General features: G+C 33.0%; 214 protein-coding genes, 2 tRNA genes, 2 other RNA genes and 1 pseudogene (2 of these 219 cut by a window edge). 119 read left to right on the plus strand and 100 right to left on the minus strand.

Annotated elements, in window-relative coordinates; translation table 11 throughout:
* The 6 genes from BUB82_RS01005 to BUB82_RS01025 all read right to left on the minus strand — a co-directional run.
* Positions 1 to 833, minus strand: partial view of a carboxypeptidase-like regulatory domain-containing protein gene (locus BUB82_RS01005; RefSeq protein ID WP_073190784.1) — the beginning only. Its footprint begins 1849 nt before the window's first position; only the first 833 of its 2682 coding nucleotides appear in the window; the start codon lies at positions 831 to 833; its stop codon lies off the left edge, out of view.
* Positions 834 to 1553: a GLPGLI family protein gene (locus BUB82_RS01010; protein WP_073190786.1), complete on the minus strand. Its 720-nt coding sequence runs from the start codon at positions 1551 to 1553 to the stop codon at positions 834 to 836. It lies immediately after the preceding gene.
* A 360-nt stretch (positions 1554 to 1913) separates the two neighbouring features.
* Positions 1914 to 2429: a hypothetical protein gene (locus tag BUB82_RS01015; RefSeq protein ID WP_073190789.1), complete on the minus strand. Its 516-nt coding sequence runs from the start codon at positions 2427 to 2429 to the stop codon at positions 1914 to 1916.
* 102 nt (positions 2430 to 2531) lie between these two features.
* Positions 2532 to 2687 carry a hypothetical protein gene (locus BUB82_RS11745; RefSeq protein ID WP_159432016.1) on the minus strand — a complete coding sequence of 52 codons (156 nt, stop codon included), beginning with the start codon at positions 2685 to 2687 and terminating at the stop codon, positions 2532 to 2534.
* A 377-nt stretch (positions 2688 to 3064) separates the two neighbouring features.
* The gene (gene prmC, locus BUB82_RS01020; protein WP_073190792.1) at positions 3065 to 3919 is read right to left on the minus strand and encodes a peptide chain release factor N(5)-glutamine methyltransferase; all 855 of its coding nucleotides are present in this window, start codon (positions 3917 to 3919) and stop codon (positions 3065 to 3067) included.
* Positions 3920 to 3921: 2 nt separating this feature from the next.
* Entirely contained in the window at positions 3922 to 4410 is a 489-nt protein-coding gene (locus BUB82_RS01025; RefSeq protein WP_073190795.1) for a GNAT family N-acetyltransferase, read from the minus strand.
* A 25-nt stretch (positions 4411 to 4435) separates the two neighbouring features.
* On the opposite strand from BUB82_RS01025, the gene ribD reads away from it, so the two are divergent.
* From ribD to BUB82_RS01045, 4 genes are read left to right on the plus strand one after another with little or no spacing between them, the layout of a single operon-like run.
* Complete coding sequence (gene ribD, locus BUB82_RS01030) at positions 4436 to 5482, plus strand: bifunctional diaminohydroxyphosphoribosylaminopyrimidine deaminase/5-amino-6-(5-phosphoribosylamino)uracil reductase RibD (protein WP_073190798.1); 1047 nt, start codon at positions 4436 to 4438, stop codon at positions 5480 to 5482.
* Entirely contained in the window at positions 5472 to 6083 is a 612-nt protein-coding gene (locus BUB82_RS01035) for an HAD-IA family hydrolase (RefSeq protein ID WP_073190801.1), read from the plus strand. The genes ribD and BUB82_RS01035 overlap by 11 nt, the downstream gene beginning before the upstream one ends.
* Positions 6080 to 6952 carry a hypothetical protein gene (locus BUB82_RS01040; RefSeq protein ID WP_073190803.1) on the plus strand — a complete coding sequence of 291 codons (873 nt, stop codon included), beginning with the start codon at positions 6080 to 6082 and terminating at the stop codon, positions 6950 to 6952. Before BUB82_RS01035 ends, BUB82_RS01040 begins: the two co-directional genes overlap by 4 nt.
* Before the next feature lie 5 nt (positions 6953 to 6957).
* Entirely contained in the window at positions 6958 to 7575 is a 618-nt protein-coding gene (locus BUB82_RS01045) for an IMPACT family protein (protein ID WP_073190806.1), read from the plus strand.
* Between the two features lie 7 nt (positions 7576 to 7582).
* On the opposite strand, the gene BUB82_RS01050 is transcribed toward BUB82_RS01045, so the two are convergent.
* On the minus strand, positions 7583 to 7984 hold the full coding sequence (locus BUB82_RS01050; RefSeq protein ID WP_073190807.1) for an acyl-CoA thioesterase: 402 nt from the start codon (positions 7982 to 7984) through the stop codon (positions 7583 to 7585).
* Between the two features lie 177 nt (positions 7985 to 8161).
* Here BUB82_RS01050 and dnaA point away from each other — a divergent pair, with 177 nt between their 5' ends.
* The 3 genes from dnaA to BUB82_RS01065 are packed head-to-tail and all read left to right on the plus strand — an operon-like array spanning position 8162 to position 10778.
* Entirely contained in the window at positions 8162 to 9592 is a 1431-nt protein-coding gene (gene dnaA, locus BUB82_RS01055; RefSeq protein WP_073190810.1) for a chromosomal replication initiator protein DnaA, read from the plus strand.
* 9 nt (positions 9593 to 9601) lie between these two features.
* Entirely contained in the window at positions 9602 to 10057 is a 456-nt protein-coding gene (locus BUB82_RS01060) for a low molecular weight protein-tyrosine-phosphatase (protein WP_073190811.1), read from the plus strand.
* 1 nt (position 10058) lies between these two features.
* A complete protein-coding gene (locus BUB82_RS01065; RefSeq protein ID WP_073190814.1) occupies positions 10059 to 10778 on the plus strand; it encodes an SAM-dependent methyltransferase in 720 nt (239 codons plus the stop codon).
* Here BUB82_RS01065 and BUB82_RS01070 read toward each other — a convergent pair.
* Positions 10756 to 11169, minus strand: coding sequence for a rhodanese-like domain-containing protein (locus BUB82_RS01070; protein ID WP_073191839.1), 414 nt, complete (start codon positions 11167 to 11169; stop codon positions 10756 to 10758). The genes BUB82_RS01065 and BUB82_RS01070 overlap by 23 nt on opposite strands.
* 87 nt (positions 11170 to 11256) lie before the next feature.
* Between BUB82_RS01070 and BUB82_RS01075 the strand changes: the two genes are divergently transcribed.
* The 10 genes from BUB82_RS01075 to trpA all read left to right on the plus strand — a co-directional run bounded on the left by BUB82_RS01075 (position 11257) and on the right by trpA (position 19494).
* Positions 11257 to 11715 (plus strand): MarR family winged helix-turn-helix transcriptional regulator, encoded by a 459-nt coding sequence (locus BUB82_RS01075; RefSeq protein WP_073190816.1) that lies wholly within the window; start codon positions 11257 to 11259, stop codon positions 11713 to 11715.
* A complete protein-coding gene (locus BUB82_RS01080) occupies positions 11708 to 12340 on the plus strand; it encodes an NAD(P)H-dependent oxidoreductase (RefSeq protein ID WP_073190818.1) in 633 nt (210 codons plus the stop codon). The genes BUB82_RS01075 and BUB82_RS01080 overlap by 8 nt, the downstream gene beginning before the upstream one ends.
* A gap of 22 nt (positions 12341 to 12362) precedes the next feature.
* Positions 12363 to 12935, plus strand: a complete 573-nt coding sequence (locus BUB82_RS01085) for a YceI family protein (protein WP_073191841.1) — start codon at positions 12363 to 12365, stop codon at positions 12933 to 12935.
* 191 nt (positions 12936 to 13126) lie between these two features.
* On the plus strand, positions 13127 to 14515 hold the full coding sequence (locus tag BUB82_RS01090; protein WP_073190821.1) for an anthranilate synthase component I family protein: 1389 nt from the start codon (positions 13127 to 13129) through the stop codon (positions 14513 to 14515).
* Between the two features lie 3 nt (positions 14516 to 14518).
* Positions 14519 to 15091 carry an anthranilate synthase component II gene (locus BUB82_RS01095; protein ID WP_073190823.1) on the plus strand — a complete coding sequence of 191 codons (573 nt, stop codon included), beginning with the start codon at positions 14519 to 14521 and terminating at the stop codon, positions 15089 to 15091.
* Positions 15092 to 15101: 10 nt separating this feature from the next.
* On the plus strand, positions 15102 to 16094 hold the full coding sequence (gene trpD / locus BUB82_RS01100) for an anthranilate phosphoribosyltransferase (protein WP_073190826.1): 993 nt from the start codon (positions 15102 to 15104) through the stop codon (positions 16092 to 16094).
* The gene (gene trpC / locus BUB82_RS01105) at positions 16094 to 16888 is read left to right on the plus strand and encodes an indole-3-glycerol phosphate synthase TrpC (RefSeq protein WP_073190829.1); all 795 of its coding nucleotides are present in this window, start codon (positions 16094 to 16096) and stop codon (positions 16886 to 16888) included. Before trpD ends, trpC begins: the two co-directional genes overlap by 1 nt.
* Complete coding sequence (locus BUB82_RS01110) at positions 16885 to 17544, plus strand: phosphoribosylanthranilate isomerase (RefSeq protein WP_073190832.1); 660 nt, start codon at positions 16885 to 16887, stop codon at positions 17542 to 17544. Before trpC ends, BUB82_RS01110 begins: the two co-directional genes overlap by 4 nt.
* Positions 17525 to 18724 carry a tryptophan synthase subunit beta gene (trpB, locus tag BUB82_RS01115; RefSeq protein ID WP_073190834.1) on the plus strand — a complete coding sequence of 400 codons (1200 nt, stop codon included), beginning with the start codon at positions 17525 to 17527 and terminating at the stop codon, positions 18722 to 18724. Before BUB82_RS01110 ends, trpB begins: the two co-directional genes overlap by 20 nt.
* The gene (gene trpA, locus BUB82_RS01120; RefSeq protein ID WP_073190837.1) at positions 18724 to 19494 is read left to right on the plus strand and encodes a tryptophan synthase subunit alpha; all 771 of its coding nucleotides are present in this window, start codon (positions 18724 to 18726) and stop codon (positions 19492 to 19494) included. The genes trpB and trpA overlap by 1 nt, the downstream gene beginning before the upstream one ends.
* A gap of 82 nt (positions 19495 to 19576) precedes the next feature.
* Here trpA and BUB82_RS01125 read toward each other — a convergent pair whose 3' ends face one another.
* On the minus strand, positions 19577 to 23029 hold the full coding sequence (locus BUB82_RS01125; protein ID WP_073190840.1) for a pyruvate carboxylase: 3453 nt from the start codon (positions 23027 to 23029) through the stop codon (positions 19577 to 19579).
* Between the two features lie 242 nt (positions 23030 to 23271).
* On the opposite strand from BUB82_RS01125, the gene ssrA reads away from it, so the two are divergent.
* The 3 genes from ssrA to BUB82_RS01140 all read left to right on the plus strand — a co-directional run bounded on the left by ssrA (position 23272) and on the right by BUB82_RS01140 (position 26079).
* Positions 23272 to 23673: a transfer-messenger RNA gene (gene ssrA / locus BUB82_RS01130) on the plus strand.
* Positions 23674 to 23832: 159 nt separating this feature from the next.
* Positions 23833 to 25440 (plus strand): family 16 glycosylhydrolase, encoded by a 1608-nt coding sequence (locus tag BUB82_RS01135; protein WP_073190844.1) that lies wholly within the window; start codon positions 23833 to 23835, stop codon positions 25438 to 25440.
* Positions 25441 to 25533: 93 nt separating this feature from the next.
* Entirely contained in the window at positions 25534 to 26079 is a 546-nt protein-coding gene (locus BUB82_RS01140) for an NUMOD4 domain-containing protein (RefSeq protein WP_073190847.1), read from the plus strand.
* On the opposite strand, the gene BUB82_RS01145 is transcribed toward BUB82_RS01140, so the two are convergent.
* Both BUB82_RS01145 and BUB82_RS01150 read right to left on the minus strand, forming a co-directional pair.
* Positions 26076 to 26492: an HU family DNA-binding protein gene (locus BUB82_RS01145; RefSeq protein ID WP_073190850.1), complete on the minus strand. Its 417-nt coding sequence runs from the start codon at positions 26490 to 26492 to the stop codon at positions 26076 to 26078. The genes BUB82_RS01140 and BUB82_RS01145 overlap by 4 nt on opposite strands.
* 333 nt (positions 26493 to 26825) lie before the next feature.
* Complete coding sequence (locus BUB82_RS01150) at positions 26826 to 27503, minus strand: metal-dependent hydrolase (RefSeq protein WP_073190852.1); 678 nt, start codon at positions 27501 to 27503, stop codon at positions 26826 to 26828.
* 64 nt (positions 27504 to 27567) lie between these two features.
* Here BUB82_RS01150 and BUB82_RS01155 point away from each other — a divergent pair, with 64 nt between their 5' ends.
* The 6 genes and pseudogenes from BUB82_RS01155 to BUB82_RS11860 all read left to right on the plus strand — a co-directional run.
* Positions 27568 to 28335 carry an SDR family NAD(P)-dependent oxidoreductase gene (locus BUB82_RS01155; protein WP_073191842.1) on the plus strand — a complete coding sequence of 256 codons (768 nt, stop codon included), beginning with the start codon at positions 27568 to 27570 and terminating at the stop codon, positions 28333 to 28335.
* Between the two features lie 158 nt (positions 28336 to 28493).
* Positions 28494 to 28853: a c-type cytochrome domain-containing protein gene (locus BUB82_RS01160; protein WP_073190855.1), complete on the plus strand. Its 360-nt coding sequence runs from the start codon at positions 28494 to 28496 to the stop codon at positions 28851 to 28853.
* A 1-nt stretch (position 28854) separates the two neighbouring features.
* Positions 28855 to 29397, plus strand: a complete 543-nt coding sequence (locus tag BUB82_RS01165; protein ID WP_073190859.1) for a YceI family protein — start codon at positions 28855 to 28857, stop codon at positions 29395 to 29397.
* Positions 29375 to 29764 carry a hypothetical protein gene (locus BUB82_RS01170; protein ID WP_073190862.1) on the plus strand — a complete coding sequence of 130 codons (390 nt, stop codon included), beginning with the start codon at positions 29375 to 29377 and terminating at the stop codon, positions 29762 to 29764. The genes BUB82_RS01165 and BUB82_RS01170 overlap by 23 nt, the downstream gene beginning before the upstream one ends.
* Entirely contained in the window at positions 29757 to 30623 is an 867-nt protein-coding gene (locus BUB82_RS01175) for a DUF5777 family beta-barrel protein (protein WP_083574438.1), read from the plus strand. The genes BUB82_RS01170 and BUB82_RS01175 overlap by 8 nt, the downstream gene beginning before the upstream one ends.
* Positions 30624 to 31223: 600 nt before the next feature.
* Positions 31224 to 31370: pseudogene (locus tag BUB82_RS11860) on the plus strand (NAD(P)-dependent oxidoreductase); the annotation flags it as partial.
* Here BUB82_RS11860 and BUB82_RS01185 read toward each other — a convergent pair.
* Complete coding sequence (locus BUB82_RS01185; protein WP_073190865.1) at positions 31367 to 32848, minus strand: sodium/proline symporter; 1482 nt, start codon at positions 32846 to 32848, stop codon at positions 31367 to 31369. The pseudogene BUB82_RS11860 and the gene BUB82_RS01185 sit on opposite strands and share 4 nt — an antisense overlap.
* Positions 32849 to 32956: 108 nt before the next feature.
* Between BUB82_RS01185 and BUB82_RS01190 the strand changes: the two genes are divergently transcribed.
* The 6 genes from BUB82_RS01190 (at position 32957) to BUB82_RS01215 (ending at position 39339) form a co-directional block, all read left to right on the plus strand.
* On the plus strand, positions 32957 to 33739 hold the full coding sequence (locus BUB82_RS01190) for a TerC family protein (RefSeq protein ID WP_073190868.1): 783 nt from the start codon (positions 32957 to 32959) through the stop codon (positions 33737 to 33739).
* Positions 33732 to 34649 carry a DUF368 domain-containing protein gene (locus BUB82_RS01195; protein ID WP_073190871.1) on the plus strand — a complete coding sequence of 306 codons (918 nt, stop codon included), beginning with the start codon at positions 33732 to 33734 and terminating at the stop codon, positions 34647 to 34649. Before BUB82_RS01190 ends, BUB82_RS01195 begins: the two co-directional genes overlap by 8 nt.
* Positions 34650 to 35663 (plus strand): DUF368 domain-containing protein, encoded by a 1014-nt coding sequence (locus BUB82_RS01200; RefSeq protein ID WP_073190873.1) that lies wholly within the window; start codon positions 34650 to 34652, stop codon positions 35661 to 35663.
* A 3-nt stretch (positions 35664 to 35666) separates the two neighbouring features.
* Positions 35667 to 36395 carry a shikimate dehydrogenase family protein gene (locus BUB82_RS01205; protein WP_073190876.1) on the plus strand — a complete coding sequence of 243 codons (729 nt, stop codon included), beginning with the start codon at positions 35667 to 35669 and terminating at the stop codon, positions 36393 to 36395.
* A gap of 186 nt (positions 36396 to 36581) precedes the next feature.
* On the plus strand, positions 36582 to 38660 hold the full coding sequence (locus BUB82_RS01210) for a DUF349 domain-containing protein (RefSeq protein ID WP_073191846.1): 2079 nt from the start codon (positions 36582 to 36584) through the stop codon (positions 38658 to 38660).
* 4 nt (positions 38661 to 38664) lie between these two features.
* The gene (locus BUB82_RS01215; protein WP_073190880.1) at positions 38665 to 39339 is read left to right on the plus strand and encodes a class I SAM-dependent methyltransferase; all 675 of its coding nucleotides are present in this window, start codon (positions 38665 to 38667) and stop codon (positions 39337 to 39339) included.
* Here BUB82_RS01215 and BUB82_RS01220 read toward each other — a convergent pair.
* The 3 genes from BUB82_RS01220 to BUB82_RS01230 all read right to left on the minus strand — a co-directional run bounded on the left by BUB82_RS01220 (position 39329) and on the right by BUB82_RS01230 (position 43674).
* Positions 39329 to 40732: a tetratricopeptide repeat protein gene (locus BUB82_RS01220; RefSeq protein WP_073190884.1), complete on the minus strand. Its 1404-nt coding sequence runs from the start codon at positions 40730 to 40732 to the stop codon at positions 39329 to 39331. The genes BUB82_RS01215 and BUB82_RS01220 overlap by 11 nt on opposite strands.
* Positions 40733 to 40816: 84 nt before the next feature.
* Positions 40817 to 42001 (minus strand): aspartate aminotransferase family protein, encoded by a 1185-nt coding sequence (locus tag BUB82_RS01225; RefSeq protein WP_073190888.1) that lies wholly within the window; start codon positions 41999 to 42001, stop codon positions 40817 to 40819.
* Between the two features lie 2 nt (positions 42002 to 42003).
* On the minus strand, positions 42004 to 43674 hold the full coding sequence (locus BUB82_RS01230) for an OstA-like protein (protein WP_073190891.1): 1671 nt from the start codon (positions 43672 to 43674) through the stop codon (positions 42004 to 42006).
* Positions 43675 to 43818: 144 nt separating this feature from the next.
* Between BUB82_RS01230 and BUB82_RS01235 the strand changes: the two genes are divergently transcribed.
* From BUB82_RS01235 to BUB82_RS01275, 9 genes are all read left to right on the plus strand, one after another.
* Positions 43819 to 44199, plus strand: a complete 381-nt coding sequence (locus tag BUB82_RS01235; RefSeq protein WP_073190894.1) for a hypothetical protein — start codon at positions 43819 to 43821, stop codon at positions 44197 to 44199.
* 44 nt (positions 44200 to 44243) lie between these two features.
* The gene (locus BUB82_RS01240; protein ID WP_073190897.1) at positions 44244 to 48566 is read left to right on the plus strand and encodes a CusA/CzcA family heavy metal efflux RND transporter; all 4323 of its coding nucleotides are present in this window, start codon (positions 44244 to 44246) and stop codon (positions 48564 to 48566) included.
* Positions 48567 to 48570: 4 nt separating this feature from the next.
* The gene (locus BUB82_RS01245) at positions 48571 to 49722 is read left to right on the plus strand and encodes an efflux RND transporter periplasmic adaptor subunit (RefSeq protein ID WP_073190900.1); all 1152 of its coding nucleotides are present in this window, start codon (positions 48571 to 48573) and stop codon (positions 49720 to 49722) included.
* Positions 49723 to 49727: 5 nt separating this feature from the next.
* Positions 49728 to 50405, plus strand: a complete 678-nt coding sequence (locus tag BUB82_RS01250) for a response regulator transcription factor (protein WP_073190903.1) — start codon at positions 49728 to 49730, stop codon at positions 50403 to 50405.
* Entirely contained in the window at positions 50402 to 51787 is a 1386-nt protein-coding gene (locus BUB82_RS01255; protein ID WP_073190905.1) for a sensor histidine kinase, read from the plus strand. Before BUB82_RS01250 ends, BUB82_RS01255 begins: the two co-directional genes overlap by 4 nt.
* Before the next feature lie 74 nt (positions 51788 to 51861).
* On the plus strand, positions 51862 to 52290 hold the full coding sequence (locus tag BUB82_RS01260) for a thioredoxin family protein (RefSeq protein ID WP_073190908.1): 429 nt from the start codon (positions 51862 to 51864) through the stop codon (positions 52288 to 52290).
* On the plus strand, positions 52280 to 53263 hold the full coding sequence (locus BUB82_RS01265; RefSeq protein ID WP_073190912.1) for an FAD:protein FMN transferase: 984 nt from the start codon (positions 52280 to 52282) through the stop codon (positions 53261 to 53263). The genes BUB82_RS01260 and BUB82_RS01265 overlap by 11 nt, the downstream gene beginning before the upstream one ends.
* Positions 53260 to 53472, plus strand: a complete 213-nt coding sequence (locus BUB82_RS01270) for a DUF4266 domain-containing protein (protein ID WP_073190916.1) — start codon at positions 53260 to 53262, stop codon at positions 53470 to 53472. The genes BUB82_RS01265 and BUB82_RS01270 overlap by 4 nt, the downstream gene beginning before the upstream one ends.
* Positions 53473 to 53483: 11 nt before the next feature.
* Positions 53484 to 54767: a DUF3570 domain-containing protein gene (locus BUB82_RS01275; protein WP_073190920.1), complete on the plus strand. Its 1284-nt coding sequence runs from the start codon at positions 53484 to 53486 to the stop codon at positions 54765 to 54767.
* Between the two features lie 64 nt (positions 54768 to 54831).
* Here BUB82_RS01275 and BUB82_RS01280 read toward each other — a convergent pair whose 3' ends face one another.
* The 4 genes from BUB82_RS01280 to BUB82_RS01295 are packed head-to-tail and all read right to left on the minus strand — an operon-like array spanning position 54832 to position 60068.
* Positions 54832 to 56103, minus strand: a complete 1272-nt coding sequence (locus tag BUB82_RS01280) for an adenylosuccinate synthase (RefSeq protein WP_073190923.1) — start codon at positions 56101 to 56103, stop codon at positions 54832 to 54834.
* Positions 56103 to 56561 (minus strand): Fur family transcriptional regulator, encoded by a 459-nt coding sequence (locus tag BUB82_RS01285; protein ID WP_073190926.1) that lies wholly within the window; start codon positions 56559 to 56561, stop codon positions 56103 to 56105. The genes BUB82_RS01280 and BUB82_RS01285 overlap by 1 nt, the downstream gene beginning before the upstream one ends.
* Positions 56562 to 56578: 17 nt before the next feature.
* Positions 56579 to 58798 carry a RelA/SpoT family protein gene (locus BUB82_RS01290; RefSeq protein ID WP_073190929.1) on the minus strand — a complete coding sequence of 740 codons (2220 nt, stop codon included), beginning with the start codon at positions 58796 to 58798 and terminating at the stop codon, positions 56579 to 56581.
* A gap of 22 nt (positions 58799 to 58820) precedes the next feature.
* Positions 58821 to 60068 (minus strand): M48 family metallopeptidase, encoded by a 1248-nt coding sequence (locus BUB82_RS01295; protein WP_234949742.1) that lies wholly within the window; start codon positions 60066 to 60068, stop codon positions 58821 to 58823.
* Positions 60069 to 60267: 199 nt separating this feature from the next.
* On the opposite strand from BUB82_RS01295, the gene BUB82_RS01300 reads away from it, so the two are divergent.
* The 4 genes from BUB82_RS01300 (at position 60268) to rny (ending at position 62637) form a co-directional block, all read left to right on the plus strand.
* Positions 60268 to 60558 carry a hypothetical protein gene (locus tag BUB82_RS01300; protein ID WP_073190934.1) on the plus strand — a complete coding sequence of 97 codons (291 nt, stop codon included), beginning with the start codon at positions 60268 to 60270 and terminating at the stop codon, positions 60556 to 60558.
* 5 nt (positions 60559 to 60563) lie between these two features.
* Positions 60564 to 60857 carry a cell division protein ZapA gene (locus BUB82_RS01305; RefSeq protein ID WP_073190937.1) on the plus strand — a complete coding sequence of 98 codons (294 nt, stop codon included), beginning with the start codon at positions 60564 to 60566 and terminating at the stop codon, positions 60855 to 60857.
* Between the two features lie 54 nt (positions 60858 to 60911).
* Positions 60912 to 61027: non-coding RNA, 6S RNA (ssrS, locus tag BUB82_RS01310), on the plus strand.
* Positions 61028 to 61071: 44 nt separating this feature from the next.
* On the plus strand, positions 61072 to 62637 hold the full coding sequence (gene rny, locus BUB82_RS01315; protein ID WP_073190939.1) for a ribonuclease Y: 1566 nt from the start codon (positions 61072 to 61074) through the stop codon (positions 62635 to 62637).
* A gap of 74 nt (positions 62638 to 62711) precedes the next feature.
* Here the strand turns inward: rny and BUB82_RS01320 are convergent, their stop codons facing one another.
* On the minus strand, positions 62712 to 63131 hold the full coding sequence (locus BUB82_RS01320) for a nucleoside-diphosphate kinase (RefSeq protein ID WP_073190942.1): 420 nt from the start codon (positions 63129 to 63131) through the stop codon (positions 62712 to 62714).
* A 60-nt stretch (positions 63132 to 63191) separates the two neighbouring features.
* Positions 63192 to 64199: an alkaline phosphatase D family protein gene (locus BUB82_RS01325; RefSeq protein WP_073190945.1), complete on the minus strand. Its 1008-nt coding sequence runs from the start codon at positions 64197 to 64199 to the stop codon at positions 63192 to 63194.
* Positions 64200 to 64268: 69 nt separating this feature from the next.
* On the opposite strand from BUB82_RS01325, the gene BUB82_RS01330 reads away from it, so the two are divergent.
* The 5 genes from BUB82_RS01330 to BUB82_RS01350 all read left to right on the plus strand — a co-directional run bounded on the left by BUB82_RS01330 (position 64269) and on the right by BUB82_RS01350 (position 68564).
* Positions 64269 to 65279, plus strand: coding sequence for a DHH family phosphoesterase (locus BUB82_RS01330; RefSeq protein ID WP_073190948.1), 1011 nt, complete (start codon positions 64269 to 64271; stop codon positions 65277 to 65279).
* Complete coding sequence (gldI, locus tag BUB82_RS01335; RefSeq protein WP_073190951.1) at positions 65269 to 65826, plus strand: gliding motility-associated peptidyl-prolyl isomerase GldI; 558 nt, start codon at positions 65269 to 65271, stop codon at positions 65824 to 65826. Before BUB82_RS01330 ends, gldI begins: the two co-directional genes overlap by 11 nt.
* A complete protein-coding gene (locus BUB82_RS01340) occupies positions 65807 to 66856 on the plus strand; it encodes a peptidylprolyl isomerase (RefSeq protein WP_073190954.1) in 1050 nt (349 codons plus the stop codon). Before gldI ends, BUB82_RS01340 begins: the two co-directional genes overlap by 20 nt.
* A gap of 104 nt (positions 66857 to 66960) precedes the next feature.
* On the plus strand, positions 66961 to 67995 hold the full coding sequence (locus BUB82_RS01345) for an esterase-like activity of phytase family protein (protein ID WP_234949743.1): 1035 nt from the start codon (positions 66961 to 66963) through the stop codon (positions 67993 to 67995).
* On the plus strand, positions 67992 to 68564 hold the full coding sequence (locus tag BUB82_RS01350; RefSeq protein ID WP_073190960.1) for a histidine phosphatase family protein: 573 nt from the start codon (positions 67992 to 67994) through the stop codon (positions 68562 to 68564). Before BUB82_RS01345 ends, BUB82_RS01350 begins: the two co-directional genes overlap by 4 nt.
* Here the strand turns inward: BUB82_RS01350 and BUB82_RS01355 are convergent.
* Positions 68544 to 69293: a DUF6503 family protein gene (locus tag BUB82_RS01355; protein WP_073190963.1), complete on the minus strand. Its 750-nt coding sequence runs from the start codon at positions 69291 to 69293 to the stop codon at positions 68544 to 68546. The two genes, BUB82_RS01350 and BUB82_RS01355, sit on opposite strands and share 21 nt — an antisense overlap.
* 114 nt (positions 69294 to 69407) lie before the next feature.
* Between BUB82_RS01355 and smpB the strand changes: the two genes are divergently transcribed.
* Entirely contained in the window at positions 69408 to 69869 is a 462-nt protein-coding gene (gene smpB / locus BUB82_RS01360; protein WP_073190965.1) for an SsrA-binding protein SmpB, read from the plus strand.
* 51 nt (positions 69870 to 69920) lie between these two features.
* Here smpB and BUB82_RS01365 read toward each other — a convergent pair whose 3' ends face one another.
* The 3 genes from BUB82_RS01365 to BUB82_RS01375 are packed head-to-tail and all read right to left on the minus strand — an operon-like array spanning position 69921 to position 73407.
* Positions 69921 to 71462: an acyl-CoA carboxylase subunit beta gene (locus BUB82_RS01365; RefSeq protein WP_073190968.1), complete on the minus strand. Its 1542-nt coding sequence runs from the start codon at positions 71460 to 71462 to the stop codon at positions 69921 to 69923.
* Between the two features lie 2 nt (positions 71463 to 71464).
* A complete protein-coding gene (gene accC / locus BUB82_RS01370; protein ID WP_073190971.1) occupies positions 71465 to 72910 on the minus strand; it encodes an acetyl-CoA carboxylase biotin carboxylase subunit in 1446 nt (481 codons plus the stop codon).
* A gap of 11 nt (positions 72911 to 72921) precedes the next feature.
* Positions 72922 to 73407, minus strand: a complete 486-nt coding sequence (locus tag BUB82_RS01375) for an acyl-CoA carboxylase biotin carboxyl carrier protein subunit (protein WP_073190974.1) — start codon at positions 73405 to 73407, stop codon at positions 72922 to 72924.
* 215 nt (positions 73408 to 73622) lie between these two features.
* Between BUB82_RS01375 and BUB82_RS01380 the strand changes: the two genes are divergently transcribed.
* Positions 73623 to 74522 (plus strand): ATP-binding cassette domain-containing protein, encoded by a 900-nt coding sequence (locus BUB82_RS01380; RefSeq protein WP_073191848.1) that lies wholly within the window; start codon positions 73623 to 73625, stop codon positions 74520 to 74522.
* A 7-nt stretch (positions 74523 to 74529) separates the two neighbouring features.
* The gene (locus BUB82_RS01385) at positions 74530 to 75870 is read left to right on the plus strand and encodes a M28 family peptidase (RefSeq protein WP_073191849.1); all 1341 of its coding nucleotides are present in this window, start codon (positions 74530 to 74532) and stop codon (positions 75868 to 75870) included.
* Positions 75871 to 75931: 61 nt separating this feature from the next.
* Here BUB82_RS01385 and BUB82_RS01390 read toward each other — a convergent pair.
* The 3 genes from BUB82_RS01390 to nhaC all read right to left on the minus strand — a co-directional run bounded on the left by BUB82_RS01390 (position 75932) and on the right by nhaC (position 78256).
* Positions 75932 to 76005: transfer RNA gene (locus BUB82_RS01390), tRNA-His, on the minus strand.
* 55 nt (positions 76006 to 76060) lie between these two features.
* Positions 76061 to 76777: a bacillithiol biosynthesis deacetylase BshB1 gene (gene bshB1, locus BUB82_RS01395; protein WP_073190977.1), complete on the minus strand. Its 717-nt coding sequence runs from the start codon at positions 76775 to 76777 to the stop codon at positions 76061 to 76063.
* A gap of 21 nt (positions 76778 to 76798) precedes the next feature.
* Positions 76799 to 78256, minus strand: a complete 1458-nt coding sequence (gene nhaC, locus BUB82_RS01400) for a Na+/H+ antiporter NhaC (RefSeq protein ID WP_073190980.1) — start codon at positions 78254 to 78256, stop codon at positions 76799 to 76801.
* Between the two features lie 182 nt (positions 78257 to 78438).
* Here nhaC and lpdA point away from each other — a divergent pair, with 182 nt between their 5' ends.
* The 3 genes from lpdA (at position 78439) to BUB82_RS01415 (ending at position 81498) form a co-directional block, all read left to right on the plus strand.
* On the plus strand, positions 78439 to 79839 hold the full coding sequence (lpdA, locus tag BUB82_RS01405) for a dihydrolipoyl dehydrogenase (protein WP_073190983.1): 1401 nt from the start codon (positions 78439 to 78441) through the stop codon (positions 79837 to 79839).
* A gap of 113 nt (positions 79840 to 79952) precedes the next feature.
* Complete coding sequence (locus BUB82_RS01410; protein WP_073190987.1) at positions 79953 to 80837, plus strand: sterol desaturase family protein; 885 nt, start codon at positions 79953 to 79955, stop codon at positions 80835 to 80837.
* Positions 80838 to 81012: 175 nt separating this feature from the next.
* Positions 81013 to 81498 (plus strand): DUF4199 domain-containing protein, encoded by a 486-nt coding sequence (locus tag BUB82_RS01415; RefSeq protein WP_073190990.1) that lies wholly within the window; start codon positions 81013 to 81015, stop codon positions 81496 to 81498.
* Positions 81499 to 81500: 2 nt separating this feature from the next.
* Here BUB82_RS01415 and BUB82_RS01420 read toward each other — a convergent pair whose 3' ends face one another.
* The 3 genes from BUB82_RS01420 to BUB82_RS01430 are packed head-to-tail and all read right to left on the minus strand — an operon-like array spanning position 81501 to position 83872.
* A complete protein-coding gene (locus BUB82_RS01420; RefSeq protein WP_073190993.1) occupies positions 81501 to 82805 on the minus strand; it encodes a hypothetical protein in 1305 nt (434 codons plus the stop codon).
* Positions 82777 to 83340: a hypothetical protein gene (locus BUB82_RS01425; protein ID WP_073190995.1), complete on the minus strand. Its 564-nt coding sequence runs from the start codon at positions 83338 to 83340 to the stop codon at positions 82777 to 82779. Before BUB82_RS01425 ends, BUB82_RS01420 begins: the two co-directional genes overlap by 29 nt.
* Positions 83324 to 83872, minus strand: a complete 549-nt coding sequence (locus tag BUB82_RS01430; RefSeq protein ID WP_073190998.1) for an RNA polymerase sigma factor — start codon at positions 83870 to 83872, stop codon at positions 83324 to 83326. Before BUB82_RS01430 ends, BUB82_RS01425 begins: the two co-directional genes overlap by 17 nt.
* Before the next feature lie 118 nt (positions 83873 to 83990).
* Here BUB82_RS01430 and BUB82_RS01435 point away from each other — a divergent pair, with 118 nt between their 5' ends.
* From BUB82_RS01435 to BUB82_RS01450, 4 genes are all read left to right on the plus strand, one after another.
* A complete protein-coding gene (locus tag BUB82_RS01435) occupies positions 83991 to 84698 on the plus strand; it encodes a pirin family protein (RefSeq protein WP_073191001.1) in 708 nt (235 codons plus the stop codon).
* Entirely contained in the window at positions 84699 to 86189 is a 1491-nt protein-coding gene (locus tag BUB82_RS01440; protein WP_073191004.1) for a cryptochrome/deoxyribodipyrimidine photo-lyase family protein, read from the plus strand.
* A gap of 82 nt (positions 86190 to 86271) precedes the next feature.
* Positions 86272 to 86910: an SDR family oxidoreductase gene (locus BUB82_RS01445; RefSeq protein WP_073191007.1), complete on the plus strand. Its 639-nt coding sequence runs from the start codon at positions 86272 to 86274 to the stop codon at positions 86908 to 86910.
* Positions 86911 to 86968: 58 nt separating this feature from the next.
* A complete protein-coding gene (locus BUB82_RS01450; RefSeq protein WP_073191010.1) occupies positions 86969 to 87568 on the plus strand; it encodes a class I SAM-dependent methyltransferase in 600 nt (199 codons plus the stop codon).
* A 2-nt stretch (positions 87569 to 87570) separates the two neighbouring features.
* Here the strand turns inward: BUB82_RS01450 and BUB82_RS01455 are convergent, their stop codons facing one another.
* A complete protein-coding gene (locus BUB82_RS01455; protein WP_073191013.1) occupies positions 87571 to 88509 on the minus strand; it encodes a LysR family transcriptional regulator in 939 nt (312 codons plus the stop codon).
* 203 nt (positions 88510 to 88712) lie between these two features.
* On the opposite strand from BUB82_RS01455, the gene BUB82_RS01460 reads away from it, so the two are divergent.
* The 4 genes from BUB82_RS01460 to BUB82_RS01475 are packed head-to-tail and all read left to right on the plus strand — an operon-like array spanning position 88713 to position 91001.
* Positions 88713 to 88949, plus strand: a complete 237-nt coding sequence (locus BUB82_RS01460; protein WP_143185624.1) for a hypothetical protein — start codon at positions 88713 to 88715, stop codon at positions 88947 to 88949.
* Positions 88946 to 89911, plus strand: coding sequence for a sodium-dependent bicarbonate transport family permease (locus BUB82_RS01465; protein ID WP_073191020.1), 966 nt, complete (start codon positions 88946 to 88948; stop codon positions 89909 to 89911). Before BUB82_RS01460 ends, BUB82_RS01465 begins: the two co-directional genes overlap by 4 nt.
* Positions 89912 to 89941: 30 nt before the next feature.
* Positions 89942 to 90571: a PAQR family membrane homeostasis protein TrhA gene (trhA, locus tag BUB82_RS01470; protein WP_073191024.1), complete on the plus strand. Its 630-nt coding sequence runs from the start codon at positions 89942 to 89944 to the stop codon at positions 90569 to 90571.
* Position 90572: 1 nt separating this feature from the next.
* Positions 90573 to 91001, plus strand: coding sequence for a copper resistance protein NlpE (locus tag BUB82_RS01475; RefSeq protein WP_073191027.1), 429 nt, complete (start codon positions 90573 to 90575; stop codon positions 90999 to 91001).
* Here the strand turns inward: BUB82_RS01475 and BUB82_RS01480 are convergent.
* Positions 90998 to 91591 carry a pseudouridine synthase gene (locus BUB82_RS01480; RefSeq protein WP_073191029.1) on the minus strand — a complete coding sequence of 198 codons (594 nt, stop codon included), beginning with the start codon at positions 91589 to 91591 and terminating at the stop codon, positions 90998 to 91000. The genes BUB82_RS01475 and BUB82_RS01480 overlap by 4 nt on opposite strands.
* A gap of 38 nt (positions 91592 to 91629) precedes the next feature.
* Here BUB82_RS01480 and BUB82_RS01485 point away from each other — a divergent pair, with 38 nt between their 5' ends.
* The 5 genes from BUB82_RS01485 to BUB82_RS01505 all read left to right on the plus strand — a co-directional run bounded on the left by BUB82_RS01485 (position 91630) and on the right by BUB82_RS01505 (position 95698).
* Positions 91630 to 92259 (plus strand): Crp/Fnr family transcriptional regulator, encoded by a 630-nt coding sequence (locus BUB82_RS01485; protein WP_073191031.1) that lies wholly within the window; start codon positions 91630 to 91632, stop codon positions 92257 to 92259.
* 94 nt (positions 92260 to 92353) lie between these two features.
* Positions 92354 to 92650, plus strand: coding sequence for a rhodanese-like domain-containing protein (locus tag BUB82_RS01490; RefSeq protein ID WP_234949744.1), 297 nt, complete (start codon positions 92354 to 92356; stop codon positions 92648 to 92650).
* 34 nt (positions 92651 to 92684) lie between these two features.
* Positions 92685 to 94028, plus strand: coding sequence for an MBL fold metallo-hydrolase (locus BUB82_RS01495; protein WP_073191035.1), 1344 nt, complete (start codon positions 92685 to 92687; stop codon positions 94026 to 94028).
* 55 nt (positions 94029 to 94083) lie between these two features.
* Complete coding sequence (locus BUB82_RS01500) at positions 94084 to 95115, plus strand: TlpA family protein disulfide reductase (protein WP_083574439.1); 1032 nt, start codon at positions 94084 to 94086, stop codon at positions 95113 to 95115.
* Between the two features lie 28 nt (positions 95116 to 95143).
* Complete coding sequence (locus BUB82_RS01505; RefSeq protein ID WP_073191039.1) at positions 95144 to 95698, plus strand: porin family protein; 555 nt, start codon at positions 95144 to 95146, stop codon at positions 95696 to 95698.
* A 1-nt stretch (position 95699) separates the two neighbouring features.
* Here BUB82_RS01505 and BUB82_RS01510 read toward each other — a convergent pair whose 3' ends face one another.
* On the minus strand, positions 95700 to 96005 hold the full coding sequence (locus BUB82_RS01510; protein ID WP_073191041.1) for a carboxypeptidase-like regulatory domain-containing protein: 306 nt from the start codon (positions 96003 to 96005) through the stop codon (positions 95700 to 95702).
* An 11-nt stretch (positions 96006 to 96016) separates the two neighbouring features.
* On the opposite strand from BUB82_RS01510, the gene BUB82_RS01515 reads away from it, so the two are divergent.
* On the plus strand, positions 96017 to 97657 hold the full coding sequence (locus BUB82_RS01515) for a M1 family metallopeptidase (RefSeq protein ID WP_073191044.1): 1641 nt from the start codon (positions 96017 to 96019) through the stop codon (positions 97655 to 97657).
* Here BUB82_RS01515 and BUB82_RS01520 read toward each other — a convergent pair whose 3' ends face one another.
* The 5 genes from BUB82_RS01520 to BUB82_RS01540 all read right to left on the minus strand — a co-directional run bounded on the left by BUB82_RS01520 (position 97658) and on the right by BUB82_RS01540 (position 103006).
* The gene (locus tag BUB82_RS01520) at positions 97658 to 98767 is read right to left on the minus strand and encodes an AMP-binding protein (RefSeq protein ID WP_073191047.1); all 1110 of its coding nucleotides are present in this window, start codon (positions 98765 to 98767) and stop codon (positions 97658 to 97660) included.
* A 73-nt stretch (positions 98768 to 98840) separates the two neighbouring features.
* Positions 98841 to 99758: a CPBP family intramembrane glutamic endopeptidase gene (locus BUB82_RS01525; protein ID WP_083574440.1), complete on the minus strand. Its 918-nt coding sequence runs from the start codon at positions 99756 to 99758 to the stop codon at positions 98841 to 98843.
* Positions 99737 to 100774 (minus strand): o-succinylbenzoate synthase, encoded by a 1038-nt coding sequence (locus BUB82_RS01530; protein ID WP_073191050.1) that lies wholly within the window; start codon positions 100772 to 100774, stop codon positions 99737 to 99739. Before BUB82_RS01530 ends, BUB82_RS01525 begins: the two co-directional genes overlap by 22 nt.
* 41 nt (positions 100775 to 100815) lie before the next feature.
* Positions 100816 to 102777, minus strand: coding sequence for an endonuclease (locus BUB82_RS01535; RefSeq protein ID WP_073191054.1), 1962 nt, complete (start codon positions 102775 to 102777; stop codon positions 100816 to 100818).
* 144 nt (positions 102778 to 102921) lie between these two features.
* A tRNA-Ser gene (locus BUB82_RS01540) sits at positions 102922 to 103006 on the minus strand.
* A 186-nt stretch (positions 103007 to 103192) separates the two neighbouring features.
* Here BUB82_RS01540 and BUB82_RS01545 point away from each other — a divergent pair.
* A complete protein-coding gene (locus BUB82_RS01545; RefSeq protein WP_073191057.1) occupies positions 103193 to 104209 on the plus strand; it encodes a M28 family metallopeptidase in 1017 nt (338 codons plus the stop codon).
* Between the two features lie 7 nt (positions 104210 to 104216).
* On the opposite strand, the gene BUB82_RS01550 is transcribed toward BUB82_RS01545, so the two are convergent.
* From BUB82_RS01550 to BUB82_RS01570, 5 genes are all read right to left on the minus strand, one after another.
* Positions 104217 to 104582, minus strand: coding sequence for a DoxX family protein (locus tag BUB82_RS01550; RefSeq protein ID WP_073191060.1), 366 nt, complete (start codon positions 104580 to 104582; stop codon positions 104217 to 104219).
* 122 nt (positions 104583 to 104704) lie between these two features.
* Positions 104705 to 105226 (minus strand): DUF4252 domain-containing protein, encoded by a 522-nt coding sequence (locus BUB82_RS01555; RefSeq protein WP_083574441.1) that lies wholly within the window; start codon positions 105224 to 105226, stop codon positions 104705 to 104707.
* A 2-nt stretch (positions 105227 to 105228) separates the two neighbouring features.
* Positions 105229 to 105768: a DUF4252 domain-containing protein gene (locus BUB82_RS01560; RefSeq protein WP_073191065.1), complete on the minus strand. Its 540-nt coding sequence runs from the start codon at positions 105766 to 105768 to the stop codon at positions 105229 to 105231.
* Between the two features lie 6 nt (positions 105769 to 105774).
* Entirely contained in the window at positions 105775 to 106227 is a 453-nt protein-coding gene (locus tag BUB82_RS01565) for a hypothetical protein (RefSeq protein WP_073191068.1), read from the minus strand.
* Complete coding sequence (locus BUB82_RS01570; protein ID WP_073191853.1) at positions 106224 to 106721, minus strand: RNA polymerase sigma factor; 498 nt, start codon at positions 106719 to 106721, stop codon at positions 106224 to 106226. The genes BUB82_RS01565 and BUB82_RS01570 overlap by 4 nt, the downstream gene beginning before the upstream one ends.
* A 91-nt stretch (positions 106722 to 106812) precedes the next feature.
* Between BUB82_RS01570 and BUB82_RS01575 the strand changes: the two genes are divergently transcribed.
* On the plus strand, positions 106813 to 108201 hold the full coding sequence (locus BUB82_RS01575) for a S41 family peptidase (protein WP_073191071.1): 1389 nt from the start codon (positions 106813 to 106815) through the stop codon (positions 108199 to 108201).
* A gap of 1 nt (position 108202) precedes the next feature.
* Here BUB82_RS01575 and BUB82_RS01580 read toward each other — a convergent pair whose 3' ends face one another.
* Positions 108203 to 109378, minus strand: a complete 1176-nt coding sequence (locus BUB82_RS01580) for a GlmU family protein (RefSeq protein WP_073191074.1) — start codon at positions 109376 to 109378, stop codon at positions 108203 to 108205.
* A 60-nt stretch (positions 109379 to 109438) separates the two neighbouring features.
* Between BUB82_RS01580 and panB the strand changes: the two genes are divergently transcribed.
* Both panB and BUB82_RS01590 read left to right on the plus strand, forming a co-directional pair.
* Positions 109439 to 110257, plus strand: coding sequence for a 3-methyl-2-oxobutanoate hydroxymethyltransferase (gene panB / locus BUB82_RS01585; protein ID WP_073191077.1), 819 nt, complete (start codon positions 109439 to 109441; stop codon positions 110255 to 110257).
* A 96-nt stretch (positions 110258 to 110353) separates the two neighbouring features.
* A complete protein-coding gene (locus tag BUB82_RS01590; RefSeq protein ID WP_073191080.1) occupies positions 110354 to 111685 on the plus strand; it encodes a hydroxymethylglutaryl-CoA synthase family protein in 1332 nt (443 codons plus the stop codon).
* Here the strand turns inward: BUB82_RS01590 and galE are convergent.
* Positions 111682 to 112704: a UDP-glucose 4-epimerase GalE gene (gene galE, locus BUB82_RS01595; RefSeq protein WP_073191083.1), complete on the minus strand. Its 1023-nt coding sequence runs from the start codon at positions 112702 to 112704 to the stop codon at positions 111682 to 111684. The genes BUB82_RS01590 and galE overlap by 4 nt on opposite strands.
* Positions 112705 to 112796: 92 nt before the next feature.
* Here galE and BUB82_RS01600 point away from each other — a divergent pair, with 92 nt between their 5' ends.
* The gene (locus tag BUB82_RS01600; protein ID WP_073191086.1) at positions 112797 to 113075 is read left to right on the plus strand and encodes a DUF3817 domain-containing protein; all 279 of its coding nucleotides are present in this window, start codon (positions 112797 to 112799) and stop codon (positions 113073 to 113075) included.
* On the opposite strand, the gene BUB82_RS01605 is transcribed toward BUB82_RS01600, so the two are convergent.
* Together BUB82_RS01605 and BUB82_RS01610 are read right to left on the minus strand one after the other, a co-directional pair.
* Complete coding sequence (locus BUB82_RS01605) at positions 113072 to 113464, minus strand: acyl-CoA thioesterase (protein WP_073191089.1); 393 nt, start codon at positions 113462 to 113464, stop codon at positions 113072 to 113074. The genes BUB82_RS01600 and BUB82_RS01605 overlap by 4 nt on opposite strands.
* 87 nt (positions 113465 to 113551) lie before the next feature.
* On the minus strand, positions 113552 to 114754 hold the full coding sequence (locus tag BUB82_RS01610; protein WP_073191092.1) for an NAD(P)-dependent oxidoreductase: 1203 nt from the start codon (positions 114752 to 114754) through the stop codon (positions 113552 to 113554).
* A gap of 117 nt (positions 114755 to 114871) precedes the next feature.
* Between BUB82_RS01610 and BUB82_RS01615 the strand changes: the two genes are divergently transcribed.
* The 6 genes from BUB82_RS01615 to BUB82_RS01640 all read left to right on the plus strand — a co-directional run bounded on the left by BUB82_RS01615 (position 114872) and on the right by BUB82_RS01640 (position 120025).
* Positions 114872 to 115975 carry an alkene reductase gene (locus BUB82_RS01615; protein WP_073191095.1) on the plus strand — a complete coding sequence of 368 codons (1104 nt, stop codon included), beginning with the start codon at positions 114872 to 114874 and terminating at the stop codon, positions 115973 to 115975.
* Positions 115976 to 116047: 72 nt separating this feature from the next.
* On the plus strand, positions 116048 to 116692 hold the full coding sequence (locus tag BUB82_RS01620; protein WP_073191098.1) for a flavin reductase family protein: 645 nt from the start codon (positions 116048 to 116050) through the stop codon (positions 116690 to 116692).
* Positions 116682 to 116825 carry a DUF2256 domain-containing protein gene (locus tag BUB82_RS01625; protein ID WP_073191101.1) on the plus strand — a complete coding sequence of 48 codons (144 nt, stop codon included), beginning with the start codon at positions 116682 to 116684 and terminating at the stop codon, positions 116823 to 116825. Before BUB82_RS01620 ends, BUB82_RS01625 begins: the two co-directional genes overlap by 11 nt.
* Complete coding sequence (locus BUB82_RS01630; protein WP_073191104.1) at positions 116798 to 118108, plus strand: DASH family cryptochrome; 1311 nt, start codon at positions 116798 to 116800, stop codon at positions 118106 to 118108. Before BUB82_RS01625 ends, BUB82_RS01630 begins: the two co-directional genes overlap by 28 nt.
* A complete protein-coding gene (locus BUB82_RS01635; protein ID WP_073191107.1) occupies positions 118109 to 119641 on the plus strand; it encodes a cryptochrome/photolyase family protein in 1533 nt (510 codons plus the stop codon).
* A gap of 51 nt (positions 119642 to 119692) precedes the next feature.
* A complete protein-coding gene (locus tag BUB82_RS01640) occupies positions 119693 to 120025 on the plus strand; it encodes a hypothetical protein (RefSeq protein WP_073191109.1) in 333 nt (110 codons plus the stop codon).
* Between the two features lie 69 nt (positions 120026 to 120094).
* Here BUB82_RS01640 and BUB82_RS01645 read toward each other — a convergent pair whose 3' ends face one another.
* The 3 genes from BUB82_RS01645 to BUB82_RS01655 are packed head-to-tail and all read right to left on the minus strand — an operon-like array spanning position 120095 to position 123666.
* Complete coding sequence (locus tag BUB82_RS01645) at positions 120095 to 120712, minus strand: L-threonylcarbamoyladenylate synthase (protein ID WP_073191112.1); 618 nt, start codon at positions 120710 to 120712, stop codon at positions 120095 to 120097.
* A 2-nt stretch (positions 120713 to 120714) separates the two neighbouring features.
* Entirely contained in the window at positions 120715 to 121347 is a 633-nt protein-coding gene (locus BUB82_RS01650) for a potassium channel family protein (protein WP_073191114.1), read from the minus strand.
* On the minus strand, positions 121348 to 123666 hold the full coding sequence (locus BUB82_RS01655; RefSeq protein ID WP_073191117.1) for an ATP-dependent helicase: 2319 nt from the start codon (positions 123664 to 123666) through the stop codon (positions 121348 to 121350). It lies immediately after the preceding gene.
* Between the two features lie 112 nt (positions 123667 to 123778).
* Between BUB82_RS01655 and BUB82_RS01660 the strand changes: the two genes are divergently transcribed.
* Entirely contained in the window at positions 123779 to 124294 is a 516-nt protein-coding gene (locus BUB82_RS01660) for a DUF7935 family protein (RefSeq protein WP_073191119.1), read from the plus strand.
* A gap of 1 nt (position 124295) precedes the next feature.
* On the opposite strand, the gene BUB82_RS01665 is transcribed toward BUB82_RS01660, so the two are convergent.
* The 7 genes from BUB82_RS01665 to BUB82_RS01695 form a co-directional block, all read right to left on the minus strand.
* Entirely contained in the window at positions 124296 to 126365 is a 2070-nt protein-coding gene (locus tag BUB82_RS01665; RefSeq protein ID WP_073191122.1) for a M1 family metallopeptidase, read from the minus strand.
* A 74-nt stretch (positions 126366 to 126439) separates the two neighbouring features.
* Complete coding sequence (locus BUB82_RS01670) at positions 126440 to 128014, minus strand: SulP family inorganic anion transporter (protein WP_073191125.1); 1575 nt, start codon at positions 128012 to 128014, stop codon at positions 126440 to 126442.
* A 198-nt stretch (positions 128015 to 128212) separates the two neighbouring features.
* A complete protein-coding gene (locus tag BUB82_RS01675) occupies positions 128213 to 129166 on the minus strand; it encodes a LysR substrate-binding domain-containing protein (RefSeq protein WP_073191128.1) in 954 nt (317 codons plus the stop codon).
* A gap of 89 nt (positions 129167 to 129255) precedes the next feature.
* The gene (gene cdaA / locus BUB82_RS01680; RefSeq protein WP_073191131.1) at positions 129256 to 130032 is read right to left on the minus strand and encodes a diadenylate cyclase CdaA; all 777 of its coding nucleotides are present in this window, start codon (positions 130030 to 130032) and stop codon (positions 129256 to 129258) included.
* Positions 130022 to 130861 carry a dihydropteroate synthase gene (folP, locus tag BUB82_RS01685; RefSeq protein ID WP_073191135.1) on the minus strand — a complete coding sequence of 280 codons (840 nt, stop codon included), beginning with the start codon at positions 130859 to 130861 and terminating at the stop codon, positions 130022 to 130024. The genes cdaA and folP overlap by 11 nt, the downstream gene beginning before the upstream one ends.
* Positions 130861 to 131406, minus strand: a complete 546-nt coding sequence (locus BUB82_RS01690) for a hypothetical protein (protein WP_143185625.1) — start codon at positions 131404 to 131406, stop codon at positions 130861 to 130863. Before BUB82_RS01690 ends, folP begins: the two co-directional genes overlap by 1 nt.
* Before the next feature lie 53 nt (positions 131407 to 131459).
* A complete protein-coding gene (locus BUB82_RS01695) occupies positions 131460 to 133436 on the minus strand; it encodes an alpha-ketoacid dehydrogenase subunit alpha/beta (RefSeq protein ID WP_073191141.1) in 1977 nt (658 codons plus the stop codon).
* A gap of 153 nt (positions 133437 to 133589) precedes the next feature.
* Here BUB82_RS01695 and BUB82_RS01700 point away from each other — a divergent pair, with 153 nt between their 5' ends.
* From BUB82_RS01700 to BUB82_RS01720, 5 genes are read left to right on the plus strand one after another with little or no spacing between them, the layout of a single operon-like run.
* Complete coding sequence (locus tag BUB82_RS01700; RefSeq protein ID WP_073191145.1) at positions 133590 to 134546, plus strand: isopenicillin N synthase family dioxygenase; 957 nt, start codon at positions 133590 to 133592, stop codon at positions 134544 to 134546.
* A 6-nt stretch (positions 134547 to 134552) separates the two neighbouring features.
* Positions 134553 to 134894: a translation initiation factor gene (locus BUB82_RS01705; protein WP_073191148.1), complete on the plus strand. Its 342-nt coding sequence runs from the start codon at positions 134553 to 134555 to the stop codon at positions 134892 to 134894.
* A gap of 13 nt (positions 134895 to 134907) precedes the next feature.
* On the plus strand, positions 134908 to 135120 hold the full coding sequence (locus BUB82_RS01710; RefSeq protein WP_073191152.1) for an alkylphosphonate utilization protein: 213 nt from the start codon (positions 134908 to 134910) through the stop codon (positions 135118 to 135120).
* 3 nt (positions 135121 to 135123) lie between these two features.
* On the plus strand, positions 135124 to 135996 hold the full coding sequence (locus BUB82_RS01715) for a nucleoside phosphorylase (RefSeq protein ID WP_073191155.1): 873 nt from the start codon (positions 135124 to 135126) through the stop codon (positions 135994 to 135996).
* A 19-nt stretch (positions 135997 to 136015) separates the two neighbouring features.
* The gene (locus BUB82_RS01720) at positions 136016 to 136867 is read left to right on the plus strand and encodes a substrate-binding domain-containing protein (protein WP_073191158.1); all 852 of its coding nucleotides are present in this window, start codon (positions 136016 to 136018) and stop codon (positions 136865 to 136867) included.
* Between the two features lie 231 nt (positions 136868 to 137098).
* Here the strand turns inward: BUB82_RS01720 and ung are convergent, their stop codons facing one another.
* Positions 137099 to 137767, minus strand: coding sequence for a uracil-DNA glycosylase (ung, locus tag BUB82_RS01725; RefSeq protein ID WP_073191161.1), 669 nt, complete (start codon positions 137765 to 137767; stop codon positions 137099 to 137101).
* A gap of 39 nt (positions 137768 to 137806) precedes the next feature.
* On the opposite strand from ung, the gene BUB82_RS01730 reads away from it, so the two are divergent.
* The 7 genes from BUB82_RS01730 to BUB82_RS01760 all read left to right on the plus strand — a co-directional run bounded on the left by BUB82_RS01730 (position 137807) and on the right by BUB82_RS01760 (position 150816).
* Positions 137807 to 139978, plus strand: a complete 2172-nt coding sequence (locus BUB82_RS01730; RefSeq protein WP_073191164.1) for an endonuclease MutS2 — start codon at positions 137807 to 137809, stop codon at positions 139976 to 139978.
* A 1-nt stretch (position 139979) separates the two neighbouring features.
* On the plus strand, positions 139980 to 140390 hold the full coding sequence (locus BUB82_RS01735; protein ID WP_073191168.1) for a thiol-disulfide oxidoreductase DCC family protein: 411 nt from the start codon (positions 139980 to 139982) through the stop codon (positions 140388 to 140390).
* A gap of 245 nt (positions 140391 to 140635) precedes the next feature.
* The gene (gene uvrA / locus BUB82_RS01740; RefSeq protein WP_073191171.1) at positions 140636 to 143476 is read left to right on the plus strand and encodes an excinuclease ABC subunit UvrA; all 2841 of its coding nucleotides are present in this window, start codon (positions 140636 to 140638) and stop codon (positions 143474 to 143476) included.
* Between the two features lie 20 nt (positions 143477 to 143496).
* Positions 143497 to 144183: an LOG family protein gene (locus BUB82_RS01745; RefSeq protein WP_073191174.1), complete on the plus strand. Its 687-nt coding sequence runs from the start codon at positions 143497 to 143499 to the stop codon at positions 144181 to 144183.
* A 3-nt stretch (positions 144184 to 144186) separates the two neighbouring features.
* Positions 144187 to 145431: an endonuclease/exonuclease/phosphatase family protein gene (locus BUB82_RS01750; protein ID WP_073191177.1), complete on the plus strand. Its 1245-nt coding sequence runs from the start codon at positions 144187 to 144189 to the stop codon at positions 145429 to 145431.
* 1 nt (position 145432) lies between these two features.
* Entirely contained in the window at positions 145433 to 148240 is a 2808-nt protein-coding gene (locus BUB82_RS01755) for a gluzincin family metallopeptidase (RefSeq protein ID WP_073191180.1), read from the plus strand.
* Between the two features lie 167 nt (positions 148241 to 148407).
* Positions 148408 to 150816, plus strand: coding sequence for an alpha-ketoacid dehydrogenase subunit alpha/beta (locus BUB82_RS01760; RefSeq protein ID WP_073191183.1), 2409 nt, complete (start codon positions 148408 to 148410; stop codon positions 150814 to 150816).
* Positions 150817 to 151054: 238 nt separating this feature from the next.
* Here BUB82_RS01760 and BUB82_RS01765 read toward each other — a convergent pair whose 3' ends face one another.
* From BUB82_RS01765 to BUB82_RS01785, 5 genes are read right to left on the minus strand one after another with little or no spacing between them, the layout of a single operon-like run.
* Entirely contained in the window at positions 151055 to 152596 is a 1542-nt protein-coding gene (locus BUB82_RS01765) for a PH domain-containing protein (RefSeq protein ID WP_073191186.1), read from the minus strand.
* Positions 152580 to 153155 (minus strand): PH domain-containing protein, encoded by a 576-nt coding sequence (locus BUB82_RS01770; RefSeq protein ID WP_234949745.1) that lies wholly within the window; start codon positions 153153 to 153155, stop codon positions 152580 to 152582. Before BUB82_RS01770 ends, BUB82_RS01765 begins: the two co-directional genes overlap by 17 nt.
* Positions 153121 to 153726, minus strand: a complete 606-nt coding sequence (locus BUB82_RS01775; protein ID WP_073191189.1) for an SPOR domain-containing protein — start codon at positions 153724 to 153726, stop codon at positions 153121 to 153123. Before BUB82_RS01775 ends, BUB82_RS01770 begins: the two co-directional genes overlap by 35 nt.
* 39 nt (positions 153727 to 153765) lie before the next feature.
* Positions 153766 to 154596 (minus strand): 1,4-dihydroxy-2-naphthoyl-CoA synthase, encoded by an 831-nt coding sequence (locus tag BUB82_RS01780; RefSeq protein WP_073191192.1) that lies wholly within the window; start codon positions 154594 to 154596, stop codon positions 153766 to 153768.
* Between the two features lie 10 nt (positions 154597 to 154606).
* Positions 154607 to 155143 carry a cysteine dioxygenase gene (locus BUB82_RS01785; protein ID WP_073191857.1) on the minus strand — a complete coding sequence of 179 codons (537 nt, stop codon included), beginning with the start codon at positions 155141 to 155143 and terminating at the stop codon, positions 154607 to 154609.
* A 90-nt stretch (positions 155144 to 155233) separates the two neighbouring features.
* On the opposite strand from BUB82_RS01785, the gene BUB82_RS01790 reads away from it, so the two are divergent.
* Positions 155234 to 156610, plus strand: a complete 1377-nt coding sequence (locus BUB82_RS01790) for a pyridoxal phosphate-dependent decarboxylase family protein (protein ID WP_073191194.1) — start codon at positions 155234 to 155236, stop codon at positions 156608 to 156610.
* Here the strand turns inward: BUB82_RS01790 and BUB82_RS01795 are convergent.
* The gene (locus BUB82_RS01795) at positions 156600 to 156983 is read right to left on the minus strand and encodes a YkgJ family cysteine cluster protein (RefSeq protein WP_317041042.1); all 384 of its coding nucleotides are present in this window, start codon (positions 156981 to 156983) and stop codon (positions 156600 to 156602) included. The genes BUB82_RS01790 and BUB82_RS01795 overlap by 11 nt on opposite strands.
* 109 nt (positions 156984 to 157092) lie before the next feature.
* On the opposite strand from BUB82_RS01795, the gene BUB82_RS01800 reads away from it, so the two are divergent.
* On the plus strand, positions 157093 to 157824 hold the full coding sequence (locus BUB82_RS01800; RefSeq protein ID WP_073191200.1) for a class I SAM-dependent methyltransferase: 732 nt from the start codon (positions 157093 to 157095) through the stop codon (positions 157822 to 157824).
* On the opposite strand, the gene BUB82_RS01805 is transcribed toward BUB82_RS01800, so the two are convergent.
* From BUB82_RS01805 to BUB82_RS01815, 3 genes are all read right to left on the minus strand, one after another.
* The gene (locus tag BUB82_RS01805; RefSeq protein WP_073191204.1) at positions 157817 to 159457 is read right to left on the minus strand and encodes an amidohydrolase; all 1641 of its coding nucleotides are present in this window, start codon (positions 159455 to 159457) and stop codon (positions 157817 to 157819) included. The genes BUB82_RS01800 and BUB82_RS01805 overlap by 8 nt on opposite strands.
* Positions 159458 to 160588 carry a hypothetical protein gene (locus BUB82_RS01810; protein WP_073191207.1) on the minus strand — a complete coding sequence of 377 codons (1131 nt, stop codon included), beginning with the start codon at positions 160586 to 160588 and terminating at the stop codon, positions 159458 to 159460. It lies immediately after the preceding gene.
* Between the two features lie 86 nt (positions 160589 to 160674).
* Positions 160675 to 162393 carry a TonB-dependent receptor gene (locus BUB82_RS01815; protein WP_073191210.1) on the minus strand — a complete coding sequence of 573 codons (1719 nt, stop codon included), beginning with the start codon at positions 162391 to 162393 and terminating at the stop codon, positions 160675 to 160677.
* 93 nt (positions 162394 to 162486) lie between these two features.
* Here BUB82_RS01815 and BUB82_RS01820 point away from each other — a divergent pair, with 93 nt between their 5' ends.
* Positions 162487 to 163869 (plus strand): aldehyde dehydrogenase, encoded by a 1383-nt coding sequence (locus BUB82_RS01820; protein ID WP_073191214.1) that lies wholly within the window; start codon positions 162487 to 162489, stop codon positions 163867 to 163869.
* Here the strand turns inward: BUB82_RS01820 and BUB82_RS01825 are convergent.
* Genes BUB82_RS01825 through BUB82_RS01835 form a run of 3 tightly spaced genes read right to left on the minus strand, consistent with a single transcriptional unit; the run spans position 163852 to position 166157 of the window.
* Positions 163852 to 164706: a 5-oxoprolinase subunit C family protein gene (locus tag BUB82_RS01825; RefSeq protein ID WP_073191215.1), complete on the minus strand. Its 855-nt coding sequence runs from the start codon at positions 164704 to 164706 to the stop codon at positions 163852 to 163854. The two genes, BUB82_RS01820 and BUB82_RS01825, sit on opposite strands and share 18 nt — an antisense overlap.
* Positions 164696 to 165442 (minus strand): 5-oxoprolinase subunit PxpB, encoded by a 747-nt coding sequence (pxpB, locus tag BUB82_RS01830; RefSeq protein WP_073191216.1) that lies wholly within the window; start codon positions 165440 to 165442, stop codon positions 164696 to 164698. Before pxpB ends, BUB82_RS01825 begins: the two co-directional genes overlap by 11 nt.
* Positions 165426 to 166157, minus strand: a complete 732-nt coding sequence (locus BUB82_RS01835) for a LamB/YcsF family protein (protein ID WP_073191219.1) — start codon at positions 166155 to 166157, stop codon at positions 165426 to 165428. Before BUB82_RS01835 ends, pxpB begins: the two co-directional genes overlap by 17 nt.
* 76 nt (positions 166158 to 166233) lie before the next feature.
* Here BUB82_RS01835 and BUB82_RS01840 point away from each other — a divergent pair, with 76 nt between their 5' ends.
* Complete coding sequence (locus BUB82_RS01840; protein ID WP_073191222.1) at positions 166234 to 168117, plus strand: mucoidy inhibitor MuiA family protein; 1884 nt, start codon at positions 166234 to 166236, stop codon at positions 168115 to 168117.
* A 71-nt stretch (positions 168118 to 168188) separates the two neighbouring features.
* Here BUB82_RS01840 and BUB82_RS01845 read toward each other — a convergent pair whose 3' ends face one another.
* The 12 genes from BUB82_RS01845 to BUB82_RS01900 all read right to left on the minus strand — a co-directional run bounded on the left by BUB82_RS01845 (position 168189) and on the right by BUB82_RS01900 (position 185627).
* Complete coding sequence (locus BUB82_RS01845; RefSeq protein ID WP_073191224.1) at positions 168189 to 169727, minus strand: YifB family Mg chelatase-like AAA ATPase; 1539 nt, start codon at positions 169725 to 169727, stop codon at positions 168189 to 168191.
* A gap of 122 nt (positions 169728 to 169849) precedes the next feature.
* Entirely contained in the window at positions 169850 to 171490 is a 1641-nt protein-coding gene (gene pgi, locus BUB82_RS01850) for a glucose-6-phosphate isomerase (RefSeq protein ID WP_073191227.1), read from the minus strand.
* Positions 171490 to 172353, minus strand: a complete 864-nt coding sequence (locus BUB82_RS01855) for a BadF/BadG/BcrA/BcrD ATPase family protein (protein WP_073191230.1) — start codon at positions 172351 to 172353, stop codon at positions 171490 to 171492. The genes pgi and BUB82_RS01855 overlap by 1 nt, the downstream gene beginning before the upstream one ends.
* A gap of 64 nt (positions 172354 to 172417) precedes the next feature.
* Positions 172418 to 173416: a type I glyceraldehyde-3-phosphate dehydrogenase gene (gene gap / locus BUB82_RS01860; RefSeq protein ID WP_073191234.1), complete on the minus strand. Its 999-nt coding sequence runs from the start codon at positions 173414 to 173416 to the stop codon at positions 172418 to 172420.
* 31 nt (positions 173417 to 173447) lie between these two features.
* Positions 173448 to 174434 (minus strand): 6-phosphofructokinase, encoded by a 987-nt coding sequence (pfkA, locus tag BUB82_RS01865; RefSeq protein ID WP_073191237.1) that lies wholly within the window; start codon positions 174432 to 174434, stop codon positions 173448 to 173450.
* Between the two features lie 105 nt (positions 174435 to 174539).
* Positions 174540 to 175985 (minus strand): alpha-amylase family glycosyl hydrolase, encoded by a 1446-nt coding sequence (locus BUB82_RS01870; protein WP_073191240.1) that lies wholly within the window; start codon positions 175983 to 175985, stop codon positions 174540 to 174542.
* Between the two features lie 35 nt (positions 175986 to 176020).
* The gene (locus BUB82_RS01875) at positions 176021 to 177916 is read right to left on the minus strand and encodes a glycoside hydrolase family 13 protein (RefSeq protein ID WP_073191859.1); all 1896 of its coding nucleotides are present in this window, start codon (positions 177914 to 177916) and stop codon (positions 176021 to 176023) included.
* 4 nt (positions 177917 to 177920) lie between these two features.
* Positions 177921 to 180029 carry a glycoside hydrolase family 97 protein gene (locus BUB82_RS01880; protein ID WP_073191243.1) on the minus strand — a complete coding sequence of 703 codons (2109 nt, stop codon included), beginning with the start codon at positions 180027 to 180029 and terminating at the stop codon, positions 177921 to 177923.
* Between the two features lie 75 nt (positions 180030 to 180104).
* Positions 180105 to 182408, minus strand: a complete 2304-nt coding sequence (locus BUB82_RS01885; protein WP_073191247.1) for a glycoside hydrolase family 65 protein — start codon at positions 182406 to 182408, stop codon at positions 180105 to 180107.
* 13 nt (positions 182409 to 182421) lie between these two features.
* Positions 182422 to 183078, minus strand: coding sequence for a beta-phosphoglucomutase (gene pgmB / locus BUB82_RS01890; protein ID WP_073191250.1), 657 nt, complete (start codon positions 183076 to 183078; stop codon positions 182422 to 182424).
* Positions 183071 to 184462 (minus strand): MFS transporter, encoded by a 1392-nt coding sequence (locus BUB82_RS01895; RefSeq protein WP_073191252.1) that lies wholly within the window; start codon positions 184460 to 184462, stop codon positions 183071 to 183073. The genes pgmB and BUB82_RS01895 overlap by 8 nt, the downstream gene beginning before the upstream one ends.
* Positions 184463 to 184568: 106 nt before the next feature.
* Positions 184569 to 185627 (minus strand): LacI family DNA-binding transcriptional regulator, encoded by a 1059-nt coding sequence (locus BUB82_RS01900; RefSeq protein ID WP_073191255.1) that lies wholly within the window; start codon positions 185625 to 185627, stop codon positions 184569 to 184571.
* A gap of 194 nt (positions 185628 to 185821) precedes the next feature.
* Here BUB82_RS01900 and BUB82_RS01905 point away from each other — a divergent pair, with 194 nt between their 5' ends.
* From BUB82_RS01905 to BUB82_RS01920, 4 genes are read left to right on the plus strand one after another with little or no spacing between them, the layout of a single operon-like run.
* On the plus strand, positions 185822 to 188737 hold the full coding sequence (locus BUB82_RS01905) for a SusC/RagA family TonB-linked outer membrane protein (RefSeq protein WP_073191258.1): 2916 nt from the start codon (positions 185822 to 185824) through the stop codon (positions 188735 to 188737).
* Between the two features lie 12 nt (positions 188738 to 188749).
* Positions 188750 to 190639 carry a RagB/SusD family nutrient uptake outer membrane protein gene (locus BUB82_RS01910; RefSeq protein ID WP_073191261.1) on the plus strand — a complete coding sequence of 630 codons (1890 nt, stop codon included), beginning with the start codon at positions 188750 to 188752 and terminating at the stop codon, positions 190637 to 190639.
* A complete protein-coding gene (locus BUB82_RS01915; RefSeq protein WP_073191264.1) occupies positions 190626 to 191966 on the plus strand; it encodes a SusE domain-containing protein in 1341 nt (446 codons plus the stop codon). Before BUB82_RS01910 ends, BUB82_RS01915 begins: the two co-directional genes overlap by 14 nt.
* Positions 191967 to 192023: 57 nt before the next feature.
* Positions 192024 to 194873 (plus strand): alpha-amylase family glycosyl hydrolase, encoded by a 2850-nt coding sequence (locus BUB82_RS01920; protein WP_073191267.1) that lies wholly within the window; start codon positions 192024 to 192026, stop codon positions 194871 to 194873.
* Between the two features lie 49 nt (positions 194874 to 194922).
* Here BUB82_RS01920 and BUB82_RS01925 read toward each other — a convergent pair whose 3' ends face one another.
* From BUB82_RS01925 to ychF, 5 genes are all read right to left on the minus strand, one after another.
* Entirely contained in the window at positions 194923 to 195555 is a 633-nt protein-coding gene (locus tag BUB82_RS01925; RefSeq protein WP_073191270.1) for an NAD(P)H-dependent oxidoreductase, read from the minus strand.
* 70 nt (positions 195556 to 195625) lie between these two features.
* Complete coding sequence (locus BUB82_RS01930) at positions 195626 to 196444, minus strand: DUF1853 family protein (protein WP_073191273.1); 819 nt, start codon at positions 196442 to 196444, stop codon at positions 195626 to 195628.
* Positions 196444 to 197142, minus strand: a complete 699-nt coding sequence (gene deoD, locus BUB82_RS01935; RefSeq protein ID WP_073191275.1) for a purine-nucleoside phosphorylase — start codon at positions 197140 to 197142, stop codon at positions 196444 to 196446. Before deoD ends, BUB82_RS01930 begins: the two co-directional genes overlap by 1 nt.
* Positions 197142 to 197804, minus strand: coding sequence for a deoxyribose-phosphate aldolase (gene deoC, locus BUB82_RS01940; protein ID WP_073191278.1), 663 nt, complete (start codon positions 197802 to 197804; stop codon positions 197142 to 197144). The genes deoD and deoC overlap by 1 nt, the downstream gene beginning before the upstream one ends.
* Before the next feature lie 11 nt (positions 197805 to 197815).
* The gene (gene ychF / locus BUB82_RS01945; RefSeq protein WP_073191281.1) at positions 197816 to 198910 is read right to left on the minus strand and encodes a redox-regulated ATPase YchF; all 1095 of its coding nucleotides are present in this window, start codon (positions 198908 to 198910) and stop codon (positions 197816 to 197818) included.
* A 304-nt stretch (positions 198911 to 199214) separates the two neighbouring features.
* Here ychF and BUB82_RS01950 point away from each other — a divergent pair, with 304 nt between their 5' ends.
* Genes BUB82_RS01950 through BUB82_RS01960 form a run of 3 tightly spaced genes read left to right on the plus strand, consistent with a single transcriptional unit; the run spans position 199215 to position 200960 of the window.
* Entirely contained in the window at positions 199215 to 199520 is a 306-nt protein-coding gene (locus BUB82_RS01950) for a phosphoribosylpyrophosphate synthetase (protein WP_073191283.1), read from the plus strand.
* Positions 199521 to 199561: 41 nt separating this feature from the next.
* Positions 199562 to 200035, plus strand: coding sequence for a Dps family protein (locus tag BUB82_RS01955; protein ID WP_073191285.1), 474 nt, complete (start codon positions 199562 to 199564; stop codon positions 200033 to 200035).
* A 7-nt stretch (positions 200036 to 200042) separates the two neighbouring features.
* Positions 200043 to 200960 (plus strand): mechanosensitive ion channel family protein, encoded by a 918-nt coding sequence (locus BUB82_RS01960; RefSeq protein WP_073191288.1) that lies wholly within the window; start codon positions 200043 to 200045, stop codon positions 200958 to 200960.
* Between the two features lie 3 nt (positions 200961 to 200963).
* Here the strand turns inward: BUB82_RS01960 and bshA are convergent, their stop codons facing one another.
* The 8 genes from bshA to BUB82_RS02000 all read right to left on the minus strand — a co-directional run bounded on the left by bshA (position 200964) and on the right by BUB82_RS02000 (position 210220).
* Positions 200964 to 202085, minus strand: coding sequence for an N-acetyl-alpha-D-glucosaminyl L-malate synthase BshA (gene bshA / locus BUB82_RS01965; RefSeq protein WP_073191291.1), 1122 nt, complete (start codon positions 202083 to 202085; stop codon positions 200964 to 200966).
* Positions 202086 to 202160: 75 nt separating this feature from the next.
* On the minus strand, positions 202161 to 205058 hold the full coding sequence (locus BUB82_RS01970) for a serine hydrolase domain-containing protein (RefSeq protein WP_073191292.1): 2898 nt from the start codon (positions 205056 to 205058) through the stop codon (positions 202161 to 202163).
* A 3-nt stretch (positions 205059 to 205061) separates the two neighbouring features.
* Complete coding sequence (locus BUB82_RS01975; protein ID WP_073191295.1) at positions 205062 to 205547, minus strand: ABC transporter ATPase; 486 nt, start codon at positions 205545 to 205547, stop codon at positions 205062 to 205064.
* Between the two features lie 6 nt (positions 205548 to 205553).
* Positions 205554 to 206345 (minus strand): (Fe-S)-binding protein, encoded by a 792-nt coding sequence (locus tag BUB82_RS01980; RefSeq protein ID WP_073191298.1) that lies wholly within the window; start codon positions 206343 to 206345, stop codon positions 205554 to 205556.
* 4 nt (positions 206346 to 206349) lie between these two features.
* Positions 206350 to 206781 (minus strand): LNS2 domain-containing protein, encoded by a 432-nt coding sequence (locus tag BUB82_RS01985; protein WP_073191301.1) that lies wholly within the window; start codon positions 206779 to 206781, stop codon positions 206350 to 206352.
* A 3-nt stretch (positions 206782 to 206784) separates the two neighbouring features.
* Positions 206785 to 208128: a 4Fe-4S dicluster domain-containing protein gene (locus tag BUB82_RS01990; RefSeq protein ID WP_073191861.1), complete on the minus strand. Its 1344-nt coding sequence runs from the start codon at positions 208126 to 208128 to the stop codon at positions 206785 to 206787.
* Positions 208129 to 208130: 2 nt separating this feature from the next.
* A complete protein-coding gene (locus tag BUB82_RS01995) occupies positions 208131 to 209072 on the minus strand; it encodes an MlaD family protein (protein ID WP_073191304.1) in 942 nt (313 codons plus the stop codon).
* Between the two features lie 62 nt (positions 209073 to 209134).
* A complete protein-coding gene (locus BUB82_RS02000; RefSeq protein WP_073191307.1) occupies positions 209135 to 210220 on the minus strand; it encodes an N-acetylmuramoyl-L-alanine amidase family protein in 1086 nt (361 codons plus the stop codon).
* A gap of 120 nt (positions 210221 to 210340) precedes the next feature.
* Here BUB82_RS02000 and BUB82_RS02005 point away from each other — a divergent pair, with 120 nt between their 5' ends.
* The 3 genes from BUB82_RS02005 to BUB82_RS02015 are packed head-to-tail and all read left to right on the plus strand — an operon-like array spanning position 210341 to position 215122.
* Positions 210341 to 213004 (plus strand): putative LPS assembly protein LptD, encoded by a 2664-nt coding sequence (locus BUB82_RS02005; protein ID WP_073191311.1) that lies wholly within the window; start codon positions 210341 to 210343, stop codon positions 213002 to 213004.
* A 1-nt stretch (position 213005) separates the two neighbouring features.
* Positions 213006 to 213389 (plus strand): Rid family detoxifying hydrolase, encoded by a 384-nt coding sequence (locus BUB82_RS02010; protein WP_073191864.1) that lies wholly within the window; start codon positions 213006 to 213008, stop codon positions 213387 to 213389.
* Positions 213390 to 213391: 2 nt separating this feature from the next.
* Positions 213392 to 215122: a sodium:solute symporter family protein gene (locus BUB82_RS02015; protein WP_073191314.1), complete on the plus strand. Its 1731-nt coding sequence runs from the start codon at positions 213392 to 213394 to the stop codon at positions 215120 to 215122.
* On the opposite strand, the gene BUB82_RS02020 is transcribed toward BUB82_RS02015, so the two are convergent.
* Positions 215112 to 219587, minus strand: a complete 4476-nt coding sequence (locus BUB82_RS02020; RefSeq protein ID WP_083574444.1) for a translocation/assembly module TamB domain-containing protein — start codon at positions 219585 to 219587, stop codon at positions 215112 to 215114. The two genes, BUB82_RS02015 and BUB82_RS02020, sit on opposite strands and share 11 nt — an antisense overlap.
* Before the next feature lie 101 nt (positions 219588 to 219688).
* Between BUB82_RS02020 and tsaD the strand changes: the two genes are divergently transcribed.
* From tsaD to BUB82_RS02050, 6 genes are read left to right on the plus strand one after another with little or no spacing between them, the layout of a single operon-like run.
* Positions 219689 to 220723, plus strand: coding sequence for a tRNA (adenosine(37)-N6)-threonylcarbamoyltransferase complex transferase subunit TsaD (gene tsaD / locus BUB82_RS02025; RefSeq protein ID WP_073191317.1), 1035 nt, complete (start codon positions 219689 to 219691; stop codon positions 220721 to 220723).
* A gap of 4 nt (positions 220724 to 220727) precedes the next feature.
* A complete protein-coding gene (locus BUB82_RS02030; protein ID WP_073191320.1) occupies positions 220728 to 221363 on the plus strand; it encodes a peptidylprolyl isomerase in 636 nt (211 codons plus the stop codon).
* A gap of 1 nt (position 221364) precedes the next feature.
* Positions 221365 to 222075, plus strand: coding sequence for a 16S rRNA (uracil(1498)-N(3))-methyltransferase (locus BUB82_RS02035; protein ID WP_073191323.1), 711 nt, complete (start codon positions 221365 to 221367; stop codon positions 222073 to 222075).
* A complete protein-coding gene (locus BUB82_RS02040; RefSeq protein WP_073191325.1) occupies positions 222072 to 222713 on the plus strand; it encodes a DUF4159 domain-containing protein in 642 nt (213 codons plus the stop codon). The genes BUB82_RS02035 and BUB82_RS02040 overlap by 4 nt, the downstream gene beginning before the upstream one ends.
* A complete protein-coding gene (locus tag BUB82_RS02045) occupies positions 222710 to 223222 on the plus strand; it encodes a TrmH family RNA methyltransferase (protein WP_073191328.1) in 513 nt (170 codons plus the stop codon). The genes BUB82_RS02040 and BUB82_RS02045 overlap by 4 nt, the downstream gene beginning before the upstream one ends.
* A complete protein-coding gene (locus BUB82_RS02050; protein ID WP_073191867.1) occupies positions 223215 to 224417 on the plus strand; it encodes a THUMP-like domain-containing protein in 1203 nt (400 codons plus the stop codon). Before BUB82_RS02045 ends, BUB82_RS02050 begins: the two co-directional genes overlap by 8 nt.
* Here BUB82_RS02050 and murA read toward each other — a convergent pair whose 3' ends face one another.
* Genes murA through BUB82_RS02065 form a run of 3 tightly spaced genes read right to left on the minus strand, consistent with a single transcriptional unit; the run spans position 224418 to position 226732 of the window.
* Complete coding sequence (gene murA, locus BUB82_RS02055; RefSeq protein ID WP_073191331.1) at positions 224418 to 225731, minus strand: UDP-N-acetylglucosamine 1-carboxyvinyltransferase; 1314 nt, start codon at positions 225729 to 225731, stop codon at positions 224418 to 224420.
* 3 nt (positions 225732 to 225734) lie between these two features.
* A complete protein-coding gene (locus BUB82_RS02060; protein ID WP_073191334.1) occupies positions 225735 to 226385 on the minus strand; it encodes a DUF4290 domain-containing protein in 651 nt (216 codons plus the stop codon).
* A gap of 56 nt (positions 226386 to 226441) precedes the next feature.
* Positions 226442 to 226732 (minus strand): DUF493 family protein, encoded by a 291-nt coding sequence (locus BUB82_RS02065; protein WP_073191337.1) that lies wholly within the window; start codon positions 226730 to 226732, stop codon positions 226442 to 226444.
* Between the two features lie 70 nt (positions 226733 to 226802).
* Between BUB82_RS02065 and BUB82_RS02070 the strand changes: the two genes are divergently transcribed.
* From BUB82_RS02070 to BUB82_RS02090, 5 genes are all read left to right on the plus strand, one after another.
* Complete coding sequence (locus BUB82_RS02070; protein ID WP_073191340.1) at positions 226803 to 227336, plus strand: AAA family ATPase; 534 nt, start codon at positions 226803 to 226805, stop codon at positions 227334 to 227336.
* A gap of 12 nt (positions 227337 to 227348) precedes the next feature.
* Complete coding sequence (locus tag BUB82_RS02075; RefSeq protein WP_073191344.1) at positions 227349 to 229235, plus strand: RecQ family ATP-dependent DNA helicase; 1887 nt, start codon at positions 227349 to 227351, stop codon at positions 229233 to 229235.
* Positions 229228 to 230172, plus strand: a complete 945-nt coding sequence (fmt, locus tag BUB82_RS02080) for a methionyl-tRNA formyltransferase (protein ID WP_073191347.1) — start codon at positions 229228 to 229230, stop codon at positions 230170 to 230172. Before BUB82_RS02075 ends, fmt begins: the two co-directional genes overlap by 8 nt.
* 146 nt (positions 230173 to 230318) lie before the next feature.
* Positions 230319 to 230609, plus strand: coding sequence for an HU family DNA-binding protein (locus BUB82_RS02085; RefSeq protein ID WP_262501818.1), 291 nt, complete (start codon positions 230319 to 230321; stop codon positions 230607 to 230609).
* Positions 230610 to 230678: 69 nt separating this feature from the next.
* Positions 230679 to 230686: the 5' end (the start) of a YqgE/AlgH family protein gene (locus BUB82_RS02090; RefSeq protein ID WP_073191353.1), read on the plus strand. The gene runs 556 nt beyond the window's last position; 8 of the gene's 564 nt are visible here — the first part of the coding sequence; its start codon is at positions 230679 to 230681; its stop codon lies beyond the right edge, outside the window.

A 230686-nucleotide genomic window follows, 5' to 3' on the forward strand; every position in this document is an offset into this window, starting at 1 on the left:
TTCAGCGTAAACGATTTTTCACCTGTATTATTTAAATCGCCAATAAAATTGATGGCTGTTTTAGGGCTATAGTAAAACAAGGTAGGATTAATTTGATAACGGGCTTTAACGCCACCTGCCGCAGCGATATCTCCGAACAAAAAACGCTTTTTACCTTCTTTTAGTTTAATATTTAAAGCCATACGGTCCGAATCTTCTAAACCTTTTAAAAAGGCAATTTCACTATAATTATCAAGTGCTTCAACTTCATCTACAGCATCGGCAGGAATATTATTTACACCAAGTTTTTCATCACCAGTAAAAAAAGTTTTGCCATCTACCATTAGTTTAGAAACCGGTTTACCATTAACCGTAACATTGCCCGCACGATCTACTTTAATTCCTGGTAATTTTTTAAGGATATCCCGCAATTTTCGTTCTTCGCCTGTTTTAAACTCATCGGTGCGATACGTAATGGTATCTTCTTTAACCACAACTGCCATTTCAGCTTCGATAATGACTTCATCTAAAGATTCGGTGCTGGTGTTTAACACAAAATCGCGCTCTGTATCTTGGGTAAGTGTAATGGTATCTGAAATTTTACTGAAACCAATATGGGTAATACTAAGTTCATAGGAAATATTAGCCTGCAGCTTTAAATTATAAGCCCCATTTATATCTGAAATATCAAATTGAAATGTGGCCTCATTAGTTAATGGTCTTGCAATTACATTAGTATTAGCAATGCCTTGCTTTAAACTATCGGTAATTTGACCTGAAAATTTAAGCTGTTGGGCTTTAGCACCTGCTAAAACCAATAAACATAAAACGGGTATCGCAAAGCTTAATTTCAATTAATTATCTTTAAATGGGTTGACTTTATCGATCATTTTTTGGTAAGCTTCAAGGCTAATTTGAGGTAAATTGGTTGGTGGAGATTCTAAAGCTGATGCCTCAACCTCTTTAAAACTAATAAGATTTGCAGTAAATAGTTGGCTTTCAATTTTTATAAGCAAGCCAGGGAGATTGCTGTAGTTTAATATATTAAAACTAATCGGAATATTTGGCGTATACCATAGCTTAAAATTATGTTTAGATGGAACTTCAACTTCTGCAAGATAACACTGGTACTTCCCTATTTGCTTAGTATCATTTAAAAGTGAAGTTGGATTTGGATCTACATTAAGTAAAAACTCCTTTATGTCAAGATAAGGACGCTTAATGTGCATTAAAGTGGAGTCCTTATCCTTTGTTTTATAATACTTTGTAGCACCTCCAGCAAACCGCAAAGCAGGGTCTAGCTTTCGCTTTCGATCTTGAATTCCCATATCTTGAACCACTTCGTAAAAACTGCGTTCTGCATTAAACACAAACTTGGCTTTAGCGGGTCTAGAATTTAGATATTTATCAAAGGCTTTTTTTAGTAAAGTAGGGTCAGTACCTTCTGACATCTTTTTTTCTATATGCGCTTTGAAGTGCGCTTTATTCACCTTAAACTGATAGATGGCTTCATAGGTTTGGGAATGAACACTAAGTTGTAAAAAAATAAATACTAGTAAAAATAATTGTCTCATAAGTAGTTATATTAAAAAACTGTCTTGAATTTAATCTAAACTGCTTTTAATTATTTTTAAGTTGGGTTTGTTGTTTTGTTAACCTATTTTAGAATAATACTATTTCTTTATTGTACGTGAAATCTTTATCTATTTTAATTTTTAAATGTGTTACTCTTCTTATTTATCACTATAAAAATGACCTCAAAATTAAATTTTCTTGGAAAATTTTTTAACAAAATAAAATATAACTACACCCAAAATATAAAAAACAATACAATCAGATATGCCGTTTAAATTAATTATTTTGAAATAATAAAAATTAATAGTGATAAATAGAGGTATAAGAAAAATAAATATTTGGTCGCCTATGTTTTTCATTTACCCAAATATAAGATACCCTATATACCCTAAAATAGCCCCACCAACAAAACCAAAAAAACCTTCGATAGTTGCACCTACTATAGCACCTGCACCTCCTGCAGGAACTGCAAGTATTCCTCCTGTTAAGGCACCGCCAATTACTAGACCTGAAAGTCCACCTGTGATTGCCCCTGATATCATGCCATAAACACCAGCCATTACTCCTCCAACCATTGCAGCATGTAAACAGTCATTTTTACCAAATGCTCCGTTGGTATTCATATAATTTTGGGTAGCTTCAATTAAAGCTATACCACTATTAAAAATTCTAAGTTCTGGATATGCAATCACATCTTCTTTAAAAGATTTTTTTATTTGCACTAATTCACTAAAGTTATTGTCTTCAACCGCTTTCAATAAATTTATTGCATAATCCTTTTGTTTATTATTTAAAAATTCTGAATTTTCAACATCGCTAATATTTACCTCAAATTGGTTATAGTTTTTAGGTACTATTTCAACTTCTAATCCCATTATATTAGATATATTTGCCAATAAGTCATTACTGCTGTAAAAATCATCAATTAATTGGATTTCAGATTGATTAGTGTATGTTAGATTACTTAAAAAAATAATTTATTCGTCTACTAATTTGTTAGAAACGTTGAGTGCATCTTGATATTCGATATAGTTTGATTCTAAATAATTTTTTTGGTAATTCAAGCTAGCATCTTGAGTTATGCTTTCAGATTCATCACATGAAAAAAGAAAAAAACATAATACTACTAACATAAAACTTTTATTTTTTTTCATTTTTACAATTTTTAAGATTAAATGGTCAGTTTATCATCGTAACGGATGTTATTTTCAGCGCTAAGACTGTTAAGGTCTCATGAAAAAAACTATCTTTGCATTGGTAGATTGAGATATATAATTTTCATGTCTTAATTTTTTGAGAAGCGCTTACCTGGTAGGCGCTTTCTCTTTTTTTGATTTAGAAGAACATCATAGATTTATAATTACATCTTCAAATGTAAAAAAACATTTCACACTTTTTTAGTATAAATTTTCAAAAAACAATTAAATCATGTAATATTTGATAATATCATTATTATTTAGCCTTTTCGATACGAATTAAGAAAAGCCATATCCTAACCTTAAATTAAATTTTAAGACCTATTCAGGGCTTTTAAAAAACGGAGATTTCCTCTAAAATCCTGTTTCAACTCTACTTCACTAAAACCAAAATCTTCAACCAACTGTTTGGTGTCTTCGGCTAAATATTGGTTGAGTTCAAAAAACAATCGGCAAGAAGTTTGTTTTTTGACTAGTTGTGAGATTTTTCGGTAAAACAACAAGGGATCGCTATTTGAAACAAACAAAGCTAATTCGGGTTCATGGTCTAAGACGTTGGGCTGCATTTCGGCTTGTTCTAATTCACGCACGTAAGGCGGATTAGAAACTATCACGTCAAAGTCCTGCGGAAGTTGCTCGAGCTGAAGAATATCTTGCTTAAAAAAATGAATCTTTTGTTGATGTGCTTTGGCATTTTCGGTCGCTAGTTGAAGTGCTTCGGTTGAAATATCACAAGCATATACTTCAGCTTTTGGCAAATACTTAGCTAAAGTAATTGGTATACAACCGCTACCTGTACCAATATCTAAAATCTTAATAGCTTGGTGCGTTTTCAGTTCAGCAATCATCCATTCTACTAATTCTTCTGTTTCAGGACGCGGAATTAAAACAGATGGATTCACCTTAAATCGTAGGCCATAAAATTCGGTGTAACCTAAAATATATTGAATAGGTTCTTGGTTGAGTAATCGCGAAAACTTCAACTGAAATTCTTTAAGTTGCTGATCCTGAATTTCAACCGAGTTCTGCAGTTGATGGTCTAAGGCACGATAACCTAAAACCGCTTCCGCTAACCAATGGTAAAGCTGTTTAGCTTCTGCTTGGTCATAAACTTCTGTAAGTTGACTTAAGCAATCCTCGCGGTATTTTCGTAAATGAAGTTGAGCCATTTTTACAAAGTTTTAAGCATCCAAACATCACAAGAATGATGACCTGTGTTGCCCATTCGGTGGTCAATATACTTGAATCCAGTTCGTTGATAGAGTTTTTGCGCTGCCTTCATCCAAGGTAAAGTTTCAATATAGCATTGGGTATAGCCTTGTTCTCTGGCAAAGTCTAAACAATACTGCATCATTTTGGTGCCTAAACCGCGACCACGAACTTTAGGATGAAAATACATTTTTTGTAATTCACAAATGTCTTGAGATTCGCCTTCAAGCTGAGCAATACCAGCACAACCTAAAATTTCATTACCTTCAAGTAACACAAAATAATTGGCGCGTTTTTGACTTTGATAATGTTCGTAAAGTGTGTCTAAAATAGGATCGGCATAAGCGGTGCCTGTTTTAGGCGCATTTTGCTCTTCGAGAACAAAACGAATTAAGGCTGCAACTGGTCTATTATCTTGAGCTTGAATTGGTCGGATTTCAATCGATTTCATCAAAATTAAATTCTATTTTTGTGGCGTGAAGATACATGAAAAATACATGGCGCGTTGCATTGAATTGGCAAAAAAAGGCTTAGGCAACACCTATCCTAACCCACTTGTGGGCGCTGTGATTGTTTACAAAGACCAAATTATTGGTGAAGATTATCACCACAAAGCTGGTGAAGCGCATGCTGAAGTCAACGCAATTAATGCGGTTAAAGATCAAGAGCTACTTAAAAAATCGACCATTTATGTAAGTTTAGAGCCTTGCAGTCACTACGGTAAAACGCCACCATGTGCTAACTTAATTATAGATAAAGGAATACCAAATGTGGTGATTGGCCATGTAGATCCATTTGCTGAAGTGGCTGGACGCGGAATTAAGAAGTTATTTGAAGCTGGATGCCATGTTCGTGTGGGCGTTTTAGAAAATGAATGCGCTAATCTTAATAAACGTTTTTTTTGTTTTCATCAAAAACAGCGGCCTTACATTATTTTAAAATGGGCACAAACCGCTGATGGATTTATAGCGCCTGGTTATCAAAACAATGGCGAAATTTTTTGGATTTCAAATGCTTATGCCAAGCAAATGGTTCATCAATGGCGAACGCAAGAAGCGGCCATTTTAGTTGGTACTGCTACGGCTTTAAAAGACAATCCTCAACTTTCAGCGAGACATTGGCATGGCAAACAACCAACGCGATTAGTGATTAATCGAGATTTACAATTACCTGAAACGCTTCAAATATTTGACCAATCTCAACCGACTTTTATATTTCACGACATAAGTTTAAATAAAGTATCACAAAAAAATTTAAGCTACATTCCAATCGATTTTTCTAAAAATGTCATCAATCAAATTTTGAAACAACTTTATCAAGAAAATCTACAATCGGTGATTATTGAAGGTGGCCAAAATACCTTACAACATTTTATAGATGAAAATTTATGGGATGAAGCCCGCATTTTTGAAAGTCAATCTAAGCTGAAAAGTGGCATTAAATCGCCAAAATTTAAAACTGAACCTTCTAAAACACTAAAAATTTTAGATAACCAACTGAAATACCACTACAATGAAGATTAAACACTTGATATTTGATTTTGGTGATGTTTTTTTAACCCTTAATAAATCGGCCACCAATAAACATTTAAGTCGGTTTGGTTTAACAGAATTTACACCTGAAATGCTGCAACAAAATGAAGCTTATGAACAGGGTTTAATTTCTACTAAGGACTTTATAAACTTTTACACTTCAACCGTAGACGGATTAACAGCTGATGAGTTTATTCAAGCTTGGAATTCAATATTAATCGATTTTCCTGAACATCGTTTGCGGTTTATTCAGCGGTTAGCTCAACAAGCAAAATTCGATTTAATGTTATTAAGCAATACAAATGAGTTGCATATTAGTTGGGTTAAAAAACATATTGATTGTTTTGAAAGTTTTAAAAGCTGCTTTAGTCAATTTTATTTATCACATGAAATTAAACTTAGAAAGCCAAATCCAGAAATATTTGAATTTGTCATAAATCAAAACAAGTTTAAGGCAAATCATTGTTTGTTTGTAGATGACACTAAGGAACATACCTTAGGCGCTCAAAGTCTTGGAATTAACACCTGGCATTTACAAGCTGGACAAGAAAATGTCACGGATTTATTCACTAAAAAAGCTCATTTATTTTGATTTCATTAGCGCTAAGTATTTTGTCGTCAAGCCTTATTTATGTGGTCTTTAAACTTTTAGGTAAATTTGAAGTTTATCGCTTGCATGCCTTGATTTTCAATTATCTCACAGCCTTTTTACTTGGCTTGAGTATGCAATCTAATTTGAGCTTGTCAAGCTTTAGTGAAGTTTATGCGCAAGATTGGTTTTTCGGCGCCATTTTTTTAGGAATTTTGTTCATTACCATTTTTAATTTTATGGTCATCACCACACAAAAAAGTGGATTATCAGTGGTTTCAGTTGCTAGTAAAATGAGCTTAGCAATTCCTGTTATATTTGTGATTATCGCTTATGATGAAGCGCTTAATTTAGGTAAATTAACGGGTATAATTTTGGCTTTAGTCTCTGTGTTTTTAGTTTCTATAAAATCTAAATCACTAAAAATTGACTACCGCAATTTAATTTTCCCACTTATTGTTTTTGTTGGCAGTGGTATTATTGAAAGTAGCATAAAGTTTTTTGAAAACGACTATGTCGCGAAGTCTGATGTTGCCATTTTTTCTGCAAGTATTTTTCTTTTTGCGTTTATTTCAGGATTGATAATGCTTTTTTCAAATCGCATTCATCGCCAACAAAAGTTATTACCTAAAGCCGTTTTAGGCGGGATTTGTTTAGGGATTCCCAATTATTTTTCAATTTACTTTTTTATCAAAGCACTTGGATATGAAGAATTAAGCGATTCAGGTATATTTATAATCAATAATGTAAGCATTGTTTTACTCTCGACAATCATAGGCATTTTGGCATTTCGTGAGCGATTAATTGTCAAAAACTGGATCGGAATTGCCACAGCAATAGTAAGTTTGGTGCTCATTAGTTTGTTTAATTAAATTTTATGACTGAAGATACTTACAAAACTATTTTAAAACCAGGACAAGAAACCTTATACAAGGTTAAAGGAAGTAAGTTTTTTGGTTACGCGTTTCCAGTTGAAACAGAAGAAGATGTGCAACAAGCTATAGAACAGCTCAAGAAAAAGCACCACAAAGCAAGGCATTTCTGTTATGCCTGGCAGCTAGGTAAACATTATGAGCATTACAGAGCCAATGACGATGGCGAACCATCAAATTCAGCTGGGATGCCTATTTATGGTCAGTTACAAAACTTTAATCTTACCAACATTTTGGTGGTGTCTGTCCGTTACTTTGGTGGAACAAAATTAGGTGTTGGCGGTTTAATCTCTGCTTACAAAACTTCAGCACAACTTGCTATTGAAGCAAGCGAAATAAAAGTTAAACGCATTACTAAAGTGTTTTATGTCAATTGTGAATACGATATGATGGATGTAGCCATTCGTTTGGCAAATGATTTAAACGCTGAAATAATTCATCAAAATTTAGAACTCGACTGCAATTATACCATCGAAGTTCGTTTAGATGATTATGATCGTGTTTTTGAAAATTTTAAATCAACTTATGGGCTTCACGTTAGAGAGAAAAAAGAAAAAAAATAATGACGTTTTACGCTGCAATTAAGTCTAAAATAGACTGAGGACAACGCATCGGTTTTCTAGATTCAGCATTCATAAAAACATGAGTTGTAGAACCTGATGAACTCACAATTTCATCATTGATTTTAATATCATATAAAAATTTCATTTTAACATTTGGCAGTGATTCTAAATAACACTTAACATAGATGGTATCACCAAAATAAAGTGGTTTTTTAAAGTTAACATTTAAATTAACTAAAGGCAGCATAACACCTTCTTTTTCGAGCTCATGATAGTGCATACCTGCATTACGAAGCCATTCTACTCTAGCCTGCTCAAAATAAATAGCATAATTTGAATGATGAACGATACCCATTTGATCGGTTTCAGCGTAGCGAATTTCTATTGTTGTTTGACTAGGTTTTAACATATTTTAAAAAGAATATTAACGCAATAAAGTGTGATTATTAGCAATTTCTAATCTATGAAAATAAAACTTAAAATTCAATACAAATTTCATTTTTTTATTAACTAATTTGTTCACATATTTGTCATCTCGTTTGAGAGTTTTATAACAAAATAATCAACTACAACAGTATAAACAATTATGCCGAAAACCGCTGGTTCAGTATGGAAAAATTGCCTTGATTTTATACAAGACAATATCTCTAATCAAGCTTACAAAACTTGGTTTGAACCAATAGAGGCTGTAAAACTAGCTGACAATTCTTTAAGTATAAGTGTACCATCAAAGTTTTTTTATGAATGGCTTGAAGAACACTATGTCGATTTATTAAAATCGGCGCTAACCAAAGAGATTGGTCGTGGTGCACGTTTAATTTATGTTATTCGTATGGAAAATACGCCAGATAAACAAAAGGCGTATACCGAAAAAATACCGAGTTCTCAACGGTCTCATGTGGCTTCACAATCTGTTGAAATTGCTACTAAACAAAAAAATCCTGAGCTTAAAAATCCGTTTATTATTCCTGGAATTCGTAATCTTAAAATAGATTCACAGCTTAATTCTAATTACGGATTTGAAAGTTTTGTTGAAGGTGACTCTAACAGACTAGCACGTTCTGCTAGCATGGCGGTTGCCAATAAACCTGGTGGCACCTCGTTTAATCCGTTATTAATTTTTGGCGGCGTTGGTTTAGGGAAAACACATTTAGCGCATGCCGTTGGTTTAGAAGTTAAAGAAAAATATCCTGATAAAACTGTCTTATATATTTCTGCTGAAAAATTCACGCAACAACATATAGAATCTGTTCGAAAAAATAATAGAAACGACTTTATTCATTTTTACCAGATTATTGATGTATTGATTGTTGATGATATCCAGTTATTATCTGGGAAAAAAGGAACGCAAGATGTGTTTTTTCATATTTTTAATCATTTACATCAAAATGGGAAACAAGTTATTTTAACCAGTGACAAGGCGCCTGTTGACATGCAAGAGATTGAGCAACGTCTACTGTCACGATTTAAATGGGGACTTTCAGCAGAGTTACTTCAACCTGACCTTGAAACCCGTTTATCTATTATTCAAAATAAATTATATCGTGATGGTGTTGATATGCCTGAAGACGTTATTAATTATTTAGCTGAAAATATTCAAAGTAATATCCGAGAGTTAGAAGGTGCTTTAATTTCATTGATTGCACATTCTTCGTTTAGCCGTTCAGATGTCAGCATTGAATTAGCTGAGCAAGTGGTTAAAAACTATGTAAAGAAGTCTAAAAAGCAAATATCTATAGATCATATACAAAAAGTTGTAAGCGACTATTTTCAACTTGATGTAGAAATACTGCAATCTAAAACAAGAAAGCGTAATATTGTACAAGCTAGACAGTTAGCCATGTTTTTTTCTAAGAAAATGACGAATAATTCTTTGACTGCCATAGGAAAACAAATTGGAAAACGTGACCATGCAACAGTATTACATGCTTGCAAAACAGTTGATAATTTACAGTTAACCAACAAGCAGTTTAAACGTTTTGTTGAAGATATTGATAAAAAACTGAAACAATCATAATTAAAAAATATGGCCACTAAAGTTTTAATGGTCTGCTTAGGAAACATTTGTCGTTCACCTTTAGCTGAAGGTATTTTGAAGTCAAAAGTCGATTCTAAGCATGTAAAAGTAGACTCTGCAGGAACATCAGCATATCATCAAGGCGAATTGCCTGACCAACGCTCAATAGATATAGCAAATTTAAATTCTATTGATATCACCGATCAACGAAGTCGCCCGTTTTTAAAATCAGATTTTGAAGAATTTGACTATATCTATGTCATGGATGCCTCAAACTACAAAAATGTTTGTGAGCTCACAGACAAGCCAGAATACCTTAAGAAAGTAAAAATGATTATGAATGCGCGTTTTGAAGGCTTAGATGTTGAGGTTCCTGATCCTTACCACGATAGCATTAATGGTTTTAAAAATGTTTATGAAATGCTTGATGAGGCTTGTACGGTAATTGCCAATAAACTTAATTGATATGAACGAACCACAGCAACTTGGGCAACTCTACTTAATTCCTAACCGTCTTGGTGAACAACCACCATTAGAAGTTATGCCACTTTCTGTAAAAAAAATTATAGAAAAGGTAGACCACTATATCGTTGAAAACGAAAAAGTGGCGCGCCAATTCATCAAGAAAATGGTTTCAAGTAAATCTCAAGATAAACTTGTTATTAATACTCTAAATAAATATACTTCTGAACTTGAAATTCCTTCTTATTTAAATGCATGTCAAGAAGGTTATGATATCGGTTTGATATCTGACGCTGGCTGCCCAGGCGTTGCAGATCCTGGCGCTGAAATTGTAGAATTAGCACATCAAAAAGGGATAAAAGTTGTACCTCTCGTAGGACCTTCATCTATATTATTAAGCCTTATGGCTAGTGGGCTGAGCGGTCAAAGTTTTACCTTTCACGGCTATTTGCCTATCGATAAAAACGAAAAGAAGCGCATTTTAAAAAAATTAGAGGCTAAAAGTAGGCAAGACAATCAAACACAATTGTTTATTGAAACACCTTATCGAAATAATCAACTCATCGAGGATATTTTAAAAACTTTACATCCTCAGACACGTTTATGTATTGCTGTAAATCTTACAACTAATGATGAGTATATTAAAACCAAAAGCATTGAAGAATGGAAGACTGAACATCTTGATTTCCACAAACAACCAGCTATTTTTTTGTTTCAGGCTTAATTAATGAATCAATAGAAATACCTGAATGCTTCCATTTAGACAAACCACCTTTAAGATCGAATATTTTAACAAAACCCGAATCTTTTAAAATCTCTACACACTTTTTACTTAAGCCACCTGTTTTACAATAAACGGCCACAGGCTTAGATTTATCTAGTTTCATAATTTTCTCAGAAAACTCTGCATCATAAACTAAATTTTGTGCGCCTTCTAGGTGTAAATCTTGAAAAGCTTCAACTGATCGAACATCGATTAATTGAACATCTTCAAGTTGGTCTAATCGCTGATATTCGTCAGGCGTAATAAGCTGTACATCAGTGCTTTTTTGACATGAGGATACTAAGATAAACCCAATCAAAAATATAGTCGACGTGAAACGTATTTTTTTCATACTACAATAATATAAATTTTTAACATAACTTTTAAATAGATGAATTAGAAATCCACTTAAATTTGTACCAACAAATATTGTATTTACATGGATGTTGAAAATCATATCAAAAGTAATCAAACTTTAAAGCTTCATAAGAAGGCTTTAATAAATTTATTGATTACATCTCAATATGTAAATGACCGTATTAATGCCATCCTTAAGACCTTTGGTTTAACAACACCTCAATTTAATGTATTACGTATTTTAAAAGGTCAAAAAGGTCAGCCTGCTAACCTATCTACAATTCAAGACCGCATGATTAGTAAAATGAGTAACACAACGAGAATTGTAGATAAGTTAATCGAAAAAGAATTAGTCTCTAGACAAATATGCAAAGACAATCGACGAAAAATTGAAATTTTTATTACTGATAACGGTCATCAACTTTTAGATCAAGTGAATCCGCACTTTGAAAAAGAAGAACGCTTAATGACATCGCAACTAAACGAAAATGAGCTAAAAGAATTTTATAATCACTTAAATAAAATCAGAATAAATGAATAAATTGATAGAAGATTTAAATTGGCGTTACGCCACCAAATCTTTTGATTCTAGTAAATCAATTGATGATGAAACATTAAATACTTTAAAAGAAGCTGTTAGGTTGACTGCCTCTTCTTATGGTCTTCAACCTTATGAAGTTTTCATTATACAGGATAAAGATTTACGTCAAAAACTAAAATCAGCTTCATTTAATCAATCACAGATTACCGATTCAGATTATCTTGTCGTTTTTGCGGTTAATACGGTAATTGATGAAGCTTATCTTGATCGATACATCAAAAATATTGCAGAAACCCGCGAAATAGATGTTGAAGATTTGAGTGGTATGCGTAATGCTATTGCTGGTACAGTGCTTCAATTTCCTCAAGACCAAAAATTAAATTGGGCAAAACAACAAGCCTATATTGGTTTGGGTAACTTATTAGCTAGTGCTGCAAGATTACGTGTAGACGCTTGCCCAATGGAAGGTTTTGATAATAAACAATATGATGAGATTTTAAACTTAGAAGCTAAAAATTTAACTTCAGCAGTAATCGCAACTATTGGTTATCGTTCTGAAGACGATTCGCTACAAAATGCTAAAAAAGTGCGAAAATCAAACGAAGAATTTTTTAATCACTTATAATTGTAAACAAAAACAAATAACTATGAAAACAATGTTTAAAGGCTTATCAGCCATCGTAATGCTAATCGCTTTAGTAAGTTTTACTAATGCAATTGAAAAGAAAAAAATTAATGTCGAAGACAGTAAAATTGAATGGGTCGGAGAAAAATTAACTGGTTCTCACATGGGAACTATTAACTTGAAAGAAGGTCACTTTGTTATGGAAGGTGGTGAGTTGACTGGAGGCGAATTTATCGCTGACATGAATACTATTAATGTAACTGACTTATCAGGTGATGGCAAGAAAAAATTAGAAGGACATTTAAACTCAGATGATTTTTTTGGTGTAAACCAATATCCTACTGCTAAATTTGTAATTAACAATGTAGCTAAAAAAGGTAAAGGCTCTTACGGAATTTCAGGTACCATGACCATTAAAGGAACTTCAAATCCTATTGCTTTCGATTTAAAAATGGATGGTGAGCAAGCCTACACTGAAATTGTTATTGACCGTACAAAATATGACATTAAATATGGTTCAGGTAGCTTTTTCGACAATCTAGGTGACAAAACGATCTATGATGAGTTTACCTTAAAAATTAATTTAAAATATTAATTTGTTTAATTGCTTAGTTTAAACAACAGTTATATATTTGCTGAACAATGAAAAATATTATACTAAATAATTGGTGGTGGTTAAATTTACGTCAAGCGTCGTGAACCACATTCCCATTGTTTAAACTATATAACTAAAACAAAAAGGCTTGTCTCACGACAAGCCTTTTTTTATGCCAAAAAACAAGCTAAATGAAACTAAACACAAGTTACAAAACCATTCTTTCAGACACCATTACACCTGTAAGTGTTTACTTAAAATTACGTGATCAATTTCCAAATGCTTTGTTGCTTGAAAGCAGTGACTATCATGCCAACGATAATTCATTTTCATACATCTGTTGTAATCCTATAGCTAGTTTTAAAGTCGAAAATGAAATAATCACAACTGAAGTAAATCAACAAACCTCAACATCTGCAATTTCAAAAAAAGAAGATGTAATAACAAAGCTTCAACAATTTACTGATCAGTTTTCAGTTGAAGACCAAGATTTTAACTTCATCACTAATGGCTTATTTGGTTATACAGCTTACGATGCGGTACGCTATTTTGAAGATGTGGACATCAAGAAAAGAGAAGATAATTTTAGCATTCCTGATGTTTACTATGCTGTTTATCAAACCGTCATTGCCATCAATCACTTCAATAACACCGCTTATATTTTTAATCATTCGGCTGATGGAACCAATTATATAAGTGAAATTGAACAAATCATTTCAGCCCAAACGCATGCAACTTTCAATTTCAATTGTGTTGGTAAGCCTAAAAGTAATCTAACGGATGATGACTATAAAAAAATGGTCAACCAAGCAAAAGCGCACTGCCAACGTGGTGATGTGTTTCAGTTGGTACTATCACGCCGATTTCAACAAGAATTTAATGGAGACGAATTTAATGTCTATCGTGCGTTACGAAGTGTAAATCCAAGTCCTTATTTATTTTATTTCGACTATGGCGATTTTAAAATTTTTGGTAGTTCACCAGAAGCTCAATTAGTTGTGCAAAATAATAAAGCTGAAATTCACCCAATCGCAGGAACATTTAAACGAACTGGAAACGATCAAAATGATGCCGATTCAGCTCTAAAATTAAGTAAAGATCCTAAAGAAAATGCTGAACATGTGATGTTAGTTGACTTGGCAAGAAATGACTTAAGTAGAAATGGAAGTAATGTTAAGGTAGAAACCTATAAAGAAATTCAATATTTTTCACATGTTATACATTTAGTGAGCAAAGTTACAGCACAGCTCAAAGCCAATAGTTCAAGCTTACAAGTTACTGCCGATACATTTCCCGCAGGAACTCTGTCTGGTGCTCCTAAGCCTAAAGCGCTTGAACTCATTGAAGCCTACGAAAATCTAAACCGAAATGCCTATGGCGGTGCTATTGGTGTTATCGATTTCAAAGGAAATTACAATCATGCCATAATCATTCGGTCGTTTTTGAGCAGAAACCACGAGCTATTTTATCAAGCTGGCGCTGGTATTGTAGCCGATTCAACTCCAGAAAACGAATTGCAAGAAGTTTACAATAAACTCGGCGCGTTAAACAAAGCCTTAAAATTAGCTGAAACCCTATAAACTATGAAAAAAAAACGCATTTTAGTCATCGATAATTACGACTCTTTCGTTTATAACCTAGTGCATTATTTAGAAGAATATGATGTAAAAGTTGATACTTTTAGAAACGACCAAATTGAATTAACCCAAATAGATTCTTACGATAAAATCTTGTTATCACCTGGGCCAGGAATTCCAGATGAAGCTGGAAAACTAAAAGAAATTATTAAAACCTATGCTGAAACTAAACCAATGCTTGGTGTTTGTTTGGGTTTGCAAGCCATAGTTGAAGTTTTTGGTGGTAAACTTCAAAATCTCGAACAAGTTTTTCATGGTATTGCAACACCTGCAAAATTAGTAGCTGAAGACAAACGATTATTTGAAGGTATCTCACAAGAGTTTGAAATTGGGCGCTATCATTCATGGGTTTCAATTCCTCAGGTTCCTGAATGTTTAGAGGTAACAGCGGTAGATCATCAAAATCATATCATGGCTATTAAACACAAAACCTTACCAATTAGTGCAGTGCAGTTTCATCCAGAATCAGTTTTAACACCAAAAGGCAAGCAAATGATTAAAAACTGGGTTAATTCTTAAACAAATATTTATGAAATCAATCTTAAATCGACTTATAAGGCACGAAACTATTACAAAGCAGGAAGCAAAAGCAGCCTTGATGCAAATTTCAAATCATGAGGTAAATGAAGCTCAAATCGCTGCTTTTCTGACTGTTTTTATGATGCGTAATATCACTATCGATGAGCTTGACGGCTTTCGAGAAGCTTTAATAGAGTTATGTATTCCTGTCAATTTAAAATCTTATAATCCAATCGATTTGTGTGGCACTGGCGGCGATGGTAAAAACACTTTTAATATTTCTACAAGTGCTTCATTTTTAACAGCTGCTTGTGGCGTCAATGTAGCTAAACACGGTAATTACGGTGTATCTTCAGTAAGTGGCAGCTCAAATGTTTTAGAAGCTGTTGGTATAAAATTCACTAATAATGCTGAACATCTTGAGCGTCAAATTAATAAAACAGGCATTTGTATTCTTCATGCACCATTATTTCATCCTGCTATGAAAGCCGTTGCGCCTATTCGTAAGTCATTAGCGGTCAAAACCTTTTTTAATATGCTTGGCCCTATGGTAAATCCCGTGCAACCTCAACATCAATTAGTTGGTGTTTTCAATCTTGAACTAATGCGGCTTTACGCTTATTTATATCAAAAAACCGATAAAAAGTATAGTATTTTACATGACTTAAATGGCTATGATGAAGTTTCGCTCACTGGCAAAACAAGACATATCAGCCGTAATGAAGACCATAATTTAACACCAGACGATTTTAATTGCTCGACCATTAAGGCCGATGAAATATATGGCGGTAAAAGTATTTCAGAATCAGCTGAAATCTTTACATCAATTTTAAGAGGAAAAGGCACCAAAGCACAACATCAAGTCGTCGCGGCAAATGCAGCGCTAGCCATTAGCTTGGTTAAAAACATAAGTCGTGAACAAGCGTTTGAACTCGCCTATGAAAACTTGCTCCAGGGCAAAGCTTATGAAGTTTTATTACAACTAAAATCACTTTCTAACTAATGGATATTTTAACTAAAATAGTACATCATAAACGTGCAGAAATCGAAGCTAAAGCACAACTAATTAGCTTATCTGATTTAAAAAAACTCAAGCTTTACAAACGTGATCCTGTCAGTTTGAGTCAACTGCTCAAGACAAATGAGTATCTGCCAATTATAGCTGAATTTAAACGTCGATCACCTAGCAAGTCGCTTATCAACCAGTCGATGAGTGTTAATGACGTGGCAAATGCCTATCAAAACTCAAAATTTGCAGGCATGTCAGTTTTAACTGATCAGCATTTTTTCGGTGGTAGTTTAGAGGATTTACTTCAAGCAAGAACAGCATTTAATCAGGCCATTTTACGAAAAGATTTTACTGTTACTAGCTATCAAATTCATGAAGCAAAAGCCTTTGGGGCTGATGTAATTCTACTGATCGCTGCTGTTTTAGATCTAAAGCATTTAAAAGAATTTACTCAAATTGCCCAAGATTTAGGGCTTGAGGTATTAGTTGAAGTCCACTCACAAGATGATTTAGATAAAGCCTTACAAGTTAACGCAGAACTTATTGGGATTAATAATCGAAATTTAAAAACATTTGAAGTTGACCTTGAACACAGCTTAAAGCTTGCTGCACAATTACCAAAACATCAAATTAGAATTTCTGAAAGCGGAATCTCAAAACCTGAAACCATTAATAGTTTGAAAACTAAAGGCTTTAACGGATTTTTAATTGGAGAGCAATTTATGAAAGCTCAACCTCAGGATTTCGAACCTCAACTCAATCAATTCATTAAAGAAATTAAATTATGAACACGCATTTAATCACAAAAGTTTGTGGGCTCAACCAAGCTGAAAACATGCTTGATGTTGACAAACTCGGTGTTAATTATATCGGACTCATATTCTATCCGAAATCACCTCGGTTTGTAACACCAAAAAGCTTAACACCAACAAAGGCAAAAAAAGTTGGTGTGTTTGTAAACACAGACATTAATGAAATTTTAAATCAAATCAAATCTTATAATTTAAGTGCTGTACAATTACATGGTCAAGAATCGGTTGAATTTATAAAAGAATTACGCGAAACTATTTTAAACGACCCTGAACTTAGTTTTATAGAAATATGGAAAGCCATTGCCATTAAAAATAAATCAGATTTTGAACAGTGCTCAGCCTACGAACATGATGTAGATAAATTTGTTTTTGATACTAAAGCAAAAGTTTTAGGCGGAAGCGGCCTCAAGTTCGATTGGGCTAACTTAGAGGCTTACAATTTATCAACTAATTTTCTGCTTTCGGGAGGAATTTCAGCTGAAGACGCCGTTAAAATTAGTCAAATTCAGCATTCTAAATTAATCGGTGTCGATTTAAATTCAAAATTTGAACTTCAACCTGGATTAAAAGACATCAAACGTTTATCAATATTCACCTCACAACTCAAAACCTATGAAAACTCCATTGTATAAAGAACCCAATTCACTAGGATTTTACGGAAATTTTGGTGGCGCATTTATTCCTGAAATGTTATACCCAAATGTTCAAGAATTAAATGAAGCTTATACCACAATTTTAGCTAGTAACGACTTTAAAAAAGACTTTAATAAGTTGTTGCGCGATTATGTTGGTAGACCAACACCGCTTTATTTTGCAGAACGCTTAAGCGAACGCTACCAAACTAAAATCTATCTCAAACGAGAAGACTTATGCCACACAGGCGCTCACAAAATAAATAATACCGTTGGGCAAATTTTAATGGCCAAGCGCTTAGGCAAAAAACGAATTATAGCCGAAACTGGAGCTGGGCAACATGGCGTAGCTACGGCCACTGTTTGTGCCTTAATGGGTATAGAATGTGTGGTTTATATGGGCGCTGTAGATATTAAACGACAAGCCCCAAATGTGTCTCGAATGAAAATGCTAGGCGCAACTGTTAAACCTGCAACATCAGGAAGTCAAACACTAAAAGATGCTACAAACGAAGCGATAAGAGATTGGATTAATAATCCAACAGACACGCATTACATTATTGGCTCAGTAGTTGGGCCTCATCCCTATCCAGATTTAGTCGCCAAATTACAAGCAGTGATTTCTGAAGAAGTTGAACAACAATTATTTGAAAAAGAAGGGACAAAAGTTCCGGATCATGTCATAGCTTGTGTTGGCGGTGGTAGTAATGCCGCTGGTATTTATTATCAGTTTTTAAATAATCCTGAAGTAAACATTATTGCCGTTGAAGCTGAAGGAAAAGGCATTTTAACTGGTGAAAGCGCCGCCACAACTCGACTAGGAAGATCAGGAATCATACATGGCAGTAAAACATTGTTAATGCAAAATAAAGATGGGCAAATTACTGAACCTTACTCAATTTCAGCGGGCTTAGACTATCCAGGCATTGGTCCGATGCATGCTAACTTGTTTGAAAGCAAACGGGCTGAATTTATAAGCGTTACCGATGAAGATGCCATGAAAGCTGGGCTAGAGTTAAGCCAAACTGAAGGCATTATTCCCGCGATTGAAACCGCACATGCTTTTGCTATTTTTAAAGAACGCCAATTTAATCATGATGAAATTTTGGTATTTAACTGTTCTGGACGTGGCGATAAAGATTTACAAACCTATACTGACTACTTTAAACTTATTGACTAATGCAAAATAGAATACATCAACGCTTACAACAACCTGAAAAAATAGTCTCTATTTATTTTACAGCAGGTTATCCTAAACGTGACGACACCTTAGAAGTTATTCAAGAATTGGTTAACAATGGTGTTGATATGATTGAAGTTGGCTTACCATACAGTGATCCCTTAGCCGATGGACCAACGATTCAACAGAGTTCTACACAAGCTTTAAAAAATGGAATGAGCTCTCAACTTTTGTTTGAGCAATTAAAAGATTTAAGGCAAATCACATCAGTTCCTGTTATTGTAATGGGTTATTTTAATGCGATGTTGCAATATGGTGTTAAAGCCTTTTGTGAATCTTGCGAAAAATGTGGCATTGACGGCATAATAATGCCTGACTTGCCAATAGATATCTATCAAGCTGAATACCAAAGTATTTTTGAACAACATCAACTCAGTTTTATTAGTCTAATTACACCACAAACTTCTGATGAACGTATTAAACAGCTTGATGAAGCTAGTAATAGCTTTATCTACATGGTAAGTTCAGCCAGTACTACAGGAAGTCAGGCAGGTTTCGGTCAAACTGAACTTGATTATTTTAAACGTATTCACGACATGAGACTTAAAAATAAACTTATTGTTGGATTTGGAATTAAAGACCAAACAAGTTTTGACCAAGCCGCTCAATACACAAGTGGCTGCATTATTGGCAGTGCTTACATTAAACATATCACTGAGCATGGTTTAAGGCAAACCAAGCCGTTTATAAAGTCACTCAAAGAACAATAGTTTAGTTAGCTATTGATGTTGATTGTAAAAGCCTCTAGTTTTTTAAAAACATAGAGGCTTTTTGTTAATAATAATATCTTGCTTAACTTAGTTCCAGGACTAAATCATCGGCATATACCATTTTACCCACATCAATTAAAACAGCATCTACTTGTCCATTAATATTAGCAGTTACCGTTGTTTCCATTTTCATGGCTTCGATAATAAATAAAGGCTGATTTTTCTTCACTTGATCGCCTTTCTTAACCAAAACCTGACTTAAAGAACCTTGTAAAGGTGCGCCGATTTGATGATGATCAGACTTATCAACTTTTTGATGCACAACTGTTTCAACGGCAATACTTTCATCCTTTACTAAAATGTTTCTTGTTTGTCCATTGACTTTAAAAAAGACCGTCACTAAACCTTCGGCATCAGCTTCACTGATAGAAAGCAAAGTGATTAGTAATGTTTTACCACGATCTAATTCAACGACAATTTCTTCTCCTAAATCCATGCCATAGAAGAAATTCTTTGTTGGTAGGTTAGTCACATTTCCATACTTTAAATGCGCATCATAAGCATCTGTAAATACCTTTGGATATAGTTTGTAGGATAAGAAATCAGTAAAATCAAGCTCTCGATCTAAATCAGTCGAAAATTCAGATTTAAACTCGGTAAACTCTTTATCAAAGTCAATTGGTTGTAAGTGCGCGTTTGGTCGATCAGTATAAGGCTTTTCACCTTTTAATATAATATCTTGTATATCTTTGGGGAAACCGCCAACTGGCTGACCCAAATCACCTTTAAAGAAACTCACTACTGACTGTGGAAACGAAATTGTTTCGCCTTTTTCAAGTATATCAGCAATAGTATAGTTGTTACTAACCATAAACTGCGCCATGTCTCCTACTACTTTAGAACTTGGCGTCACTTTAATAATATCGCCAAATAATTGATTGACTTGGGCGTACATATCGGTAATTTCATGAAAACGATCAGCTAAGCCTAAAGATTCTGCTTGTGGTTTTAAATTAGAATATTGTCCACCAGGAATTTCATGCTTATATACTTCTCCACTACCCGACTTTAAACCCGATTCAAATGGGTAATAATAAGTACGAACTTGTTCCCAGTAAATAGAATAATCATTTAATTGTTCAGCATCAAAATAATTGGCACGTTTGTGATGTTTTAATACATTATTAACCGAGTTGAAGTTAGGCTGAGAGGTTAAACCTGAGAGACCTCCTAAAGCAACATCAATTACATCTACACCTGCATCAACCGCATTGAGATAAGTTGAAGCTTGCATAGATGATGTATCGTGCGTGTGTAAGTGAATTGGAATTGAAACTTCAGACTTTAAAGCAGAAATTAATTCGGTTGCGGCTAAAGGTGTTAATAAGCCAGCCATGTCTTTAATAGCTAATATGTGTGCACCAGCATTTTCAATATCTTTTGCCAGTTGAAGATAATAGTCTAAAGTATATTTAGACCTGTTTTTATCGAGAATATCTCCTGTATAACACATCGAGGCTTCAGCTAAGCCATTGGTGTTTTTTCGGACATGCTCAATACATGGTGCAATAGATTGCATCCAGTTTTGAGAGTCAAAAATCCTGAAAATATCAACTCCATTTTCCCAAGCTTCAGCGACAAATCGTTCAATTAAGTTATCAGGGTATGCGGTATAACCAACAGCGTTAGAACCTCGCAATAACATTTGCAACAAAATGTTAGGCATTGTTTTTCTAATTTGTCTTAAACGATCCCAAGGATTTTCTTTTAAAAACCGCATGCAGACATCAAAAGTAGCGCCACCCCAAACCTCAGCACTAAATAATTGCGGAAAGCTTTTAGCATAAGCTTCGGTTACTTTAAGCATATCATAAGTTCGCATACGCGTTGCTAGTAAACTTTGGTGTGCATCCCTTAAAGTGGTGTCTGTATACTGAATTTTAGATTCGTTTTTCAGCCATTTAGCAAAGTCGTCTGGTCCTAACTCTGTTAACAAATCTTTTGTACCTTTTGCAAAACCAAGTGATTTATCAAATGAAGGTATGTCAGGTTTTAAAAATTTAGGATTACTGATGCTGTTTTTAACATCAGGGTTACCGTTAACAGTAATATTGCCAAGATACTGGACTAATTTTGTAGCGCGGTTTCGAGGTTTTTTAATGTTGAATAAATGCGGATTATTTTGAATATAATTAACAGTGATTTTACCATCTCTAAAGTTATCGTCTTTAAGAAGGTTGTCTAAAAAACCCATATTGGTTTTTACGCCACGCACGCGAAATTCGGCTAAAGCACGGCGCATTTTCTTACAAGCATCATCTAATGTTCGGCTACTGGCTGAAACTTTTACTAACATAGAATCGAAAAACGGAGAGATTTTAACACCTTGATAAACACTTCCTGCATCTAAGCGAATACCAAAACCCGAAGCACTTCGGTAAGTTGAAATAATCCCGTAATCAGGTTTAAATTCGTTTTCAGGATCTTCAGTGGTAATTCTACATTGTACGGCATAGCCATAAGTAGAAACATGAGCTTGACTGCCTAAATTTATTTCAGGTGCTGAAAGTTGATAGCCAGATGCAATATAAATTTGTGTTTTAATCAAATCAACTCCTGTCACTTCTTCAGTTACCGTGTGTTCTACTTGCACACGTGGGTTAACTTCAATAAAAAAGATGTTTTCTTCAGCATCGACTAAAAACTCGACCGTACCAATATTGTTATAATTAACGGCGCTACAAATTTTAATGGCATAGTCGTATAAGGCTTGTTTGGTTGTATCACTTAAACCTAAAGATGGTGCAAACTCAATAACCTTTTGGTAACGGCGTTGTACAGAACAATCACGCTCAAATAAATGCAACATATTACCATGATTATCGGCTACAATTTGAATTTCTATATGTTTAGGGTTTTCGACATATCGTTCTAAAAACACTGTTTCGTCTCCAAAGGCATTTTTAGCCTCACGCCGCGATTCGCTATAAGCTTTTTTTAGTTGTTCTTGGTCACGAATCACACGCATGCCACGACCACCACCGCCAGAAGCGGCTTTTAACATTAATGGGTAACCTATACGATCAGCCTCATTTAAAGCAATTTCAAGAGAATTAAGTGGATCTTGATTACTTTGAATGATTGGAACTTCAGACTTTAAAGCAACGCTTTTTGCCGTGACTTTATCGCCTAATGATTGGAGCACGGAAACCTTTGGACCAATAAAAATAATGCCATGGTCTTCACAAGCTTTTGCAAACTGAGCGTTTTCAGAAAGAAATCCATAACCTGGATGTATAGCATCAACACCATTTTGTTTTGCAACCCTTATGATTTCATCTATATTGAGATAAGGTTTTAATGGGTCTTGGTCTTCGCCAATTTGGTAAGATTCGTCTGCCTTGTAGCGGTGAAGTGAATAACGATCTTCATAGGTGTAAATACCAACGGTTCGCAAACCGATTTCAGTACAAGCTCTAAAAATTCTAATGGCAATTTCTCCTCGATTAGCAACGAGGACTTTTTTGATGTTCATGGTCTAAAAGTGTTTGTTGTGTCTATTAAAAAGCTGTTAATGGCTATGAAAGTAGAGGATTTTATGTAGTTTTGCAAATTATGTAGTTAATCTGTATTGTTTATAGATAGCTAGATTTGCGTTAGGGATTGATGCGGCATCCTTTTTGTGCTTTTGTAAATGGCACAAAAAGATACAGCGGAAAGCCCGCTCGAACGCCATAATAATGTTCATTGAAATAGTATTTTACTATTCAATTACTTGGGGTCGATTTGGTTTTGACAGCAAGAACAATTGAGGAGTAAGCACGTCGAGCGCTGGGATACAGCTCGTAAATATCATATTTCACACTTTTTTAAACGGCGAGAATAACTACGCCATGGCTGCATAATCTGAATTATAGTAGGATTATCTTAGCCGCTACAAGGTAGTGGGCCATGATGTCTCGTAAAGGCCTTGATTTACGGCATTTACATATAAGGCACCGGTAAAGTAAATATAGCTTGTGTAGGGTCTTGATGCGCAAGTGAAATTTAATTGAGAATAAGGTTAATGTAGGTTGTTTTTGGCCAGCATTAACTCGACAACCTAAGTAAAAACTAAGCGTGTAGAAAACTGCTGAATTGCTTGTTTGGACGGGAGTTCGAGTCTCCCCGACTCCACTATTAAAAGCCTTTGCGAATTTATTGCAAAGGTTTTTTTGTATTTAATGCAAAAGGTTAAACTCTGATGTTTAATTAATTGATTAAACCTATAATTCACTTAAATTAAAGCTTTAACATTTATAGATATTAATTACAATTTAATCTCATTATAATTGAAGTATGAAAAATAAAATATTACAAATAATTTCAGTTTTATTTCTAAGTTATACTGTTCAAGCTCAAACTGATATTATAGAAGATTTTGAAACCACAACTCCAAACTACAATTGGGTTGGTGATGATTGTAATGTTGATACACATTTCGCTAATCCATTCATAACTTCTCAAAATAATTCGACTTTTGTTTTAAAATATAATGACGATGGCGGTGATTATGCCAATGTAAGATTTGATTATGGCGAAAACTTCGATTTATCAGGTTCACATGCGTTTAATATGATGATTTATGTGCCTTCATCGAGCCTAACAGGAAATTCACCAAACCAAATTTCATTAAAACTACAAAACGCTAACCTACCAGAACCTTGGTCTACTCAAACCGAAATTATTAAACCGATTACTCTTGATCAATGGCAAACTGTTAGCTTTAACTTTAATCAAGATAACTACATAAATCTAGACCCGAATTCACCTGCACCGCAATTAAGGACAGATTTTAATCGTGTGCTGATCCAAATTAATGGAGAAGCTAACACAGATGAAGTTACGGCTTATATTGATAATTTTACCTACACATGTACAACCACCACAACGCCAACCACGCCAATATTTGATGAATTGGTTTGGCAAGATGAGTTTAACTATTCGGGTGCTGTTGATTCTGAGAAGTGGTTTCATCAAACACTTTTACCTAACGGAAATTCATGGTTTAATGGTGAAATACAACATTACACCGATCGCCTAGAAAATGCTGAAGTCTCGAATGGCACATTAAAAATTAGAGCTAAATCTGAAGTTTTTACAGATCAAGGTGTAACAAAAACGCACACTTCAGCCCGGTTAAATTCAAAATTTGCTTTCACCTATGAGCGTGTTAAAATTAGAGCCAAACTGCCTACAGGTATTGGTACATGGCCAGCACTTTGGTTATTGGGTCAAAATATAAATGAAGATGGTGCTTACTGGGATAATCAAGGTTTTGACACAACTGCATGGCCAGCTTGTGGCGAGATTGATATAATGGAACATTGGGGCAATAATCAAGATTATGTATCAAGTGCCATTCATACACCGTCAAGTTTTGGTGGCACAGTTAACTATGGTGGCCGTATGCTTCCTAATGCTTCAAATGCTTTTCATGATTATGAAATGATTTGGACACCTGATTATATAGAATTTAGAGTTGATGGTGTAAGCCATTACACCTATGAGCCTGAAGTAAAAAACAGTAGTACCTGGCCTTTTGATGCTAACCAATACCTACTTTTAAATGTTGCCATTTTACCAAGTATTAGTCCGTCGTTTACAGAGAGCAGCTTAGAAATTGATTATGTACGTATTTACCAAAATAGCACTTTAAATCAAGCTGAAGTTAATCGACTTAATGAAGTTAGCATCTACCCTAATCCTGCTAAGCATTTAGTGAATTTAAACCGTGCTAAACAAGTTTCTAATTATATTATTTACAATCAGTTAGGTCAAGTTGTTAGTAAAGCAGCTTTAGTAAAAACACAGATTAATGTGAGTGACTTAGCAAAGGGTGCTTATAGCATAAAACTAATCGATGCTCAGCAAAACACAAGAACAATGAAGTTAGTTATTCAATAAATTATATTTCAAAATATTCGTTATCCTTTGTTATACTTTATTTAAATAATGTACTTTATATTAAAATTGCATTAATTTTGAAATAAAAAACCAATGATTCGCAATTTCCCCAACGAACAATGGAAGACAATTGTCTTTGACGATAAAATTTCTGAAACCGAGCACTATAAAATCTCTAATTTTGGGCGTATTATTAACTGTAAAAGCACAGATGAATTTTTAATGAAAGAGTCTTACATTAACGGTTACCAAAATTTACGCTTAAAACAAAAGCATAATGGCAAACAGACCAGTCGCTATGTGCATAAACTTGTTGCGCAACATTTCTTAGAACAAGGTGATGGTATTTACGTGATCCATATTGACTATGACAAAACTAACAACCACGTTGATAACCTTAAATGGGCAACTAAACGTGAAAAAGAGCTACATCAATTTAATGGTCCGAATTTTAAAGCCATGAAAGGTATAAGACGGTATTCTAAACTTACAGAAACCCGCGTTAAATTAATTAAACGTAAACTAAACGATCCCAACCGACGTACAAGAATGAAAATGATTGCCAAACAATTTGGTATTTCTGAAATGCAATTATACCGTATAAAATCTGGTGAAAATTGGGGCTCAGTAGAACCTTAACCCTCTAATTCAGCGTACTTACTCTTAGCTTTAGGGTCTATTTTAAAATCGGTTGTATTGCTTAAGTAGCGTTTAAACTCTTTAGTTGGTTGATAGTTAACCTTTACACGCCTAATATCTTTCTTTGAGCACTGCTCTGGGTTAGCATGTGCTTTTGTTTCTGTCGCTATTTTAAAACTACCTAACCAACCTAATTCTACTTTTTGACCGTTTTGAAGTTGGTATCTAACTTCAGAATTTAGGGCTGATAAACAAGCCACGACATCAGCAGGCGTTAAACTACATGCCTTGCTAATGCGAACGGCGAGTTCATCCATTGTAACAGTCGAATCATAAATTGGTTTTAGGTGGTAATGCGAAGCTTGACTAGATAAGCCTTTGCCGCGCTTAGATATGGTAAAATTGACAGCCATAATTGGTATGTTTTTAAATACTTTAGTTAAGTTTAAAACTTCTTAAGTTACAAATCTACAATTAATGTACAATAAATTTAAAATAATGTACAATAAATACATAAATTATGTACATTAAAATAATAATTGATGTACATTAAACTTATAATTAATGAGTTTATACAATAATAATTAACCTATGTATTTAAAAAGTTCTATTAAGATAAGTCTATTAAAGACTTTAAAAGCATTTAAATACAGTGAATAAGAGCTTATTCCTCAAAATTTCAAATAAATAAAAAAGCTAACATCAGATTGATGCTTAACTTAATTAAAATAAAACGATGACAGACTTTATAATGCCATATCTTCACCAATATCAAGTAAGATCAACTCTTTTTTATGCTTAGTAAATTCTTGCTTAGCTTGGTCATGGTCAATTTCTATAAAACCAAAAGTATCATAATGGCAGCCTAAAACACGGTTACATTCTACAAAATCACTCGCTACAATAGCTTGCTCAACACCCATCGTAAAATTATCACCTATGGGTAAAATGGCTAAATCAAGGTTCCAAAATTGGGGAATCAATTTCATATCCATAGTCAAAGCCGTATCACCAGCAATATAGATGCATTTATCGTCGGCCTCTAAGATAAAACCTCCAGGTTGACCACCATAACTACCGTCGGGAAAAGATGAGGTATGAATAGCATTCACATAAGTCACTTTGCCAAAATCAAAATTCCATGAACCGCCATGATTCATCGGATGCACTTTAAAGCCTTTGTTTTCATAATGCGTCGCAATTTCAAAGTTAGAAACAATTATTGCGCCAGTTCGTTTTGCAATTGCTTCAACATCTAGAATATGGTCTTGATGCGCATGCGTTACCAAAATATAATCAGCTTTTAAGTCATTAATATCTATAGCACTTGCCTTTTCATTTCCAGTTATAAATGGGTCTACAATTAAGTTAGCTTTTTCAGTTGCAATGCCAAAACTCGCATGGCCATAAAATGATAGCTTCATAGGTTTTTTGTTTTAAATTCAATTTCACTAAACATACAAAAATATGTACATTAGTCCAAAAAAAATGAATTCTAATAAAACTGCACTTATTACAGGCGCTACAAGCGGTATCGGCTTAGCGACAGCAAAGTGTTTTGCTGAACATAACTTCAACTTAGTACTTTGTGGAAGAAATACCGAGAAATTACAAGTTTTATCTACTACTCTAGCAACATCTGTACACACTTTATGTTTTGATGTTCGCGATAAAACTGAAGTATCTCGCCAACTTGAGTCACTTCCGCCTAAATTTTCAGCCATTGATGTTTTAATTAATAATGCGGGTAATGCTCACGGACTCGATTATATTCAAGATGGCAGTCTAGAAGATTGGGATGCGATGCTAGATATTAATGTGAAAGGACTGCTGTATGTTGCCCAACCGATTATTAAGAAAATGATCGCCCAAAACAGCGGTCATATTATTAATATTGGTTCTACAGCTGGCAAAGAAGTTTACCCGAAAGGTAATGTTTATTGCGCCAGTAAACATGCTGTTGATGCTTTAAATCAAGCTATGCGAATGGATTTAAATGCGCATGGCATTCGTGTTGGTGCCATTAATCCAGGTCTTGTTGAAACTAATTTTAGTCATGTGCGTTTTAAAGGAAATGAACAAAAGGCAAAACCAGTTTATGAAGGATACAAGGCTTTACAAGCCGAAGATATAGCCGATATTATATTATTTTGTGTCACTAGACCTTATCACGTTAATATTGCTGATTTAGTAGTGATGCCAACTGCTCAGGCCAGTAGTACCATTATTAATAAAACTCAAGCAGGAGATTTGTAAATTTTATTGAGTTTATATTATCAACAATATCATAATAACATAAATGACTTATCAATAAGTTTGAAAGAAGATACATCATATTGTAAATAATTGTTAATTCTAATAAAAAAGGAGTTGTAAAATCCTAATAACTATAAATTACAATAAAATTAATATTTATGATAAAAAATTATTGTTACATCTTAGTACTGATAAGTTTAGTTTTAAGTTGTTCTGAAGCTGTAATTGAAGATACTGAAGCAGAACCTGTTGTAGAAACTGTTTTTTATAATCCAGATATAAAATCTGTTGTAGATAATTTTTGCATCAGCTGCCATAACGATGTTTCTGCAAACTCTGGTCTAAATTTATCTAATTACGATTTAGTAAAAGATGCCGCTGAAAATGGCAATCTAATTTTAAGGATAAATGATGTTCAAAACCCTATGCCGCCAAGTGGGCTTTTGCCATCATCTGAAAGAGCACTTTTTGATAAATGGGTTGCAGACGGATTCCCAGAAAATGAAAACGAGGAGTAAAATGAAAAATATATTATTATTAGGAATTCTATTAATTGCTTATACAGTAAAAGCACAAAAGTATTTTACAAAAACTGGTTTTACAGAATTCAAGGCTTCTGTTGAAGCATTTGAGCCGGTAGAAGCAAAAAATAACAGCACTACTGTCATACTAGATACTGAAAATGGTGAAATTGCTTCTTTACTTTTTATAAAAGCCTTTAATTTTAGAGTGGCTTTAATGCAGGAGCATTTTAATGAGAATTATATGGATTCTAATGAACATCCAAAAGCTACGTTCAAAGGAAAACTATTAGATTTTAATTACAAATCCATTGAGAATTCTAAGACATTTAAACTTCAAGGTGTGTTAACTATTAAAGGCAAACCAAAAACTATAGACACCACAGCAACACTTAGTAAGAATGGAGAAAATTTGATCCTCGAGTCTAATTTTAACGTGTCACCTTCAGATTTTGATATTGAAATACCCAATGTTGTTAGAAAAAAAATAGCAGAAACAGTTGATGTAAACTTATCTTATGAGCTTGTCAAAAAAAGCTAAAATAAGCCTTGGGCTCTTTGTAGTCCTATTAGTTGTTGGCTTTATCAGTTATAAATATGTAATGAAGCCACCAGCGGTAATTGAGGACAGAAATGTTTCATTTGAAGGTACTAGTCAGGATGTATTTGAAAAAGTACAGGGAAATCCTAGAGGGTGGCAAGATAAAGTTGTTTTAATATCAGGAACAATTACTTCTAAAGATGATAAAGGACTTTCATTAAATAACAATATCTACTGTCAACTCAAAGAAAAGCAATATATAAGTATCAATGAAAACATCAGATTAAAAGGAAGAATAATCGGATATGATGATTTATTAGAAGAATTAAAATTAGACCAATGCATAATTATTCAAAACTATGATTAAAATAAAAAATATTATCTTTATATTAACGATGGTTGGTAATTTTATTTGCTTCTCTCAAGATGACTTGTTAGCTGAATTAGAGTCAGAAGCTGAATATACTTCTTATGAATTACCAGCTTTTAAAACTATGACCATTGTTAATCTGCAATCTACGAAAATTGCAGCAAAAAAAGAGTTTTACTTTTTTGTATCTCACAGATTTGGTTCTGTTAAAGATGGTTTTGAAACTCTTTTTGGACTCGATAATGCCAATACAAAAATCCAATTCGTTTATAGTTTTTTTGAAGGTGTTCAATTTAGCCTAAGTAGAGAGTCATGGCGACAAACTTATTCAGGATCCGTAAAATATAACATTGTAAAACAATCTAGTGAATTTGGTTTAAATTTGGTAGGATTCCACATTGCCAACATTAATGCAGAAATTAATGAAGACTTATTTCCTGAATTAGAAACCTCAGACCGCTGGAGCTTTGCACATCAATTATTAATATCAAGACGATTTTCAGAAAAGTTTTCATTCCAATTGGCACCTACATATATCAGAGAAAACTTACAGGATCTGAGGGCTGTTGCTGAAGCTAATTATAATCAATTTGCACTTGGTGGTGGAGGCAGATTCAAATTGAGTAAACGAATAAGCATAAATGCAGATTATGTTTACAATTTTAGCAGAGACGGAAATAATATTTATAATAACCCACTATCCATTGGTGTTGATATTGAAACTGGTGGTCATGTTTTTCAAATATTGTTTTCTAATGCTCAATCTACCAACGAACCAGGTTTTATAAGTAACGCAGGTGGTGACTGGTCCGAAGGTGATATTTTTTTTGGCTTTAATATTGTTAGGGTTTTTTAATAAACTTAATTATGTTTCTTACTTTTAATTAATTAGAATCTATTGAAATCTAATACAAAATTAACGAATTTGAAAATTAGTGAATCAGTTTTTTATATGATTATATTATTAATTACGTAGCTTAATTATTATTTATGAGATTATCTACGAAGTATCTTTAGATAAATCTCGGTGTATATCTAACTGAAAATTATTCAAATTAAAATTAGTAAAGTTACTAAAGAAAAATTAGCAATTTCTCTCATAAGTTTCGTGCTTAAGTAAGATGTAGCTTTGATAAATAAATTGTGAATCCAGAGTGATAATATAATTGTATTTAGTAATCTTGATTCTAAAAAAATGTATGCCTATAAACACCAATCAACCAAACCTTGATAGTTAACAAGATTTTGTTAAAAATAGAAAAAAAATTGACAATTGACAAAAGAAATTTAATTGTTGAATTCTAAAATTATGGCGTTTTTATCAAATCTGAAACCTTATTTCTCTTGTTCTATACTTTAAATAGTAATCTATGAGTTTTAATGCTTTAGAAAAAAATCTACCACAAGTCTGTTTCTGATTTATAAATTAATAATTCAAATAACATTCATATAAGGAATTTACAAAGGGTACCAAGCTTCAAAAGCCGAAGATATAGCCGATATTATTTTATTTTGCGTTACTAGACCATATCATGTAAATATTGCCGATTTAGTAGTGATGCCTACTGCTCAGGCTAGCAGTATGATTATTAATAAAAATTAAGATGATGGCTTATAAATTTTACTCACCAGCACACCAACTAACATGGCTAAGACAAATGAAGGAAAAAGAACATCAATTTTTTCGAAGTAGACACCATAAGTTGGTAACTCCTGAAATACAAACTTGAATAAAGCAACAGATAAGAAACCAGTAATCATTGAAGCGATTGCACCAGCAGCATTATAAGCTTTCCAAAAAATAGCTAAGATAATTACAGGACAAAAGCTTGCGGCTATTCCTGACCAGCCAAAAATAATAACCCAAAATACTTGGCGTTCTGGTGATGTAATGGCAATAAGCATGGCAATACCTAAAGCTAAAAAAGCCATAATTAAGGTAACCCATCTTGAGGTTTTTGTCAAACTTGCATCAGTTAATTTTGGTCTAAATATTTTTTGATAAAAATCTCGTGTTACGGCACTTGAAGCTAGGACTAATAATGAGTCTATAGTAGACATAATAGCCGAAAGTACAATGGCAATATAAATTGCGGTTAATGCGAGTGGTAAAAATTGTTCGGTCATTAAGCCTAAAACATCTGCACCTCCAACACCAAGTATATCTTCAGCATTTTGACCAGATTCTGTAAAAATGACCCGAGCTAAAACACCAATTGTAACCGCTGCGGCATCTGTAAGAAATGTGAAAATAACAGCAACCCAACGGCCTTTGTTAATTTCGGCCTCATTTTTAATCGACATGAACCTAACATAAACTTGTGGCGAACCTAAAAAGCCTAAACCAATCATAGAAAAGCCTAAAATTGTGGCGACATTAAGCCATGTATTATCGCTGCCACCCCAAATATGCGTTAAATAAGGATCGATTTGATGTAACTGCGTGTAAATACTTTCATGATGACTAATACTGAAATAAACCACAATTGGCAGAGCGACCAGACCTAGAAACATTAAAAAACCTTGAAATAAATCTGACCAAACCACTGCCACATAACCACCTACAAAAATATAAGCCAATACAATTAAAAAGCCTAAAATAGCACCATAAAAATAGTTAAGGCCAAGCATCGATTCAAAAGCAATACCAGTAGCATCAATCTGTGAACTCACATATATAACAACAAATACCGATAAAATTGTGGCTGAAATTGCCCGCAAAAAGGGCTTGGTGGTTTTAAAATGGCTTTCAAGAAAATCAGGAATAGTAATCGATTGGTAACGATCGCTTAGCCGTTTAAAGGGTTTAGCCATAAAAAACCAAGATAAAGCAACGCCAAGAACTTCACCAACAACCACCCAATAAGCAGATAGTCCCGCCATAGCACCCATTCCGGTTAAGCCAATTAGTATCCATCCAGATTCGCCTGTAGCTCGCGCTGAAAAAGCAACAGCCCAATAGCCTATTTTTTTACCTCCAACATAAAAGTCTGATATGTTTTTAATTCGTTTAGAAGCAACTATGCCGATGGCAAATAGTATTAATACATAAATAACAAGTGCCGTAATTTTAACAATCATAATTTAAAAATGTATAAAATGAAACTTGACCAAATTACAAAAACTAAATTGAAAGCACTTCAAAGCCGAATTAATCATTATTTTTGAATTTAATTTTAATCGAGATTTATGGTTGAATTACTCGCTAATCCAGATGCTTGGATTGCCTTAATTACACTCACATTTTTAGAAGTTGTTTTAGGGATAGATAATATTATATTTATTTCAATTGTAACAGGTAAACTTCCTGAAAAAGAGCGCAAAAAAGCCACACGCGTTGGTTTAATTTTAGCTATGCTTATGCGAATAGGTTTACTTTTAGGGATTACTTGGCTTATTGCAATGAAGGCTTCAATTTTTAGTCTTCACCTATCATGGATTGACTTAGATTTATCTGGACAAGGCTTAATTTTACTCTTAGGTGGTTTATTCTTAATTTACAAAAGCACAAAAGAAATTAGTGAAAAGGTTGACCATAAAGGCGAAGAAGCACATCAATTAAAATCGACTGCCAAACGCAGCTTCACCCAAGCTATTATTCAAATATTGGTCATTGATATGATATTTTCAGTAGATAGTATTTTAACTGCTGTTGGTATGACAAACGGTGTTGATGGTGCATTATATATCATGATTACAGCTGTAATTATTTCAATTTTAATCATGCTTATTTTTGCTGTTCCGGTGGGGACATTTGTTAATAAAAACCCATCTATTCAGGTGCTAGGTTTAGCTTTCTTAATATTAATTGGCTTTATGCTTATCACTGAAAGCATGCATTTATCTCATGCGCAAATATTTGGTCAAGAAGTTGGTGCAATCCCTAAAGGTTATTTGTATTTTGCCATCGCTTTTTCGCTTAGTGTCGAATTTATTAATATGAAAGTCCGTAAATCTAAAACCATTGAATAGAACAGCTAAAGAATACGCCTTGATTTTCTTAAAAGGTATTGCCATGGGAGCAGCCGACGTTATTCCTGGCGTTTCAGGTGGTACTATTGCCTTTATTACAGGAATTTATGAAGAGTTAATTACCAGTATTGGTAATATTAATTTCGGCTTAGTTAAAACCTTTAAATCTCACGGTGTTAAAGCCTTTTGGCAACAGCTCAACGGTAATTTTTTACTTGCATTGCTTATTGGAATTGGCATCAGTGTATTTAGTTTAATGCGCGTTGCCCATTATTTAATTGAAGAACATCCTATTAAAATTTGGTCTTTTTTCTTTGGTTTAGTTATAGCAAGTGTTTGGTTTATTGGCAAGCAAATATCAAAAATTACACTAGCCAATGTATTTATCTTTGTTATTGGTGCATTGATTGCCTTTGGAGTTACAAAAATTACACCTGCACAAGGTACAACAAACGAATTTTATTTATTATTGTGTGGTGCCTTAGCCGTTTGCGCTATGATTTTACCGGGAATTTCTGGTGCGTTTATTTTGTTACTCCTAGGCGCATATCAAACTATTTCTGAAGCCGTTAGCAGTTTCAACTTTAAAACGATAGCTTTAGTAGGTTTAGGTGCTATTATAGGGCTATTAAGCTTTTCGAAACTTTTAAAATGGCTGTTTAAACATTATAAAGATTTAACTTTAGCATTACTTTCAGGTTTTATTTTAGGCTCATTAAATAAAATATGGCCCTGGAAAGAGGTCTTAAAAACGAAAGTGATTAAAGACAAAACTATTGTTTTAGCCGAGCAGTCTATATGGCCAAATCAGTTTGAAGGTGAAAATCACTTTTGGCTTGCAGTGGGTTTAATGCTTATAGGTTTTATAAGTATCATTATACTCGAAAAAATAGGTGAAAGTAACAACTAAATGCAGCAACAACGAACATTTATAGACCAATTTTACCTGTTTATAAAAGGTTTAGCAATGGGAGCGGCCAATAAAGTTCCTGGTGTTTCTGGTGGCGTTGTGGCTTTTGTTGCTGGCTTTTATGAAGAGTTTATTTATTCTCTACAAAAATTTAATTTTAAATCTCTTTTGCTTCTTTTTAATGGCCGATTTAGAAGCTTATATCAATATTTGAATTTACGCTTTTTGGGTGTTTTAATTTTAGGAATGGTCTTTAGTTATTTCAGTGTATCTAAAGTACTAGATTATTTTTTAGAACACTTTGAAATAAAAGTATGGGCTTTGTTTTTCGGTATGATTATTGGGTCTATTTACTATATCTCCAAAGATTTTAAATTTGAATCTAATGCACAAAAATTGACGATGATTTTTGGAGTTTTAGGTGGCATAGGCATCAGCTTACTAGAACCTGCAACACAAAATGATAATTTATGGTTTGTGTTTTTGTGTGGTATTATTAGTGTCTCTGGTATGACATTACCAGGGCTTTCAGGCTCTTTTATACTTATTTTATTAGGGAATTATGTATTGCTACTGGTCGACTCAGTCAATGCTTTATATGATACGGTAAGCGAATTAGTTAGACTCGATTATAGCTTTTTAAAAAATAGCAACCGCATACGCTTATTAAAAGTATTAGGTGTTTTTACAGCGGGTTCTCTGTTTGGCTTAGTGAGTTTATCTCATGCGCTTGGATACTTGTTAAAACATTTTAAAAATCATACTTTTTCTTTTATCATTGGTTTTATAGCTGGTAGTTTAGGCGTTGTTTGGCCTTGGAAAATTAAAGTATTCAAATTAAATGAGGCTAATGAAATTTTAAAAGATCAAAACGGAAACTTTATTATTGAAACTTACCAGCGATATTTACCTGATTTCACAAGTTTAATAACTTGGGTTGAAATTGGCTTCATATTGATTGGTATTTCAATTGTATTAGCTTTAATTTGGTTTCCTAAACGTAATAAAACTTAAATTATGGATGCGTACGGACTTGTGGGTAAAGACATAGATTATTCGTTTTCAAAATCATATTTCACAAAGAAATTTCAAAAAGAAGACATCAAAGCAAGCTATAAGAATTTTGATATAGCCGATTTAACTCAACTTAGCGAGATACTTAAGAGCCATCCAGATTTAAAAGGTTTCAATGTTACAATTCCTTATAAAACTGCTATTATTCCTTTCTTAGACGAGATAGACAGTCAAGCCAAATCGATTAATGCAGTAAATACCGTTAGAATTGAAAATAAACGATTAAAAGGTTACAATACAGATGTTTACGGTTTTACAAAATCCATGTTTCCTTTAATCGAAAATCATCACGAAAGCGCATTAATATTAGGTACTGGCGGCGCTTCTAAAGCTATTAAAAAGTCACTTAGTTCTATTGGTTTTGAAACGCAATTAGTTTCCAGAAAAAAGTCACCAAACATTATTACTTACAAAGAACTCGACCAAGATATTATACAGTCGCATCAAGTCATCGTCAATTGTACACCATTAGGCACGCATCCTAAAATTGATGATCATCCACCGATTCCATATCAATTTTTAACCGACAAACATTTGTTATACGATTTAGTATATAATCCGCCAATTACTACCTTCTTAGCTTTAGGAAAAGAACATGGTGCTAAATTTTATAATGGTCAAAAAATGTTAGAATTTCAAGCCGAAAAGGCATGGGAAATATGGAATTCGTAAAATCGATAAGAATGTAATAAATTTTTCGGTTTTAAAATTAAGAGCATTATTACCAAGTAGTTCTAATAGATTTCAGTCTGAAATGGATAATTAGACTCTTAAATTCAACTAAAATTTTAAATACTTTGTGTATGTGATGACATGTTAGTATATTTCGTGCTCATACGAACCTTAACATTGAAAGATATGTCTGACCAGAACAAACCTACTCAGGAAAACAACGAAAAACCAATCGAAAACACATCAAACCAACCTGCTGAAAAAACTGATGTGTCTTCTCAAAATAATAATCCTCAAGAAGACCACTCACCCGAAGAATCTCTTGAAAATGCAATGGTTGAAGAATCTACACAAGACTCCAGCCAATCAACTTCAGTAGAAAACTCTTCAGAAAAAGAAGAATTTTCAAGTAATGCTACTCAGGATGGTTCTGATGAAAAGTCCGAATCAGGAGACCAAACATCTTCTAAAGAAGACGAACATCAAAAAAGTATTGATGAAGCTAATGCTGAAGAAAATGAAGATGATGACAACGCAAAACGTCATGATATATTGATGAAAGAATATGAAACCATGTCTATCGATGAATTGGTTTTAGAACTTAAAAAACTACTGAAAGAAGAGAAAGTTCAAAATATTCGTGACCATGTTAACCAAATAAAAACTGAATTTGATAAGCAATTTAATGCCATTGTTGAAGAAAAGAAAGAAGAGTTTATTGCTGAAGGCGGCAATATTATAGATTTTCACTATTCGTCACCAGTCAAAAAAGAATTTTACGAAACTTACTTTAATTATCGAGAAAAACGCGATAATTACTACTCACAACTCAAGAAAAATTTAAACCAAAACCTTAGCGTTCGTTTAGGTATTATTGAAGAATTAAAAAATATGATCGGTTCTGGTGAAAGTATGTCGGCTAGCTTTCAGCAATTTAAAGAATTGCAAGAACGTTGGCAAAATGCAGGTCCAGTACCAAAAGCTGATTATTCTACTTTGTGGAATAATTATCACCATCATGTAGAGCGTTTTTACGATTTCTTGCATTTAGACCGTGAGTTTAGAGATATGGATTTTAAATATAATCTCGACCAAAAGTTAAAATTAATTACACGAGCTGAAGAATTAGTTGAAGATGATGATGTTAATCGTGCCTTTAGAGAGTTACAATTACTGCACAAAATGTGGAAAGAAGAACTTGGTCCCGTTGCAAAAGAATACCGCGATGATATCTGGGAAAAGTTTAGTGAAGCCACCAAAAAAATTCATGATAAACGCCATGAATATTTTGACAAGTTAGATGAAGAGCGAGAAGACAACTTAAAAGTTAAGCTTGATGTCATTGAGCAAATTCAAAAAATTGCCGATAAAGACATTAAATCTCATAATGATGCCCAACAAAAGATTAAAAACATAGAGAAATTACGTGACATCTTTTTTAAAGCTGGTAAAGTTCCACGTAAAGACAATGAAAAAACTTGGGACCAATTTAAGTCGGCAACAAGAAGTTTTAATAAAAAGAAAAACAACTTCTATAAAAACTTAAAAAAAGAGCAATTTGAAAATCTCGAGAAAAAACGCGAGTTAATCAAAATTGCTAATGAACATAAAGACAGTAATGATTTTGATGCTTCAACGCCTTTGATGAAGAAAATTCAAAATGAGTGGAAACAAATTGGTCACGTTCCTAGAAAAGATAGCGACAAAATTTGGAAAGAATTTAAAGATGCTTGTAATCACTACTTCAACCGTTTCCATGAACATAAACGCGAAGACAATAAAGAAGAATTTGAAGCATTTAATCAGAAAAAAGACCTTGTTGCAGAGTTGAAACAAGTTAATTTAACTGGCAGCGATGAAGAAAAAATAAATCAAGTTAAGGCATTTATTGAAAAATGGAATGAGCTTGGAAATGTCCCTAATCATAAACGCTATATTGAAGGTAAATTTTATAAAGCCCTTGACCAGCTATTTAAAGATATCGATATTTCTCGCAAAGAAGCTGAACTTATTAAGTATGAAAACAAGCTTCAAGACCTTGATGAGACAACCGATACTCGCAAAATCAAGCGTGAAGAAACCTTCTTAAGAAAACGTATTGATGAAACAGTTTCAGAGAAAAATCAATTAGAAAACAATTTGCAATTCTTTTCATCAGATAATAAAGACAACCCAGTTGTTAACGACGTTAGAAATAAAATTAAAAAATTAGAAGAAGATTTAGATATGTGGAAAACTAAACTCGATAAAATTAGAAGGTTATAGTTTCATGACAAATCATTCATCAAAAAAAAGCTTTACCAAGCCATGTAAATTATGCTCAGGTAAAGCTTTTTATTTTACTGAAACTCATAAGAGAACCTATTATCGATGTAGTAACTGCAGCTTAATTTTTTTAGACTCTAATTTTTATGTTAGCCCTAAAACAGAGCAAACCCGATATGAAACCCATAACAATGACGTTACTGACGTTCGTTATCAAAACTTTGTTTCACCAATAACAGATGCTGTAGCGTCCAAGTTTTCTTCAAATTCTGTTGGCTTAGATTACGGATGTGGTACAGGTCCAGTAGCTACCTTCGTGCTTCAAAATAAAGGTTTTAAAAACATCAAGCTATATGACCCATATTTTGAACCACATGAAGCTTATCTGACCTCCAATACTTACGATTTTATCATTTGCTGTGAAGTGATGGAACACTTCTACGAACCTTTTAAAGAGTTTAAAGGTTTAAGCCGTTTACTAAAACCAGACGGTGTTTTATACTGTAAAACCAAACTGTTTAGTGAAAAGAAAAACACCGCTGATTTTGAACAATGGCACTACAAAAATGATGAAACGCATGTTTGTTTTTTCAACCGAAAAAGTTTAGAATTTATCGCACAGCAATTCTCTTTAAAACTTGATAGAAAAGACAATCAATTAATTAGTTTTATAGCTTAATATGATGTTTTTCTAAAACACTTACAACATGACCATCAACTAACATTTCAGGAAATAATAGGTGGTTATCTTCTATACAAGTCGGCTGTAATTGAATGGTTTTAACTAAGTAATCAATAGCCTTAGAAGTTTGACCTAACTGGTAGTAAATCCCTGAAAATCTAAAAAATATTTCGGCATTGGTAGGAAAAAAATCACTCGCTTGCTGACATGCGATTAAAGCTTCTTGGTAATTTTTTTCCTGAATAAAGGCGTTTATTTGTAATAACCAAACTTCAATTTCAAAATTACCTAGATTAAGACTCTTCTTTAAACCGTAAGCACTATCTGCTGAATTCCCTAATTCTTGATTAATGATAGCGTAGTGTTTCCAATACAACACGTTTTCTTCATCAATATTAATAGCTTTATTAATGTAATATAAAGCTTGTTTAAAGGATTTTTCTTTAATGTAAAAATCTGATAAAGCTAGCCAGATTTTATCCATTAATGGGTCTTCATGAACCGCTTGCTTAAAATACTTGAGTGCTTTTTGCTTTTGGCCTAGTGCGTAATAACATTTTCCAATCCGCAAATAAGCAAATGCAGTTGGGTCATCAAGCTGTAAAGTTATTGAATACGTATCAATAGCTTCTTTATGTCTGTTTAAGCGTTCTAAAACTTTTGCCTTTTCTAGATAAGCACCAACAAAATATTCATCTGAAATAATGGCATATTCAAAAGCATTAAGTGCTTTACTAAGCTGATTATCCTCAAAATATAACTTTCCTAATTGATGCCAAGCAATTTCAGAATAAGGGTTTTCATTAATAACCGCTTCTAAAAACTGAACCGCTTGTTCGCGTTGATTTAAAAAATCGAAACAATAAATTACATTATACAAAGCTGTATAATCTGTTTTATCAATTTTAACGCAAGACATATAGGCCTGCTTAGCTTGTTCAAAATTTTCAATAAACAAGTATTCCATACCTAACATGCTGTAAACATCGGCAGCTTCATCGGTACATTTTAAGGCTTGGTTTAAAATTTTTATAGCCGCTTCGTGATCGTCTTTTTTAGATAAAACACTTGCAATTAGCAGTAAAACTTCATCATTAGTTGGCTCTAATACTTTTAACTCATCTAAAAGTTCTACAGCTTCAGTTAACTTGTCTTCAAGTACTAAAACTTCAGCTTTTAAAAGGCGTAAATTAGTGGCTAGTGGATGCTGATCAAGACCCATTTTTAGAGCTTTTTTAGCAAGGACTAATTTACCAGTGTCCATATAATGTACCACGATATTTTCAAATTCAGCCAAATCAAAAAATAAAACATGATTGGTTTTAAGCATCATTTCAAATTTGTCTATTGGGAAGTTGAAATCATCATGTTGAAATGGATCTAATTTCATGTAAAAAATTTTTGGTTAAGATAAGCTTGAATTTGAAAACAAAAGACGATTAAATAAAAATCTTATCAACAATTTAATTAACAATTAGCGCGATTTATAGTTGTCTAGTATATCAATAATAATGCCACAGCCTTTTTTAATCTCTTCGGTTGAAATGGTTAGCGGTGGAGACATACGTACAGCACGTTTTTCATAAAGTAGCCAAAACAATATTAACTGCTGATTTTTAGCCTCTAGCACCAGATAATTAGCCATTTCAGGGTTTTTACAAATTATGGCTAACATTAAACCTTTGCCTCTTACCTCTTCTATGAGTTCGTGTTGAAGTAAGCTTCTAAAAAGCTGTTCTTTTTCTAAGGTTTGGTCTATTAAGTTTGTTGTTAAAAGCGTTTCTAGAGTTGCTTTAGCTGCTGCTGCAATGACAGGATGCCCACCAAAAGTGGTAATATGACTCATTTTAGGCTTATCGCTTAAAGTTTTCATTAAAGTTTCTGAAGCTACAAACGCTCCTATTGGCATTCCTGAGGCCATTGCTTTTCCGATCACTAAAATATCAGGAATAACCTCATAATGCTCAAAACCGAAAAGTTTCCCTGTTCGACCGAAACCAGGTTGAATTTCGTCTAAAATCAATAATGCACCTACAGCTTTACAATGTTGTTTTAATAATTTTAAATAGTCGTTCTTAGGTTCAATAAAGCCTGCGCCACCTTGTATGGTTTCAACAATAACGGCAGCCGTATTTGTGGTAATACAATTAAAACAAGTGGTATTGTTAAATTCAATATGAGTGATGTCTGGAACTAAAGGCTTAAATGGTGCAGTGCGCTCTTCATAATCCATTAAACTTAATGCACCAAAAGAATTGCCATGATAACAAAACTTAGCCGCAATTATTTGCGATCGTCCGGTTGCTCTCCTCGCTAGCTTCATCGAGGCATCTATAGCTTCTGTGCCACTATTAACTAAATAAGTTGTGTTTAAAGGTTCAGGTAAGTGCTGCGCTAATAATCTAGCATATTCAACAGCTGGCTTTTGTACATATTCTCCATAAACCATCACATGCATATATTGGTCGACTTGTCTTTTAATAGCCTCGACAACTTCTGGATGCGAATGCCCTAAACCATTGGCTGATACACCAGCAACAAAGTCTAAATGGGCTTTACCATCAGCGGTGAAAATATAAGAACCTTTGGCGTGTGATATTTCTAAACCTAACGGATGTGGTGTAGTTTGTGCTTGATATTTATAAAAGTCCGATTTCAAATTTAATCGTTTATTGGGTTAGACTTTTTAGGCTTTTGCTTATTTGAACTATTGTTTCTTAAAACAGATTTATCATTCAAATTCAATTGAAGTTCAGGTTTTTGGGGTTGTTTAGAGAATGGTTTGCGATCTTCTTTAAACTCACCTATAATCGGTTTTGATTTATAGGATTTTCGGTTGCTAAATAAATCTTTTTTTGAACGTATTTGTTCTTCGCCACGCCAATTAAAACCTTTTAGTTTTCTTGCGTTTGGTGGCATTTTAGATTCTGGATAAGTTTTATCATCAGGCTGATTATAGTAATAAATATCAACTATTTTTTGGTCTTCAAATATGAGTTTAATGGTTGAAGCTAAAGCCTTATTAATTCCAAATAAATCGCCGTTTTCTTCTCTAATGTAGTAAATGGTTTCTGTGTTTTTAATGACATTAACCTCATTTAATTCATTATCTTCAAACAAACCGTATAAAAATTTACCTTTAACTTGATTAAAACCTTCTATAGTATCTTTTTGAATCATAAAACTGTTGTTATACACTTTTAGTGAATCAAGTTTGTTTGTAAGCGTATCATTAATAAGCTGAATTGTATCACCTGTAATTTGCTTATTTTCAGACCACAAAACAGGATTTCCGATCATTTTGGTAATGCCAGTAACTTCATCTAAATGAAGTGAATCTGATTTACCATTCAAATTTTGTTTGAATAAGCGAACATCATAATAAGCACTAACTTTTCTAAATTTAGATTTCCCAGTAATTAATAAGGTATCGCTAGCTATAAATAAAGAGTCTTGTTGCTGAAGACTTGCTATATAAGGTGTTTTAGTAACGATAATTGAATCTTTATCCTTAAAAACTTCAGCATAATTACCATATAAAGTAGAGGCGTTTGCTGTATCTACAACGCGAATATTTTGAGTTGCTGAAGCATAATTTCGTTTACGGTTGAAGTAAATACTGTCACCATATAAATCGCGATTTTCGTATTTAACATTAGCATCTTTCACAAAATAGCCTTGGTCCGATTTGGTGTCGTAGTAACCTTTTTTGCAAAAAACGGTGCCAGATTCACTAAGAATTGTTGATGGCCCATACAAATAGGCATGACCTGTTTCTGGATAAAAGACAATTTGTTCAGAGGTGATATTATAATCTGGATGTGAGACTTCTACTTGTTGTCTAAAACTATATTTTTTGGCTGGCATATCATAGTTACCATAAATACTAGTAATCGTACTTACTGAATCTTTCACAGTTCCGCCGCTTCTATAAAATGCATTTTGTTTTTGGCGATCAAAAAAAAGTGAATCGGTTGTTAAGGTATTGCTTGGTGTTATTAGTTTGACATCATCACTTGCAAATGCAAATTTAGAGTTGCCATCGTACTCGGCGTATTTAGAAAACATTTTTATCGTATCACCTTGATTCATTTTTACTTGACCAAAAGCTCTAAAAAAATTATCTTCCTGATAAAAAACAGCTTGATCACACCAAACTTCTATGCCTTCATGTTTAAAATATACTTGTTGATTAACTTTGCTAAATAGTAAAGCTTCAGGGTATTTTTGTTGATCCTTACTCGTACGGTCACTCTCATAGTAAATTTCACGATTTTGTGAAAAGCTAACTACAGATATTAGAATAAACGAGCAAAAAATAAGATGTTTCAAAGACTATATTTTTTTGACAAAATTACACATTTAGCTTGTTGCAGACCAAAATTGTATTAATAAATAAGATAATATCTTGTTTAGTAATTTTAATTAAGCAAATCTTAAGCTAAGGAATTTAAAATAATAGTACATTTGTAAATGATGAAGTCTTTATCAACATTTGCTTTAACAGTTTTAGTTAGCTTGCAATCTATCGGAATTTCAGCAGCTAATGTACTGAATTTGTCAAATTTTTACGAACACTACGAACTTCATCAAGCGGAGACTAATTGCGATTTTTCAGAATTTTTAGATCTTCATTACGGCAGCCAAAAAGCTCAACATGAAGACGAACATAAAGAACATGAAAATCTTCCGTTTCAAGAGTGCCATCATCTTTCACATAATTTTTATGTTGAACCTTTACATCCCAACGATTTGGGCATAAGAATTCCTGTTGAAGTTATTCAGCATAACTTCAATTATTGTCTACTGTTTAATTCATTACGTGAAACTGAAATTTTACAACCACCCAAAATTTAAACATTTGTTATCAACTTATGTTTAATCTTTCAATTTAAAATTTCATGTTATCAAAACTCATAGAATTTAGTTTAAAATCTAAATTCTTAATTATTTTGTTTGTTATAGGTTTAGTGGGCTTTGGCTCCTATTCCCTATTCAAGGTTTCAATTGGTGCGGTTCCCGACATTACCAATAATCAAGTGCAAGTCATCACCACATCGCGTAATTTATCAACGGCTGATGTTGAGCAATTTATCACTTATCCCGTCGAATTAGAAATGGCTAATTTGCCGGGCGTTAAAGAAATTAGATCGGTCTCTAAATTTGGACTATCGGTAGTTACGATTGTGTTTGAAGATGATTTAGGCACGTATTTACCACGCCAACTCATTGCGGAAAAATTAAAAACAGCTGCCGAAAAAATTCCTGCTAGTTTTGGAACGCCACAAATGGGACCTATTACAACTGGTTTAGGCGAAATTTACCAATACACCTTAGAAACCAAACCTGGCTTTGAAAACGATTATGATGCCACAGAGTTGCGTACCATCCAAGATTGGATTGTTAAGCGCCAGCTTTCAGGGATTCCTGGCGTGGTTGAAATAAATACTTGGGGCGGTTTTTTAAAGGAATACGAGGTTAGTATAAACACGCAACAACTGCAAGCTAAAGGGATTAGCATTAATGAGTTGTTTTTAGCATTAGAAAATAATAACTCCATCGCTGGCGGAAGCTATATTGAAAAAAATGATGAAGCCTATTTTATACGTGGTGAAGGTCTCGTTTCAAGTCTTGAAGATATTGAAAATATTGTGGTGACAGTTCGAGACAATCAACCTATTTATATTAAAGATATTGCTGAAGTTGGCTTTGGACATGCAAGACGATTTGGCGCAATTACTGGAAATGGTGAAGGTGAAAAAGTCTTAGGTCAAGTCATGATGCTCAAAGATGCTGACTCAAAACGAGTGATCGATGCTGTTAAAACTAGAATTTCAGAAATTGAAGACAGTCTGCCAGAAGGTGTTTACATTAATGGCTTTTTAGATCGCTCTGAACTTATTGGCCGAACAACTTCTACCATTGCCGAAAATTTAATTTTAGGGTTTCTTGTGGTCGCCTTTATTGTTATTGTTTTAATTGGTGATTGGCGAGCTGGTTTAGTGATTTCTTCTATTATTCCGTTGAGTTTTTTAAGCGCTATTAGCTTAATGTATGTGTTTGGTGTAGATGCCAATTTAATGAGTTTAGGTGCTTTAGATTTTGGAATCATCATAGATGGAGCCGTCATTATAGTGGAGTTTGTGGCCTTTAAATTATGGCAACGTTCTAACGAATTTAAAGGAAAGACTTCAACTGAAATTGTAAAACTAAAAGATAAAATTACATTTAATGGTGCATCCAAAATGCTAAACTCAGCTATTTTCGGACAATTTATAATTTTAATTGTTTTTATTCCCATTTTATCATTAAGTGGTGTTGAAGGCAAGATGTTTAGACCGATGGCATTAACCTTCAGCTTTGCACTAATTGGTGCCATGATTTTGTGTTTTACTTGGGTTCCTGTCGCTTGTAGCTTAATTTTAAAACCCAATGCTAAAACCTTTACATTTTCAACACGATTAATAGATGGTATAAAAAAAGCCTATTTACCTTCTATAAAATGGGCTTTAAACCATACAAAAGTTGTGTTGGTTTCTGCCATTTTATTGGTCATCATAGGTGTTTTTACATTCTCGAAAATGGGTGGCGAATTTGTGCCTACTTTAGATGAAGGAGATTTTGTAATTCAACCTATTTTAAAAACAGGTAAGTCATTAAAAAGTACCGTTGAACGCACTACAAAAATTGAAGGAATTTTATTAGAAGAATTCCCAGAAGTTACACAAGTGGTTACACGAATTGGTGCGGCTGAAGTCCCAACAGACCCAATGTCTATGCAAGATTCTGATGTCATTGTGCGTTTAAAGCCTAAATCTGAATGGACAAGTGCTGACACGAAAGAAGAGTTGGCTCAAAAAATTAAAGAAGCCTTAGCCGTGATTCCTGGAATGGATTTAGAATTTACACAACCTATTGAAATGCGTTTTAATGAATTGATTACTGGCGTTCGATCAGACATTGCCATTAAGATTTTTGGAGAAGATTTAGATGTTCTAACGCAAAAAGGAAACGAAATTCAAGAATTGATTGAAAATGTAGAAGGTGCGGCTGATATTTCGGTTGAAAAAATTGTTGGCTTGCCCCAACTTTCTGTTGAATACAAGCGAAATAAAATTGCACGCTATGGTCTAAATATCAAAGCCATAAATTCAGTGATCACTGCTGGATTTGCTGGTAAAGCAACAGGCGTTGTTTTTGAAGGTGAAAAACGATTTGATTTAGTGGTTAGATTACAAAAATCTCAACGACAAGGTATTGAAGACTTAAGAAGTTTAATGATTGACACCCCAAATTCTGGTAAAATTCCGCTTGATGAAGTTGCTGAAATTAACTATGATAAAGGACCTGCCAAAATTTCAAGAGACAATACCAAACGCCGTATTGTGGTTGGTGTAAATGTAAGAAATAGAGATTTAGCTTCAGTCGTTGCCGATATTCAAAAGCTCGTTAAAAACAATATCAACTTACCTGTAGGTTACACCATCAATTATGGTGGACAATTTGAAAATCTTGAAAGTGCAAAAGCTCGTTTAAAAATTGCCGTGCCTATTGCCTTAATTTTAATTTATATCATGCTATTTTTTGCGTTAAAAAAACACCGTGACGCCTTATTGATTTTTACAGCCATTCCATTTTCTGCAATTGGTGGTATATTTTTACTGTGGTTACGTGATATGCCATTTAGTATATCGGCAGGTGTTGGTTTTATTGCTTTATTTGGTATTGCTGTGCTTAATGGTATTATTTTAGTTGAATATTTTAAAGATATTTTAAAAACACACGACAAGTTAAGTTTACAACACATTATTGATGCGACACAAGATCGCCTACGTGCGGTTTTACTCACAGCAAGTTCAACGGCATTAGGATTTTTACCAATGGCTATTTCAACTGGAGCTGGCGCCGAAGTTCAACGTCCATTAGCTACGGTAGTTATTGGTGGTTTAGTCACTTCTACCCTACTAACTTTAATTGTTTTACCGGTTTTATATGCTATGAATAATAAAACACCAAAATTAAAATTAAATAGTCCATTAAGCATTTTAGTGATTTTACTGTTAGGAACTTCGATATCTAGTTATGCACAAGACGGTGAATTTGAAGCGCTCAAACAAAAGATGTTAGAGAACAATCATAAGCTAAAATCAGCACAACTTCTATCTGAAAGTACTAAAGCTGCCGAAGGACAAGCCTTTACGTTCAATAAAATCCAAATCTATCAAAATTATGACCAATCGGAAGCCGATCCTATTGCAAGTCAACCTTTATATCAATGGGGAATTGTGCAACAGTTTGATTTTCCGACGGTGTATGCGAACAAGTTGAAGTTGAACAAAGTTAAAACTGAGCTTGCAGAAACCCAACTTAGCATCACTGAATTAAAGCAAATTAAAGCCCTTCAAAATAACTATCAAAACTTTTTAGAAGCGCGAGAAAAGCTTAGAGTTTATGATAGTATTTATGAAGTTTATAAAGCGTTCTCGCGAATGGCAAAACGCAAATTTGAGGAAGGTGAATCTAATTATTTAGAAAAAATCACAGCTGAATCTAAAGCCAGTCAAATTGAAATTGATCGCAGCCAGCTTCAACAAGATTTAGCGAATAGTAAACTTGCAATTCAAGCCTTATTACAAGTTGAAGAACCTTTAATTTTAAAAGGTCGTCAGCTTAAAAAGCTAGAATTAAAGTCTGTTTTAAAGCAAAATGAAAATTTAAGTATTTCAGCTTTAACCATCGATCAAAAAATGGCTGAGCAAACTTCTAAATTAGCTAAACACCAACTATTGCCTGGGATTTCAGCCAGTTATTTTATCAGAAGTAATTCAGCTATAGACCAAAACTTTAACGGTTATCAAATCGGCTTAAATGTACCATTATTGTTTTTTGGTGATCGATCTAAAATTAAATCGGCACAACTAAAAGCTCGCGCAAAAGAAGCCGAACTTACCGATGCTAAAATAGCGCTTAAAAAAGGTCAAGAACAACTTATTGAATTGCTTAAGGTTCAAAGCAATACTTTAACTAATTACGAAAATCATCAGCTTAAAATGGCCATTGAAATTTTAAATACAGCTAAATTGAGTTATAAAGCTGGTGAAATTGACTTTTTTAGATATGTGCAAAGTATTGAACAAGCACAACGCATTAAACTTGATTATTTAAGCAAATTGCGTGACTATAATCAAACCATTATTCAATTAAATTACTTCTTATTAAATTAAACCTATGAAACCTTCTATTATACTATTGTTATTAATTTTTGCAAACTTAAACAGCTCTTGTGGTGACTCTTCGGAAACTTCAACCGAAGATAAAAACAAGTCAGATGCTGGCCATATTACTCTCAGTCATCAACAATTCAAGTCAGCCGAACTTCAATTAGGAACACCTGAATTCAAAAAATTTTCAGAACAATTTGAAGTTACAGGTATTATTGATGTGCCACCAAAAAACAGAGCTTCAGTAACTGCTTATTTTGATGGTTATGTGACCCAAACTGAATTGCTTGTGGGTGATGAAGTTAAAAAAGGTGATGTTTTGGTGAAGTTAAAACATCCTAACTTTATCAAAATTCAGCAAAACTATGTTGAAGCCTTAAGCAATTTAGAGTACTTAAAATCTGAATTTGACCGTAAACAAAGCCTTTACGAAGATGATGTGATTGCACAAAAAGTATTTCAATCAACTAAAAACCAATTTTTAAATGCCAAAGCACAATTGGCATCAGCAAAAGAGCAAATAAAGTTGATGAACCTTAGTCCTGCACAAGTCGCTCAAGGAAATTTCACTTCAGAAATTAATATTTTAGCGCCTATAAGTGGTAAAGTTTCAAAACTAAATGTGGCGCAAGGTAAATTTATAGCCAAATCTGATATGATTATGGAAATTTTAGATGTAGATCATGTACATTTAGAATTAGAAGTGTTTGAGAAAGATCTTTTAAACATTAATAAAGGTGACACTTTAAGCTTTATGATTCCTGAAGTAACTAACCAAAAGTTTGAAGCTTATGTGCGATTAATTGGTGCTGAAATTAGTCAAAACAGACGTGTTCGTGTACATGCACATCCTATAAATGAGAATGTAAACTTTAAAGTTGGTATGTTTGTAAATGCTAGTCTTAAAACTAATGAGAAAAAGATCATTGCTTTGCCGGAAGAAGCTTTTACAAGTCTAGATGATCAAACCTTTATTTTACAACTTGATGAAAAAACATCTAATACATATCAATTTTCAAAGTTAAAAATAAAAAGTTCTGTGCCTCAAAATGGCTATAAACCAATACTGAATGCTGATGAACTGAATTTAAAAGCACAATATTTAACTAAAGGCGTTTTTGATTTAATTACCAATAGTGGCGGCGGACATAGTCATTAATAATTATGAATAAATCAGATTTTAATATATTAATTGCTGAAGATCAACTAGATATTGCAAAATTTCTTAAGCAAGGACTTACAGAAGAAGGCTATCAATGTAAAGTTGTTAGAAATGGGCAAGCGGTCTTAGAATTTATGAAGTCTGAAAACATCAGTTTAATTTTACTTGACTGGATGATGCCTAAACTTAAAGGCATTGATGTTTGTAGGCAATTAAGAGCTGAAAACATTTTAACGCCTATCATTTTTTTAACCGCAAAAGATACAGTCGAAGATACTATAGAAGGCTTAAAAAGTGGTGCTAATGATTACATCAAGAAACCCTTTAATTTTGATGAATTATTAGCGAGAATTGAAGCTCATTTAAGAATTCATTTTAAAATCGACGAAATCCTTAACATTGGTGATATTTCAATAAACATAAGTAAACACGAAATTACTAAGGCTGATGAAATGATTAACCTGACCGAAAAAGAATTTAATTTTTTAGTCCATTTAGTTAAAAATAAAAATCAAGTTTGTGATCGACAATCTATTATAGAGCAAGTTTGGGATATTCATTTTGATTATGATACTGGTGTTCTTGACGTTTACATGAATGCCATTAGAAAAAAATTAAACCTCCAAAAAAATGAACTTATTAAAACAGTTCGTGGCATTGGTTTTATAGCTCAAGAATGAAGCTATCCATCAAAAATAGAATTGCACTTTATTCAGTCATCGGCATTGCTAGCATTAGTTTATTGGTATTTTTGAGTATTTATTTTACTGTAAAAAAAACCGTTTACAATGAGATTGATGATGATTTAAAGTTTGAAGCTAAAAAGCATGTTTTTGAAGTTGTTCAAAAAAAAGACACGCTGTACTTTGCTTACAAAGATGAATGGCTTGAACGCGAACATGTAGAAATTGAAGTCTACCCATTGTATGTTGAACTTTTTGACAAAAATGGTCTAAGCTTAGACAAATCCCCAAACTTAAAATCTCGTTCACTTCATGTCAATCCAGAAATTACAAATTCATTTATTTCAAACACAAACCTTGACAATCAAGCATTAAGGCAAATTCAAATTCCGCTTCGTCAGGATGCAGCGATAAATGGTTTTATAAGTATTGCCGTACCTTTAGGTGATGCAAAATTACTGATTGAAACACTACAGCAAACATTACTAATCATCTACCCTATTTTATTAATTATCACTTTTTTTACCTCTAGACTAATTTCTAGAATTACCATAAAACCAGTTACACGCATTGCAAAAACAGTTGAAGATATTAACACGAACGATTTAACTAAACGCGTAACTAAAATGAGTAATGGTGATGAGTTAGAAACCTTATCTAATGCCATAAATGATTTTCTTGACCGAATTGACGCTGCTATTAAAAGAGAAAAACAATTTACAGCAGATGCTTCACATCAATTAAGAACACCATTAGCAGTAATTAAAGGAAATTTAGAGGTCCTAATTAGAAAAAATCGCCAACCTGAAGAGTATGTTGAAGTCATAAAAGCCAATATTATCAAAATAGATGAAATGTCTAGTGCTGTCGAAAAGCTTCTGATTTTAGCTCGATTAAACAGTAATTCTAATCAGAATATTGAACTTAAAAGCTTGAATGTTTATCAACTAATCGAATCGATATTAACCAACTATAAACTTCATATTTTAGAAAAGCAATTAGCCATTTCAATAAGTAATTCTAAACATATCATACTCAACTCAAATAAAATATACCTGAGTTTCATCCTAGATAATTTAATTTCAAATGCTATTAAATATGCAGATACCAATAGCGAAATTAAAGTTACAATTGAAGAATTATCAAGTAAATTTCAAATAAAGGTTTGTAATACAGGTCCTAAAATTCCGCCGACTGAAATCAACGAAATTTTCAACCCGTTTTTTAGAAATAAAAATCATGAAACAAAACAAGAAGGCTACGGCTTAGGCCTTGCCATAGTTGCAAAAGCAGCAGAATTATTGAACATAAAAGTAGAGGTTTCTTCTAATAAACTCACCTGTTTTACACTTACAATTCCGAAAAAAAGCCAAACTTAAGATTCACTTAAGATATAAAGCAAAATAGATTTTGAATGCTTTTTTGATGTTATTTTGATGTAAATAATAATGTCATGAAGTTATCACTTTTAATGATTAGTTTGTCTTTAAGCCTTTCTACTTATGCTCAAAACTGGGTTTATGATTTTAACGAAGCTAAAATTCTAGCTGAACAAGAAAACAAACAAATCCTACTTGTCTTTTCCGGTTCAGATTGGTGTGCGCCTTGCATCAAGCTAGATCGCCAAATATGGCAAACCAAAGTGTTTAAAAATCACGCAAAAGAAAATTTAGTGCTTTTAAAGGCCGATTTTCCAAAGCGTAAAAAAAATCAACTTCCAAAAATTCAGCAAGATAAAAACAAGGCTTTAGCCGAAACTTACAACACTAAAGGCTACTTTCCATTTGTAGTTTTACTTGATGCTGATGGTCAAGTCATGAATCAACTTGGGTATAAAAATCTAACGCCAACTAAATACATCGAAGCCATCTATGGTCAATAAATTAATTATTCTACTAGGTTTTGTATGGATGTTTAACCTTCAAGGTCAGTCAATTTTTAAGCGTGAAATGGGACTCATGGGATGCCAATTTGATATTACGGTTGTTGCTAGTTCTCAAAATGAAGCTAATAGTTACATTGACATAGCTGTTGAAGAAATACAGCGAATTGAAACTATGATATCGTCATGGAAAACTAACTCGCAAACTTCAGCTGTTAACCGAAATGCAGGCCTAAAACCTGTAAAAGTAGATGATGAATTGTTTCAACTCATTAAACGGTCGATTCAACTTTCAACTATTACAGATGGCGCCTTTGATATCAGTTTTGCTTCAATAGACCATATTTGGAATTTTAATAAGCAAGAAACCACAATGCCTGATCAAGCTAAACTTTTGTCTTCGGTTGAAGCCATTGGTTATGAACATATTCAATTAGATGAAGCTAACTCTACTGTTTTTCTTACCAAAAAAGGAATGAAAATTGGCTTTGGTGCTATAGGCAAAGGCTATGCCGCTGATAAAGCCAAAGAACTTCTCATAAAAAAAGGGGTTAAATCTGGCATCATCAATGCCTCTGGCGATATGAATACTTGGGGAAAAAAACCAGATGGTAACGCTTGGAAAGTGGCTATTACCAACCCGATGAATAAAACCAAAAGTTATGGCCTATTTGAAATTAATAACCAAGCTGTAGTTACCTCAGGAAATTACGAGAAATATGTTCTTATTAACGGTGAGCGCTACTCACATATTATTGACCCTAGAACAGGTCAACCAACAAAAGGTATTTTAAGTGTTAGCGTTTTTGCGCCTAAAGCCGAAATGGCCGATGCGCTAGCAACATCCATTTTTGTAATGGGAGTCGATGTTGGTTTAAACCTCATTAATCAACTTCCAAATGTCGAGGCAATTATAGTTAAAAGTAATGGCAGTTTAGCCACTTCAAACCAAATAAATATTACATCAAAATGATAAAAACAACTGTTAAACTATCTCTAATCAGCTTATTCTTTACGTCTTGTGTAGCGGTTAAAGAATATGAGAAGATAAATATTAACGATCCAGACATGGTCTTATCTGAACGCCAATTAGACAAATACAAGTCGACTTTTCAATCTTATCGTGAAGCAGCAGCAGGCGCCAATGGCGGTAAAACTGGTGGTGGTTGTGGTTGTAATTAAATTAAACAAAAATGAAAAATTATCTTTTATATAGCCTAATTGCATTAGTTAGCTTAGCAAGCTTTGCACAAGAAGAAACTGAGTATAAAAAACGTGTGCTAGAATCGACTGAAGTCAATTTACTGTCTAGTTATTACACACAAGACGGCGAAAATGCAGCTGTTACTGGTGGTCGAGGTACAGAAGAATTAAGCGATATTGCACCATCAATAAACGTAGCGATTCCTTTAAATGATGACGATATTTTAGCAATTGACGCGACTGTTTCAGCCTATACCTCAGCTTCATCAAGTAACATAAATCCGTTTGATGGTAATCAAGCAGCTGATCCTTTTGTTGCTTCTTCTGGTGCTTCTGAAAAAGACACATGGTTTGGCTTAACGGCGTCTTACTCACATTCGTCAGATGACAGAAACACCATTATAAGTGCAAATGTATCTTTTGCAAACGAGTATGATTATACTTCATTTGGCTTTGGAGGAAGTCTAACCAAATTATTCAATCAAAAAAATACTGAAATACAGCTTAAAGCTAATATTTATTTAGACCAATGGAATCCTCAATACCCAATTGAGTTTAGGGAAGGCTTCAATTTAAATGAATATAACTACGAGGGTGAAATTAACTTTTCACCAAACTATTCGAATTTTGAGTCCCTAAATAGAAATTCATATAGTTTAGGCTTAAGTGTTTCTCAGATACTCTCAAAATCAATACAAACCTCTTTTATAGCCGATTTTGTAGTACAAGATGGCCTACTTTCAACGCCACATCAACGGGTTTATTTTGGAGATATTGAAGACTCGATGATAGAAAACTTTATGCTTGGCAATGACGTAGAACGCTTGCCAAATTCAAGAACAAAATTAGCCATAGGTAACCGTTCGAGTTTTTACATCAATCAAAATTTTGTTGTAAGAAGTTACTACCGCTATTATACTGATAATTGGGGAATAGATTCACACACATTTAAAGTTGAATTACCCATCAAGTTTGGTTTAAATTACACCTTATATCCTAGCTATCGTTATTACACGCAAACTCAGACTGACTACTTTGGTGAGTTTAATACCATATCGTCAACCGATGAATTTTACACCTCAGATTACGATTTAGCGTCTTATAATGCTAATCAATATGGTTTAGGCTTTAAATATTACGATCCTTTAAATTCATTTAAAATTGGTGGTTTTGGATTAAAAAGCATACAAATAGAATATAACTATTATGAGCGAACCACGCAAAATTTTAATGCAAATATAAGCTCGTTAGGATTTACGTTTATAGCTGATTAGTCATCATTAAAAAAGCCATCCAGAAGACCTTGGGTGGCTTTTTTTAAATAAATAGTTTTAGCTGCTAACGCAAAATAGTTTCTTTACGGTCTGGACCAACCGAAACAATACTTATTTTAACGCCTACATTATTTTCTATAAACTTTATGTAGTCTTTTAAAGCTTGAGGCAAATCATCAAAGTTCGTTATTGCTGAAATATCTTCTTTCCAACCTTTAAATGACTGATATACTGGTGAAACATTTTCAGGCGCAATGTCATAAGGTAAATGACTTATTTGCTGACCTTGATAGTTATAAGCGGTACAAATCTTTAAATTTTCAAATCCACTTAACACATCCGCCTTCATCATCATTAATTCAGTAACACCATTCACTTGAACAGCATATTTTAAGGCCACCAAATCTAACCAACCACAACGTCTTGGGCGTCCAGTTGTTGCACCAAATTCGTGACCAACTCTGGCCATTTGCGCACCATCTTCATCAAACAATTCAGTAGGAAATGGTCCGCTACCAACGCGAGTTGTGTAAGCTTTGAAAATACCAAAAACTGATTTAATATGATTTGGAGCAACGCCTAAACCTGTACAAGCACCAGCTGCTGTTGTATTTGAAGACGTTACAAATGGATAAGTTCCAAAATCTATATCTAATAGTGATCCTTGAGCTCCTTCAGCTAATATTGGTTTTTCATTTTGCTGTGCCTGGTATAAATATTCTTCTGAATCTATAAATTGTAGTGTTTTTATAACTTTAACAGCTTCAAAAAATTCAGCTTCTAATTCTTTAAGGTTGTACTGAACATCAACATTGTAAAATTCGATCATGGCTTGATGTTTCTTAGCCAGTTGACGGTATTTTTCTTTCCAATTTTTCAACTCTAAATCACCAACTCTAAGACCGTTACGCCCAGTCTTATCCATATAAGTTGGGCCAATTCCTTTTAAAGTAGACCCAATTTTTGCTTTACCTTTTGCTGTTTCAGAAGCAGCATCAAGCAGACGATGCGTTGGTAAAATTAAGTGTGCTTTTCTTGAAATCAGTAAAGATGATTTATAATCAACTTTATATTGATCAAGACCTTCTAGCTCTTTTTTAAAAATTACAGGATCAATCACAACGCCATTACCAACGACATTGGTGGCGTTTTTATGAAAAATTCCGGAAGGTATCGTGTGTAAGACATGTTTGATACCATCAAACTCTAGAGTATGACCAGCATTTGGACCTCCTTGAAATCGCGCTATAATATTGTACTTTTTGGTTAAGAAATCAACAATTTTACCTTTTCCTTCGTCGCCCCATTGGAGGCCTAGCAGTAAATCTACAGCCATTACTTTTCTGTGTTATTTTTAGTACCGTAAAAGTACAGTGAGTGTTTATCTATTGAAATATTAAAAACTTCTTCGATTGTTGTTTTAATTGACTCTATGCGAGGATCACAAAACTCAATTACTTCACCGGTATCGGTTAAAATAACGTGATCATGTTGCTTATCAAAATAAGATTTTTCGTACTGAGCTTGGTTTTTTCCAAACTGATGTTTACGAACCAAACCACAATCTAACAATAAATCTATAGTGTTGTAAAGTGTAGCTCTACTTACGCGGTAATTCTTATTCTTCATGGTAATGTAAAGCGACTCAATATCAAAATGTTCTTGATTTTGATATATTTCTTGTAAAATAGCGAAACGTTCTGGTGTTTTGCGATGACCATTATCTTCTAAAAATTTAGTAAATACATTTTTAACGACAGCTTGGTCTTTGTTAATTGTAGAATTGTTTGCCATAATACAAATTTATAGTTTTATTCTCGTGTTGCCTTATCGATTCCATCAATTTTTTTAATACGGTCTAAAAGTCTTTGGATTTCGCTGTTGTTTTTTACTTTAACAACTATTCTGCCTTCAAAAACACCGTGATTACTTTCAAATGAAATGCTATGCATGTTAACATGTAAATTTTTTGAAATTTCATTGGTGATATCACTAATTAAGCCCAAATTATCTAAACCTGTTAATTTAATACTTGCTTTAAATTCTTCTTGAGATGAATCTATCCATTTTGCTTTTAAAATCCTATAGGCATAATTACTTTGTAGTTGAATTGCGTTCGGACAGTTTTTTTTATGAACTTTAATTTCTCCCTTAACGGTTGTAAAGCCAAATACGTCATCACCAGGAATTGGGTTACAACAACTCGCTAAGGTATAATCAAGTTTTTGGTCGTCATCTCCAAATACCAAAGCATCATAACGCTCTGTAATTTCATCTAAACTTAACGAGTTTTGGGATTTTACAGGTTTTCTAATTTTATTTTTAAGGAATGTAACCAACGCATTATTTTTTGAGGAAACATAATCTTTAATAGCTTTATTATCTATGGTTCCTATTCCAACACGGTAAAATAAATCTTTACTGGTTTTAAGTTTGAAATGGTTTACCATTTCATTGACTGTTTTTTCGTTGAGTTGTATACGTTGTGATTTTAATTTTCTATTTAAAATCACTTTACCTTCTTCGGCTATTTGCTTTTTCTCTTCGTTTAAAACCGATTTTATTTTAGATTTAGCACGTGCAGTCTGGGTAATGTCTAACCAGTTTTTAGTGGGTTTAGCTGTTTTTGAAGTAATAATTTCAACCTGGTCACCACTTTTTAAAACACGACTTAGCGGCACAATTTTTCCATTAACTTTAGCGCCTCTAGTATGCATACCAATATCGGTGTGAATAGAAAAAGCAAAATCTAGAACTGTGGCTCCTTTTGGTAGAGATTTTAAGTCACCTTGAGGAGTAAACACAAATATTTCTTTAGCATAGAGGTTCAGCTTAAATTGCTCTACAAAATCGACCGCATTAAGTTCATTATTTTCTAAAGCTTCTTGGAGACGGTTTAACCAAATATCAATACCTTGGTCTTCAACTTGACTATCGCCATGCTTATATTTGTAATGAGCTGCATAACCTTTTTCGGCTATTTCATTCATGCGTTCACTTCTTATTTGGACTTCAACCCAACGGCCTTTTGGCCCCATAACCGTAATATGTAGAGCCTCGTAGCCTGTTGACTTAGGTGAAGAAATCCAGTCACGTAATCGAGTTGGATTAGGACGATAGTGGTCTGTAACAATAGAATATATCTTCCAAGCTAGGAACTTTTCAGATTCTAAATCAGATTTGTAAATAATCCTTATGGCAAACTTATCGTATATTTCGTCGAAGGATATATTTTGAGCCGAAATTTTTTTACGGATTGAGTAAATAGATTTTGGTCGACCCTTAATTTGAAAATCGATTTGTTCTTTTTCAAGCGAGGTTTTAATTGTTGTTGCAAATGATTCTATATAAGCATCTTGTTCTTCTTTACTATCTTGAATTTTACCTAAAATATCATTATAAACTTCAGGCTCTGTATATTTTAAACTTAAATCTTCAAGTTCTGTTTTTATGTTATATAAACCAATTCTATGAGCTAAAGGTGCATAGATATAAAGCGTTTCAGAAGCAATTTTTACTTGTTTGTCCGGCCGCATAGCATCCATAGTTTGCATGTTATGTAGTCGATCAGCAATTTTAATGATGATCACGCGGATGTCATCATTAAGTGTTAATAACATTTTTCTGAAGTTCTCAGCCTGAAGTGAAATATCACCTTCTTTTTTTAAGGATGAAATTTTGGTTAAGCCATCTACAATTCTAGCAATAGTTTCACCAAACATTTGCTCGATATCAGCTAAAGTAAACTCAGTATCTTCAACAACGTCATGAAGCAATGCTGCTGTAATAGAAGTGGCGTCTAAGCCAATTTCAGAAGCAACAATTTTAGCTACTGCAATAGGATGAAACACATAAGCTTCACCAGATTTACGGCGTTGGTCTTTATGTGCTTCAACAGCAGTTTCAAAAGCCTTACGAATCATTTGCTTATCGTCTTTAGTTAAAATACGATAGCTAACACGTAACAACTCTTTATATTGACGTGCAATTTGTTTATTTTCTTGCTCTAAATAAGCTTCGTTTAACTCCATAAATTAATTTAATAGGCCTAAATTAAGCATTAGCTTTTAATTTTCTAAATCTTTGTAATAAAGTTGGGTGTGAATAATTGAAAAAAACATACCAAGGATGTGGTGTTAAATTAGACAAACTTTTTTTATTGAGTTTTTTTAATGCTGAAATCAAATCATTTTCGTTGAATGTTTTCTTTGCGTAAGCATCGGCTTGATATTCAAAATGTCGTGACATCAAATTAATAATGATACTTATGATAAAGCTTACAGGTGAATAAATAAAACCAAAGGCTATTAAACCTATATGAAAATTTGGCTCTTGAACACCAAGTGCTTGACTAACTTCTGGTTTAACTATAAATAATGAGAGTATAAACATGCTTAAACCTAAACTCAAAATTGAAGTAATTAAATTAAAGACAATATGCTTGTGTTTATAATGTCCAACTTCATGAGCTAGTACAGCAACTATTTCATGAGGTGTTAAATCATCAATTAAAGTATCATATAAAGTGACTTGTTTTTGAGACCCTAAACCCGAGAAAAAAGCATTGGCTTTTGTACTTCTTTTTGAACCGTCTATGACAAATATTTTAGATAGATTGAAGTTGACCGTTTTTGCATAATTCTCTATTGAATCACGTAATTTACCACTTGGCAATGGAGATAATTTATTAAACAGCGGTAAAATTAACTTGGTATAAAACATATTAATAATAACAATCAAAACACTTATTAACACCCAAGCATACCACCAAAAGTTAACACTAAACCAAAAGAATAAATAATAAATTGCACTTAGAAGCAAACCGCCAATAATTATAGTTAGTAAAAAAGACTTCAACTGATCTAACCAAAAAGTTTTTAGGCTTGTTCTATTAAAATCATATTTTGCTTCGATAACAAAATTCTGATACCAATTTAGTGGTAAATTCAACAAAAAATTAGCGACAAACAAAACCCCAAAAAACACCAACATGACTATAACCTGATGTTTTATAATAGCTGTGAGATGATAGTGTAAATAAGCAAAGCCATTAAAAAACAAAAAAGTAATAATCAAAAAAGTACTAAAAGAGTTTGTTAGTATCGAAAACCTAAAATTTTCCCTTTTGTACTTCTGAGAATTTTTATAAACCGTATCATCATAAACATCCTCAAGTTCTGGCGGCAATTGGTCATCAAACTTTTTAGCATTTAAGATAGATAATATCAGATCGAAACAATAGTTAAATAAAATTAAACCAATTATGATATAAAAAACGGTTTCTGGGTTTAACATGTTCATGATTTATTTTGGGTAAAAATACATAATCAGGTGATAAAAATTAAATATATAAATATAAGTCTCTGTAAATAAGGCTAAACTTTTGATTGCCAACAAAAGAAACCTATAAATCATAGAGATTATTAGTAATAAGTACCGAAAGTATTGTGATATTCAATTAATGATATTAAATTTGCCTTAAATGTATCGGAGTTTGTAGATGAGTAATTTAGCAGAAATCGTTGAAAAAGTTGAAATAAAAGTTAGTAAGCTTTTACAAAAAAATCAACATTTACAACAAGAAAATGCCAAACTCAAACAATTTTTAAAACAAGAAAACGAAGAGGTTGAACAATTAAATCAAGAAATTTCTCGTTTAAACCTTGTTAACAAAAATCTAAGAACAGCCAATGCATTGTTAGGCAGTAATGAGTATAAAAGAGAAACAAAACTCAAAATAAATAGTTTGATTAAGGAAATTGATGAATGTATTGTTCAATTAGCAGAATAAATTAAATGTCAAATGAGCGCTTAAAAATTAAAATTTCAATTGCAGATCGTGTTTATCCGCTAACCATTAAACCAGAACAAGAAGAAGGTTTAAGAAAGGCTGCAAAGAAAATTGAAGAAACAATAAAAAAGTTTGAACAAAGTTACGCAGTTAGAGATAAACAAGATGTATTAGCCATGAGTGCTTTACAGTTTGCTGCTGAAACTGAACAAAAAAAATTAAGTGCCGATATTGATGTTGAAGAAGCAAAATACAAATTAGAAGAATTAGAACAACGCTTAAACAAACAACTCAATTAAGTTCTTTACATAAATAATACAACACTGCCTGTATTAGTCGTTAAATTTTGATAAACTCAACACTTATAATTTAAAAAGGGTTAAGTTTTGGTTGTAAAAGCAAGCTGCCACGTTTTGTGAAGCAGATCCTTGATCAGTCAGACAGCCCTAAACCTGTTTTAACGGAGTTTTATACAAAACACAACTAATACAGGCTTTTTATATTTAAATAACTATGGAAACAGTAATAATTACAATTATAGCAGCAATAATCGGTCTTGTTATCGGTTTTTTTGTATCAAAAATGCTAGAAAAAAACAGTGCAAAAGGCATTGTATCATCAGCTAACAAAGACGCTGAAAAAATATTAAAAGAAGCCAAAAAAGAAGGTGAAAGCATTAAAAAAGATAAAATTCTACAAGCCAAGGAGAAATTTATTGAGCTAAAGGCAGAACACGAAAAGGTTATTACCTCACGTGATAAAAAAATAGCAGACGCCGAAAAACGTACAAAAGACAAAGAGTCTCAGCTCTCTCATGAATTGTCTAAAAACAAAAAGCTTAATGCTTCTTTAGACGAAAAATTAGAAGATTATACTAACCGAACTGAATATCTAGCTAAACGCCAAGAAGAAATTGATAAAATTTTAAATCAAAAGATAAAACAACTCGAGGTGATTAGCGGACTCAGCGCCGAAGAAGCTAAAGAACAGCTAATGGAATCGCTTAAAGAGACAGCAAAATCTGAAGCGATGACACTTATTCAAGATACAGTAGAAGAAGCTAAACTTACCGCTCAACAAGAAGCTAAAAAAATAATCATAAATACCATTCAACGTATTGGAACCGAGGAAGCTGTTGATAATTGTGTATCTGTTTTTAACCTTGAAAGCGATGATGTTAAAGGACGTATTATAGGTCGTGAAGGCCGAAATATTAGAGCAATTGAAGCTGCAACTGGTGTTGAAATTATTGTAGATGATACACCTGAAGCCATTATCTTATCTTGCTTTGATTCTGTAAGACGTGAAATCGCTAGATTATCACTTCACCGATTAGTAACTGATGGTAGAATTCATCCTGCACGAATTGAGGAAGTGGTTAAAAAAACCAGTAAACAAATTGATGAAGAAATTGCTGACATTGGTAAGCGCACAATTATTGACCTAGGTATTCATGGTTTACATCCAGAACTCGTAAAAGCTGTAGGCCGAATGAAATACCGTTCTTCTTATGGACAAAATCTCTTACAACACTCGCGTGAAGTTGCTAAACTATGCGGTGTGATGGCAGCCGAATTAGGCTTGAATCCTAAATTAGCCAAGCGTGCTGGTCTACTTCATGATATTGGCAAAGTGCCAGAAACAGAAACAGAATTACCTCACGCAATTTTAGGAATGCAATGGGCTGAAAAGTATGGAGAAAAAGACGAAGTTTGCAACGCTATAGGTGCGCACCATGATGAAATTGAAATGAATTCTCTTTTATCTCCTATTGTCCAAGTTTGCGATGCCATAAGTGGTGCTAGACCAGGTGCAAGACGTCAAGTTTTAGACTCTTATGTAAAAAGACTAAAAGATTTAGAAGACATTGCTTTCGGATTTAGCGGTGTTAAAAAAGCCTACGCCATACAAGCTGGTCGCGAATTACGAGTAATTGTTGAAAGTGAGAAAGTAAATGATGACCGTGCTGGAAGTTTATCTTTTGAAATCTCACAGAAAATCCAAACTGACATGACGTATCCTGGACAAGTCAAAGTAACAGTTATTAGAGAAACAAGAGCTATTAATGTTGCTAAGTAGGATTGTTATAAAATTTTTGTAAAAAAAGGGAGGATTTTAAAATCCTCCCTTTTTTTTATTAAATAAATTGTTTTTTAAAACATCTCTCTACCAGCGAAATGAAATGCTGCTTCAATTTCAGCATTTTCATCACTATCACTTCCATGAACAGCATTTTCACCAATAGAAGCTGCATATTTTTTTCGGATTGTTCCTTCAGCAGCATCTTCTGGATTTGTTGCACCAATTAAAGTTCTAAAGTCTTCCACAGCGTTTTCTTTTTCTAACACAGCAGCTACAATTGGGCCACGCGTCATATATTCAACAAGTTCGCCAAAAAATGGACGCTCTTTGTGAATTGCGTAAAAAGTTTCAGCGTCTGCTGTCGTCATTTGTGTTAACTTCATGGCTGTGATTTTAAAGCCTGAAGCTGTAATTTGATTTAAAATTGCACCGATGTGTCCTTTTTCAACAGCATCTGGTTTTAACATGGTAAATGTTTTATGTCCTGACATAATTTTATTTTTTGGCAAAAGTAATGATTTTAGTAGAATAGCAAAGCAACTTCAGTTAACCTAAAACTGAATTAATTGTTCTTGTAGTGTTTTACCTGTTTTGGTTGATTTCATTTGCATTAAAACAGAATTGTCATTGAAGTTAAAATCTAAAGTTCCAAAGCTAGTTTGATTAATCACTTTGCCTACTCTATTTTGATTTGGTTCAGATGTAAAACTTGTGTAAGCATGTGTTAAGCCGCTTGAGGTAAAATCGTTCAAATCATAATTTAAACCATCGACTTCAACTTTTGAAAATTCTGAAATATGTCGGTCTCCACTCAATAATATTGTATTTTTAACTTGATGCTTAACAAGTAAACTTTTCAACCTTTCAACTTCATGTGGAAAATTCCCCCAAGTTTCAAATCCATGTTCGTGTGACAAAAACTGAATACTCGACACAATAATATTAAAATCTGCATCGCTGTTTTGAAGCTCTTTTTCTAACCATTGCCATTGGACATTACCTAAAATACTTCCATTAGCCTTTTGCCAAGATTCATAGCGTTTGTTTGGGTTGGATGAAGCTTTAAGGCTATCTCTAAAAAATCGTGTATCTAGCAAATATAATTTAAGATCATAGCTACCTATATTGATGTCTTGAGCATGATAAATACCATCTTGTTGTCGCCGATTTTCATCAGTAACGTCTATAAAATCTAAAAAAGCTAATTGGCTCTCTTCTTTGTATTCCCAATCTTTACCGCCATCGTTTAAACCATAATCGTGATCATCCCAAGTAGCATAAACAGAATAATTTATAGCCTTTAAAAAATCTTGATAATATCGATTTTGCTTTTGAAATTGATACATAGCCTTTAAACTATCCATATTTTTAGTATCGGCATAAATATTATCGCCACCCCAAACAAATGCATCAGGCTGCTGTTGCTGAATAATCTGCCAATAAGACTGGTCTAAACGCTGGTTATTACAACTCCCAAACGCTACCTTATAAGTGTTTTCTTGAGGCTGACAACTCAAAACTAAACTTAGTATGAGTAGTGAAGATATTATTATTTTCATGTTTAATTTTCGGTAAAAATACAGCATCTATAGCAGAGCAATATTAAGTTTTTATTACATTTGAAGATTATGAAGAAATTTAAATTTGATGGCTTAAAACAAGCTATTTCAACTGCAAAAAATATGAGTATTGTTAGCCATCGTAATCCAGATGGTGACGCCGTAGGTTCTTCTCTTGCGCTTTATATTTGCCTAAAAGAAATTTATCCTGAAAAATCAATTCAGGTTATACTGCCTAACAAATACCCGGCTTTTTTAGAATGGTTGCCTCGTCAAGATGAAATTTTATTTTTTGAACAAAATCCATCAACTTCAACTGAAATTTTAGAGCAAAGTGACCTCATTTTTACACTTGATTTTAATGATTTTAGTAGAGCTGGTCATCAAATGGCTGAAGTACTGTCAGCCTTAAGCACCGAATTTGTAATGATAGACCATCATCAACAACCGTCAGAATATGCTAAATATTTATACAGTGACACTAGTATTGGCTCTACATGTGAAATGATTTACGAAAGCTTTGTGTATTTAGGTTTTAAAGACTCTCTTAACCAACAAATTGGTGAGTGCTTATATACAGGAATTATGACAGATACAGGATCTTTTAAATTTCCTTCAACGAGTAGCAGAACACATCAAATTATTGGTGAATTAATTGATTTAGGAGTTGAAAACTCAAAAATTCATCAAAATACTTTTGATCAAAATTCATTAAACCGACTTCATCTATTAGGTGTGGCCATGCAAAATTTACGCGTCATAGAGCAACATCAAGTCGCTTATATCAGTTTAAGTCAGCAAGAACTAGATCAACATCAATTTCAAAAAGGTGATACTGAAGGTTTTGTCAATTACGGTTTATCGATTAAAGGAATTAATTTTGCTGCTATTTTCATAGAGAATAAACAAGAACAAATTATTAAAATTTCCTTTAGGTCTGTTGGCGATGTAGATGTTAACAAATTTGCAAGAGAACATTTTGATGGTGGCGGACACAAGAACGCAGCTGGAGGAAAAAGCAACTTGAGTTTAGAAGAAACAATTCGTAAGTTTGAAAAAATTATCAAAAATGACTATTAAACAATTCTTGGCTTCTGCTTTTGTAATCGTGTTGGTATTTTCATGCAAAACGCCAGAAGCTAGAAAACCTATAAGCAAAAGTTCAGATTCATTTATAAAGCAATCTATTAACATCAACAAAGCCGTTGTTAAACGTGAAGAAAGCTTAATAAAAGCCATTATAAAAAAAGACAGTTCAAGAACCTATTTTGCTTCTAAAAATGGATTTTGGTATTCTTACGACCAAAAAAACAGCACTGATACGCTTCAACCTAGTTACGGTGATGAAGTTGAGTTTAATTACAATATCATAAGTCTGGACAACGATACCATTTACAGCCGAACTGAACTAGGTGAACGTGCTTTAATTATTGATAAAGAAGACATATTTTCTGGATTACGTCAAGGTTTAAAACTCATGAAAGAAAATGAAACAGTTACCTTTTTATTTCCTTCTCATAAAGTTTATGGCTATTATGGCGATAATCAGCGCATCGGAAAAAACATTCCTGTAAAATCTGTAGTAACATTAAATAAAATAAATACTAATGAAACACTTACAAACTAAATTTTTAGCAATTGCTATTTTTACTTTATCACTGGTCAGTTGTAGTGAATATGCCGATTTAAAAGATGGAATTTATGCGGTATTTATGACCAATAAAGGTGAAGTAGTCGTTAACTTACATTACAAGAAAAAGCCCATTACAGTTGGTAACTTTGTAGCCTTAGCTGAAGGAACACATCCAGAAGTTGATGAAAAATATAAAGGTAAACCTTTCTATGAAGGATTAACTTTTCACCGTGTTATCGATAATTTCATGATTCAAGGTGGCGATCCGCTTGGAAACGGTCAAGGCGGACCTGGCTATAAATTTACAGATGAGTTTGATGATAGTTTAACACATGACAAAGGTGTAATTTCTATGGCCAATTCAGGACCAAACACAAACGGTAGTCAATTTTTTATTACTGTGGCACCTACAAAACATCTGGATGGTAAACACTCAATTTTTGGTAAAGTAGTTATTGGGCAAAACGTAGCAGACTCAATTGCTAAGGTTGAAACAGCTAATGCCAACCGCCCTAAAGAAGAAGTTATTATTGAAAAGTTAAAAATTGTTCGTAAAGGTAAAGAGGCTAAACAATTTGATGCTGTTGAAGCTTACAAAAACGGTATTGCTAAAATTGAAGCAAAAAATGAAGCCAAACGCGAAGCATTTGAAGCTCGGTTAGATGAAATGATGGCTAATATGTCTAAAACTGATTCTGGCTTAATGTACAGAATTACAGAACCTAACCCAGAAGGTGAATCTCCTGAGAATGGTAATACTGTTCGTGTACATTATGCTGGTTACCTAACTGATGGCACTAAATTCGACTCTTCATTTGACCGAAATACTCCTATCAGCTTCAAATTAGGGACTGGTCAAGTTATTACTGGTTGGGATGAAGGTATAAGTTTACTGAAAACTGGAGAAAAAGCAGAGTTACTCATACCGCCAAATTTAGCTTACGGCTCAAGACAACGCGGTCCAATTCCTGCTAATTCTACATTATACTTCGAGGTAAAACTCGTAGAAGTGATTAAAAATTAATTTCAAAAAGGCTGCAAATTGCAGCCTTTTTTTATGTCCACTTATAAATTATGGTTAAGCCTATTTATAAAATTTTACTAAGTGTAATTAGTTTAATATCTCTATTGAGCTGCACAGCATTTAAAGTCGATTCTAAAAATAATGATCTCATCACTTATTTAGATGATTTTGTCATCACTGAAAACCCTGAAGATTTCAATGATTTTGGTGGAATTTCTGGAATAGACCAAATAAATGATTCTACTTATATTTTAGTGGCTGATTCACCTACAAATCCTCGATTATATAGCATTCGTTTAAAAGTTGAAAACAAAAAATTTAATGAAGTTGAATTGTTACGAAAACATCAACTTCAAAATTTAGATAACAACAAGTTTTATGATCTTGAATCGATTAGATATGGTGAAGCTAATAACAATTACTGGTTGAGTAGTGAAGGAAATATTAAGCAAAAACAACCCGCTTTTATAGCTAAACTTTCAACAAATTTTAAAGCCGTAGAACACATCGAGTTTAAACCGCCTTACACTATTGAAAACAGTCAACATAACGGCATGTTTGAAGGTTTAGATATTGCAAAAGATGGTTTTTGGTTTGCGAATGAGCTACCTTTAAAAACTGACGGTAATAAACCAAGGCTTGTTGATAATTATTCACCGGTAAGATTAGCTTTTTATAATTTTAAAACAAAAAATATCAGTAATGCATATGCTGTTAATTTAAGCCGAGTAAAAAAAATACCTCTTCTACCCTATTTTGTCAACGGCGTCACAGAAATTCTTCAACTTAGTGAAACCAATTTTTTATGGTTAGAACGTTCTTACTCAGCTGGTCACAAAAGCAAAGGAAATAATGTTTTTTTATGGTTAGTAACAACCAAAAATGCAACAAATGTTGCTAAGGTGAAATCATTAAAAAATCACAAAAGCAAAATAAAACCCGCTAAAAAAGAGTTACTATTTGATTTTAATTCAATTAAGCCTCAACTCAAACAAAATATCGTAGACAATATTGAAGGCATCAGTTTTGGACCTCAACTCAGCAATGGCAACCGCAGTTTAATTCTTGTTTCAGACAATAATTTTAATAGCTTTGCGCCACAAATAAACCAACTTATTCTTTTAGAACTTAAGCTATGAAACGTTTTTTATATTTACTACCATTATTAATCATTACAGCTTGCCAAAACTCGAAGCCAACAAGTCATGAAAATACTTTTTGGTATGATTTACCAAGCGAAAATGCCAAAAAAACAACTTATTATTTTATACGCCATGCAGAGAAAAACAGAAATAATCCTGAAGAAAAAGATCCTTTTTTAACCGAAAAAGGCTTAAAACGAGCTAATCATTGGGCCAAATACTTTGAAGAAAAAAATATCGACCAAATTTTTAGTAGTAATTACACACGTTGTATTCAAACGGCCATTCCTTCTGCTTCATTAAATCAACTAAAAATTAACGATTATGATGTTAAAAAAGATACTCTCTTTACAGACAATTTTTGGAAAAAAACTTATGGAAAGACAAATCTAATTATAGGACATTCTAACACAACACCTCAGTTTGTAAACCAAATATTGAATAATAAAAAATATGAAATGATTAATGACAGTATTAATTATAAACTATTTAAGGTTGAAATCAGTAAAGAGTTAAAAATAAAAGATACTGTCCTTGATGTAAAGTTAGCATTTGAGTTGGACTGAATTTATGCTGGGATTTTCAGTTTTAATTTCGGATACTAATTCTAACTTATTATTATGAAAAAGTTGAAGCAAATCTTCAAGTTCAACTTGCTTTGATTTTGGTTTGTAATTATCATAATCTATAAACTGTGTACCATTTATAAACTGCCTATTTTTTGCAACACGAAAACGATAACCACCACGATTAACATGAAATTCATAAGCTAAATAGTCTAATGAATAATTTTTTTGATTAAACCAATACAAATAAGTGTCGTTAAAATCTTGACCACCATTTTCTTGCTTAAAATTTACCTCGACAACATAATAATCCTGATTGTTAAAACTTTGATTAGGTAAGCGTCTCAAATTTACAGCTTGGTCTGTTAAACGATAGGGAAGCTGAACAAAATAATGCACCGAATTAATAGATTCACTATAAACATTTTCCAGACTATCGTTAACTTCAACTGGTATTGAATCTATAAAGCGTTTAAATTTTCCACTGTAAAGGACATCAATTGTATCGCCTTTTTGTCGGCTAAGCTTCATTCCGTTACAAGTGGCTTCAGAGCGGTAATGTAAATTTCTAAAATCAAATTTTATCACACTATTATCTACAGCAGAAGTTCCACTAAATTCAATAGCTTGATTTACGATTTCCTTTGCTGAGACAGATTTTGAATTTTGTGAATTCTGGCATGAAATTGTCAAACTCAAAAAGAATAAGGAAGCTAATAATTGACGCATAAAATAAAATTTATTGCAATTTCGCTATAAAATTACGGCTTAATAGCGGTTTAAATAAATAATTAAGAATTAATCGAAAGTAGTATTGTATTTTTGAATTAGAATTTAAAGAAAATGGGGAAAGCAAATACTGTGAATATACAAAATAAAAAAGCTAGATTTCAATATGAAATCTTAGATAAATATACAGCTGGAATTGTTTTAGCAGGAACTGAAATTAAAGCTATTCGAGAAGGAAAAGCCAATATTGCAGAAAGCTTTTGTGAGTTTAATGAAAAAGGTGAATTATTTGTGATTAATATGGATATTCAAGAATACTCTCATGCAACACACTTTAATCACCAACCTAAGTCTGAACGTAAACTTTTACTCAATAAAAAAGAATTACGGAAGTTACACAAACAAGTTAGAAATACAGGATTAACTATTATTCCACTTCGAATGTTTTTAAATGATCGTGGTTATGCCAAATTACAAATTGCGCTAGCCAAAGGTAAAAAACTATACGATAAAAGAGAAACTATTAAAGATCGTGACACAAAACGTAAACTCGACCGAATTAAAAAAAGTTTTTAAACAAAAAACCTTGAGTTATACTCAAGGTTTTTTATTTAGTAGGTAATTTTTTTACAAAGGAATATTACCATGCTTACGTTCTGGTCTGTTAACTTGCTTATCAGCTAGCATTGTAAAAGCCTTAATCAATTTACGCCGTGTATTTTTTGGTTCAATCACTTCATCTATAAAACCACGTTGAGCAGCCTTAAATGGATTGGCAAAAGCACCGGCATATTCTTTTTCTTTTTCAGATAATTTTAACTGCGGATCATCAGCAGATTGAATTTCTTTTCTAAAAATGATTTCTGAAGCACCTTTAGCGCCCATTACTGCAATCTCTGCAGTAGGCCAAGCAAAATTGAAATCGGCACCGATGTGTTTAGAATTCATTACATCGTAAGCACCGCCATAAGCTTTTCTTGTAATAACACTAATTCTTGGCACTGTAGCTTCACTTAAAGCATAAAGTAATTTAGCACCATGTAAAATTATACCATTCCATTCTTGGTCGGTACCTGGTAAAAAGCCTGGCACATCAACCAAAACTAAAAGCGGAATATTAAAGGCATCACAAAAGCGCACAAAACGAGCCGCTTTTTTTGAAGCATCAACATCAAGTACACCCGCTAAACTCATAGGTTGGTTAGCGACAACGCCAATACTTCTGCCTCCAATTCTTGAAAAACCAACAATGATGTTATCTGCATAATTTTTATGAATTTCATAAAATGAATCTTCATCAACAATTCCACTGATAACTTCATGCATATCGTAGGGTTTGTTAGCATTTTCAGGCACTAAACCTTCGAGTTGTTCACGAACTTCATCCTGAAGTTTTACAGGAGTCAATTCTGGTTTTTGCTTATTGTTTTGCGGAATATAACTGAGTAATGTTTTAATATTTTCTAAACATTCAATATCGTTAACAGCAGTTAAGTGGGTAACACCTGATTTAGTTGAATGCGAACTTGCGCCACCTAGCTCTTCTGAAGTTACTTCTTCATTAGTTACAGTTTTTACGACATTAGGTCCAGTAACAAACATATAGCTTGTATTTTCAACCATAATGGTGAAGTCTGTCATTGCTGGTGAATAGACAGCACCACCTGCACAAGGTCCCATGATAGCTGAAATTTGTGGGATAACACCTGAAGCTTGTACATTTCTGTAAAAAATATCAGCATAGCCACCTAATGAACGTACACCTTCTTGAATACGAGCACCACCAGAATCGTTCAGCCCAATAATTGGAGCACCAACTTTCATGGCGTGATCCATAACTTTACAAATCTTTTCGGCATGGGTTTCTGATAACGCACCACCAAAAACTGTAAAATCTTGAGCATAAATGTAGACCAATCTACCATTTACTGTGCCATAGCCTGTAATTACACCATCACCGTAAAACACTTGGTCTTGCATGTTAAAATCGGTTGTTCTATGGGTGACTAACATACCTATTTCTTCAAAAGAGCCTTCATCTAAGAAATAGTTGACACGTTCTCGAGCTGTTAATTTTTTCTTTTCATGCTGTTTATCAATGCGTTTTTGGCCACCACCTAATTTGGCAGCTTCAACTTTTTTCTGTAAATCATCTCGTGTTGAACTCATGCTTACTCTGTTTCTGGAATTCTTAATTGTTTTTGATCTTCTAAATATTGTTTTAAAGCAATTTTGGCCGCCAATTTAGCTTCAGCTTTTTGTTCAGCCTCTAATACTTCTGGCGTATAATGATGTTTTACAAAATGCGTATCAAAATTTCCACTTCTAAAAGCTTCGTGTTTACAAACAAATTTACCAAAGGCTAAAGTTGTTGAAACCCCTTTTATTTGATAATTATCGATAGCTTCAATCATACGCTGAATGGCTGCCTCACGATTTTCAGCATAGGTCACTAATTTTGATATCATTGGGTCATAATAAATAGGAACATCCATGCCTTCTTCAAAACCATCATCTACACGAATTCCTTCGCCCTTAGGTGCTTGATATTGCTCGAGTTTTCCAACACTTGGTAAAAAATCATCAGTTGGGTCTTCAGCATAAACGCGCAATTCTACGGCATGACCATTAATTTGCAGATCATTTTGGCTAAAATTTATTTTTTCACCTCTTGCTATTTTGATTTGTTGCTCTACTAAGTCAATACCTGAAATTAATTCAGTAACTGGATGCTCAACTTGAAGACGTGTGTTCATTTCAAGAAAATAAAATCTTTTTTGTTCATCCATTAAAAATTCAACTGTACCAGCGCCTACATAATTGCACGAACGTGCCACATTAACGGCGGCTTCTCCCATTTGTTTTCTAATTTCAGGCGTTAATAAGACCGATGGTGCTTCTTCTACTACTTTTTGGTGTCGGCGTTGAATAGAACATTCGCGTTCAAATAAATGTAAGACATTACCATGCCTATCAGCAAGCACCTGAATCTCGATATGACGTGGTGAACCGACGTATTTTTCTATAAATACTGCGCCATTACCAAAAGCAGATTTAGCTTCGCTGATGGCGCGTTTCATTTGGTTTTCAATTTCTTTGTCAGATTCTACAACACGCATGCCTTTTCCGCCGCCACCAGCTGAAGCTTTTATCAAAATTGGATAGCCAATTTCTTCAGCAATTGCCTTAGCTTTTTCAATATCTGTGATAGCTTCATCAATACCTGGCACCATTGGTATATTATAAGCTTTTACGGTTTCTTTAGCAGATAATTTATCACCCATCACCCGAATGGCGTGAGATTTTGGACCAATAAATGTGATGCCACTTGCTTCAACTTTCTCGGCGAATTCAGCATTTTCACTTAAAAATCCGTAACCTGGATGAATACCGTCAACATTAAGTTTTTTGGCCTCTTCAATAATTTTATCACCTAATAAATAGGATTCGTTTGAGGCTGCTTTTCCTAAACAAATCGCTTCATTAGCAAACTTTACATGAGGTGAATTTCTATCGACTTCAGAATAAACGGCAACGGTTTGTATGCCCATTTTCTGTATCGTCTTCATGACTCTTAAGGCAATTTCGCCTCTATTTGCAACTAATATCTTTTTCATTTAAAACTGATTTATTCCATTTCAATTAGTAATTGACTTTTGGTCACTGTGTTGCCTTTATCAATTTTTATTGACTTTATAACGGCGTCGCGAGGCGCAGTGATAGCGTTTTCCATTTTCATTGCTTCAAGAACAAGCAATTGATCGCCTTCTTTAATCTCTTGACCTTCTTCTACATTAACATCGAGAATTAAACCTGGCATTGGTGCTTTTATGTCGTTAACTAAAGTAGACGCAGCAAGGCTTAAACCCATTTCTTTGATGAGTACATCTAAATCGTTAGAGATTTTAACTGTGTAAGTATTAGCATTGATTTTAATGCTATAGGTTTTGTTTAAAAAATCAGTTTCAACAATGGTAGCTGAAGCTGATTTTTGATTTTCGAGAATGTGAAGTTGATTGTGATTCGTAGATTGGGTGTCTAAAGCTTTGATTTGATCTTCGGTAAATTCAAATTCGAATGTATCATTAACTTTAGCCTTTAAATGTTGTTTCATAGCCTAAATTAAATGTTTTCGTAAATATAGGCATATGAAATTAAAACGATAAATCTATAAAGCTAAAATGCTATAGTTATAATATGGTCTATATTTTATTAAGCTCATAAATAAAAGTAGTTTTAACTATCAAGTTTTACTTTGAAAGTCTTTAAAATTTGACAAAAAACCACCTATTTCAGCTTAAAATTGTATTATTGATTAAATTTTTAATTATGAATATTAGTATTTCTAACCTTAATAAATCCTATGGCCATCAGCAGGTTTTAAAAAATATTAATTTAAAAATTCATACGGGTGAAATTGTTGGTTTACTTGGCCCAAACGGTGCGGGAAAGTCAACTTTAATGAAGTTGTTAACCGGTTATTTAGAATTTACAGACGGTAAAATAAATATCGGAAATTTCAACCTAGATTCAAATAAATTAGATATTCAAAAGCATTTAGGATACTTACCAGAACAAAATCCACTTTATGAAGACATGTATGTTCGTGAGTTTCTTCAATTTAATGCCTCTATTTTCAAAATTAGCAAAGAACGCATTGAAGAGGTTATTAAGCTTACACAACTTTCTCCAGAAGCTAATAAAAAAATACACCAACTCTCTAAAGGTTACAAACAACGTGTTGGGATTGCTACCGCATTACTTCATGACCCAGAAATTTTAATTTTAGATGAACCAACAACAGGTTTAGATCCCAACCAGCTTATTGAAATTAGAAGTTTGATAAAAGATATCTCAAAGCACAAAACGATTTTGCTTTCAACTCACATAATGCAAGAAGTTGAAGCGATTTGTGATCGGGTGGTAATCTTAAATAAAGGAGAAATTTTAAGAGATAATTTATTACACGAATTAAACCAAGACCACCAACAGCAAGTCATAGAAGTAGAATTTAATTATAGAATTGAAGAGGTTGCGTTGCAGAACTTACCTGGATTATCAAAAATAAGTAACCCAAATGGCTTTATATATAAGCTCTACTTTAATTCTGACGTTGATAAGCGCAGTGATGTGTTTGATTTTGCACATGACAATGGTCTTAAGATACTTAACCTCAACAAAGTAAACCAAAGCCTTGAAGATATATTTACTGAATTAACACAACAATAAAATGATAATGAAAACCAAACTTTTTTTTATTTCGCTTCTTTGTGCTTTTACATTTACCAAAGCGCAACAAGATCCTAAAATTTATGACATTATTGAAAAAGTTAATGCTACTCAACTTGAAAAAAATGTTCAAAGCTTAGTTGATTTCGGAACCCGCAATACATTTAGTGATACGATTAGTAACACAAGAGGTATTGGAGCAGCAAGGCGCTGGATAAAATCTGAATTTGATCAAATATCAAAACAATGTAATAATTGCCTAGATGTCTTTTTTCATAGAACGATGTTAACAACCGACATGGGAAGTAGAATACCAAAAGATGCTGAAGTTGTAAATGTGGTTGCTATACAAAAGGGCAAGAAATATCCTAATTCATATATCATAATGAGCGGTGATATTGACTCTAGAGCTTCTGATACTGAAGACTACACAACTGATGCGCCTGGCGCAAATGATAATGCCACAGGAATTGCTGGAACAATTGAAGCTGCTCGTGTTTTATCACAATATAAATTTAATCATAGCATTGTATATGTTGGTCTGAGCGGAGAAGAACAAGGTCTATGGGGTGGCAAGTTTTTAGCCGAGTATGCTAAAAAGAATAATTGGAATATAGTTGGTGTTTTAAACAACGATATGATTGGAAATATTCAAGGTATTGATGGTGTTATTGACAACCGAAGTTTTAGAATTTTTAGTGAAGCACATAACCCAACGGAAACGAAAAGAGAGCGAACATTGAAACGCTTTTATGGTGGCGAAATTGATGGAAACTCGAGACAGCTAGCTAGATATGTTCATAAAACTGTAAAAACCTACATGCCAGAAATGAATCCTATTATGATTTATAGACTTGACCGTTTTGGACGAGGCGGACATCATAGGCCATTTAATGATTTAGGGTATGCTGGCGTTAGAATTATGGAAGCTCACGAAAATTACAATTGGCAACACCAAGATATAAGAACCGAAAACGGCATTGCTTATGGCGATGTGATTGAGCATGTTAAGTTTCCTTATGTTAAAAAACTAACAGCGGTTAATGCCATTACTATGGCTAATCTAGCTTGGGCGCCAAAAGCGCCAACAAATGTCGAAATTGGTGGTGCTGTTCAGCCATCCGTAAAATTACGTTGGAAAGGCACTAATGATGAGGATTTGAGAGGCTATAAAATTTATTGGCGTGATACCACTTCTCCAACTTGGGATTATAGTCGTTTTGTAGGAAAAGTTAATGAATTTACACTTGAAGGAATTGTGATTGACAATTATTTATTTGGTGTTGCCGCGGTGGATAAAAATGGACACGAAAGTGTGGTTGTTTTTCCATCTGGAGTCATGCGATAAAAATTGAAACTATTCAATATTAAACATAAAAAAAGCCCTGAAAATCAGGGCTTTAATTTTGGGTGACTGATGGGGTTCGAACCCACGACCCTCGGATCCACAAACCGATACTCTAACCAACTGAGCTACAGTCACCATTAGCGGTCGCAAATTTAAACAATTTCATCAATTTGCAAAACAAAAGATGAAATTATATTAAATCAAAAATTGAATCAACAGCAGCGTAACGTTCTACCGTAAAACCTTCAGCATGATCTACGCCAATTATTCTTCCTAAATCACGAGCGCGATAAGTAACACTATCTAAAAAATTTTGACTCGAAATTGGTGTTTTGGGTTCTTTGTTAGTTGGGTCAAAAAACTGAGTTTTATACGCTTTTACGGCTTCTACTTTTTGGTTGATATAACCAGAAATATCTACTACAACATCTGGTGTGATATCATACCATTGAATATAATGGTAAACATGTTTTGGCCTCCAAACTTCTTGTGATTTTGAATCATCAATCGTTTCGATTTTTCTCAATCCGCTTAAAAAACATGCATCGCCTACTAGCTGACTTCCTTTAGAGTGATCAATGTGGCGATCATGTATGGCATTACAAAAAACAATTTCAGGTTGGTACTTTCTAATAAGCTTAATAATTTCAAGTTGGTGTGCTTCATCATTTTGAAAAAATCCATCTCTAAACTTAAGATTCTGTCGCATTGCTAAGCCCATAATTTCAGCTGCTTGACGAGCTTCTTCAGTTCTTGTTTCGGCATTTCCACGTGTTCCTAATTCGCCTTGAGTTAAATCGACTACGCCTACACGTTTTCCTTTAGTTGTTTCTTTTATCAAAGTCCCTGCACAACTCAATTCAACATCATCTGGATGAGCACCGATGGCTAAAATATCTAATTTCATAACTTATTATCTGTTTATATTTTATTTGGTTATCATTTTTATTTTATAACCAATTGCAGCAAAAAGCAAGGTCATAAACGGACTCAAATAACTAAACATTGCATATACAAAGTAATCTACAACAGGTACACCTAAAACACCACTGTGGTAGGCTCCACAGGTATTCCAAGGAATTAAGACTGAAGTCACTGTTCCAGAATCTTCTAAAGTTCGGCTTAAGTTTTCGGGAGCTAAACCTTTGTCTTTATAAGCTTTAGCAAACATTTTACCAGGAACAACAATAGCCAGATATTGATCTGAAGCTGTGGCATTTAAAGCCAAGCAACTTGCAACTGTACTGGCAAACAACCCGAAAGTTGAATGAAACAAGTTTAACAAAGCTTTACTTATCGCTTCTAATGCACCAATTGCATCCATTATTCCACCAAATACCATCGCACAAATAATTAACCATATCGTACCAAGCATGCCTTTCATACCACCTGCCGAAAATAAATCTTGTAAATTTTTGTTATCCGTAGGTATGGTAATATCAGTTGTTATAGCGTTCATTAATCCAACATAGGCATTTTTAAAATCTAATTGGGTGCCGCCACTTATAAATTGAACTAAATCTGGTTGAAAAATCAATGCAAAAACAGCAGCTAATAATGTTCCTAAAAGTAAAGCAATTAATGGTGGTGTTTTCTTTATAATTAAACCAATCACTACTAAAGGCACTACAAATAACCAGGGTGAAATATGAAAAGAAGCTTTTATATCTGCTAAAATGACATGAGCTGAAACTTGCCCACTGGTATCTAAGGTGAGACCAATAATAATAAATACGATTAATGTTATAATTATTGTAGGAACAGTTGTTATAGTCATATAACGAATATGAGTAAATAAATCTGTTCCAGCCATTGCTGGCGCTAAATTAGTTGTATCACTCATAGGTGAAAGCTTATCACCAAAGTAAGCACCAGAAAGTACAGCACCAGCCGTCATTCCTAGAGAAACATCAAGCGCATTAGCAATTCCTATTAAAGCAATACCTACGGTTGCAGAGGTAGTCCAGCTACTGCCAGTAGCGATAGATATCACAGCACAAATCACCACGCAAGCTGCTAAAAATATCGTCGGATTTAAAACTTGTAAGCCATAATAAATCATGGTTGGAATCACACCACTTAACAACCAAGTTCCAGCTAGTGCGCCAACCATAAGCAAAATTAAAATCGGTCCAGTAGTGGCTTTTATATTTTTAGAAACCTCTTCAACCATTGACTCATAATTTACACCATTAACTGCTCCAACAATAGCTGCAACAGCTGCACCCAAGAGTAAAATAAATTGATTTGAACCGCCTAATGCATCATCTTCATAAACAAATACATTATAAGCTAACATTCCTACTAACCCAAATACAGGAATCATAGCTTTTAAAATAGACAATTCAGGCTTAGTTGAAGTTGAATTTTGACTTGGTTGACTCATACATTAAAATTGTTCGTAATGTTACAATTTTGATTTAACTTTTACAATAAATTTACATATCAATGCAAAAATAAACAGGTCTGAAGAATTCAAATTAGAAGCTTTTTAAAGTGGATTTATTGGTGGTTAAATTATATATCAGTAATTTTGTTTACAATCAATATTCAAACAAAAATTTATATATGGATTCATACGATGTTGCCGTAATTGGCTCTGGACCTGGCGGATATGTTGCAGCGATTAGATGTGCTCAATTAGGCATGAAAACAGCAATTATAGAGAAATATGCTACTAAAGGCGGAACATGTTTAAATGTAGGTTGTATTCCTTCAAAAGCACTCCTAGATTCTTCGCATCATTTTGAAGATGCTACAAAACATTTTGAAGAACATGGCATAGATATTTCTGGCGAGGTAAAAGTGAATCTAAAAAACATGATGAAACGCAAAAGTCAAGTGGTTGAGCAAACCACAAAAGGAATTGACTTTTTAATGGATAAAAATAATATTACATCTTATCAAGGTGTTGGTTCGTTTAAAGACAAAACACATATTACAATTGAAGGAGAACAATCAATTGAAATTGAAGCAAAGCATAGCATTATTGCTACTGGTAGTAAGCCAGCTTCTCTCCCATTCATAGACATAGATAAAGAACGTATTATCACTTCAACTGAAGCCTTGTCATTAAAAGAAATCCCAAAACACCTAGTTGTTATTGGCGGTGGCGTAATTGGTCTTGAACTAGGCCAAGTTTATAAACGTCTTGGCGCTGAAGTTACAGTTGTTGAATACATGGACCGAATTATTCCTGGTATGGATAAAGCTCAAAGTAAAGAATTAATGAAGGTCATGAAAAAGCAAAAAGTAAAATTTGCACTTTCTCACAAAGTTAAATCAGTTGATCGTAATGGTAACGAAGTCATTATTAAAGCTGACGATAAAAAAGATAAAGAAGTTGAATTTAAAGCTGATTATTGCCTTGTGTCTGTTGGGCGTAAAGCTTATACTGAAGGCCTTGGTTTAGATAATATTGGTATCGAAACTAATGATAAAGGTCAAGTAAAAGTTGATGCCCATCGGAAAACTTCAGTAGATAATATATATGCTGTTGGTGATGTTGTTGATGGTATTATGTTAGCACACAAAGCTGAAGAAGAAGGTGCCATGGTTGCTGAAATTCTAGCAGGCCAAAAACCTCATATCGATTATAATTTAATTCCTAATGTTGTCTATACTTGGCCAGAAGTTGCTTCAGTTGGTAAAACTGAAGAACAGCTAAAAGAAGACAAAATTGAATATAAATCTGGACAATTTCCTATGCGAGCGCTTGGCCGTTCACGCGCAAGTGGAGATATTGATGGATTTGTAAAAATACTTTCAGACAAGTCTACTGATGAAGTGCTTGGTGTACATATGGTTGGTGCACGTGTTGCCGATTTAATTGCTGAAGCAGTTACAGCAATGGAGTTTAGAGCTAGTGCCGAAGACATTGCTCGTATGAGTCATGCTCATCCAACTTACGCAGAAGCTGTTAAAGAAGCAGCCTTAGCAGCCACTGATAATCGTGCTCTGCATGTGTAACATCTGCTAAAAGTTTAATAAAAAGCCATTTCTAGTTATGGAATGGCTTTTTTTATAGGCTACAGTTTAGGTATTACGTTGAATATATGCTAAGTTTGCGAAAAAGCCCATTAATGCAAAAAGAAACGCTTAGCTTAGAAGAAATTTCAAACTACGATTTTACGACTATTATTTGGTTTGCAGCGCCGGTTATGTTTATACTGGTTGCTTTAGAAGCTTACTTTAGTTATAAACAAAACAAACACCTTTACCATACAAAAGATTTTTTTGCGTCATTATCTATTGGGATTGGCAATCTTCTTTTAAACGGTGTATTAAAGTTAGGTGTTTTTGCTTTTTTCTTATTCTTTTATAATTGGACACCTTTAAAAATCCCACACACTTGGTGGTCTTATGTATTATGCTTTTTCGCTCTTGATTTTTTCAGATATTGGTCACACCGTTTAGCACATGAACAACGCTTTTGGTGGTCGACTCATGTTGTACATCATAATTCAGAATATTACAACTTATCAACTTCATTTCGGTTATCTTGGACTCAAAATTTAAAGATTATTTTCTTCTTACCTGTTATATTAATGGGTTTTCATCCTTTTGTGTTTTTGGTTGTTCACCAAATTGAAGTTTTATATCAATTTTGGATTCATACTGAATATATTGGTAAATTGCCAAAACCAATAGAATATATCTTCACAACGCCTTCACACCATCGTGTGCATCATTCTAAAAATGAAAAATACCTTGATAAGAATTATGGCTCTACTTTAATCATCTGGGATAGAATGTTTGGTACATTTCAAGAAATGGAAGAAAAACCGGTTTATGGTATCACTAAACCTATAAAGACATACAATCCTATTAAATTGGTTTTTCATGAATGGCAAGCTTATTTTAAAGACATGTTCAAAGCAAAATCATTAAAAGATGTTTGGCAAATTAACTTTGGAAGTCCAGTAGATTATCACAAAGAAGAATTAGAAAAATCGGCTAAACAGTAAGCTGAATTTAAAGACAATCAAACCTTAATTGAAGCTAATTTAGTCAATAATTATTTGTATTTACTACTTAAATCAGTTATTTAATTAAACCTAGTTTAGTGGGAAATAATTTAAGTATCCTATATTTACTAAGTTTAATCGAAATAATCAATTATTGACTTAATTATATCTTCAAATGAAAAAATATTCAATTGAATTTAAGTGGGCATTCATTTTTATTTTTATGAGCTTAGTTTGGATGCTGCTTGAAAGACTAACTGGTTTGCATGACGAAAACATAGATCAACACGCCATTTACACTAATTTAATAGCAATACCTGCTATTTTGATCTATTATTTTGCAATTAAAGAAAAGCGTGATCGTTTTTACAAAGGCCAAATCAGCTTCAAACAAGGATTTAAAAGCGGCTTAATTATCAGTATAATGGTCACTTTAATTACACCACTTAGTCTTTATATTTCAACTAAGTTTATTTCACCTGAATATTTTACAAATGCGGTAGAATACTCAGTAAAGAATAAGTTAATGGTTAAAAATGAAGCACTCGCCTATTTTAACTATAAAAACTATCTCGTTTTAAGTTTAATAAGTGCACCAGTTATGGGAATAATAACTTCGCTAATAATTAGCTTGATTATTAAAACTAGAAAAGATGAATAGCCTTAGTTCAAGTTTAGTGTACTGTAATTAGCTTTTATATTTAAGGCTTTTGTAGTCGATAAACGTTCAGGATTTTGGTATGTAACAGCGTCAAATACTTTACTTGTTTTGAAATCAAGTTCTGTTTTTAAATTAAACTGAGATGATTTTGAGTTCACATAAAAGTTATAATCAACCTCTGGTAATTTCAGGTTTGCTTCAGAGTTTTTTAGGCTAATATCAATCAAACTAAAATCTTCACTAATAGATTTAACCATCAAATTACCAAAAGAACCTTCAATAATAGCTTCATTTAATATTTTATCAATTGAAACATTTGAAGTTTTTGAGTTTAGTATTAATCGCTTAACCTCGCCAAGCCGATTTTTTTTTGAGTATAACAAACTTAAATTTAAAGATTCTACCTCATCGATATTCACTTTAGAATGTTTTGCTGTAATGACGTTATTGTGTCCTGTTAAATTAGATGATTGCAAGCTTGAGTAGTTCAATCTTGCATTAATGTTATTTATGTTTGCTACCTTAAGTTGACTTCGCTTAAGATTTACATTTAGCTGCGTATTTTTCGGAATTTTAATTAAGATTTTAGTTTTAATCTTATGACTTTTTCTAAGACGAATAGCTCTTCTTCTAACTTGCCTTTTTAATTCTTCTTTTTTTAAATCTTCTTTTTTTAAATCTTCTTTTATTTTATAAGTAATAACCCTAATAGAATCTTCCATTCCACTTTCGTTCCAGCCTTTAGCAAATCCTTCTTGCCATGCTTTCATTTCCTTTTTATAATCAGAGTTATTGAAAAAAGCCTTGATACTATCTTGAAATTTTTTTAAATAGGCTTTTCCTTCTGAATTAAATTGATTTATATCAAAATCTAAATTTATCTCTTCTAAAGATGGCGGTAATGGTGGTAATGGCGGCTTAGGTGGTGATGGTGGACCTTTAATATCTTCGGTTAAAATTTCAATTTTATCTGGGTTTAGCCTTGCTAATCTTCGGCCAAATTTAGAGCTGATATTACCAGACTTAATTTCTACTTTTTTTGAATTCCCTAAAGCTTCAAAATTAAAATTTTCTAAAATTTTCTGGTTTATTTCATCACTTTCAGAATTAACCGTGACTTCAGCTTCAACATCTACTCGATTTTTATTCCAAGTTTCAATTGTAATTTCAGCATTATTAATGTTAAGAAACACTTCAGCATTATCAGTAACCTTAAAACTCTCTTTAAAATGTTTAGTTTTTTGAGCTATGGCTGTAAAGCCTATCAAGAAACATAAACTAAATTTGATAATTTGTATTGTTTTCATTTTTTTTTTGGTTTAAATTATTCAACTTTCTTTTTAAATCTTGAAGCAATTCTAATCTAAGTTGAAGATTATCAATCATCGCATTAATAACTTCTTCTGTAACGCCAAATTCGTTTAAGTCATTTTCTAATTCATTATAAGCTCTATTAATAACTGCAAGTTCTTCAATGTAGCTACTAACTAAGTCTTCATATTCTGGTGAAGTATCTATAGTTGCAAGTTCTAGCTTAATTGAAGTTGTATAGTAATCTTCAATTGTTTGAAGCTCTGGAGACACATCACCTAAGCGTATTTGAGTTTTTGACTCTGTTTTTTGAATTGAAGATGCTGTTTCAGAAAAGCTAAATTGATGAAGTACTAAAACAGTGCTTAAAACAGCAATAACAGCAACTGCAGCCATTTTGTAAATTATCGATTTATTCATTAAGGTTTTATGCTCAAATTCAGCTTTTAAACGCTGTTTAAACTTTTTCTCATGGCCATTGCTCATCTTTTTTGACTCATTATAGTTGAAGTCCTTACGCAAATCTTTCATTATTCAACTGTTTTAATTGTTTTTGTAAATATTTCTTCCCACGATATAATTGTATGCGTGAATTATTTTCTTTTATATTTAATATCCCGCTAATTTCTTCATGATCATAGCCTTCAATTAAGTATAACTTTAAAATGATGGCATATTTTTCAGGTAAAGCTTCTAAGGCATCTTTAACTTGATTTACTGTAATATGATTTTCAACCTTCCAATCATCTTCAAATCCTTCATCTATGACCTTTAAATTAGAGTCACTAAGTTCATCCGTAAACTTCAATTTTCTGCAATAATCAATACATTGATTAATTACAATTCGTTTTAACCAAGCACCAAAACTTACTTCACCTGTAAAAGACGCTAAGTGCTTAAAGGCTTTAATAAAAGCTTCTTGCGTTGCATCTTCAGCGATGTCTTTTTGCTTGATATACCGCATTGCAACACTTAACATAGCATCACAATACAAATTATAAAGCTTAAATTGGGCTTTAGGCTTTTGCTTTATGCAGTCTTTAATTAACTTGTCTTTAAACACGCCGGCGGTTAAATTAAAATTGCTTCAACCTAAATACGTTGTAAAATATTTAGCGTTACAAACTTTAAGTTGATTTTATAAATTATTAAAAACAGAACAAATAAATTTACTTTTAAAAATGGAATTTACATACCATAATGCCCATAATCGTGGAAAAACAAACTTAGGTTGGCTAGATTCTAAACACAGTTTCAGCTTTGGTCAATATTTTAATCCGCAATTGACTAACTTCGGCTTGTTACGCGTTTTAAATGATGACCTAGTTGCACCAAGTATGGGTTTCGGTAAACATCCACATCAAGACATGGAAATCATTTCTATTCCGCTAAGCGGAAGTTTGCGCCACAGAGATGATATGGACAACGAAACTATAATTAAAGAAGGTGAAATTCAAGTGATGAGTGCTGGTACTGGCATAGAACACAGCGAGTTTAATAATAGTAAAACTGAAGCTGTAAACTTTTTACAACTGTGGATTTTTCCCAAGCAAAAAAAGTTAAAACCACGATACGACCAACAGTCAATTTCAAAAAAAATAAAAAATGAATGGCAACAGATTTTATCACCACATCCTAATGATTCAGGCGTTTGGATACATCAGCAAGCTTGGATCAATTTAGGTGAATTTACAACAGCTACCTCAATTGATTATTCCTGCCATGTTGAAGCTAATGGTGTTTATTTTTTTATACTCGAAGGCGAAGCTGAAATAGCAACACAACAACTTGGCAAACGTGACGCTATTGGTATTTGGGCTTTTGAAAGTGCACAAATTAAAGTCCAATCCAACACAAAAATTTTGGCCATTGAAGTTCCGATGCAATAAATGAAGACTCAGACTTACATAAATATTCACTGGTTTAAACGAGATTTGCGATTGCAAGACAATGAAGCTTTAAATGAAGCAATTTCAACAAACAAACCTACTTTATGCATCTATTGTTTTGAAGACTTTCTTTTAAATAATGAGCACTACAGTGAACGTCACTTCAACTTTATAAAGCAATCTTTAAATGAACTCAATTCTTTACTCAATAATTACCAAACACATGTGTTAGTTGTGCAAGGTAATATGGTTGAATTATTCGAGAAAATTAGGCAACACTACCAAATCTCTACTGTTTATTCTCACAAAGAAACCGGCTTAAACTGTACGTATAAAAGAGATAAAAAAATTCTTGAATATTTAAGAAGTAAAAAAATTAAGTGGTTAGAATTTCAAAATAACGGTGTAATTCGAGGTCGGAAAAATCGAATAAATTGGCGTAAAGATTGGGAAGATTATATGAATCAAACACCTCTAAAATTCAAGGCTCATTCACGACAATTTTTATCTAACACGGCTATTGGAAAATTAGGCTTAAAAGAAGTGAATCTAGAAGTAAAAACTTCAAAATATTTTCAACCTGGCGGTCGAAGTTTTGCTAAGAAATACGCAGATTCTTTTTTTAATGAACGTATTTTAAACTACAGTTCTCATATCAGTAAACCAGACTTGGCAAGAACATCCTGCAGCCGCTTATCACCTTATATTGCCTGGGGAAATGTTAGTGTTAGAGAAATTGCTCAAAGGCTTGCAAGTAATAGATTAGAGAAACCTCATCTAAAAGGAAAGTCGATTAAACGTCAACTTAATGCGGTAGCATCGCGACTAAGTTGGCAAAGCCACTTTATCCAAAAGTTTGAGCAGGAATGTCGGATGGAGTTTGAACCTATTAATAAGGCTTACGTCGATGTATTTAAAGTTAATCAAAACTATATCAAAGCATGGAAAACTGCTGAAACAGGTTATCCATTAGTTGATGCAAGTATGCGATGTGTAAAAGAAACTGGCTACATTAATTTTAGAATGAGAGCTATTTTAGCTTCTTTTTTTTGTCACCACTTATTTCAAGGGTTTTGGCATGGTAGCGCATTTTTAGCCCAGCAGTTCTTAGATTTTGAACCTGGTATTCACTACCCACAATTTAATATGCAAGCTGGAGTAACAGGCATTAATACCATACGTGTATATAATCCTGTCTTGAATGCCCAAAAACACGATCCTGATGCTAGATTTATAAAACAATGGTTGCCTGAATTACAAAACTTGCCCGCAAATTTTGCTCATCAACCCTGGGAAATGACGCCGCTTGATCAAAGCTTTGCTAATTTTACATTAGGTAAAGATTATCCTTTGCCAATAGTTGACATTAGTAAAACAAGACAGCATGCATTAAACACTTTATATGGTTTACGCCAGAAACAATACTCTAAAAAAGAAAGTCAGCGTATTTTAAAAACACACACCTTACCTAATCGTAAACCTGAAAACTAGTTTTAACAAGCCTTAAGACTTTTTAATTTAGTATTAAATAAGTTTCAATATAATTTAATTAGATTGCCAAAAAAGTAATATTATGGATGATGTTCTCGTGATTGGAGCTAACGGAAAAACAGGTCGACTGATTTGTAAAATTCTAGAGCAAGCTGATCATTACAAACCTTATGCAATGCTTAGACACGAAAGTCAAGCTAATTATTTTAAAAATAATAATATAAAAACAGTTATTGGTGACTTAGAAGAAGATTTTAGTCATGCATTTAAGCATACTGATAAAGTAATTTTTGCCGCTGGGTCTGGTGGAAATACTGGAGACGATAAAACTGAAGCCGTTGATAAAAACGGCGCCATTAAAGCCATTGATTACGCTGAAGCTGCACAAATTGATAAGTTTGTAATGTTAAGTTCAATGGGGACCGAAAACCCGTCTCAAATGAAATCTTTACAAACCTATTTAGAAGCTAAAAAAGCGGCTGATGAGCATTTACAATCATCTCAACTTGATTTCAGTATTGTTCGGCCAGGAAGTTTAACCGATAATAATGCAAGCCATAAAATACAAGCAAGTGAGCGTTTAGGGAAATTTGGTGAAATTTCTCGTGAGGATGTTGCTTTTGCTTTAGTTTATTGCTTAAACCAAAAGCACGCTCCAAAAAAAACTTTTGAAATTATTAAAGGAGATACTCCTATTGAAGAAGCTATTAATGCCTTTTAATGTAACTTCAGTTACATGTTAATAAGTGTTTTTAACTTTAATTTGAATTAAAAAGATTATGAAAGAATTTTGGGATGAGCGTTTTAAGCAAAATGAATATGTTTATGGTGAAAGTCCTAATGCATTTTTAAAATCACAATTAACCAAGCTCCCTGAAGGTAAAATTTTATTTCCGCTTGAAGGCGAAGGACGAAACGCTTGTTATGCAGCTACATTAGGTTTTAAAGTTGATGCATTCGATTTTTCTGAAGCTGGGAAAAAAAAAGCCTTAGAATTAGCTGATAAAAAAAGTGTTGTTCTTAATTATTCTATTTCTAAATCTGAAGATTATGATTTTGGAATTGAAATATATGATTATATAGTATTAATCTTTGCGCATCTAAATCCAGCTATACGTCCTGAAATTCACCAAAAAATAGTTAAAGCACTTAAACCTAATGGTCGTGTTATTATTGAAGGCTTTCACCCCAAGCAACTTGAAAATAATTATCCTTCAGGTGGGCCTAAATCATTAGAGATGCTTTACACAGCTGAGCTCCTAAAAAATGACTTCTCCGATTTAAACGTCCTATTGACAGAAGAAGTAGAAACCGAGTTAAATGAAGGTAACTATCACAAAGGCAAAGCATTTGTAACCCGATTTATTGGTCAAAAATAATTTTAATTTTTGTCAGCTAAAAAATCCTGATACCATGAAAAATGCTGATTAATTAATTCTGTTTTAGAATTTGAAATATATTTTACAAATGCCTCAGCAACTGGTGATAAACGTTTACTCTTTAACCAAACAAGATTCCAAGTTGTTGTAATTGGTGTACCTTTCATAGGTATAATTTGTAAATCTTGATCAGACAACTCTTTCCTAATTCCAATAATTGGCATCATTGAAAACCCTAAACCAGCTATAACCGCTTGTTTTACAGCTTCATTAGAAGTTAATTCAAGTCGTTTTGTATTCTTAATGTCATTAGATTTCATGTAAGCCTCCATAGCATGACGCGTTGCTGAACCATGTTCTCTAAAAATAAACGGAAGCTTTTTTAAAGCTGTTAAGTTATTGGTCTTGTTTTTAAAAACTTTATCACAATTTCCTATCCAAAATAAGCTATTGGGCATCAATTCAATTTTATTGACATTAAAAGTGCTTGGTATAGTAGATACCAATGCAAAATCGACATGATTTTGTTCTAGACTATCTAAAACTTTAAGCTTGTTTGTAACATCCATATTTAACTCAACACCTTCATGCTTGTTAACAAATCCAGATAAAAAATAAGGCATCACATACTTACCGGTTGAAACTATTGAAATATTTAAATGACCAACCAATTGGTCACGATAAGACATCGTTTTAAAGTTAATAGCATGAACTTGCTCTACAATTTTTTGGCTAGCTTCGGCAATTTCGCGTCCAAATTCTGTGACGTAAACTTGCCTCCCAATAACTTCTATTAAAGGAATTTCAAACTGTTCTTGTAAATTTTTAAGTTGTATTGAAACCGCTGGCTGGGATAAATGTAAAGCTTCAGAAGCTTTAGTGATACTCTTCAATTCGGCTACTTTTAAAAAAACCTGAAGCTGATGCAAGGTGTAATTCATAATTATTTATTATGCTAATTATATAAACCATAAATATACTTTAATAAATACTTTTTCCCAACTTTGTTGAAATATAATTATGACTTATTTAAAAGCAATACTCAAAAACTCTATTAATAATAATAAATCTTTATTTTTGATTTTTCCTAGCTTGTCATATGAAACAAAAAACAAGAAATAATTATAATAAAAAAATCATCTTTATGACAACTATAGGTTTTGCATTTCATTTTTATGATAATACTATAACTGGAATTAAAAACTTAACCAATGAACAGCAACCTAACAAGATTAATGTTTTTGCCAATTCTAATTTTCAGTTTTTAAGAAATGTGGCAACTACACGAGATAACTATCAAACTAAGCTTCAGGACCTCGTTGAGATTAATCTAATTATTCATCAATCACAACAATTATCAAGCTCTAAATTAAAATCATGAATATAGATTTACTATTAGAAAACTTAACCAATCCAGCGCTTCTATTTTTTTTCTTAGGTATTGTAGCTTCACAAATTAAAAGTGATTTAAGTATTCCTGAGAATTCATCTAAGTTTATTTCACTTTATTTAATGTTTTCGATTGGCTTTAAGGGTGGCCAAGAATTAGCGCACAGCCACTTAGGTCTAGAGGTTTTATGGATACTCCTTTTTGGAATTGGCATGGCAATGATAGTTCCCATTTACACTTTTTTTATTATGAAACCTAAGGTAGGCATCTTTAATGCCGGTGCAGTTGCTGCAGCTTATGGCTCAGTTAGTGCTGTAACCTTTGTAACTGCTGTTTCGTTTTTAGAATTACAAGATATAGATTTTGATGGTTATATGGTGGCTGTTATGGCTTCTATGGAAGCGCCTTCAATTATTATGGGTGTTTTATTAATTGCTCTTTTTCACAAATCATCTAAAACTGAAATTCCTTTTAGTTCAGTTTTGAAACACGCTATTACTAATGGTAGTGTTGTCTTAATTATTGGTAGTTTGATGATTGGCTTTTTTGCAAGTGATGCACAAGCTGAAGGAATTAAACCATTTACAACAGACATTTTTAAAGGCTTTTTAGCTGTCTTTTTATTAGATATGGGAATAAATAGTGGCAAGCATTTAAAAGGTTTTAAGAAAAATGGATGGTTTAGCTTTGGTTATGCCATTTTATGTCCTTTAATTACTGGCTCTATTGTAGCCTATTTAAGTGGTTTTGTAACTGATAGTGTTGGTAATAGACTCTTGTTTTCAATTTTAGCGGCAAGTGCTTCGTATATTGCTGTTCCTGCTGCCATGAGATTGGCTGTACCAAAAGCAAACCCTGGTTTATATTTACCAATGGCTTTAGCGATAACATTTCCTTTTAATATTAGTATTGGTATGCCTATTTACTTATCAATTATTCAAATGCTGCAATGATAAAAAATTGTAATTTTGTTCAAAAAATGATTGGAACGCTTACAAAATCATAAAGAAGAACGATTAAACGCACTAACCCATGCAGTAGCGGCGATTGCAAGTTGTATTGGGTTGTTTTTTTTAATTCAAAACCTTCCTGAACAATATGATTATGCCAAACTTGGCGCTTTCATTTATGGCTTTAGCTTGATTTTTTTATACCTAGCTTCTAGCACCTATCACTTTGTACGCTCAAATAAATTAAAAAAAAGCTTTCGTATTCTTGACCATATTAGTATTTACGTTTTAATAGCAGGAACTTATACACCTATTTGCTTAACTGTTTTAAAAGAAAGCCAAGGTGATTTACTATTAATATTAGTTTGGGTAATTACATTAATTGGCAGCATCTTAAAACTATTTTTTACGGGAAAGTTTGAAAAATTATCCCTTTTACTCTATTTGGTCATGGGTTGGTTAATACTTATTGATATTCAATATGTGTTATTAACTTTTTCAACAGAAGCTTTAGTATATTTAGCTGCTGGAGGAATAGCTTATAGCGTAGGAATTATTTTTTATACGAGATATCAACTTAATTACCACCATGTATATTGGCATTTATTTGTAATGCTGGGTAGTTTATTTCACTTTTTAATGATTTATCAAATACTTAAATAATATGAAACAATTTATTTTATTAAGCCTATTAATGGCTTTGACAATAACCGCTTGTCAAACTGATTCAAAACCGGTAAAAAAAAGCCAGAATAATGAAAAAAAACTGACAGAGGTAAAAAATGCCAAAGAAGAAATTGACTGGCAAGGTACTTATGAAGGAATTTTACCTTGTAATGATTGTGAAGGTATTCGTCTCAAAATAGTTTTACAAAAAAGCAACTATGTACTAAAAGGCTACTATAAAGGAAAAGATAATTCTAACTTTAGTCATGAAGGCGAACTTGAATGGAAAAATGAATCAGTAATTCATTTAGAGTATGATAATTTAAGCTACAATTTTCTTGTTACTAAAAAAGAGTTGAAGGTTTTAGACGAAGCAGGTGAAGTTATCGATTATAATGGAACGTACGGTTTAAGAAAGACATCTTAAAAGGCTTTAATCTTTTTAACTTCAGCTTTTTCTAAATCATCAATAGTTATTTTACCAATTCTATAACGTACAAGCCTAAGTGTAGGAAAACCGACTTTAGCTGTCATCTTTCTGACTTGACGGTATTTACCTTCAGTAATACAAATGCTAATCCATGAAGTTGGTCCGTGACGTTCATCCCGAATAGATTTATTTCGATCAGGTAATTTTGGTTCTGAAATCACTTCAACTTTACATGGTTTTGTTTGGTAAGCTTTTCCAAAGATACTAATCTCAACCCCAAAGCTTAATTCAGCTAAAGCTTCAGTGGTTATAATTCCATCAACTTGTACCCAATATTCTTTTTCAATGCCTAAACTTGTAATCCGGTAACTTGCTTTACCATCTGTAGTAAGTAACAAAAGCCCTTCTGAATCTTGATCTAAACGACCAACAGCCATTGTGTTTGGTGCAAAATTACCTAATTCACCTAATAATTTTTTTTTGCGTCTTTGATCTTGATTGTAAACAAACTGACTTAAATAACCATCTGGTTTATATAATTTATAATAAGAATGATTTATGATTTTACAGGTTGAATTTTGTTGCATTTAATAGTATGTTTACGTAGCAAAAATACCAAAAAAAAATGCTCAAAGAATTAGAATTAAATTATGCTCATCTATTTGAATCTGAGCTATTAAAAGAAATTAGTCAAATTGCAATTCTAAAAGAAGTTAAAGAAGGTGAAGAATTAATTAGAATTGGTCAATACTTAAAAAGTATGCCACTTTTAGTTGAAGGCGCTATTAAAGTATTACGCGAAGATGAAGAAGGTTTTGAACTGCTTCTTTATTACCTAGAACGTGGTGAAACCTGTGCCATGACTTTAAGTTGTTGCACTACAAACCATAAAAGTAAAATTAGAGCTGAAGCCGAAACCGACTCTAAACTAATCATGATTCCTATTGAAAAAATGGATGAGTGGCTTGTAAATTATAAATCTTGGCGAAATTTTGTCTTCAACAGCTACCATGAACGCCTCAATGAAGTACTTGAAACTGTTGATAATATTGCCTTTAAAAAAATGGATGAACGACTTCTCTCCTACTTAAAAAGAAAGGCAATACATAATAACACTAATATAATTTCAAGTACACATCAGGATATTGCTTATGATTTACACACGTCTCGTGTAGTTGTTTCAAGACTATTAAAACAACTTGAAAAGCAAAACATTATAAAATTAAAACGTAACCATATTGAAATAATAGAATAGTTTTAAGCGTAACTATTGTTACGGATGCATTGTTTTTAATAAGTGATATTTGCATAAAACTATGACTATGTTTTCATTATTTAAAAGAAAAAAAATGGATGAAATAAAAATCTACAACAAAAAAGATTTTTCAGAAGCAATTTCAAACAAAAATGTACCATTAGTTGATGTTAGAACACCTAACGAATTTAATGGAGGAAAAATTGCTCATGCCAAAAACATTGATGTCATGTCTCCCGATTTTGTCGATAAAATTAAAGAACTCGACAAAGAAAAAACAACTTACATCTATTGCCGTAGCGGTAATAGAAGTCAAAAAGCTGCTAGAGTTATGGTCGACTTGGGTTTTAAAGAAGTTATTGACCTTGAAGGTGGCTACATGAATTGGTAATTAATAATAAAGTTTAATAAAAATCCTAATACCTATGTTAATAAAACAATTTGAAGACAAAGCACTGGCTCACTACTCCTACGCTATAGTTTCTGAAGATAAAATGGCCGTGGTAGATCCTGCTAGAAATCCAGAACCTTATTATAATTTAGCTGAAGAACATAATGCTAAAATAGTAGCTGTTTTTGAAACGCATCCACATGCTGACTTTGTAAGTAGCCACTTACAAATACATCAAGAAACCTCAGCAACAATTTATGCAAGCAAATTAGTTGGTGCTGATTACCCACATAAAAGTTTTGATGAAGGTGACCATTTTACAATGAATCAAATTAATTTTAGAGCAATTCACACACCTGGACATTCGCCAGATGGCATTACTATTATTGCTGCTGATGGTGAAGAACAAGCGATGTTCTCAGGAGATACACTATTTATAGGTGATGTTGGTCGACCAGATTTGCGTGAAAAAGCGGGTAACCTAAAAGCCAAACGTCAAGAACTTGCTGAAATGATGTATGAAACAATCACCACTAAATTTAACGATTTAAGTGATGATGTACTTATTTATCCTGCGCATGGTGCTGGAAGTTTATGCGGTAAAAATATGAGTGATGCTGCAAGTAGTACCTTAGGTAATGAACGCACAGGAAATTGGGCATTTCAAGCCAAGTCTAAAGAAGAATTTGTTGAGGAAATCTTAAAAGGGCAACCGTTTATACCTCATTATTTTGGTCATGATGTTGAAATTAATAAAACTGGCGCTAAAACCTTCAAGACAGCTGTTGCAAATATTGATGTAAAACTCAATATTGAAGAATTTGATGCTGATGCTTTAGTAGTTGATACAAGAGACCAAGAGTCATTTAGCAATAACCATTTGCCTAATAGTATTAATATTATGGCGAGATCAGAAAGCGATAAAATTGAAACTTGGTTAGGTGCTATCGTTAAGCCTAATGAAGAATTTTATTTAGTGGTTGATCATTATAATTCTATTGAAGATTTAAGCGCAAGAATTGCTAAAATTGGTTATGAAAGTCAAATTAAAGCCATTTTAACCTTAGGTAATACTCAATTTGAAAAAGACACTCAACAACTAGATTATAGTAATTTCAAGAATAATCCAGATCAGTATACAATTATTGATATTAGAAATGAAAATGAATTTACTGACCAAAAATTCTTTAATCAAGCTGAGAATCATCCACTTAATGAACTTCGTGAAACGACTCAAAACATAGATACATCAAAACCAATTGTTGTACATTGTGCAGGCGGTTACCGAAGCGCTGCTGGAAGCAGTATTGTTAAAAATAATTTAGAAAATGCTGAAGTTTATGATTTAAGCGACAGAATTGAAGATTTTAAGTCATAATCCATAATAAAATACTAAGTTTGAGGGTTAAAGTTTAGCTTTAACCCTTTTTTTTATGAAGAATTGCATATTACTAGGTTTCCTGTTCTTGTTATTTAACGCTTGTCAAGAACAACATACAGCTTCTAAATTAAAGTTGACAGTTAACTTATCAGGAGATTACCCCAAAACATTAAGGCTCAAGTTTGATGACAAGCTATTAAAGAAAGACGTAAAAAACAGTCAAGCTGTATTTGAAGCGACATTAGAGTCTGGTAAATCTGCAAAAATTTTATTGAACGACTCCACTTCTTCACAGACGTTTTATATTGAACCTAAATCACAAAGTCTCAATTTGTTGGTTGACAAAGTAACAATCGGCAAATTGAGCTATTTAGAAAGCAAGCTTCAATTAATTGAATTAACCGAAGCAAAAAAGATTTTAGAGTCCTACGAAAAATTCAAACTAAAGAAAATTTCTGAAAAAAGTTTTTTAAATCAATTTGAAAAATTTAATCTAAAACACCCAAACCATCAAGTTATCGGCTTTATTTTAAGTGAATTAGCCTATGATAATTTAATCAAGTTTAAGAAACTTCAACTGCTATTTGAGCAAACAGTACGAAAAGCTTTTACTAAAAGTGATTTTGATCGTTTTGAAAATTATTATACAAAGCGTAAAAAATATCAGATTGGTAATCCTTTTTTTGATTTTGAACTCAATGACTTAGAAAATAAGCTAATTTCTAAAAGCAATTTAAATAATAGATTAATATTTGTCGAGTTTTGGTCAACTTGGCAAGCTGAAAAGGCTTTAATTCAGCAAAAAAGTTTGCTTAATAATTACCGCCAAAATAAAGCCAACGGCTTTGAAATTGTTGCTATTTCACTTAACACCAATAAATCTGAATGGATAAAACACGTCTTAGGCCAACAAATGCCTTGGATTAACTTAATAGCTGAACAAGGATTTACAAATAAAATTGCTACCGAACTCGGTATTACCCATATACCTCAAAATTTCTTGATTGACCAAAAAGGCAACATTATTGCAAAAAATATCTCACTTAAAGAATTAGAGGTTTATCAGAATATTATTCTTGATTAAATGCTTAATTTTATAAAAAAATATATTTATGAAAATTACATTACAATTATTATTAGTCGCTTTTATTGGACTTTTAGCTTGTACATCTGCAAAATCGCAAAACTTAGATTTTGGTATTAAAGCTGGTGCTAACTTTGCGAATTTAAGTGATGCTGAAAGCTTAAATTTTGATGCAAAAACAGGCGTTACCGCTGGACTATTTGTGGCAGCGCGTTTCAATATGCTTTCTGTACAAGCTGAATTATTATATTCAGAACAAGGCGCTGAATCAAGTTTAACAGATATCGAATTTAATTATGTGCAATTACCTATACTAGCTAAATTACACTTTTTAAGAGTTTTAAATCTCCAATTCGGACCACAATTTGGTTATCTAGCCAATTATGATGATTATGAAAATTCTGAAAAATTAGACTTCAGTTTACTCGCAGGTTTAGGGGCACATTTAGGTAATTTCAGGATTGATGCACGCTACAATTTTGGCTTAACCAATCCATTTAATGATGAAAGCATAAATGTAAATGGATACCAATCTGCTAAAAATGAATATTTTTCATTAGCCATTGGTTATAGCTTTTTATAAATTATTCAGGTAAAAGCTTCACCATAATGTCGTTTTCTGTTGAAGTTTTTACCTTTACAAATCTGATTTTATAGCCTTCTTTTTTAAAAAGTAATTCGTCTCCACGTTTTTTAGTATTGATTAAAAACTGACCATTGGTTTTAGATTTGGCGTACAAATCTGTCCCAACAACTTGAATTAAAACATCGTTTAAGGCTTCATCTTGCTGATTAACAACTTTTCCGCTAATTAAATTAGAATCGCTTCCACAACTTAAAAGTGCTGTTGAAATAAAACAAAAAACAGTTAACTTTACTAATAATTTCATACCTTTAAAATATGCGTCTAATATACTTTATCTTTTGTTTTTTACTCCTTCCTTTTACAAGTAAAGGCCAAATTTTAACAGCTAACCGAACTGACTATACTAAAGCTGATTCTCTTCGCGGTAGCTTAAGACCAGAGCGCACAAGTTATGATGTTAAAAAGTATAAAATTAAAGTTCGTGTAAATCCAGATAAACGTTACATTTCTGGTGTTAATAAAATGCAGTTTAGAATTTTAAAACCAACGCAAAGAATTCAAATTGATTTATTCGAAGAAATGAACCTAGATTCGGTTGTTTTTAACCAAAAGAAACTTCAATATAAACGAGAATTTAATGCTGTGTTTATTAAATTACCTACTGTTTTACAACCAAATAACGACTTACAAGACATTCAATTTCATTTTTCGGGCTTTCCAAAAGTGGCTAAAAATGCACCTTGGGATGGCGGATTTGTCTTTAAAAAAGATCAAAACAATAAACACTTTGTAGGTTTAGCTGTACAAGGCATAGGTGCAAGTCTATGGTTACCAAATAAAGACCATTTAAGTGACGAACCTGAAGAACTTGAAATGACTATTGAATGCCCTAAAAACTTAGTAGCGGTTTCTAATGGTAGATTTATAACTTCATATGAAGTCGATCAGAATTTCAAAGCCTATCAATGGAAAGTTGAAAATCCAATCAATAACTACAACATCACCATTAATATTGGAGATTATGTACACTTTTCTGATAAATTTAGAGATCTTGACCTTAATTATTATGTCTTAAGAGGTCATCTTCAAGCAGCTAAAAAACAATTTGAACAAGTTAAACCAATGATGGCTTGTTTTTATGAAAAATTTGGTGAATATCCGTTTAAAGAAGATAGCTTCAAATTAGTAGAAAGTCCCTATTTAGGTATGGAACATCAAAGTGCTGTTGCCTACGGAAATGCGTACAAAAACGGCTACAGAGGTACCGATTTATCAGGAACAGGCATTGGTTTAAAATGGGATTTTATCATCGTTCACGAATCTGGTCACGAATGGTTTGGTAATAGCATTACGGCCTCAGATATTGCAGATATGTGGATCCATGAAAGTTTTACAAGTTATTCTGAAGCTGTATTTGTAGAATGTGAATATGGAAAAGATGCTGCAGAAACTTATTTAGTAGGTCTAAGGCAAAATGTTCAAAATGATGAACCTATTATTGGTGATTATGGTGTTAATGCTGAAGGTTCTGGTGATATGTACTACAAAGGTGCAAATATGCTTCACAGTTTAAGAAGTACGGTTAATAATGATTCACTGTGGTGGAAAACCATCAAAAAATTTCATGAAAATTTTAAACATACCACGACAAATTCAACAGCTGTTATTAAGTTTTTTGAAGACGAAACAAAAATGAACCTTGCGCCTATTTTTAGGCAATATTTAAAATTTGCCGAATTACCTAAACTGCTAATAAAAAGGGAAAACAAGATTGTTTTAGTGAAATGGGAAGCAAAAGCAAAAAATTTCTCATTACCAGTTGAAGTCATTACAAACAATAAAACGTTTAGAACTCAAGTTTCAACTCGTGAGTTTACCAAACTTCAAATTGGTAATTCTGAAAACTTTAAGCTTAATAATTATGGCTTTTATTTTAAAACTGAGGTAATTAATTAATTATTTCATTAAATTTTTTAAAGTTCTTTTTCGGTGAACTTTACCATTATCGGTTTCTTCAAACTTGTCAATTAGATAAATATGCTTAGGACGTTCAAATTTATCAAGAGAATTAAGCTGATTTACACCTTCTTTTAAATCACTTAAAAACTGGTCTGAGTGTGGTGCTTCAACAAATAAAATTAATTTTTCACCCAAAGCATCATCTGGAATTCCTGCTAAAAAAAAACGTTGTGTAATAATAGCTTGTAGTTTTCGCTCAACAACCTCAGGAAAAATTTTAATTCCGCCAGTATTAATTACATTATCAAACCGACCTTTCCAATAAAACTTTTTATAAGTTTCTAAATCAACAATATCATTAGTAATTAATGGCTTATCGACAATCTTCGGAGCGCGAATAATTAAACAGTTGCGATCATCTTGACCAAAACTGATTTTTGGTAAGGCTTTAAAAGGTTTGAGCTGAAATTCATCTTCATTAGTTCGCTTAGGATTTAGCTTTCTTGCGGCTACATGTGACACAGTTTCTGTCATCCCATAAACTTCGTAAACTTTTGTGCTTAAACCTTGAATTAAATTAATTAAATTTTCAGAAACTGTGCCGCCTCCAACAATTAGTTTTTTAATGAGGTGAAGACGATTTAATGAATTATCAAGTTGAAATGGTGTCATAGCACAAAAATCATAACGCTTAAAGACCTGTTCAAGAGGTGCTGAGTTTGGGTTAACTAGATCGAGATGCCAACCCAACATCATGGCTCGAATTAACATCATTCGGCCAGCAATAAATTGAGCTGGCAAGCATAACAATGCCGTTGATTTCTCTTTAATTTTAAAAAATTTACCAGTGGCCAGAGCACTTGCAATCATTTTATCTTTACCAACAAAATGAACTTTAGGTTGACCTGTAGATCCTGATGTTCTAATTTTTATTGTATCGTAATCTTCATTTAACCAATCAAGTAGAAAGTTACCGATTTGCTCTTCATAAAATTCGCCTTCTTTAATAAAGCTGTAGGCAACTAACTTTAATTCATCAGCAGAATAATGTGTACCGTTCAACTTAAAATCTGGATGTATCTCTAAAAATGAGTGCTCTTTTTTCATTATAAAATTGTGTTATACAATATTAACAAATTGATTGTTTTAAGGTATTAAATTTTGGTTAAATAGATATTTACTAAGCTTTACCGGTTAATTTTTGCTTCCAATTAGACCAATTATACTTTTTGCTAAAAACTAGTATAATTAAAGGGTAAATTACTAAAACAGGAATAAATATATCAAAAACCTGATTAGGCTCACCAATATATCGCAAAATTGAATTGGTTTGGAACGCTGTCCAGTCTGAGGTAACCAATAAAACCGTTATTAAGTTATTAGCAGCATGAAAACCTAAAGCTAATTCCAAACCTTCATCCATTAATGTTATTATGCCTAAGAAAAAACCAGTTCCTATGTACGATACTAGAAGTACATAGCCTATTTTATTAATCTCTGGATTTGCAATATGCATCACACCAAATAACACTGAAGTTAGTACTAAAGCGAGTAATCTACTTTTAAAGTAGCTACCAACACCTTGTAACAAATAAGCTCTAAATAAATATTCTTCAAAACTAGTTTGCAATGGAATTAAAATAATGGCAATACCAAACAGTATAAAAAAACGAACTGGTTCAAAATTAAACACATAATTACTAGGGTTTGAGTAGTAATCATACAATGTTGCGCTAATAATAAGTAAACTAATAACTACAAAACTAAATACAACTCTTGACCAATCAATCTTTGATCTTGAAGTTGTCAATGAAGTTAAAGATTGTTTATGAACATGCTTGATATAGAGCAATAATAACAAACAAAAAACAGCTAAAGGAGATACAGTTATTACAAATGCCCAATTAGCACCAACACGATCAATTTGTTCTTTGATTAATTGCGCTTGATCTATATCTAAAAGTATCACAGTCAGGATATTTAAACCCATAAAACCAAAAAACAAGATTGAAGGCACTAAATATTTCCAATAGCCTAAACTACCTTGACGGGCTTGACCTATAAAATTTGCAGTTTTTAAACTTGTGGTGTCTCCCATTTTAATGTAGAATTATAAAATAATTTCTCACCTTTAACTTCTAATGGTGATGTTATGTTATTGGTATAAAGGCTTCCCGTTCCTAAACCCTGAGGCTTATCAAGCTGAAATTTACTTGCATACTGTGCAATTGCATTTAAACCAATGTCGCTCTCTAAAGCACTCGTTATCCACCAGCCTATTTTACGATCTTCAGCCAATTTAATCCATTCTGATGAATCTGAAAATCCACCAATTAAACTAGGCTTTAAAATAATATATTGTGGCTTTAATTCATCTAACAACTTAGCTCTATGAGTTGTATCAACAACTTCAATCAACTCTTCATCTAAAGCTATTGGTAATGGCGTATTTTTACATAATTCTCGCATGGCTTGCCATTGATTTTGTTTAATCGGTTGCTCTATGCTATGAAGATTAAACTGACTTAATTTTTCTAATTTTTGTAAAGCATGATCTGGATTAAAAGCACCATTAGCATCAACCCTGAGCTCTAAAACTTCAGCTGAAAATTTAGATCGTAAATACGCTAATAATTCTAATTCAGCTTGAAAATCTATCGCACCAATTTTAAGCTTAATGCAAGAAAAGCCTTGGTCGAGTTTAGCTTTTATTTGTTCAAACATAAAAGATTTATCGCCCATCCAAATTAGACCATTAATGGTAATACCTTGTTGATGCTTATAAAAATCAGTATCAAATAAATAAAATGGATTTTGACTTTTTAATGACTTAAAAGCCATTTCTAATCCAAATTTAATTGAAGGAAATAACTTCAACTGTTCGGAAAGATAATTAAAACCCAAGTTTATGTTTTCACAAGCCCACTTCAATTGATTTTCAAATTCAGGGACATCATCTATGCTTAACCCACGTAAAATTCCGCATTCACCTATGCCAAAACCTGTATCATCTTCAATTTTAATAAACCAAGTCTCTTTAGTTTTTAACACACCGCGAGAAGTTCCACTCGGACGCTTAAAATTTAAAATATACTTACTGTAACTTGCTTTCATGTCTTAGAATTAGACACAATTTTAATGTAAAAGTTACAATTTTAACGCATGATTAATTTGATTTTATGACTTTTTTCTTCTGAACTTAGTTGAACAAAATAAACACCTTTAGATAAATTAGGATTCAATGTAATTTTAGAAGAATTGACTTCTGATTGATAAACTAGTTGACCACTAACATTATAGATTTTAAGATTTGAAAAGTTTTGAGAGGTTGAAATGCTAAACCTTCCAGTTGAAGGGTTTGGGTAAAGTTTTACATTCTCAATTTCAGTTGAAGTTGTTGATAATGAGCTATCCCAAGCTTGCCCAATTTTATCACCCCAAATATAATCGACGAGTTCAGGATAATCTATAAATGGGTTTCTATTGGTTTGCCAGTTATAAATCACGTTATTACGATTCATTTCATAATCATCTGGTGGGTCTTGCTCGTGCCAATCTAACAGCGTTTGCAAATCACCTATTTGCCCAGCGTTAGCTGTTGTTGGAAAACCATTAACCACTTCTAAACCATTGTAACGAATTTGCATATAAAAAACTGCTCTAGCAACATCGCCTTTAAAGCTACCTTGATTACCTGTTGGTCCTATATATTCTCCAAAATTTTGATTACCACGACTACTGTTTTCTGTAGATAAAGCTGGCCTTAAGTGGTGTGCATCTGAATTACCATGGCGAAGTGAATCGGCCGTGGTATTCCAAAAAACATTAATACCATTAGCAATATCGTCATCATCAATACTGAAAAAACCACCCTTTGACCTAGGAAAAACATGCTCTCGATTCCATTTATCTATACTAGCAGAACCTGTTTGCTTTTCGTAGACTGGCTTATCAATTTCTGAGTAAATAAGCCAAACTTTATTACTGTTTAGCGGACTTACATCAGCTTCTTCTAAAATAAAATAAATATCTGCGTAAGAATGCGTTTTAACCACACCTTCTTCAGCAATAATGGCTTGTAATTCGTTTATTAAATTTTGATCGCTTAAGCCTTCAATATTTGTGTAATAGTTTTCTGGGGCTGTACTTGAAACTATACCAAAAGTTGGGTTTAATGGTGTACCATAATTAGCAACTTGAAAATCGTCATCAACTATAATAACTTCAATATTATTTGCATTTAAAACATAAGGTGCTGCAGGTTCTGAAATTAAAATATTGACAAACTCATCACCTTCATCAAGGTTATCATCAACAGTTTGTATAGTAAGGGTTTCAGATGCTGTACCAGAAGTTATTGTTACAGAAGTATCTCCAATGTAGTCAGACTGATTAAAACCAGCGTTGGCAAGCGTAAAATTTAGACTCAAATCTTGAGATAATACTTCACTAGCCGTGAAAGTAATATCAAAACTTTCTGACTCGTTTATGTTAGTGCTAGAAACTTGAGCATTTATAAATATTGGTGTTACTCCACTACCATCGTTAGGGACACGAGGCGTTGGTGTAGCAACAAACCATGAACCATCATTATTCCTCTGTATAGATTCGAAGTCCTTATTATTGTTGTCATCTTCATTAATTTGAGCTTGAACACCTAATAAATTCATCAAATCAACATCGTCTGAATCATCGGTATCATAAACTAATGCATCTATAAGATTATTGGTTGTAGCTAATGTTTGATCTGGAAAATCAGACTCGTCACCTTGATAAATAGCTACAGCATCGGCGCCATTTTGAAAGACATTTATAGGAAGTAATACATTAGGTGCAGGATCTAACTCTGGACCACCGAGCACCAATAAACCATTAAAATCTGTCTCTAATCCATCAAGGTTGAAAGTGTAATAACTTGAATTTCCACCACTGGAAGAGCCATTAAATAACACCATAATATAACCATCTAAAGGAGTATTTGGATTTGGGGTTTTAAATTCAATAAATTCTTTATCGTCAACACCATCAGTATCTGCATCAAGTTCATTAATTATAACTTGGGCATTGAGCGTTGAAAATGTAAAAATAAAGAGACTAAAAAAAAGTAATTTGCGCATTATAGGGAATTTTAGGCAAATGTAGAGATTTAGATTTAAGGGAATGTCAACTAAATGTAAAAATGGGCACAAAAAGATAAAAAGCTATGAGAAATTTTATGCCAATTATGCCCAATAAAAAACCCCATTAAAAAATGGGGCTTGCGGAGAAAGAGGGATTCGAACCCCCGGAGGTGTGACCCTCAACAGTTTTCAAGACTGCCGCATTCGACCACTCTGCCATTTCTCCAATTGCGAGTGCAAATATAGAAGCTTATTTTAATTCACAAAAGATTTTTTTGAAATTTTTTATTGTGATTAATACCTATCAAGCATTCTAAAAAGTTTCTCTTTGTAAACCAATAACTTAAACATATCAAAAAATGACATTAGCAATTCTAAAAGCTTTGATTTATATTAGCACTAAATTAAACTTATGAAACTTTTATACTTTCCTTTTTTACTTATTCTATTGATTTCTTGTAAGACCACTAAATCACAATCGACAGATAAATCTCAACTAAAATTTGCTAAAACAATTACAGCTAACGATTTAAATGATTATTTAACGGTCTTTAGTTCAGATGATTTTGGAGGCCGTGAAACCGGTACAGAAGGTCAAAAAAAAGCGGCTAATTATTTAAAAGACTTTTATATAAGTTTAAATATTTCAGGTGGTGATTTAGACGAAACACCCTATTTCCAAGAAATTAGCTCTAGTTATTTTAATAATAAATTTGCAGATAGCGAAAATGTAATTGCAATTATTAAAGGTAATGAACTTCCTAATGAATATTTGGTATTAACTTCTCATTACGATCATTTAGGTATTAAAAATGGAAAAGTCTTTAACGGAGCTGACGATGATGGCTCTGGAACAGTCGCTATAATGGAAATTGCTGAAGCCTTTATGGAAGCAAAAAAGGAAGGTTTTGAGCCTAAAAGAAGTATAATTTTCTTACATGTTACAGCTGAAGAAAAAGGTTTACTCGGATCTAAATATTATTCTGATAACCCGATTTATCCATTAAATCAAACCATTGCTAATCTCAATATTGATATGATTGGACGTCGTGATAAAGCTCATAAAAATAATGATAATTATGTGTATTTAATTGGGAGCGATCGCTTAAGTACTGAACTGCACAACATATCTGAAAACGCTAATAAAAAATTTACAAACTTGGATTTAGATTATAAATTTAATGCTAAAAATGATCCTAACCGATTTTATTATCGAAGTGATCACTACAACTTTGCTAAATATGACATACCAATTATTTTTTACTTTAACGGTGTTCATAAAGATTATCATAAATCAACAGACACAGCTGAAAAAATTGAATATGATTTGTTAGCTAAAAGAGCTAAACTCATATTTCATACTGCTTGGGAACTTGCCAACAGAGAAAACAGACCAATTGTAGACCAACCTACTCTAGATAAAAAATAGAATTATGTTAATCTATTAACATTACAGCCAATGATAATAGTAACATTAAAAATGCGGGTAAAGATTTTTTAAGTTCGTCATTAATTTTTACATGCATAGAAATTGCACCTATCATTAAAACAGCCATGATTAAAGCTGAATATAATTCAATTTGTGGAATCCAATAACTCACAATTAAACCTATAGCTGCTAAGATTTTTAAACCTCCTATAATTGGAACAGCAGTCTTTGGTAAACCATACGCCTTAAATTCATCCACCATATTATTAGCTTTAGCTCCACGCCAGGTTGTAGGCTTATTGTATCGTATTAACCAAACATTAAAAATACCAAATGCGATAATAAATTTTAAAACAATATCTATATATTCCATAAAAGCTTTTTCTTGAAAATAGTAGATTCTAATTATATACTAATACATATCAGCTTAAATAACTAAGATTTAACAAAAAAAGCCAGTACAACTACTGGCTTTTTTTGTTTTAATTTTGATGATTACTTAAAATTCTCTGAAAAATTTTCTATTTGAGACATATCTAATTTATCAGCCATACTAAGTAGTTTAGCCAAATCATTTGGTTTTAAATCACGGCTATTTAAACGTGCTACTAACATTCCTGTTTCTTTGCTTTTTCCATAAAAAACAACTTCATCGATTTTAATGTCATTACCGATATACAATAAGTTCATGCCTTTATCATCAGCGTTCATTTTCATCAGTGTCTGATAAGTTGAATTCTCTAAAATAGTTTCAACTTGTCGGGTTTCTTTTTCGTAAGCTACTTGATTTACGCTATCTGTTGGCATCGCAGCAACATTAATTGATTTAATTTTTTTTAAAGTTGCTTGCTCTTCAGTTGATAGTTCCTCAATATTTGGCACTAATAAATCAGTTGCTACACTCATTGTTTTAAAATTAGCATCTTTATCTTTAGATATTAAATACTCCTGTAAACTTTGTTTGTTAGAACATGAGACTAATATCATTAAGCACAATGTTGTGAATAAATATTTCATTGTTATTTGTTTTTCTTGTTTTTTAAATTTTCAAGTGATTCTGCGCCTGGTACGTCAAGTTGACTGGTAAGTTTAGAAATTTCATTTAAATCTATAAGACCATTAATTAACATCACAACGGTTTCAGAGTCGTTACTATCGCCATTATTTACATACATAAATAGCTGGTTGACTAAATCATCAGTTTTTCCAGGTTTTACATAAAAAACAACTTGATTATCATCATCATTTACTTTCATAAGCAAATCAAGTTTTGTATTAGCTAAGTAGTTATCAACTTCAGCTTTTAAGCTGTTTTTAGTTGTTTGATTTTGACTAATAAAAATCTTGATGTCTTCTAAATTTTCGACTAATTTGATGTAATCTTGCATATCTTCATCTTGACTTTGCAAGTCTAATTTACTCATTAATTTAAACATCTGTTTAGTCACTAATACCGACGTGACACCTTTCTTATTCTCAAATTGAGAAAAATCCTGAGCCATTATTGAGCTTGTTAACATTGCTACAGTCATGGCTATTAAAATTGATATTGTTTTCATAATTTATTATTTTAAATATTTATTTGTTGAAGATTTTAGTTGATTAATGTATTTTAATTTTTCTGTGTTTTGATTAATTTCTGAAGATACAGCGTTTAATATAGCTACAGTTTGTGCTAAGGCTTCTCTTGCTTCACGCTCTTCTTGGGTTGATAATTGATTTGAATTAAATATAAAAACAGAAGTAGTTAAAGCTATAATTAAAGCCGCAGCAATTTTATACCATACATATTTAGAATTTGATTTATCGGTCACTTCAACCTGACTTGATTCTTGGTTTAAATCTTGATGCCCAAGTTGTCCGAATCCTAAAAATATATGTTGATATACTTCTAAATCTTCAGGAATAGCTTCTCTATTTTTAAAGAAACTATATAATTCTTGCTCTTCTTCTAAGCTAGTTTCAGCATTTTCATATTTAGCAATTAGTAACCTTATTCTAGTGATCTCTAATTTCATGATTGTTGTCTTTTCATTTGTTTTACTAAAGCCTTTCTTGCTCTTGACAAAGTTACTCTTACATTGGTTTCGCTCATTTCCATAATACCTGCAATATCTTCAAAACTATAAGCTTCTATGTCGCGTAGTTGAATTAACATACGGTAGTTAATTGGCAAAGCAGCAATACAATTATTTAACTTTTGGACTTGATCTTGTGTTTCAATAACTTGGTCTATGTTTTTGGCATTGTCCTCAATATTTTCATGTGTTAAACTTACATTTTGATTACGCTTTAACTTCAATTGGTCGTAACAATGATTTTTAGTCACTGTCATCGCAAATGCTTCTAAATTTGATTTATCAGCAAGTTGCGATCGTTTTTCCCAAAGCTTGACCATCACATCTTGAACAGCATCTTTAGCAGCATCTTGCGAAACTAGAAGCCTCCTTGCTAATCTAAATAGCTTAGCCTGCATAGGTTCTATTTGATGCATAAATAAATCTGCGTTCATTTGGTTTTGGTTAGTCTTCATTATCTCGACGAATGAATCTTAGGTTTGTTACAATTATTTTATAAATTTATAAACTTTTAATTAATGACTTATGTTGAAAAAAATAATGCTCATGCTTTTGGCTTGCTTGACTATTTCAAGTTGTCAAGATGATATAGATGATGTTATTACACCTGCATCGACGCTAGAAATAAATGATTTTGTATGGAAAGCTATGAATGTTTTTTATCTATACAAGCCTGATTCTCCAAACCTAGCAGACAATGCATTTGCTACTAATGAAGCTTACGCCAATTATTTAAACAGCTTTGAATCGCCAGAAGCTTTATTTAACGATTTACTAGCGCCACAAGATCGGTTTTCAATAATTGTTGATAATTATATTGCTCTAGAAAACAGTCTTGATGGTATTAATTTTACAACCGGCATGCAATTTGGTTTAGTTAATATTTCTGATTCAAATTCAGTTTTTGGGTTTGTAAGGTATGTTGTACCAAACTCACCAGCAGAAGACGCTGGAATTGAGAGAGGTATGATATTTAACAGCGTTAACGGAGAAACTTTAACACCTAATACAAATTTTAATTCACTTTTTGGTGGAGATGCCTACACTATTGGTTTAGCTGAATTTAATGGTGCTGAATTAACACCATTATCAACTGAAATCAGTTTATTTAAAACTCAACTAACCGAAAACCCTATCTACTCAGTTGAAGTGATTGAAGAAGACAATACCAAAGTTGGTTATCTGATGTATAACGGGTTTAGAAGTAATTTTGATAGTCAGCTTAATACGGTTTTCGCCAATTTTAAGTCTGAAAATATTGATGAGCTTGTTCTTGATTTACGTTACAATTCAGGTGGTAATATAGAAACAGCTAAAGATTTAGCTTCAATGATTACAGGCCAGTTTCAAGGCGAAATTTTTGCTTTTGAATATTATAATGACAATTTTGATGATGAAGAATTACGATTTGATAATCAAATTAGAACTGGAGCAAATATTAGTAGCCTCAATCTAAACCGTGTATATATCTTAACCGGTTTTTCAACAGCTTCAGCAAGTGAATTAGTTATAAATACCTTAAAACCTTATATTGATGTTATTCAAATAGGGCAAACAACTGTCGGTAAATTTGAAGGCTCTGTCACCTTGTACGATTCTGAGAACTTTAGACGTGATGGCGCAAGTATTAATCACTTGTACGCTTTGCAGCCACTGATTTTAAAAACAGCTAATGCTAATGGTGTAACCGATTATTTTGAAGGATTAACGCCTGATGTTCAGTTAAATGAAGATTACACCAATCCTGGTATTATTGGGAACCAAAATGAACCTTTACTTAATCGTGCTTTAGAAGAAATGGGACTTAATTTAACCGAAGGTAAACCAAGCTTACCATTATCTCAGCTTTCAAGTGAGTTATTGTTCGAAAATCAAGCACTTCAGCCAACATATCAACGCATGTACGTTAAATAAATTAATCGCGCCTAAACTGAGCACTTATTTCAAAAATATGCGCTAATATATTTCGGTCAGTATCGGTTAATTTAATATTTCGGCGTTTCATTACAACTTCAGCTACTTCAAAAACCTTATTTAATTTATAGGTTTTAAAACCTTGACTTCCACCCCAAGAAAAACTCGGAATAAAATTTCGTGGAAAACCAGAACCAAAAATATTGGCAGATACACCAATCACTGTTCCTGTGTTAAACATTGTATTAATACCACATTTTGAGTGATCACCCATGATTAAACCACAAAACTGTAAATTGGTATTTTTAAACCGGTTGGCTTCATAACTCCATAATTTTACAGGTGCATAATTATTTTTAAGGTTTGAAGTATTGGTATCAGCTCCTAGATTACACCACTCACCAATAACCGAATTTCCTAAAAACCCGTCATGGCCTTTATTTGTATAACCCTGAATAAGTGAATTGCTCACTTCGCCTCCAACTTTCGAGTGCGGCCCAATAGTTGTGCCTGTGTATATTTTAGCGCCCATTTTTAGGGTTGAATGCTCACATAAAGCAAATGGTCCACGAACTGACGTATTTTCCATTAAGACAGCGTTTTTACCAATATAAATTGGCCCTTCTGAAGCGTTTAAAGTTGCATTATGAATTTCAGCGCCTTCTTCAATAAAAATCTGTTCTGAATTAACTGCATAAACATGTGTTGGTATGGCTTGTGAAGCTTTATGCTGAGTTAATAATGTGAAATCTGCTGAAATGGCTTCATGGTTTTTAGAAAATAAATCCCATATATCTTCAATATAAATGCCGTTAAAATCAACTGAAATCGATGTGTATTTATTGATATCAAAACCTTCAACTGGATTAGCATAATAAGCTAAGACATTGTTTTCGTGCTCCAAGGCTTCATTAGTACCTAATTGCTGAAGCTGTTCAACAAAATTTTCAGTTGGTAAAAATCGACTGTTAATAAAAAGACATTCGCCAGATTCAATAGACTTAAACTTGTTTTGAAGGTAATCTTCAGTTTGATAAAATATAGAGGCCGACGGAAAATAATGCTGAAACTTTTCAGTAATTTTTAAAATTCCAATACGTAAATCAGCAATTGGTCTTGTATAGGTTAATGGTAAAAAATTGTTTCGATATTGGTCGTCAAATAAAACGATATTCATAAGGTAAAGTTTATATTCCTAATAATTTGGCTAAATTTACACACAATTAAATTTAATACAATGTCTACAGCAAAAAAACAATATAAAAGAGTCACCGTAAAATCATTAACCGATATGAAATCGAATAATGATAAAATTTCAATGATCACGGCTTATGATTATACAATGGCTCAAATTGTGGATCATGCTGAAATTGATGTGATCTTAGTTGGCGACTCCGCTTCTAATGTTATGGCTGGCCATGAAACTACTTTGCCTATTACACTTGATCAAATGATTTATCATGCTTCAAGTGTTATTAGAGCTGTAAAACGAGCTTTAGTGGTAGTCGATTTACCTTTTGGAAGTTACCAGAGTGACCCAAAAGAAGCCTTAAGAAGTGCTATTAGAATTATGAAAGAAAGTGGTGCTCATGCAGTAAAATTAGAAGGTGGAAAAGAAATTAAAGATTCTATTAAACGCATATTGAAAGCAGGAATTCCTGTTATGGGTCATTTAGGTTTAACGCCGCAATCAATTTATAAGTTTGGAACTTATACGGTTAGGGCTAAAGAAGAATATGAAGCCGAGAAACTTAAAGAAGATGCTAAAATGCTTGAACGCATTGGCTGTTTTGCTGTGGTTTTGGAAAAGGTTCCTGCTAAATTAGCAAAAGAAGTTGCGCAAAGTATTAGCATTCCTGTGATTGGTATTGGCGCTGGTGGTGGCGTTGATGGGCAGGTTTTAGTAATTCACGACATGTTAGGCATGAACAAAGAATTTAGCCCACGTTTTTTACGTCGTTATGCAGATTTACATTCTGAAATGACTCATGCACTTCAACAGTATAAAAAAGATGTAAAATCGCAAGATTTTCCTAACGAAAACGAGCAGTATTAAATCCGCAATCCTTGTAGTTAATAAATTATAAATTGTTTATATTTTTAACATAATACCTTACAGGATGTTTTGCTAATTTGCACAAAAATTAGAGTGATGAATGTAGGTATAAGCCATATAGCGTTTAGTATTCCTAAACTGTATTTAGATGTAGAAAATTTCTCAAAATATCGCCAAATTGACGCCGAAAAGCTTAAAAAAGGTTTAGGTATTTATAAAATGGCCTTTTTAGACCATCATCAAGATACGGCAACTTTAGCCGCTAATGCTTTGCTAGACTTAGTTCAAACCAACCAATTAGATCCTCGAACTTTAGATCGTATTTACTTAAGTACAGAAAGCGGCTTAGACAGTTCAAAACCGACTGCTACCTATGCCGTACAAATGGTCGAAAAACAACTAGAATCGCAGTTTGGTGAACGTTGTTTTAAACATACAGATGTCGTTGATATGACATTTGCCTGTATTGGAGGTGTTGATGTCTCGCAAAACACTTTAGACTATGTGCGTGTAAATCAAAAATCTAAAGCGGTTGTTATCGCAAGTGATTATGCAAAGTACGCACTTAATTCACCAGGAGAATATACCCAAGGTGCTGGTGCAGTGGCCATGTTAGTTGAAACTGAACCCAAATTAATATCTTTTAATTCTGAGATTGGTATAGGCTTTAAAAGCGAACATGATTTTTTTAAGCCACGGCGTTTCTACTCGAAAGCTAAAATTAATGGCAAAGCTTATGATGAAGATATTTTGCAAGTATTTAGAGACGATCCCGTTTTTGATGGGCAATTTTCTAACAACTGTTACCAAGATAGAATTCGAGAAGCTTACTTCAACTTAAAAGATAAGTTAAAATTAAAATCAACAGAGCCTTTATTTAATCGGTGGAGAAGTATTATTTTTCATCTTCCTTATGCATTCCATGGAAAACGAATTTTTACAGAAATTTATGGAATTGAAACTAAACCTCAAAAACAATTTAGTTTTGAGGACTTAAAAGCTTTAGGAAAATCAAATGAATATCGTGAATTCGTGAATGATAAAATAACAGCTGGCCAGAAAGCCTCTTCAGAAATTGGGAATTTATATTCAGCCTCTATTTTCATGGCTTTAATTTCAGATATTTTTTACAAACAAGAAAAACTAAATGTTGGAGACCAACTTGGTTTTATCGCTTATGGAAGTGGTTCTAAATCTAAGGTTTTTCAAGGCAAATTAACAGCTTCATTTTTAACTGAAATAAATAAAACTAATTTAAAACAAAAACTAGATTATCGAAAAGCTATTTCTTTTGCAACGTATAAAGACTTGCACCAAAAAACAAAATCTACTTCAGTTTTACAACCTAAAAATGAGTTTGCCTTAGAGAAAATAGAAACCACTCATACTGACCAATTAGGGGCGCGATTTTACACTTATCAAACTTAATGCGTTTGTCTTAACTTTAATTGCCACTTCCACGCACTTGCTAAGGCGTCATCAAGAGTTAATTTAGTTGCCCAACCTAATTCATTTTTCGCTTTTTGGGTGTCGGCATAAGCTGCTACAACATCGCCTTCTCGCCTACTTACTATTTTGTGTGGAAGCTCTTGGTTTGTAACACGCTCAAATGTTTGGACTACTTCTTTCACAGAACTGCCTTTACCAGTTCCTAAGTTAAAGACTTCAAAATTGGTTTTACAGCTATCTTGTAGTTGGCGTTCTAAGGCAACTACGTGGGCTTTTGCTAAATCGACTACGTGAATATAATCACGAATGCAAGTGCCATCAACTGTTGGATAATCGTCTCCAAAAATTGATAATTCATTACGGATGCCAGCCGCCGTTTGTGTAATATAAGGGACTAAATTTTGTGGTGTTCCAATAGGAAGTTCGCCAATCTCAGCCGATTCGTGAGCACCAATAGGATTAAAATAACGCAAAGCAATTGCCTTAAAATGACTGTAAGTTTTTGCTGTATCTCTGATTATTTCCTCACCAATTTGTTTTGTATTTCCATAAGGAGATTCTGCTTGTTTAACAGGCGCGTCTTCAGTAATAGGTAATTTATCTGCTTCGCCATAAACAGTGCATGACGAGCTAAAGATGAAGTTAGCTTGTTGAAATTGAGTTTGAGCTTTCAGTAAATAGACTAAGGTATTAATGTTATTCTCATAATAAAGTAAAGGATTTTCAACACTTTCACCGACCGCTTTTGATGCAGCAAAATGAATGATTCCGCTTAAATCTTGATGATTTTTAAAAAACTGATTGACTTTTTCTCGTTCACATAAATCAAAATTATGAAATTCTGGTGTTTTCCCTGTTATTTTTTCAATCCCGCTTAAAACATCTATTGACGAATTTGAAAGGTTATCAATAATAACGACTTCATAATTTTTTTGTTGTAATTCGACTACAGTATGTGACCCAATGAAGCCTAAGCCGCCAGTTACTAAAATTTTCATAGGTTAGTTAGATTTTAAGATTCTTATGGTTAAAAATACCTAATTTTGTAACCGTAAAATTAAATTTTATTTTTCAATCAAACGAACACATCATGATAAAAGCCTTTAAAATATTAAGTTACCTAGAAGCTATATCTTTTTTAGTATTACTTGGCATTGCAATGCCTTTAAAATACATGTATGATATGCCAGAATATGTAAGAGTTGTTGGTATGGCGCATGGCATTTTATTTGTACTGTACATTATTGGTGCCTATTATATGTATGAAAAACTGAACTGGAAGTTCTCAACTTTTATGATTGTTGTTTTATGTTCAATTTTACCATTTGGACCATTCTACGCTGATAAAAAATACTTACCTAGTTCTTAATCCTCAGCTAGACGATTTTTCACATATTCAACTTCAGTTTTACCGTGAGGTTTCGCTTGGCCGTTTTCATCTAAACTTACCATAACTATTCGGTCTACGCTGATAATAGTCTTTCGTGTCATTTTGTTCCTGACTTCACATTTTAAAGTTAGTGAGGCTTTGCCAAACTTAACCACTTCAATACCAATTTCTATGATATCACCTTGAACAGCAGAGCTTTGAAAATCAATTTCACTAATAAATTTAGTTACCGTTTTTTGATTTTCAAGCTGAATAATTGAATACAATGCAGCCTCTTCATCTATCCATTCTAGCAATCGACCACCAAATAAAGTTCCATTAGGATTTAAATCTTCAGGTTTTACCCATTTTCTTGTATGAAATCTCATAATTTTATTTTAGTACAAATCTAAATTATAAGATTTTACTATACTAAGATTTTTAATAATAGATTTTTATAATCATATTAAGTCTTCCTATTGATTTACAAAATCCTGAAGATAGGCATATTTGGCTGTTAACTGACCATTCTCTGTCATCTTAGCTCGCTCTAGAATTCCATCTTTATCCTTATTAAAAAAAGCAGGAATCACATGTTCTGCAAACATTTCTCCAAAGCCTTCACTAGCATCTTTAGGAAGTTCGCAAGGTAAATTGTCAACAGCCATAACAGTAATTGCTTCCGGATGATTAAATTCAACTTCTTGTTCTGAAATAGGATGATAGCCATAAAACGGTTCAGCGATAGTTGATGGTTTTATTGTTGAAGCTACAGGACCATCGATATCACAACTTACATCGGCTACTAAGTTGATGTTAAATTGAGGTGATTTAGCATCTTCTCTAGTATACAGATATGGTGCGCCTTCTCCGTAAAAGTGACCTGCAATAAAGTAATCGGTTACTTCTGCAAAACGCATAAAATCACTTTCATAATCTTCTGGATGCTTAAAAAAGTGAGACTTAGAAACTTCACCTTTACAGGTAGACTTAGGTTTATTGTAATCTAAAACATCAATTTTACAATAAACCGGCTCTTCAAACTTTTCACTTAAAAATGCCTCTACGCCGACTGATTTAATTTTTAAATGATCTAAAATTTCTTTTGCTCCGAGAGCCACTTTTCCGCTTCCGGTCAAACAAATTTTTATTTGAGGCAATTTGATTTTGTCTAGTTCTTCTTTTACGGCATTTAAGTCGTCTAAATATTCAACTTTAGGCAAGTTAAATAAATTATCTCTTAAACCTAAAGCTCTAAAACCATTATAAGCGCCAACCAAACCTGCATATCTACCAAAACCGATTAGTCTTGAACCATTAGTTTTGGTGATGACTTCATGATCGTAAAGGGTGATTTTTTTATCAAGAATGGCCTTCAATAAATCGCGATTATAAGGCTGCATTTTGATGGTATGTGAAAAGAAAAAATAGGATTTATGTGGAATTAAAGCTTCAATAGGAACTTCTTTTACACCTAACAAAACATCACAAGCATCTAGATTTTCACTTACCTCAATATCACGTTTCTGATAGCTTTCGTCAGGAAATATACGAATATCTGAAGGCTCGACTACAAATTTAAGTTGGTGTTCTTGCTGAAGCTGATCAACTTGTTCTGGTGTAAAAACCACACGTCTATCCGGCGGTGTTTTACGTTCTTTAATTAATCCTATTTTCATTAATTTCAATTTTGCCCAAACTTAACAAAAATCTTCAAGTTAAATTAAGGATTTTTACAAAGAGCTTAACACCTCAAAAACATTTACACGTTTAACTTTACGCAAAAAATATCGAACATGAATCAATCTCAAGAATTATTAAAACCAATAAAACTAGGGGACTTAGAACTTAATAACCGTGTAATTATGGCACCGATGACTAGAAGTCGTGCTGATAATGATGCCAATGCACCAACTGATATACATGTAAAATATTACACGCAACGGGCAAGTGCAGGATTAATAATCAGTGAAGGTGCTCAAGTTTCTGAAAGAGCTGTTGGTTATATAAATACGGCAGGAATTCATAGTAAGGAACAAATTGAAGGCTGGCGAAAAGTGACCGACGCTGTACATGAAGAAGGCGGAAAAATTTTCATTCAACTTTGGCATGTTGGCCGCATGTCTCACCCAGATTTTCATGATGGCAAAAAACCTTTGGCCCCAAGTGCAGTAAATCCTCATTCTCAATCTTATACTCCAGAAGGTTTTAAAGATACAGTTGAACCAAAAGCCATGACAACTGAAGAAGTAAAGCAAACCGTTCAAGACTTTAAATTTGCAGCTAGAAATGCTGTTGAAGCTGGTTTTGATGGTGTTGAAATTCATGCTTCAAATGGTTATTTGTTTCATCAATTCTTTAATAAATCATCTAATAAACGCACAGACGAATACGGCGGAAACAAAGAAAACAGAACTCGTTTTTTATTTGAAGTCTTAGATGCTATAAAAGTATTTGTTCCGGAAAACAGAATTGGTATTCGATTAAATCCATCGCTAAACGGAATCTTCGGCATGGAAGCTGATGAAGAAACAATACCAACTTTTGAATATATTGTAAAAAAATTAAATGATTACAACTTATCATATTTACATTTATCTGAACCATTCAATGATGTAAGCGATATCGACTATTTAGTGACTAACATTGCTGAACATTTTAGACCTCTGTATAATGGAAATTTAATGATTAACGCTGGTTTTACTCAAGAATCTGGAAATAAAATTATTAAAAACGGCCATGCTGATATGGTGGCGTTTGGAAAATTATTTATTTCAAATCCTGATTTGCCTATTCGCTTTGAAAAAAATGCTGAATTACAAGATTGGGATTCAGATACCTTTTATGTACCAGGCGAGAAAGGCTACACCGATTATCCACTATTAAGCGAGACATCATAATTTTGTTTATTTTTTAACACAAAAACATTAAACAATATTTAAATTGAGCCGGTAAAATTATCGGCTTTTTTTATGGCACATCTTAAAAAAACAGATTTAAACGCACTTGAATCTCGCTACAGAGCTAATTTAATTAACTCTTGTAGTGGAATTAAATCTGTAAATTTAATAGGCTCAACAAATAACTCAGGAATTACAAATCTAGCCATCTTTAATTCGGTTATGCACATTGGTAGTAATCCGCCTATGTTAGGCTTTATATTGCGTCCGACAACTGTTAGACGAGATACTTACAATAATATTTTAGAAAACAAGCAATTTACTATTAACCAAATACCATATCACCTGATTGAACAAGCGCACCAAACTTCAGCAAAATATGAAGTCAATGCATCTGAATTTGATGAACTTAACATCGAACAAGAATTTATCGAAGAATTTGAAGCGCCTTTTGTTAAAGATTCAGCAATAAAAATGGCTTGCCGATATGTAAATTCATACTTAATTGAAGAAAATGGATGTCGCCTTATTATTGGAGAAATAGAACATATTATTTATGATGAAAAAGGACAAGCAGAAGATGGTTGGCTTGACGTTTCAAAGTTGAAGTCTACAGCATGCATAGGCCTTGATGCTTATGTTGAAACACAACTAATTAAACGCTTAAGTTATGCAAAACCAAATGAAAATTTAAAACAAATTTCTCATGGCTCATAAAAAAACACATTTGCCAGAAAAAATTTGTTTAACCTGTGGTAGGCCATTTACTTGGCGAAAGAAATGGGAAAAAAATTGGGAAAACGTAAAATATTGTAGCAAACGATGCAGAACAGAAAAAAAGTCAACTTAGTTTGGTTCAGAAACGATTTAAGAGTTCGTGATAATCAAGTATTAACTAATGCAATGAAGTCTAATATGCCTGTGATAGCTCTTTATGCTTTCGATCCAAGGCATTTTGAAGAAACCGAATACGGATTTAAAAAAACTGAAAAATTTAGAGCTAAATTTTTAATTGAATCCGTAAAATGTCTTCAACAAAAACTAAAAGATTTAAATATAGGTTTATACACTTCAACTGATACGCCAGAACAAGCGCTTCATCAACTTCAGCAAGATTTTGAAATTGAAGAAATCTTCTTTCAAACAGAATGGACTTCAGAAGAAAATAAAGTCCAGAAAAATATAGAGAATGCTAATCCTAGCATTAAATTAAATTCTACTTATAACCAATTTTTGTTTCACCCTGAAGATATTCCGTTTAATGATTTTAAACAAATTCCTGAAGTTTTCACTCAGTTTAGAAAAGCTTGCGAAAAACAAAGCCAAGTTAGAGCAGAGCTACCTGTGCCTCATGCACAAGATAGTTCATACTTTATTGATTTTAAAGCTAAAATGCCATCACTTAATGATTTAGGTTTAGACAATTTTAAAGTAGATTCTAGATCTGCCTTTCCTTTTGAAGGTGGTGAAAAATCGGCTTGGGGAAGGCTAAGCAATTACTTTTGGGAAACAAAAAAATTACAATACTACAAGAAAACAAGAAACGGCTTATTAGGCACTGATTACAGTTCTAAGTTTTCAGCCTGGTTATCAAATGGCTCTATTTCAGCGGTTTCAATTTATCATCAAGTTAAAAAATTTGAAAAAGAAATCAAAAAAAATCAGGACACCTACTGGTTGATTTTTGAACTTATTTGGCGTGATTATTTCAAATATATTTCACTTAAACATGGAAATTCAATTTTTAAATTAGGTGGAATATTAAATAAAGATTATAAGTGGAATAATCATGAAAAAGCCTTTCAACAATGGATTAACGGTCAAACACCTGAAAATTTTGTCAATGCAAACATGCTTGAATTAAAACAAACAGGTTTTATGAGTAATCGCGGGCGACAAAACGTCAATAGCTATTGGGCAAAAGAGTGGCAACAAGATTGGCGAAAAGGAGCAGCCTATTTTGAAGCGATGCTAATTGATTATGATGTGCACAGCAATTGGGGCAATTGGATGTATAATAGCGGTGTTGGAAATGACCCACGCGACAGAAAATTTAACATTAAACGTCAAGCTGAACGCTACGATTCTAACGGAACTTATCAACGCACGTGGTTACAAGAAAACTTATTTTAAATGAAAACATTACGACTCATTTTAGGCGATCAGCTCAATTACAATCATTCATGGTTTAAAGACACATCAGAGAATTTTATTTATTTCATGGCTGAAACTAAAGAAGAAACGAGCTATGTTAAACATCACATTCAAAAAATAGTTGGCTTCTTTTTAGCGATGCGAAATTTCGCAGATCATCTTAAGAAAAATAATCATGAAGTTATTTACTATCAGATTGACGATAAGGATAATAAGCAATCATTAGAGCAAAATCTTACTTCAATAATTAAAAAACATCAAATTAGTAAATTTGAATATCTTTTACCTGACGAATACCGCTTAGACCAGAAACTAGAAGCATTTTGCAATCAATTAGACATAGATTCATCCTCTAAAGATACTGAACATTTTTATACCGAAAGAAATGATATAAGTAAGTTCTTTGAAGGAAAGAAAGAAATGGTCATGGAGTATTTTTACAGAGATATGCGTAAAAAACATGACTTGTTAATGAATGGTAAACAGCCTGTTGGAGGTCAGTGGAATTACGACAAAAGCAATCGTAAAAAATGGTCTGGACAAGTTGAAGTTCCTAGTTATAAAAATTTTAAAAAGGATGTCAGCGAAGTTATTAACCAAATCAATAAATCTTATATTAAGCACTTTGGGCGAATAAATGCAAAAAGTTTCTCGTGGCCAACTTCTAGAAAAGAAGCATTGGATGTGTTAGATTTCTTTTGCAAGCATCTACTACCCCATTTTGGTGATTATGAAGATGCCATGCATACCGATGAAAATATGTTATTTCATTCAAGGCTTTCATTTTCTTTAAACTCAAAAATGTTATCACCTAATGAAGTTAATAATGCTGTAATTAAACATTACCATCAACATCAAGACCAAATAGACATCTCTCAAGTTGAAGGTTTTGTAAGGCAAGTCTTAGGTTGGCGAGAATACATGCGAGGTATTTACTGGAAAGAAATGCCAGATTATGCCTCAAAAAATGCATTAAACAATAAAAATAAACTACCAGATTTTTATTGGACAGGTAAAACTAAAATGAACTGCTTGAACCAATCTATCAATGCTAGTTTAAACCACGCTTATGCACATCACATCCAAAGATTGATGGTTTTAGGCAATTTTGCACTTTTAACCATGACCAATCCAGACGAAGTTGATGCTTGGTATTTAGGTGTATATATTGATGCTATAGAATGGGTAGAAATTACTAACACACGTGGTATGAGCCAGTTTGCAGATGGAGGAATAGTAGCCACAAAACCTTATGTCTCTAGTGGTAGCTACATCAATAAAATGAGTAATTATTGTAAATCTTGTCATTACAAAGTAAAAGCTAAAGAAGGTGAAGAAGCTTGCCCATTCAATAACCTTTATTGGAATTTTTTACATGAAAAGCAAGATGAGTTTAAAAATAACCCAAGAATGAATATGATGATGAGCCTGCTCAAGAAAATGAATAAATCAACACTTGAAAATCACATTAATAGGTCTCAGAAAATTATAAATAATCCTGATAATTTTTGATTGTTTTAACAATTAAAAATATATTTGCAACTTAACAATTAAATATTAAACATGAAAAAGACATTTTTAACATTAGGAGTTGCAACTGCTTTAGTTCTTGGAACTGTAAGCTGTACAGAGAAAAAAGCCGAAAAATCTGAAGACAAAGTTGAAGAAACTATGGACAAGGCTGAAGATAAGATGGAAGAAGGCGCTGAAGAAGTAGAAGAAACTATGGAAGAAGGCGCTGAAAAAGTAGAGGAAACTATGGAAGAAGGTACTGAAAAAGTAGAAGAAACTATGGAAGAAGGTGCTGAAAAAGCTAAAGAAGCTATGGAAGAAGGTGCTGAGAAAATGGAAGAAGGCGCTGAAAATGCAAAAGAGAAAATGGAAGGTGAAATGTAATTTACTTTCATTATAAAACAAAAAAAGCCTCATTTATTGAGGCTTTTTTTATGACTAAATTTAAGTTGATTAAATCTCTATAGCACCTTTTCCCTCTCTAATCAAAACTGGTTCATTTTGAGTCAAGTCTATGACGGTAGAAGCCGTATTATCGCCATAACCACCATCTATTACTAAATCAACATGTTTCTGCCATTTCTCAAAAATCAATCCTGGGTCAGTAGTATATTCAATAAGGTCATCTTCATCTCGTATTGATGTAGAAATAATAGGGTTTCCTAATTTTTCAACAATTGCTCTAGCTATTGAATTATCTGGAACACGAATCCCGACCGTTTTTTTCTTTTTAAAAACTTTAGGTAAGTTATTATTTCCAGGCAGAATAAAAGTATAAGCTCCAGGCAAATTTCGTTTCAAAATCTTAAATGTATTGGCGGGAATTTGCGCCACATATTCTGACAGATTACTCAAATCATGGCAAATAAATGAAAAGTTAGCTTTTTCAAGTTTTACACCTCGAAGTCTTGCAACTTTTTCTAGCGCTTTATTGTTATTTATATCGCATCCTAAGCCATAAACAGTATCTGTGGGATAAATAACCAAACCGCCATTTTTAAGAACTTTTGTTATTTTATCTAATACCTTTTCAGAAGGATTTTCTTCATATAATTTTACATATTCTGCCATAATTATCGATTTTTACCTTTTTCTTTTATAGTATCAACTCTTCCTGTAATATAAGAAATTACAGCACCAAAAGAAGCAATTCCTGTTAAAATTAAAATCCCAGAAAGCAACTTTCCTATTGAAGTAACAGGATAAAAATCTCCATACCCGACAGTTGTAATGGTTACATAGTTCCACCATAACGCATCTTCAGCAGTTTTAATATTACCGCTATCTTTTTCAAAATACAATACTAAAGTTGACGTAATAATCATAATTGTTACAGCCATAAAAATAATAAGGCCATACAAGCTTGCCACACGATTAGAGCTAATAAACTTCACTAACATTCTAAATGACTGGATAATTCTTAAAACTCTAAAAATTCGAAAAATTCTTACATATCTAAATTCAGCTATAACAGGAATTGAAGATAACAAATCTAACCAACCATAGGTGAAAAAGTATTTTAGCTTTTGGTCGCTATTAATAAATTGTTTCAAAAAATCATAAAAGAAAACGACACATAAACCAAAATCATAATAATGCAAAAGTTTATTGACTTCTGATTCTTCAGGCAAAAAAAATGTCATTGTCAATAAAGCAATACTAAATAAAGATAAAGCAGCAACGATGAGTTTGTTTACGCTTAACATTTATAACTTTTTAAGTTTAGCAAATTTTAAAATAAGATTTTTAACACCACTAGAATTAAAATTAATTGAAGCTTTAGCATCAATGCCTGCACCATTAACTTCAATCACTGTTCCCTGACCAAAACGCTCGTGTTCAACTAAATCACCGGCTTTTAAATTAACTGGTTTCGCTGGTTTTGAGATTGTTTTGCCTTCTGGTTTCAACTTTCTAAGCTTACGAAGCTGCTGTTCGGTTGGTTTATGACTTGGTGGCGGTGTTGCCTTTTTTGGTTTTTCTTGGCGAAGTTTTGACTTATCAACATCATCATCAAAAATATCACGATCAATAAACGATTTAAATTTATAATCGTCTTTAGGTACCATAAAATCTAAAAAACTCTCATCAATTTCTTCAATAAACCGACTAGGCTCTGCATCTATTAATTTTCCCCATCGATAACGTGAAATTACATAAGTTAAATAGGCTTCTTTTTCAGCACGAGTTAGGGCAACATAAAATAAGCGGCGTTCTTCTTCAAGTTCACTCCTCGTATTCATACTCATGGCCGAAGGAAATAAATCTTCTTCTAAACCAACAATGTAAACATATGGAAATTCTAAACCTTTGGCTAAATGTATCGTCATTAACGCAACTCGATCTTCATCACCAATATCTTTATCCATATCAGTTGCTAAGGCAACATCTTCTAAAAACTCTGTAAGCGAACCTGTGGCATCAACTAATTCTTTTTGTCCTTCAACAAAGTCTTGAACACCATTGAGTAATTCTTCTATATTTTCTAATTTAGCGATACCTTCAGGTGTACCATCTTTTTTAAATTCCTGCAGTAAACCTGATTTTTTAGCGACCAATTCAGTCATATAAAACGCATCTTCCCGCTTAGCTGAAATTTGAAAGCTTTTGATCATGTTTATAAAATTACCAAGCTTCGTTTTGGTGCCTCTATTAATTTTTAAATCGAGTTTATCAATATGCTCGATAATTTCAAAAATACTGCGTTTATAATGGTTAGCAGCAAGGCTTAATTTATCCATTGTTGTTTGACCAATACCACGTGTTGGAAAGTTAATGACTCGCTTTAAGGCTTCTTCATCTTTAGGATTCACAATGAGTCTTAAGTAAGCTAAAACATCTTTAATTTCTTTTCGTTGATAAAAAGACAAGCCGCCATAAATTCGATAAGGAATATCTTTTCTCCGCAAGGCATCTTCAATAGCTCGACTTTGCGCGTTTGTACGATATAGCACTGCAAAATCGCCATTTTTAGACTGATTTTGCATACGCTTTTCAAAAATAGAACTGGCTACAAATCGGCCTTCTTCAGCGTCGTTCATTAAGCGATTAACATGAATTTTCGATCCAGGTTCATTTTCTGTCCAAACAACTTTTTCAAGCTTAGTTTTATTTTTATCAATTACAGAATTCGCCGCTTGAACTATATTATTGGTCGATCGGTAATTTTGCTCTAAACGAAATGACTTAACCTCATCATAATCACGTTGAAAATTTAGAATATTATTAATATTTGCGCCTCTAAAAGCATAAATACTTTGGGCATCATCACCAACAACACAAATATTTTGGAAGCGATCACTTAAAGCTCTCACAATTAAATATTGGGAATGGTTGGTATCTTGATACTCATCTACTAAGATATATTTAAAACGCTGTTGGTACTTTGCTAAAACGTCAGGAAATCGTGTTAACAACTCGTTGGTTCTTAATAATAAATCATCAAAATCCATTGCTCCAGCTTTAAAACAACGCTCGACGTATTCTTGATAAATATCACCCATTCTTGGGCGTTTTGCCATTGCATCGGCTTCTTGAAGATCGTAATCATTACGATAAGCTTTAACTGTAATTAAGCTATTTTTAAAGGATGAAATACGGGATAGAATTTGTTTGTATTTATAGACATCTTTATCCAGATTCATTTCTCTAATAATACTCCGCATTAACCGCTGAGAATCGTTAGAATCATATATCGTAAAATTTGAAGGGTAACCTAGCTTATCACCTTCAATACGAAGAATCTTAGCAAAAACAGAGTGAAAAGTTCCCATCCAGAGGTTTTTAGCTTCATTGCTTCCAACAATTTGGGCAATACGATTTTTCATTTCTCGTGCCGCTTTATTAGTAAAGGTTAAAGCTAGAATATTAAACGGGTCTACGCCTTGATGCATCAAATGTGCAATGCGAAAAGTTAAAACACGTGTTTTACCCGAACCAGCACCAGCAATTACAATCATTGGGCCGTCTTTTTGTAAAACAGCTTCCCGCTGGGCTTCATTTAATTGATCAATATAGTCTTGCAAAAGAAATTTGTTTTTCAGTAGTTAGATTTCAAAAATAACAGAAACAAATTTAATTATCGGCGCACTTTAGCATCTTATTTTCTTTAATATCTTTGAAGAAATTTAAAACGCTATGCCAAGTATTGAAACACTTATAATGATTTTGCTCCCAGCTCTAGTGGTTGGTGGTGTTGCTTACTATTTTTTTAAGACACATACTGATTTTCTAAAAGAAACTCAGTATAATGATAATCTTCAAGCCTTAAAAAAAGAGGCCTTACCTGTAAGAATTCAAGCTTATGAACGTTTAACTTTATTCTTAGAGCGCATTAATCCTGGTAATCTCCTACAACGTGTTAAACCCACAGGCAATAATAAATTTGATTATGAAAATTTGCTAGTAGCTACTATTGAACAGGAGTTCGAACATAATTTAGTGCAACAAATTTATGTTTCAGACAAGTGCTGGCAAGCGATTAGAGCTTCTAAAAATGCAACTATATCTTTAATTAGACAGTCAACAATGAGCGAAAAAATTACCGACAGTCAAAAATTACGCGAATATATTTTAACAGAACTACTTGAAAAAGAATCGCCTAGCATGACTGGTTTAGCTTTCTTAAAAAATGAAGCCAAACAGTTGTGGTAAGCTACTTTTTCAATAAATCTTTGAGCTTTGAGCGGTTGTGAATTTTATCATTATTAAGTAGTTCTATAACGATATTATTGATAGCATCATCTTTTAATATTTCAGTAAATAGTTGTTTTACAAAACTTCTATAGCGCCAAACAGGATGACTTAAATCTTCGCTTAAGTTAATTAAACTTTCCTCGTCAAAATAATTGAGCTGAAACAAATACACAAAAGCTTGACGCTTGATTTGATAAGGCATTTTTGATCCTGTAAAAGATACTAAATCTTTCACTGGTTGGTAGGCTTCATCTGGATTGGTCAGTGCTGAAAGCATTAAGTGTAATAACTTTATATTTAAATGGATATTACCGTCTTGACCTTTAGTTTGTTTAAGGTAAATGTTTCTTTTTTTAGGAAAATTAAGCCATAATTTCAACAGAGCATGTTCTCTTGTAAGATAAGATTCATCACTTAGTAATTCTTCAAAAGATAACTGAAGTTGATGCGGAATTTTATTGAGGTTTTTAATGAGAACTTGACGTGTTTTAAGGTGATTGGTTTGTAGTGCTAGTTGAAGTAACTCGGGTTCAATCAAATTTTTATCGCTGATTAATTGCAGTGCCACCTCAGGTCCAAAAAAATCAATGTGTTTACTTAATAATGCTTCTTTTAACTGCTTTTCTTTTTCAGAAACAGGTCGCTCACGCAAAGCCTTCAGCTCAAATAGTTGCTCAATAAAAGGTGATTCCTTCAAAATAAGTTGTGCTTCTTTAGCTGGAAACGACTTTTGCAATAACCAATCTTGTTTAAATTGTGCTAGGTTAACTTTCGTCAACGATTGAACTTCAGCTAAAAAATCATCAGTTTCAACAGGTTTATAAGCATTATTGACTAAATACTGGCTAATCGCTTCAAAAAAGACTTTATCACCTACTCGATTTCGCAAAGCGTGAAGTGCCCAAGCCCCTTTTTCATAAAATGTAAGCGAATTAGCATTTGGATTTAACAAACGCTGGCCTTTTCCTTGGTCTGAGCGCAGTTTTAAACTTTCCGCAGTCGTGAATAACTGATGCTCGAAAAATTCAGTACCAAACAAGTGTTCTTGAGCTAAATACGAAAAATAAGTGGCAAATCCCTCATGTAGCCAATGATGCTTTGCTGAAGTTTCGGTTACTAAATTCCCAAACCATTGGTGCGCTAATTCATGTGCTTCTACATTAACAAAATCTGAATCATTTTTTGCAATTGAGTCAGTGATAAATTCGTCTGAAAAAATGGTACAAGTTGTGTTTTCCATACCTGCATATAAAAAATCCCGAACACCGATTTGTTTATAATTTTGCCAAGGATAGCTCACACCAATTTTCTGCTCTAAGAAATTAAATACTTCTTGCGTATAGGTATAGGTTGACTTAAATTTTGTTGAGTCTTGAATAGGTAAATAATTGTGTATAGGAATTCCGCTTTTTGAGTTTTGGGTTTCTTCAATATAATTACCAGCTGCAAAAGCAACCAAATAACTACTCATTGGTTGTTGCATGTCAAATTCCCAAGTTGATAAATTTAAGTGTTCAGTTTTACGCTTTAGGCTTCCATTAGAAACTAATTTATATCGACTTGGCAAGGTATAAGTTAAATCAAATTCAATTTTATCACGCATATCATCCAAACTTGGTAACCAATGTGAAGTGTACTTACCTTGACCTTGCGTCCACATTTGAAGTGGAAATTCAGAATCTCCTAATTTGCCTGTAAAATAAAGTGTTTGTTTTGGTTTAGCTTGATAGCTTAAATTTATTTTATAACTTTTGTTAGGTTTAAAATGATGATAGAAAATTATTTTTTCAGAATTATAGTTGAACTTGAATTGATTTAAATTGATGGACTTAAAATTTTGAGCATCAAAAAACACTGAGTCAACTGCTGACTTGATATGAAAATAAATTGAAACTTCACCTGAAATACTTCGTAAAGTATCATTTATAGTGACTTCAGCTTTAATCCTTTCAACATCTAAATTTGGCTGATGTTGTGCTGTTAAAATTGATGTAATAAATAGGCTTAGTAAAACTAAAATAGCTTTCATTATTCAGTTTTTACAAATATCTTATAAAAATAGAATTATACGATGCTAAATAACAAAAGCTCAGAAAAGATACATTAAATCTGGTCAGAAACAACTTTATAAGTTGGGTCTTCAATAACATTCACGTCAATGATTTCTTCTGCATTCTTCAATAAGTTTTTACAATCTGGTGAAAGGTGTTTTAAATGAACTTTTTTACCAACTTTCATGTAACGTTCAGTGATTTTGTTTAAAGTTTCAATAGCTGACATGTCTACTACTCTACTTTCTTTGAAATCAATAATAACTTCATCAGGATCGTTAAGGACATCAAATTTATCGTTAAAAACAGTTGTTGAACCAAAGAATAATGGACCGTAAATTTCATAATGCTTCACGCCGTTTTCATCCATGTGCTTTCTAGCGCGTATTCGTTTAGCATTATCCCAAGCAAAGACTAAAGCTGCTATAATTACACCAACCAGTACAGCAAGCGCCAAATTATGTAATACAACAGTAACAGCTGTAACCAGAACCATTACCAGAATGTCTGATTTTGGCATACGCTTAAAAGTTTTTAAGCTTGCCCACTCAAAAGTGCCAATTGCAACCATAATCATAAGTCCAGTTAATGCAGCCATTGGAAGTTGCTCAATTACACTTGCGCCGAACATAACAAATGCTAATAAGGCTAAGGCTGCAACGATACCAGACAACCTAGCCCTTGACCCTGAAGAAATGTTAATAAGACTTTGGCCTAACATTGCGCAGCCACCCATTCCTAAAAAGAAACCAGATAATACATTTGCAGTTCCTTGAGCAACAGCTTCTTTATTACCATGACCGCGTGTTTCGGTAATTTCATCTATAATATTAAGCGTTAATAAACTTTCTATAAGTCCTACTCCTGCTATGATAGCTGAATAAGGTAAAATGGTTAAAAACGTATCTAAAGTAAACGGAATATTAGGTATTGAAGGTATAGGAAAACTTCCTGATACCGATGCTATATCTCCTACGGTTGAAGTATCAATATCAAAAAAGTATACTATCCCAAAAATAACCAATATAGCAGCTAAGCCTGCAGGAAATGCCTTCGTCAATTTAGGAAGTCCCCAAATTATAATGATTGTTAAAATTACCAATCCTAAAAACATATAAAGTTGTTCGCCTTGCATCCATGGTGCGCCATCAACTGTACTATCAACTGTAAACTGAGGCAGTTGAGACATAAAAATGATAATGGCTAGACCATTAACGAATCCAAAAATAACAGGATGAGGCACTAAACGCATGAGTTTACCTAGTTTTAGAGCGCCTGCGATTATTTGAATGATCCCTGCTAGTATAACTGTAACAAAAACATATTGTGTAATTTCATCAATTGTGATATTTGGATTAGCAGTCTTAAGAGTTACAATAAGTCCTGAAAAAACAACAGCAACGGCTCCAGTAGCTCCTGAAATCATGCCAGGTCTTCCGCCTAAAATAGAAGTCACTAAACCCATGATAAAAGCTGCATATAAACCTGTAAGCGGTGATAAACCTGCTAATAGCGCAAAAGCAATTGCTTCAGGCACAAGAGCTAAAGCAACTGTTAAGCCAGACATGATTTCGATTTTGTAATCAACTTTTTGTTTGAAATCAAACAAATTGAATACTTTTTTCATTTCAGAAATATTAAAAAGTTAGTAGATAAAGTAAGAACATATAAATCATACTAAAATCTAAAAATAGACCAAGCAAAATCATCTTTTGTTAAAACACAAGACGAATATAGCCTAATTTTAAAAGGCGCAAAACTATAATAAAAACCAACAACTAAAAACTAGACTTCTGTTTTTTTATATCAGGTGGCAATTATCTAACTATTTAAGCTTAGAATTTTGAATGGGACTGATTATTTTGACATCCTGAAATTTTATTGCACCTTTAACAACTCCTGAAATGACTTGTTTTAAAGCTTCAATCAAATGACTTTTAAGTTCGTTTTTATGGTGAATAATACTAATTTCTCTGGCTGGATTGGGCTTTTCAAAGTAGCGTAAATTTTGTTTTTGCTTCTCTGGTAAATCCATAGTGTGCAGATAAGGTAAAAGTGTCATGCCTAGGCCTTCATCTGATAGTCTTGTCAGGGTTTCAAAACTTCCACTTTCAAGATGAAATGCTTTTGTATTTTCTACATAGCTTACATTTTTACATAGATTTAAAATACTATCCTTAAAACAATGCCCATCTTCTAATAGTAAAATTTCTTCTGGGTCTAATTGATTGACCTTAATATAGTCTTGCTGATGAAACTTATGGTTAGGTGGCACGTAGGCTACAAAAGGTTCATAGTATAACGGTTTTTCTACTAGAGCGTCATTATCTAAAGGAGAAGCAGCAATTCCGGCATCTAAGTGACCTTCTTTAATGCGGTCTATAATGACATCTGTTGTCATTTCTTCAATTTTTAATTGAACTTTTGGGTACTTATTGACAAAATTCTTCAAAAACATAGGAAGCAAGGTTGGCATTACAGTTGAAATAATGCCTATTCTAAATTCACCTCCGATGTAGCCTTTTTGCTGTTCAACAATGTCAGCAATTCGATTACTTTCATTTACAATATTCTTGGCTTGATTAATAATTTGAATACCAACTGAAGTTAGCTCTATAGGCTTTTTAGAACGGTTAAAAATTTTTACGTCTAACTCTTCTTCAAGCTTTTGAACTTGCATACTTAAAGTTGGTTGTGTAACAAATACTTTTTCGGCTGCTTTAGTGAAATTTTTGTATTCGGCTACGGCTAATACGTATTGTAATTGGGTAATTGTCATATTTTCAAAACTTATTGCTAAGCTTCAAAGGTATAATTTTTTCTTATGAAATGAATAAATTGAAATTATTTACTGGCTAAATTCAATAGTTATTGCAAGTCAGCTTTTAGTTTTTTCTGCAGATCATCGTAATTATCATAAATCGCAAATTCGCCATTTTTAAGATATGAAACTTGGCCGTTTTCTTCACTAACCACGATAGCTAATGCATCAGTTTTTTCGGTGATACCAACAGCAGCGCGATGACGCAGACCAAACCGCAATGGAATTTCACGACTATTTGAGACTGGTAAAATAACTCTTGTTGCTGTTATTTTATTACCTTCAATTATAATAGCGCCATCGTGTAATGTAGAGTTTTTGAAAAAGATGGATTGTAATATAGGTTTGTTGATTAAAATATCCATTTCATCTCCTGAATCTTTCACAAAATCAAGTTGTGTATTCCTTTGAAAAACCATGAGAGCTCCAGTTCTTTTTTTTGATAAATCTTTAACTGCTTTTATAATTTCAGAGAGATATTTAGAGTCATTTTCTGTTTCATTTAAATTAAACGACCTAAGAAAAATATTTTTACTGGTCAAGTTTGTTGAGCCCAACATTAATAAAAATTTACGGATTTCTTGTTGAAATACAACCACTAAAGCAATCATACCAACGCCAATAAATTCGCCTAAAACACTGCTTAACATTTCCATCTTAAGTAAAGCAGTTAACTTACCTAAAAGGTAAATTATAACAATACCAATAAAGATATTGATGGCAGCCGAACCACGGACTAATTTATACAGATAATAAAGCATAATCGCCACAAAAACGATATCTAAAACATCTAAAATCCCTATTTCTAAAAAATCAAATTTCATCAAGCGAGCCTAATCTATTGTATAAATCTATCGTTTCTTTAGCTTCTTTAACATCGTGAACTCTTAAAATTTTTGCTCCTTTTTGTAAAGCAATCATATTTAGTGCTGTTGTACCGTTTAAAGCTTCTTTAGCAGAAGTCTTTAAAGTTTTGTAAATCATTGATTTACGAGACAAACCGATTAACATTGGTAAGCCTTGTATTTGCAATAACTCAAGTTTACTTAACAATTCAAAATTTTGATCAATGTTCTTAGCAAATCCAAAGCCAGGATCTATTATAATATCATGAATACCTGCTTTTTGAGCCTTAGCAATGTTAATGGAGAAGTAATGACGTATTTCGACAAGTAAATCATCATAAGTTGTTAAGGACTTCATGTTTTGCGGTGTTCCCTTCATATGCATCATCACGTATGGCACTTGATATTTAGCCACAACGTCATACATTTTTAAGTCAAGATTTCCTCCTGAAATATCATTAATTATAGCGGCGCCTTCATTTAAAGCAGCATCTACAACTTGAGATCGAAAAGTATCAATAGAAAATAATACTTCAGGAAATTCTTTTCGAAGAAGCTTCAATACAGGAATAAGTCGGTTTAACTCCTCTTCTACTGAAATATCAACAGCACCAGGTTTCGAACTATAAGCGCCCAAATCAATAAATGTAGCGCCTTCAATTAGCATTTTTTCAACTTGTTGAGTAATTTGAAGTTCGTTTTTGAATTTACCACCATCGTAAAATGAATCTGGTGTCAAATTCAATATCCCCATTACTTTGGGTTGTGTTAAGCTTATTAACTCACCTTTACAATTTATAGAAGTCATTAATTTTTAGTTTGCTCAATAGCTTTAGAAATTAAAAAATCGTTGGCTACAAAGCCTATTTCTAGATGTGATTGATTTTTGCTCTGACCAGAATTTAAAACAATTACCGATATTTTTTTTGATTCTGCTTTTGAGATTAAGTCTTCAATTTGTTGCGTTGATAAATCTTTTTGATCTATAATTAAATTAAAATTGTAAGTTGAAGTATAATCTAACACTTTATCCAAGACTTCAGTTTTAATTTGTGTTGAAGTCATAAACTCAACACCTTCAGCAACCCGATTAATTGAAGCCTTTGGGAAATCTTGCTGAAGTTCTTTAGCAAAAACATCCATTTGGTTACCAACAAATGCCCCAGAAACTCCACCGATGGACTGATCTGAAATAAAATCAATCACTGTAATTATTTCAGTCTCAATTTCTGGTTTTTCAATGGCTTTTTTTTCTTTAATTACAGGGTTCGGTTGACCAACTGATGGTTTAGTTGTACTACATGATGTTAAACTCATGCTTAATATACAAATAAATAATACTACTAATTTCATTGATTTCAATTTATAATCAAATATACATATATCAAGGTTAAAAGTCTTCGTATTTAATAATTTACTAAGTCTTCTATGCTTTTATTAAGTCTTGATTTACCTAAAAACTGAGTTTCTAAAGCCTGCGCAAAAGGTACTGGCGTTGGTAAGCTTGATACAATTTTTATTGGTCCGTCAAGATATTCAAAACATTGGTCTGAAATTAATGCTGAAATATCTGAAGCAACACCGCCAAAACTTGTGTCTTCTTGCACAATTAGTAATTTTCCTGTTTTTTTAACAGAATTAATAATAGCTTCTTCATCAAGTGGTGCTAAAGTCCTTAAATCCAGCACATCAGCTTCAACATGATCTAATTCTTCAAGACTTTCTAAAACCCAATGCACAGCAGCACCGAAAGAGATAATACTAATTTGATGACCTTCTTTTAGATGATTTGCTTTTCCTAATGGTAAAGTCGTGTAATTTTCAGAAACATCACCTCTCACGCTTCTATACAGCGCTTTATGCTCAAAGAACAAAACAGGATTTGGGTCTTCTATCGAAGCTGCTAATAAAGCTTTAGCATCTTCTGGAAAAGCAGGGTAAACAACTTTTAATCCTGGTGTTTTAGTAAACCAAGCTTCATTGGTTTGGCTATGAAAAGGTCCTGCGCCAACACCTGCACCACAAGGCATTCTGACCACAACATCGGCATGTTGATTCCACCTGTAATGCACTTTTGCCAAATAATTTACAATCGGGTTAAAACCAGAACTCACAAAATCAGCAAACTGCATTTCAACAACAGCTTTCATGCCGTTAATTGACAATCCCATTGCTGCTGAAACAATAGCCGATTCACAAATAGGTGTATTTCTAACGCGTTCTTTACCAAACTGCTCTACAAAGCCTTCGGTAATTTTAAAAACGCCACCATACTCAGCGACATCTTGCCCCATAATCACCAAATTATCAAACTTTTGCATGCTTTGCTGAAGTGAATTTCTTATAGCATCTACAAATCTAATATGTGTAGTGACTTCAGATTTAGGTGAAGGCTCTAAGGAAAAAGATTTATAAACATCAGCTAGTTCATCTTCAACCGAAGAACTGATGGCTGGTGCCTTAAAAGCGATATCTAAATGTTCTGTAATTTCTTTAATAATTTTAGTTGAAAATTCTTGTTTTTGCTTTGGCGTTAATAGATTGGCTTTGATTAAAGCTTCTTCGTAATTATCAATCGGATCTTTAGATTTCCAATACGCCATTAAATCATCTGGAACATATTTAGTACCGCTTGCTTCTTCATGACCACGACGTCTAAAAGTTTTAAATTCGATTAAAACTGGACGCTGATTTTCGCGCATTGAAGTTGCAATTTCATTAAGTTTAGTGTAAACTTCAACAATATTATTACCATCAATAATATGAGCTTCCATGCCATAAGCTTGACCTCTATCGGCGATATGCTCACATTTAAATTGCTCTTCCGTAGGTGTTGACAAACCGTAACCATTATTTTCAACACAAAACAAAACAGGTAATGACCAAACTGAAGCTACATTTAGAGCTTCGTGAAAATCGCCTTCGCTTGTACCACCTTCACCAGTAAATACAGCTGTAATTTTATTTTTTTCACGCAATTTATGGGCTAGAGCAATACCATCGGCAACACCTAATTGTGGCCCTAAATGCGATATCATGCCAATTATTTTAAACTCTTGTGTTCCAAAATGAAAACTACGATCTCTACCTTTAGTAAAACCGTTGGCCTTACCTTGCCATTGTTCAAATAAGCGGTAAAGCGGTATTTTACGTTCGGTAAATACCCCTAAATTTCGATGCATTGGTAATATATATTCGTCTTGGTTTAAAACCTGTGTTACACCAACAGCAATGGCTTCTTGACCAATACCACTAAACCATTTTGAAATTTTGCCTTGACGCAAAAGCGTTAGCATTTTTGTTTCGATTAAACGTGGCTTAAGCATTGCTTTATATAACTCAATCGCTTTTTCTGGCGATAATAAATCAAGTTGAAAATTCATATAATTATAATTTGTAATTTCAAAAGTAAATGAAATTATAAGTTTTTTAAAGAAACATTCAACATATTGTAGAATTAATAACTTCATGCTTTAAATCAACTTACTTTATAATATTTCATTAAATTTGTATTCTTTAAATTTTACTTTATGTCAATGACTAACATACCAAGCGTTGATTTAGCAGATTTTTTATCTGAAGATCCAAAACGCAAGCAAAAATTTGTGAATGAAATTGGAACTGCTTACGAAGAAATCGGTTTTGTAGCTCTTAAAAACCATTTCTTAGACGAGAAATTAGTCAGCAGTTTATATACTGAAGTTAAATCGTTTTTTGACTTACCTGAAGATACAAAGAAAAAATATGAGCGTGAAGACATTGGCGGTCAACGTGGCTATGTTTCATTTGGGAAAGAACACGCAAAAGGCCAAAAGAAAGGAGATTTAAAAGAGTTTTGGCATTTTGGCCAAGAACCTGATGAAGATGCTCAACTTACTGAAGAGTATCCAGAAAATATTAAAGTTGATGAGTTAGATCACTTCAATGAAGTTGGCATGAAAGCATATAAAATGCTTGAAAAAACAGGCATTTATGTATTAAGAGCTTTAGCGCTTCATATTGGTATTAAAGAAAACTATTTTGATTATTGGGCAAGTAATGGAAATTCAATTCTTAGACCAATTCATTACCCACCAATTACCGAAGAACCTCAAGGCGCAGTTAGAGCTGGCGCTCATGGAGATATCAACTTAATAACGCTGTTAATGGGCGCATCAACTGGCGGCTTACAAGTACAACGCAAAGATGGTGAATGGATTGATGCTATCCCAAATGAAGATGAACTTGTGATTAATGTTGGCGATATGTTAGAGCGTCATACCAATAACAAATTACGCTCAACAATTCACCGCGTCGTCAACCCACCGAAAGATCAATGGGATCAGCCACGCTATTCTATTCCGTTTTTTATGCACCCAAGAAGTGAAATGAAACTAGATTGTCTAGAAGAATGTATTTCTGAAGAAAATCCAAAACAGTATGAAGATATTACAGCTGGCGAATTTTTACACCAACGCTTAGTTGAAATTGGGCTGATTAAACCAGAGAAATAAAAGGTTATGGATTTACAAGACCAGTTGAAGAAATTGTTCCCTGACCATGAACCCAATCACCAAGATGAAGTCTCAGATGAAAGCAAATTAACTGAACTTGACATATGGCTTCAGGACAGGCCTTTACATTGTAAATTTGAAAAACGAAAAGGCAAAGTAAATACGATTATTGAAGGTTACAACGGTGCTAAAAAAGACTTCAAAAACTTAACAAAGTTACTTCAAAAAGAATGTGGTGTTGGTGGAAGCTTTAAAAATGAAATGATTATAATTCAAGGTGATTTTAGAGACAAAATTATGCAAGTTCTCAATGAAATTGGCTTTAAAACAAAACGCGTAGGCGGATAATCTAAATTTTCTTATGACTGTAAAAGATGCTAATGGTAACACCTTAGAAGAAGGTGATGCTGTAACTTTGGTAAAAGATTTAAAAGTTAAGGGAACTTCAACAACCCTAAAAAGAGGCACTAGTTTTAAAAATATTCAATTAACGAATAATTCAACCGAAATAGAATGCCGGAATAAAAAAATAAAAGGTTTAGTCCTCAAAACTCAATTTGTAAAAAAAGCTTAGTTTATGGCTATAAAAGATTCAGAATTAATTTTAAATCCTGATGGTAGCATTTATCATCTTAATTTGAAACCAGAAAACATCGCCGATACTATTATTACGGTTGGCGATCAAGATCGTGTTGAAAAAGTAACTGATTTCTTTGACGAAGTTGTTTTTGAAACACAAAAAAGAGAGTTTAAAACACAAACAGGTTTCTATAAAGGTAAAAAACTAACAGTAATATCAACAGGTATTGGGATAGACAACATAGACATTGTTATTAACGAGCTCGATGCCTTAGCAAATATTAATCTTGAAACACGCGAGATTAAACCTAACCATCACAAGCTTAATTTTTTACGTATTGGAACATCAGGTGGCATTCAACCAGAAGTTGGCTTAGATAAATTTGTTATGGGCAAAGCTGGAGTTGGTTTTGACGGTTTATTACATTATTACAAAAATGAAGCTTTTAATATAAAAGCTACGGCAAGACTAAATGAGCATTTAAACATATCACCTAAAAAACCGACGCCTTATATTGTTGATTGCGACTTAGAGCTAGCTTCTATCTTTGAAAATAAACCGCAAGTAATTAGTGGTTATACAGGAACAAATCTAGGTTTTTATGGACCGCAAGGTCGTAAATTAAGGTTAGAACTTGAAGATCCTGATTTTATAGATCAACTTGCAAGTTTTAAACACAATGATTATAAAATCACAAATTTAGAAATGGAAACTAGCGCCATTTATAGCTTAGCAAAAATGCTGGGTCATGGCGCATTATCATTGAACGCCATTATAGCAAATCGCGCAAATGGAGAATTTAGCCAAGATCCAAAAGCAGCTGTTAAAAAATTAATCAAATTTACTTTAGATCAATTAGCATTACATTAAACTGCTTAAAATATCCTACATGCTAAAACTAAAAATTGGTGGCGTACCTGAGCATTTTAACTATCCTTGGCTTCATGCGATCAACCATAATTTATTCAATCACACGAACTACCAATTACAATTTCAATTTCAAAAAGGTGGCACAGGCGAAATGATTGAAGAGCTAGAAAATAAAAATCTAGATCTAGCTATCATGTTAACTGAAGGTGCTATTTTAAAAATAAATAAGGGAACCAATTTTAGGATTCTTCAAAAATACGTCGAAACACCACTACTTTGGGGAATTCATGTTGCTGCAAATTCTTCATATAAACAAATTTCTGATTTAGAATCTAGCACAATTGCTATCAGCAGGTATGGTTCTGGCTCACACTTAATGGCAGTTGTTAATGCCAAACAAAACAATTGGGATATTTCTAAACTGAATTATAAAGTTTGCGATAATCTAGATAATGCAGTTTCAAGTCTTGAAAATAAAACATCAGATTATTTAATGTGGGAACATTTTACAACAAAGCCGCTAGTTGATCAAGGTATTCTAAGACGACTTGATGATTGCCCAACGCCTTGGCCTTGTTTTGTAATTGTTTGTCGTGAATCAATTTATCAAACCTATCCAGAAGAAATAAAACATCTACAAGAAAAACTTCATTATAGTATTAAAACGCTAAGAAATGATAAATTTTTAGCAGAAAAAATTGCTTCAAAATTTAATCAAAGAATAGATGATGTTAAACAATGGATTAAAATAACTGAATGGAGTAACCAACAACAATTATCTAAAACTGAAATTAATCAAGTACAGCATCAACTTAAGGAACTCAACTTACTTGATTCTATCTTAAATTATGAAAATTTTATATTAAGTTAAGTTTAGACGCAACCTTTTAAAAAAAATTCATCTTATGTATAAATCTGTTAATAAATGCTGAGTACCATTTTAATAATTTTAGGCACCTTACTACTCATAAATTTACTGCTTTTAATATTTAGCTCAAATAGTAAAAGCAAAAAATCCACTAAAACCAAAATTAAACTTAACGGTCCTAAATCTTTGGCTAAAAGTAAAAAAACAAAATACGTTCTATACGCAGACAAGTAATTACCACTTTATTGTTTGTTTTTGGTGTGAATTTAAAAATGAGTTGGTAGTTGAAAAATGCCTATTCCCAAACCAATAGCCACGATTGGCACTTAGAGGTGATGGATGACCACTTGTTAACACCAAATGTTGATCTGCATTAATTAGCCTAGCTTTTTTCTTGGCAAAACCACCCCAAAGTAAAAATACGAGCTGTTCTTTTTCATTAGATAATTTTTTAATTACAGTATCTGTAAACACTTCCCAACCCTTATTTTGATGACTTCCTGCTTCATTTGCACGTACAGTTAGTGTTGCATTTAAAAGTAAAACGCCTTGTCTTGCCCAATGATTTAGATTACCATGATTAGGAATTTCAAAATCTTTTATGTCCGTTTTTAATTCACGGAAAATATTTTGCAATGAAGGTGGAATCTTGATGCCTTCTGGAACCGAAAATGCCAGGCCATGTGCTTGGTTTTTACCGTGATAAGGATCTTGACCCAAAATAATAACTTTGGTAGCTTCTAAATCACACAATTCAAATGCGTTAAAAATATCTCTACCTTTAGGAAAACAAGTATAGTTTTTATATTCACTCTTTACAAATTTTGCTAAACTTTTAAAATAAGGCTTTTCAAATTCATCTTTTAAGAAAGATTTCCAATTTGAATTAATAGCGACATCCATGTTTTAAGTAATTTTGTAAAAGTTGATTTGAACAAACTTATGACAAATATTGAAGAAAAAGCTTTACAAGATTTAGAATTTAACATAGTTACTCAGCAGCTTTCTGAGTTTTGTGTTACAGACATAGGAAAAGCAAAAGCACAAAAACTTCAACCCTATTCTAAGCAACAACAAATCTTATATCAAATTGATCTTACAAAAGAATACAAATCATCTGAACTAGAAGATCATTCAATACCTAATCATGGTTTCGATGCCATTTCAGAAGACGTGAAACTTCTAAAAATTGAAGGTTCAAAACTAGAGTTATTAGGTTTCAGGCGTTTACATTCAATTTCAGTAACTACAAATATTCACCTTAAATTCTTCCATAAATATCAACCCATTTATCCTAAGTTACACTCTAAGTCACAACAAATTACGTATACTGAAGATGCAATTTTGGCCATTGAAAAAGTTGTAAATCGATTTGGTGAAATAAAAGATACCGCTTCTAACGAACTAGCATCGATAAGACGTGGTATCAATATTTTAAAAGGTAAAGTCAATTCAAGTTTCAGTAAAGCCTTGTCCAGATATAGCAGTTATGGCTATTTAAGTGACATTAAAGAGTCTATTGTAGATAATGTGCGTGTTTTAGCCGTACCAGCAATGCATAAACGCAAAGTAAAAGGTAGTATGTTAGGCAGCTCTAAGTCTGGTAGCCTGATTTATATACAGCCCGAAGAAACCCATGAAGCCGAACGCGAGCTCAGCAATTTACTGTATGAAGAAAAAGAGGAAATCAATAAAATTTTACGTGAACTTACCGAATTTATTAGACCATTTGCAGATTTATTTCTAAGCTACCAAAATTACTTAAGCGATATTGATGTAATTGCTGCTAAAATTAAATATGCTGAGCTCTACAACGGTGTTATGCCAAAGATTTCAACTGAAAAAGAAATCTATTTAAAAGAAGCATATCATCCACTTCTACTTATTAATCATAATAAAATTAATAAGAAAACTTACCCGCAAGACATCAGTTTGAACAAGAAAATGCAAATTATTGTTATCTCAGGTCCAAATGCAGGTGGTAAAAGTATAACTCTAAAAACAGTTGGTTTACTGCAGTTAATGCTTCAAAGCGCGATGATGCTTCCGGTACATGAATTTTCACGCATCAGTATTTTTGATAAAATTTTAACTGATATCGGTGATAACCAAAGCATAGAAAATCATTTAAGCACCTACAGTTACCGTCTTAAGAATATGCGTAAATTTTTAAAAACTTGTAATGCCAAAACCTTATTTTTAATTGATGAATTTGGTACAGGAACCGATCCTGAATTAGGTGGTGCACTAGCTGAAACTTTTTTAGAAGTTTTTTACGAAAAAGGCGCTTATGGCATTATTACAACACACTACGCCAACCTCAAAATGATGGCTAATGAAGAAAATGCTATTGTAAACGCAAATATGATGTTTGATGGCAAAAGTTTAGAACCAATTTTTAAATTGAAGTTAGGCGAAGCTGGAAGTTCATTCACCTTTGAAGTTGCCCAAAAAAATGGCATTCCGTATAGTTTAATCAATCGCTCTAAAAAGAAGGTAGAACGCGGAAAAATCAGATTCGATAAAAGCATTGCTAAACTTCAACAAGAACGCTCAAAATTGGCTAAAACAACTTCTAAATTAGAGTCTAAAGCCTCAAAAGCCGACGAAGAACAAAAACGTCTAGATGAAATAAATGCTAAAATTCAACAAAAACTAGAAAGCTATCAAGAGTTATATGATAGCAATCAGCACATGATTCGATTAGGCGAGAAATTAAATACCTTAGGTTTAAAATATTTCAATAATAAAAACAAACGCCAACTATATTCTGGTATTTTAAGCATCGTAGAAAAGGAAAATGCAAAGCGAATTAAACAATCAAAAAAAGAGGAAAAACGAAAACAACAAGAAGAAAAGCAAGTTAAAACTGAAGTCGAAAACAAAATCAGTAAAATTCGCAATAAAAAGAAACAACTTAAAAAAACAGCGTCTAAAACCGAAAACAAGCCCAAACCAAAGCCTAAATTATATCTTGGCGATAGTGTTAGAATGGAAGATGGCAGAGCTGTTGGTACTATAGACAAAATTGAAAAAAATAAAGCTGTTGTTAACTATGGTGCATTTACCACAAGCGTTTCTGTAGATCAACTAGAATTGGTTAAACGAAAGTAAAATGAAAGTCCCTGAAGACAAATGTATTGTATTATTTGACGGCGTTTGCAATTTATGCAACTCTGCTGTACAAACTATCATTAAATACGATAAGAAAAACAAATTTGTATTTGCAAGTTTACAGAGTGAAATTGGTAAGCATTTACTAAGCGAACGCGGCATTAATACAAAAACAACAGATTCAATTGTCTTGATTATTCCTAATGAAGCCTATTTTATTAAATCTGATGCTGCATTAGAAATCGCTAAAAAGTTATCAGGCATTTTTCAATTTTTTGGGGTGTTTAAACTTCTGCCAAAAGGCTTAAGAGATCAGCTTTATGACTTCATCGCTAAAAACCGCTATAAATTATTTGGTCAAAAAGCACAATGCATGATTCCCGAAAAACCTGTAAAACATAAGTTTTTATAAACTAAAAAATCCACCGCAAGAGCGGTGGATTTCCTACCTAACCAAAATATCTCTTTCGAGATAAAACTAACTGTATTTAAAATACAATACAAATTTATATTTAAAATATCAAAAGGCAAAGTATAAACAGAGGTTTAATTTATTTTAAAGACAACTTTAACACCTTAAACAAATCTTAATTTGAATAAGCCGAACCATAACAAACAAAACTTAAGACGGTATTTTAATTACATTTGCAGTTGGCTATGAAAAAAACACAAAATCAACAAATTGAAGTTTATGGTGCTCGCGTTCATAATCTTAAAAATATAGATATAAATATCCCACGTGAGCAACTTGTGGTTATCACAGGTTTATCGGGTTCAGGTAAATCTTCTTTAGCGTTTGACACGATTTATGCTGAAGGACAACGCCGTTATATTGAAACATTTTCGGCCTACGCAAGACAATTTCTCGGTGGCTTAGAGCGTCCAGATGTCGATAAGATTGAAGGCTTATCGCCAGTGATTGCAATTGAGCAGAAAACAACTTCAAAAAGTCCGCGGAGTACAGTTGGTACAATAACTGAAATCTACGATTTTATTAGATTACTTTTTGCTCGGGTTGGTACAGCTTACAGTTACAAAACCAACGAAAAAATGTTGAGTTATAGCGATGAGCAGATTCAGCAAAATATTGTTGATAAGTTTAATAATAAGCACATTAATATTTTAGCACCAATCGTTAAATCGAGAAAAGGCCATTATCGTGAACTTTTTGAACAAATCGCCAAGCAAGGTTTTTTAAAAGTACGCATTGATGGTGAAGTTCGAGACATTGAAAAGGGAATGAAAATCGATCGCTATAAAACGCATGATATCGAAATTGTAGTTGACCGTTTAAAAGTTTCTAAAGATCAAACTAGCCTGAAACGCTTAAAACGAAGTATCTCCACCGCAATGAAACATGGCGATAATGTGTTGATGATTTTAGAGCATAAAACCAATCAACCCCAATTTTTCAGCCGTAATTTAATGTGTCCAACCACTGGCATGTCTTATCCAAATCCCGAGCCTAACAGTTTTTCATTTAATTCACCTAAAGGTGCATGTCAAAAATGTAATGGTATAGGAGAACTTTATGAGGTTAATGTTGACCGAATTATTCCCGATCGAAGTTTATCAATTAAACAAGGTGCTTTAGAACCTCATGGGAAGTTTAAAAAAAGTAATTGGGTATTTAAACAAATTGAAGCCATCTCAGAACACTTCAACTTTAAGCTTGATACAGCAATAAACGATATTCCTTCAGAAGCGCTTCAGGTCATTTTATATGGCGGCAAAGCAAACTTCAAAAAATTTAGTGAAGCTTCTAAGGTTAACAAACGCTTTAGTTACAACTTTGAAGGCGTTGCCAAATTTATCGCGCAAACATTTCATCAAAAAGAATCTTCAGCAAGCTTAAAACGTTGGGCAAAGCAATATATGGACAAAAAAGCATGCGACCAATGTCATGGTTCAAGGCTCAACAAAATTGCAAGACATTATAAATTTATTAACAAAACCATCGAAGATTTAATCTCGATGGATATTGATGAATTATTTTCATTTTTTAATTCCGCTGAAAAACAACTATCAACTTCTGAACTTAAAATTGCTAAAGAAATTATTAAGGAAATTCAAACTCGGCTGAAGTTTTTAGTTGATGTAGGACTTAACTACCTGAATTTAAATCGTGGTTCAAAAACCTTATCTGGCGGTGAAGCTCAGCGTATTAGATTAGCAACACAAATTGGCTCACAGTTAGTTGGTGTCTTGTACATTTTAGACGAACCAAGTATTGGCCTACATCAACGTGATAACGAAAAACTGATCAACTCTCTTGAAGCTTTGCGCGATTTAGGAAATTCTGTTTTAGTTGTTGAACATGATAAAGATATGATAGAACGCGCTAATCATGTAATTGATATCGGTCCGTTTGCTGGCAAAAATGGCGGCGAAATTATCAGTCAAGGTCATCCCAAACATTTACAAAAAGCTTCAACGATGACGGCTGATTATCTGTCGGGTAAAAAGCAGATTGAAATCCCCAAAAAACGCCGAAAAGGCAATGGAAAACATCTGCATTTAGTTGGCGCAAAAGGTAATAATTTAAAAGATGTGTCTGTAAAAATTCCGCTTGGAACTTTAACGCTAGTCACAGGTGTTTCAGGAAGCGGAAAATCAACTTTAATTAATGAAACGCTTTACCCTATTTTAAATAATCACATTTATAATGGGGTAAAAGAACCTTTAAGCTTTAAAACAATTAGAGGTTTAAAACACATTGATAAGGTTATTGATATTAACCAACAACCTATCGGCAGAACGCCTCGTTCTAATCCAGCAACTTACACTGGCGTTTTCAGCGAAATTAGAAACTTATTTACAAAAACACCTGAAGCGCAAATTCGAGGTTATAAACCTGGGCGTTTTAGCTTTAATGTTAAAGGTGGTCGTTGCGAAACTTGTCGTGGTGGCGGTGTAAAAGTGATTGAAATGAACTTCTTGCCTGATGTTTATGTAGAATGCGAAACTTGTATGGGCAAACGCTTTAATCGCGAAACTTTAGAGATGCGTTACAAAGGCAAATCAATTAGTGATGTACTAGAAATGACTATTGATGAAGCTACTGACTTTTTTGAGCCCATCCCAAAAATATACCGAAAACTCAAAACTATTAAAGATGTTGGTTTAGGATATATCACTTTAGGTCAACAAAGCACAACACTTTCTGGTGGTGAAGCGCAACGCATAAAACTAGCAACAGAATTATCTAAACGAAGTACAGGAAATACCTTTTATATTTTAGATGAACCTACAACTGGCTTACATTTTGAAGATATTAGAATATTGATGAATGTGCTACAAAAACTGGTAGATATTGGTAATACTGTTCTTATTATTGAACACAATCTAGACGTCATAAAACTAGCTGATTACATATTTGATATTGGCTATGAAGGTGGCAAAAATGGCGGACAACTAGTTGCTAAAGGAACACCTGAACAAATTATTAAAGACAAAAAGAGTTACACTGCAAGATTCTTGAAAAAAGAGTTAATTTAGCGCTCCTAAAAAATTTAACTATGGTGACTAAACATTATAAAAACTGGAACGAAATAAAGACAAATGATAGCTGGGCATTATTTAAAATAATGAGTGAATTTGTTTATGGATATGAACGTATGAGTGAAATTGGCCCATGTGTTTCTGTTTTTGGTTCTGCACGAATGAAGCCAGGAGATAAATATTATGAACTAGCGACCAAAGTTTCAAACAAAATTGTAGAAAAAGGCTTTGGTGTTATCACTGGCGGCGGACCTGGCATCATGGAAGCTGGCAATAAAGGTGCTTATGAAGGTGGCGGAACTTCAGTTGGATTAAATATAGATTTACCTTTTGAACAACACGATAACCCTTATATTGATCGTGACAAAAATTTAGAATTTGATTACTTTTTTGTTAGAAAAGTGATGTTTGTAAAATATTCACAAGGCTTTGTGGTCATGCCTGGCGGTTTTGGCACTTTGGACGAACTTTTTGAAGCAATTACATTAATACAAACTAAAAAAATTGATGAATTCCCGATAATTTTAGTAGGCAAAGAATTTTGGAGTGGTTTAATAGACTGGATAAAGTCTACACTTTCTGAAAATTTTAAAACTGTAAGTCCGAGTGATCTCGACTTAATTCATTTAGTAGATACTGAAGATGAAGTTGCTAATATATTAGACCAATTTTACAGCAAATTCAACTTAAGCCCTAATTTTTAATACATGCTAAAAAAACGAGTTTTACTGTTTATTGCAGTATGTTTCTTAAATGGTTTCAATCGATTAAACAGTCAAGAAACCATTAAAACAATGTTTTATAATTTATTAAATTTTTCGGAAGCACCGCCAACAGATCGGGCTGATATTTTAAACAATATTTTAGCGACATATCAACCAGATATTTTCATGGTTGCTGAATTACAATCACCAGCTGACCGAGATTTAATTTTAAACAATTCGTTTAATTATACAGGGCAAAACATAACAGCTGCACCATTTGTTTTTAACACTTCAGGTTTTGCTAGTCTTAATCAATTGGTGTTTTATGATGATGATAAAATGACTTTAATTAGTTCGACTCAAATTCAAACTAACATTAGGGATATTAACCATTATAAGTTTGAGCTTTCCACCAATCAAAACGAAATTTTAGATGTTTTTGTGGCACATTTTAAAGCAGCTCAAGGCGATGAAAATGTTCAGGAACGTTTAGCTGAAGCCAATGCATTTATAAATTATGCTTCAAATAATCTCACATCTAATTCTAACGTAATATTCGGAGGTGATTTTAATTTTTATACAGCACAAGAACCCGCTTTTCAGACCATCTTATTTGGTACTCAAAGCCTTTCTTTTTTAGATCCTATTAACAGAATGGGCGATTGGAACAGTAATTTTAATTTTCAAGATGTTCACACCCAAAGTACGAGGTTAAGCAATAATAGCTTTGACAATTTTGGTGCTGGTGGAGGTTTAGATGATCGGTTTGACTTTATTTTTATTTCGGATAATCTAACTTCAGATAGCAACCCAATTCGGTACGCTGAAGGCAGTTATAAAGCCTATGGCAATAATGCTAATTGTTATAATGACAATATTAACTTCAGCAATTGCACTGGAACATTTTCGCAATCACTAAGAGATTTGCTTTATGATATGAGTGACCATTTACCTGTTGTGATGAATCTTGAAATCGACTCTAATTTCTTAGCATCCCAACAATTTCAACTTAATAATTCGGTGAGTTTTTTAGAAGGCAATTTGGTCTCTGAAAGACTTCAACTTCAATTTAATGATAATGTGATTGGTAAAAAACTTCGTATTTACAACCAATTAGGCCAATTAGTCAAACTTCATACAATAGAATCGAATATTGAAAGTTTAGATATTGAATCATTTAATAATGGCTTTTTCTTTCTTAAAATAGAACATTTAGATGGCGCATTAAAATTCATAAAAAACCAATAAATTGAAAACCCAAATTTATATTTTTTGTTGTCTTTTTATAGGTCTAATTAATGCACAGGAACGCCATAAAATTGAAGCAGAAATTTATGGGAATGATAGCTTTAAGCAACTAGACGTTTCTCAAAAAGTCACATATTTCAACAATTCTAAACAGAAATTAGACACCCTATTTTTTTACGACTGGAACAATGCCTTCTCACAAAAAACAAGCCCTTTAGCAAAAAGATTTGCCGAAGAATATACACGAAAATTTCACTTTTCAAGCAAAGAAGAACGTGGCTATACGAAAATAAAAACAGCAAGTATAAATGGTGTTTCAGTTGAAGTTTCTCGTGTTAATCAACAGCCTGATCTAGCTTATATTATTCTTGATAAAGCACTTTTACCAAATCAAAATATTGACATCAATTTCACTTTTAAACTTCAAATACCTGACAAAAAATTTACGAAAGTTGGTTGGTCTGATACAAAGATTAGCTTAAAACATTATTTACTTACACCAGCGATTTTTAATAAAAAATGGATTTTGTATAGTCATAAAGATTTAAACGATTTACCTATACAAGCGATAGATTATAAATTGAAAATTGATGTTCCAAAACACTTAATTCTAAATTCAAGTTTTGAAACTTCAAGGGTTGACTTTAGAGCTGATCGTAACCGTTTTACCCTTATTGAAGCTAATAAGTATAATGCCGATTTATTTTTAACAACTACAAATGAATTTGAAACGGTAAAAACTGACGTAGTCGAAATTATTTCAAATATTGGTGATAGCAATTTAAGGCCTGAAATTAAAGCCATTATTAGTGATCGAATTGCGTTTTTTTTACAAAAGAAAATTGGCAAATTCCCTCACAAAAAAATTATTTTATCTGAAACTGATTACAATCTATCGCCCGTTTATGGTTTAAATCAGTTGCCAGAATTTATCAGACCATTTCCTGATGGGTTTCAATACGACATAAAGCTATTAAAAACCTTTACACGCCAATACTTAAGGCAATTCAAACAAGTTGACTCTCGCCAAGATGCTTGGTTATTAGATGCTATTTGCACCAAACTAATGATAGACTATGTAAAAACCTATTACCCAAACATGAAGCTTTTAGGAAGTTTTAGTGAGTTTTTTGGTGTTAAATGGTTTCACGCCTCAGACTTAAAGTTTAACGATCGGTATCAGTTTATTCACGAAACTATGATTCGTCAAAATTTAAGTCAACCTGCAAATTTACCACTTGACCATCAGCTTAAATTCAATCAACAACTTTCTAATCCCTATAAAATAGGCATAGGACTTGATTATCTATCTGATTATATAGGAACTAAAGCCTTGAACAAAGCTATTAAATTAAGTTTTACCAATGAAGCTTATCAATTTACAGCTCAGGAATTTCAAAAGAACTTAAAACTTCAAACAGAGCAACCAATCGATTGGTTTTTTGACAATTATATTGGAAGCTATAAAGATATCGACTTTAAAATTGGTGAAGTTAAACTTAGCCAAAATTCTACATCTATTGAAGTCGTTAATCTAACCAGAAACCCAATGCCTGTTAAACTAGGTTTGTATGATGATGATACATTTTTGACTTCAATTTGGGTTGAAGCTTTCTCTGAAGAATCAAAAACAATCAAAATTGAAAATAGTAAAACTAATAAGTTTGTAATCAACTACGATTATAAATTACCTGAATTCAACCAAAGAAACAATACAAAACGAAAAGGAAAATTATTAAATAAGCCCATTCAATTTCGATTTTTAGAAGATATTGAAGATCCAGATTATAATCAAGCTTTTGTAATTCCTGAATTTACTTACAATTTATATGACGGTTTAGCGCTAGGAACTAAATTATATAACACGTCTTTACTCCCAAAAAACTTCAGTTATAAAATAAGCCCAAAATACGGTTTAGGAAGTAACGCCTTAGTTGGTTCTGCAGGCTTTGATCATAAGTTATTTTTTAAACAACAGCCACTTTTTCAAATCACTTACGGGTTAAACGGATCTAGGTTTTCTTACAATAACAACTTGTTTTACAATCGCTATTCTGGCTTTTTACAATTCAGTTATCGACCAACAAATTTGAGAGATAATCGCCGGCATTACTTAACGCTTAGATCGGTTAATGTAGACCAAGATGAAAGCCCAATCATTGAAACAGAAGAACCAAATTATAATGTTTTTAATATCAATTACAGTTTTCAAAACAAGAACTTAGATCATTTTTTTACCACAAGTATTGACTACGAAATTGCAAAAAAATTCAGTAAACTATCTGCTTCAGTCCGTTACAGAAAATTATTTAATAATAACCGTCAAATCAATCTCCGATTTTTTACAGGATTATTTTTATTTAATGACAATAATGATTCTGACTATTTTAGTTTTGGTATAGATCGCCCGACTGATTATTTATTTGATTATAATTATTACGGTCGTAGTGAAGATAGTGGCGTATTTAGTCAACAATTTATTATGGCAGACGCTGGATTTAAATCAATTTTTGAAGACCGGTTTGCCAATCAATGGGTTTCAAGTGTTAACATGAGTACAACTATTTGGAACTGGATTTTTGCCTATGGTGATGCTGGTTTTTTTAAAGATTCTGGTAATTCTGCAAAGTTTATTTACGATTCAGGCATTCGACTTAATCTTGTTGAAGATTATTTTGAATTATATTTTCCAGTTTACTCAAATAATGGATGGGAACTTGCTGAAGACGCATATGATCAGCGCATTCGGTTTATTGCCACTTTAGACTTTAAAACCTTGTTAGGTCTATTTAAGCGAAAATGGTACTAAATATTAAAATTTATGTTTTTATCAATAAAAACGATTTTATACTGAAAATACTTCAACAAAACACCAAATAGCGATTTATTTTTCAATAAAATTTAAAATTCAGTCAAAATTCATCTTGACATTTTAAGCTAATTTCTGTATCTTCGCATCAATTCAAATTAAGACAAATGCAGGAAAAGGTTCAAAATAAAGATATTTCTTTTGATGAATTTAAATCAGAAGTTTTAAATGATTATAAAATTGCTGTTACAAGTAGAGAGTGTAGCTTACTAGGTCGCAGAGAAGTCTTGACTGGTAAAGCTAAGTTTGGGATATTTGGTGATGGTAAAGAAGTACCTCAACTCGCTTGGGCAAAATCTTTCAAAAACGGTGATTTTAGATCAGGTTACTACCGTGACCAAACCTTTATGATGGCTATAGGTGAATTAAGTATCGAACAGTTTTTTGCTGGTTTATATGCCAATACCGATCTTGATGAAGAGCCAATGTCTGGTGGGCGACAAATGGGCGGTCATTTCATGACACATTCATTAAATAAAGATGGTTCCTGGAAAAACCTTACTGAACAAAAAAATTCAAGCGCAGACATCTCTCCTACTGCAGGACAAATGCCTCGATTACTTGGCTTAGCCCAAGCCTCAAAAATTTATCGCCACGAATCTAATATAGATGGTACTAATTTTTCTAAAAATGGTAATGAAATTGCTTGGGGAACAATTGGTAATGCTAGTACAAGTGAAGGTTTATTCTGGGAAACATTTAATGCGGCTGGTGTTTTACAAGTGCCAATGGTAATTAATGTTTGGGATGATGACTACGGAATTTCAGTTCATGCTCGACATCAAACGACTAAAGAAAATATTTCAAAAATTTTGATGGGTTTTCAGCGTGATGACAATGATGATGGTTATGAAATTATTGTTGTAAAAGGTTGGGATTATCCTGCATTAATTGAAGCCTACCAAAAAGCAGAAGCCATTGCCCGAGAAAAACATGTGCCCGTTTTAATTCATGTGGTCGAATTAACACAACCTCAAGGTCATTCTACTTCAGGCTCGCATGAACGTTATAAGGATAAAGATCGTTTAGAGTGGGAAAAAGAACACGATTGCAACCTAAAAATGCGTCAATGGATGCTTGATAATGGTATTGCAACTGATGAAGAACTTAGTGAACTCGAAAAGTCTATTAAAAAAGAAGTTCGTAACGGTAAAAAAGCAGCATGGACAGCCTTTGGTAAGCAAGCCAAAGCCTACAATAAAGAGTTAATTAAGTTACTAAAAGATTTAGCAGAAAGTAGTGAAAACAAATCATTCATAACTAACCTAGTTAATGAATTAAGTGATAATAGTGAGCCATTAAAAAGCATTGTTTATGCAACAGGTCGTAAAGCTTTAAGATATGTTAGAAACGAATCTACTGAAGCAAAATCTAGCTTAATTAACTGGTTAAACGATTTTCAACAAAAAGTTCAACCTGACTACAGTAGCCATTTATGGAGTCCTTATGAAGCTAGCGCTAAAAATATTGCCGAAGTTTTACCAGAATATGATAATGATTCAGAAACAGTTGATGCACGTGTTATTATGCGTGACAATTTTGAAGCAATTTTTAAATCAAGACCACAAACTTTAGTGTTTGGTGAAGACTCTGGTGAAATTGGTGATGTAAATCAAGGCTTAGAAGGTTTACAAGAAAAATTTGGAGAATTACGAGTTTCAGATACAGGAATTAGGGAGGCGACTATCTTAGGCCAAGGTATTGGTATGGCATTAAGAGGTTTACGCCCTATTGCTGAAATTCAATATTTAGACTATTTGCTCTATGCTTTACAAATCATGAGCGATGATTTAGCCACAACGTTATATCGTTCAAAAGGAAAACAAAAAGCTCCATTAATTGTAAGAACACGTGGTCACAGACTTGAAGGCATCTGGCATTCAGGATCGCCAATGGGTGGTATTCTAAACTTATTACGTGGTGTTAATGTTCTAGTTCCAAGAAATATGACAAAAGCAGCTGGATTCTATAATACCATGCTTGAAAGCGATGAACCAGCGCTAATTGTAGAATGCCTAAATGGCTACCGATTAAAAGAACAATTACCTACTAATTTAGGCGAATTTAAAACGCCTGTTGGTCAAGTTGAAACCATTAGAGAAGGAAATGATGTTAGTGTTGTATCATATGGTTCAACGCTTAGAATTATTGAAAAGGCTGCAAATGAACTTGAAGAAGTTGGTATTTCAGTTGAAATTATTGATGTTCAATCTCTACTTCCATTTGATTTAAATCATGATTTAGTTAAAAGCGTTGCTAAAACCAACCGATTATTAGTGGTTGATGAAGATGTACCAGGTGGTGCTTCTGCTTTTATCCTACAAAAGATTGTAGATGAACAAAATGCATATCAATATCTGGATAGTAAGCCACAAACACTAACAGCTAAAGCACACCGACCTGCTTATGGCACTGATGGTGATTACTTCTCTAAACCTTCAGCTGAAGATATTTTTGAAAAAGTATATAGCATTATGCATGAATTTAACCCAGCACAATTTCCGAAGTTGATGTAGTTTAAATTCAGCTAATCACTCAATACCGATTTAATATATTAATTAAATCGGTTTTTTTATACCAAATTTTCTATGAAATGAGATAAAAGAAATTGAATTATAGTTGTCTTAATCAAGGCAAAAAAAATTAATCCCGTCCCGACGTTTCGGGATCGGGACTAGCTACGTTTCATTTTTTTAACGAAGAGAAAGGCAATCAGAAACTATTTATTTGTCTTGTTTTATGGTATATTTGGTATTACATCCATTCACTAGTATTAGACTCAACTTTAAATAAAATTTCGTTAGCCATTTGTATTGCTTCTTGATGGTTTAAGTAATTGATCTTTAAGAATCCAGAAGCTGTGTATAGTATTAAATTACACATTCCAACACGTCGTTGATAAAAATTTTGCTTAACGGCTACAGATTGAATTTTAAACAGCTCAATAAAGGCAGTATTGGTATGTATTGAGCCACCTCCAACTTTTATCATCGTTTCAGAAATAGCCACATAACTTTTTTTAGTAGATAAGTAAACTAAAACAACTAAAAAAGCTAACAATAAAACTAAACCTACTACTATAAATGCTGAGTGCAACTGAATTACATACAACTGAAAAAGAATTAAAGCAATAAACAACACAGCTAAACGCAAACTTAAAACCCTAAACCTTAACCACTGCGTTTTAATAGAATTAAAGTTTATGCTTTGATAGTCGTTAATACCAAATAATGCTTCAAATAATAAATTAATATGATGCTTAGAAACACCTACAACACCAATTTTATTTTTAGTATTTAACTCTTCTGAACTTGCCTGACTGATATAGACATTACTAAATTTAAAAAATTGTCTTAATGGGTTGGTTTCAATTTCAAAAATTTGTGTCTTCTTGGCTTTTATAAGTTTATTAACACGTTTCAACAAGCCATATTGCACCATGTAGTTTTGGTCAACAGCAAAAAGCTTTAACTCAAAATATTGAATAATGGTCAGGGCGACCGTCAAAATAACACCTATAACAATAACCATAAAAACAACTCCGATAATCACACTTAATAAACTCGGTAAATAAGCTTGAATTTGAGTTTCTAAATCAATATCAAATTTATTTGATACCAAATCACCAAATGAATTATAGATATATGACAGAAAGGCCAAGATTACACCAATTCCCTTAAAGAAATTAGAGCTAATGCCAACTTTTAATAAATCAAGAAAACTTAATTTAAATAAGAGTTGTTTAGAGGCACTTTGCTTAGCTGAAGCAGACGTGTTACTATTTTCATCAGTAACTTCAACTGTTGTTTCTAATTCCTGATTTAAGGCTATTTTTTGCTCAGTTAGTAATTCCTGCAAATGCTCGGCATCACCTTTGTCGAGTGCTTTAATTGTAACTTCAGCTTTGTCATTACCAGCTGTTTCAATTTCTAAGCCTACAACATTTAAGACCTGCTGGATTAAATTCTGCTGAAGATTAATGTTTTGTATGCGCTCAAAAGGAATTTCGATTTGACTCACATTAAAAATTCCGCTAGTGACAAAAAATGCCTCTTGACCAACATGAAATTTATAACGCTTATATGAAATATACGAAAAAACAAATTGGATAATCACTAAAACAATTACCCCTAAAATAAAATAATGCAGATAGTCTCTAGCCTTACCACTTAATAATGGTATGGCTAAAATAGCAATGTTTTGCCGTATGCGTTTGACTAAATCAGCCAAAAATATGACGAATATCCCTCTAAATGATTGTAGAGTTGGTTCGCTAAACTTAGCTTGTTGACTCATCACTTAAATCAGAGTTTTGTTGCATCACATAAGCTTTTATTTGACTTGCTGTCCCTTTATCAAGTCCGTAAATTGCTAAATCTCCTGATGATGCACCAGCAGTATACAATTTAATAGCATATAGGTTCTGCCATCTCAGGAAAATTCCTTGAATAACTTCAACATGTTGAATGCGTTTAAACGGCAAAACAGTTTCTTTGTGCACAAAAAAACCTTTCGAGAAATAAATATCATGATCTCGCAAGCCAAAAGTTCGTTTTTTAAAACCAGCTTCAACTTCAATCAACCATAGGCTTAAAACCAAACTCACAGTCGGAATAAAAATATACCAGAATAGTTGCGGAAGGTCAAATTGAAAATAAATAGAACAAACAATAAAAATGAAAACAGGTAATACCAAGAACCCAATTTGAAGTCTTAAGATCTTAATGTACTTAGGATTGATAAACCGCGTTTCTATTTTTTGATAATCAGGCAAATCATTCAGATTTAAATCCTGATTTTTAAAGGTTTTGTCAAGCATATTATTCAATGATATCGACACGCTTAGAGTTGACATATTTTGCCGCAAATGCCTCATCAAAGCCTAATTCTTTTAAGGCTTCTCTAAGCTGCTTTGCTTCTTCTAGGGTTTTAAACAAACCAATAGAATATGAATTTAAATAATAGTTCTCATCACCTTTAATGAGTAGAAAATCTTTTGAAACTAAAGGCGTGTTAAAGCGCTCAAATGCGCCAATTTGTACTGCATAATATTCTGAAGGCTCTTGTAACTCAACTGAACTATTGCGTTGGCTTAGTTGACTTTGAAGCTGTTGTTTATCGGTTTGTAAGGTTTCAATTTGTTGTTTTAAGCTATCTAACTGCTGAGTATTGTCTTTTTGTACAACTTGACTTCCTGGAGATGTTATGCCCAAGCTACTAGGACTTGAATAAGTTAAACCTATAAAAATGAGTAATAGTACAAGGACAACAATAAATAAAGTTAAAAATGTCTTTTTTTGTTGAGCATTTTGGTCCTCTTGAGACTTTAAATCGCTTATAACTTCGTTTTGATGGTCAATTGTTTCTTGGTGTGATGAAACTTGATCTTTCAATTCGTTTAATTCTTCATCAGTCAAAATAGGCATGGTTTTTAGGTTTTGGTTATTTGTAAATTTACATAAAAATTATGGAATCCATTTTTTATCAAAATTAGGCGCGCGTTTCTCTAAAAAAGCATTGCGACCCTCTTTAGCTTCATCTGTCATATAAGCTAATCGTGTGGCTTCACCTGCAAAGACTTGTTGACCAACCATACCATCATCAGTTAGATTCATTGCAAATTTGAGCATTTTAATAGAAATTGGCGATTTTTGTAAAACCTCTTGTGCCCATTCAAAAGCGGTTTCTTCTAACTGGTCATGCGGAATCACAGCATTAACCATTCCCATTTCATAAGCCTCTTGGGCAGAATAATTTCTCCCTAAGAAAAATATTTCACGAGCACGCTTTTGCCCGACCATTTTTGCTAAATAAGCAGAACCATAGCCACCATCAAAGCTAGTGACGTCTGCATCAGTCTGTTTAAAAATAGCATGTTCTTGACTAGCTAAAGTCATATCGCAAACCACATGTAAACTATGGCCACCACCGACAGCCCAACCAGGAACAACACAAATAACAGCTTTTGGCATAAACCGAATTAAACGCTGAACTTCTAAAATATTTAAACGATGGTAGCCATCTTCACCCACATAACCTTCTTTACCTCTAGCCTTTTGGTCGCCGCCGCTACAAAACGACCAAACACCATCTTTAGTTGATGGTCCTTCTGCTGAAAGCAAGATTGCGCCGATAGAAGAATCTTCTTGAGCATCATGAAAAGCATCTAACAACTCACTCGTTGTTTTAGGACGAAATGCATTTCTAACTTCGGGTCTATTAAAAGCAATTCTAGCTACACCATCACATTTTTTATACGTTATGTCCTGGTAATCTTTAACTTTAGTCCAATTCATTTTTTAAAATTTATTTGAGTTCTGGTTTGGGTTTTTCACCTTTAATTGAATCATAATATAAGTCTTTATACTCAAATTTACCTTTTTCAGGATTGTAAGCACTACATTCATCTATAGGCGCTACATATAAGTGCAAACTCATCGATCGGCCATTGGCAATATTTTGTAAAGAATGATAGCCCAAATCGTCATTCATATAAGACAAACGTTCTTCAGTCATCTTAACATCTGCTGTTTTTACCAGTTCATCATTTTTGGTTTGAAAACGTTGTTCTCTTAATTTTCCTTCAGCTAGATAAACCCAACATTCTTCACCATTATGGCAATGAATAGGTGTATCTTGATCTTTTTCCCAACAAAGCAAAATAAGCTCATAATCTTCAGTACGTTCAACGCAATTTCTAGTATAGGCTTCATCTGAAAACATGGCATAAGGCTGAAGATCTTCAGAAGGAATCTTCATCTGCTTAGCGATATTTACATAATCATCGCCAGAGCAATTCGGCAGTTCATCTAATAATTCTTGAAGTGAAGAAATTGTATTCAAAATAAGACTTTTTGATAATTTAAGAATGTTGTAAGCAACTATAGTTCTAAAATTATATATTTTCGTAAAGATAAATTTCACGACAGGCTTATGCAAGAAGACTTAAAATTATTTCAGAAAATTTCAGAAAAGTTATTAAATAGTGAACAAAATAAAGGCGTTGTTGAACCTATTTCTCCTCAAAAATTGTTTAACACTTTTAACCTAGATTTAGATGACGAAGCTTTACCTAAAAGTGAATTTGAGCAACTATTAACCGATGTTGTGCTTAATACACCAAGAACCTCAACTAAACTGTTTTTTAATCAACTGTTTGGTGGGCGAAATCCAAAAGGAACTTTAGGTGAATTGCTAGCGGTAATGCTTAATAATAGTATGTATACTTATAAAGTTGGTGGCCCACAAGTTGGTATTGAAAAAAATATTATTAAAAAAGTATGCCAAATGATTGGTTATGGCGACCAAGCTGATGGTACTTTTCCGCCAGGTGGTTCTATGAGTAATTTTATGGGGATGCTCATGGCTCGTGATCGAAAAAATAGAACTATAAAACAAGAGGGTGTTTCTCAAAAATTAATTATTTACACTTCTGAAGCTTCACATTACTCAATTACCAAAAATGCCAGTTTTGGCGGTATTGGTGTTGGCCAAATTAGAAGTGTCAAGACTAATCAGTTTGGACAAATGGACGTTTCGCATTTACAAGAACTTATTCACCAAGACAAAACCAATAATTTAGAACCGTTTTTTGTCAATGCAACCGCTGGAACCACTGTACTAGGTGCTTTTGATGATATTAAAGCAATTCATGAGGTTATTAAAGACGATGATATATGGTTACATGTTGATGGCGCTTATTGTGGTTCAGTTATTTTTAGCAAACACTACAAACATCTGGTTGAAGGCGTTGAGTTATCAGATTCTTTCAGTTTTAATGCGCATAAAATGCTTGGTGTGCCATTATCATGCTCAATTATTGTTACTCAAGACAAGCGTGATTTAAAACATTCTTTTTCATGTGATGCCAATTATCTATACCAAACTGACGACGACGACTATAACCTTGGTAAAAACTCTTTACAATGTGGCCGAAGAAATGATGCATTAAAGTTTTGGACACTATGGAAAGCCGTTGGAACCAAAGGACTCGAGGAACTTGTAAACCAACAGTTTAAATTAGCTGATACAGCTATAAACTACATAAAAAATCACCCTGATTACAAGCTACACAGTTATGAAAATTCTGTTTCAGTTTGCTTTAATTATAAAAATGTTGATCCAAAAGATTTATGCAACTCACTTTATAAGGATGGCGAATTAATGGTAGGTTACGGTAGTTTTAATAACGAAACATTTGTGAGGTTGGTTACGATTAATAGTGGAAACTCTGAAGAAGATATCTTAAACTTTTTTAAAGTCCTTGAAAGTTATGAAGCTGAAAATAAGCTGGAAGAAATTACAGCTTGATCCGTTCAAGCATTTTCTCGACAATCGAAAATGCAGCAGGACAAACCGCTGTATTTTTTAAGGTAAGATGGTTAATTTGGTAAAACTTTTTACGATTAGTGTGCGGAAATTCTGCACAAGCTTTAGGTCTAACATCATAAACCAAACAATAATTATCATTGGCCAAAAACGGGCAAGGCAGTTGTTTTAAAACATAGTCATTATCCTCATCTAAACGTAAATAAGTATCAACAAATGCCGCTGGCTTTATTTTTAGATGCTTTGCTAAACGCTCAATATCTTTATTGGTGAATAATGGTCCTGTGGTTTTACAACAATTTGCACAAGACAAGCAGTCTATTTCTTCAAAAGTTTCATCGTGTAGATCTTGCATATCACGGTCAAGTGATTTCGGCTTTTTTTGACGTAGCTTTTTCAAAAACTTTTGATGCAAGTTATGTCGTTCTTTTGCTAACTTTGGCAAATTTTTGATAAAGTCTTCCATGACACAAAAGTACATCAATTTGAAACATCCTAAGCAAGATACCGACATATTTGGCCAAGCCGTAAAAAACTACTTCAATTTTAACGATGAAACACCAATTCAAGTTCACACTAAAAATTTTGACACTGATATAATACCAGTGGACTATTTATTTAGAACTGAAGATGAAATGCCTGAAATAGAACTTACAGCTTTAAAACTGGTTACAGGCAAAACACTTGATGTAGGCTGTTGTGCTGGAGCTCACGCTATGATACTGCAACATAATCAAGTTGAAGTTACTGCAATTGACACTTCTAGAAAATGTATTGAAGTTTGTAAAGAACGTGGACTAAAACAAGCTCATCAGCTAGATTTCTTTGAATTATCAGCTGAAGAATTCGGTCAATTTGAAACCATTTTATTGATGATGAATGGTATTGGCATTGCTGGTACAATTCAAAATTTACCGCAGTTTTTTAACCAATTAAAACAACTACTACAACCAAACGGTCAAGTTCTATTAGATTCAACCGATTTAAATTACTTATTTGAAAAAGACGAATTTGAGCATTATTATGGTGAGATGACCTACGAAATCTCTTACAAAAATCAAATTTCGAAAGCTTTCAACTGGTTATATATTGACCAAGAATTATTACAAGAAATCGCACTCGATAATGGCTTTAAAACAGAGATTATTTTAAAATCTGACTCGAGCTATTTGGCAAAGCTGAATTTAATTAATTAGCCTTGTAAACCGTTTGCCCACCTATAATGGTTTGTAAAACTTCAGTATTTGGTACGTTTTGTATAGGAACTTGCATAATATCGCGATCAAGAATTACAAAATCTGCTAATTTCCCTGATTCAAGACTTCCTTTTTCAGTCTCTTCAAAATTAGCATAAGCAGCCCAAATGGTCATACCTCTTAGGGTTTCTTCTCTTGTCAAAGAATTTTCAATATTAAAACCATTTTCTGGGTACGCATTCAAGTCCTGTCGTGCAACAGCAGCATAAAATGTTAAAAAGGGATTTACTTTTTCTATTGGAAAGTCTGTTCCTAAAGCAATATTTCCAGCCGATTCTAAAATAGTTTTATAAGCATAAGCGTGTTTAATTCGGTCTTGCCCTAAACGTTCGTCTGCCCAATACATATCACTTGTGGCATGCGTTGGTTGTACTGATGCTAGAATATTATCTCCATCAAAAAATTTATAATCTTCAGGGTCTAAAACTTGCGCATGTTCAACACGCCAACGTTGATTGGATTTATGAGACAGTAATTTATCATAAGTTTGAAGCACAACATAATTAGCAGAGTCACCAATGGCATGTGTATTCATTTGAAATGGCGAATTGCTAATTTGTTTAGCTAAATCATTAAATTCATTTAAACTAATCAATAGACTTCCAAAATGATTGGGTTGATCGCTGTAATCTTCTTTTAAGGCTGCTCCTCTAGACCCTAAAGCACCATCTGCATAAACTTTAAAACTTCTAACATTTAAGTGTTTTGTTTTATAAATTCCATTCTCAAGGTAGTGTTTAATGTCTTCAGGATGATTTCTAATCATAGCATAAATTCGTGTTTTGAATTCATCAGATTTCTGTAATGAGTCTATGATTTGTATATTCTCAACACTTAATCCAGCATCAACAACAGTTGTTAAGCCGTAAGATAATGTAATATCTTCAGCATTTTTGAGTGCCTTTGAAATATGATTTACATCTAAGCTTGGAAATGTATTTCTAACCAAACTCATCGGAGCATCAATCAGAACACCTGTTGGCTGGTTGTTTTTATCCTTAATGACTTCACCACCAAAAATGTTAGTTTCTGAATTTATATTTGCTAAATCTAAAGCCGCTTGATTAACTAACATGGCATGTCCATCAATTCTAGTTAGAGTCACTGGCACCTCAGGAAATAATAAATCTAGCGTATCTTTTGTTGGAAATTGTTTTGAAGGCCAATCATTTTGATCCCAACCGCGACCGATGATATAAGAAGTTTTAGGATTGTCTTCTACAAAATCTGTAATTCGCTTAACTACTTGCTTGTATGAGTTTGTTCCAAATAAATCGACTCGATTTAACTGTAAACCAAAATTCAGTATATGCGCATGTGCATCTATCAAGCCTGGTAAAACAGCTTTCCCGTCTAAGTTTACAATTTCTTCAGCATCAAATTTTTCAGTAAGTTCTTGACCACCAACAGCAACAATTGTATCTGCATTAATAACTAGAGTATTGGCTTTAGAAAAATCTGAATCTACCGTATAAATATTAGCATTGGTAAATATACGATCAACTTCAATTTTAGGTGATTCGCATGATAGCGTTATAAAAACTAAACTTAATAAACAATAAAATAATCTCATTTAAAATAAATTGGTAACTGAATTAATAATTTCAGTCCTAATGGCTTTGTTACCACTTGCTGCTAATGCTACTGATATGAATAAACCAATCATAGCAGAACCAAAATCACGCGCAATCATATAAGCTGCCTTTTTCTTGTGCTTGTTTCCTTTTTTCTTTCTTGAAAGATTAATTGCTATTTCTCGGCCACCTATAATTCCCAAAAACACCCATGTTGTACTCATAGGAACTGTAGATATAAATAACTTGTAAATTAGTAAAATAACATAAGACAAGTCGATTAATGTCGCCGCTCTAATATCTGAAATACGTGTTTTTTCACTAACCACACCTTGTATTTTATCACCACGTAAGTAAAACAATAAGCCTAGACCAAAAAATATGGTTAAAGCAAACACTAAAAACTGTAATAAACTTTGCTCTCTAGGTAAGAATACGGCAATATTTGCGCCATCTTGCATTACCCAAGTTGCCCAAAGAGAACCACTAACCAACCATTGAACAATCACCCAATACTGGCTGTGTTTTCGGCTTTTAAAATACTTCCTAATCGTTTTGTAAGATAAATACCAAACTAGAAACGATAATACAAAAGCCATAATGTAGCCTGACCAACTTTTAAGAACAACTGAAGTGATACCCGATGTATCTGCACTAAAAACACTAAGTAATAAAAAAGTTGTAGATACCGGCATCCTTAAACGCGTCAGAATCAATAATACTAGTGGTGCTATAACTTGAAAAAACGTAAACTTATCAGGATGTGGATAATCGGTGGTGCCATCTGGGTTAGTCAGACGTTGATAAGTAACATCACCATCAAAATAAATCCAACTAAATGTGACGGTTGCTAAAAAAATACCACCTATAAAAAGCCAAAGAATCCACCATTTTTTAGCCTTATTACTTTCAATAAAAGTTCCTAAAGATTGAATACTATCGTTTGCAACAGCAGCATAGGCAGCAAAAAAGAAACCTATCCACATGGCTAGGTTTGCACTTGAAGTTGATGTTGCCGCAAGAATAATTCCTACAAGAACTATGATTAAGAAATTTTTCTCTTCAGTTAAGAAATCGAGTATGTTAAGATAAGGCTTGTCCCGATCGTAACGTTTAAACTTTTTGGCCATTTGTTAATTTTGCTTCATTTGGTTGCACAAATCTATTGTAACTTGAATTTTCTAATGTTTCTTTTATGTTAAGAAAAAGACTAATATTACCAATCAAATTTATAGGTTAGACCTCCTAGAACTTGTATCCCTTGAACTTGATAAGCCTTCCATCGTGGCTGATCAGCGCTTAATAAATTGTTTCCGTTAACAAAAACAGAAAAACGCTCGGTAATGGCGTAATCTAAGGCAAAATTTAAATCTATAAAAGAATCTAAGCTTTTCGTATATGTTTGTTGATTGCCTGTAACTACGCTTGTGGTTGTTCCATTAAAAGCTTGGCGCTCGCCAACAAAGAAAGTGGTTAAACCGAATCGCCATCTATCAGTAAAATTGTAATGACCGTAAAACTTAGCTTCAATTTCTGGACGATTCCAAGCTTCAACTTCGTTGTTTGTGTTGTAAGCAAAGTAATTAACGTCTAGTCCTAAATCAAGATCTTCATCTGGTGTATAATTAAAAGATAAACCAGCATTCAATTGTGTCATATCATCATAAACAATTTCAAAACTGTTGTTTTGTGAGTAAGCATTGTTTGGTTCAAGATTTACTGTAGCAATGCTTGGCGCTTCGTAATTGTGTTTAAAAAGATAAGTGTTATCAAAATCAGCATAACCAAGCTTAGCAACCGCTGTTAACTTACCTATTTTAGTCTGTAGACCTAAACTGGCATCATACATTTTATTGGTTGGTGAAATCCTTAAATTTGGTGAAACAAATGGATTTTCATTTGCAAAATCACGATAGGTATTTTGTGATAAATCACCATCGATAATTGTAAACACATTTAAGTTTTCTGTGATATTATAATTTGCACTGATTTTCGGATAGATAAAAAAGTTTGTTTCACTTTCTTCAACATTAGCATTTAAAACTACCTTGGCACCTGCATCAATTTCAATACCAGCAATATTAAACTGTGTGCGAGGTAAAACACTAATATTGTAAAAACTATAATCTGAAACATCAAGCGACTCATCGTAAGTTGTTGTTAAGTAGTTTAACTTCAACTGAAGGTCTAAAACTTGCTCGTAACCAACTAATAATTCAGATTTAAGCTCTAAATCGATAAAGTTTTCAGCAGAATTAAAATCATCTGAAAAATTATAATAATTAAGATTTGCAGTTTTAACCCAAGTATCATAAAATTGAACGCCACCTTCTAAACCTAATTCAAGATAGGTTTGTGCTACATCGTCCTGAATAACATAATTAGTTGGTAATTGAATGCCGTACCAATTAAAAATATCGTGGTTCAAATTAATGCCAACATTCCATTTTAAGTTTCGCTCAGTTGAATGCAAGCCCAAACCCAAACTAGTATTAAAATAGTGGTCATCTACTAAAACATCTTCTATACCACCTTGTGAGGACAAATGACTAAAATCTATGCTAATATTTTTTTGACGATCAATCGAAAAATCTGAATATAATTCACCTAAACCAGTGGTGAAATTTCCGAAACCAAGACGCGCATAACTATTGTAAAATCGTGGTTTAGGAGGTAAAATAACGCCAGATGCACGACCTTTAGCTGGCGTAAATGTTGAAGCTACCGGAATTGAAATAAACTTATAGTTAACTGATTTTGGCTGAATTTCTAATTTGTTACTTTCGTTGGGTTTTTGTTTCACCTTAAAAGCATCATTAACTGTAGGAGAATATTGTTTAACAATAATCAATTTTTCGGTTGTGATGGTATCTTGTGCATTAGACCAATAGAAAGCGAAAAATACTGCTAATATTAATTTAAACCTTAACGCCATGAGATGTTTTATCTTTAGATTCACAAATTAACTAAACTTTACTGTAATAGTTAACTCAACTTTAGAGTATTTTATTTTATAACTCAATTAAAAATGAGAGAAGCAGAGCTAATTAATTTATACCAGAGTCAAAAGAATTACTTCAAAACAAATCAAAATCCTGATTCTAAATCAATTATTTCCCAGTTAAAGTGTCTAAAAGCTGAAATTAAAGCCAATGAGCAACTAATTATTGAAGCTATACATGCTGATTTCAAGAAACCAGAATTTGAAGTATTGACCACCGAATTATTTGTGGTATACAAAGAACTCAATTTATTTATTAAGAACATTAATTCATGGCGAAAGCCAAAACGCATCAGTTCTGATTGGCTTAACTTCCCTTCAACCGATAAAGTTTATCACGTGCCTTGGGGAAACTGCTTAATTATCGCACCCTGGAACTACCCTTTTCAGCTTGCCATTACACCACTAATTGGAGCGATAGCTTGCGGTAACACTGTTATTTTAAAACCTTCAGAATATGCGCCAAACACAGCTAGAGTCTTAGAAACTATCATCAGCAATGTCTTTGACACCAAACAAGCTGCAGTAGTTCAAGGTGCTGTTGAAACCGCTCAAAATTTACTGAACTTAAAATGGGATTATGTGTTTTTTACAGGCAGTGTGCCAGTGGGTAAAATCGTAAGTCAAGCTATCGCAAAACACATGACACCTCATACTTTAGAATTAGGTGGAAAAAACCCATGTATCATCACTAAACATGCTAACTTAAGCATAGCTACAAAACGTATTATTTGGGGTAAATTTATCAATGCTGGGCAAACTTGCATTGCTCCAGATTATATCTTGATTGATCAAACTCTAAAAACTGAATTTATTAAAGAATTTAAAAAACAGATTGAAGCGTTTTATGGTGAAAATATTCAAAAATCGACTGATTATAGCCGAATTATAAGCGATAAACATTTCGATCGTCTGAAAAATTTTATTGATACAGAACAAGTCATTTATGGTGGGCAAAACAATAGAAGTCATCGGTTTATAGCACCAAGTTTAATTGAAGCACCTAAACTTGATAGCGATATTATGCAAGAAGAAATTTTTGGACCACTTTTACCTATTTTTACTTTTCAAGATTTAAACGAAGTTGAAACAATCATCTATAAAATTGATAAGCCGCTTGCGCTTTACGCTTTCACAACCAACAAAGCTGAACAAAATTATTTAATCAAAAACTTCGATTTTGGTGGTGGTGTTATTAACGATTGTATTGTACATTTCGTCAATGACAAACTGCCTTTTGGTGGCGTTGGCGCAAGTGGTTTAGGCAATTACCACGGTAAACACTCATTTAAAACATTTACAAGACAAAAATCAATCGTACACCGTAAAAATTATATCGATATACCAATTAAGTATCCGCCATATAACAAAACCAAGTTGTTTAAAAAATTTCTAAGTTGGTTCCGCTAAGCTAAATTTTAGCTTTTGCCGTGGTCTAGCTTGTGCTAATTGACAAATTGAATCTTCAGTAAGTTGAAAAATGCGCGGATAACCACCAGTTACTTGCGCGTCTCGCATTAAAATAATTAGTTTTCCGCCTGAAGTAAATTGAACGGTTCCTGGCAAAACAGGAGACGTTATAATCTCTTCTAATTGATGATCTAAACGCTCACTGATTTGATACGCCATACGGTCAATTTGATTAGAAATACTAAACTCTGCATGTAATAGTTGATACTGAACCGAATTAGATAATAACTTAAATTCAGGCAACTTAAAACATTTTAATTCAATAACTTCCGAAAAATTGAGTTGTGTGTTTACAGTTGAAATTTCATCAAAATTTTCAGCTGAAGTATTAAAATCTATAATAGAATTATTGTCAAGTTTAGCTTGATCAAAAACATGAGCATAATAGCTCGAGCTACCCATTTTTTGTTCAATTTGAAATCCATTTTTTACAGCCAAGTAAGTCCACATTCCGCTTTTAACACGCTTAAGATGCAAAACATCTTCTGCAAAAACTTTATAAATTTCAAAAGCTTGAATCGGTTTACCATTTAAAAGAATATCTGCATCTAAAGCAGCAAAAACGATATAAGTTGACTTAAAAAATTGAAATTTTGCACCTTGACCCATAATTTCAATAACAGGTGCTTGCTTAGGATTTCCTAAAATTCGGTTAGCATAAGTACTTAAACGTGAATCCATTACTCCCGAAATAGGAATACCCATTGTTAATCCCGAATAACGACCTTGGTCTTGTATACTCGCTAATGGACCAGATTTAATTACTTTAAGACTCATCTACAAATCGATTTTGAAAATTAATATCAAGCTGTATTTCGGCTTTAATTTCGTCGTACTCATTTCTATTGATGGGTTTAAAACGAATCGTATCTCCAGCTTTTAAGAAAGTCTTTAGCTCTTTTGCATCAAACAGACACAAAGGCGTTTGACCGATGATTTGCCAACCTCCAGGCGAATTTACAGGATAAATACCAGTTTGACGACCTGCAATACCAACTGAACCAGCTGATATTTTTGGTCGCGGTTGAGACTTTCGAGGTAAATACAAGTCTTTTTTAACTTGTGATAAATACGGAAAACCAGGTAGAAATCCTATAAAATGAACGCGATAAGATTGTCCAGAATGCAAGCGTATTAAGTCTTGTTTAGATAACTCTTTTTTATGCTCGAATTCTTTGGCATCGATTGAAAATTCATCGTCATAACAAGTTGGAATTATAACTGATCTGAAGCCTAGATTATAAGGTTCATTGGCATTTAAAAGCAGCTGTCTAAGCGCTACTTTTTCACCATAGAAATCATTTATAGTGAAATTATAAGTAACTAATAATGAATTATATGTAGAGTTTACCTGAAGTAATTTATCACTAATATTATCCAGTAACCAACTTCGCTTTTGAAGCAACCAATCTAATGAAAAAAGTTGATGATTAGCATCAAAAGTTATTAAAATTGAACGTTCACTATACTTAACAATATTAGAAATTATAGTAGATTTATCTTTCAATTTCATAACCAAATTTTGGGAGTTGTTCGTGTAAATACTCAAGGTGATTTAAGGTTAATTTTGAATCGCTATGTAAACAAATTGTATCTATAGTTTGCTTTTTAATTTTTCCAGAAGTCGATATGATTTTTGCTTCAGCTAAATTTAAAACCTGATTAAAGATTGCTTTTGAAGTATCATGCATTGCATTCGAAAATTTTCTTGGCGTTAAACTAAAATCATCTGCATAAGTGCGATCTGCGAAACCTTCAACCCAGTACTTAATTTTATCTGACTTAAAGTTTAACAGCTCAGATTCTGGCAAAGTAAAAACGACCACTTCCCTATTTAAATCTTCAATAACTTCAAAACATAATTTGGCTAAATCTTTATCTTTAGCTAAGTGATTATATAAAGCACCATGAAATTTAATATGATGCCAATCTGCATCTTCATCTTGACATAATTCTCTAAAATGATGTAATTGTGCGCTTAAAGATAATCTCAATTCTTGCGAACTAATATTCATCAACTTACGACCAAAATTTTCTTTATCTGGAAATGAAGGATGTGCGCCTATTTTAACCTGATGTTGTTGCGCTTGTTGAATGGCTTTTTTTATACTTGTTTCAGTTCCATAATGACCACCACATGCAATATTACAACTTGAAATAAGTGGCATGATTTGTGACTCATACTCGTAACCTTCAGCTAAATCACAATTAATATTAATTGGTTTCAAATTAGTTTTTGCTGAAATTTAATTATCATTTGCAAGATTTTAAAATTATTAACTACATTTCCTAAAAATTAAATATATGCGATTATTATTTTTAATGACTCTCAGCTTTTTAAGCTTCTGTTCATTGGCTCAACAAAAATTAAAACTAACCCCTAAAATAACTGAAGCAACTGTTTATAGAACAGGAGCAAAAGTGACAGCCGAAAAACAAGTTTATTTAAATCAAGGCGAAGCAGTTGTTGTTTTTGAAAATTTATCTCCTAATATCGACAAAAACAGCATCCGCATTAAAGGACTTGACGGTATAAGCTTAAATTATTTCACTTATGAGACAGATTATTTAAAAAAACAAGATATTTCAAAACAACTTGAAAACTTAAAAGAGCAACTATCTCGTATTAATCGGAAAATTGCCATAAAAACAAATCAAATTGATGCCTTAAATAAAGCGCAAGTCTTGTTAGAAAAAAATCAAGAGTTAAATACGTCTAATAATGAATTAACAGTCGCTAAGATGAATGCTTACGCTGAGTATTATAGGAATAAGATAGAAGATATCAATACAAAAATATACGACTTGCAAGTTGAAACTATCGAACTCAAAACCGAACAAAGTGCACTTCAGCGTGAAATAAGAAAATTAAAAGGTCAGCAAACAAATCATCGTGGAAAAATAAGTTTTAACCTTAAAGTCACTAAAGCATCTCAAAAAAAATTCAGTATAGATTATTTTATTTATGACGCTGGTTGGTTTCCAACATTTGATCTTTCAGCAAAATCTATTAAAGATGATATGAATTTAGCCTACAAAGCTAAAGTCTACCAAGCATCAGGTCGCGATTGGTCTAACATCAAACTCAGTTTATCGACCGCAAATCCAGAAACCGATACACAAATGCCTGAATTGAGTCCATTATATGTAAATTATTTATCTCGATACAATAAAAACACAAGCAATTCTTACGATTTTAGTCATTTAAACTATAATAGAGGTGTTAGAAATGTTAGCGGTGTAGTTCTAGGCAATGACGGCTTGCCATTACCTGGCGTAAATGTTCAAGCTGGTAATAATGGCACACAAACTGATTTTGACGGCCGCTATAGTATCGATATTAACGGTGCAAAATATTTAACTTACAAATATTTAGGCTTTAAAACAGCGCGGGTTCCAGTGTATAGCTCTACAATTACCCTAAATCTACTCACCGATGCTTCAGAATTAAGTGAAGTTGTTGTTACAGGATACGCAAAGTCTAATAAAAGAAAAAGCAGTATAGAAACAGTAGAAAATGAAGAAGTTGTTTACGACAATGAAGTTTCTCAAATACCTGTCACTACAAATGAAGGTAATAGTTTTAGCTTTAGTTTTCCTAATGAAGTATCTCTAAAAAGCAGTTTAAATAACTCTAATTTTGACATCAATAATTATCAACTAAACACTGAATACAATTATTACATCGCTTCAGAATACTCGAAAGCCGCTTATTTAATTGCAAAAATAAGCGATTGGCAAGATTTAGATTTAGTAAGCGGTGAGGCCAAAATTTACTTTAATAATTCTTATGTTGGTCAAACTTCAATTGATGTCAACACAACCGATAAAGATTTACTGATTTCTTTGGGCAAAGATGATCAAGTAATCATTAACCGTACAGATGTCAAACAAGAAAACAAGACCTCATTTTTTGGTTCAAATAAAATCATCACAAAAACATTTGAAATTGATATAAAAAACAACAAATCTTCAGCTATTTCAATTTTGGTTGAAGAACGAACACCGATTTCACGCCAAGAAAATATTAAAGTTGAAGAAGTAACACATAATGCTGATTTCCGTGATGAAAAAACAGGCTATTTACAATGGGAGTTTAAACTTCAACCTAAAGCTAACAAACAGTTGAAGTATTCTTATCAAATCAAATACCCAAAAGACAAAAACATCAATATTTCAGAACAATAAAATTCGCCTTAAATTCAGTATAAAATTTAATTTAAAAAGCGTTTTTCTTATTGAAAACGCTTTTTTAATTTTTAGCCCAGCCAACCATCACGGTCTAGACTTCGATATTGAATTGCTTCAGAAATATGCGTGCCAGTTATTGAATCGCAGCCTTCTAAATCAGCAATAGTCCTTGCAACTTTTAATATACGGTCATAAGCGCGAGCCGATAAATTTAATCGCTCCATTGCTGTTTTTAATAAATCTTTTGAAGCTTCGTCAAGCTTACAAAAGCTTTTGATTTGCTTAACACCCATTTGAGCATTATAATGAATATGACTAATTTCTGCGAAGCGTTTAGTTTGAATTTGACGCGCAGCAGTTACGCGTTTTCTAATTTCAACACTAGATTCAGCTTTAGATTGGTCGCTCAACTTTTCAAATGGAACAGGCGTTACTTCAATATGAATATCAATTCGGTCTAATAAAGGTCCGCTAATTTTACTCAAATAGCGTTGCATTTCAGCTGGTGAAGACGTTACAGGCGCATCAGGATCATTAAAATAGCCGCCTGGACTTGGGTTCATACTCGCGACTAACATGAAACTAGATGGATAAGTGACCGTAAACTTTGCTCGTGAAATGGTAACTTCTCTATCTTCTAAAGGCTGTCGCATAACTTCTAATACAGTTCGCTTAAACTCTGGTAGTTCGTCTAAAAACAAAACGCCATTATGTGAAAGTGAAATTTCTCCTGGTTGCGGATAAGCACCACCACCAACCAAAGCAACATCTGAAATGGTATGATGTGGACTTCTAAAAGGCCGCTCAGCCATTAAGCCTATTTGACCGTTAGTGCGCCCAACTACAGAATGAATTTTAGTGGTTTCAAGCGCTTCTTGTAAAGACATTGGCGGCAAAATACTTGGCAAGCGTTTGGCTAACATTGTTTTACCTGAGCCAGGTGGACCAATCATAATAATATTATGTCCACCAGCAGCTGCAATTTCCATACAACGTTTGATAGACTCTTGGCCTTTCACTTCAGAAAAATCGTATTCAGGTGATAACAAGCTATCATAAAAAACGGCACGTGTGTCAATTACAGTTGGTTCAAGCGGCTTTTCGTCATCAAAAAACGAAATAACTTCGGTAATATTTTCAACGCCGTAAACTTCTAAACCATCAACAATAGCTGCTTCTTTGGCATTTTGAGCTGGCAATATAAAACCTTTATAACCTTCTTCTTTAGCTTTTATGGCAATAGGTAAAGCCCCTTTTATTGGTTGCAAACTTCCATCCAGTGACAATTCACCCATAATGATGTAATCATGAATTTTCTCTGATTTAATTTGCGACGAAGCTGCAAGTATCCCCAATGCTAATGACAAATCGTAAGCTGAACCTTCTTTACGAAGATCGGCAGGTGCCATATTAACAATGATTTTTTTACCCGGAAATTTAAAGCCGTTATTTTTCAAAGCAGCCTGTATTCTGAAGCTACTTTCGCGAATAGCATTATCAGGTAAACCTACCAGATGGTAACCTATACCTTTTTCCATATTAATCTCAATGGTAATTGTTGTGGCTTCAACACCAAATACAGCGCTTCCAAAAACTTTAATTAACATAAATAATAGATTAGTTACGCTAAATATAATAATAAAATTTAATTATTTACCCTATTGGGTTATATAAAAAGCCTATCAAAAAAATTGATAGGCTTTAAGATGATATATGACAACATACCTAATTATGACTTATACAGCTTCATAAGAGCTTCTGTAGATTGATCATGTGTTCCTGTTGAAGTTTTTGATTTGAGTTCGTTTAATATTGAGTTTGCCAGTTGCTTGCCTAACTCAACGCCCCATTGATCGAAACTAAAAATGTTCCAGATAACGCCCTGAACAAAAATTTTATGTTCGTACATTGCTATTAAACTTCCTAGGTTACGTGGCGTCAATTTGTCGATTAAGATTGAAGTTGTTGGTCGGTTACCTTCAAACACTTTAAAAGGTAATAAACGTTCGACTTCTTCTGCACTGATGTTTTTAGATTCTAACTCTTTTCTCACCTCTTCGGCAGTTTTACCTTTTAATAAGGCTTCTGTTTGAGCTAAGAAGTTTGCCATTAAAATATCGTGATGCTTTTTATCACCAAATAATGAATTTTTAAACCCGATGAAATCAGCTGGTATTAATTTAGTTCCTTGATGCAATAGCTGAAAAAATGCATGTTGCGAATTTGTGCCAGGTTCACCCCAAACTAAGTTTCCTGTTTGGTAATTGACTTTTTTGCCATCACGATCAACACTTTTACCATTACTTTCCATTGAAGCTTGTTGTAAATAAGGCGCTAATTTTTGTAGATATTGTGTGTAAGGAATAATCGCTTCACTTTCAGCATCTAAAAAATTATTGTACCAAATACTTATTAATGCAGAAATAACAGGTATGTTTTCAGAAAAATCGGCGTTTCTAAAATGTTGATCCATTTCTTCTGCACCTTTCAAAAGGGCTTTAAAATTTTCAAAACCTATTGACAAAGCAATAGACAAGCCAACTGATGACCATAATGAATAGCGGCCGCCAACCCAATCGTACATCGGATAGATATTATCGCTTGCAATTCCAAAGTTTTTAACCGCTTCAAGGTTTGTAGAGACCGCTACAAAATTATCTTTAATGCTTTCTTTATTAGTGTCGTTTAAAAACCATTCTCTAACCGTGTTGGCGTTAGTTAAGGTTTCCTGAGTAGTAAACGACTTAGAAACGATTAAAAATAAAGTGGTTTCTGGGTTTAATTTTTTTAAAGTTTGATGTACATGATCACCTTCTACATTTGAGATAAAGTGGGTTTTTAAACCTTTGTTATAGTACTGCAGAGCTTCAGTAACCATATTAGGTCCCAAATCTGAACCACCTATGCCAATATTAACCACGTCTGTAAAAGTCTTGCCAGCATAAGATTTCCATTCTCCAGAATGAACTTTATCAACAAAAGACTGCATTTGCTGTAAAACAGCTTCAACCTTAAGAACTATATTTTCTCCATCAACTTCAATCGAAGTCGTTTTTGATTGACGTAATGCTGTATGCAAAACAGCGCGATTTTCGGTTTGATTAATTTTATCTCCTGTGAAATAAGCTTCAATAGCATCTTTAAGCTTTGCTTCTTCTGCAAGTTGAAGTAATTCAGATTTAATGTTTGGGGAAATTAAATGTTTCGAATAATCAAATACAAATTCATTGAATTTAACATGAAAATTTTCAAATCGATTGATATCTGATTCAAAATATTCTAAGATAGAATCATTTTCAGCTTTACTTGCCGATTCTTTTAAAGAATTCCAAGCCTTTAATTGATTTGGGTTTAAATTATGTAAAGGCATTACTCAGGTTTTATAACGTTGTTTTTGTAATGTGCTATAAGCCCGTCTATAGGCCGTCTAATAATATTGCCGATATTAAGATGGTAACGTTTAGCCACATCACGAATAATATCTTCAGAGAAAAAAGCGATAGAACCAATAAAATGAATTGGTACATTTTGGGCTTGTTTAAAACACATCACGCGCCGTTCTATAAACTTCTCCATCCCTTCATAAATCAATTTATAAAAATAACCATTTCTCTCTTCAGCTGTAAAAATAAATTCAGCAAAAGAAGCTAAATAGGTATTTGGATTCTCTTCTTTGTAAACATTATGCTTAATTACATCAGCATTTAAATCATAACGCTTTTCAAACTCAACCGCTAATTCAATCGGCATGGTTTTGTAGTAATAATTTCGGATCAATCGTTTACCAAAATAGTTTCCACTAGCTTCATCCATAAGAACGTAGCCAAGTGATTCGACTTCCATATGTACATGTTTACCATCAAAATAACATGAATTTGAGCCTGTTCCTAAAATACATACAATTCCAGGTTCATTTGTAGCTGCGAGAGCAGCTGCAGCCATATCTTCATCGACATTTATTTCATCTGAAGCTTTAAAAAAATCCTTGAGTATTTTGGTGAGGTTTTGTTTTGGTGTATTTGTACCGCAACCTGCACCAAAAAAATCAACTCGGTCTACTTTGTTGATGACAGACTTTAGCTCATCATTTTCGTGTAAACGTTCTTTAAGAATATGAGGTTTAAAAACAGCAGGGTTTAAGCCTTTAGTTCTTGTACGAAGAACAACTTCTGCATTTTGATTAAGTAAAATCCAATCGCATTTAGTTGAACCTCCATCAGCAATTAAAATCATAATTTTAAGGTATTAAAAAAGCCTATTTGAGGATTTTCAAATAGGCTTAAAAGGTAAGGTTTACTTATAATTTTGCAATATGCATTGCTAAATCTACTAATTTGCTTGAATAACCGTACTCGTTGTCATACCAAGAAATTATTTTAAAGAAATTATCATTTAGTGCAATACCAGCATTAGCATCAAAATTTGAAGTTGCCTCTTCTGATACAAAATCTTGTGATACAACCTCATCATCCACATAATTTAATACGCCTTTTAGCGGACCATCAGCCGCTTTTTTCATCGCAGCTTTAACTTGGTCATAAGATACTGACCTTTCAGTTCTTACCGTTAAGTCAACTACAGAAACATCAGCAGTTGGTACACGGAAAGCCATACCTGTTAGTTTACCGTCAACTTCTTTAATTACTTTACCAACGGCAACAGCTGCACCAGTACTTGTTGGTATAATGTTATTGATGGCACTACGACCTAATCTGTAATTCTTACGAGAAGGTGAATCTACCGTGTATTGTGTTGATGTTGCAGCGTGAATCGTTGTCATTAAGCCTTCAACAATACCAAATTCATCATTCATCACTTTAGCGATTGGTGCTAAACAGTTGGTTGTACACGAAGCATTAGATACAACTGTATCTTGAGCAGTAGCGTCTTCATGATTAACACCCATTACAAACATTGGTGCTGTTTTTGAAGGAGCTGAAATAACCACTTTTTTAGCGCCAGCTTCTAGGTGTGCTGAAGCATTATCTTTTTCTTTAAAGATTCCTGTACAATCTAGTATAATATCTGCTTCAACAGCATCCCATTTTAAATCAGCTGGATTTTTTTCAGCTGTAATACGGATTGTTTTGCCGTCAACTACAAGATGTCCATCTTGAACTTCGACAGATTTATTAAACTTTCCGTGAACAGAATCATATTTTAGCATGTAGGCTAAATGATCTACTTCAAGTAAGTCATTAATTCCTACTATTTCAATGTTTTCATTTTCAGAAGCAATTCTAAACGCAAGGCGTCCAATTCTTCCAAATCCGTTAATTCCAATTTTTGTTTTCATAAATTAAAAATTTTGTGCCTGATGGCTCAACTTAAGTCGAGACTATATCGGCAACTCTTATTAAATCGTTATCTATTGTTTTTTGGCCATTTATAGCGACTTCGAAAGGTACGTGAACTATTTTTTTATGGCTCACTCCTACCATGATATTGCTTTTACCATCAATCAAAGCATCAACTGCTGCAACACCCAGTCGACTAGCTAAAACTCGATCATAACAACTTGGTGATCCACCACGTTGAATATGCCCTAAGACGGTAACTTTGACCTCATATTCTGGTAAGTTATCTTGGATATAGCCTGCTAGTTTGGTAATATTTTTACCAATTTGGTCACCTTCAGCAACAACTACAATACTTGAGGTTTTACCTGAAGTTCGACTTTTTCTTAAAGACTCTAAAAGACGATTTGTTCCAAGATCTTCTTCGGGAATTAAAATCTCTTCTGCGCCAGCTCCTACACCACTATTTAAAGCAATATCACCAGCATCGCGCCCCATAACTTCAACTAGAAATAGACGATCATGAGAACTTGCGGTATCTCTAATTTTATCGATTGCCTCAACGACTGTGTTTAAAGCCGTATCGTAGCCAATTGTAAAATCAGTACCATTAATATCATTATCTATAGTTCCTGGAATACCAATAACTGGTATATCAAATTCGTTACTAAATATAGAGGCACCTGTAAAAGTTCCATCTCCGCCAATAACCACTAAAGCATCAACATCTCTATTTTTCAAGTTTTGATAGGCTTTTTGACGACCTTCAGCTTCCCTAAAATCTTTTGAACGTGCTGACTTTAGAAAAGTACCACCGCGGTTAATAATATTTTTAACGGAACGCGCATCAAGGTCTATGAAGTCATTTTCAATTAAACCTTGAAAGCCTCGATATACACCAACACATTTTAGGTTTTGATAAGTTGTATTACGCACTACTGCTCTAATAGCAGCGTTCATTCCAGGTGAATCTCCACCTGATGTTAAAACGGCAATTTTATTAAGTTTTGTATTCATTACCTCAAATTTAAATTAAATATACATCATAACCTAAATCAAAACTCTTCTAAAACGTTTGCGGTTGATAACTATTTAATATTTAACTAATAAAAGCTTAATTTTTTATGGTTTTAATAAAATTCGATATTCCCAAGGCTCAAAATTATGTAAATCCTCAGAATTTAATGAAATATCTTTATCTGTCATAGCATCTTTAAAATCACCATTTATTTCAGCTGAAAATGATTTAGGCTCATCACTCATATTGGCCATAAAAATTAATTCAGAATTGTTTTTTAATCGTTTAAAAGCCAAAATATTAGCATCTTCAGATGTGGTTATACGCTGGTAATTAGCTGCTTTTTTAGCACCATCTAAAGCATCAATTGTGTTTTTTAATTTCCCTAGTTTCTCTAAAACTGGCCAAACTTTAGCTCTGGTTTTTGGTATACTATCTTTTTCGAAGAACTTTAGACGCTTATTCATGTCATATTCCTGACCACTGTAAATTAAGGGCATGCCTGGCAAAGTATATGAAAATGCTAACATTGTTTCTGAAGCATCGCCAAGACGTTCTTTTACTGTTCCATTCCATGAATTTTCATCATGATTAGTTATAAAATTCATTAAATAATCATCTTCTTGGTATGTTGTGTCAATTTTTTTCATGTAATTATCCCAATCGTTGACATTCATTTTACCTTGCGCTATTTCATTCATGATATGATGTCCTTCCCAATTATAACCCATATCAAAAGCTTCATAAAACAGGTCTTTATCTTCACTTTCGGCTAACATAAAAACAGGTTTAATTTCTTTAAGTTGTGGTACAATTTGATTCCAATAATCAGTGGGTACATTTCCTGCGACATCACATCTAAAACCATCTATATTATGCTCTTTTACCCAATATAACATTTCAGCATTCATAGCATTCCATAAGTCTTTATTTTCATAATTAAGGTGAGCAACATCGGTCCAGCCCCAAGATTCGCCTGTGTCAGGGTTAATAGGATCTGTCACATTACCATCTTTGTCTTTATGATAGTATTCTGGGTGTTGTTCAATCCATTTATGATCCCAACCTGTATGATTAGCTACCCAATCTAAAATAACATACATATCGTTTTCGTGAGCTGTTTTTACTAACTCATCAAAATCTTGTTTTGTGCCATAATTTGAATTTACAGCGGTATAGTCTGAAATTGCATAGTAACTGCCTAAATATTTCTTTTTTTCTTCTGGATCTTTTATGTCTTCGATTGAAAGGTCTCCTGTTGCCTTTCGGTTTTTCATAGAAATTGGGTAGACTGGCATTAACCAAATTACTTTTACACCAAGTTGCTTTAATTGTGGAATATCTTTCGTAAAAGCATCAAAAGTACCTTCTGGTGAATATTGACGAATATTAGCTTCATAAATAACAGAATTTGCTAAAACTTGGTTTGAAACAGGTTTAATAATTGATTTTTTCTCTTGGTTTTGATTGTCTTGTTTAGGCGCTTCATTACAAGCTAAAAACAAAACTGAACAACAAACAAGAAGACTTAAAAACTTTATATTTTTCATATTGATTTATTTTTTGATTTTAATTTAAAAAAGTGTTATTCTTTAGTTGTGAACATTGAGAATCCTGGTTTCAGTTGAAGTTGTTTCGTCCAATTAAAACTTGTATTTTCAAGAACATCATGAAACTGAACGCCGTTTAAATTTAATTCTTCAAATTTTGACAGGTCTAATGAACGAGACTCTTCATTAGTGTTAAGAAAAACAGCAACAACTTGGTTTTGATGAATTCTAAAAATAGGATAAATACCATCAAAAGGAGCAAAATGAACCATTCGGCCTTCTAAAATAGCTTCAGAAGTTTTTCTGAAATTCAAAATTGTTTTTAAAAAGCCTTGAAAGTCTAACTGTGTATCTGATAAGTTTTTTCGTGTAAAGGCATTTTGAAAATCTCCTTTCCAACCACCAGGAAAATCAGTTCTTATAAGTCCATGATCACCTCTCTTATCTGAATTTTCCATCAAAATTTCAGTACCGTAATAAATTTGTGGTGTTCTTGGTAAACTTAAAATTAAGCCAACAGCCATTTTAGTTTTATCAACATCTTCATTTAATTGTGTAAAGATGCGGTCCATATCATGATTATCTGGAAAAATCATGACATCTTTTGGTCTTGGATAGTAAAAGTCATTAGCTAAAGTCTCATAGATTTTAACCAAGCCTTTTCCCCAACCATCATTGCCTTCATTTAATGCCTGAACAATTTTCATTTGCATCGGAAAATCCATTACAGAGCGTAAATTAGAGTTGTAGCCATCGCTATTATTTTGTCCTTGCTGCCAATAGCCAACAACTAATTGGTCTGTAGACCATTCTTCGCCAACGATATTGAAATTAGGATATTCTGCCATAATTGCTCCAGCCCAATCAGACATAAATTCTTTATTGGGATAAGGATAAGTATCTTGCCGAATTCCATGAAGTTGAAGTGTTTCGACCCACCAAATGCTATTTTGAATGATATACTTTGCTAGAAAAGGATTTTTTTGATTTAAATCTGGCATGGTCGGTACAAACCAACCTTCGTGCATAATTTTAGAATCTAAATTAGAAGCATAAGGATCTTGATTAGTCGTTCTTCGGTGATTAGAAGTTGGTAATTCTTTTTTTGACTGGTAAACATTTTGAAAATTTAACCAATCTTCAAAAGGTAAATCATCCATCCACCAATGCTCGCTACCGCAATGGTTAGCAACCATATCCATTATTAAACCTATTCCCTTTTCTGAAGCTTTTTGCGATAAGTCTTTATACAATTCTAAATTACCAAATCTGGGATCAACTTCGTAAAAATCTGTAATTGCATAACCATGATAAGATGAAGACTCCATATCATTTGTAAGTAAAGGACTTGACCAAATACTTGTAAAACCCATATCAGAAATATAATCAAGATGATTGATAATTCCTTGAATATCACCTCCATGACGCGCATAATTATTGTTACGGTCAATCTTTGTTTCACGCATAGTTTTGACGACATCATTCTTGGTGTTTCCGTTTGCAAAACGGTCAGGTGTAATTAGGTAAATAGCATCAGTATGGTTAAACCCTACAAAGTCTTCAGCTGGTTTCTCTCTAGATTGTAATTCGAAGTCAAAAACCAAATTTTTAGTGCCCTTTTTAATAAATTGAATTTCAATAGATCCAGGACTTGCTTTTTCTGAAATTGAAAGATCAATAAATAGATAGTTAGGACTATCTGCTTTATGGATTTTAGTTATTTCAACCCCATCATAATTTAACTTAGGCTCATAAGTTGAAATTTCTTCTGCATGAACCAATAGTTGAATGTTATTCATTTCCATTCCAACCCACCAGTTTGGTGGCTCTACCCGTAAGTTTTGAGCTTTCAATTGAACAGAAAACAAACCCAAAACAAAAAAACAACAAAAACTTAATTTCAAAAATGCTAAGTGCTTTTTATATTCCATAATTTTATTTTTCAATAATACTTATTGCAAAACCACCACCTGAAGCCGATTTCAATTTTAGGGTAGACTTGCTACTAACTTTTTTTGTAGAAATTTTATACGCCTGTGGATTCGTTTTATAATGAGCGTCTTTGGCATCAGCATAAATCGTAGCCTCATAAGTTTTACCGTCTTCTAAAAAATCTAGCTTTAAGCTTGTTTTTCGTGGTGTGATGCCATTAACGTTACCAACAAACCAACTTGAAGTATTTTTGGCTTTTCGAGCAACAGTAATATATTCACCTGGTTCAGCCTCTAAATAATGACTTTCTTCCCAATCTACAGCCACATCTTTTATAAACTGAAAGGCGTCCATAAAGCGTTTATAATTTTCAGGTAAATCGGCTGCCATTTGTAACGGACTATACATGGTAACATACAAAGCTAACTGATTTGCAATGGTAGAATTTACATGAGAATTATTGTCAGGATTTAATTTACTAATATCCATTTCGAATATACCTGGTGTATAATCCATTGGTCCGCCAATTAATCGCGTAAATGGCAGTATCGTAACATGATTGGGTTTTGAACCACCAAAGGCTTGAAATTCTGTGCCTCTAGCCGATTCATTCCCAATTAAATTAGGATAAGTTCTTCTAAGTCCCGTTGGCCGAACTGCTTCATGAGCATTGACCATAATTTTATAGTCGGCTGCTTTTTTTACGGCATATAAATAATGATTAATCGCCCACTGGCCGTAATGATGCTCACCTCGTGGAATAATGTCTCCAACATAACCACTTTTTACAGAGGTATAACCAAATTTATTCATGAATTGATAAGCTGTATCTAAATGACGTTCATAGTTTCTAATCGCTCCAGAAGTTTCATGATGCATCATCATTTTTATATTTTTTGAAGCCGCGTAGTTCTGAATTTCAACCACATCAAAATCTGGATAAGGTGTAACAAAATCAAATACATAATCTTTTGAGTGTCCAAACCAATCTTCCCAGCCTTCATTCCAGCCTTCAACTAGTAAAGCATCAAAACCATGTTTAGATGCAAAATCAATGTATTCTTTTACATGCGCTGTATTTGCAGCATGCGTTCCATTTGGTTTGGTTTTAGTGTAATCGGTTTCACCTAGCTTAACCGAAGGTAAATCATCTGTATAATTCCAACTGCTTTTGCCGGTAATCATTTCCCACCAAACACCCATATATTTTATAGGTTTTATCCAAGAGGTATCATCAATCTTGTTGGGCTCATTCAAATTTAAATTCATGTTTGAAGCTAAGATATCAGTAGCAGCATCGCTCACCATAATGGTTCTCCAAGGCGAAACAGCAGGCGCTTGTAAATAAGCTTTATTACCTATTGCATCTGGCGTTAGCCAAGATTTAAAAGTTAGTGTAGGTTCATCTAAATTTAAATTCATTAATGAATATTCTTTAAGAGCTGCTTCATGCAAATTAATGTAAAGCCCTTCTGAAGTTTTCATCATCAGCGAGGTTTGAACACCAGTTTTTGAAAATTGCTCTTGAGATGCATTACCAGTTAAAGCTTCATCAAACAATTCATTTATTTCTGAAAGTTTTGATGTGGTATAATCATATTCTTGCGTATCATAATCACCTGGAATCCAAAATGCAGTATGATCAGCTGTCATTGCAAACTCTGTATGTTCGTCTTTAATTACAAAATAGGTCAGTTTTTCTTGCTTTGGGAACTCATATCGAAACCCTAAACCTTCATTAAACAGTCGAAAACGAACGATGATATACCTATCTTTGCTAGGTTGCAATAATGTAACAGCCATTTCATTGTAATGATTTCGAATACTAGATTGCTCGCCCCAAACTGGCGACCAGGTTTGATCGAAAGTAGATGTCGAAATATCAGTTATTTCAAAAGTATTTAATAACGAAGTATCATCATTCACTAATTCTAACCCAAGCTTACTTTCAGCTATGACGGTTTTATCTTTGTAGCTTAAGGTGTAAGTTGGCGTGCCATCTTTTTTAAGTTCAAACTTCAATTGAAGTTCGGTATTGGGTGAAGACAACTTTTGCGCATGTAAATTCGCAAAAGTTATCAAGGTTAATAAACTTATAAAGATTGTTTTCAATGTTGTATAATTTAAAGGTTAATTAACTTCAACAGACCTGTAATATTAATTTGATCTGTTGAAGTTTATAAAAATTTAAGCACTTACGGTTTCAGCTTGAATAGTTCTAGATTCACCATTAACCATAACTTGTATTTGTTCTGCGCCTTTCAACTGAAAATCGACACCAGATTTTGAAACTGTTACCGTTAAAATCTGATTTCTAAAATTCACTTTGAATGAATAAGAATCCCATTGAGATGGAATTTTAGGCGCAAAATGAAGCTGATTATTTTTTACACGCATTCCGCCAAAACCTTCAACAATGCTCATCCAAGTTCCGGCCATAGATGTAATATGGCAACCTTCTTCTACCTCTTTATTATAGTCGTCAAGATCTAAGCGTGAGGTTCTTAAGTAAAACTGATAAGCTTGATCCATACGGTTTAATAAAGCAGCTTGAATGCTATGAACACAAGGAGATAAAGATGATTCATGAACTGTAAATGGTTCATAAAAATCAAAGTGGCGCTCAAGTTCTTCAGTTGAAAAGTGATCCTCAAAAAAGTAAAATCCTTGAAGCGTATCGGCTTGTTTAATGTAAGGTGAACGTAAAATTCTATCCCAAGACCAATATTGATTAATAGGTCTCAATTTTGGGTCTAAATCACTAACCTTAATCATTTCTTTATCTAAAAACCCGTCTTGTTGTAAATAAACTTGATGTTCTTCAGAAAAAGGAAAATACATTTTATCTGAAACCGCTTTCATTTGCGTTAACTCAACTTCAGTTAATTTCGTTTTATGTAAAATTCTTGAAAAGTCTTCAGGATAATTTTCTTTTAAAATTTCGAAATTTTCTAACATATAATCGATACACCATTTTGCCATATAATTGGTATAAAAATTATTATTAACGTTATTTTCATACTCATTTGGTCCCGTAACACCTAGAATAACATATTGGTTTTTTTGTTTAGAAAAAGTGGCTCTTTGTTGCCAAAAACGAGCAATAGCGATTAAAACTTCCATTCCCATATCAACTATGTAAGAATAGTCATTTGTAAAACGGTGGTAGTTGAAAATTGCAAAAGCAATTGCACCATTTCTATGAATTTCTTCAAACGTAATCTCCCATTCATTGTGTGATTCTTCGCCATTCATGGTGACCATAGGATAAAGAGCAGCTCCATTTTCAAAACCTAACTTTTCTGCATTTTCTATAGCTTTATCTAAGTGCTTATAACGGTATTTCAGCAAGTTTTTGGCTACTTCCTGATTTTTTGTGGCCATATAAAATGGTAAACAATAAGCTTCTGTGTCCCAATAAGTACTACCGCCATATTTTTCGCCTGTAAAACCTTTAGGACCAATGTTTAAGCGATGATCTGTTCCGGTGTAAGTTTGGTTAAGTTGAAAGATGTTAAACCTGATACCTTGTTGCGCTTTAACATCTCCATTAATACTTATATCACTCATCTCCCAAATTGAAGACCAAGCTTCTTTTTGTTCTTGTAATAGTTGAAGGTAACCAAGTTGATTTGTGGTTTGTAAAACTTGCTTAGCGGCATTAATTAACTGATCTTCAGCATAATTTAAAGACGTTGTATATCCAGCAATTTTCTGTAGTGTGAAACAATCGTTTGCATTAACTTTTGTTGTGTACTTCAAAGCAACTTTAGCATCAGTTTTAAATACTTCTGGTGAAAGTTCTACTTGTTCATGATTAATCAATAAACGAGATTCCATAAATGTACACACCTGATAATTGGTTTTCATGGTGTGAGACCTTATAAAGGCTTGATGATCTTCGGTTTGACTACCTAATATATTCCAAAATTTATCGTCCCAATTAGAATCTTGGTTTGTAATTCCGGCATCAATATATGGTGCATAAGAAATATTAGCTGAAGCATTTAAAGGTGTAATGTTATAATTGATAACGCCAACTTCATTATGTGCTAAGCTTAAAAAACGTGTAGCTTCTACTTCAATTTGAATGTCATTAGGAAGCGTGGCAATAAAGCTCCGTTTGTGCCAGCCTTCTTTCATATTCAATTCGCGCTTAAAGTTTTTAACTTCTTTACAAGTATTGAGATCAAATGTTTCACCTTCAATAGTGATATGGATTCCTATAAAATTAGGCGCATTTAAAACTTTAGCGAAATATTCAGGATAGCCATTTTTCCACCAGCCAACACGGGTTTTATCAGGGTAATAAATACCGCCAATGTAGCTTCCTTGAAAGCTTGGTCCTGAGTAATCTTCTTCAAAATTAGCACGTTGTCCCATCGCGCCATTTCCTAGACTAAAAAGGCTTTCTGAAGACTTAACATTAGACTTATCGAAACCATTTTCAATAATAGACCACTCATTTGGTGTGATATAATCTTGGTTCATTGTTTCTTTAATTTTATTGATTTAGGAGTTTTTCTAAAAAATTTTGACTGATTTCGGTGAAATCTGAAAATACGTAATTGGCCTCGCCTAAAACAGAAGTTTTGCCAATACCAATACTTAACATCTCAGCTGTGTTTGCTGCTTGAACACCAGCAACTGAATCTTCAAAAACAACGCAATTTTGAGGTTCACAATCTAATTGCTTGGCGGCTGTTAAAAAAACCTGCGGGTCTGGCTTTGCTTTGGTTACGACAGTACCATCAACTATAGCATCAAAATAATGCGTTAAATTAACCTGTTTTAAAATTCGCTTGGCATTTTTACTTGCCGAACCTAATGCAATAGGAATTTCTTTAGACTTTAAGAAATCTAAGGTTGACTTGACATCTGGCAAGATATCATCTTGGGTCATCTGGTCTACAAAACTAAGATACTCTGTGTTTTTTTGTTGCATCAGGCTATCAAACTTTTCTTGAGGTAATTCTTTGTTACCCCATTGAAGTATTTTTTCAAGCGATTTAATTCGGCTGACGCCCTTAAGCTGTTCGTTTTCTTTTTCTGTAAAATTAATATCGATGGAGTTAGCAAGGTTTTTCCAAGCAAGAAAATGGAATTTAGCAGTATCTACAATTACGCCATCGAGGTCGAATATAATTGATGTTTTAGTCATGATTTAAATTTTGATTCTTAGTCTGAATATCGTCTACATCTTTAACTTTTATAACTAAAAAAGCTGCTATAACCATGCTTATACCTGATAACAATAATGCAAATATAGCTTGATTTCCATAGGCATATTTAACCAATGGACCGCCAATAACTCCATTTAATATTTGAGGCAAAACAATAAAAAAATTGAAAATACCCATGTAAACGCCCATTTTCTTAGGATTTATGGCACCTGCAAGAATAGCATACGGCATTGATAAAATACTTGCCCAAGCTATTCCTATACCTATCATAGGCAATATAAGCCAATAACGATCAGGCATGATGTAAATTGAAATAAAACTTAAGCCGCCAATTAGTAAAGCATAAAAGTGGGTTTTCTTTCTACCAATTTTTTTAGCGATTTTTGGAAGATAAATAGCTACTGGAATGGAGACGAGATTATAAACCCCAAATAAAATCCCAACCCAATCGCCGGCTTCATTAAATAGTTCGCTAGACGAATCTGTATGTGGCAACCCGTAAAAATGTTGTGCGATTGCAGGAGTTGAAAACACCCACATTCCAAATAATGCAAACCAAGAAAAAAACTGGACCCAGCTTAATTGTTTCATGGTTGGCGGCATTTTTACAAAATCAACAAAAATATCACTAAGCTTTGCCTTTTCTTCTTCAATAAGGGTTGTTGCTGAGTTTTGTTCATTTAATTTATTTTCAGCTTGCTCTATAAGTTTAAGTTCTTCAGGAGAATATTCTTTTGTTTTAGCAATAGTCACTAAAATTGAAACTAATAGTACAACAGCACCAATGATAAATGACCATATAAGATTTAAAGGAACATTACCTTCAATGGCACGATTGCTTAGGCCAAAATACTCTGATAACACGTATGGCAACCAAGACCCAATCACGGCTCCAATACCAATTAAAATTGTTTGTACAGAAAAACCTAGCGTTCGTTGTTCTTTATCAAGAACATCGGCTACCAAAGCCCGAAATGGCTCCATTGAAATGTTAAATGATATATCCATAATCATTAACATTCCTGTACCGACCCACAAGGCAGGCAAAAAAGCGATAAATAAATCTGCTTGCGGTAAAAGAATTAAGCCAATTGATGCTAATATAGCACCAATTAAAAAATAAGGTTTTCTTCTTCCTAATTTCGTCCAGGTATTATCACTATAATGCCCAACTAAAGGTTGAACTATTAAACCTGTTATTGGCGCGATAAGCCAAAACCATGATAGCTGATGAACTTCTGCACCAAAGGTTTGTAAAATTCTGCTTGCAAAACCATTTTGCAGTGCGAAACCCATTTGAATACCTAAAAAGCCAAAGCTAAGGTAAATAATTTCTAAGGTAGAAAGTTTGCGTTTTTGCATATCGTTTTATTTGATTAAAACGATAAGTCAAGAATTAATTTCAAAACTTATCTTAAATAGGAAGTAAAAGTATAAGCTTTGATTATTTGGACAAATATATCAAAAATTATGACTCATTACTATTCAAAGTCGTTTCTCTTTCTATAATATCTGTCTCAACAACAACCGTTTTATAATTTTCATCTTCTGTTTCATCGGTGCTTTCAAGCCTATTGATAAGGAGTTTTGCGGCTTGACTACCCATGGCTTTACCATGTTGACTGACCGTAGTTAATGGCGGAAATGCGTGCTTTGAAAGTACACCATCAGTAAAACCTACAAATTGAATGTCTTGAGGGATAGAATAACCTAATTCTCTTGCAGCCTTCATTGCTGTTATAGCATAGAGCTCATTTACAGCGAAAATAGCATCAATTTCATTATGTTTTAAATAATTTTTTATTTGAGTCTCTAAATGTAAAAGTTCATCTTGAGGTTTGTTGTTATCTTCAATCTTAAGAATAAGATTTTCATCTAAATTGATATTATTAAATTGTAAAGCCTCGACATAACCTTTAGTTCTTAAACGTCCAACACTAACGTAATCTTCGGTTGTGATAATCCCAACTTTTTTAGCGCCCGAATCTATTAATTTTTGAACCGCTTTTCGTGAAGTGGCTATATCATCTACTACTATTTTATCGCAAATAATTTCATCTAAAACCCGATCAAACATAACTATTGGTATACCTTGATCAATCGTTTCAAATAAGTGGTGATAATCTTTTAGGGCTAATGTCTCCTTCGCAACTGAAATAATAAAACCATCGATACTCCCATTAGCAAGCATTTCAAGATTAATCACCTCTTTATCAAAAGACTCGTTAGATAAACCAACAATAACATTATAACCATGAGAGTTTGCGTAATCTTCAATACCTGAAATGACAGTAGTAAAGAAATGGTGAACAATCTCAGGAATAATAACACCAAGCGTTTTAGTTTTCTTATTTTTTAAACTTAAAGCAATATTGTTGGGTTTGTAATTGTAGAGTTTAGCAAAGGCCCGAACTTTTTCTTTCGTTTCATCACTTATTTCTTTACTATCGCGAAGCGCCTTAGACACTGTTGAAACGGAAACATCTAACTCCTTGGCTATAATCTTCAAAGTGGGCTTTTGTCTCATTTTTTACAATATCTGGAATTATTTCCTAAAAATACTAACTAATTCGAAAAAAACAGCCATTAAATAAAATATCTGAAAAAGTTTTCAACACGAAAACGTTATCGTAGATTTATTGAGTTTGAGTATACATTTAGTTTACATACTTTTAACATCAGGAAGTAAAAGTATATTAATTCTAATTTAAATTTTTACGTATGCAAACAATTAAACATTTGGGCTTTATACTACTATTATTGCCCATTAGCCTCTTTGCCCAACAAACTGTTAAAGGTACTGTTGTCGGTGAAGATGGTGTGCCAATTCCTGGTGTTAATATTTCTATAGAAAACACTAACAAGGGAACAACTACCGATTTTGATGGTAATTACTCAATCGTTGTAGAACAAAATCAAGTGCTAAAGTTCTCGTATTTAGGCTTTAAGCCGAAAAAAGTAACTTACACTAATCAAAATGAAATTAACATTACACTTCAACTTGACACAGCTGTTTTAGAAGAAGTTGTCGTTGTTGGTTATGGTACTGCAAAGAAAGAAGACTTAACTGGAGCGGTTGATTTGGTAACTCCAAAAGATTTCAACAAAGGTCCAATTAATTCAGCACAACAACTTATTACTGGTAAAATTGCTGGTGTTAATGTTACCTCAGCATCAGGTTCACCTGGTGATGGCCAAAATATTACAATTAGAGGTTTAGGCTCATTATCCTTAACTAGTGAGCCACTTTATGTTATTGATGGTGTACCAATTGATAATGGTGGCGTTGGTGGTTCTCGTAATCCATTAAATATTATTAACCCTAACGATATTGCAAGCATCACGGTTTTAAAAGATGCTTCAGCTACAGCTATTTATGGTTCTCGTGCCGCGAATGGTGTTATCCAAATTACAACTAAAAAAGGAAAAGACACCAAAGAATTTCGTTTTAATACATCCTATAATAGAACCATTAGAAATACTGTAGAAACTGTTGATGTACTAGGTGCTTCAGAATTTAGAAACTTAGTACAAACAATTGGTAATGAAAATCAGATTTCAAGATTAGGTGATGCTAATACAGATTGGCAAGACCAGATTTATGCTGATCAAGCCATGGGTGGTGAATTTAATACGAGTGCATTAGGTAATGCCTATGGTGTACCAATGCGCGTGTCTTTAGGTTATTCTGACCAGAATGGTATTTTAAGAGGCGATAACTTTTCAAGGTTAACAGGGTCTTTAAACCTGACGCCTACTCTATTAGACGAAAAGCTAAAGTTGACTTTTAATGCAAGAGGTTCTTATGTAGAAAATACATTTGCAGATCGTGGTGCTATCGGCGCAGCCGTGGCTTTTGACCCGACTCAACCGGTATTCGACGAAAATTCGCCGTTTGCCAATTACTACACTTGGTTAGATGGTGATCGTCAGCGTGGTTTAGCTACAACAAACCCAGTTGCTTTATTAGATTTAATTGATGACACTTCTGAAGTAAGAAGATTTATTACCAACTTAAAAGCAGATTATAAATTAACCGATGAGTTGACTGCAACTATAAATGCTGGTTATGACGAATCTAATAGTAATGGAAGACGTATAACTTCTAGTGATATTCCTACATCAGATGCTCCTGGAAGCGGTTTGCAAACAGGCGCTAGAACTGAATTTAGCCAAATCCAAAAAAACAAATTATTTGATGCTTACCTCAATTATAAAGGTAGCTTTAACGATGTGCATAACATTGATGCTACAGCTGGTTATTCTTACCAGGAGTTTGAATTTGATAACTTTAGCTATGATAGCGAGCGCGAGGAACAAGGCTTAGAATCTGAATTCATCGACAAATCTAGAAGCGTATTATTATCTTATTTTGGGCGTGTTAACTATAATTTTGATAGTAAATACTTAGTCACAGCAACCCTAAGAGCTGATGCCTCGTCTAAATTAAATCCAGACGATCGTTGGGGTTATTTTCCATCATTTTCAGCAGCTTGGAATATCCATAATGAAGATTTTATCGAAGAATCTAGCGTCATTAATGAATTGAAATTAAGAGCTGGTTATGGTGAAGTTGGTAACGTAAATGGTTTAGGAGATTACCGATTTTTAACACGTTATGTTGCTAGTCAACAAACAGCTAATTATCAGTTTGGAAATTCATTTTTACAAACCTTCAGACCAGAGCCAGTCAATGAAAATTTAAAATGGGAAGTCGGTTCAACTATAAACGTTGGTTTAGATTATGCTATTTTAGATAATCGTATTTCTGGTTCAGTAAATGCTTACAGAAGAGAAACAAAAGATTTAATTGCATTTACGCTTGTAGATCCATTTACAAACTTCGGTAACCGTATTGATGCTAATATTGGTGATATGGTTAATGAAGGTATAGAATTTACTTTAAACCTTAGACCAGTTGATACTGATGATTTTCAATGGGACATCAATTACAACATATCATTTAATGAAAATGAAATTACAAGACTACCAGACGAACAAAACGTTGGTGGTATAAGTGGTGGTACAGGTAATAATGTTCAAATTCATCGCGAAGGTGAAGCGCCTTTTAGCTTTTATGTTTACGAACAAGTTTATGACTCAAACGGTAGCCCTATAGAAGGTGTTTTTGTAGATAGAAACAGCGACGGAATCATAAATAATGATGACCGATACATTAAAGAAGATCCTTATGCAGATGTGCTTATGGGCTTAAACACTAACTTAAGCTATAAAAACTGGGATTTATCTATTCAATCTAGAGCAAGCCTTGGTAACTATGCTTATGATAATGTAGCTTCTGCTAATGGGTATGAAAGACGAGCAACTGATAATCAGATTTTATCAAACCTTCACGTTGATTATTTAAATACAGGTTTCAAAACTATTACTGAACAAAACTTGTTAAGTGATTATTATGTACAAGAAGCCTCATTTTTTAGAATTGATAATATAACTTTAGGTTATAATTTTGATAGTTTATCAAAAAATGCGAATTTTAGGGTGTATGGATCTTTACAAAACGCTTTAGTTGTAACCGATTATGATGGTATCGATCCTGAAATTTCTGGAGGAATTGATAACAATTTCTATCCAAGACCAAGAACACTAGTTATTGGTGTTAATGTTGATTTTTAAAAAAAAATGAAAATGAAAAGAACGAGTTTAAAATTTAGTTTTATTGCACTTTCTGCTTTATTGGTAATGTCTTGCCACGATGAGTTAGACCAAACACCGATAGATCCAGATACTGTAACTGAACAAGATGTATTTGCAGATGCAAGTCAAGCAAAAGGCGCGCTTGCCAAATTATACGCAAGTTTAGCCTTAACAGGACAACAAGGTCCTGCAGGCCAACCAGATATTTCTGGTATAGATGAAGGTTTTTCACAATACACTAGAATGCTGTATAATCTAAACGAACTAACAACTGATCATGCTGTTGTTGGTTGGGGTGATCCAGGTTTACCTGATTTACATGCTATGTCTTGGTCTTCAGGTAACGATTTTACAGAAGCCATGTATTATAGATTAGCCCAAGAGGTTTCATTTACTAACTCTTTTATTGCAAATGCAAACCTGTTAACAGACCCTATTGTTGAACAGTATATTGCCGAAGCAAGGTTTTTAAGAGCCTTTGCTTATTATAATTTAATGGATTTATATGGTAATGTGCCATTAACTACTGAAATTTCAACTGAATTACCTGAACAAGCTTCAAGAGCTGAGATTTTTAGTTTTGTTGAACAAGAACTTCTAGATATCCAAAGTTCACTAGCAACAGATGGTTCTAATGAATACGGTCGCGTTGATGAAGTAGCCGCTTGGGCATTATTGTCTAAATTATATTTAAATGCTGAAGTATTCACTGGTGAAGCTAGATACAATGAAGCAGTAGAATTTTCTGAAAAAGTGATTAATTCATCATATAGTATTAATACAAATGATGCCAACGGAAATGGCTCTGCCTACGATGAATTATTTTTAGCTGATAATAATGTGAACGGCGCTCAAAACGAATTTATATTTGCTTTAAACTTTGATGGCTTACAATCACAAACATTTGGAGGAACAACATTCTTAACACATGCCTCAATTGGTGGTAATATGAACGCTTTAGATTATGGCGTTAATGCAGGTTGGGCTGGCTTAAGAACAACTGATGCATTAGTGAAAAAATTTGATGTTACCGATGATGCATTGAATAACTCTTTTAACACAATTTCTAATTGGGCAATCATTGGTAGTGCAACACCAAATGGATGGAATGATCCTGACACAGATATGTATGAAGTTGGTACAGATGTTTATCAAATTTTCGCTACATTGTCTGATGGCGAAATGAAGTTTAGAAGAGATAATGATTGGGCTGTAAATTATGGCGGCGCTGATGGTAATGCAGAACTCAACGGTGGTAACATCAGTGTAGATGCTGGTCGTTATTTAATTACTTTAGACTTAAATAACAATACCTACACACTTGAGTCAATTTATAATGATTTACCAGATGCTAGAGCAATGTTTTATACAAATGGACAAAGTTTAGAAATTGAGGAAATTCCTCCTTTTGAACAGGGTTTTGCTGTAACCAAGTTTAAAAATATTGACTCTAATGGTAATCAAGGCAGTGATAATACTGGTAATTATGTAGACACAGACTACCCAGTGATCAGATTACCTGAAATCTATCTAAATTACGCTGAAGCAACACTTCGCGGTGGAAATGGTAGTGAGGCTACAGCAGTTAACTTAATAAATGAAATTAGAGAGCGAGCGTATGGAAATTCTAGTGCAAGCATCAATAGTTCAGATTTAACATTAGAATTTGTTCTAGATGAACGCTCAAGAGAACTTTATTGGGAAGGCCAACGTAGAACAGATTTAATTAGATACAATCTTTTTACAACAAACGATTACTTATGGCCTTTTAAAGGAGATGCACAAAATGGTGTTTCAGTTCCTGAATTTAGAACGCTATTTCCTATTCCAAACGACTTATTATCAATTAATCCAAATTTGACACAAAATGAAGGCTATTAATCAATTAACTTTTTTAAAGTTATTTTCTATAATCATCGCTCTCGGTTTATGGAGTTGTGATGACCAAGAATTAACTCAAATTAATGAAAATGCTAACACAGCCCTATCGCTATCTATTGATGCGGTTGTGATGACTGAAGATAACACTAATGAAGAAATCTTAACGGCTACTTGGACAAAACCAGACTTTGGTTTCCAGTCAGTTCCTGAATACACCATTGAAGTTGATATGATGGGTAACGATTTTAGTAGTCCTAGGTTAGTAAATGTAGGCAGAAATACTTCAAAAGTATTTACTTCTGAAGAACTCAACAGTATCTTATTAAACCTAGGTGCTACACCAATGGAAGTTAATCAAATAGAAATGAGATTACTTGTAAGTTTAAGTGATGCCCAAGAAAGTTACACTCAACCTGTAGGTCTTGAAGCCACACCTTTTTCTTCAATTCTAGATTTATCAACTAATTTAGGTGTTGTTGGTAGTGCCACGCCTGGCGGTTGGAGTTCAACAAATGAAACTCCTATTCAAGATATTCCATTTTATTCGACTTCTGAAAACAATGTGGTTGTTGCCTATGCAACATTAAGAGATGGTGAAATGAAATTCAGAGAGAATAATGATTGGGCAGTCAATTATGGTGATGATGGAAATGATGGCTCTTTAGAGCCTAACGGTGCAAATATTCCAGTGAGTGCAGGCAATTACAAAATAACCGTTAATACTGAAACTTTAGAATGGTCTATTGAAGAGTATTCTTGGGGAATTGTAGGCGGTGCTACTGTCTACGGTTGGGACACACCAGACATAAAATTTGAATATAACCCTTTTCAAGATAATTGGAAAGCCGCTGCTACATTGACTGATGGTGAAATAAAATTCCGTCAAAATGAAGAATGGAGTTTTGACTATGGTGATAATGGCGCAGATGGAACACTTGACCAAGGTGGTGATAATATTGCAGTTGAAGCTGGACATTACATCATCACATTAGATTTAAACAGTCAAACTTATGAATTAGAACCAACTGATTTGTGGGGTCTTGTTGGTAGCGGTACTACATTTGGCTGGGATGCACCTGATCCAGATAAATTTTTACCTGATTTCGGAATTAACGAAGGTATGTACTACTTAAATGGTGTTGAAATTGGTGCAGGAGAAGTTAAAGTTAGACAAAACGAAGATTGGGGCGTTAATTACGGTGATGATGGAAATGACGGAACGCTAGAATTAGGCGGTGCTAATATTCCTGCAACACCAGGTATTTACAATGTTGAAATGAATTTTACAGTAAATCCACCGACTATTAACTTTTACCCTTGGCAATAAGGTCTAAATTACATAAAGGTCTACTTGAAGAGTAGGCCTTTTTAAATTCTAAAATTTATGAAAAAAAATCTACTTTTAATAATAAGTCTTTTATTAGGGGCAATCAGCTTAGCTCAGCAACAGACAGGGAATTTTACAATCACTCCACCTAGTTTTGAGCAAGATGATGAAATTACAATCACTTTATCTGGTGTTGTTCCAGGAGTTTGGAGTACAAGTGATGTTTATTTGTGGGCTTGGTACACGAATGCTAATGGTCAACAATTCGACTCGCCTACTAATGGCTCGTGGACAAGTTCTAGTGAATCACAAAAAATGACCAATAATGGTGATGGTACTTTTTCATTTACAATGACTCCAACCGACTTTTACGGTGCGACTGACATTGTTGAAATTGGCATGCTTGCTAAAGCTAAAGATGGTACAGGCGATAAAAAAACACAAGACTTTGTAACCGATGTTGGAACATTTCAGTTAACGCTTAATGCACCTCAAGAAGACTTAAACGTAATCCAAAACGGTGACAACTTTTCTATTTCAGCCTCAAACTCAGCTGGGAATGCCACTTATGTTTTATCTGCTAATGGAAGTGTAATTAATACTCAAACAGGTATTAACACGTATTCTTATACCGATACAAACATTACTGAGAATAAAGAGTATATTCTAGAAGTGACCCAAGGTTCTATAACTTTTACAAGAGAGTTTTCAGTTATCGCTGAACCAACCATTAACTCGGTTGCTATGCCAGCTGATTATGAAGATGGTATCAATTATATTAGTGATACTGAAGCCATTTTAGTTTTAAATGCACCTGAAAAAGATTTTGTTTACGTTGCAGGTAGCTTTAATAACTGGAATCCTGACGGAACCTATGCTATGAATATTGATCCTACGAGAGATAATAAATTTTGGATTTCATTAGATGGTTTAACACCTGGACAAATTGAAACCTATCAATATTGGGTTGTAGACCAAACACCAGTTAATGGTTCGCCTAAAGTAGTAAAAACTGCAGACCCATTTTCAACTTTGGTTTTATCACCTTTTGATGATCCTGGAATTCCAACAAATTCATATCCTAACTTACCTCAATATCCTGATGGTCAAGAACGTGAAGTGAGTGTCTTACAAACAGCAAAGCCAGAATATAACTGGCAAGTAACTGATTTTGAAAAACCTAAAAAGGAAGATCTTGTGGTTTATGAAGTTCTAGTTAGAGATTTCGATGGTGACAGAAACTACCAAGATTTAATCGATAAGATAAACTATTTTAAAGATTTAAACATCAATGCCATTCACCTTATGCCAGTGATGGAATTTGAAGGCAACGAAAGTTGGGGATATAATACAGCTTTTCATATGGCTTTAGACAAATTCTATGGGACTGAAAATAAACTTAAAGAGTTCATAGATTTATGTCATCAAAATGATATTGCTGTCATTCTTGACTTGGTATTAAATCATGCTTATGGTCGTAATCCTATGGTAAGAATGTGGATGAATGATCCTGATGGTGATGGTTGGGGCGGACCTTCAATAGAAAATCCCTACTTCAACACGTCTCCTCGACATAGCTATAATGTAGGTAACGATTTTAATCATCAAAGTGATTTTACTCAATACTACACTGAACGTGTCATCAAACACTGGATTCAAGAGTTTAAAATTGATGGCTTTAGATGGGATTTAACAAAAGGCTTTACTCAAAATTGTTCAGGCTCTAATGAATCATGCACAAATAGTTACCAACAAGATCGCGTAGATGTTTTAAAATCTTACGCTGACTATTCATGGTCGTTAGATGATAGCCATTACGTTATTTTTGAACATTTAGGCCAAGATAATGAAGAACAGCAATGGGCTAATTATCGCTTAAATGAGAATAAAGGAATTATGCTTTGGGGCAAGATGACAGACCAATATAATCAACTTACAATGGGCTTTAATTCTAATAATGATATTACTAGAATGGGTCACGAAAGCCGTGGTTTTAATGCACCTCGATTAATGGGCTATGCCGAAAGTCATGATGAAGAACGCTTGATGTATAAAAATCTAGAATTTGGAAACACTTCAAACGCTTCTCATAATGTACAAAATTTAAACACAGCTCTATCTCGCATGTCTGCACTTGGCGCTGTTACAATGACTATTCCTGGCCCTAAAATGATTTGGCATTTCGGAGATTTAGGGATGGAAAACTCTATTTTTACTTGTAATGATGGTAGTGTCAACTTACCAGGTGGTACTGATGGTGACTGTAAACTTGACACTAAACCTCAACCACAGTGGACGAATAATTGGCTCAACGACCCTATAAGAAGTCAGATTTATAATGATTGGGCAAGATTACACGAATTAAAAATTGATGAAGATGTTTTTGAAGGTGATTATGCCATAAATTCTGGTAATACTTTAACACCACGTATTTATGTATTTGACAACAACTTACCTGCTTCATCACTTAAAAACGTGGTGGTCCTTGCTAACTTTGATGTTACTGCAAGAAATATCACGCCTGATTTTCCTTATACCGGTGAATGGTACGACTTAATGGATGAAACAGGTTCAACTTCTATAAATGTAAATAACACTTCAGCAGCTATTAATATTCCTGCTGGAGAATTTAGAATTTACGGAAATGCACCTTCAACTTTAAGCAACAACCAGTTTAATCAAGAGAAAATTGCATTGTATCCTAATCCTACTTCAAATGCATTCAAGCTATCAGTTAATGTAAAAACTGTAAAAATTTATAATACGCTTGGCAAGGAAGTTAAATCTTTTAAAGCTGTAAATGCGCATCAAATTTTGAATATATCAGAACTTAAAACTGGTTTGTTTTTTGTACAAATTACAGATGAATCTGATGTAAAAGAAACTCTTAAGCTTATTAAACGTTAAGTTTGCTTAGTTTCGATCAATAAAAAAGCGCCCAGATTGGGCGCTTTTTTTATTTAATTTCTATTATAGTTTCACTTAATGGTCTTCTCACTTTTTTAAAACTGGCAAACTCATCATCATTTGAACGGTAACCTATGGCACAAACTAAAACTGATTTGAGATTTTTAGATTTTAAATCTAAAACTTCATCGTATTTGTGAGGAAGAAAACCTTCCATAGGAGAAGCATCAACTCTCTCTAAAGCACAAATAGTTAATACATTACCTAAAGCTAAATAAGCCTGGTTTTTAGCCCATTTTGAAATTTCATCATCTGTTTTTTTATCAAAATCATTAATTAAAAACTCCCTAAAAGGTGATAAAATTTCATCAGGTGTCTCTCTAATTGACTTAATAAGTTCAAAGTTATCTTCAATAAAGGCTTGATTAATCCTTTCTTCTCTACAAATTACTAATAAATGAGAAGCTGTTTTAACTTGTTGTTGATTAAAACTGTGTCTAAATAATTCATCTTTTAGATCTTTATTAGAAATCACAACTAATTTTAGTGGTTGCAGACCATATGAAGTTGGCGTCAAGTTAAAACCCTCAATGATTCTTTGTAAAATCGATTGAGGAACTATTTTATTATCGTCAAATTTTTTAGCGGCATAGCGCCATTTTAAAGCTTCAATCGTATCCATTTAATTATTTTGTGCAAATATAGGAAGCTAAAAGTTAGACAACTTACAAAGTTTACTTAAAAGAATTCACTTACCAGTTTGTCAAAAAAAGTTTAAAAGAATACCCAGTAGGATCTTTCATAAACAATAATGCAGATCTACCTGAAGATAAATAATTATCAATCTCAGGACGAATTTGCTCTAATGTAAACCACTGCTCCACTCTAATTGCAGAATTAAACCAGTTTAATTTTTGTGGCATCATAAATTGAAAATCTTTCCAGTCTTGACTGTAAAATAATTGTTTTGAGAGCCACTCACCTTCAACTTGAACATTAGTTAATGTGCTAAATTCTGGTAACTTTTCCTGAAATGGCTTAAACAGCATGGCCTTAAAACATAATCTTTGTTGAATAGATTTTTGTTTTAGTCTCAAACTATCAAGTTCAGAAGTGGCATTTTTTTGGTATAAAAGTGGAAATTGTTTAGTCTTGAGTTTATGTAATTTATCCTCAAAACGATCTCTTCTATTTGGACCAATCCAACAAAAATCGGCTGTAGTTGATAAGCTGGCATCAAATAAATAAACTTTATAAACCAATTCAAGTTGAAAAACTTCAGCTGTTACTAAATCCCGAACAAGAAAATCAAATTCACCTAAGGTTTGCTTCTGTTTAACAATTTGAAGGCTATGAGCAATCACTTCATATTGCTCAGATTGTTGTAATGCTTCAAGCATAAAAAGTTCGGCTCTTTTACCTATAAATTTCTGATTGGTTTCAAATTGTGGTGACAAAGAATAATTGTCGGGTTTAAAATCAAAAACCCTGATGTTTTTTATAAAATCATCAGGGTTTTGTACAAGCAAAGGTGTTTTAAAAAAAGCTTTATATTGGTCTTTGATTTTCATTAAATCACATCTAATGCGATGTCTATCATTTTAGAAAAAGTGGTTTCACGATCTTCGGCACTAGTTACTTCACCAGTAACGAGTGAATCAGAAATTGTTAAAATAGCTAGGGCTTCTACTCCAAATTTTGCAGCGATTGAATATAGAGCAGCTGCTTCCATCTCAACACATAAAACATTGTAAGCCGCCCATTTTTTATAATCGTCTTTTTGGTCTGTATAAAACAAGTCTGATGATAAAACATTACCTGCTTTTATTTGAATTGATCTGCTTTTGGCAGCTTCAACTGCTTTTTGAAATAAATTAAAGCTCGCTGTTGGAGCAAAATCGCCACCATCAAACCTATTACGGTTTATAGCTGAGTTTGTTGAAGCTGACATTGCTAGAACAACGTCTCTCAGTTCGATATCTTTTTGCATAGAACCAGCACTTCCGACGCGAATTAATTTTTTTGCGCCATAATCATTTATCAATTCGTGAGCATAAATACTAAATGAAGGCAAACCCATGCCTGTACCTTGAACGGACACCTTTTTGCCTTTGTAAGTTCCTGTATAACCAAACATATTTCTAACATCGTTATAACATTTGGGATTTTCAAAATAAGTTTCGGCTATCCATTTAGCGCGAAGCGGATCGCCAGGTAACAATACAGTTTCTGCGATTTCATTAGTTTGGGCTTTAATATGTAAACTCATTAATAATCGTCTTTAGAGGTTAAACCATTCATAATTGCAACACCTGAAGAAGCGCCTAATCGATGTACGCCTAAATCTATAAACATTTGTGCTGTTTTAGCATCACGTATTCCTCCAGAAGCTTTAAGTTTAACTTGATTTGAAACGCTAGCTTTCATAATTTTAATAGCTTCAACTGTAGCGCCACCACTGCCAAAACCTGTTGAAGTTTTAACATAATTTGCACCAGCTTTTTCTGAAATTTCTGAGGCTATTTTGATTTCTTCGTCTGTTAAGTTACAAGTTTCTAGAATTACTTTTAGCGTGAAGTTACCAACTGCTTTTTTTACTTCAGCAATATCTTCTTTAACACGGTCTAATTCACCAGATTTTAAAAAGGATTGGTTGATGACCATGTCAAATTCGGTTGCACCATCTTTTAAGGCTTGACGTGCTTCTTCAACTTTTGCTTTAGTTGACGTGTTACCAAGTGGAAAACCAATTACTGTACAAATTTTAACACTAGAATCTTTTAACAATTCTGTGGCTAACTCTACAAAACAAGGATTAATACAAACACTTGCAAATTGATAAGTTTTAGCTTCTTTACAAAGTTGTTTAATATCTGAAATGCTAGTGGTTGCTTTTAAAGCTGTATGATCTATAAATTGATTAATTGACATGTGTTTATATTTTAAACATTAAATCTAAAATTCATAATATCGCCATCTTGTACGATATATTCTTTTCCTTCAACACTTAATTTCCCTGCTTCTCGTACTTTTGCTTCGCTACCCAAAGTTACAAAGTCATTATATTTAATCACTTCTGCTCTAATAAATCCTTTTTGAAAATCTGTGTGTATAACGCCTGCAGCTTCAGGTGCTGTAGCACCTACTTTTACTGTCCAAGCCCGAACTTCCTTTTCGCCTGCTGTGAAATAAGTTTGTTGATTTAGTAATTTATAGGCTGAACGAATAAGCTTGGCAACGCCAGCTTCTTCTAAGCCAATATCTTCTAAAAACAATTGGCGTTCTTCAAAATCTTCTAATTCGGCTATATCGGCTTCTATACCTACTGCTAAAACTAAAATTTCGGCATTTTCATCTTTAACTGATGCCTTTACTTTTTCAACATAAGCATTGCCATTTACAGCCGATTTTTCGTCGACATTACAAACATACATGACGGGCTTATCTGTAATAAATTGTAAGGGTTTTACAAATGCTTCTCGATCGTCTTTATCAATATTTATAGCTCTTACAGAAGTTCCTTCTTCTAAGCCTTTTTTAAGTTGTTCTAAAACAGCAAGTTCTTTTTGAGCTTCTTTTTGCCCGGTTTTTGCCGCACGTTTTACTTTCTCAAGTTTTTTTTCGACGGTCTCTAAATCCTTCAATTGAAGTTCTAAGTCTATAGTTTCTTTATCATTTATGGGATCTATTTTACCATCAACATGAACAACATTATCATCATCAAAACAACGTAAAACATGCAAAATTGCATCGGTTTCTCTAATGTTTCCTAAAAATTGATTTCCTAAACCTTCACCTTTGCTAGCACCTTTTACAAGACCTGCAATATCAACAATTTCAACTGTTGCAGGAATTACTCGCTCTGGATTTACTAAACTCTCCAGTTTAAGTAGTCTTTTATCGGGAACGTTCACGACACCTACATTAGGTTCAATAGTACAAAACGGGAAATTTGCACTTTGTGCTTTTGCGTTAGATAAAGAGTTAAATAAGGTAGATTTTCCTACATTTGGTAAACCAACAATTCCTGCTTTCATAAATTAATTATTTAAGGATTGCAAAAGTAAGGATTATCATAATAAAAAGTCTAAGAAATAGACTTCAACTTATAAAATAGAACTTATACAATGAAATTTAATCGATCTACACTTCTTTATACTATTGCGGCTTTAATTACAATTTATGGTTTAGTAACCGGCCGGTTTATATTTATTTTATTGGCGTTTCCATTAGGTTTGTTTAATTACACGAAAGACAATTCAGATAAAAAATAGAACGTTAATCTTAATTTAAATACAAGCCTTGACTTCTATTATATTATTAATTTTAAACAAAAACATAATGGATAAAAATCATACACTTTCAACTAAAATAAACGATTTAAAAGAAGATGGTTATACGATAGATTTTAAACTTACCGAAAATGCTTTAGAATCTGACAGCGAAAATTCATACTCTGAAAATGATTTTATTGTAGATAAAGTCTATAGATTTGAAGGCATGTCTAACCCGTCTGATAATTCTATTTTATATGCCATTACAACAGAAGATGGCAAAAAAGGGATTCTTGTTGATGGTTATGGCGTTTCTGGTGGTCAAACTAGTAAATCTATTCAAGAAAAACTCAATTTATCTTTAAATAGATAGAAAATTAAATAAAGTTTAATTAATAAAAAACAAATATAATTATGGGTTATTTAAATTTAGAATCAACTGATTTAACTGTGAAAGAACTAAATGTACTATTAGCTGATTATCAATTATATTATCAAAAATTAAGAAATTATCACTGGAATATAGTCGGTAAAAGTTTCTTTGATTTACACGAAAAGTTTGAAGAAATGTATGATGATGCAAAGCTTAAAATCGATGAAATTGCAGAAAGAATTTTAACTTTAAGAAAGCATCCTGTTAGTAATTTGTCTGATTACCTAAAAATTTCTAATTTAGAAGAATCTGCATCAGATATTAATGATGTAGCTATGGTTAATAACTTATTAAATGATCATGGTAAACTCATTAAACAAATGAGACAAGTAGTAAGTGTTGCAGATAAAAATGGTGACGAAGGTACTATAGATTTAATTGGTGCTTACATCCGTGAATTAGAAAAAACAAGTTGGATGCTAGATGCTTGGGTTAAAAGTGTTGATGATAAATAATTATTAAATGAAAGAAGCCGATATATTAGACCAAACACAAAGTGTTTGGTCTTCTTTTTACGAAAAAATTTTTGTTTGGATAAATGAATTTATAGATAGTTTACCCAACTTAATTTTAGCAATAATAGTATTTATCCTTTTTATTATCATCTCTAAATATGCAGGAAAACTATTTAATAAAATTCTAGCACGAAGCTCTACACAAGCCTCTATTAGAGTAATTTCGGTAAAAGTTTTAAAAGCCGTTATTGGCCTGATAGGCTTTTTTATTGCTTTAGGAATTTTAAATTTAAATACTGTTTTAACTTCAGTCCTCGGAGCGGCTGGTGTTGTAGGTTTAGCAGTAGGTTTGGCCTTGCAAGGTACATTAAATAATACCTTTTCAGGTGTAATTATTAGTTTCTTACCAAAAATTCAAATTAACGACTGGATTGAAACGAATGATTTTGCAGGCAAGGTGATTGATATCAATTTAAGAAGTGTTGTTTTGCAAACTGCAGATAATAATCACGTCATGATTCCGAACTCTAAGATTGTAGATTCGGCTTTTAAAAACTTCAGTAGCGACCCACGTGGTCGTGTTACAGTTTCATGCGGTGTTGGCTATGAAAGTGATTTAGATGAAGTTCAACAAATAACAACCGATGCTATCGAAGCTATTTTTAAACAAAAATTCAATGAAGAAATTGAATTTTTTTATACTGGTTTTGGAAATAGCTCAATTAATTATATCATACGGTTTTGGACAAAAGTTGAAAATCAAAAAGATATTTATACTGCTCAACATCAAGCTATTTTAGCGATTAAAAGAGCCTACAATAAACATGATATCAACATACCATTCCCAATAAGAACACTAGATTTTGGTAAAAATAAATTTAGATCTGAAGTTTTAGATATTCGACATCAATCAGATGAAAATTAAGACTTATTGAATCATTTCTTCATATAGCGCTTCGTATTTTGGTACAATAGCTTTTACATCAAATTGAAGCGCTGTTTTCTTAGCATTAACCTTAAAATTTTCTAGTCTTGCTTCATTAGATAAAATATGGAGCGCATTTTTAGCCATGTCTTCAACATCTCCTAAATCAGATAAAAACCCTGAAACACCATGCTTATTAACTTCTGGTATTCCACCAGTATTTGTTGAAATCACAGGAACGCTATAAGCCATTGCTTCTAAAGCAGCAAGACCAAAACTTTCTTTTTTGGATGGTAACAAAAACAAGTCTGAAAAACAAAGTATTTTTTCGACCTCATTACTCTTTCCTAGAAAAATAATATCTTGTCTAACGTTTAGTTTATGAGCTAAAACTGAAGCATTTTCGCGTTCAGGCCCATCACCAACAATAATTAATTTGGCCTTCAACTGTTGCCTGATTTTAGCAAATACCTTAATTACATCACTAATTCGTTTTACTGGACGTAAATTACTAACATGTGTAATTATTTTCTCATCATCATTAGCCATTAAATGCCTTTGGCAGTTACCAACATCAAACTTAACTTTCTCAAAATCAATAAAATTAGGGATGACATTAATATCTTTATTGATATCAAAAATATCAAGCGTATTTTCTTTTAAACTTTGAGAAACAGAGGTTACTAAATTACTTTGATTGATACTAAAGTTAACCGCTGGCTTGTAAAATGAATGGCTACCAACCAAAGTAATGTCTGTACCATGCAATGTTGTAATCATTGGTAAATTAATACCTTCATCCTGAAGCATTTGCTGTGCCATAAATCCAGCATAAGCATGCGGAATAGCATAATGGACATGAAGCAAATCAATTTGATGCTGTTTAACAACTGTAACAAGCTTACTTGACAGTGCTAACTCATAAGGTTGATAGTGAAATAATGGATATTCAGGTACAATTACCTCGTGATATTTGATTTGGTGAGACAAATATTCTAATCTAACGGGCTGTTTGTATGTAACAAAGTGTATTTCATGTCCGCGTTTGGAAAGCGCGATTCCTAATTCTGTTGCAACTACTCCGCTTCCACCAAAAGTTGGGTAGCAAACAATGGCTATCTTCATATCTTAAAAATGAAATTAAACCACTAATTTAGAATTTTATAAACTAAGAAATCTTAAATAAAATCAAATTTAATTTTATATATCAAGTGAATCATAAATAACCTGCTGAATTTTGGTGCGAATATCTTCATCAATCAGTTTTCTGTTTGAAGCATCCGGATGAATTCGGTTGGATAAAAAGACATATAAAATTCCAGTTGAAGGATCTGCCCAAGTATAAGTTCCTGTAAATCCTGAATGACCAAAACTAGTCATGGAAACGCAACCACAAGTAGGACCAACATCATCTAGTTGCGGCTTATCAAAGCCTAAACCTCGCCTAACATCTTTATCACAATAATAACAAGTATTAAAAGCTTGAATGGTTGAAGGCTTAAAATAGGTTCTACCACCAAAAGTACCTTCATTCAGGTACATTTGCATAAACTGAGCTACACTTCTAGCATTCCCAAATAAGCCGGCATGACCACCAACTCCGCCAAGCATTGCGGCGCCTTGGTCATGAACATTACCATGAACTAATTGTTTACGCCAAATTTGATCATTTTCGGTTGGTGTAATTTCAGATAGAGTTTTATGCCGTTTAGGGTAAAAAAACATATTTTTAATATGCATTGTTTTATAAAAATCATTTTGAATGATAGTGTGAATTGAATCTTTGTAAGATCGCTCAATAAACTGTTTTAAAAAGTAGAAAGGAAGATCTGAATATTTATATTCAACTTCTTCTAAAAGTTCAGATGAAGCTATTTCAGCATAAATTGAGTCCTGATAATCTTCTCTTAAATATAAATTTTCAGTGACTGGAATACTGAATTTTTTTGAAGGCATTTTGCGATAGTAATTATCTAAACTATCTAAAGTTGAAGCATAAAAAGGAATCCAGGCTTGTAAACCAGCATAATGTGATAGCATTCGTTTAACCGTAATATTAGCCTTGTTTGTTGTATCTAGTTCAGGTAATAAATTTGAAAGATTATCATGAATGCTGACCTTGCCTTCTTCAACCAAACGCATAAATAAAGGTAATGTTGATAAGATTTTAGTTAATGATGCTAAATCATAAACATCTGTAGATTTGACAGGTATCTTATTTTCATAAGTATGAAAACCCAAAGATTTATCGTAAAAAATATGTCCATTTTTAGCTATAATAACTTGAACACCTGGTGACATTTTCTGTTCAATAACTTCGGTTAATAAGCTATCAACTTCAGCGAGTTTAGCTGTGTTAAACCCTAAATTTTGAGGATAATCATATCCCATTCTTCCTAAAGTAGAGTTTTGATAACCTGTTCCAACGGGAAAAGCATTGGTAATAGAAACTGGCAAGCGACCTTGAGCTTTTGTAGCACCAAAAATAATTTCAGCAGCTACTTGTTGCGCATCATCAGCATTTTGGTAGGCTTGTAAAATCACTTCAATTGGTAAAAATGAATTAAGGTCAAGCAATGCATACGGACTTGTAAAATTTACAAAAACTAACTTATGTTCTCTAGATATGGCATCTAATAATTTAATTTCAGATGTTGTTAAGCTGTATGATTTCCAAGGGTTTTCATCAGATTTATGATGACTTATAATAACCTGATCTGCAAACTTCAACTCTTCTAAAAGATTAGGATTTTCTATTGAAAATGAATTGATTTCAGCATAATTTGAAAGTGTTTCAATAAACTTGTTATTCTCTGCATCACCTAATTTTATATAAGCTATTTTAGAGTGTTGAGTTTCTGCAATTGGAATACTATTTAAATCATTCTTAACCAAAGTTATCGCCTCTTTAAATGCCTTAAAACGAGTTGCCTTGTTTTTATCTGTATTAAGATCAGAAGCCAAATTTTTAAGTGATACAGGTTGATAGTTATTTAAACCAACCTTGTATTTAGCGTAAAGTATTTTTTTAACTGAGTGCGTTAATCTTGATTTAGTAATTGTTCCGTTATTGTAGGCATTTTTTATTTGTTTAATAGCAGCTTCTAAATTGTTTGGTATAAGTAAAACATCATTTCCCGCTAAAAAGGCCTTTAACTCAACAATGCCTTTATCTCCAAACTCACTAGCACCTTTCATATTTAAAGCATCGGTAAAAATTAATCCAGAGAACTGAAGTTGATTAATCAAAAGTGAATCGACTACTTTAGATGATAATGAGGTTGGCAAACCTTCTTGCTCGGTTAATTTTGGAACATTTAAGTGGGCAACCATTACGCTGCTAAGTCCTTGTTTAAATAGCTTTTTATAGGGATATAATTCGACTGAATCTAAACGTTTTACATTAAAATCAAGACTTGGCAGGGTTTTGTGTGAGTCTTGATCAGTATCACCATGACCTGGAAAATGTTTGGCATTTGCCAAGACACCTTCAGCTTGAAAGCCTTTAATTAAAGCCAGGGCTTTTTGGGTAACCTGATTACGATCTTCACCAAAAGAGCGGTTTCCTATAATAGGGTTTTTAGGATTAGTATTAATATCTACAACAGGTGCAAAATTTACATGAACACCAAGCCGCTTGCTGTGCTGAGCAATTTGTTGTCCAACCTCAAAAACCGTATTATTATTGGTTATTGCGCCAAGTGTCATGTTATAAGGAAAAGAGAAAGTTTCATCTAAACGCATTGACAAACCCCATTCGGCATCCATTCCTATTAATAAAGGAACTTGGGCTAGTTGTTGAAATTCATTTGTAAGTTGTATTTGTTGTTTGGCAGTACCTTTAGAAAATATAACACCACCTATATGAAATTTTTTTATTTTATTTTTAAGGCTATTAATTTCAGCTGAAGACGCACTTGAAAATACATCTACCATAAATAATTGACCTATTTTTTGCTCTAAAGTTAATGTATTATAAATACTATCAACCCATTTCCGTTGCTCCAAGTGATTTTCAGAAATAAGTGGTTTAACTTGTTGAGCGTAAAAAAAATTGACTGCTAAAACAGCCAATAATAAAATAGTGTTTTTTTGCATAAGTTATTTAAGTAATCGCGCATGCCAACTTTCCTCTAATGGAATTTCCCAGAAATCATCAAATTCAGCTTTTGTATTGACTAAATTATTGAAAACAATTGTTTGTCTAGAAACAGCTTTTTGCTTTACCATTTTTTTGAAGTCTTTCAAGTTTTTGTGAGCAACAAAATCACCTTGTTTGTAACTTACATTCATTTTATCTAGCAAATCAACTTTGTAATCTTCCTCTAAAAACTGAATAAACCTTACTGAAGCATCTATCGAACAACCTGAAGCAGAACTAGTTGTTTGATCTAATCCTATAACTATAAAGCGATTATAAGGTATTTTGTATCCTGCATTTAAATCTTTACCATGAGCTGTCCAATCTTTTAAAAAGGCTTCAATTTTTGGCTTAAGCGTTGTAAGTTCTTCTTCAGAAAAACCACGATTAGATTGATAAATCCAAATGCGAGCATCATCTGGTAACGAATTAAAGTCTACTATCATAATTAATTATAAATCTTCTGCATTAGCAATCATCTCAACAACATCAAGCACTTCAATATCGTCTTGTTTTTCTTTATTTTTTACGCCATCTGTCATCATGGTATTGCAAAACGGACAACCAGCTGCAATAGCCTCTGGTTTAGTTTCAAGCGCTTCTTCAGTTCTGTGAATATTTACTTCTTTGTCTCCTTTTTCAGCATCTTTAAACATCTGTGCACCACCAGCACCACAACATAAGCCTTTTTGCTTACAACTCTTCATCTCTATTAATTCAACTTCTAGTTTACGAAGCAAATCACGAGGCGCTTCATATTCATCATTAGCACGACCTAAATAACATGGATCATGATAGGTAATGCGTTTTCCTTTAAATTTTCCACCTTCAATTTTAAGGCGACCTTCATTTAAAAGCTGTTTTAAAAACTGTGTATGATGAACCACATCATAATTTCCGCCTAATTCTGGGTATTCGTTTTTAATGGTATTAAAACAATGTGGACAAGCAGTCACTATTTTTTTTACTTCATAAGCATTTAAAACTTCGATATTAGTCATTGCTTGCATTTGAAATAAAAATTCGTTTCCAGCGCGTTTTGCAGGATCACCTGTGCAAGACTCTTCTGTGCCAAGAACAGCAAAATCAACACCAATGTTGTTTAATATTTTTACAAAGGCCTTAGTTATTTTTTTGGCTCTATCGTCAAAACTTCCTGCGCATCCAACCCAGAATAAAACTTCTGGTTGTTTACCTTCAGCTAAATATGATGCCATTGTTGGCACATGTAATTGTTTACTCATAGCACTAATCTTTAAATACTTGTATAGTCACTTCTTTATCAACTAAATCCGTGAATTTTCCTTTATATCTTGTGGCTTTAACGAGATGATTATCAATCCAGTGATAATTCCCACCACGTGGTTTACCCATCAATAAATTATGGTATTTAAACCCATGTTTTTTTAACCATTTTTCTGTAATTGCTCTATGATCTTCAGTTCTTGAAGTAAAGAAGCAAATTTGGTGACCTTCATCAAACCATTCATTGAGTGTTTTTAGAGCATCAGGGAATGGCTCGCAAGTTGCCATCCGTTCTGGTTCTTCATTAGGAACATCTTCAGTAATTGTACCATCAATATCAATGAGGTAATTTTTAATATGGTCTGGCAATCCAGGACTAACCGTTTCACCGTTAATGCTTAGTTTTTGAAGTTGTTCATCTTTATTTTTAGTCATAATTTAAGATTCATTAACCCAATTAAGACGGTCTTGTTGATTGTAAGGCCAAGGTGCAGCGTTGTTTTCTATGTTCGTCATAGCATTGTTTAATTCAGCTGGCGCCGCACTTTCTTCCATTACTAAATACTGACGCATATCCATAATAATAGATAAAGGATCAATACCAACTGGACAAGCTTCTACACAAGCATTACAGGTTGTACATGCCCAAAGTTCTTCTCGTGAAATGTAGCCATCTAACAATTTTTTGTCATCATTTTCTGGTTGATGATCACTATTTTTGTTAAGAGATTCACCAATCGACTCCAGTCGGTCTCGCGTATCCATCATGATTTTACGAGGCGATAATTTTTTACCCGTTTGATTTGCAGGGCATTCGGCAGTACAACGACCACATTCTGTACAAGTGTATGAACTCAACAACTGAAACCAAGATAAATCGGTTACATCACTAGCACCGAATTTTTCAGGGATTTCATCTTCGCCTTCAGCTGGTTCTGCAAACGGATCAGCGTTTGGATCCATCATCATCTTAACTTCACTAGTTACAGATTCTAAATTTCTGAATTCGCCTTTCGGATTCAAATTCGAAAAATAAACGTTTGGAAAAGCAAGCAGAATATGCAAATGTTTTGAATAATATAAATAATTCAAGAAAAATAAAATACCAATTATATGAAGCCACCAAGCTGCGCGTTCAACTACAATCAAGGTTGAAGTTGACAGGCCATCTAAAACTGGCAGTAAATATTGACTAATAGGAAATGCGCCCATGATGCCTGCTTCACTTGCATAATGCTTAGCACCACTTAATTGAAGTTGGTAGTCTGCTGCATTCATGGTTAAGAAAAGTAGCATTAACACCACTTCAAAATATAAAATGTAGTTGGCGTCATTTTTAGGCCAACCTTTTAATTCTTTAGATAAAAACCGTTTAATGTTCATTAGATTTCGACGTATCCAAAAAATAATAACACTTAATAAAACTAGTAATGCGAGGACTTCAAAGCTTCCAATTAAAAAATCATAAACAGGTCCTAAAAAACTAAATAAACGGTGTGTCCCTAAAATACCATCAAGAATAATTTCTAAAACTTCAATATTAATGATTACAAAACCTACATAAACAATAACGTGTAATGCTCCAGCAATAGGTTTGGTTACCATTTTAGATTGGCCTAAAGCCACACGCAACATTTTATTAAGACGTTTTTTCTTTTGATCAGAGCGATTAACATCTTTTCCGAGATTTACATTACGTTTTAAGCGCTTTACATTTCTAACAAAAAAATAAACTGCGAAAGCAAAAACGGCTACAAATAATATTTGAGGTAAAAACTGCATCATTAGTCTTGGTTATTTTGATATGGTGTGTGCTTTTTCCCAAATAGAGAAAAATGAACATATCTTTTAGGGTTTTCTTTAATATCTTTAAACAACAACTCTAATTCTTTAGAAGACTTTTCTAGGTTTGTATATAAATCTTCATCATTTATCAATTTACCTAAACTTCCTTCTCCATCTGAAATTTTAGTTGTGACTTGATTTAAATTTAACAAAGTTTGATCGATATTAGCAACCAAAGCTTGATATTCAATCTGTGATAAACTATCGGTGATTTGAACTAAATTTTCTGAAGTTTTATTAAAATTACTGATAGATTGGTTTAAATCTGAATCTTCTTGGTTTATATTTTTGTTGAGTGCATCAGCCGATAGACGTATTGATTTTAAAGTTAGTGTTAATTCTGCAACTGCGGTTTGAACTTCACTTCTGGTATTTGGATTCAATACCTGGTTAACGCTAGTAACTAAAGAATCTATACTAACAACCGAACGTTCTATTTTAGCTTGAAGCGGTGTTAATTTGTCATTCACAAGTTCTAACAATCCATCATCAATATTGCCAATTAAAGTATCTCCAGAAACGGCTTTTGTGGGGTTTTTAAAATTTGGTTCAATCGCAATAGATTTGCCACCGATAAAATCGCCGCCAAAAATATTTACCACACTATTTTTTGAAAATTGAAAATCGCTATTAATACTCAGCTCTACCAAAACCTTACCTGTTTCATTTAGAAATCTAATGTCACTAACTTGACCAACTTGTAAGCCGTTAATGGTAACTGGCGAAGAATTTCCTAAACCTTGCACATCGTCATAAACCGCGTAAAATGTACGTGATTTATTTAATAAGTTATTGCCTTTTAAGTAGTTATAGCCAAATACAAAAAGCGTAATCGCCACAATGGCAATTAGTCCTGCTTTAAATTCTTTTGATAGTTTCAAGTTTTGAATATTTTGAATGTTCAAATGTAATAAAATAAGCTGTAAGATGAGAATAAATAAGCTTATTTGAGTGCTTCTTGAATACTAACTATTTGTCCTGATTTATTAAAAGCAACGATAAAAGCGCCTTTAAAAGACTTAGACTCGGCTTTGTCTTTCAAGCTTTTGGCATCTAAGTAGTTTTTAGCTTCACCATAAAAATATTTATAAATGTTACCTACTTTTAAACGTGATATTAAATCTAAACCTTTGAAATTGTAGGGTTTTGTTTCAATTTTTTTTGAACTTGCTGCAAGTTGAACTTTAAATGTGTAACCTTGTTTGTCTTCAGTCAAATCCTTAGCTTCAACTTGCATCCCAGCTATTTGAGCATCTAAACTTTCTAAATTGATGATGTTTTTATAATTAATTAGTCCATCTACAATAGCTTCAGCCATCTTGGTTTGTCCTGTTTTTGAGTTTAAAAATCGGCCTTCAGCTTTATTGGTTAAAAAACCTGTTTCAACAAGAATACTTGGCATGTAAGTTTCTCTTAAAACTAAAAAACCTGCCTGTTTCACTTTTCGGTTTTTTCGGTTAAGCACGCCTGTAAACTGTTTTTGTACATAATTAGCTACCAAAATACTTTGATCAAGAAACTCCTCTTGCATCAAACTGAAAATAATGTAAGATTCGGGAGATTCTGGATTAAATCCATCATACTTTACTTTATAATCTTCTTCTAGCTTGATAACAGAGTTTTCTTTCATCGCTATTTCAAGGTTATCTTTGTTACGATGTAGACCTAGAACGAAGGTTTCAGCGCCATAAGCACTTGAAGTGTGTGCATTACAATGTACTGAAACAAATAAGTCGGCTTTAGCATCATTAGCTATATGCGCGCGCTTATGTAAAGGAATAAATACGTCGGTTTTACGGGTGTAAATCAGTTCTATATCTTGATAATCTTCAAGTAATTGACCAACTTTTAAAACAATTTTTAAGGCAATATCCTTTTCATTGTAACCATTACCTGTATTACCAGGATCATCACCACCGTGACCAGCATCAAGTACAATTTTGAAGGTTTCATTTTGTGCAAAAAGCTGATTACCAATTGGTGAAATAATTAAAAAAAACAGAAATAGTACAATATGTATTAACTTCATAAGTTGTGTTTTCAGGGCAAGTTTTGAGTTTTAATAAATATATGAGTTACATACTAAAATAATATGTAATTTTGGACTTTCAAAAATCAAGCCAGTTACACAAAAATAGTCTTATTAATCTTGCAAACAAATCAACTACAACTACTTTTTTTGTTTTTAATGGTTTCCATAATGGCAAGTCAGGCTCAAGTAATCGATACGACTAAAACAACTCAAGATAGCAACAAAAAAGTAACTGACTCTATTAAGGTTGATTCAGTTAAAGTTAAAAAATCGCTTTTAACCGATATCATTGAAACTACAGCTAAAGATTATAAACGTTTTGCTAGAAAAGAAAACAAGCTTTACTTGTATAATGAAGCTGAAATAAATTATCAAGATTATAATATTAAAGCAGGGCAAATAGTAGTAAATAACAATAACAACATGGTCTTTGCAGCTGGAATTGTTGACTCAACTGGAAGTTATACACAACGACCTATTTTTGAGCAAGGCAGCAATGTTGTTGAGCCTGACAGCTTGGTATTTAATTTTGATTCCAAAAAAGCCATTGTTTATAACTCACGTACAAAACAAGGCGCTTTTAATGTTAAAAGTAGAGTTTCTAAACGGGTAAATGATTCGACTTATTATTCTGCAGATGCCATTTTTACGACCGATGACGACTTAGAAGATCCTGATTATTATTTTAGAGGACGAAAAATAAAGTTTGTCCCAGATAAGAAAATTGTAACAAGTTGGGTAAATATGTATATTGCTGATGTCCCAACACCGCTAGGTTTGCCATTTGGATATTTCCCACTAACCGACAAACAAGCTTCTGGTTTTATTATTCCATCATTTGGTGAAAATGCCAACCGTGGCTTTTTCTTACAAAATGGCGGTTACTATTTTGCCATTAACGATTATGTTGATTTAGCTTTATTTGGTGATTATTACTCTAACGGTAGTTACGGTTTTAGAGCTGAAACTAATTATAATGTGCGTTACCGTTTTAACGGAAACTTCAACCTAAGAATTGAAAAATTATTAAGTGAAGAACGCGGATTCCCTAACTTTTCAGAACAAAGCATCTTCAATTTAAGATGGTCTCACAACCAAGATTCAAAAGCGAGTCCAAATTCAAGATTTTCAGCTTCTGTAAACCTAGGTAGTAGCAATTTCTACAGGCAATCTGTTAACCAAAATAATACAGGTAACTTTTTAAACAACACCTTAAATTCTTCGGTTTCTTTTTCTAAAACCTTTGATGGCGAACCTCAAATGAATTTAAACTTAACAGCAACCCATAGCCAGAATACTAACACCCAACAAATTAATATGACTCTACCAACGCTACAATTTAGTGTTGGTAGAATTTTTCCGCTTGCACCAAAATCAGGTGTTAAAAAAGGAGCCATCGAAAACATTAACCTACAATATAATGTAAGAGCCGAAAACAGAATTAGAACAAGCGATTCCTTATTTTTTAAACCACAAATGTTTAGAGACGCTCAAGTTGGCGCAAGACACTCAATACCAATATCAACTAACTTTAAAATTTTTAAACACTTTAGCGTTAGTGCTTCTACAAACCTAGAAGAAGTTTGGACGCTTAAATCGATTAAACAAGATTTTAATCCAACAACACGTCAAGTTGTTAGAGACACTTTAAATAATTTTGACCGCTATTTAACCTATAACTTTAGTTCTAGTATCGGTACCACTGTATATGGTAAGGTAAATTTTGGTGATGACAAAAAAATAAAGGCTATTAGGCACGTCATGCGACCAAGTATTGGTTATAATATTAATCCGGGTTTTGACCAATATTACGATGAATATATCAGACCTGGAATTGCAGGTGCTGAAGACGAAATTATTGAGTATTCACGTTTTGAAGGAACGCTTTATGGCGCACCAAATAACCGGTTTTCTAATGGTATTTCATTTAGTTTAACTAATGATTTTGAAGCCAAAGTGCGTAAAAAAGACTCAACTTTAACTGGAGAAGATCGATGGGAGAAAAGAAAATTACTGAATAACCTAAGTTTTAGCACGAATTATGATATAGCTGCAGACTCGCTAAACCTAAGTGAAATAGCTGTAAGAGCTTCAATACCTGTCGTAAAAGATAAGTTAACCATTAATGCCATAGGATCTCTAAATATTTATGCCTTAGATAACAATAACCGTTTAATTGATAAGTTAAATATTGAAAATGGCGGAAGCTTATTTCGTTTAACACGAGGAAATTTAAGCTTTAATTATGCCCTTGATAGCAGAACACTTTTTGGCAAAGATGATGAAGATGATGATAAAAAATCAGATAATAAAACTTCAGAATCTGCTTTAAATGGCGGTCGAGACGATAATTTATTTGGTAGTAGTGAACCGCTCAACACTACAAATAATCGCAAAAACAACAAAGATAAACCTAAGTCTGAAAAAGAAAATAAGCTTTACAATTACAACATTCCGTGGAGTTTAAATTTAGCCTACACCTTAACCTACAATAATAGGGCAAGAGAAAATGAAATTGGCTCACATTCCATCATGTTCTCCGGCGATGTTGAATTATCACCAAACTGGTCAGTCGGTGTGTCTTCTGGTTTTGATTTAAAAGACAAAGGTTTCACATTTACACAATTTAGATTTTCTAGAGACCTTAATACCTGGCGAATGAACTTTAATTGGACGCCATTTGGCACCCGTAAATCTTGGTTTTTCTTTATCGGTATTAAAGCCTCAGTACTTAGCGATATAAAATATGACAAAAACCGAGAACGCGACAGACAATTATAATATGAAAAAGATCTTCAACTCAAACCAAGCGCCTCAACCGATTGGTGCCTATAATCAAAGTGTGTTTATTAATAATATGCTCTACACCTCTGGCCAAATTGCTATCAATCCAAAAACAAACAAAACTGAATTTGGAGACATTAGCCATGAAACGCGTTTAGTTATGCAACATTTAGAAGCCATTTTAGCAGAAGCTGAATTAAGATTTGAACATGTTATAAAAGTGAGCATTTTTGTAAAAGATATTTCAAACTTCGCTGAAGTAAATAAGGTCTATAGTGAATACTTTAATCAAGCTACGGCACCAGCACGAGAAATGGTTGAAGTAGCCGACTTACCCAGGCATGCCAATGTAGAAATCAGTTTAATTGCCGCAAAATATTAAATATGCAACTAGAGCCGATAGATTGGGGAATTTTAATCGCATTTTTTGCGATAAGCCTTGCTGTTGGCCTTATTGTTTCAAAATCAAGTGGCAAATCTTCTGAAAATTACTTTTTATCTGGCCGAAATATGCCATGGTGGCTACTTGGTATTTCAATGGTTGCAACAACTTTTGCTGCTGACACACCAGGGTTAGTGGCAGGTATTGTTCGTAAAAACGGTGTAAGTGGTAATTGGATTTGGTGGGCTTTTTTACTTACAGGACTATTAACCGTATTTTTTTATGCCAAACTTTGGCGACGAAGTAACATAACAACCGATTTAGAGTTTTATGAACTCAGATATGATGGTAAAAGCGCTGCCTTTTTACGTGGTTTTAGAGCCATTTATCTTGGTGTTATCTTTAATATACTCATCATGGCAACGGTTTGTTTAGCTGCAATAAAAATTGGTCATGTATTATTTAATTTTTCTGCTGTTGAATCTTTACTAATTTCCTGTAGTATTACAGTTTTATATTCAACCTTAGGCGGACTTAAGGGCGTTTTAATTACAGATTTTATTCAATTTGGAATAGCAATTACCGGTAGTGTTTGGGCTGCCATCTATATCGTAAATTTACCTGAAATTGGAGGTTTAGACACATTAATTACTACTGAAATTGTGCAAAAATCAACACCAATTTTTCCAGATTTTTCAAATCCAAGTGAATTTATACCGCTTTTAGTTATTCCGCTTGCAGTGCAATGGTGGAGCGTTTGGTATCCAGGTGCTGAACCTGGTGGTGGTGGCTATATTGTTCAACGTATGTTAGCTGCAAAAAATGAAAAACACGCTACCTTAGCCAGTCTTTTATTTAATATTGTGCATTATGCTGTTAGACCTTGGCCTTGGATTATCATTGCATTTGCATCTTTAGTTTTATTTCCGAATATCAATAGTTTAGCAGAAGCCTACCCAAACTTAAGTCCTGAATTTATAAAAGATGATTTGGCATACGCTGCAATGCTCTCTTATTTGCCTGCTGGTTTGTTAGGTTTAGTTATTACCTCTTTAGTCGCTGCATTTATGAGTACAATATCGACCCATTTAAACTGGGGCAGCAGTTATGTAGTCAATGATTTTTATGTGCGGTTTATTAAACCTAAGGCTTCACAAAGTGAACAAGTTTTAATTGGCAGAGCTTCTACACTTATCATGATGGTTATTGCTGGTTTTTTAGCCCTCATTTTAGAAGAAGCTCAGGATGCCTTTAATTTATTACTTCAAATTGGCGCTGGTACTGGTTTACTATTTATTTTACGTTGGTTTTGGAAACGGATTAATCCCTATAGTGAAATTACTGCAATGCTTGTTTCATTTTTAATTGCAGTTGTATTTTTTATAAACTCTAAACTCGAAGTGGCACTTTTTAATATTGCCCAACATTGGCAACTTGTTTTAGGTGTAATCATAACTACAATTTCTTGGGTTGCTGTAAGTTTAATTACTCAACCATCAAAGCCAGAGACTTTAGAAAAGTTTAATGCGCTTATTTTTAAGCAAGATTCTAAATTTAAAGATGTAAGGTTTAAATTACTAGGCTTTTTTTTAAGTATGTTTGGTATCTACGCTGCGCTTTTTGGAACAGGCTACTTCATTTATAATAACTTAATTTTAGCCTCAATTTCATTTTGTGTAAGCCTTGTTTGTGCGATAATTATTTATTTCAATTGGAAGAAAATTATTCTTTAATCGTGCGGCTAGTCGTTGTTCTTGGAAATTTAATATAAGACGGAATTTTAATTGAACTCTTTACAGTGTTTTCTTCCTCTTCTTCCCTATTGGCTTTAATTTCTTGGTTAAAAATTCGTTGTACTAACTCCTTAAAGCTATTGAAGTCTACAGTATATGATAAACCTACGCCTTGCGTATAACCCAACTCTTCACCAATAAACTGAATATTGCTTTCACGATTAAAAGCCGTTGCACGTAAACTACCACTTTCATTTAAAAGAAAGCTCACTTCAACATCTCCAAAAATAACCGATTCTGTGGTGTTACCAACAGGAACACCAAAACGACTATTTACAAAAATTCGTTGACTTAGTTGGGTTTGAAGTGTAAACCCAAAACGATCGCCTGTTTGGTTTTGGGTTGGTGTACGTTGGGTTTGCACGTAATCTAAACCAAGTTTAAATTTATTATCATCATTAGAAATTATTTTATCAAAAATACCAGAAGCGCTTTCAATTAAATTTCCTGTTAACGCATTTTGACCCAACATTTGTTGACTATAAAATGTACCTTGTGTAATTAAACTTAAAGCTTGATACTCTAGATTTTCAGTACCTTGAATACGATATTCTAACTCAGATTTTACAACAGAACTCAAGTTTGGATAATTCAACTCAAAGGCAATTTCAGGTTGAATTAGTTGACCATTTAAATTAATTAAAACTTCTACTGGAATTTCACGGTTAATACTAGGGTTTTCTAGTATTGCTGCTGGATTAGCTGAAGTTGTATATTTAGCTTGAACATCCATATTGGCTTGAACTGGATTACCATTCCAGGTTAAATTTGAACCTGGCACTAAATCAAAGCGCTTTTGAACTAAATTTCCTGCATATCTAAAATCGTAGTAACCTTCATAAGCTACAAAATCGCCCCACATGTTAAATTTACCATTGGTATTGATTTCAATAAGCAGCGTTCCTGCACCTCGCCCATTAAGTTTACTTCCGGTAGATTGGTCGACAACAATTTCAACCTCAGCATCTCGGGTAATGTCAAGTTCAAAATTAAGTTGTAATCCTTTAACTTCTTCAATTTGAATATTTTTACCACCATTTTGCTTGGCTTTTTCTTCAGGTGTTAAAAAATAGATGAAGGAATTATCTGCAAAAGATTCGGTATCATCTAAAGGAATTTTAAACACAGTATTTGGTTGTGTTTGTGCATTTACATTAATTGTAAGCTCATCAACTGGACCAAGAATTTCAGCATTACCGTTGATAAAGGCTGTTCCATAATACAAAGCGCCGCGTTCAAAATCAGTATCTAATACCAAAAGATTATCTGAACTAATATCTAAACCCATTTCCCAATCAGTCAAGCTATTATGAGTTATAGAACCGGATAAAACACCTTTGGTTGTATGTTTAGTATCGGTTAAACCAATGTTTTCAAAAATAATATCTTTTTGATTGAAGGTTAAAAGTGCATCATCATCAAAATCGAAATCTACATTTAAATAAGGAATGTTTAAGCCTGCTTCATATAATTGTACTTCTCCGTTAATATTGGGTTCACTCAGTTTTCCTGTTAAGTTTAAATCACCATATAAAGCGCCTCGAAAATTATTTACAACCTCACCGCCTAATGCACTTAAAGCTTTGATATTAAAATCTTTAAACGAAATATCTAAGTCGGCATATTGTGCATTGTTTTTATTGGTAATATCACCTGTAATGTCGAATAAATAAGTTTCTTCTTTTAAAAGATTAGCTATGATAGAAAATTGATTTAAATCTTTACTACCGTTGGCTTCAAGCCTTAAATCTCCATAATTAAACTGGTTTACTAACAAACTATCAACCTTTAAATCTAAGTTGGGCTTGTAAAGTTGATTGGTTTGCAAAATATTTAGTTGACCGTTTAATTTTCCTTCAAGCTTCAAACTATCTAAATTTGGAGTAATTTTATCAAGATCAACATTTGTAAATTGAAGGTCTAAATCTTTATAAGTTGAGTCTCTAGTTTTACCTGCTAGCTTCATAACTTGATCTTGAAAGCGCATGGCTATCGAGTCTACTGTAAAGTTTTGAAAATTACGCTCTACTAAAATACGATTGTTAGCATTGTTATTTTTATTGATAAACCAAGTGTTATTTTTAAATTTTAGACTTGAACGTCTAAACCCAAAAATAGATTGGTTTTTATCATTTAAGGTTTGGTATAAACTCAAATTATATTCGTCTTGACTTGCGTCTCCACCCTTAAATTCAGAACGAACAAAAATTGAATCGTTCAGACTGACATTAATCATACTAAATTTTGAGATATCATAAACCTTGTTTGAAATACTGTCAACTTCAACATAGCTGTTATACAATGGATTTTTATTATCAACTTGTATATTGATTTTCTCAAACCGATTTCCGTAAGCTTCAACTAAAGGCGATTTAAAATTCAGTTTAAATTCATTTTGATTAGCCACTAAACTACCTTTGAGGTAAGTATTGGCAGAAAGGTTAATTTCAGGAAAGAAAACTTCAACTACCTTGTTATAAATGTCAAAATTAAAATCAACATATTGGTATTGATTTTCCCCATAATCATCTTTTCTGAAATAGAGGTTTTTAAAGGCATCGCTAAATAATTCTGGTAAAGAAGTCAGTTTAAATTCACCACTTAATTCACCGTCGATAATGTCTGGTGAATTAATATTTATACGTTTAAATTTACCATTTAAAGTTGAAGTTAAATTCAATGTATCAAAGGCGTAGTTTTGAAAATCATCTTCGAATTTAAAATTTTGTAATACCAAACTTCCAACAGCATCATCAATAGAAGTGCCTTTAAAATCAGCTATAATTTTACCACTAAAATCAGCCTGATTAGTCCGCTTAATTAAATTCATTGCATTTAAATCTGCTTCAGCAATATCTAAATCAATTTTAAAAGCATTTAAAGGTCCTGTTGTATTTAAACTTCCAAAAAAATTAAATTTTAGTGCTTCATCATCACTTGTAACAGTAGCCGTAAATTGAGGTGATTTAAAGTTGGCCTTTAGGTTTATAGAATTATAATCGTAATTTTTAATATTAAGCGAATTGATATTTAAATCTAAATCTGTATTTATTGAAGCTTGCGTAAAACCGCTTCCATTAATTTGTGCTGAAAAGTTAGCAGTTTTAACTTTATTTGAAGCCATCAGCTTTCCAACATTAAAACTAGTCGTTGATAAGCTTGCAGAATAATTAGCATTGATCGAATCACTTGGATTGTTAAGTTTTAATTTGGTCTTAAGGTTACCTAAGCGCGTATTGGCAATGCCATCAAATTGAACGGTTTTAGAATCTACAAACGAATTTCCTGTTAAGTTAATGTCTCCAAATTTATTTAAAATTGGTGGTAAGTTTGAATTTAATAAATCTGGTAAAAGTGCCTTTAAATCTTCACGATTAGATTGAAATGTTTCATGTTGTAATTCAATACTGAAGCCTTTTTCAGACTGAAAACTATTAACCAAATGAGCTTCACCTTTGTACGAAGTTGATTTTAAACCTTGTATATTAAAATTAGTTAAGTTGAAGTTGTTAAGGCTACCATCTAGATTTCCAAAAAGTTGAAGCTCTCGTCCGTAAGCAAACTCCTTATAAAATCGTTTTAAATCTGAAGTAGAAACTTGACTCGTATCAAATTCAGCTTCAATTTGAACTTGATTTTCAAAATCTTTAAAATCTTCTCTAGTGTAAGTCATTTTAATGTCAGCATTCAAATTTGAATTTGCTGCTGTTTCTAAATTCAGCTGATTAACAAGCATCTGTGATGGTGAATAAGCAAAACGCATTTGCATGTTATCTATAACAATACCGCGTCCCATAACTGCTGAAAAACGCTTTAACTCTAAACGCACATCTGAGTTGATGATCTGTAAATCTGAAACATTTAAATTAAGATCATTAAGCTCTAAAACTTCAGGCGTAGAAAGATTTTCATTTGAAATATAAACACGAGAATTTGATAATAAAATTTTACTGAATCGCGTAATTGAAGTTGTTGTATCAGTTGCTGTAGTATCTGATAATTTATTTAAAAATAAATCTAAATTATTATTTACTTCATCTTTATAATGCTGAAGTTTAAAGGTTAAGTTTTCGGCTTCAGTAGTTGAAAAATCTAAATTTGAACTATCAAAATTCAATAAATCTAAAAGTGAACTTGATAAGCGTTCCGCATAAATTAAGGTATCTTTCTTGTGGTCTTTAATAAAAACACCTTTTAACCTGATATTACCACTGTATGAAATTTGGAAACGTTCAAGATTAATATCTGTCTTGTAAGACTCATTTAAGGAATTGGTAATTTCTTTAGCGACATAGGTCTGTACACCTGGAATAGAAAACAGCAAAACAATAATTATAAACAACAAAAGCAAGGCTACAACTAAGCGTTTGAGGTATTTAACAAATTGGTTTAGAGTGTTGCGCAAGCTTGTATAATTTAGTAATATTAATGTTTATAAATCTGTTTAATAAGATTACAAATTTATTTAGATTTGCGCTATTATAATCAATATTTGTGCCTAATCTTATGCCTAAAGATCGTATTTTCATTTTAGCAGTCGAATCATCTTGTGATGATACCTCAGCAGCGGTCTTCGAAAATGAAAAGAAACTGAGTAATGTTACGGCAACTCAAAAAGTTCATGAAGCATATGGTGGCGTTGTTCCTGAATTAGCTTCACGCGCTCACCAGCAGCATATTGTGCCTGTTATTCATGAAGCCTTAAGGCAAGCAAATGTTAAGATGAGTCAACTTGATGCAGTAGCATTTACAAAAGGCCCAGGATTAATGGGATCTTTACTGGTTGGTAATGCCTTTATGAAATCTTTAGCCTTAAGTCTTAATATCCCACTAATTGGTGTCAATCATATGCAAGGCCACATTTTAGCTCATTTTATCAAAGATGAAGTTCAACAAAAAGCACCAAATTTTCCGTTTTTAGGAATTACGATTAGTGGTGGTCACACCCAAATTGTGAAAGTCAATAGCTATTTTGATATGCAGATTATTGGCGAAACGCTTGATGATGCTATCGGTGAAGCCTTTGACAAATGCGGAAAAATGTTTGGACTAAATTATCCAGCAGGCCCAGAAATAGACCGTTTAGCTAAATCTGGAAACCCGTTGAAATATAAATTTGCTAAACCTCAAGTTAAAGGACTTGATTTTAGTTTCAGCGGCTTAAAAACTTCAGTTTTGTACTTTTTACAAAAGCAACTAAAAGAAAATCCAGACTTTATACAACAAAATATAGAAGATTTATGCGCTTCTTTTCAGCATGCCGCTGTTCAAATTTTATTAGATAAAATAAAAAAAGCAAGCCAACTTACAGGTATTAAAACTATTGCTATTGGCGGTGGCGTTTCAGCAAATTCAGGTATTCGTGAGGCATTAAAATCTCAATCTAAACAACAGCAATGGGAGGTTTTTATCCCTAGCTTTGAATACTGTACAGATAACGCTGCAATGATAGCTATTGTGGCTTATTTTAAATATTTAGAACATCAATTTTCTGACTTATCAATCACTGCAAAAGCCCGTTTAAACTTAACCGATAACTAATTTTATGAAAAAAACTTTCTACTTATTTTTGTTTTTCAGCTTCATTTTTTGCCAATTTTTAAGTGCTCAACCCGAATTATTTAGAAATAACTTTAATGAATACAAGGATTTTGGATTATCTAAGCGTCAAATACAAGAGCTAAAAAAAGAAGGTGAATTAATCATATTTAATCGTGATAAACATACAACACGTTTTGCTAAAAAATTATTCAATAAAAAAGTTGGTAGAACTGTTAAAGAAAAAAGAAGAACCGGAAAAGAGGAATACGAAGTTATAGCCAGAAAAAAAATACTTCACTATCGTATTAATTATATCTTCTTTGATGGTGACAAAAATTCTTACAAGTCAATTGAAAAATCACGACAGCGTATGCTAAATTTACTTGAAAAGGATTATAACTTCGAAAGCATTGCTAGACAATATTCTATGGATCAAAATCGATATAAAGGTGGTGACTCTGGCTGGTTTAAGATTGAAAGTGTAAACGAAGATTTTAAAAATGCTATTACGAATACAATGCGATACGCCGATGAAGTTTTTCGTGTTGATTTACCTGAACAGAATTGGTATTATCTGATAAAAAAAAGCTACTCACCACAAAAAATTGAAGAAATTTTAGTGATTAAACGCAAAAATTAAAATGCAATTATTTTACCAGCCAGATTTTGAACAAAACGCTACTAACATTGTATTTGATGCAAATGAAAGTAAACACATGTTTAAGGTGTTAAGAAAACAGGCTGGTGATTTAATTAAAGTCACAAATGGTCGCGGACTACTTGCTGAAGGAAAAATTTCAATCATTACTCAAAAACAATGTATTGTAAATGTTTCTGGATTTGAATTTAAAAGAAAAAAAGATTTTTATATTCACATAGCTATTTCACCGACCAAATCTAACGACCGGTTCGAATGGTTTTTAGAGAAAGCAACTGAAATTGGCATTGATGAAATTACACCAATCCTTACAGAACATTCTGAACGTAAAAAACTAAAACTTGATCGTGGTGAACGCGTTATTCAAGCTGCCATGAAACAGTCCTTGAAACTTTATAAACCTAAACTCAATGCGCTCACTAAGCTTGATGATTTATTAAATATCGCAAAAGAAGACGAAAAATTTATAGCACACTGTGAAGATAGCCAATATAAAAAGCAACTGATTACTAGTTGTAAGAAACAAAAATCTTATCTTGTACTAATTGGTCCTGAAGGTGATTTTGGCCCACAAGAAATTGAAAAAGCTATTACAAAAAATTATAAAGAAGTTAGCTTATCTGAAGAACGCTTAAGAACTGAAACTGCTGCAATAGTTTCTACACACAGTTTAAATATTTGTCAATTATTATGAGATTTAATCTAAATTTATTTTTAATATTATTTGCTTCTTTTGCTTTCTCGCAAAATATAGCGGTGTTAAAATATAATGGCGGTGGTGATTGGTATAGCAACCCAACAGCACTACCAAATTTAGTTAAATTCAGTAATGCTCAAATCAACACTAAAATAAACCCTCAAATTGCTGAAGTAAACCCAAATAGTCCAGAATTATTTAGTTTTCCATATATTTATATGACTGGTCATGGTAATGTATTTTTTAACTCAGAGGATATTAAAAATTTAAGATTATATTTAAAATCTGGTGGATTTTTACATATTGATGATAATTATGGCTTAGATCAATACATTAGGCCAGAACTTAAAAAACTATTCCCTAACAAAACCTTAGAAATTTTACCAGCAAATCACCCTATTTTTAGTCAGGTATTTAATTTCCCGAATGGATTACCAAAAATTCATGAACATGATGGCAAACCACCTCAAGCTTTTGGTATTTTTGAAGATAACCGGTTAATTTTGTTATATACATACGAAAGTGATTTAGGCAATGGCTGGGAAGACCAAGCTGTACATAACGACCCAGAAGAAGTTCGATTAAAAGCTTTAAAAATGGGCGCCAACATCTTACATTATATTTTTGTAAAATGAGTCAACAACTTGAACATCATCAGGTTGGCCATATACCAACAAAAGCAAAATTAACTTTGGTCATTCCGGAGTTGTCAAGTCCAGCCAATTTAGGTTCAATATTTAGAATTGCCGATGCTTTTGGTGTTCAATGTATATTTTTAACTGAAAATGTACAACAACTCATGCAAAGCAATCGGTTTAAACGCACATCAAGAAGCACTGAGCAATACTTGTCTACAAAACAATATTCATCTACTGAAGATTTGTTAAAACAACTTCAAGACTCAGGAAGTCATTTAGTAGCTTTAGAACTGACTAATAAAAGCCAAGATATTTCAACCTATCACTTTAAAAATCCAAATATGGCTTTAATTATTGGTCATGAAAAAATAGGTCTTTCTGAAGATATATTAGAGCAAATTGAAACCCATTTACACATAAATATGTATGGGAATAATAGTAGCTTAAATGTTGCTCAATGCCTAGGAATTGGCCTTTATGAAATTTCAAAACAAAGCAATGCCTAAGTTTGAAGATTTTTTAGCTGAAACTATTCAAGATTTTATAGCTGAACATTATAACACTTCTATTGAAGCCTTAGTCTTTAAAAAACAAATTTTCAACAAGATTTCTAACCAAGCATTAGCACAACAGATTAAAGCTAAACAAAAAGCTAGGTTGAAGCTACCAAACTTATTTAAACGTCGGGATATCATTTATCCACAAGATTTAAATTTACAGCAAACTTCATCTGAGCTGACTGCACAATACAAAACAAAATTTATAGAAAATGCTTCTATAATAGCCGATTTAACTGCTGGTTTTGGGATTGATAGTATGGCTTTTGCTAAAAAAGCCAAACAGGTTTATCATATTGAACAGAATAAAGATTTATCAGAACTTGCGACATTTAATTTTAAACAGTTACAACTTAACAACATATCTGCAATTAACACGACTGATGTCCAGTTTTTGAACAGCTTTGAAGCAAAGCTTGATTTGCTTTATATCGATCCGTCTAGGCGAGACCAAACACTTCAAAAAGTGTTTTTGCTAGAAGATTGTTCACCAAATATTCTTAAAAACTGGACACTTTATGCTGAAAAATCAAAACAAGTTCTACTTAAATTATCCCCTTTATTCGACTTAAAAAAACTAATTTCAGATTTAGACCACGTTAAGCAAATTGATGTGTTAAGTGTAAAAAATGAAGTTAAAGAACTTCTAGTGCTTATCGATTTTAAATTTAGTGGCGAATCAAATATTAAATGCGTTAATTTATTAAATGAAACTGAAGAAGTAGTATTTGATTTTAACTTTAAAAAAGAAACTGACTTAAGTGCTAGATTGGGTCAGCCAAAAGTTGGTGAAATTTTAATCGAACCTATGGCAAGTGTTTTAAAAGCTGGTGGTTTTAAAAGTTTTGCTGATTACTACCATCTCAATAAGCTGCATATCAATACGCATCTATATACTTCAACTAAACCCTTAAGTGTAGCTATTGGGAGACAGTTCAACATTACTAAAATCGAAGCCTATAAACCCAAGTCACTCAAAAAGTTGTATAGAAATAAAAAAGCTAATGTGAGTAGCCGCAATTTTCCGCTAAGCGTAAATGATATCAAGAATAAATTAAATATCAGTGATGGTGGTGAAACCTATTTATTTTTCACCACCAACTATAAAAATCAACGTATAGTTATCGAAGCAAATAAATTATAATTAATCGAATCTTGTAATTTTTGCGCCGATAGCACGTAAGCGTGTATCTATATTTTCGTAACCGCGATCAATTTGTTCTATATTGTGAATTGTAGAAGTTCCTTTTGCTGAAAGTGCTGCAATTAAAAGTGAAATACCAGCGCGGATATCAGGACTTGTCATCGTAGTGGCTTTAAGCTGTGACTGAAAATCATGACCAATAACTGTTGCACGGTGAGGATCACATAAAATAATTTTTGCACCCATATCTATTAACTTATCGACAAAAAACAAGCGACTTTCAAACATTTTTTGATGTATTAAAACACTACCTCGCGCTTGTGTTGCAACAACTAACATGATACTGAGAAGGTCAGGCGTAAAACCAGGCCACGGCGCATCGCTAATGTTCATGATAGAACCATCTATAAAACTAGCAACTTCATAACCATTAGTATGTGCTGGTATGTATATGTCATCTTTACGCTTTTCAACAGTAATTCCTAATTTTCTAAAGGTTTCTGGAATAATACCAAGATCGTTCCAACTCACATTTTTAATGGTAAGTTCACTTTTAGTCATGGCAGCAAGCCCAATCCAAGAGCCAATTTCAATCATATCAGGTAAAACTGAATGATCACAACCTGAAAGTTTATCGACACCTTCAATATGTAGTAAGTTTGAGCCAATACCATTAATATTTGCGCCCATAGCTACCATCATTTTACATAACTGCTGAATGTAAGGTTCACAAGCAGCGTTGTAAATAGTAGTTTTACCTTTTGCTAAAACAGCAGCCATTATAATATTAGCAGTTCCTGTAACTGAAGCCTCTTCAAGTAACATATCAGCGCCTTTTAAGCCTTTAGGTGCTTCTACGCCGTAAAATCGTTCTTCTTTATTATACCTAAAATCGGCGCCCAATTTTATAAATCCGCCAAAATGCGTATCTAAACGGCGTCTACCTATTTTATCGCCACCAGGTCGAGGAATGTAACCTTTACCAAACCTTCCTAAAAGCGGACCAACAATCATTATAGAACCTCGGAGGCTACTGCCTTCATCTTTAAACTGCTGACTTTCTAAATACTCTAAATTAAGCTCATCACTTTTAAATGAGTAATTTCCTTTGCCAAGTTTTTGAATTTTAACGCCTAGATTACCTAATATTTCTATGAGCTTATTAACATCACGAATATCAGGTACATTGCTAATATGTACTTCTTCATCGGTTAATAAAACAGCACATAAAATTTGTAGAGCTTCATTTTTGGCACCTTGAGGCGTAATTTCGCCTTTGAGTTGGTGACCGCCTTCAATTTGAAAAGTCGCCATGATTTACTTGCGTTTACGGTTATTTCGGTTATTATTTCGGTAGTTCTTTTTATTAGATTTTTGACGCTTGGAATATGAGGTAAACTTAACTAAGTCAGCTGCATCACTTAAATGATCTTCATCAGCTTTAATACTAAGCTTGCCATTGCTTAACTCAAATAAATGATCAAGTATAACTTTATCTTCAACGCTATCTCTATTCCAGTTTAAGTAGCATTTTTTCATATGATTAGCAATAGTCAAGACTAAACCTTCTTTTAAGTCACCATCTTCAAGCTTGATCGCTTCATCTATCATACGCTTAATGTTATTTCCATAAAATCTGTATTTAGGGAAATTTTGAGGATATTCAAGCGGTTCAGGTTTTTCATACAGCAACTCTGGTGTTGGCTTCGGAAAGGGTGAATCTACATCGAGTTTAAAATTGCTTATAATAAAAAGTTGGTCCCACAATTTATGTTGAAAATCTGGAACATCACGCAAATGGGGCTGCATGTTACCCATAACAGCTATAATTGCCTTTGCTGTTTCGTTTCGTTTTTGTTGATCGCTAATTGTAATGGCGTGTTCAACCATTTTTTGAATATGTCTACCATATTCTGGAATACGCAATAATGTACGCTCTGAGTTGTATTCTAAATTATATGTCAAAATTATAAATTTAATCGCTTTGGTTGCAAATTACACAATAATATTAAGGTAATAAGTTTTTATAATGAAATAACGCCCTTAACTTTATTTCCCACTTCTCTGTATCTAGAAATAACATGATCTGGCGATTTCATTTTCACATGAATAGAAACACTAGTATATTTGCCTTTTGAAGATTGTTTAGTGGTTATTACAGCGTCTGTGTTTTTAAAAATTAAAGTTAGCTTTTCGAGTTCAGCTTCGTTTTGTGTAGGCAATATAAATTTAAAAAGGTATAAAGATGGCCAATCGGTTGATTTTTTTAATTGCTTTTTAAGTTTTTTATAAAACTCATCTGAGTTTGATTGCATACTTTTTTTTTTGGCAAATATACTTGTAATCTATTAAATATCTAAATACATTTTACAATACATTTAATTTATGCAACCACAGAAGATTGTTTTAATTGGCGGACCAAGTACTGGAAAATCGACTTTAATTGAAGCGCTAACACACTTAAAATATCAATGCTTACCCGAAATTTCAAGAGAGGTAACCCGAAAGGCTAAAGAAGATGGTTTTGACCAACTATTTCTGAGTGATCCTTTAAGGTTTAGTGAGTTACTTCTTGAAGGCAGAATTAGTCAGTTTAAAGCAGCTCAAACACTTTCTACAAAATATGTATTTATAGATCGTGGTATTCCTGATATTACAGCTTACATGGATCATTTTAAACAAGATTATCCCAAAAATTTCACTGAAGCAAACTCAAAATACATTTACGACAAAGTTTTTATTTTACCTATTTGGAAATCGATTTACACAAAAGACGATGAACGATTTGAAGCGTTTGAACTAGCTAAAGAACTTCAAGATGCGTTGATAGCAACCTACACAAAATTAGGCTATAATTTAATTGAAGTACCAAAAGATAATGTAAAAAACCGTGTAGAGTTTATACTTTCACATCTTTAAAATATAGCCATCATGACGCCAAAAAACGCATTAAAAAAATACTGGGGTTATGAGACATTTTTACCTAATCAAAACAGCGTTATTGCTAATATTTTAAAGCAGAAAGACACATTAGCTATTTTACCAACAGGTGCAGGTAAATCGGTTTGCTACCAAGTACCGGCTGTAATTTCAAAAGGAATTTGTTTAGTTGTATCGCCGCTACTAGCCTTGATGCAAGATCAGGTTGTTAACCTCAATAATCGCGGCATAAAAGCTACTTATATCAAGTCGCAAATGCGCTTAAATGAAGTTCATAGAACGCTCGACAATTGTCAGTTTGGTAATTACAAGCTACTGTATATATCGCCTGAACGCTTAAAAAGACAAGAAATTTTTGAACATATTTTAAATTTGCCTATTTCTTTTGTAGCCGTTGATGAGGCACACTGTATTTCTCAATGGGGTCATGATTTTAGACCTGCTTATCGGGAGATCTCACGTTTACGAGAATATAGACCTGACTTAAAATTTTTAGCCTTAACAGCTACGGCAACTTCAACTGTTGCAAAAGATATTATTGAAAACCTAAAATTAAATTCACCTAAAGTTGTAAAAGACAGTTTCAAAAAAGAGCAAATTTCAATTTTTAAAAAAGAATCACCAGATAAGCTGTATTCTATTTTAAAAATTATAAAAAAAGAAAAGGGTTCTGGGATAATTTATGTAAGAAAACGTCAATCAACTCATGATATTAGTCAATTTTTAAATTATCATCATATCACCTCAGCTGCCTTTCATGCGGGAATTGATCAACCGAAAAAAGACTTGATTTTAAAAGATTGGTTGACCAACAAAATTCAAGTCGTTGTAGCAACAACTGCCTTTGGTATGGGCATTGATAAGCCTGATGTTCGTTTTGTAATTCATTATCATTTACCAGAAAGTTTAGAGAGCTACTATCAAGAAATTGGTCGTGCTGCACGTGATAGGCAACCTGCAAAAGCAGTTTTATTGTATAATCAAAGTGATATTATTCGTTTAAAAAACGTGCATTTAAAATCGATAATTACACCTAAAGATGTAAAATTGGTCTACAAAAAACTGTTACAATATTTTAGAATTGCATTTGGTGAAGGCGAATTTTTTGAAGTTGATTTAAACTTTACGAAGTTTTGTGAAAAATACAAACTAAACACTCATACAACCTACCAATCACTTCAGATGTTAGACAAGATTGATGTAATTAGACTGTTTAAAAGCTTTAAACGTACCACAAAAATTCAGTTTAAAAGCAGTAGTAAAATCCTCTTAAATTACCTTGAGAAGCATAAAAAATACGATCCATTAGTTAGCACTATACTGAGAACCTATGGTGGAATTTTTGATCATAAACTCAGTATAAACACCGAATTAATTGCGCATAAAGTTAAATTAACAGAATTTGAAGTCATCAAACAATTAGAAGAACTTTCAGCCCAAGATTTGGTTGAAGTTGAAAGTTTTAAACATGACTTAAGTTTAGTTTTCTTAGTTCCACGTGAAGATGAGACAAGCATTAATCCTTTTAAAAAAATAATTCTTCAAAATGGTGAGCATAAAAAAAATCAAATTCAAGCTGTGATAGATTTTACTACAGAAAACAAGACATGTTTACATCAAAAAATACTAAATTACTTTGGTGAAATGGACTCAAAACCTTGTGGCAGATGCAGCAACTGTAAGAAAAGTAATAGAATTCATGAAAATTTAAATAAAGAAATTTTGAACTTGCTAAGCCATCACAATGAGTTAAGTTCTCAAGAAATTGTAAGTTTATTAAATTATAATGAACAAGAGGTTTTAAATACAATTAAATCACTTTACATCAATCATCAAATTAAGTTAACACCCAAAAAAAACTATATAATAAATGCGTGAATTACGAATATTATTTATGGGAACACCCGATTTTGCAGTGAAAACCTTAAAATCGATTCGAGACAACTTTGAGGTTTGTGGCGTTGTAACTGCACCAGACAAGCCAGCTGGTCGCGGGAGAAAACTCAACAAATCAGCTGTAAAAGTCTATGCAGAAGCTAATAATTTAAAAATCTTACAACCAACCAATCTTAAGTCTGAGAAATTTCAAAATGAACTAAAATGTTTAAACCCAAATTTAATAGTGGTTGTTGCCTTTAGAATGCTACCCAAACAAGTATGGAATTTTCCAAAATATGGCACGTTTAATATTCATGCTTCATTATTACCAGAATACAGAGGCGCAGCACCAATTAATTGGGTAGTTATTAATGGTGAACATAAAACAGGCGTAACGAGTTTTTTTATAGATGATAAAATTGATACTGGCGAGATTATCAAACAAAAAGAAATTTTAATTTCTACAGATGATACGGCAGGAAGTTTACACGATAAACTAATGCATTTAGGCGCTGAACTAGCTGTTGAAACTTGTAAAGCAATTCAATCAGAACAAGACAACACAACTAAACAACCAGAATTAAACCCAAAACAAGCACCAAAACTCACCAAAGAAAATACACAAATTGATTGGAATAAACCTAGCGAGGACATTATAAATTTAGTAAAAGGATTAAATCCTTATCCTATATCCTGGACAATTTTTAATGAAGATGGTTATGAAAAATCAGTAAAAATATTAGAACTTTCGAAATCAGATGAAATAATTAAGGCTGAACCTGGTGAGGTCATACTTAACAAAAAACAATTCCTTGTAAAAACAAAAGATCATTGGGTTGAAATTAAAAAGCTGAAGTATCCAGGTAAAAAGGCGCTACATATTAAAGACTTTTTGAATGGCTATAACAGTCCAGATCAGCTAAAATTAAACGCTTAAAATTGTTAGAATAGCTAAATTCAGCATTAAAACATAAAAAAATGAGGTTTTTTAGGGTTTTTCAAAGGATTTATCTTCAAAATGCTTGCACAATTAGAATTTACATATAAATTTGTAATGTATTAACAAAATTTTTAATCAACAAAATTCAAAATTTTTTAGTTATGAACAAAACAAACTTAATTGATGCAATGGCTGAAGACGCTGGCATCTCAAAAGCTGATGCAAAAAAAGCTTTAGAATCTTTTTTAGGAAATGTAGAAGGTGCTTTAAAAAAAGGTGACCGTGTTTCTTTAGTAGGATTTGGTTCTTGGTCTGTATCAAAAAGAGCAGCTCGCGAAGGTAGAAACCCACAAACTGGAAAAACTATCAAAATAGCTGCTAAAAACGTTGTTAAATTTAAAGCTGGTTCAGATTTACAAAAATCTGTTAACTAAACTTTAAAATTTAAAGCTTATTGAAAGGCCTTCTTAGGCCTTTTTTTGATTAATTTAAGTAACAATTATATGAAAGA

Source organism: Psychroflexus salarius, from assembly GCF_900129035.1.
Lineage (GTDB): Bacteria > Bacteroidota > Bacteroidia > Flavobacteriales > Flavobacteriaceae > Psychroflexus > Psychroflexus salarius.

What these genes read in the sequence shown, in the direction of transcription:
- bshB1 (WP_073190977.1), bottom strand. Translation starts at nt 76,777, where the DNA reads ATGAAATTAGATATTTTAGCCATCGGTGCTCATCCAGATGATGTTGAA.
- BUB82_RS01775 (WP_073191189.1), bottom strand. Translation starts at nt 153,726, where the DNA reads ATGCCTATTTTGACTGATGAAGAATTAAACGAATTGAAAGATCAAGTT.
- BUB82_RS01750 (WP_073191177.1), top strand. Translation starts at nt 144,187, where the DNA reads ATGCTAAAAAAACGAGTTTTACTGTTTATTGCAGTATGTTTCTTAAAT.
- pxpB (WP_073191216.1), bottom strand. Translation starts at nt 165,442, where the DNA reads ATGAAATTGAAAGATAAATCTACTATAATTTCTAATATTGTTAAGTAT.
- BUB82_RS01795 (WP_317041042.1), bottom strand. Translation starts at nt 156,983, where the DNA reads ATGCAAGATCTACACGATGAAACTTTTGAAGAAATAGACTGCTTGTCT.
- BUB82_RS01840 (WP_073191222.1), top strand. Translation starts at nt 166,234, where the DNA reads ATGCGATTATTATTTTTAATGACTCTCAGCTTTTTAAGCTTCTGTTCA.
- BUB82_RS01375 (WP_073190974.1), bottom strand. Translation starts at nt 73,407, where the DNA reads ATGAAACAACATTTAAAGGCTAAAGTTAATGATACATTCGAATTTGAA.
- BUB82_RS01035 (WP_073190801.1), top strand. Translation starts at nt 5,472, where the DNA reads ATGAAGATTAAACACTTGATATTTGATTTTGGTGATGTTTTTTTAACC.
- pfkA (WP_073191237.1), bottom strand. Translation starts at nt 174,434, where the DNA reads ATGAATACAAAACTTAATAAAATTGCCGTTTTAACATCAGGTGGAGAT.
- BUB82_RS01480 (WP_073191029.1), bottom strand. Translation starts at nt 91,591, where the DNA reads ATGCAACAAAATTCAACCTGTAAAATCATAAATCATTCTTATTATAAA.
- BUB82_RS01735 (WP_073191168.1), top strand. Translation starts at nt 139,980, where the DNA reads ATGAAAGTCCCTGAAGACAAATGTATTGTATTATTTGACGGCGTTTGC.
- BUB82_RS01475 (WP_073191027.1), top strand. Translation starts at nt 90,573, where the DNA reads ATGAAACAATTTATTTTATTAAGCCTATTAATGGCTTTGACAATAACC.
- BUB82_RS01340 (WP_073190954.1), top strand. Translation starts at nt 65,807, where the DNA reads ATGAAACACTTACAAACTAAATTTTTAGCAATTGCTATTTTTACTTTA.
- BUB82_RS01245 (WP_073190900.1), top strand. Translation starts at nt 48,571, where the DNA reads ATGAAACCTTCTATTATACTATTGTTATTAATTTTTGCAAACTTAAAC.
- BUB82_RS01895 (WP_073191252.1), bottom strand. Translation starts at nt 184,462, where the DNA reads ATGCAAAAACGCAAACTTTCTACCTTAGAAATTATTTACCTTAGCTTT.
- BUB82_RS01060 (WP_073190811.1), top strand. Translation starts at nt 9,602, where the DNA reads ATGGCCACTAAAGTTTTAATGGTCTGCTTAGGAAACATTTGTCGTTCA.
- BUB82_RS02065 (WP_073191337.1), bottom strand. Translation starts at nt 226,732, where the DNA reads ATGCAATCAAACTCAGATGAGTTTTATAAAAAACTTAAAAAGCAATTA.
- BUB82_RS01145 (WP_073190850.1), bottom strand. Translation starts at nt 26,492, where the DNA reads ATGGCTGTCAATTTTACCATATCTAAGCGCGGCAAAGGCTTATCTAGT.
- BUB82_RS01095 (WP_073190823.1), top strand. Translation starts at nt 14,519, where the DNA reads ATGAAAAAAAAACGCATTTTAGTCATCGATAATTACGACTCTTTCGTT.
- BUB82_RS01570 (WP_073191853.1), bottom strand. Translation starts at nt 106,721, where the DNA reads ATGAACGCAGATTTATTTATGCATCAAATAGAACCTATGCAGGCTAAG.
- BUB82_RS01610 (WP_073191092.1), bottom strand. Translation starts at nt 114,754, where the DNA reads ATGAAAATAGGATTAATTAAAGAACGTAAAACACCGCCGGATAGACGT.
- BUB82_RS01235 (WP_073190894.1), top strand. Translation starts at nt 43,819, where the DNA reads ATGAAGTCTTTATCAACATTTGCTTTAACAGTTTTAGTTAGCTTGCAA.
- BUB82_RS02030 (WP_073191320.1), top strand. Translation starts at nt 220,728, where the DNA reads ATGAAAAAAACTTTCTACTTATTTTTGTTTTTCAGCTTCATTTTTTGC.
- BUB82_RS01985 (WP_073191301.1), bottom strand. Translation starts at nt 206,781, where the DNA reads ATGACTAAAAATAAAGATGAACAACTTCAAAAACTAAGCATTAACGGT.
- BUB82_RS01295 (WP_234949742.1), bottom strand. Translation starts at nt 60,068, where the DNA reads ATGAACATGTTAAACCCAGAAACCGTTTTTTATATCATAATTGGTTTA.
- gap (WP_073191234.1), bottom strand. Translation starts at nt 173,416, where the DNA reads ATGAAAACAAAAATTGGAATTAACGGATTTGGAAGAATTGGACGCCTT.
- BUB82_RS01445 (WP_073191007.1), top strand. Translation starts at nt 86,272, where the DNA reads ATGGATGATGTTCTCGTGATTGGAGCTAACGGAAAAACAGGTCGACTG.
- BUB82_RS01590 (WP_073191080.1), top strand. Translation starts at nt 110,354, where the DNA reads ATGAATGTAGGTATAAGCCATATAGCGTTTAGTATTCCTAAACTGTAT.
- BUB82_RS01350 (WP_073190960.1), top strand. Translation starts at nt 67,992, where the DNA reads ATGAAACGTTTTTTATATTTACTACCATTATTAATCATTACAGCTTGC.
- BUB82_RS01550 (WP_073191060.1), bottom strand. Translation starts at nt 104,582, where the DNA reads ATGGAATATATAGATATTGTTTTAAAATTTATTATCGCATTTGGTATT.
- BUB82_RS01495 (WP_073191035.1), top strand. Translation starts at nt 92,685, where the DNA reads ATGTTAATAAAACAATTTGAAGACAAAGCACTGGCTCACTACTCCTAC.
- galE (WP_073191083.1), bottom strand. Translation starts at nt 112,704, where the DNA reads ATGAAAATTTTAGTAACTGGCGGCTTAGGCTTCATTGGGTCACATACT.
- BUB82_RS01705 (WP_073191148.1), top strand. Translation starts at nt 134,553, where the DNA reads ATGGATTTACAAGACCAGTTGAAGAAATTGTTCCCTGACCATGAACCC.
- ung (WP_073191161.1), bottom strand. Translation starts at nt 137,767, where the DNA reads ATGGATGTCGCTATTAATTCAAATTGGAAATCTTTCTTAAAAGATGAA.
- BUB82_RS01815 (WP_073191210.1), bottom strand. Translation starts at nt 162,393, where the DNA reads ATGGCGTTAAGGTTTAAATTAATATTAGCAGTATTTTTCGCTTTCTAT.
- BUB82_RS01765 (WP_073191186.1), bottom strand. Translation starts at nt 152,596, where the DNA reads ATGAGTCAACAAGCTAAGTTTAGCGAACCAACTCTACAATCATTTAGA.
- BUB82_RS01380 (WP_073191848.1), top strand. Translation starts at nt 73,623, where the DNA reads ATGAATATTAGTATTTCTAACCTTAATAAATCCTATGGCCATCAGCAG.
- BUB82_RS01125 (WP_073190840.1), bottom strand. Translation starts at nt 23,029, where the DNA reads ATGAACATCAAAAAAGTCCTCGTTGCTAATCGAGGAGAAATTGCCATT.
- BUB82_RS02075 (WP_073191344.1), top strand. Translation starts at nt 227,349, where the DNA reads ATGACGCCAAAAAACGCATTAAAAAAATACTGGGGTTATGAGACATTT.
- BUB82_RS01950 (WP_073191283.1), top strand. Translation starts at nt 199,215, where the DNA reads ATGGATAAAAATCATACACTTTCAACTAAAATAAACGATTTAAAAGAA.
- BUB82_RS01805 (WP_073191204.1), bottom strand. Translation starts at nt 159,457, where the DNA reads ATGAGATTATTTTATTGTTTATTAAGTTTAGTTTTTATAACGCTATCA.
- BUB82_RS01915 (WP_073191264.1), top strand. Translation starts at nt 190,626, where the DNA reads ATGAAGGCTATTAATCAATTAACTTTTTTAAAGTTATTTTCTATAATC.
- BUB82_RS01460 (WP_143185624.1), top strand. Translation starts at nt 88,713, where the DNA reads ATGACAACTATAGGTTTTGCATTTCATTTTTATGATAATACTATAACT.
- BUB82_RS01730 (WP_073191164.1), top strand. Translation starts at nt 137,807, where the DNA reads ATGACAAATATTGAAGAAAAAGCTTTACAAGATTTAGAATTTAACATA.
- BUB82_RS01825 (WP_073191215.1), bottom strand. Translation starts at nt 164,706, where the DNA reads ATGAGTCTTAAAGTAATTAAATCTGGTCCATTAGCGAGTATACAAGAC.
- panB (WP_073191077.1), top strand. Translation starts at nt 109,439, where the DNA reads ATGTCTACAGCAAAAAAACAATATAAAAGAGTCACCGTAAAATCATTA.
- BUB82_RS01640 (WP_073191109.1), top strand. Translation starts at nt 119,693, where the DNA reads ATGAAAAAGACATTTTTAACATTAGGAGTTGCAACTGCTTTAGTTCTT.
- BUB82_RS01875 (WP_073191859.1), bottom strand. Translation starts at nt 177,916, where the DNA reads ATGGAATATAAAAAGCACTTAGCATTTTTGAAATTAAGTTTTTGTTGT.
- BUB82_RS01305 (WP_073190937.1), top strand. Translation starts at nt 60,564, where the DNA reads ATGTCAAATGAGCGCTTAAAAATTAAAATTTCAATTGCAGATCGTGTT.
- BUB82_RS01280 (WP_073190923.1), bottom strand. Translation starts at nt 56,103, where the DNA reads ATGGCTGTAGATTTACTGCTAGGCCTCCAATGGGGCGACGAAGGAAAA.
- BUB82_RS01045 (WP_073190806.1), top strand. Translation starts at nt 6,958, where the DNA reads ATGACTGAAGATACTTACAAAACTATTTTAAAACCAGGACAAGAAACC.
- BUB82_RS01365 (WP_073190968.1), bottom strand. Translation starts at nt 71,462, where the DNA reads ATGAGTTCAACACGAGATGATTTACAGAAAAAAGTTGAAGCTGCCAAA.
- cdaA (WP_073191131.1), bottom strand. Translation starts at nt 130,032, where the DNA reads ATGAAATTTGATTTTTTAGAAATAGGGATTTTAGATGTTTTAGATATC.
- BUB82_RS01990 (WP_073191861.1), bottom strand. Translation starts at nt 208,128, where the DNA reads ATGCAGTTTTTACCTCAAATATTATTTGTAGCCGTTTTTGCTTTCGCA.
- BUB82_RS01075 (WP_073190816.1), top strand. Translation starts at nt 11,257, where the DNA reads ATGGATGTTGAAAATCATATCAAAAGTAATCAAACTTTAAAGCTTCAT.
- BUB82_RS01625 (WP_073191101.1), top strand. Translation starts at nt 116,682, where the DNA reads ATGGCTCATAAAAAAACACATTTGCCAGAAAAAATTTGTTTAACCTGT.
- nhaC (WP_073190980.1), bottom strand. Translation starts at nt 78,256, where the DNA reads ATGAGTCAACCAAGTCAAAATTCAACTTCAACTAAGCCTGAATTGTCT.
- BUB82_RS01215 (WP_073190880.1), top strand. Translation starts at nt 38,665, where the DNA reads ATGACAAATCATTCATCAAAAAAAAGCTTTACCAAGCCATGTAAATTA.
- BUB82_RS01050 (WP_073190807.1), bottom strand. Translation starts at nt 7,984, where the DNA reads ATGTTAAAACCTAGTCAAACAACAATAGAAATTCGCTACGCTGAAACC.
- BUB82_RS01090 (WP_073190821.1), top strand. Translation starts at nt 13,127, where the DNA reads ATGAAACTAAACACAAGTTACAAAACCATTCTTTCAGACACCATTACA.
- BUB82_RS01140 (WP_073190847.1), top strand. Translation starts at nt 25,534, where the DNA reads ATGATTCGCAATTTCCCCAACGAACAATGGAAGACAATTGTCTTTGAC.
- BUB82_RS01425 (WP_073190995.1), bottom strand. Translation starts at nt 83,340, where the DNA reads ATGAAAGATTTGCGTAAGGACTTCAACTATAATGAGTCAAAAAAGATG.
- BUB82_RS01500 (WP_083574439.1), top strand. Translation starts at nt 94,084, where the DNA reads ATGAAGAATTGCATATTACTAGGTTTCCTGTTCTTGTTATTTAACGCT.
- BUB82_RS01070 (WP_073191839.1), bottom strand. Translation starts at nt 11,169, where the DNA reads ATGAAAAAAATACGTTTCACGTCGACTATATTTTTGATTGGGTTTATC.
- BUB82_RS01150 (WP_073190852.1), bottom strand. Translation starts at nt 27,503, where the DNA reads ATGAAGCTATCATTTTATGGCCATGCGAGTTTTGGCATTGCAACTGAA.
- fmt (WP_073191347.1), top strand. Translation starts at nt 229,228, where the DNA reads ATGCGTGAATTACGAATATTATTTATGGGAACACCCGATTTTGCAGTG.
- BUB82_RS01165 (WP_073190859.1), top strand. Translation starts at nt 28,855, where the DNA reads ATGAAAAATATATTATTATTAGGAATTCTATTAATTGCTTATACAGTA.
- accC (WP_073190971.1), bottom strand. Translation starts at nt 72,910, where the DNA reads ATGAAAAAGATATTAGTTGCAAATAGAGGCGAAATTGCCTTAAGAGTC.
- prmC (WP_073190792.1), bottom strand. Translation starts at nt 3,919, where the DNA reads ATGGCTCAACTTCATTTACGAAAATACCGCGAGGATTGCTTAAGTCAA.
- BUB82_RS01330 (WP_073190948.1), top strand. Translation starts at nt 64,269, where the DNA reads ATGAAGAAATTTAAATTTGATGGCTTAAAACAAGCTATTTCAACTGCA.
- BUB82_RS01205 (WP_073190876.1), top strand. Translation starts at nt 35,667, where the DNA reads ATGGATGCGTACGGACTTGTGGGTAAAGACATAGATTATTCGTTTTCA.
- BUB82_RS01490 (WP_234949744.1), top strand. Translation starts at nt 92,354, where the DNA reads ATGGATGAAATAAAAATCTACAACAAAAAAGATTTTTCAGAAGCAATT.
- smpB (WP_073190965.1), top strand. Translation starts at nt 69,408, where the DNA reads ATGGGGAAAGCAAATACTGTGAATATACAAAATAAAAAAGCTAGATTT.
- BUB82_RS01635 (WP_073191107.1), top strand. Translation starts at nt 118,109, where the DNA reads ATGAAAACATTACGACTCATTTTAGGCGATCAGCTCAATTACAATCAT.
- BUB82_RS01300 (WP_073190934.1), top strand. Translation starts at nt 60,268, where the DNA reads ATGAGTAATTTAGCAGAAATCGTTGAAAAAGTTGAAATAAAAGTTAGT.
- BUB82_RS01855 (WP_073191230.1), bottom strand. Translation starts at nt 172,353, where the DNA reads ATGATTTTAATTGCTGATGGAGGTTCAACTAAATGCGATTGGATTTTA.
- BUB82_RS01505 (WP_073191039.1), top strand. Translation starts at nt 95,144, where the DNA reads ATGAAAATTACATTACAATTATTATTAGTCGCTTTTATTGGACTTTTA.
- dnaA (WP_073190810.1), top strand. Translation starts at nt 8,162, where the DNA reads ATGCCGAAAACCGCTGGTTCAGTATGGAAAAATTGCCTTGATTTTATA.
- BUB82_RS01575 (WP_073191071.1), top strand. Translation starts at nt 106,813, where the DNA reads ATGTTGAAAAAAATAATGCTCATGCTTTTGGCTTGCTTGACTATTTCA.
- BUB82_RS01615 (WP_073191095.1), top strand. Translation starts at nt 114,872, where the DNA reads ATGAATCAATCTCAAGAATTATTAAAACCAATAAAACTAGGGGACTTA.
- BUB82_RS01260 (WP_073190908.1), top strand. Translation starts at nt 51,862, where the DNA reads ATGAAGTTATCACTTTTAATGATTAGTTTGTCTTTAAGCCTTTCTACT.
- BUB82_RS01135 (WP_073190844.1), top strand. Translation starts at nt 23,833, where the DNA reads ATGAAAAATAAAATATTACAAATAATTTCAGTTTTATTTCTAAGTTAT.
- BUB82_RS01015 (WP_073190789.1), bottom strand. Translation starts at nt 2,429, where the DNA reads ATGGGATTAGAAGTTGAAATAGTACCTAAAAACTATAACCAATTTGAG.
- BUB82_RS01695 (WP_073191141.1), bottom strand. Translation starts at nt 133,436, where the DNA reads ATGAATTTTCAACTTGATTTATTATCGCCAGAAAAAGCGATTGAGTTA.
- BUB82_RS01920 (WP_073191267.1), top strand. Translation starts at nt 192,024, where the DNA reads ATGAAAAAAAATCTACTTTTAATAATAAGTCTTTTATTAGGGGCAATC.
- BUB82_RS01190 (WP_073190868.1), top strand. Translation starts at nt 32,957, where the DNA reads ATGGTTGAATTACTCGCTAATCCAGATGCTTGGATTGCCTTAATTACA.
- BUB82_RS01255 (WP_073190905.1), top strand. Translation starts at nt 50,402, where the DNA reads ATGAAGCTATCCATCAAAAATAGAATTGCACTTTATTCAGTCATCGGC.
- BUB82_RS01435 (WP_073191001.1), top strand. Translation starts at nt 83,991, where the DNA reads ATGGAATTTACATACCATAATGCCCATAATCGTGGAAAAACAAACTTA.
- BUB82_RS01970 (WP_073191292.1), bottom strand. Translation starts at nt 205,058, where the DNA reads ATGCAAAAAAACACTATTTTATTATTGGCTGTTTTAGCAGTCAATTTT.
- BUB82_RS01715 (WP_073191155.1), top strand. Translation starts at nt 135,124, where the DNA reads ATGGCTATAAAAGATTCAGAATTAATTTTAAATCCTGATGGTAGCATT.
- BUB82_RS01535 (WP_073191054.1), bottom strand. Translation starts at nt 102,777, where the DNA reads ATGCGCAAATTACTTTTTTTTAGTCTCTTTATTTTTACATTTTCAACG.
- folP (WP_073191135.1), bottom strand. Translation starts at nt 130,861, where the DNA reads ATGACTTCTATAAATTGTAAAGGTGAGTTAATAAGCTTAACACAACCC.
- BUB82_RS01710 (WP_073191152.1), top strand. Translation starts at nt 134,908, where the DNA reads ATGACTGTAAAAGATGCTAATGGTAACACCTTAGAAGAAGGTGATGCT.
- BUB82_RS01110 (WP_073190832.1), top strand. Translation starts at nt 16,885, where the DNA reads ATGAACACGCATTTAATCACAAAAGTTTGTGGGCTCAACCAAGCTGAA.
- trpC (WP_073190829.1), top strand. Translation starts at nt 16,094, where the DNA reads ATGGATATTTTAACTAAAATAGTACATCATAAACGTGCAGAAATCGAA.
- BUB82_RS01810 (WP_073191207.1), bottom strand. Translation starts at nt 160,588, where the DNA reads ATGGCCAAAAAGTTTAAACGTTACGATCGGGACAAGCCTTATCTTAAC.
- BUB82_RS02010 (WP_073191864.1), top strand. Translation starts at nt 213,006, where the DNA reads ATGAAAAAGATCTTCAACTCAAACCAAGCGCCTCAACCGATTGGTGCC.
- BUB82_RS01085 (WP_073191841.1), top strand. Translation starts at nt 12,363, where the DNA reads ATGAAAACAATGTTTAAAGGCTTATCAGCCATCGTAATGCTAATCGCT.
- deoD (WP_073191275.1), bottom strand. Translation starts at nt 197,142, where the DNA reads ATGAGTTTACATATTAAAGCCCAAACTAATGAAATCGCAGAAACTGTA.
- BUB82_RS01160 (WP_073190855.1), top strand. Translation starts at nt 28,494, where the DNA reads ATGATAAAAAATTATTGTTACATCTTAGTACTGATAAGTTTAGTTTTA.
- BUB82_RS01285 (WP_073190926.1), bottom strand. Translation starts at nt 56,561, where the DNA reads ATGGCAAACAATTCTACAATTAACAAAGACCAAGCTGTCGTTAAAAAT.
- BUB82_RS01630 (WP_073191104.1), top strand. Translation starts at nt 116,798, where the DNA reads ATGCAGAACAGAAAAAAAGTCAACTTAGTTTGGTTCAGAAACGATTTA.
- BUB82_RS01885 (WP_073191247.1), bottom strand. Translation starts at nt 182,408, where the DNA reads ATGAACCAAGATTATATCACACCAAATGAGTGGTCTATTATTGAAAAT.
- BUB82_RS01900 (WP_073191255.1), bottom strand. Translation starts at nt 185,627, where the DNA reads ATGAGACAAAAGCCCACTTTGAAGATTATAGCCAAGGAGTTAGATGTT.
- BUB82_RS01455 (WP_073191013.1), bottom strand. Translation starts at nt 88,509, where the DNA reads ATGAATTACACCTTGCATCAGCTTCAGGTTTTTTTAAAAGTAGCCGAA.
- BUB82_RS01910 (WP_073191261.1), top strand. Translation starts at nt 188,750, where the DNA reads ATGAAAAGAACGAGTTTAAAATTTAGTTTTATTGCACTTTCTGCTTTA.
- BUB82_RS01650 (WP_073191114.1), bottom strand. Translation starts at nt 121,347, where the DNA reads ATGTTAAGCGTAAACAAACTCATCGTTGCTGCTTTATCTTTATTTAGT.
- BUB82_RS11745 (WP_159432016.1), bottom strand. Translation starts at nt 2,687, where the DNA reads ATGTTAGTAGTATTATGTTTTTTTCTTTTTTCATGTGATGAATCTGAA.
- BUB82_RS01975 (WP_073191295.1), bottom strand. Translation starts at nt 205,547, where the DNA reads ATGATAGTAGACTTTAATTCGTTACCAGATGATGCTCGCATTTGGATT.
- trpB (WP_073190834.1), top strand. Translation starts at nt 17,525, where the DNA reads ATGAAAACTCCATTGTATAAAGAACCCAATTCACTAGGATTTTACGGA.
- bshA (WP_073191291.1), bottom strand. Translation starts at nt 202,085, where the DNA reads ATGAAGATAGCCATTGTTTGCTACCCAACTTTTGGTGGAAGCGGAGTA.
- BUB82_RS01545 (WP_073191057.1), top strand. Translation starts at nt 103,193, where the DNA reads ATGAAACTTTTATACTTTCCTTTTTTACTTATTCTATTGATTTCTTGT.
- ychF (WP_073191281.1), bottom strand. Translation starts at nt 198,910, where the DNA reads ATGAAAGCAGGAATTGTTGGTTTACCAAATGTAGGAAAATCTACCTTA.
- BUB82_RS01780 (WP_073191192.1), bottom strand. Translation starts at nt 154,596, where the DNA reads ATGAATTGGACTAAAGTTAAAGATTACCAGGACATAACGTATAAAAAA.
- tsaD (WP_073191317.1), top strand. Translation starts at nt 219,689, where the DNA reads ATGCCTAAAGATCGTATTTTCATTTTAGCAGTCGAATCATCTTGTGAT.
- BUB82_RS02040 (WP_073191325.1), top strand. Translation starts at nt 222,072, where the DNA reads ATGAGATTTAATCTAAATTTATTTTTAATATTATTTGCTTCTTTTGCT.
- BUB82_RS01010 (WP_073190786.1), bottom strand. Translation starts at nt 1,553, where the DNA reads ATGAGACAATTATTTTTACTAGTATTTATTTTTTTACAACTTAGTGTT.
- BUB82_RS01955 (WP_073191285.1), top strand. Translation starts at nt 199,562, where the DNA reads ATGGGTTATTTAAATTTAGAATCAACTGATTTAACTGTGAAAGAACTA.
- BUB82_RS01905 (WP_073191258.1), top strand. Translation starts at nt 185,822, where the DNA reads ATGCAAACAATTAAACATTTGGGCTTTATACTACTATTATTGCCCATT.
- BUB82_RS01450 (WP_073191010.1), top strand. Translation starts at nt 86,969, where the DNA reads ATGAAAGAATTTTGGGATGAGCGTTTTAAGCAAAATGAATATGTTTAT.
- BUB82_RS01675 (WP_073191128.1), bottom strand. Translation starts at nt 129,166, where the DNA reads ATGACAATTACCCAATTACAATACGTATTAGCCGTAGCCGAATACAAA.
- BUB82_RS01515 (WP_073191044.1), top strand. Translation starts at nt 96,017, where the DNA reads ATGCGTCTAATATACTTTATCTTTTGTTTTTTACTCCTTCCTTTTACA.
- murA (WP_073191331.1), bottom strand. Translation starts at nt 225,731, where the DNA reads ATGGCGACTTTTCAAATTGAAGGCGGTCACCAACTCAAAGGCGAAATT.
- BUB82_RS02045 (WP_073191328.1), top strand. Translation starts at nt 222,710, where the DNA reads ATGAGTCAACAACTTGAACATCATCAGGTTGGCCATATACCAACAAAA.
- BUB82_RS01185 (WP_073190865.1), bottom strand. Translation starts at nt 32,848, where the DNA reads ATGATTGTTAAAATTACGGCACTTGTTATTTATGTATTAATACTATTT.
- BUB82_RS01745 (WP_073191174.1), top strand. Translation starts at nt 143,497, where the DNA reads ATGGTGACTAAACATTATAAAAACTGGAACGAAATAAAGACAAATGAT.
- BUB82_RS01200 (WP_073190873.1), top strand. Translation starts at nt 34,650, where the DNA reads ATGCAGCAACAACGAACATTTATAGACCAATTTTACCTGTTTATAAAA.
- BUB82_RS01565 (WP_073191068.1), bottom strand. Translation starts at nt 106,227, where the DNA reads ATGAAATTAGAGATCACTAGAATAAGGTTACTAATTGCTAAATATGAA.
- BUB82_RS01530 (WP_073191050.1), bottom strand. Translation starts at nt 100,774, where the DNA reads ATGAAAGCAAGTTACAGTAAGTATATTTTAAATTTTAAGCGTCCGAGT.
- BUB82_RS02070 (WP_073191340.1), top strand. Translation starts at nt 226,803, where the DNA reads ATGCAACCACAGAAGATTGTTTTAATTGGCGGACCAAGTACTGGAAAA.
- BUB82_RS01870 (WP_073191240.1), bottom strand. Translation starts at nt 175,985, where the DNA reads ATGAAAAATATAAAGTTTTTAAGTCTTCTTGTTTGTTGTTCAGTTTTG.
- BUB82_RS01325 (WP_073190945.1), bottom strand. Translation starts at nt 64,199, where the DNA reads ATGAAAATAATAATATCTTCACTACTCATACTAAGTTTAGTTTTGAGT.
- BUB82_RS01600 (WP_073191086.1), top strand. Translation starts at nt 112,797, where the DNA reads ATGATAAAAGCCTTTAAAATATTAAGTTACCTAGAAGCTATATCTTTT.
- trpA (WP_073190837.1), top strand. Translation starts at nt 18,724, where the DNA reads ATGCAAAATAGAATACATCAACGCTTACAACAACCTGAAAAAATAGTC.
- BUB82_RS01290 (WP_073190929.1), bottom strand. Translation starts at nt 58,798, where the DNA reads ATGGAGTTAAACGAAGCTTATTTAGAGCAAGAAAATAAACAAATTGCA.
- BUB82_RS01065 (WP_073190814.1), top strand. Translation starts at nt 10,059, where the DNA reads ATGAACGAACCACAGCAACTTGGGCAACTCTACTTAATTCCTAACCGT.
- BUB82_RS01210 (WP_073191846.1), top strand. Translation starts at nt 36,582, where the DNA reads ATGTCTGACCAGAACAAACCTACTCAGGAAAACAACGAAAAACCAATC.
- BUB82_RS01670 (WP_073191125.1), bottom strand. Translation starts at nt 128,014, where the DNA reads ATGAAAAAAGTATTCAATTTGTTTGATTTCAAACAAAAAGTTGATTAC.
- BUB82_RS02000 (WP_073191307.1), bottom strand. Translation starts at nt 210,220, where the DNA reads ATGAAGTTAATACATATTGTACTATTTCTGTTTTTTTTAATTATTTCA.
- BUB82_RS01720 (WP_073191158.1), top strand. Translation starts at nt 136,016, where the DNA reads ATGCTAAAACTAAAAATTGGTGGCGTACCTGAGCATTTTAACTATCCT.
- BUB82_RS01420 (WP_073190993.1), bottom strand. Translation starts at nt 82,805, where the DNA reads ATGAAAACAATACAAATTATCAAATTTAGTTTATGTTTCTTGATAGGC.
- BUB82_RS01275 (WP_073190920.1), top strand. Translation starts at nt 53,484, where the DNA reads ATGAAAAATTATCTTTTATATAGCCTAATTGCATTAGTTAGCTTAGCA.
- BUB82_RS01760 (WP_073191183.1), top strand. Translation starts at nt 148,408, where the DNA reads ATGCAGGAAAAGGTTCAAAATAAAGATATTTCTTTTGATGAATTTAAA.
- BUB82_RS01605 (WP_073191089.1), bottom strand. Translation starts at nt 113,464, where the DNA reads ATGAGATTTCATACAAGAAAATGGGTAAAACCTGAAGATTTAAATCCT.
- BUB82_RS01845 (WP_073191224.1), bottom strand. Translation starts at nt 169,727, where the DNA reads ATGTTAATTAAAGTTTTTGGAAGCGCTGTATTTGGTGTTGAAGCCACA.
- BUB82_RS01485 (WP_073191031.1), top strand. Translation starts at nt 91,630, where the DNA reads ATGCTCAAAGAATTAGAATTAAATTATGCTCATCTATTTGAATCTGAG.
- BUB82_RS01175 (WP_083574438.1), top strand. Translation starts at nt 29,757, where the DNA reads ATGATTAAAATAAAAAATATTATCTTTATATTAACGATGGTTGGTAAT.
- BUB82_RS01690 (WP_143185625.1), bottom strand. Translation starts at nt 131,406, where the DNA reads ATGAAATTAGTAGTATTATTTATTTGTATATTAAGCATGAGTTTAACA.
- BUB82_RS01385 (WP_073191849.1), top strand. Translation starts at nt 74,530, where the DNA reads ATGAAAACCAAACTTTTTTTTATTTCGCTTCTTTGTGCTTTTACATTT.
- BUB82_RS01465 (WP_073191020.1), top strand. Translation starts at nt 88,946, where the DNA reads ATGAATATAGATTTACTATTAGAAAACTTAACCAATCCAGCGCTTCTA.
- BUB82_RS01960 (WP_073191288.1), top strand. Translation starts at nt 200,043, where the DNA reads ATGAAAGAAGCCGATATATTAGACCAAACACAAAGTGTTTGGTCTTCT.
- deoC (WP_073191278.1), bottom strand. Translation starts at nt 197,804, where the DNA reads ATGTCAATTAATCAATTTATAGATCATACAGCTTTAAAAGCAACCACT.
- BUB82_RS02015 (WP_073191314.1), top strand. Translation starts at nt 213,392, where the DNA reads ATGCAACTAGAGCCGATAGATTGGGGAATTTTAATCGCATTTTTTGCG.
- BUB82_RS01080 (WP_073190818.1), top strand. Translation starts at nt 11,708, where the DNA reads ATGAATAAATTGATAGAAGATTTAAATTGGCGTTACGCCACCAAATCT.
- BUB82_RS01790 (WP_073191194.1), top strand. Translation starts at nt 155,234, where the DNA reads ATGCAAGAAGACTTAAAATTATTTCAGAAAATTTCAGAAAAGTTATTA.
- pgmB (WP_073191250.1), bottom strand. Translation starts at nt 183,078, where the DNA reads ATGACTAAAACATCAATTATATTCGACCTCGATGGCGTAATTGTAGAT.
- BUB82_RS01930 (WP_073191273.1), bottom strand. Translation starts at nt 196,444, where the DNA reads ATGAAAATCAAAGACCAATATAAAGCTTTTTTTAAAACACCTTTGCTT.
- BUB82_RS01525 (WP_083574440.1), bottom strand. Translation starts at nt 99,758, where the DNA reads ATGGGAGACACCACAAGTTTAAAAACTGCAAATTTTATAGGTCAAGCC.
- BUB82_RS01270 (WP_073190916.1), top strand. Translation starts at nt 53,260, where the DNA reads ATGATAAAAACAACTGTTAAACTATCTCTAATCAGCTTATTCTTTACG.
- BUB82_RS01925 (WP_073191270.1), bottom strand. Translation starts at nt 195,555, where the DNA reads ATGGATACGATTGAAGCTTTAAAATGGCGCTATGCCGCTAAAAAATTT.
- BUB82_RS01355 (WP_073190963.1), bottom strand. Translation starts at nt 69,293, where the DNA reads ATGCGTCAATTATTAGCTTCCTTATTCTTTTTGAGTTTGACAATTTCA.
- BUB82_RS01800 (WP_073191200.1), top strand. Translation starts at nt 157,093, where the DNA reads ATGACACAAAAGTACATCAATTTGAAACATCCTAAGCAAGATACCGAC.
- gldI (WP_073190951.1), top strand. Translation starts at nt 65,269, where the DNA reads ATGACTATTAAACAATTCTTGGCTTCTGCTTTTGTAATCGTGTTGGTA.
- BUB82_RS01250 (WP_073190903.1), top strand. Translation starts at nt 49,728, where the DNA reads ATGAATAAATCAGATTTTAATATATTAATTGCTGAAGATCAACTAGAT.
- BUB82_RS01645 (WP_073191112.1), bottom strand. Translation starts at nt 120,712, where the DNA reads ATGGCAGAATATGTAAAATTATATGAAGAAAATCCTTCTGAAAAGGTA.
- BUB82_RS01820 (WP_073191214.1), top strand. Translation starts at nt 162,487, where the DNA reads ATGAGAGAAGCAGAGCTAATTAATTTATACCAGAGTCAAAAGAATTAC.
- lpdA (WP_073190983.1), top strand. Translation starts at nt 78,439, where the DNA reads ATGGATTCATACGATGTTGCCGTAATTGGCTCTGGACCTGGCGGATAT.
- trpD (WP_073190826.1), top strand. Translation starts at nt 15,102, where the DNA reads ATGAAATCAATCTTAAATCGACTTATAAGGCACGAAACTATTACAAAG.
- BUB82_RS02050 (WP_073191867.1), top strand. Translation starts at nt 223,215, where the DNA reads ATGCCTAAGTTTGAAGATTTTTTAGCTGAAACTATTCAAGATTTTATA.
- BUB82_RS01980 (WP_073191298.1), bottom strand. Translation starts at nt 206,345, where the DNA reads ATGAGTAAACAATTACATGTGCCAACAATGGCATCATATTTAGCTGAA.
- BUB82_RS01025 (WP_073190795.1), bottom strand. Translation starts at nt 4,410, where the DNA reads ATGAAATCGATTGAAATCCGACCAATTCAAGCTCAAGATAATAGACCA.
- BUB82_RS01155 (WP_073191842.1), top strand. Translation starts at nt 27,568, where the DNA reads ATGAATTCTAATAAAACTGCACTTATTACAGGCGCTACAAGCGGTATC.
- BUB82_RS01510 (WP_073191041.1), bottom strand. Translation starts at nt 96,005, where the DNA reads ATGAAATTATTAGTAAAGTTAACTGTTTTTTGTTTTATTTCAACAGCA.
- BUB82_RS01440 (WP_073191004.1), top strand. Translation starts at nt 84,699, where the DNA reads ATGAAGACTCAGACTTACATAAATATTCACTGGTTTAAACGAGATTTG.
- uvrA (WP_073191171.1), top strand. Translation starts at nt 140,636, where the DNA reads ATGAAAAAAACACAAAATCAACAAATTGAAGTTTATGGTGCTCGCGTT.
- BUB82_RS01580 (WP_073191074.1), bottom strand. Translation starts at nt 109,378, where the DNA reads ATGAATATCGTTTTATTTGACGACCAATATCGAAACAATTTTTTACCA.
- pgi (WP_073191227.1), bottom strand. Translation starts at nt 171,490, where the DNA reads ATGCCTTTACATAATTTAAACCCAAATCAATTAAAGGCTTGGAATTCT.
- BUB82_RS01770 (WP_234949745.1), bottom strand. Translation starts at nt 153,155, where the DNA reads ATGTCAACTCTAAGCGTGTCGATATCATTGAATAATATGCTTGACAAA.
- BUB82_RS01660 (WP_073191119.1), top strand. Translation starts at nt 123,779, where the DNA reads ATGCCAAGTATTGAAACACTTATAATGATTTTGCTCCCAGCTCTAGTG.
- BUB82_RS01620 (WP_073191098.1), top strand. Translation starts at nt 116,048, where the DNA reads ATGGCACATCTTAAAAAAACAGATTTAAACGCACTTGAATCTCGCTAC.
- BUB82_RS01560 (WP_073191065.1), bottom strand. Translation starts at nt 105,768, where the DNA reads ATGAAAACAATATCAATTTTAATAGCCATGACTGTAGCAATGTTAACA.
- BUB82_RS01240 (WP_073190897.1), top strand. Translation starts at nt 44,244, where the DNA reads ATGTTATCAAAACTCATAGAATTTAGTTTAAAATCTAAATTCTTAATT.
- BUB82_RS01555 (WP_083574441.1), bottom strand. Translation starts at nt 105,226, where the DNA reads ATGAAATATTTATTCACAACATTGTGCTTAATGATATTAGTCTCATGT.
- rny (WP_073190939.1), top strand. Translation starts at nt 61,072, where the DNA reads ATGGAAACAGTAATAATTACAATTATAGCAGCAATAATCGGTCTTGTT.
- BUB82_RS01410 (WP_073190987.1), top strand. Translation starts at nt 79,953, where the DNA reads ATGCAAAAAGAAACGCTTAGCTTAGAAGAAATTTCAAACTACGATTTT.
- BUB82_RS02035 (WP_073191323.1), top strand. Translation starts at nt 221,365, where the DNA reads ATGCAATTATTTTACCAGCCAGATTTTGAACAAAACGCTACTAACATT.
- BUB82_RS01665 (WP_073191122.1), bottom strand. Translation starts at nt 126,365, where the DNA reads ATGAAAGCTATTTTAGTTTTACTAAGCCTATTTATTACATCAATTTTA.
- BUB82_RS01520 (WP_073191047.1), bottom strand. Translation starts at nt 98,767, where the DNA reads ATGAAAAAAGAGCACTCATTTTTAGAGATACATCCAGATTTTAAGTTG.
- BUB82_RS01320 (WP_073190942.1), bottom strand. Translation starts at nt 63,131, where the DNA reads ATGTCAGGACATAAAACATTTACCATGTTAAAACCAGATGCTGTTGAA.
- BUB82_RS01220 (WP_073190884.1), bottom strand. Translation starts at nt 40,732, where the DNA reads ATGAAATTAGATCCATTTCAACATGATGATTTCAACTTCCCAATAGAC.
- BUB82_RS01700 (WP_073191145.1), top strand. Translation starts at nt 133,590, where the DNA reads ATGACTAACATACCAAGCGTTGATTTAGCAGATTTTTTATCTGAAGAT.
- BUB82_RS01415 (WP_073190990.1), top strand. Translation starts at nt 81,013, where the DNA reads ATGAAAAAATATTCAATTGAATTTAAGTGGGCATTCATTTTTATTTTT.
- BUB82_RS01265 (WP_073190912.1), top strand. Translation starts at nt 52,280, where the DNA reads ATGGTCAATAAATTAATTATTCTACTAGGTTTTGTATGGATGTTTAAC.
- BUB82_RS01170 (WP_073190862.1), top strand. Translation starts at nt 29,375, where the DNA reads ATGAGCTTGTCAAAAAAAGCTAAAATAAGCCTTGGGCTCTTTGTAGTC.